This window comes from Bradyrhizobium sp. LVM 105, from assembly GCF_003957705.1.
In the GTDB taxonomy this organism is placed as follows: domain Bacteria; phylum Pseudomonadota; class Alphaproteobacteria; order Rhizobiales; family Xanthobacteraceae; genus Bradyrhizobium; species Bradyrhizobium frederickii.
Genome location: NZ_QZMV01000001.1, coordinates 563,988 through 794,673, shown reverse-complemented (window position 1 = coordinate 794,673; position 230,686 = coordinate 563,988). Strand labels below are relative to the sequence as shown.

The 230,686-nt window shown below is 63.7% G+C and carries 204 protein-coding genes and 7 pseudogenes (2 of these 211 only partly in view); 73 read left to right on the top strand and 138 right to left on the bottom strand.

Annotated elements, in window-relative coordinates; genetic code table 11:
* Positions 1–300, top strand: partial view of a tripartite tricarboxylate transporter substrate binding protein gene (locus tag D6B98_RS03765; protein WP_126255568.1) — the final stretch only. The gene continues 702 nt to the left of window position 1, outside the view; the window shows 300 of its 1,002 coding nt (coding positions 703–1,002); its start codon lies off the left edge, out of view; its stop codon occupies positions 298–300.
* 117 nt (positions 301–417) lie between these two features.
* Entirely contained in the window at positions 418–843 is a 426-nt protein-coding gene (locus tag D6B98_RS03760; RefSeq protein ID WP_126255567.1) for a hypothetical protein, read from the top strand.
* 57 nt (positions 844–900) lie between these two features.
* Here the strand turns inward: D6B98_RS03760 and D6B98_RS03755 are convergent, their stop codons facing one another.
* Positions 901–1,869: a helix-turn-helix domain-containing protein gene (locus D6B98_RS03755; protein ID WP_126255566.1), complete on the bottom strand. Its 969-nt coding sequence runs from the start codon at positions 1,867–1,869 to the stop codon at positions 901–903.
* A gap of 515 nt (positions 1,870–2,384) precedes the next feature.
* Between D6B98_RS03755 and xoxF5 the strand changes: the two genes are divergently transcribed.
* The 7 genes from xoxF5 to D6B98_RS03720 all read left to right on the top strand — a co-directional run bounded on the left by xoxF5 (position 2,385) and on the right by D6B98_RS03720 (position 10,354).
* Positions 2,385–4,190 carry a lanthanide-dependent methanol dehydrogenase XoxF5 gene (gene xoxF5, locus D6B98_RS03750; protein WP_126255565.1) on the top strand — a complete coding sequence of 602 codons (1,806 nt, stop codon included), beginning with the start codon at positions 2,385–2,387 and terminating at the stop codon, positions 4,188–4,190.
* A gap of 110 nt (positions 4,191–4,300) precedes the next feature.
* Positions 4,301–4,792, top strand: a complete 492-nt coding sequence (locus tag D6B98_RS03745) for a c-type cytochrome, methanol metabolism-related (RefSeq protein WP_126255884.1) — start codon at positions 4,301–4,303, stop codon at positions 4,790–4,792.
* Between the two features lie 60 nt (positions 4,793–4,852).
* A complete protein-coding gene (locus D6B98_RS03740) occupies positions 4,853–5,962 on the top strand; it encodes an S-(hydroxymethyl)glutathione dehydrogenase/class III alcohol dehydrogenase (RefSeq protein WP_126255564.1) in 1,110 nt (369 codons plus the stop codon).
* 31 nt (positions 5,963–5,993) lie between these two features.
* Positions 5,994–6,557 (top strand): S-(hydroxymethyl)glutathione synthase, encoded by a 564-nt coding sequence (gene gfa / locus D6B98_RS03735; protein ID WP_126255563.1) that lies wholly within the window; start codon positions 5,994–5,996, stop codon positions 6,555–6,557.
* 718 nt (positions 6,558–7,275) lie between these two features.
* A complete protein-coding gene (locus D6B98_RS03730) occupies positions 7,276–7,728 on the top strand; it encodes a (2Fe-2S)-binding protein (protein WP_126255883.1) in 453 nt (150 codons plus the stop codon).
* Between the two features lies 1 nt (position 7,729).
* Positions 7,730–10,042, top strand: coding sequence for a xanthine dehydrogenase family protein molybdopterin-binding subunit (locus tag D6B98_RS03725; RefSeq protein ID WP_126255562.1), 2,313 nt, complete (start codon positions 7,730–7,732; stop codon positions 10,040–10,042).
* A 54-nt stretch (positions 10,043–10,096) separates the two neighbouring features.
* Positions 10,097–10,354 (top strand): hypothetical protein, encoded by a 258-nt coding sequence (locus D6B98_RS03720; protein ID WP_126255561.1) that lies wholly within the window; start codon positions 10,097–10,099, stop codon positions 10,352–10,354.
* 257 nt (positions 10,355–10,611) lie between these two features.
* Here the strand turns inward: D6B98_RS03720 and D6B98_RS03715 are convergent, their stop codons facing one another.
* The 4 genes from D6B98_RS03715 to D6B98_RS03700 all read right to left on the bottom strand — a co-directional run bounded on the left by D6B98_RS03715 (position 10,612) and on the right by D6B98_RS03700 (position 14,833).
* A complete protein-coding gene (locus D6B98_RS03715; RefSeq protein WP_126255882.1) occupies positions 10,612–12,336 on the bottom strand; it encodes a methanol/ethanol family PQQ-dependent dehydrogenase in 1,725 nt (574 codons plus the stop codon).
* 129 nt (positions 12,337–12,465) lie between these two features.
* The gene (locus tag D6B98_RS03710; protein WP_126255560.1) at positions 12,466–13,119 is read right to left on the bottom strand and encodes a QcrA and Rieske domain-containing protein; all 654 of its coding nucleotides are present in this window, start codon (positions 13,117–13,119) and stop codon (positions 12,466–12,468) included.
* A gap of 263 nt (positions 13,120–13,382) precedes the next feature.
* The gene (locus D6B98_RS03705; protein WP_126255559.1) at positions 13,383–13,847 is read right to left on the bottom strand and encodes a group III truncated hemoglobin; all 465 of its coding nucleotides are present in this window, start codon (positions 13,845–13,847) and stop codon (positions 13,383–13,385) included.
* Between the two features lie 134 nt (positions 13,848–13,981).
* On the bottom strand, positions 13,982–14,833 hold the full coding sequence (locus D6B98_RS03700; protein WP_126255558.1) for a 3-hydroxybutyryl-CoA dehydrogenase: 852 nt from the start codon (positions 14,831–14,833) through the stop codon (positions 13,982–13,984).
* A 297-nt stretch (positions 14,834–15,130) separates the two neighbouring features.
* Between D6B98_RS03700 and D6B98_RS03695 the strand changes: the two genes are divergently transcribed.
* Positions 15,131–15,829 (top strand): ABC transporter permease, encoded by a 699-nt coding sequence (locus D6B98_RS03695; RefSeq protein ID WP_126255557.1) that lies wholly within the window; start codon positions 15,131–15,133, stop codon positions 15,827–15,829.
* Here the strand turns inward: D6B98_RS03695 and D6B98_RS03690 are convergent.
* Positions 15,803–16,612 carry an ABC transporter substrate-binding protein gene (locus D6B98_RS03690; protein ID WP_126255556.1) on the bottom strand — a complete coding sequence of 270 codons (810 nt, stop codon included), beginning with the start codon at positions 16,610–16,612 and terminating at the stop codon, positions 15,803–15,805. The two genes, D6B98_RS03695 and D6B98_RS03690, sit on opposite strands and share 27 nt — an antisense overlap.
* 163 nt (positions 16,613–16,775) lie before the next feature.
* Here D6B98_RS03690 and D6B98_RS03685 point away from each other — a divergent pair, with 163 nt between their 5' ends.
* The 4 genes from D6B98_RS03685 to D6B98_RS03665 all read left to right on the top strand — a co-directional run bounded on the left by D6B98_RS03685 (position 16,776) and on the right by D6B98_RS03665 (position 21,296).
* Positions 16,776–17,048 (top strand): hypothetical protein, encoded by a 273-nt coding sequence (locus D6B98_RS03685; protein ID WP_126255555.1) that lies wholly within the window; start codon positions 16,776–16,778, stop codon positions 17,046–17,048.
* Between the two features lie 218 nt (positions 17,049–17,266).
* A complete protein-coding gene (locus D6B98_RS03680) occupies positions 17,267–18,532 on the top strand; it encodes a hypothetical protein (protein ID WP_349644809.1) in 1,266 nt (421 codons plus the stop codon).
* 163 nt (positions 18,533–18,695) lie between these two features.
* Positions 18,696–18,977, top strand: a complete 282-nt coding sequence (locus tag D6B98_RS03670) for a Plug domain-containing protein (RefSeq protein ID WP_126255553.1) — start codon at positions 18,696–18,698, stop codon at positions 18,975–18,977.
* Between the two features lie 309 nt (positions 18,978–19,286).
* Positions 19,287–21,296, top strand: coding sequence for a putative bifunctional diguanylate cyclase/phosphodiesterase (locus D6B98_RS03665; RefSeq protein ID WP_126255552.1), 2,010 nt, complete (start codon positions 19,287–19,289; stop codon positions 21,294–21,296).
* Positions 21,297–21,303: 7 nt separating this feature from the next.
* Here D6B98_RS03665 and hutU read toward each other — a convergent pair whose 3' ends face one another.
* From hutU to hutI, 3 genes are read right to left on the bottom strand one after another with little or no spacing between them, the layout of a single operon-like run.
* The gene (hutU, locus tag D6B98_RS03660) at positions 21,304–22,974 is read right to left on the bottom strand and encodes a urocanate hydratase (protein WP_126255551.1); all 1,671 of its coding nucleotides are present in this window, start codon (positions 22,972–22,974) and stop codon (positions 21,304–21,306) included.
* Positions 22,971–24,542, bottom strand: coding sequence for a histidine ammonia-lyase (gene hutH / locus D6B98_RS03655; RefSeq protein WP_126255550.1), 1,572 nt, complete (start codon positions 24,540–24,542; stop codon positions 22,971–22,973). The genes hutU and hutH overlap by 4 nt, the downstream gene beginning before the upstream one ends.
* Positions 24,539–25,753, bottom strand: a complete 1,215-nt coding sequence (gene hutI, locus D6B98_RS03650; protein WP_126255549.1) for an imidazolonepropionase — start codon at positions 25,751–25,753, stop codon at positions 24,539–24,541. The genes hutH and hutI overlap by 4 nt, the downstream gene beginning before the upstream one ends.
* Positions 25,754–25,841: 88 nt before the next feature.
* On the opposite strand from hutI, the gene D6B98_RS03645 reads away from it, so the two are divergent.
* From D6B98_RS03645 to D6B98_RS03620, 6 genes are all read left to right on the top strand, one after another.
* Complete coding sequence (locus D6B98_RS03645; protein ID WP_126255548.1) at positions 25,842–27,200, top strand: formimidoylglutamate deiminase; 1,359 nt, start codon at positions 25,842–25,844, stop codon at positions 27,198–27,200.
* Positions 27,197–27,925, top strand: a complete 729-nt coding sequence (hutC, locus tag D6B98_RS03640; protein WP_126255547.1) for a histidine utilization transcriptional repressor HutC — start codon at positions 27,197–27,199, stop codon at positions 27,923–27,925. The genes D6B98_RS03645 and hutC overlap by 4 nt, the downstream gene beginning before the upstream one ends.
* Before the next feature lie 102 nt (positions 27,926–28,027).
* Complete coding sequence (locus D6B98_RS03635) at positions 28,028–28,972, top strand: ABC transporter substrate-binding protein (RefSeq protein ID WP_126255546.1); 945 nt, start codon at positions 28,028–28,030, stop codon at positions 28,970–28,972.
* A 72-nt stretch (positions 28,973–29,044) separates the two neighbouring features.
* Positions 29,045–29,818 carry an ABC transporter permease gene (locus D6B98_RS03630; RefSeq protein WP_126255545.1) on the top strand — a complete coding sequence of 258 codons (774 nt, stop codon included), beginning with the start codon at positions 29,045–29,047 and terminating at the stop codon, positions 29,816–29,818.
* Positions 29,815–30,600, top strand: coding sequence for an ABC transporter ATP-binding protein (locus tag D6B98_RS03625; RefSeq protein WP_164718356.1), 786 nt, complete (start codon positions 29,815–29,817; stop codon positions 30,598–30,600). The genes D6B98_RS03630 and D6B98_RS03625 overlap by 4 nt, the downstream gene beginning before the upstream one ends.
* Positions 30,593–31,825, top strand: coding sequence for a Zn-dependent hydrolase (locus tag D6B98_RS03620; protein WP_126255543.1), 1,233 nt, complete (start codon positions 30,593–30,595; stop codon positions 31,823–31,825). The genes D6B98_RS03625 and D6B98_RS03620 overlap by 8 nt, the downstream gene beginning before the upstream one ends.
* Here D6B98_RS03620 and bamA read toward each other — a convergent pair.
* Positions 31,822–34,335 (bottom strand): outer membrane protein assembly factor BamA, encoded by a 2,514-nt coding sequence (gene bamA / locus D6B98_RS03615; RefSeq protein WP_126255542.1) that lies wholly within the window; start codon positions 34,333–34,335, stop codon positions 31,822–31,824. The two genes, D6B98_RS03620 and bamA, sit on opposite strands and share 4 nt — an antisense overlap.
* A 298-nt stretch (positions 34,336–34,633) precedes the next feature.
* Between bamA and D6B98_RS03610 the strand changes: the two genes are divergently transcribed.
* From D6B98_RS03610 to D6B98_RS03570, 8 genes are all read left to right on the top strand, one after another.
* Entirely contained in the window at positions 34,634–35,002 is a 369-nt protein-coding gene (locus D6B98_RS03610) for a hypothetical protein (protein WP_126255541.1), read from the top strand.
* Positions 35,003–36,357: 1,355 nt separating this feature from the next.
* The gene (locus D6B98_RS03600) at positions 36,358–37,800 is read left to right on the top strand and encodes an efflux transporter outer membrane subunit (protein WP_245481234.1); all 1,443 of its coding nucleotides are present in this window, start codon (positions 36,358–36,360) and stop codon (positions 37,798–37,800) included.
* Positions 37,797–39,023, top strand: a complete 1,227-nt coding sequence (locus D6B98_RS03595; RefSeq protein ID WP_126255538.1) for an efflux RND transporter periplasmic adaptor subunit — start codon at positions 37,797–37,799, stop codon at positions 39,021–39,023. Before D6B98_RS03600 ends, D6B98_RS03595 begins: the two co-directional genes overlap by 4 nt.
* 1 nt (position 39,024) lies before the next feature.
* On the top strand, positions 39,025–40,986 hold the full coding sequence (locus D6B98_RS03590) for a MacB family efflux pump subunit (protein WP_126255537.1): 1,962 nt from the start codon (positions 39,025–39,027) through the stop codon (positions 40,984–40,986).
* 86 nt (positions 40,987–41,072) lie between these two features.
* A complete protein-coding gene (locus tag D6B98_RS03585) occupies positions 41,073–41,786 on the top strand; it encodes a response regulator (RefSeq protein ID WP_164718411.1) in 714 nt (237 codons plus the stop codon).
* The gene (locus D6B98_RS03580; RefSeq protein WP_126255535.1) at positions 41,783–43,114 is read left to right on the top strand and encodes an ATP-binding protein; all 1,332 of its coding nucleotides are present in this window, start codon (positions 41,783–41,785) and stop codon (positions 43,112–43,114) included. Before D6B98_RS03585 ends, D6B98_RS03580 begins: the two co-directional genes overlap by 4 nt.
* A 59-nt stretch (positions 43,115–43,173) precedes the next feature.
* Positions 43,174–44,328 carry an MFS transporter gene (locus D6B98_RS03575; protein ID WP_126255534.1) on the top strand — a complete coding sequence of 385 codons (1,155 nt, stop codon included), beginning with the start codon at positions 43,174–43,176 and terminating at the stop codon, positions 44,326–44,328.
* A 157-nt stretch (positions 44,329–44,485) separates the two neighbouring features.
* Complete coding sequence (locus tag D6B98_RS03570; RefSeq protein ID WP_126255533.1) at positions 44,486–47,329, top strand: ATP-binding protein; 2,844 nt, start codon at positions 44,486–44,488, stop codon at positions 47,327–47,329.
* 17 nt (positions 47,330–47,346) lie between these two features.
* On the opposite strand, the gene msrA is transcribed toward D6B98_RS03570, so the two are convergent.
* Together msrA and D6B98_RS03560 are read right to left on the bottom strand one after the other, a co-directional pair.
* Positions 47,347–47,862: a peptide-methionine (S)-S-oxide reductase MsrA gene (gene msrA / locus D6B98_RS03565; RefSeq protein WP_126255532.1), complete on the bottom strand. Its 516-nt coding sequence runs from the start codon at positions 47,860–47,862 to the stop codon at positions 47,347–47,349.
* A gap of 131 nt (positions 47,863–47,993) precedes the next feature.
* Positions 47,994–48,416: an OsmC family protein gene (locus tag D6B98_RS03560; protein ID WP_126255531.1), complete on the bottom strand. Its 423-nt coding sequence runs from the start codon at positions 48,414–48,416 to the stop codon at positions 47,994–47,996.
* Positions 48,417–48,659: 243 nt separating this feature from the next.
* Here D6B98_RS03560 and D6B98_RS03555 point away from each other — a divergent pair, with 243 nt between their 5' ends.
* The gene (locus D6B98_RS03555) at positions 48,660–49,367 is read left to right on the top strand and encodes a hypothetical protein (protein WP_126255530.1); all 708 of its coding nucleotides are present in this window, start codon (positions 48,660–48,662) and stop codon (positions 49,365–49,367) included.
* A 259-nt stretch (positions 49,368–49,626) separates the two neighbouring features.
* A pseudogene (locus tag D6B98_RS03550) lies at positions 49,627–50,058 on the top strand (helix-turn-helix domain-containing protein); the annotation flags it as partial.
* Positions 50,059–50,728: 670 nt separating this feature from the next.
* On the opposite strand, the gene D6B98_RS03545 reads toward D6B98_RS03550, so the two are convergent.
* Entirely contained in the window at positions 50,729–53,053 is a 2,325-nt protein-coding gene (locus D6B98_RS03545) for a DUF2339 domain-containing protein (protein WP_126255529.1), read from the bottom strand.
* A gap of 241 nt (positions 53,054–53,294) precedes the next feature.
* The gene (locus D6B98_RS03540) at positions 53,295–55,616 is read right to left on the bottom strand and encodes a molybdopterin guanine dinucleotide-containing S/N-oxide reductase (RefSeq protein WP_126255528.1); all 2,322 of its coding nucleotides are present in this window, start codon (positions 55,614–55,616) and stop codon (positions 53,295–53,297) included.
* 212 nt (positions 55,617–55,828) lie between these two features.
* On the opposite strand from D6B98_RS03540, the gene D6B98_RS03535 reads away from it, so the two are divergent.
* A complete protein-coding gene (locus D6B98_RS03535) occupies positions 55,829–56,179 on the top strand; it encodes a RidA family protein (RefSeq protein WP_126255527.1) in 351 nt (116 codons plus the stop codon).
* Positions 56,180–56,215: 36 nt separating this feature from the next.
* Here the strand turns inward: D6B98_RS03535 and D6B98_RS03530 are convergent, their stop codons facing one another.
* Both D6B98_RS03530 and D6B98_RS03525 read right to left on the bottom strand, forming a co-directional pair.
* Positions 56,216–56,473 carry a hypothetical protein gene (locus D6B98_RS03530; protein WP_126255526.1) on the bottom strand — a complete coding sequence of 86 codons (258 nt, stop codon included), beginning with the start codon at positions 56,471–56,473 and terminating at the stop codon, positions 56,216–56,218.
* Between the two features lie 52 nt (positions 56,474–56,525).
* The gene (locus D6B98_RS03525) at positions 56,526–56,720 is read right to left on the bottom strand and encodes a hypothetical protein (RefSeq protein ID WP_126255525.1); all 195 of its coding nucleotides are present in this window, start codon (positions 56,718–56,720) and stop codon (positions 56,526–56,528) included.
* Between the two features lie 86 nt (positions 56,721–56,806).
* Between D6B98_RS03525 and D6B98_RS03520 the strand changes: the two genes are divergently transcribed.
* Entirely contained in the window at positions 56,807–57,322 is a 516-nt protein-coding gene (locus D6B98_RS03520) for a YciE/YciF ferroxidase family protein (protein ID WP_126255524.1), read from the top strand.
* 304 nt (positions 57,323–57,626) lie between these two features.
* Here the strand turns inward: D6B98_RS03520 and D6B98_RS03515 are convergent, their stop codons facing one another.
* From D6B98_RS03515 to ubiT, 4 genes are all read right to left on the bottom strand, one after another.
* On the bottom strand, positions 57,627–58,484 hold the full coding sequence (locus D6B98_RS03515; protein WP_126255523.1) for an SDR family oxidoreductase: 858 nt from the start codon (positions 58,482–58,484) through the stop codon (positions 57,627–57,629).
* A gap of 102 nt (positions 58,485–58,586) precedes the next feature.
* A complete protein-coding gene (gene ubiV / locus D6B98_RS03510; protein WP_126255522.1) occupies positions 58,587–59,531 on the bottom strand; it encodes a ubiquinone anaerobic biosynthesis protein UbiV in 945 nt (314 codons plus the stop codon).
* 41 nt (positions 59,532–59,572) lie between these two features.
* Complete coding sequence (gene ubiU, locus D6B98_RS03505) at positions 59,573–60,550, bottom strand: ubiquinone anaerobic biosynthesis protein UbiU (RefSeq protein ID WP_164718410.1); 978 nt, start codon at positions 60,548–60,550, stop codon at positions 59,573–59,575.
* Positions 60,550–61,095 (bottom strand): ubiquinone anaerobic biosynthesis accessory factor UbiT, encoded by a 546-nt coding sequence (ubiT, locus tag D6B98_RS03500; protein WP_126255520.1) that lies wholly within the window; start codon positions 61,093–61,095, stop codon positions 60,550–60,552. The genes ubiU and ubiT overlap by 1 nt, the downstream gene beginning before the upstream one ends.
* Before the next feature lie 100 nt (positions 61,096–61,195).
* On the opposite strand from ubiT, the gene D6B98_RS03495 reads away from it, so the two are divergent.
* Complete coding sequence (locus tag D6B98_RS03495; protein ID WP_126255519.1) at positions 61,196–62,725, top strand: UbiD family decarboxylase; 1,530 nt, start codon at positions 61,196–61,198, stop codon at positions 62,723–62,725.
* Complete coding sequence (locus D6B98_RS03490; RefSeq protein WP_126255518.1) at positions 62,722–63,318, top strand: UbiX family flavin prenyltransferase; 597 nt, start codon at positions 62,722–62,724, stop codon at positions 63,316–63,318. Before D6B98_RS03495 ends, D6B98_RS03490 begins: the two co-directional genes overlap by 4 nt.
* A 37-nt stretch (positions 63,319–63,355) precedes the next feature.
* Here D6B98_RS03490 and D6B98_RS40485 read toward each other — a convergent pair whose 3' ends face one another.
* The 11 genes from D6B98_RS40485 to D6B98_RS03435 all read right to left on the bottom strand — a co-directional run bounded on the left by D6B98_RS40485 (position 63,356) and on the right by D6B98_RS03435 (position 75,338).
* The gene (locus D6B98_RS40485) at positions 63,356–63,511 is read right to left on the bottom strand and encodes a hypothetical protein (RefSeq protein WP_205680442.1); all 156 of its coding nucleotides are present in this window, start codon (positions 63,509–63,511) and stop codon (positions 63,356–63,358) included.
* 217 nt (positions 63,512–63,728) lie between these two features.
* The gene (locus D6B98_RS03480; RefSeq protein ID WP_126255517.1) at positions 63,729–65,237 is read right to left on the bottom strand and encodes a glycerol-3-phosphate dehydrogenase; all 1,509 of its coding nucleotides are present in this window, start codon (positions 65,235–65,237) and stop codon (positions 63,729–63,731) included.
* The gene (locus D6B98_RS03475) at positions 65,237–65,995 is read right to left on the bottom strand and encodes a class II aldolase/adducin family protein (RefSeq protein WP_126255516.1); all 759 of its coding nucleotides are present in this window, start codon (positions 65,993–65,995) and stop codon (positions 65,237–65,239) included. The genes D6B98_RS03480 and D6B98_RS03475 overlap by 1 nt, the downstream gene beginning before the upstream one ends.
* Positions 65,996–66,014: 19 nt before the next feature.
* The gene (locus D6B98_RS03470) at positions 66,015–67,055 is read right to left on the bottom strand and encodes a 2-hydroxyacid dehydrogenase (RefSeq protein ID WP_126255515.1); all 1,041 of its coding nucleotides are present in this window, start codon (positions 67,053–67,055) and stop codon (positions 66,015–66,017) included.
* Positions 67,048–68,628 carry an FGGY-family carbohydrate kinase gene (locus D6B98_RS03465; RefSeq protein ID WP_126255514.1) on the bottom strand — a complete coding sequence of 527 codons (1,581 nt, stop codon included), beginning with the start codon at positions 68,626–68,628 and terminating at the stop codon, positions 67,048–67,050. Before D6B98_RS03465 ends, D6B98_RS03470 begins: the two co-directional genes overlap by 8 nt.
* On the bottom strand, positions 68,625–69,740 hold the full coding sequence (locus tag D6B98_RS03460; RefSeq protein WP_126255513.1) for an ABC transporter ATP-binding protein: 1,116 nt from the start codon (positions 69,738–69,740) through the stop codon (positions 68,625–68,627). The genes D6B98_RS03465 and D6B98_RS03460 overlap by 4 nt, the downstream gene beginning before the upstream one ends.
* A 22-nt stretch (positions 69,741–69,762) precedes the next feature.
* Positions 69,763–70,869 (bottom strand): ABC transporter ATP-binding protein, encoded by a 1,107-nt coding sequence (locus D6B98_RS03455; protein ID WP_126255512.1) that lies wholly within the window; start codon positions 70,867–70,869, stop codon positions 69,763–69,765.
* 4 nt (positions 70,870–70,873) lie between these two features.
* Positions 70,874–71,731 carry a carbohydrate ABC transporter permease gene (locus D6B98_RS03450; protein ID WP_126255511.1) on the bottom strand — a complete coding sequence of 286 codons (858 nt, stop codon included), beginning with the start codon at positions 71,729–71,731 and terminating at the stop codon, positions 70,874–70,876.
* 16 nt (positions 71,732–71,747) lie between these two features.
* Positions 71,748–72,674 carry a carbohydrate ABC transporter permease gene (locus D6B98_RS03445; RefSeq protein ID WP_205680441.1) on the bottom strand — a complete coding sequence of 309 codons (927 nt, stop codon included), beginning with the start codon at positions 72,672–72,674 and terminating at the stop codon, positions 71,748–71,750.
* A 170-nt stretch (positions 72,675–72,844) separates the two neighbouring features.
* On the bottom strand, positions 72,845–74,284 hold the full coding sequence (locus D6B98_RS03440; RefSeq protein WP_126255509.1) for an ABC transporter substrate-binding protein: 1,440 nt from the start codon (positions 74,282–74,284) through the stop codon (positions 72,845–72,847).
* Between the two features lie 13 nt (positions 74,285–74,297).
* Entirely contained in the window at positions 74,298–75,338 is a 1,041-nt protein-coding gene (locus D6B98_RS03435) for a sugar-binding transcriptional regulator (protein ID WP_205680440.1), read from the bottom strand.
* A gap of 131 nt (positions 75,339–75,469) precedes the next feature.
* Between D6B98_RS03435 and D6B98_RS03430 the strand changes: the two genes are divergently transcribed.
* The 3 genes and pseudogenes from D6B98_RS03430 (at position 75,470) to D6B98_RS03420 (ending at position 78,635) form a co-directional block, all read left to right on the top strand.
* Entirely contained in the window at positions 75,470–76,750 is a 1,281-nt protein-coding gene (locus tag D6B98_RS03430; RefSeq protein WP_126255508.1) for an FGGY-family carbohydrate kinase, read from the top strand.
* Positions 76,747–77,610 (top strand): TIGR01459 family HAD-type hydrolase, encoded by an 864-nt coding sequence (locus D6B98_RS03425; protein WP_126255507.1) that lies wholly within the window; start codon positions 76,747–76,749, stop codon positions 77,608–77,610. The genes D6B98_RS03430 and D6B98_RS03425 overlap by 4 nt, the downstream gene beginning before the upstream one ends.
* A gap of 10 nt (positions 77,611–77,620) precedes the next feature.
* A pseudogene (locus D6B98_RS03420) lies at positions 77,621–78,635 on the top strand (class II aldolase/adducin family protein).
* Positions 78,636–78,671: 36 nt separating this feature from the next.
* Here D6B98_RS03420 and D6B98_RS03415 read toward each other — a convergent pair.
* The 11 genes from D6B98_RS03415 to dapA form a co-directional block, all read right to left on the bottom strand.
* Positions 78,672–79,610: a dihydrodipicolinate synthase family protein gene (locus D6B98_RS03415; protein WP_126255506.1), complete on the bottom strand. Its 939-nt coding sequence runs from the start codon at positions 79,608–79,610 to the stop codon at positions 78,672–78,674.
* A 6-nt stretch (positions 79,611–79,616) separates the two neighbouring features.
* Positions 79,617–80,417, bottom strand: coding sequence for an amino acid ABC transporter ATP-binding protein (locus D6B98_RS03410; RefSeq protein WP_126255505.1), 801 nt, complete (start codon positions 80,415–80,417; stop codon positions 79,617–79,619).
* Positions 80,414–81,145 carry an amino acid ABC transporter permease gene (locus D6B98_RS03405; protein WP_126255504.1) on the bottom strand — a complete coding sequence of 244 codons (732 nt, stop codon included), beginning with the start codon at positions 81,143–81,145 and terminating at the stop codon, positions 80,414–80,416. Before D6B98_RS03405 ends, D6B98_RS03410 begins: the two co-directional genes overlap by 4 nt.
* Positions 81,146–81,162: 17 nt before the next feature.
* A complete protein-coding gene (locus tag D6B98_RS03400) occupies positions 81,163–81,999 on the bottom strand; it encodes an ABC transporter substrate-binding protein (RefSeq protein ID WP_126255503.1) in 837 nt (278 codons plus the stop codon).
* Positions 82,000–82,120: 121 nt separating this feature from the next.
* Entirely contained in the window at positions 82,121–82,423 is a 303-nt protein-coding gene (locus tag D6B98_RS03395; protein WP_235885101.1) for a DUF4286 family protein, read from the bottom strand.
* An 11-nt stretch (positions 82,424–82,434) separates the two neighbouring features.
* A complete protein-coding gene (locus tag D6B98_RS03390; RefSeq protein WP_126255501.1) occupies positions 82,435–83,388 on the bottom strand; it encodes a dihydrodipicolinate synthase family protein in 954 nt (317 codons plus the stop codon).
* Entirely contained in the window at positions 83,385–83,816 is a 432-nt protein-coding gene (locus D6B98_RS03385; RefSeq protein WP_011086090.1) for a MaoC family dehydratase, read from the bottom strand. Before D6B98_RS03385 ends, D6B98_RS03390 begins: the two co-directional genes overlap by 4 nt.
* Positions 83,817–83,819: 3 nt before the next feature.
* Positions 83,820–84,227, bottom strand: coding sequence for a MaoC/PaaZ C-terminal domain-containing protein (locus D6B98_RS03380; RefSeq protein ID WP_126255500.1), 408 nt, complete (start codon positions 84,225–84,227; stop codon positions 83,820–83,822).
* A gap of 11 nt (positions 84,228–84,238) precedes the next feature.
* A complete protein-coding gene (locus D6B98_RS03375) occupies positions 84,239–85,402 on the bottom strand; it encodes an acyl-CoA dehydrogenase family protein (RefSeq protein ID WP_126255499.1) in 1,164 nt (387 codons plus the stop codon).
* Complete coding sequence (locus D6B98_RS03370) at positions 85,399–86,589, bottom strand: CaiB/BaiF CoA transferase family protein (protein ID WP_126255498.1); 1,191 nt, start codon at positions 86,587–86,589, stop codon at positions 85,399–85,401. Before D6B98_RS03370 ends, D6B98_RS03375 begins: the two co-directional genes overlap by 4 nt.
* A 15-nt stretch (positions 86,590–86,604) precedes the next feature.
* Complete coding sequence (dapA, locus tag D6B98_RS03365) at positions 86,605–87,513, bottom strand: 4-hydroxy-tetrahydrodipicolinate synthase (RefSeq protein WP_164718409.1); 909 nt, start codon at positions 87,511–87,513, stop codon at positions 86,605–86,607.
* Between the two features lie 184 nt (positions 87,514–87,697).
* Here dapA and D6B98_RS03360 point away from each other — a divergent pair, with 184 nt between their 5' ends.
* The 6 genes from D6B98_RS03360 to D6B98_RS03335 are packed head-to-tail and all read left to right on the top strand — an operon-like array spanning position 87,698 to position 93,296.
* The gene (locus D6B98_RS03360; RefSeq protein ID WP_126255496.1) at positions 87,698–88,783 is read left to right on the top strand and encodes a LacI family DNA-binding transcriptional regulator; all 1,086 of its coding nucleotides are present in this window, start codon (positions 87,698–87,700) and stop codon (positions 88,781–88,783) included.
* Positions 88,784–88,786: 3 nt separating this feature from the next.
* The gene (locus tag D6B98_RS03355; RefSeq protein WP_126255495.1) at positions 88,787–89,155 is read left to right on the top strand and encodes a tautomerase family protein; all 369 of its coding nucleotides are present in this window, start codon (positions 88,787–88,789) and stop codon (positions 89,153–89,155) included.
* A gap of 14 nt (positions 89,156–89,169) precedes the next feature.
* The gene (locus D6B98_RS03350) at positions 89,170–90,312 is read left to right on the top strand and encodes an acyl-CoA dehydrogenase family protein (protein ID WP_126255494.1); all 1,143 of its coding nucleotides are present in this window, start codon (positions 89,170–89,172) and stop codon (positions 90,310–90,312) included.
* A 16-nt stretch (positions 90,313–90,328) separates the two neighbouring features.
* Positions 90,329–91,912: an acyl CoA:acetate/3-ketoacid CoA transferase gene (locus tag D6B98_RS03345; protein ID WP_126255493.1), complete on the top strand. Its 1,584-nt coding sequence runs from the start codon at positions 90,329–90,331 to the stop codon at positions 91,910–91,912.
* Between the two features lie 10 nt (positions 91,913–91,922).
* Positions 91,923–92,405, top strand: a complete 483-nt coding sequence (locus D6B98_RS03340; RefSeq protein ID WP_126255492.1) for a MaoC family dehydratase — start codon at positions 91,923–91,925, stop codon at positions 92,403–92,405.
* A gap of 54 nt (positions 92,406–92,459) precedes the next feature.
* Positions 92,460–93,296, top strand: coding sequence for an ABC transporter substrate-binding protein (locus tag D6B98_RS03335; protein WP_126255491.1), 837 nt, complete (start codon positions 92,460–92,462; stop codon positions 93,294–93,296).
* Positions 93,297–93,314: 18 nt separating this feature from the next.
* Here D6B98_RS03335 and D6B98_RS41875 read toward each other — a convergent pair.
* Positions 93,315–93,659, bottom strand: a pseudogene (locus D6B98_RS41875) (Rieske 2Fe-2S domain-containing protein); the annotation flags it as partial.
* A 279-nt stretch (positions 93,660–93,938) separates the two neighbouring features.
* On the opposite strand from D6B98_RS41875, the gene D6B98_RS03325 reads away from it, so the two are divergent.
* Positions 93,939–94,838, top strand: a complete 900-nt coding sequence (locus D6B98_RS03325; RefSeq protein WP_126255490.1) for a LysR substrate-binding domain-containing protein — start codon at positions 93,939–93,941, stop codon at positions 94,836–94,838.
* Between the two features lie 9 nt (positions 94,839–94,847).
* On the opposite strand, the gene D6B98_RS03320 is transcribed toward D6B98_RS03325, so the two are convergent.
* The 10 genes from D6B98_RS03320 to D6B98_RS03270 all read right to left on the bottom strand — a co-directional run bounded on the left by D6B98_RS03320 (position 94,848) and on the right by D6B98_RS03270 (position 106,924).
* Positions 94,848–96,338: an amidase gene (locus D6B98_RS03320; protein WP_126255489.1), complete on the bottom strand. Its 1,491-nt coding sequence runs from the start codon at positions 96,336–96,338 to the stop codon at positions 94,848–94,850.
* Between the two features lie 16 nt (positions 96,339–96,354).
* Entirely contained in the window at positions 96,355–97,152 is a 798-nt protein-coding gene (locus D6B98_RS03315; protein ID WP_126255488.1) for an FAD binding domain-containing protein, read from the bottom strand.
* 11 nt (positions 97,153–97,163) lie between these two features.
* Positions 97,164–99,551 (bottom strand): xanthine dehydrogenase family protein molybdopterin-binding subunit, encoded by a 2,388-nt coding sequence (locus D6B98_RS03310; RefSeq protein ID WP_126255487.1) that lies wholly within the window; start codon positions 99,549–99,551, stop codon positions 97,164–97,166.
* A 2-nt stretch (positions 99,552–99,553) separates the two neighbouring features.
* Complete coding sequence (locus D6B98_RS03305) at positions 99,554–100,045, bottom strand: (2Fe-2S)-binding protein (RefSeq protein ID WP_205680439.1); 492 nt, start codon at positions 100,043–100,045, stop codon at positions 99,554–99,556.
* 21 nt (positions 100,046–100,066) lie between these two features.
* Positions 100,067–101,173: an ABC transporter ATP-binding protein gene (locus tag D6B98_RS03300; protein WP_126255485.1), complete on the bottom strand. Its 1,107-nt coding sequence runs from the start codon at positions 101,171–101,173 to the stop codon at positions 100,067–100,069.
* A 2-nt stretch (positions 101,174–101,175) separates the two neighbouring features.
* Positions 101,176–102,081: an ABC transporter permease gene (locus D6B98_RS03295; RefSeq protein WP_126255484.1), complete on the bottom strand. Its 906-nt coding sequence runs from the start codon at positions 102,079–102,081 to the stop codon at positions 101,176–101,178.
* A complete protein-coding gene (locus D6B98_RS03290; protein ID WP_126255483.1) occupies positions 102,078–102,956 on the bottom strand; it encodes an ABC transporter permease in 879 nt (292 codons plus the stop codon). Before D6B98_RS03290 ends, D6B98_RS03295 begins: the two co-directional genes overlap by 4 nt.
* Positions 102,957–103,039: 83 nt before the next feature.
* A complete protein-coding gene (locus D6B98_RS03285; RefSeq protein ID WP_126255482.1) occupies positions 103,040–104,389 on the bottom strand; it encodes an ABC transporter substrate-binding protein in 1,350 nt (449 codons plus the stop codon).
* A gap of 347 nt (positions 104,390–104,736) precedes the next feature.
* Positions 104,737–105,054, bottom strand: coding sequence for a hypothetical protein (locus D6B98_RS40750; protein ID WP_245481232.1), 318 nt, complete (start codon positions 105,052–105,054; stop codon positions 104,737–104,739).
* A gap of 643 nt (positions 105,055–105,697) precedes the next feature.
* A complete protein-coding gene (locus D6B98_RS03270) occupies positions 105,698–106,924 on the bottom strand; it encodes an aminotransferase class III-fold pyridoxal phosphate-dependent enzyme (RefSeq protein ID WP_126255481.1) in 1,227 nt (408 codons plus the stop codon).
* 272 nt (positions 106,925–107,196) lie between these two features.
* Between D6B98_RS03270 and D6B98_RS03265 the strand changes: the two are divergent.
* Positions 107,197–107,901, top strand: a pseudogene (locus D6B98_RS03265) (GntR family transcriptional regulator); the annotation flags it as partial.
* A gap of 109 nt (positions 107,902–108,010) precedes the next feature.
* Here D6B98_RS03265 and D6B98_RS03260 read toward each other — a convergent pair.
* From D6B98_RS03260 to D6B98_RS03170, 19 genes are all read right to left on the bottom strand, one after another.
* Positions 108,011–109,687, bottom strand: a complete 1,677-nt coding sequence (locus D6B98_RS03260) for a N,N-dimethylformamidase beta subunit family domain-containing protein (protein WP_126255480.1) — start codon at positions 109,685–109,687, stop codon at positions 108,011–108,013.
* Positions 109,688–109,767: 80 nt separating this feature from the next.
* On the bottom strand, positions 109,768–112,029 hold the full coding sequence (locus tag D6B98_RS03255) for a N,N-dimethylformamidase beta subunit family domain-containing protein (RefSeq protein WP_126255479.1): 2,262 nt from the start codon (positions 112,027–112,029) through the stop codon (positions 109,768–109,770).
* Positions 112,019–112,369 (bottom strand): N,N-dimethylformamidase alpha subunit family protein, encoded by a 351-nt coding sequence (locus D6B98_RS03250; RefSeq protein WP_126255478.1) that lies wholly within the window; start codon positions 112,367–112,369, stop codon positions 112,019–112,021. The genes D6B98_RS03255 and D6B98_RS03250 overlap by 11 nt, the downstream gene beginning before the upstream one ends.
* Positions 112,370–112,418: 49 nt before the next feature.
* A complete protein-coding gene (locus D6B98_RS03245) occupies positions 112,419–113,486 on the bottom strand; it encodes an ABC transporter substrate-binding protein (protein ID WP_245481230.1) in 1,068 nt (355 codons plus the stop codon).
* 34 nt (positions 113,487–113,520) lie between these two features.
* A complete protein-coding gene (locus D6B98_RS03240; protein ID WP_126255878.1) occupies positions 113,521–114,315 on the bottom strand; it encodes an ABC transporter permease in 795 nt (264 codons plus the stop codon).
* Positions 114,312–115,190 (bottom strand): ABC transporter permease, encoded by an 879-nt coding sequence (locus D6B98_RS03235; RefSeq protein WP_126255476.1) that lies wholly within the window; start codon positions 115,188–115,190, stop codon positions 114,312–114,314. The genes D6B98_RS03240 and D6B98_RS03235 overlap by 4 nt, the downstream gene beginning before the upstream one ends.
* Complete coding sequence (locus D6B98_RS03230) at positions 115,187–116,296, bottom strand: ABC transporter ATP-binding protein (protein ID WP_164718405.1); 1,110 nt, start codon at positions 116,294–116,296, stop codon at positions 115,187–115,189. The genes D6B98_RS03235 and D6B98_RS03230 overlap by 4 nt, the downstream gene beginning before the upstream one ends.
* A 105-nt stretch (positions 116,297–116,401) precedes the next feature.
* Entirely contained in the window at positions 116,402–117,238 is an 837-nt protein-coding gene (locus D6B98_RS03225; protein ID WP_245481228.1) for a shikimate dehydrogenase family protein, read from the bottom strand.
* Positions 117,204–117,851 carry a class II aldolase/adducin family protein gene (locus tag D6B98_RS03220; protein ID WP_126255474.1) on the bottom strand — a complete coding sequence of 216 codons (648 nt, stop codon included), beginning with the start codon at positions 117,849–117,851 and terminating at the stop codon, positions 117,204–117,206. The genes D6B98_RS03225 and D6B98_RS03220 overlap by 35 nt, the downstream gene beginning before the upstream one ends.
* Complete coding sequence (otnK, locus tag D6B98_RS03215) at positions 117,848–119,134, bottom strand: 3-oxo-tetronate kinase (protein ID WP_126255473.1); 1,287 nt, start codon at positions 119,132–119,134, stop codon at positions 117,848–117,850. Before otnK ends, D6B98_RS03220 begins: the two co-directional genes overlap by 4 nt.
* Positions 119,135–119,666: 532 nt before the next feature.
* Positions 119,667–121,070 carry an amidase gene (locus tag D6B98_RS03210; protein ID WP_126255472.1) on the bottom strand — a complete coding sequence of 468 codons (1,404 nt, stop codon included), beginning with the start codon at positions 121,068–121,070 and terminating at the stop codon, positions 119,667–119,669.
* Positions 121,071–121,158: 88 nt separating this feature from the next.
* Positions 121,159–121,920 (bottom strand): SDR family NAD(P)-dependent oxidoreductase, encoded by a 762-nt coding sequence (locus D6B98_RS03205; RefSeq protein ID WP_126255471.1) that lies wholly within the window; start codon positions 121,918–121,920, stop codon positions 121,159–121,161.
* A gap of 46 nt (positions 121,921–121,966) precedes the next feature.
* Entirely contained in the window at positions 121,967–122,692 is a 726-nt protein-coding gene (locus D6B98_RS03200; RefSeq protein WP_126255470.1) for an ABC transporter ATP-binding protein, read from the bottom strand.
* Positions 122,682–123,401: an ABC transporter ATP-binding protein gene (locus tag D6B98_RS03195; RefSeq protein WP_126255469.1), complete on the bottom strand. Its 720-nt coding sequence runs from the start codon at positions 123,399–123,401 to the stop codon at positions 122,682–122,684. The genes D6B98_RS03200 and D6B98_RS03195 overlap by 11 nt, the downstream gene beginning before the upstream one ends.
* Before the next feature lie 2 nt (positions 123,402–123,403).
* Complete coding sequence (locus D6B98_RS03190) at positions 123,404–124,468, bottom strand: branched-chain amino acid ABC transporter permease (RefSeq protein WP_126255468.1); 1,065 nt, start codon at positions 124,466–124,468, stop codon at positions 123,404–123,406.
* 12 nt (positions 124,469–124,480) lie between these two features.
* Entirely contained in the window at positions 124,481–125,347 is an 867-nt protein-coding gene (locus D6B98_RS03185) for an ABC transporter permease subunit (protein ID WP_126255467.1), read from the bottom strand.
* A 90-nt stretch (positions 125,348–125,437) separates the two neighbouring features.
* Positions 125,438–126,655 (bottom strand): urea ABC transporter substrate-binding protein, encoded by a 1,218-nt coding sequence (locus tag D6B98_RS03180; protein ID WP_205680455.1) that lies wholly within the window; start codon positions 126,653–126,655, stop codon positions 125,438–125,440.
* Between the two features lie 56 nt (positions 126,656–126,711).
* Positions 126,712–127,707: an acetamidase/formamidase family protein gene (locus tag D6B98_RS03175; protein WP_126255465.1), complete on the bottom strand. Its 996-nt coding sequence runs from the start codon at positions 127,705–127,707 to the stop codon at positions 126,712–126,714.
* 17 nt (positions 127,708–127,724) lie between these two features.
* On the bottom strand, positions 127,725–129,125 hold the full coding sequence (locus D6B98_RS03170) for an amidase (protein WP_126255464.1): 1,401 nt from the start codon (positions 129,123–129,125) through the stop codon (positions 127,725–127,727).
* 410 nt (positions 129,126–129,535) lie between these two features.
* Here D6B98_RS03170 and D6B98_RS03165 point away from each other — a divergent pair, with 410 nt between their 5' ends.
* Both D6B98_RS03165 and D6B98_RS03160 read left to right on the top strand, forming a co-directional pair.
* Positions 129,536–130,711, top strand: coding sequence for a transporter substrate-binding domain-containing protein (locus D6B98_RS03165; protein ID WP_028137915.1), 1,176 nt, complete (start codon positions 129,536–129,538; stop codon positions 130,709–130,711).
* The gene (locus D6B98_RS03160; protein ID WP_126255463.1) at positions 130,708–131,295 is read left to right on the top strand and encodes an ANTAR domain-containing response regulator; all 588 of its coding nucleotides are present in this window, start codon (positions 130,708–130,710) and stop codon (positions 131,293–131,295) included. Before D6B98_RS03165 ends, D6B98_RS03160 begins: the two co-directional genes overlap by 4 nt.
* 757 nt (positions 131,296–132,052) lie before the next feature.
* Here D6B98_RS03160 and D6B98_RS03155 read toward each other — a convergent pair.
* The 8 genes from D6B98_RS03155 to D6B98_RS03120 all read right to left on the bottom strand — a co-directional run bounded on the left by D6B98_RS03155 (position 132,053) and on the right by D6B98_RS03120 (position 139,888).
* Positions 132,053–133,195, bottom strand: coding sequence for an adenylate/guanylate cyclase domain-containing protein (locus D6B98_RS03155; RefSeq protein WP_245481225.1), 1,143 nt, complete (start codon positions 133,193–133,195; stop codon positions 132,053–132,055).
* A gap of 326 nt (positions 133,196–133,521) precedes the next feature.
* Positions 133,522–134,202: a YoaK family protein gene (locus D6B98_RS03150; protein ID WP_126255876.1), complete on the bottom strand. Its 681-nt coding sequence runs from the start codon at positions 134,200–134,202 to the stop codon at positions 133,522–133,524.
* Position 134,203: 1 nt separating this feature from the next.
* Complete coding sequence (locus D6B98_RS03145; RefSeq protein ID WP_126255462.1) at positions 134,204–135,625, bottom strand: alginate export family protein; 1,422 nt, start codon at positions 135,623–135,625, stop codon at positions 134,204–134,206.
* Between the two features lie 14 nt (positions 135,626–135,639).
* On the bottom strand, positions 135,640–136,572 hold the full coding sequence (locus D6B98_RS03140) for a glyoxalase (protein WP_126255461.1): 933 nt from the start codon (positions 136,570–136,572) through the stop codon (positions 135,640–135,642).
* Positions 136,569–137,036: a DoxX family protein gene (locus D6B98_RS03135; protein WP_126255460.1), complete on the bottom strand. Its 468-nt coding sequence runs from the start codon at positions 137,034–137,036 to the stop codon at positions 136,569–136,571. The genes D6B98_RS03140 and D6B98_RS03135 overlap by 4 nt, the downstream gene beginning before the upstream one ends.
* A 1-nt stretch (position 137,037) precedes the next feature.
* Positions 137,038–138,924: an amidohydrolase gene (locus D6B98_RS03130; protein ID WP_126255459.1), complete on the bottom strand. Its 1,887-nt coding sequence runs from the start codon at positions 138,922–138,924 to the stop codon at positions 137,038–137,040.
* On the bottom strand, positions 138,921–139,211 hold the full coding sequence (locus D6B98_RS03125) for a XapX domain-containing protein (RefSeq protein WP_126255458.1): 291 nt from the start codon (positions 139,209–139,211) through the stop codon (positions 138,921–138,923). The genes D6B98_RS03130 and D6B98_RS03125 overlap by 4 nt, the downstream gene beginning before the upstream one ends.
* A 26-nt stretch (positions 139,212–139,237) precedes the next feature.
* A complete protein-coding gene (locus D6B98_RS03120; RefSeq protein ID WP_126255457.1) occupies positions 139,238–139,888 on the bottom strand; it encodes a hydrolase in 651 nt (216 codons plus the stop codon).
* Positions 139,889–140,203: 315 nt separating this feature from the next.
* On the opposite strand from D6B98_RS03120, the gene D6B98_RS03115 reads away from it, so the two are divergent.
* Positions 140,204–141,019, top strand: coding sequence for an alpha/beta fold hydrolase (locus tag D6B98_RS03115; protein WP_126255456.1), 816 nt, complete (start codon positions 140,204–140,206; stop codon positions 141,017–141,019).
* A 13-nt stretch (positions 141,020–141,032) separates the two neighbouring features.
* A complete protein-coding gene (locus D6B98_RS03110; RefSeq protein ID WP_126255455.1) occupies positions 141,033–141,665 on the top strand; it encodes a hydrolase in 633 nt (210 codons plus the stop codon).
* Between the two features lie 16 nt (positions 141,666–141,681).
* On the opposite strand, the gene D6B98_RS03105 is transcribed toward D6B98_RS03110, so the two are convergent.
* Positions 141,682–142,323, bottom strand: coding sequence for a helix-turn-helix domain-containing protein (locus D6B98_RS03105; RefSeq protein WP_245481224.1), 642 nt, complete (start codon positions 142,321–142,323; stop codon positions 141,682–141,684).
* A 60-nt stretch (positions 142,324–142,383) separates the two neighbouring features.
* On the opposite strand from D6B98_RS03105, the gene D6B98_RS40745 reads away from it, so the two are divergent.
* Together D6B98_RS40745 and D6B98_RS03100 are read left to right on the top strand one after the other, a co-directional pair.
* Entirely contained in the window at positions 142,384–142,650 is a 267-nt protein-coding gene (locus D6B98_RS40745; RefSeq protein WP_245481222.1) for a hypothetical protein, read from the top strand.
* A 220-nt stretch (positions 142,651–142,870) separates the two neighbouring features.
* Positions 142,871–143,860 (top strand): LysR family transcriptional regulator, encoded by a 990-nt coding sequence (locus D6B98_RS03100; protein ID WP_126255453.1) that lies wholly within the window; start codon positions 142,871–142,873, stop codon positions 143,858–143,860.
* On the opposite strand, the gene D6B98_RS03095 is transcribed toward D6B98_RS03100, so the two are convergent.
* Positions 143,794–144,717: a ring-cleaving dioxygenase gene (locus D6B98_RS03095; RefSeq protein WP_164718355.1), complete on the bottom strand. Its 924-nt coding sequence runs from the start codon at positions 144,715–144,717 to the stop codon at positions 143,794–143,796. The genes D6B98_RS03100 and D6B98_RS03095 overlap by 67 nt on opposite strands.
* 283 nt (positions 144,718–145,000) lie before the next feature.
* Here D6B98_RS03095 and D6B98_RS03090 point away from each other — a divergent pair, with 283 nt between their 5' ends.
* Positions 145,001–145,366, top strand: coding sequence for an alpha/beta fold hydrolase (locus tag D6B98_RS03090; RefSeq protein ID WP_245481221.1), 366 nt, complete (start codon positions 145,001–145,003; stop codon positions 145,364–145,366).
* Here D6B98_RS03090 and D6B98_RS03085 read toward each other — a convergent pair.
* The 12 genes and pseudogenes from D6B98_RS03085 to D6B98_RS03030 all read right to left on the bottom strand — a co-directional run.
* Positions 145,296–145,624 (bottom strand): annotated as a pseudogene (locus tag D6B98_RS03085) (Gfo/Idh/MocA family protein); the annotation flags it as partial. The gene D6B98_RS03090 and the pseudogene D6B98_RS03085 sit on opposite strands and share 71 nt — an antisense overlap.
* A gap of 6 nt (positions 145,625–145,630) precedes the next feature.
* Complete coding sequence (gene aroQ, locus D6B98_RS03080) at positions 145,631–146,080, bottom strand: type II 3-dehydroquinate dehydratase (protein WP_126255452.1); 450 nt, start codon at positions 146,078–146,080, stop codon at positions 145,631–145,633.
* 14 nt (positions 146,081–146,094) lie between these two features.
* On the bottom strand, positions 146,095–146,841 hold the full coding sequence (locus tag D6B98_RS03075; protein WP_126255451.1) for an amino acid ABC transporter ATP-binding protein: 747 nt from the start codon (positions 146,839–146,841) through the stop codon (positions 146,095–146,097).
* A gap of 57 nt (positions 146,842–146,898) precedes the next feature.
* Positions 146,899–147,726 carry a transporter substrate-binding domain-containing protein gene (locus D6B98_RS03070; RefSeq protein WP_126255450.1) on the bottom strand — a complete coding sequence of 276 codons (828 nt, stop codon included), beginning with the start codon at positions 147,724–147,726 and terminating at the stop codon, positions 146,899–146,901.
* A gap of 51 nt (positions 147,727–147,777) precedes the next feature.
* A complete protein-coding gene (locus D6B98_RS03065) occupies positions 147,778–148,434 on the bottom strand; it encodes an amino acid ABC transporter permease (protein ID WP_126255449.1) in 657 nt (218 codons plus the stop codon).
* A gap of 10 nt (positions 148,435–148,444) precedes the next feature.
* Complete coding sequence (locus D6B98_RS03060; RefSeq protein ID WP_126255448.1) at positions 148,445–149,113, bottom strand: amino acid ABC transporter permease; 669 nt, start codon at positions 149,111–149,113, stop codon at positions 148,445–148,447.
* A gap of 51 nt (positions 149,114–149,164) precedes the next feature.
* On the bottom strand, positions 149,165–150,019 hold the full coding sequence (locus D6B98_RS03055; RefSeq protein ID WP_126255447.1) for a shikimate dehydrogenase: 855 nt from the start codon (positions 150,017–150,019) through the stop codon (positions 149,165–149,167).
* Between the two features lie 15 nt (positions 150,020–150,034).
* Positions 150,035–150,862, bottom strand: coding sequence for a shikimate dehydrogenase (gene aroE, locus D6B98_RS03050; protein ID WP_126255446.1), 828 nt, complete (start codon positions 150,860–150,862; stop codon positions 150,035–150,037).
* Positions 150,863–150,865: 3 nt separating this feature from the next.
* Positions 150,866–152,107 carry a CaiB/BaiF CoA transferase family protein gene (locus D6B98_RS03045; RefSeq protein ID WP_164718354.1) on the bottom strand — a complete coding sequence of 414 codons (1,242 nt, stop codon included), beginning with the start codon at positions 152,105–152,107 and terminating at the stop codon, positions 150,866–150,868.
* Positions 152,104–152,574 carry a MaoC family dehydratase gene (locus D6B98_RS03040; RefSeq protein WP_126255445.1) on the bottom strand — a complete coding sequence of 157 codons (471 nt, stop codon included), beginning with the start codon at positions 152,572–152,574 and terminating at the stop codon, positions 152,104–152,106. The genes D6B98_RS03045 and D6B98_RS03040 overlap by 4 nt, the downstream gene beginning before the upstream one ends.
* A 13-nt stretch (positions 152,575–152,587) precedes the next feature.
* On the bottom strand, positions 152,588–152,974 hold the full coding sequence (locus D6B98_RS03035; protein ID WP_126255444.1) for a VOC family protein: 387 nt from the start codon (positions 152,972–152,974) through the stop codon (positions 152,588–152,590).
* Between the two features lie 4 nt (positions 152,975–152,978).
* On the bottom strand, positions 152,979–153,923 hold the full coding sequence (locus D6B98_RS03030) for a ketopantoate reductase family protein (protein WP_126255443.1): 945 nt from the start codon (positions 153,921–153,923) through the stop codon (positions 152,979–152,981).
* 102 nt (positions 153,924–154,025) lie between these two features.
* Between D6B98_RS03030 and D6B98_RS03025 the strand changes: the two genes are divergently transcribed.
* From D6B98_RS03025 to D6B98_RS03010, 4 genes are all read left to right on the top strand, one after another.
* Positions 154,026–155,006, top strand: a complete 981-nt coding sequence (locus D6B98_RS03025) for a LysR family transcriptional regulator (RefSeq protein ID WP_126255442.1) — start codon at positions 154,026–154,028, stop codon at positions 155,004–155,006.
* A 190-nt stretch (positions 155,007–155,196) separates the two neighbouring features.
* Positions 155,197–155,448: a LysR substrate-binding domain-containing protein gene (locus D6B98_RS41870; RefSeq protein WP_126255873.1), complete on the top strand. Its 252-nt coding sequence runs from the start codon at positions 155,197–155,199 to the stop codon at positions 155,446–155,448.
* On the top strand, positions 155,448–155,942 hold the full coding sequence (locus D6B98_RS03015) for a Gfo/Idh/MocA family oxidoreductase (RefSeq protein WP_205680438.1): 495 nt from the start codon (positions 155,448–155,450) through the stop codon (positions 155,940–155,942). Before D6B98_RS41870 ends, D6B98_RS03015 begins: the two co-directional genes overlap by 1 nt.
* Positions 155,943–156,128: 186 nt before the next feature.
* Positions 156,129–156,989: an alpha/beta hydrolase gene (locus D6B98_RS03010; RefSeq protein ID WP_126255441.1), complete on the top strand. Its 861-nt coding sequence runs from the start codon at positions 156,129–156,131 to the stop codon at positions 156,987–156,989.
* 117 nt (positions 156,990–157,106) lie between these two features.
* Here the strand turns inward: D6B98_RS03010 and D6B98_RS03005 are convergent, their stop codons facing one another.
* The 10 genes from D6B98_RS03005 to D6B98_RS02960 form a co-directional block, all read right to left on the bottom strand.
* On the bottom strand, positions 157,107–157,463 hold the full coding sequence (locus tag D6B98_RS03005; RefSeq protein WP_245481219.1) for a Rieske (2Fe-2S) protein: 357 nt from the start codon (positions 157,461–157,463) through the stop codon (positions 157,107–157,109).
* Positions 157,456–158,160 carry an ABC transporter ATP-binding protein gene (locus D6B98_RS03000; RefSeq protein ID WP_164718352.1) on the bottom strand — a complete coding sequence of 235 codons (705 nt, stop codon included), beginning with the start codon at positions 158,158–158,160 and terminating at the stop codon, positions 157,456–157,458. The genes D6B98_RS03005 and D6B98_RS03000 overlap by 8 nt, the downstream gene beginning before the upstream one ends.
* Positions 158,153–158,935: an ABC transporter ATP-binding protein gene (locus tag D6B98_RS02995; RefSeq protein WP_164718351.1), complete on the bottom strand. Its 783-nt coding sequence runs from the start codon at positions 158,933–158,935 to the stop codon at positions 158,153–158,155. The genes D6B98_RS03000 and D6B98_RS02995 overlap by 8 nt, the downstream gene beginning before the upstream one ends.
* A complete protein-coding gene (locus D6B98_RS02990; RefSeq protein WP_126255437.1) occupies positions 158,935–159,981 on the bottom strand; it encodes a branched-chain amino acid ABC transporter permease in 1,047 nt (348 codons plus the stop codon). The genes D6B98_RS02995 and D6B98_RS02990 overlap by 1 nt, the downstream gene beginning before the upstream one ends.
* On the bottom strand, positions 159,978–160,850 hold the full coding sequence (locus D6B98_RS02985; protein ID WP_164718350.1) for a branched-chain amino acid ABC transporter permease: 873 nt from the start codon (positions 160,848–160,850) through the stop codon (positions 159,978–159,980). The genes D6B98_RS02990 and D6B98_RS02985 overlap by 4 nt, the downstream gene beginning before the upstream one ends.
* 69 nt (positions 160,851–160,919) lie before the next feature.
* Positions 160,920–162,074, bottom strand: coding sequence for an ABC transporter substrate-binding protein (locus D6B98_RS02980; protein ID WP_126255436.1), 1,155 nt, complete (start codon positions 162,072–162,074; stop codon positions 160,920–160,922).
* A gap of 76 nt (positions 162,075–162,150) precedes the next feature.
* A complete protein-coding gene (locus D6B98_RS02975; protein ID WP_126255435.1) occupies positions 162,151–163,347 on the bottom strand; it encodes a xanthine dehydrogenase family Fe-S subunit in 1,197 nt (398 codons plus the stop codon).
* Positions 163,344–164,180: an FAD binding domain-containing protein gene (locus D6B98_RS02970; RefSeq protein ID WP_126255434.1), complete on the bottom strand. Its 837-nt coding sequence runs from the start codon at positions 164,178–164,180 to the stop codon at positions 163,344–163,346. The genes D6B98_RS02975 and D6B98_RS02970 overlap by 4 nt, the downstream gene beginning before the upstream one ends.
* Positions 164,177–166,570 (bottom strand): xanthine dehydrogenase family protein molybdopterin-binding subunit, encoded by a 2,394-nt coding sequence (locus D6B98_RS02965; RefSeq protein ID WP_126255433.1) that lies wholly within the window; start codon positions 166,568–166,570, stop codon positions 164,177–164,179. Before D6B98_RS02965 ends, D6B98_RS02970 begins: the two co-directional genes overlap by 4 nt.
* 7 nt (positions 166,571–166,577) lie before the next feature.
* Positions 166,578–167,855: an amidohydrolase/deacetylase family metallohydrolase gene (locus D6B98_RS02960; RefSeq protein WP_126255432.1), complete on the bottom strand. Its 1,278-nt coding sequence runs from the start codon at positions 167,853–167,855 to the stop codon at positions 166,578–166,580.
* Positions 167,856–168,016: 161 nt separating this feature from the next.
* Here D6B98_RS02960 and D6B98_RS02955 point away from each other — a divergent pair, with 161 nt between their 5' ends.
* Entirely contained in the window at positions 168,017–168,511 is a 495-nt protein-coding gene (locus tag D6B98_RS02955; protein ID WP_235885109.1) for a MarR family winged helix-turn-helix transcriptional regulator, read from the top strand.
* Positions 168,512–168,777: 266 nt separating this feature from the next.
* The gene (locus D6B98_RS02950; RefSeq protein ID WP_164718349.1) at positions 168,778–170,196 is read left to right on the top strand and encodes a cytosine permease; all 1,419 of its coding nucleotides are present in this window, start codon (positions 168,778–168,780) and stop codon (positions 170,194–170,196) included.
* Between the two features lie 85 nt (positions 170,197–170,281).
* Here D6B98_RS02950 and nikE read toward each other — a convergent pair whose 3' ends face one another.
* From nikE to hydA, 8 genes are all read right to left on the bottom strand, one after another.
* Positions 170,282–171,952 carry a nickel ABC transporter ATP-binding protein NikE gene (gene nikE, locus D6B98_RS02945; protein ID WP_126255431.1) on the bottom strand — a complete coding sequence of 557 codons (1,671 nt, stop codon included), beginning with the start codon at positions 171,950–171,952 and terminating at the stop codon, positions 170,282–170,284.
* The gene (locus D6B98_RS02940; protein ID WP_126255430.1) at positions 171,949–172,797 is read right to left on the bottom strand and encodes an ABC transporter permease; all 849 of its coding nucleotides are present in this window, start codon (positions 172,795–172,797) and stop codon (positions 171,949–171,951) included. The genes nikE and D6B98_RS02940 overlap by 4 nt, the downstream gene beginning before the upstream one ends.
* On the bottom strand, positions 172,794–173,828 hold the full coding sequence (locus tag D6B98_RS02935; protein WP_126255870.1) for an ABC transporter permease: 1,035 nt from the start codon (positions 173,826–173,828) through the stop codon (positions 172,794–172,796). Before D6B98_RS02935 ends, D6B98_RS02940 begins: the two co-directional genes overlap by 4 nt.
* Before the next feature lie 27 nt (positions 173,829–173,855).
* Positions 173,856–175,475: an ABC transporter substrate-binding protein gene (locus D6B98_RS02930; RefSeq protein ID WP_126255429.1), complete on the bottom strand. Its 1,620-nt coding sequence runs from the start codon at positions 175,473–175,475 to the stop codon at positions 173,856–173,858.
* Between the two features lie 119 nt (positions 175,476–175,594).
* Entirely contained in the window at positions 175,595–177,028 is a 1,434-nt protein-coding gene (locus tag D6B98_RS02925; RefSeq protein WP_126255428.1) for an NAD(P)-binding domain-containing protein, read from the bottom strand.
* Positions 177,025–177,777 carry an SDR family oxidoreductase gene (locus tag D6B98_RS02920; protein ID WP_126255427.1) on the bottom strand — a complete coding sequence of 251 codons (753 nt, stop codon included), beginning with the start codon at positions 177,775–177,777 and terminating at the stop codon, positions 177,025–177,027. Before D6B98_RS02920 ends, D6B98_RS02925 begins: the two co-directional genes overlap by 4 nt.
* Before the next feature lies 1 nt (position 177,778).
* Positions 177,779–178,753, bottom strand: coding sequence for an NAD-dependent epimerase/dehydratase family protein (locus D6B98_RS02915; RefSeq protein WP_126255426.1), 975 nt, complete (start codon positions 178,751–178,753; stop codon positions 177,779–177,781).
* A 16-nt stretch (positions 178,754–178,769) separates the two neighbouring features.
* Positions 178,770–180,239: a dihydropyrimidinase gene (gene hydA, locus D6B98_RS02910; RefSeq protein ID WP_126255425.1), complete on the bottom strand. Its 1,470-nt coding sequence runs from the start codon at positions 180,237–180,239 to the stop codon at positions 178,770–178,772.
* 56 nt (positions 180,240–180,295) lie between these two features.
* Between hydA and D6B98_RS02905 the strand changes: the two genes are divergently transcribed.
* The gene (locus D6B98_RS02905; protein ID WP_126255424.1) at positions 180,296–180,958 is read left to right on the top strand and encodes an aspartate/glutamate racemase family protein; all 663 of its coding nucleotides are present in this window, start codon (positions 180,296–180,298) and stop codon (positions 180,956–180,958) included.
* Here the strand turns inward: D6B98_RS02905 and D6B98_RS02900 are convergent.
* The 7 genes from D6B98_RS02900 to pdxR all read right to left on the bottom strand — a co-directional run bounded on the left by D6B98_RS02900 (position 180,955) and on the right by pdxR (position 191,131).
* Positions 180,955–181,614, bottom strand: coding sequence for a flavin reductase family protein (locus D6B98_RS02900; protein WP_205680437.1), 660 nt, complete (start codon positions 181,612–181,614; stop codon positions 180,955–180,957). The genes D6B98_RS02905 and D6B98_RS02900 overlap by 4 nt on opposite strands.
* Positions 181,615–181,619: 5 nt before the next feature.
* Entirely contained in the window at positions 181,620–182,552 is a 933-nt protein-coding gene (locus tag D6B98_RS02895) for an N-carbamoyl-D-amino-acid hydrolase (protein WP_126255422.1), read from the bottom strand.
* 103 nt (positions 182,553–182,655) lie between these two features.
* Positions 182,656–184,338, bottom strand: coding sequence for a long-chain-fatty-acid--CoA ligase (locus tag D6B98_RS02890; protein ID WP_126255421.1), 1,683 nt, complete (start codon positions 184,336–184,338; stop codon positions 182,656–182,658).
* Complete coding sequence (locus tag D6B98_RS02885) at positions 184,335–185,630, bottom strand: aminotransferase class III-fold pyridoxal phosphate-dependent enzyme (RefSeq protein ID WP_126255420.1); 1,296 nt, start codon at positions 185,628–185,630, stop codon at positions 184,335–184,337. Before D6B98_RS02885 ends, D6B98_RS02890 begins: the two co-directional genes overlap by 4 nt.
* A 10-nt stretch (positions 185,631–185,640) precedes the next feature.
* Entirely contained in the window at positions 185,641–187,221 is a 1,581-nt protein-coding gene (locus D6B98_RS02880; protein WP_126255419.1) for a hydantoinase B/oxoprolinase family protein, read from the bottom strand.
* Positions 187,218–189,227 (bottom strand): hydantoinase/oxoprolinase family protein, encoded by a 2,010-nt coding sequence (locus tag D6B98_RS02875; RefSeq protein ID WP_126255418.1) that lies wholly within the window; start codon positions 189,225–189,227, stop codon positions 187,218–187,220. The genes D6B98_RS02880 and D6B98_RS02875 overlap by 4 nt, the downstream gene beginning before the upstream one ends.
* Before the next feature lie 428 nt (positions 189,228–189,655).
* Positions 189,656–191,131, bottom strand: a complete 1,476-nt coding sequence (gene pdxR, locus D6B98_RS02870) for a MocR-like pyridoxine biosynthesis transcription factor PdxR (protein WP_245481217.1) — start codon at positions 191,129–191,131, stop codon at positions 189,656–189,658.
* Between the two features lie 305 nt (positions 191,132–191,436).
* Between pdxR and D6B98_RS41865 the strand changes: the two genes are divergently transcribed.
* The 3 genes from D6B98_RS41865 to D6B98_RS02855 all read left to right on the top strand — a co-directional run bounded on the left by D6B98_RS41865 (position 191,437) and on the right by D6B98_RS02855 (position 196,618).
* Positions 191,437–191,841 carry a CocE/NonD family hydrolase C-terminal non-catalytic domain-containing protein gene (locus tag D6B98_RS41865; protein ID WP_126255416.1) on the top strand — a complete coding sequence of 135 codons (405 nt, stop codon included), beginning with the start codon at positions 191,437–191,439 and terminating at the stop codon, positions 191,839–191,841.
* A gap of 1,096 nt (positions 191,842–192,937) precedes the next feature.
* Positions 192,938–195,103: a hypothetical protein gene (locus tag D6B98_RS02860; protein ID WP_205680436.1), complete on the top strand. Its 2,166-nt coding sequence runs from the start codon at positions 192,938–192,940 to the stop codon at positions 195,101–195,103.
* A 3-nt stretch (positions 195,104–195,106) separates the two neighbouring features.
* Positions 195,107–196,618, top strand: a complete 1,512-nt coding sequence (locus tag D6B98_RS02855) for an MBOAT family O-acyltransferase (RefSeq protein ID WP_126255414.1) — start codon at positions 195,107–195,109, stop codon at positions 196,616–196,618.
* Positions 196,619–196,653: 35 nt separating this feature from the next.
* On the opposite strand, the gene D6B98_RS02850 is transcribed toward D6B98_RS02855, so the two are convergent.
* The 7 genes from D6B98_RS02850 to D6B98_RS02820 form a co-directional block, all read right to left on the bottom strand.
* Complete coding sequence (locus D6B98_RS02850; protein WP_245481215.1) at positions 196,654–197,421, bottom strand: ABC transporter ATP-binding protein; 768 nt, start codon at positions 197,419–197,421, stop codon at positions 196,654–196,656.
* Between the two features lie 62 nt (positions 197,422–197,483).
* A complete protein-coding gene (locus tag D6B98_RS02845; RefSeq protein ID WP_164718347.1) occupies positions 197,484–198,257 on the bottom strand; it encodes an ABC transporter permease in 774 nt (257 codons plus the stop codon).
* Between the two features lie 168 nt (positions 198,258–198,425).
* Positions 198,426–199,394 carry an aldo/keto reductase gene (locus D6B98_RS02840; protein WP_126255412.1) on the bottom strand — a complete coding sequence of 323 codons (969 nt, stop codon included), beginning with the start codon at positions 199,392–199,394 and terminating at the stop codon, positions 198,426–198,428.
* Positions 199,395–199,415: 21 nt separating this feature from the next.
* Positions 199,416–201,398: a B12-binding domain-containing radical SAM protein gene (locus D6B98_RS02835; RefSeq protein WP_126255411.1), complete on the bottom strand. Its 1,983-nt coding sequence runs from the start codon at positions 201,396–201,398 to the stop codon at positions 199,416–199,418.
* A gap of 2 nt (positions 201,399–201,400) precedes the next feature.
* A complete protein-coding gene (locus D6B98_RS02830; RefSeq protein ID WP_126255410.1) occupies positions 201,401–201,994 on the bottom strand; it encodes an NUDIX hydrolase in 594 nt (197 codons plus the stop codon).
* A gap of 265 nt (positions 201,995–202,259) precedes the next feature.
* Entirely contained in the window at positions 202,260–203,234 is a 975-nt protein-coding gene (locus D6B98_RS02825; protein WP_126255409.1) for a GDP-mannose 4,6-dehydratase, read from the bottom strand.
* 4 nt (positions 203,235–203,238) lie between these two features.
* A complete protein-coding gene (locus D6B98_RS02820; protein ID WP_205680435.1) occupies positions 203,239–203,769 on the bottom strand; it encodes a dTDP-4-dehydrorhamnose 3,5-epimerase family protein in 531 nt (176 codons plus the stop codon).
* Positions 203,770–204,084: 315 nt separating this feature from the next.
* On the opposite strand from D6B98_RS02820, the gene D6B98_RS02815 reads away from it, so the two are divergent.
* The 5 genes from D6B98_RS02815 to D6B98_RS02795 all read left to right on the top strand — a co-directional run bounded on the left by D6B98_RS02815 (position 204,085) and on the right by D6B98_RS02795 (position 208,538).
* Positions 204,085–204,936 (top strand): NAD-dependent epimerase/dehydratase family protein, encoded by an 852-nt coding sequence (locus D6B98_RS02815; RefSeq protein ID WP_164718346.1) that lies wholly within the window; start codon positions 204,085–204,087, stop codon positions 204,934–204,936.
* 170 nt (positions 204,937–205,106) lie between these two features.
* A complete protein-coding gene (locus tag D6B98_RS02810) occupies positions 205,107–205,871 on the top strand; it encodes a class I SAM-dependent methyltransferase (RefSeq protein WP_126255407.1) in 765 nt (254 codons plus the stop codon).
* Positions 205,871–206,653 (top strand): transketolase, encoded by a 783-nt coding sequence (locus D6B98_RS02805; protein ID WP_126255406.1) that lies wholly within the window; start codon positions 205,871–205,873, stop codon positions 206,651–206,653. Before D6B98_RS02810 ends, D6B98_RS02805 begins: the two co-directional genes overlap by 1 nt.
* Entirely contained in the window at positions 206,637–207,527 is an 891-nt protein-coding gene (locus tag D6B98_RS02800; RefSeq protein ID WP_126255405.1) for a transketolase family protein, read from the top strand. The genes D6B98_RS02805 and D6B98_RS02800 overlap by 17 nt, the downstream gene beginning before the upstream one ends.
* Before the next feature lie 57 nt (positions 207,528–207,584).
* Entirely contained in the window at positions 207,585–208,538 is a 954-nt protein-coding gene (locus tag D6B98_RS02795) for an NAD-dependent epimerase/dehydratase family protein (protein ID WP_126255404.1), read from the top strand.
* A gap of 17 nt (positions 208,539–208,555) precedes the next feature.
* Here the strand turns inward: D6B98_RS02795 and D6B98_RS02790 are convergent, their stop codons facing one another.
* The 4 genes and pseudogenes from D6B98_RS02790 to cysD form a co-directional block, all read right to left on the bottom strand.
* Entirely contained in the window at positions 208,556–209,344 is a 789-nt protein-coding gene (locus D6B98_RS02790; RefSeq protein ID WP_126255403.1) for a class I SAM-dependent methyltransferase, read from the bottom strand.
* A gap of 161 nt (positions 209,345–209,505) precedes the next feature.
* Positions 209,506–209,657 (bottom strand): annotated as a pseudogene (locus D6B98_RS41365) (DUF5989 family protein).
* A 539-nt stretch (positions 209,658–210,196) separates the two neighbouring features.
* Entirely contained in the window at positions 210,197–212,026 is a 1,830-nt protein-coding gene (gene cysC, locus D6B98_RS02785; protein WP_245481213.1) for an adenylyl-sulfate kinase, read from the bottom strand.
* 52 nt (positions 212,027–212,078) lie between these two features.
* Entirely contained in the window at positions 212,079–212,984 is a 906-nt protein-coding gene (cysD, locus tag D6B98_RS02780) for a sulfate adenylyltransferase subunit CysD (protein ID WP_126255402.1), read from the bottom strand.
* Between the two features lie 234 nt (positions 212,985–213,218).
* Here cysD and D6B98_RS02775 point away from each other — a divergent pair, with 234 nt between their 5' ends.
* Entirely contained in the window at positions 213,219–215,066 is a 1,848-nt protein-coding gene (locus tag D6B98_RS02775) for a hypothetical protein (RefSeq protein ID WP_126255401.1), read from the top strand.
* Here D6B98_RS02775 and D6B98_RS02770 read toward each other — a convergent pair.
* From D6B98_RS02770 to D6B98_RS02745, 6 genes are all read right to left on the bottom strand, one after another.
* On the bottom strand, positions 215,053–215,985 hold the full coding sequence (locus tag D6B98_RS02770) for a glycosyltransferase family 2 protein (RefSeq protein ID WP_164718345.1): 933 nt from the start codon (positions 215,983–215,985) through the stop codon (positions 215,053–215,055). The genes D6B98_RS02775 and D6B98_RS02770 overlap by 14 nt on opposite strands.
* A 65-nt stretch (positions 215,986–216,050) precedes the next feature.
* Complete coding sequence (locus tag D6B98_RS02765) at positions 216,051–217,487, bottom strand: sulfotransferase family 2 domain-containing protein (protein WP_126255399.1); 1,437 nt, start codon at positions 217,485–217,487, stop codon at positions 216,051–216,053.
* A gap of 52 nt (positions 217,488–217,539) precedes the next feature.
* On the bottom strand, positions 217,540–219,090 hold the full coding sequence (locus D6B98_RS02760) for a coiled-coil domain-containing protein (protein ID WP_126255398.1): 1,551 nt from the start codon (positions 219,088–219,090) through the stop codon (positions 217,540–217,542).
* A 120-nt stretch (positions 219,091–219,210) separates the two neighbouring features.
* Positions 219,211–221,964: a hypothetical protein gene (locus tag D6B98_RS02755; protein WP_126255397.1), complete on the bottom strand. Its 2,754-nt coding sequence runs from the start codon at positions 221,962–221,964 to the stop codon at positions 219,211–219,213.
* Between the two features lie 3 nt (positions 221,965–221,967).
* Positions 221,968–222,912 (bottom strand): glycosyltransferase, encoded by a 945-nt coding sequence (locus D6B98_RS02750; protein WP_126255396.1) that lies wholly within the window; start codon positions 222,910–222,912, stop codon positions 221,968–221,970.
* Between the two features lie 81 nt (positions 222,913–222,993).
* Positions 222,994–224,334, bottom strand: coding sequence for an O-antigen ligase family protein (locus D6B98_RS02745; RefSeq protein ID WP_126255395.1), 1,341 nt, complete (start codon positions 224,332–224,334; stop codon positions 222,994–222,996).
* Positions 224,335–224,567: 233 nt separating this feature from the next.
* On the opposite strand from D6B98_RS02745, the gene D6B98_RS02740 reads away from it, so the two are divergent.
* The 5 genes from D6B98_RS02740 (at position 224,568) to D6B98_RS41860 (ending at position 229,288) form a co-directional block, all read left to right on the top strand.
* Positions 224,568–225,824 carry a glycosyltransferase gene (locus tag D6B98_RS02740; RefSeq protein ID WP_126255394.1) on the top strand — a complete coding sequence of 419 codons (1,257 nt, stop codon included), beginning with the start codon at positions 224,568–224,570 and terminating at the stop codon, positions 225,822–225,824.
* Between the two features lie 362 nt (positions 225,825–226,186).
* Positions 226,187–226,570 (top strand): SxtJ family membrane protein, encoded by a 384-nt coding sequence (locus tag D6B98_RS02735; protein ID WP_245481211.1) that lies wholly within the window; start codon positions 226,187–226,189, stop codon positions 226,568–226,570.
* Between the two features lie 74 nt (positions 226,571–226,644).
* Positions 226,645–228,474: a carbamoyltransferase family protein gene (locus tag D6B98_RS02730; RefSeq protein ID WP_126255392.1), complete on the top strand. Its 1,830-nt coding sequence runs from the start codon at positions 226,645–226,647 to the stop codon at positions 228,472–228,474.
* Positions 228,475–228,596: 122 nt separating this feature from the next.
* Complete coding sequence (locus tag D6B98_RS40480) at positions 228,597–228,908, top strand: AraC family transcriptional regulator N-terminal domain-containing protein (RefSeq protein WP_205680434.1); 312 nt, start codon at positions 228,597–228,599, stop codon at positions 228,906–228,908.
* Positions 228,797–229,288, top strand: a complete 492-nt coding sequence (locus tag D6B98_RS41860; RefSeq protein ID WP_502699877.1) for a helix-turn-helix domain-containing protein — start codon at positions 228,797–228,799, stop codon at positions 229,286–229,288. Before D6B98_RS40480 ends, D6B98_RS41860 begins: the two co-directional genes overlap by 112 nt.
* Positions 229,289–229,406: 118 nt before the next feature.
* On the opposite strand, the pseudogene D6B98_RS02720 reads toward D6B98_RS41860, so the two are convergent.
* A pseudogene (locus D6B98_RS02720) lies at positions 229,407–229,628 on the bottom strand (6-aminohexanoate hydrolase); the annotation flags it as partial.
* Between the two features lie 13 nt (positions 229,629–229,641).
* On the bottom strand, positions 229,642–230,686 hold the 3' portion of the coding sequence (locus D6B98_RS02715) for an SGNH/GDSL hydrolase family protein (protein WP_126255391.1). The gene runs 752 nt beyond the window's last position; the window shows 1,045 of its 1,797 coding nt (coding positions 753–1,797); the start codon falls outside the window, past its right edge; its stop codon occupies positions 229,642–229,644.

Sequence of the window (230,686 nt, the reverse complement as noted above, 5' to 3'; positions counted from 1 at the left end):
TCGAAGAAGGTCGACGCGATCCCGACCATCAAGACCCTTCCGGAGCAGGGCGCGACGTCGAAATTCTTCACCGTCAGCGGCTTTTCGGGTTGGGCTGTGCCCAAGGCAACGCCGCAGGCCGTCGTCGACCGCCTGGCGGAGCTCTGCGTCGCGGCCAACAAGGATCCGAAAGTGAAGGAGGTTCTCGCGACCTTCGTGCTCGAGCCCGCCATCGGCTTCAAGGAGACCAACGAGCTCTATCAACGCGAATTGCCGATCTGGATCGAGAGCGCGAAGTCCCTCGGCCTCGAGCCGGCCTGAGTCTCCGGGCCAGCGCCGGTCGCCCCTTCGCGGCCCGGCCTTCGACCAAAGCCTAGTGCCGGACACGCATTTTGCCGCTATGATTGCCCGCCTCTGCGGACAACATGGGCCGATCGCATGACACCGGATGCAGTCGCCGTCGCCGTTATGGTCATCCTGCTCTTTCCGATGGGCTATTTCACGCTGGCCTCGCCCGCCTTCCTTCTGGTGAAGCTCGATATCCCGCCCGTCGCGCAGCTGCTGCGCGGAATGTTCAACGCCCATTTTCTGGCAATGCGCGTTGCCGGACTCATCGCGACGGTGGCTTTGCTGCTCGATGGTCGACCGCTCGCCGCGATCGGCGTTGGCCTGCTTGCAGCTCTCGCGATCGGCGGGCGCCGCTGGTTCTTGCAGCGGATGGACGAACAGCTCAGCGCCAGCGAAGCTGGCGACACCAGTGCCGCAGGTCGGCTGCGCCGGCTGCATTGGAGCGGAATGCTCTGCAACGCAGTGCTGCTTGCCGCTCTCCTGGCCAGCATTCCCTACATTTCCGCGTCGGCGTGAGCGGCATTTGGTCGGTCGAGCGACGTGATTGCCGCAGCGGCTTCGCCACCGTCTGATCTAATGCTCGTTCGAGTTCGCCGCGCTCTGCTGCGCCTTGTGGATCGAGGACGGCACCACACCGAAATATTTCCGGAATACGCGGCTGAAATGCGATGAGCTGGAGAAGCCCCAGGAGAACGCGACGTCGGTGATGGTCTTGCCGGCGTGAGCCTCGAGCTCCTGACGGCAGTTCTGCAACCGCGCCTGCCAGATGTAGTCGCTCACCGTGGTGCCGCGCTCCGAGAACAGCATGTGCAGATAGCGCTTGGAGCAGCCGAGCTCGGCGGAGATCTGGTCGATGCACAGATCCGGATCGCGCAGATGCTCGCGGATGAAGAACTGCGCGCGCACATACATCGCTTCGGGTCCGACCCGGTCGAACATCGTGTCGGCTTCGCGCAGCGGCAGCAGCAACAGGTCGATCAGCGAATCGGCGACGCCGACCGCGCTGTTCGCCGACAGCTTGGCCGCTTCGTCGAAGGTCGCATGGACGAAATCGTGCGCGATCCGCCCCGTGCCCGTCTTCGCCGACAGCTTGCAGGCGGGCATCCGCTGCGAGGGGAAGCCGCGGTCGCGCAGCAGCGCCTTCGGCACGATCACCACGTCGTGACGCGTGAAGGCCGGGCTGATGATCGAATGCGGGCAGGAGACGTCATAGGCGATGATGTCGCCTGGGTTGATCTCGATGTGGCGGCCTTCCTGTTCGAAATAAGACACGCCGTAGGTCTGGAAGTGAATCTTGATGTAGGGGTGCTCATTGGCCTTGGCGCGTGCCAGCGTGTGCGCGATGCGATGCTGGCTCACCTCGATCTGGCAGAGCTTCAGGCGCGAGACGCTCGTGTAGTCGATGCGGCCTTCGAGCGAGGACGCTTCCAGCGGATCGACATCGAAATGCCCGCACAGGCTCGTCAGCCCGTCGATCCAGCTCTGGATCTGGCGCTTCGGCGTCATACCGGTCGTCGAGAGCGTGTGAATGGTGTCGGACATCAATCCAGCCACTGTTTTGATCCGGAGATTCGACGCGAATCGCGACCAGCGCTTGCTGAAGCCCTCAGCCGTGATTGCGTGACGTTTACCTCGAATTTGAGCGGTCTGTTGGCACGAGCGCCATCATTCCATTGCCACCCTTGAAAGTTAATCCTCCGCCTTAGTTGCAGCGCCGTCAAGGGGAACCTGAGCGTCGAGAGCGCCCTCCAAGCCGCGCGGAAGCCGCTGAATTCGCTACTGCAAAATCAAATTCTTTTCCCCCGTGCGCTGTCGAGCAAACCGGCTTCTCTCTTGGGCAAGTTTCCCGGTGACGAAGTCGTTAGGGATTGCGGCAGGAACAATAAGAACGGGCCGCTCCTGCACGTGGACCCGTGGCTCTCATCAGGAGGAGGAAACAGCACAGCATCGTTTCTGGTCCCAATCGTGACCGCCCTGCACGAGCAGACGCCGGACGAGAAGCCCGGTGAATCGATATTGCTTCGGAAACAATAAACGAGACCAACGGAGGAATGACTATGCGCAAGGTGCTACTGGCGACCTTTCTTGGCTCAGCGGCGGCTCTCGCCGTCGGGAGCGCGTCCGCCAATGACGAGCTGATCAAGATGTCGCAGAACCCGAAAGACTGGGTGATGCCGGCCGGCGATTACGCCAATACCCGCTATTCCAAGCTCAACCAGATCAATGCCCAGAACGTAGGCAAGCTCCAGGTGGCCTGGACGTTCTCGACCGGCGTGCTGCGCGGCCACGAAGGCGGCCCGCTGATCATCGGCAACATGATGTACGTCCACACTCCGTTCCCGAACAAGGTCTACGCCATTGACCTTTCGCAGGAGAACAAGATCGTCTGGAAGTACGAGCCGAAGCAGGATCCGAACGTCATCCCCGTGATGTGCTGCGACACCGTTAACCGCGGCCTGGCCTACGGCGACGGCAAGATCTTCCTGCATCAGGCCGACACCACCCTCGTCGCGCTCGATGTCAAGACGGGTCAGGTGGCGTGGACCGCCAAGAACGGCGATCCCGGCAAGGGCGAGACCGGCACATCGGCACCGTTGGTCGTGAAAGACAAGGTGCTGGTCGGCATCTCCGGCGGCGAATTCGGCGTTCAGGCCCACATGACCGCCTACGACATCAAGACCGGCAAGCTGGCATGGCGTGGATATTCGGAAGGACCGGACGACCAGCTTCTGGTCGATGCCGAGAAGACCACCGCGCTCGGCAAGCCGATCGGCAAGGACTCGAGCCTCAAGACCTGGCAAGGCGATCAGTGGAAGATAGGCGGCGGCGCCACCTGGGGCTGGATCTCCTACGATCCCGAGCTGAACCTGATCTATTACGGTTCGGGCAATCCCTCGACCTGGAATCCGAAGCAGCGTCCCGGCGACAACAAATGGTCGATGACGATCTGGGCGCGCAATCCGGACACCGGCCTCGCCAAGTGGGTCTACCAGATGACTCCTCATGACGAATGGGACTATGACGGCGTCAACGAAATGATCCTCTCGGATCAGTCGATCAACGGCCAGCCGCGCAAGCTGCTGACGCATTTCGACCGCAACGGCCTCGCCTACACCATGGACCGCGCCACCGGCGAACTGCTGGTCGCCGAGAAGTACGATCCGAAGGTGAACTGGACCTCCGGCGTCGACATGGACAAGAACTCCCCGACCTACGGCCGTCCGAAGGTGGTCACCCAGTATTCGACGGAAGCGGGCGGAGAGGACAAGAACACGAAGGGCATCTGCCCGGCCGCGCTCGGCACCAAGGACGAGCAGCCGGCAGCCTACTCGCCCGACACGCAGCTGTTCTACGTTCCGACCAACCACGTCTGCATGGACTACGAGCCGTTCAAGGTGAGTTACACCGCGGGCCAGCCCTATGTGGGCGCGACCCTCTCGATGTATCCGCCTCCGGGTGAAACCCACATGGGCAACTTCATCGCCTGGGACAATAAGACCGGCAAGATCGTGTGGTCGAACAAGGAGCAGTTCTCGGTCTGGTCGGGTGCGCTCGCAACCGCCGGCGGCGTGGTGTTCTACGGCACGCTCGAAGGCTACCTGAAGGCGGTCGACGCCAAGACCGGCAAGGAGCTCTACAAGTTCAAGACTCCCTCCGGCATCATCGGCAACGTCACCACCTATGAGAACGGCGGCAAGCAGTACGTCGCAGTGCTCTCTGGCGTCGGCGGCTGGGCCGGCATCGGCCTGGCAGCAGGTCTGACCGATCCGACCGCGGGTCTCGGCGCAGTCGGCGGCTACGCGGCCCTCAGCAATTACACGGCACTCGGCGGCACGCTGACCGTGTTCTCGCTGCCGAACTAGGCCCATCAGCATCGCTCCGGCGCGTGGATCAGCTCCACGCGCCGGCTCGTCTCCCCCGGGCTTCTTCGAGGATAAATCTCTTGCGTAAAATCTGCTCTGTCATTGCTGCGATGATCTTGGTTGCGTCCGGAGGAATTGCGGTCGCGGATGGTCCGGTCGATCCGGCCGCCGTGAAGAAGGAAGACGACGGAAAGTGGCTCGATAAAGAGGGAACACCGACCTACAAGATTTCGGCCGACGGCACCGTGGACTGGTTCACCTATTCCGGATACCGCCGCTATCACTCCGACTGCCACGTCTGCCATGGGCCTGACGGGATGGGCTCCACCTACGCGCCGGCGCTCAAGGATTCCGTCAAGACGATGAGTTACGGCGACTTCCTCGGCGTGGTCGCCTCCGGTCGCAAGAACATCTCGACCGCACAGGAGAACGTCATGCCGGCCTTCGGCGACAACCCGAACGTCGCCTGCTACATGGACGACCTCTACGTCTATCTCCGCGCCCGCTCCACCGAAGCATGGGGCCGCCAGCGTCCCGCCAAGAAGGAGGAGAAGACAGAGGCCTACACCAAGGCGGAAGACGCCTGCATGGGCAAGAAGTGAACGCTACGAGGACTGCCAAGACGACTTACTGGCGTCTTATGAGAATTTGAGGAGCTACCGATGAAGACACGTGCCGCCGTCGCTTTCGAAGCCAAAAAGCCGCTCGAGATCGTCGAGGTCGACCTGGAAGGCCCGAAGACCGGCGAAGTCCTGGTCGAGATCAAGGCGACGGGCATCTGCCATACCGACGCCTATACGCTCGACGGCTTCGACAGCGAGGGAATCTTCCCGTCGATCCTGGGGCATGAAGGCGCGGGCATCATCCGCGAGATCGGCCCCGGCGTGACCTCGGTGAAGCCGGGCGACCACGTCATTCCGCTCTACACGCCGGAATGCCGGCAGTGCAAAAGCTGCCTCAGCCAGAAGACCAATCTCTGCACCGCGATTCGCGCGACGCAAGGCAAGGGCGTGATGCCCGACGGCACCAGCCGCTTTTCCTACAAGGGCAAGCCGGTCTACCACTACATGGGTTGCTCGACCTTCTCGAACTTCACCGTGCTGCCGGAGATCGCGGTCGCCAAGATCCGCGAGGACGCCCCCTTCGACAAGAGCTGCTACATCGGCTGCGGCGTCACTACCGGCGTCGGCGCCGTCGTCAACACCGCGAAGGTCACGCCGGGCTCCAACGTGGTCGTGTTCGGCCTCGGCGGCATCGGCCTCAACGTGATCCAGGGCGCCAAGATGGCCGGCGCCGACAAGATCATCGGCGTCGACATCAACGACGCCAAGGAGGATTGGGGCCGCAGGTTCGGCATGACCGAATTCGTCAACCCCAAGAAGGTCACCGGCGACATTGTCCAGCATCTCGTCGGCCTCACCGACGGCGGCGCCGACTACACTTTCGATTGCACCGGCAACACCACGGTGATGCGCCAGGCGCTGGAAGCCTGCCATCGCGGCTGGGGCACATCGATCATCATCGGCGTTGCCGAGTCCGGCAAGGAGATCGCCACCCGCCCGTTCCAGCTCGTCACCGGACGCAACTGGCGCGGCACGGCGTTCGGCGGCGCGCGCGGCCGCACCGACGTGCCGAAGATCGTCGACTGGTACATGAACGGAAAGATCCAGATCGATCCGATGATCACCCACGTGCTCAAGCTCGAGGAGATCAACAAGGGCTTTGACCTCATGCACGAGGGCAAATCCATCCGTTCAGTCGTCGTGTACTAGCCCGAAACCGTCACCCCAAGGAGGATCGACCATGACTGTTGCACTCCACCCCTCGATCGACAACGGCCTCAAACAGGGCAGCGGCAGCTTTGCCGGCGGCACGCTCGTCTGCAAATGCAAGGACCAGCCGGTCAAGGTCGGCATCAAGGGCGACGTCGCCCACAATCATGCCTGCGGCTGCACCAAGTGCTGGAAGCCGCAAGGCGCGACGTTCTCCGTCGTCGCCGTGGTGCCGCGCCAGAACGTCACCGTGCTCGAGAACGGCGACAAGCTCCAGATCGTCGACCCCTCCGCAGTGATCCAGCGCCACGCGTGCAAGGCCTGCGGCACCCACATGTACGGCCGCATCGAGAACAAGGGCCACCCGTTCTACGGTCTCGATTTCATCCATCCCGAGCTGTTCCAGGAGCAGGGCTCGCAGGCGCCGCAATTCGCCGCCTTCGTCTCCTCCGTGATCGAATCGGGCGTGAAGCCGGAGCAGATGGCGGGCATTCGTGCGCGGTTGAAGGAAATCGGGCTCGAGCCCTATGATTGCCTGTCACCGGCGCTGATGGACGCGATCGCGACCCACGTCGCCAAAGCCAAAGCCGCCTGAGCAGGGCCGCTAGAGCATGATCCGGAAAAGTGCGCAGCGGTTTTCCGAAAAGATCATGTTTAAGCAACAACCTAAAGCGCGATGACCATTCATCCTAATCGTATCGCGCTTTAGACGTTCGCCGAACCCCGTCCGCTCGATGGCCCCGATCAGGGCGAGCGAATCGGACGGGCTCGCGCCCCCGCGGCGATGCCGCCGCCTCTGCAACTCACGGGTCTACGAGGGTGATGAGCTCCCTCAGTCCTGGTCTCTGAATGACTGCGCAGCGCCGTCGACCTCCGTCTTGAAGTCCCGGCGCTTGCGTTTCTCCCTCCCTCGACTGAGGCATCCTGCTTCGTCCGTGCGGTCTTGCTCGCGGACGAAGCCTTTTTCGTCGCGGTCCCCGTTTGCGAACGCGACGTGCACGCGTCGCGCTGATGCGCCCTGCTTTTGACAAATCATCGATGCAATCTTTTCCCGGTGAGAACACCCAGCTGTGAATGCCGGGCGGGCGCGATCTTTGCTACGATCATGCCGTCACGATGCCGCGCGAAATACAATCAATTAAGAACAAACGGGAGGTATCGAACACATCCGGACATCGAGATTCGTATTCCTGCCCCCTGCCGGGATCTGCCCGTGCGGGATCGTGGGCCGGGATGCGATGCAACTGGCATTGCGCCGACCGGGGTCGGCGAGTTTTGAATTTTGGCATGCTTACGAAGAGCGAGGGATGGCCATGATCAAGGTGAAGATCAACGGACAGGAACAGAGCTGGGACGGCGACCCGGATCTTCCGCTACTCTGGTTCCTGCGTGACGAGGTTGGGCTGACCGGCACCAAGTTCGGTTGCGGGCAGGCTCTGTGCGGCTCCTGCACCGTCATCGTCGACAAGGAAGCGGTGCGCGCATGCATCACGTCGGTCAACGACGTTGCCGGACGCGAGGTCACGACGATCGAGGGGCTGCATCCGAACGGCGATCATCCGGTGCAAAAGGCCTGGCGCCAGGTCAACGTGCCGCAATGCGGCTTCTGCCAGACCGGGCAGATCATGCAGGCCGCCGCGCTCCTGATGGACAATCCGAAGCCCTCGCATGACCAGATCCGCGAGGCGATGTCCGGCAACATCTGCCGCTGCGGCTGCTACCAGCGCATCGAGAACGCGGTCCATCTCGCATCGACGGGAGTGTGACATGAATTTCATCGACAATCCCGGCAAGCTCCGTGGCTTCGAAAAGAACATCAAGGTCGAGAAGGTCTCGCGCCGCAGCATCCTGAAGGGGCTCGGCATCACCGGCGGCTTCGTGCTCGCCGCCCCCGTGATGTCGCGCCAGGCGCTTGCCTATGAGACCGGTGCCGGCAAGATGCCGCACGGCGTCGTGGTCGATCCGCGAATCTTCGTCTCAGTCGCCTCGGACGGCATCGTCACCATCGTCGGGCACCGATCGGAAATGGGCACCGGCGTACGCACAAGCCTGCCGCTGATCGTGGCCGAGGAGATGGAAGCCGACTGGTCCAGGGTCAAGGTGCAGCAGGCCCATGGCGACGAGGTGAAGTTCGGCAACCAGGACACCGACGGCTCGCGCAGCACACGGCACTATCTGATCCCGATGCGCCAGATCGGCGCCTCGGCCCGCACCATGCTGGAGCAGGCTGCGGCGAAGCGTTGGGGCGTGCCGGCGACCGAGGTCAAGGCGGTCAATCACGAGGTCGTGCACAGCGCCAGCGGCCGCAAGCTCGGCTTCGGCGAGCTCGCAGCCGACGCCGCCAAGCAATCGGTGCCTGCAATCGAAGGCCTCAAGCTGAAGGATCCCAAGGACTTCCGCTATCTCGGCAAGGGCCAGATCGGCATCGTCGATCTCCACGACATCACCACCGGCAAGGCGCGTTACGGCGCCGACGTGCGGCTGCCGGGCATGAAATATGCCGTGATCGCGCGCCCGCCGGTGACCGGCGGCAAGCTGGTCTCGTTCGATCCGGAGGCGGCGCTGAAGGTCCCCGGCGTCGAGAAGGTGATGAAGGTTCAAGGCTGGCCGTGGCCGTCGAAGTTCCAGCCGCTCGGGGGCGTCGCCGTGATCGCGCGCAACACCGGCGCGGCGATCAAGGGCCGCGACGCATTGAAGCTGACCTGGGACGACGGCGCCAACGCCAGGTACGACTCGGTCGCCTATCGCAAGGAGCTCGAGGAGGCCTCGCGCAAGCCGGGCCTCGTCGTGCGCAAGGAGGGCGATGCGGAGGCGGCCTTGAAGGGCGCGGACAAGGTCATCGTCGGCGAGTACTACCTCCCGCATCTGGCCCATGTCGCCATGGAGCCGCCGGTCGCGGTCGCCGACGTCAAGGGCGACAAGGCCGAGATCTGGGCGCCGGTGCAGAGCCCGGGCGGCACCCGCGAGGACGTCGCCAAGACGCTCGGCATTCCCGAAGGCAATGTCACCGTCAACGTGACCCTGCTCGGCGGCGGGTTCGGCCGCAAGTCGAAATGCGACTTTGCGCTCGAAGCCGCCTTGCTGTCGAAGGAACTCGGCGCCCCGGTGAAGGTGCAGTGGACGCGGGAGGACGACATTCACAACGGCTTCCTGCACACCGTCTCGGTCGAGCGGATCGAGGCCGGCCTCGACAAGAACGGCAAGGTGATCGCCTGGCGCCACCGCAGCGTGGCTCCCAGCATCGCCTCGACCTTTGCCGCCGGTGCCGTGCATCAGGCGCCGTTTGAAATCGGCATGGGCCTCGTCGACATGCCGTTCGAGATCGCCAACATCTCCTGCGAGAATCCGGAAGCCGCCGCGCATACCCGCATCGGCTGGTTCCGCTCGGTCTCGAACATCCCGCGGGCCTTCGCGGTGCAATCCATGGTCGGCGAGATCGCGCAGGCGACCGGCCGCGACCAGAAAGACATGCTGCTCGAGCTGATCGGCTCGCCTCGTATCGTCAAGCCGAACGTGAAGGACCTCTGGAACTACGGCGAGCCCCAGGACAGCTACCCGATCGACACCGCGCGCCTGCGCAAGGTGGTCGAGCTGGTCGCCGAGAAGGGCGGATGGGGCCGTCAGGTGCCGAAGGGCCACGGTCTCGGCATTGCCGTGCACCGCAGCTTCGTCAGCTACATCGCGACCATCGTCGAGGTCGCCGTCGACGACAAGGGCAAGCTGACGGTGCCAAGGGTCGACACCGCGATCGATTGCGGCACCTATGTCAACCCCGAACGCATCGCCTCGCAGATCGAGGGCGCTGCGATCATGGGGCTGAGCCTCGCCAAATACGGCGAGATCAGCTTCAAGGACGGCAAGGTACAACAGAAGAATTTTGACGACTTCCAGGTCATCAGGATGGACGAGTCCCCTGCAGTGACCAACGTCTACATCGTGCCGCCCGGACCCGACACGCCGCCGAGCGGCGTCGGCGAGCCCGGTGTCCCGCCCTTCGCGCCGGCACTGATCAACGCGATCTTCGCTGCGACGGGAAAACGTATCCGGAGCTTGCCGATCGGCAAGCAGCTGGAGGCGTAAGTCGGAACAGAAGCGGCCTCGCGCCGTTTCCATCGATCTGACAGGAGCTGATCGATGACCAATCTCTCAAAGGCGCTCGCGGTGTCGCTGTCGAGCGCCTTTCTTTTGACGGCCGCAGGCGCATTTGCCCAGAGCAATACCGCCCCGCCGACCACGGCCACGCGTCCCGGCACGCCGGACCAGAACTCGCTGCCCAACGCCAACGCCCCGCCCGCCTCGACCACCCAGACCACCGGACAGCATAATCCCGATCCGAAGGTTCGCGAGATGAACCAGAAGGAGAAGGACAAGGTGGATCGCCAGGGGAAGTAGACTTTTGCGACCTCATGCCGTCATGGCCGGGTTTATCCCGGCCATCCACGGCCTTTGCCGCGGCACGACGAACGTAGATGCCCGGGCCTTTGCCGCGCCGAAGCGGCTACGGCCGCGCAGGCGGGACAAGCCCGGGCATGACGTCGAGTATGCGGCCCGCGGGCAATCCCAGCGCACAAACAAGAATGCGGCGGACGTTGCCGTCCGCCGCATTCCCGCCCCCTTGCTGCTCCGCTGTCTTCGATCCGCCCGCGGAGCTATTTCTTCAGCGCGAACACCCAGACGACGCCGCCTTGGGGCACATTGGCTTCGATGCCGATGTTGTTGGTCACCAGCGCATCCTGGATGCGCTGCGCGTCCACGCCCCAGCCCGACTGGATCGCGATGTACTGGGTGCCGTCGATCTCGTAGGACACCGGCATGCCGACGATGCCGGAATTGGTCTTCTGCTCCCAGAGGAGTTCGCCGGTCTTGGCGTGGAAGGCGCGGAAGTTGCGGTCGTTGGTGCCGCCGACGAAGACGAGATCGCCCGCCGTCGCCGTGACCGATCCGAACAGTTGCGACTTGGGGAAGTTGTGCTGCCACACCTTCTTGCCCGTGGCGGGATCCCAGGCCTGGAGCTCGCCGAAATGATCCGCACCCGGTCTCGTCTTGAGGCCGATGTCTTCCGGCTTGGTGCCGAGCCAGAGCTCGCCCGGCTTGAGCGGGACCTTCTCGCCGGTGAATCCGCCGCAGAAATTCTCGTTGGCAGGCACATAGACGAGGCCGGTCCTCTGGCTATAGGCGGCCGACGGCCAGTCCTTGCCGCCCCACAGCGACGGACAGAACTCGACGCGCTTGCCGATCACCGGCTTGTGCGCGGGATCCACGATCGGCTTGCCGGTCTCGTCGATGCCCTTCCAGACGTCCGTATGGACGAACGGCCAACCGGCGACATAGTTGATCTTGGTCGGCGTCCGCTCGAGCACCCAGAAGATGGCGTTGCGTCCCGGGTGGACCAGGCTCTTGATGGTGCGACCGTTGCGTTGCAGATCGATCAGCATCGGCGCCTCGACCTCGTCCCAATCCCAGGAATCGTTCTGGTGGTACTGGTGATAGGCCTTGATCTTGCCGGTGTTGGGATCGAGCGCGAGCACCGATGCAGTGTAGAGATTGTCGCCGGGATGGCTGTCCCCGGGCCAGGGCGCGGCGTTGCCGACGCCCCAATAGATCGTCCGGGTCTCCTTGTCGTAATTGCCGGTCATCCAGGCCGAGCCACCGCCGTTCTTCCAGTCGTCGCCCTGCCAGGTGTCGTGACCGGGCTCGCCTTCGCCGGGGATGGTGTAGGTCCGCCACAGTTCCTTGCCGTCCTTGGCATCGTAGGCAACGATATAGCCGCGCACGCCGAACTCGCCACCGGACCCGCCGACGATGACCTTGCCGTCGACGATCAACGGCATCAGCGTCAAGTACTGGCCCTTCCTGTAGTCCTGGACCTTGGTATCCCACACCACCTTGCCGGTCTTGGCGTCGAGCGCAACCACGTGATCGTCCGTGGTGGCGAGGTAGAGCTTGTCCTCCCACAAGCCGACGCCCCGGTTGGTCGGATGCAGCTGGAACAGGTCGTCGGGGAGCTGCCGCTTGTAGCGCCAGTATTCGTCGCCGGTCTTCGCATTCAGCGCGATCACCTGCCCCATCGGGGTCGTCACGAACATCGCGCCATTGTTGACGATTGGCGGCGCCTGGTGGCCTTCGACCACGCCGGTGGCAAAGGTCCAGACCGGCGTGAGGTTCTTCACGTTCGAAGTGTTGATCTGGTCGAGCGGGCTGTAGCCGTGCCCGTCATAGGTGCGCCGGTAGAGCATCCAGTTGTTGGGCTCCGGATTCTCCAATCGTTGTGCGGTAACCGGAGAATAATTCTCGATCGGGCCGGACACGGCGGCAGTGGATGCAAGACACGTGAAGGCGACGAAGCCGGACAGTAACCATTGCTTCCTGGTCATGGAAGTTTTCATGGACGTTCCCCTTTTTCATCCGTTCTGAATTCTTGTTGTGAATTCTTGTTGTTCGTCCCTCGTCCGCCGTTGGCGGATGCGGCCTTTCGTGACGCGGGCTCCGCCCGCAACCCTCCATCATCCTGGCTGCGCGCCACCTACCTTTCCCGTGAAATTGCCGGCGACGCTGAGCGAACCGTCAGCCAGCACCAGCGGCAGCGCGGCGAGCCGTCGCGGCGCCGGTCCGAACACGACCTGCGCGCCGGCGCGCGGATCGAATTCGGAGTTGTGGCACATGCACTTGAACACCTCCTTGTCGCCAACATCGCTCTTCACCCAGGCGGTGACGGGACAGCCGGCATGCGAGCAGATCGCCGAATAAGCGAGGATGCCATCGACGGCGCGCGCGCGGGTCTTCTCGTCGAGCTCGGCCGGATCGAGCCGGATGATCAGGATCTCGTTGAGCCGCGAGCCGCTGCGCACCACCGATGTGTTGGGATCCTTCGGCCAGGCGTGCACCGGCGGTCCGCCGGCCGGCAGGTCGGCCGCGGTGATCGGCTTTCCCTCCTTGTCGCCTTCGGAGAAGACGAGCACATCGCCTTTCTGGGGCCGTTCGTCGGCCCCCGGCGGATCCTCATTCGCACCCGCATGCGCGGAGCAACCGAGACAGGCGGTGGTGACGAGCGCACCAAGCAGGACCGTGCGCCGCGTCTGCTCGGCATAGACTTCGGCGTCGGGTTCCGAGGAGCTTTCGGACGATGAGGAATTGGTGGTGAACGATGCGCGGGACATGTTCACAAACAGGCGCTGGAACTCTGCCGAAAACAAGGCGAAGAATTGGCGCCGCAGTGCATCAATATGACTTTGCTCGCGTTGATTGAGCAAGACTGAATGCATTCAAACGCGTTTTCGCGATTTCAACGTCGCGCCGCGCGATCGGCATGATGATTTTGCAGATCAGACCGATGATGTCGGAATTGGTGCAGCGCGCTATCCGTCGCGCTGCGCAAACGCCGCGCGAAGCATACGCATGTATTGCAGGCAGCCGGTGGTCGTCAGGGCCTGAGCACGTGGCGCGGCGCGGCGATCGAACCGGCAACAGTTGCCGACGCCATTTCGAAACTGTCGGCGATGCGACGCGCCTTGTCGATGAACAGGCTGGCTGCCGGCGGCGGGCAGACCTCGCGCGCGGTCTGCTCGAACAGATCGAGCCAGCGGTCGAAATGGTCGCCAGCCAGGCTGAGCGGCAAATGCGCCCGCATCGGCGAGCCGTGATAGCGGCCGCTCATCAGCACGACCGAGGACCAGAAATCCCTGAGCTTGGCGAGATGCTCGTCCCAGTTCTGCACCACCCCAAACACCGGACCCAGCTTTGCATCTTCGCGCACCCGTCCGTAGAAGCGGGTGACGAGCTCCCCGATCATCTCTTCGGTGATTCCGGTGCGCTCGATCGCATCCTGCGTCAACAGGCTCCGCCGTGCGGCCGCCGCCTCGCGCTCGGCCTTCAGTCGATCCGACATATCCTCTGTGTCCGTTCCGTTGTTCCCGCGGGGCCGTCCGACATTGTCGGGCCAGTTGCGCGCGGCGTCTTTGTCGCAGCGCAAAGTGCGGGATCCGGCGGCGAGCGCGAAAGGCCCGCCGCCGGCCGCCCTGATCAGGCGCTGTAGGTGTAAAAGCCCTGCCCTGTCTTGCGGCCGAGATGGCCGGCGTCGACCATTTCCTTGAGCAACGGCGCTGGCCGATATTTAGGATCGTTGAAGCCCTTGTAAAAGACCTCCATCACCGAAAGCATGGTGTCGAGCCCGACCAGATCGGCCAGAGCCAGCGGCCCGATCGGATGGTTGCAGCCGAGCTTCATGCCGGCGTCGATCTCTTCCGCGGTCGCGATGCCTTCCTGGAGCGCGAAGATCGCTTCGTTGATCATCGGGCACAGGATGCGATTGACGGCAAAACCCGGGCTGTTCTTGGCGGTGATCGCCACCTTGCCGACGCGCTTGGCGAAATCGAGCGCCTTGGCATGGGTCTCATCAGAGGTCTGCAGGCCGCGGATCAGTTCCAGCAATGCCATCACCGGAACCGGATTGAAGAAGTGCATGCCGATGAAGCGATCGGGACGGTCGGTCGCGGCGGCGAGCTTGGTGATCGAGATCGACGAGGTGTTGGTCGCGACCAGCGTGCGCGGCGACAAGGCGGCGCAGAGGTCCTTCAGGATCTTGACCTTGAGCTCCTCGTTCTCGGTCGCGGCCTCGATGACCAGGTCGCAATCCGACAGCTTCGCCCGGTCCGTGGTGCCGGTGATGCGCTTGAGCGTGGCGTCGCGATCGGCCGCCGACATCTTCTCCTTCTTGACCAGGCGCTCGAGGCTGCCGCCGACGGTTGAAAGCCCGCGGTTCACGGCCGCATCGGAAATGTCGACCATCACGACCGAGAGCCCGGCCGCCGCGCAGATCTGCGCGATGCCATTGCCCATGGTCCCTGCCCCGATGATGCCAACGGTCTGGATCATTGCCTCACATCCTTCTCATCCTGCAGCCGATGCCAGTATGGCCACGGCCATTGTTTCCGCATCAGGTCTAGCACCGCCGCAAGACGGCTGCGACCCGATCCTGCCCCTCCCTTAAAGCATTCATGGACGGAATAAAGCGCCTGAGGGGCTTCAAACACCGGCCTCGGGCGCCCGGAGGCCGGTTTGCGGCCTCCATGCCCTCCCGCGGCAGCCCCGGTCCGGGTCTTGATTATGGCAGCCGCAACGGCGAGAACGCACGTAGCGAGAGCCCCGCGGAACGGAGTGGCCTGAGGCCGGATGAACGACTTTGCACGATCTATCGGCTCCGCCCTCACCCTGATCGCCGAGGCTGACGCCGAGCTGCTCGGCATCGTCGCATTGTCGGTGCGGGTCAGCCTGACCGCCAGCATCGTCGCGCTCCTGATCGGCGCACCGTTGGGAGCCCTGCTTGCGATCACCCGTTTCCGGGGACGGCAGGTGATCATCGTGCTGACCAATGCGCTGCTCGGCCTTCCGCCGGTCGTGGTCGGGCTCGCGCTCTATCTCCTGCTGTCGCGGTCCGGCCCGCTCGGGGCGGCGGGCTTGCTGTTCACACCGGCCGCGATGGTGATTGCGCAGACGCTGCTGGCCGCTCCGATCGTGGTCGCCCTGGTGCACCGGCCCGCGAGCCTGCTGTGGGCGGAGTATGGCGACCTGGCGCGGATCGATGGATTGTCGGCCCTGCGCAGCATGGCGCTCCTGTTCGCGCTCGGCCGGACCTCGTTGCTGACGGCCTTTCTCGCGGCGTTCGGGCGCGCCATCGCCGAGGTCGGTGCCATCATCATCGTCGGCGGCAACATCCGCGGCTTCACGCGCACGATGACGACCGCGATCGCGCTGGAGACCAGCAAGGGCGACCTGCCACTGGCGCTCGGACTCGGACTGATCCTGCTCGCGCTGAGCGTGGCGGTGTCGACCGTCGCATTCCTGCTAGTGGGACGCGTTGGGGAAAAATAGCGGCTCGCCGCCGACCTTGTAGCCGGCGATCGCTTCCTGCCCCTTCGACGAGACGAGCCAGTCGATGAAGGCCTGTCCATCCTTCGCCTTCACGTTCGGGTGCTTCTCGGGATTCACCAGCATGACGCCGTACTGGTTGAAGAGCCGCTTGTCGCCCTCGGTCAGGATGGCGAGCTCGCCGCGGTTCTTGAACGAAAGCCAGGTGCCGCGGTCCGACAGCAGATAGGCATTCGAGGACGAGGCCATGTTCAGTGCCGGGCCCATGCCCTGGCCGATCTCCCGGTACCAGCTGTCCTTGCCGGCACCGAGGTCGACGCCTGCCTCTTTCCACAGCCTCAGCTCGGCCGCATGCGTGCCGGATTTGTCGCCGCGCGAGATGAACGGCGCCTTCGCGGTCGCGATCTTGCGCAGCGCCTCGACCACATCCTTGCTGCCTGATATCCGCGCCGGATCGCTTCTGGGCCCGACCACGATGAAGTCGTTGTACATGACGTCGAAGCGCTTCACGCCCTGCCCTTCCGACATGAACTTGCTTTCGGCGGGCCTGTCATGGACGAACACGACGTCGGCATCGCCACGCCGGCCGATATCCAGCGCCTGGCCGGTGCCGACGGCGACGACCTTCACCCTGATGCCTTCGGCCTTCTCGAACAGCGGCAGCAGATGGCCGAACAGGCCTGATTGTTCCGTCGAGGTGGTCGAAGCGACCGTGATGGTGCGATCCTGCGCGAACGCGATCGTGGACCAGAGCAGAAGCACTCCGAGGGTGGCAATCTTCCTCATGCGTCGTTTCCAATATGCGATGACGGTCCCTCAATAGCCGCTTGGAACGTTGGCGGGAACCCCCAACGTTCAACCGCTCAGGGTTGAAGCGATGGCCACAATTCGGCAGGAACGTCGCGGGCGCAGGCGGATTGTCTGGGAATGTGAAGTCAAGGAGAATCCAATGAAGAAGCTCATCTTGGCATCGGCATGCATCATGGCGCTGGCGACCGGTAGCGCCCTCGCGCAGACACAACCCGCCCCGGGCGCCTCCGGCCAGGCCGACGTCGGCCCCTCGTCGCGCGGCCCCGCCACCAAGGGCATGACGACCGGACGTTCGTCGAACATGCAGAACGAGGCCAGCGACGGCAAGGGTGCGCAGCAACCATCGGCCGGCGGCACCAACACCAACAACACGGGCAGCCAGGCCGGCGGCAGCGCAGGCGCCGGCAAATAGTCGAAAAATCCCGCTTCCCTCTCCTTCGCTTTCGAAGGAGCGTGCTCAACTCGGCGCGGCTCTATTGTGGTCGCGTCAAGTTGGCGGCGGCCGATCACGCTCGGGCTTCACGGCGATCACAGTCTCTCGGTGATGGCCGACACTTCATCGGGTCCCCACCCGCACCCGACGAACGTGCCTGATGTTCTGCAATTGATCTCACCTAGATTGACAGAGGTGTGACGGCCGGGGCAGTTTTTCATATTGCTGGCGAATCAGCGATTGCCTCACGCCGAGTATCTCTTGGACAACTCCTAGTGCTTTCGAGACTGATATCGTTGCTGCGCCGTATCCCCGCGGTGAAATGGGCGTTCACCCGGCTTCGGCCCGTGCAGCACGGCGGCAGCATTGACGCCACACCGGCCGCAGCAGGCGTCTCGCCCGTCATCGTCCAAAACGTCACGGTCCAAGACATCGCGGTCCAAGACATCGTGGCCCAAAACGTCGCGGAAGCCGCTTCGACTCAAGGCGCCGAAATCAGCACGGCTTCGGGGCTCGGCGAAGCCGAGAGCGAGGCCGCGGCTCCCTCCGCCCAGGATGATGCCGCGATCTCCGTCATCGCGGAAAGCCCGCCGGCAGCGCCAACCGAGGCCGGCGCCGGCGACGATTCCTCCCGCGAGACGGCGTCCGATATCGGGCCGGTCGTCGAAGAGGAGGCTTCGGCCGCCGCGATCGAAACCGCAACGGAAGATGCTCCCGAGCCAGCCATCAGCAACGATCCACTCCCGGTCGCGGCCGAGGCCGTCGTCACGGCGGAGACGCCGTCGCCCGTCGACGCCGAGCGTGATCCGCTTGGTGCCCCTGCCCTTGTTGTAGATGACGCTCGCGCCTCTGATGTCATCGTGAACGTTGAGCCGGCGGTAGACGCGCCGTGCGTCACGTCTGCCGATGCCGAAGTTCTGGCACAGCCTGCCTCCGAGACTGATTTCGACAGCGGTCCCTCGCCGGACGATGCGGGGGCCATCGAGCCGGCAGTTGCGGATGGCGTTGCGCCCGTCGCGGCGGTGGTCGCAGAGCATGGCCCCGCCGATACGGCCAGCGTCGCCACCGAGATCGCTCCGGCGCTCGTCTTGCCTGCTCCGGAAAGGCGGAGCGCGCCGAAGGTTCGCGCGAGAGCCGCCGAACCTGCCGATCGCACCGCGCTGATCCGGCAGCGCTGGGCGGAAAGCGGGATCAGGATGTGGAATCCGCGGCTTCACGGCACCGGCGAAGCCACGCTGAACATCCAGGGAAGCGTCGGGCTGCTGCCGCCCGCCCCCGGCGAGACGATGCCGCGCTATGACAAGCTGGAATTCAAGATGCTCGGCGGACAGATCGTCTGCGAGGGCGTCATCGTCGAGGCTCCCGCTCAGGCGAGCCAGCGCAGTTTCACGCGGCTCGCCGAGCCTGCGAAACTCGAGCGAGTCCGCGAACCGGCGCGGGAGCGCCAGGCCGCTCTGGCCTGATCCTTCTCCTCCAACAAACGCCGCGACGTGCTAAAGCATGATCCGGAAAAGTGCGCAGCGGTTTTCCGAAAAGATCATGCTTAAACAACAACCTAAAGCGCGATGACGATTCATCCTAATCGCATCGCGCTTTAGGCTGATATTCCGACAGCGGAGATCGCCTGTGCGCGCAAGCTCGTTGCCTCTGGTCGTGATCGCCGCCTTCTGCGTCTTGCAGCCGGCCTTTGCCGCGGGCAAACGATCCCGTCATCCGCCTGCGACCGTTCCCGCCACCGATCCATCCGCGCCCTACAAGGCCGATCGGCTCTCGTCCTCGCGCGGCGAGGCGATCCTCGACACGCCGGGCCAGACCACCGTGCTGACGCGACAGGTGCTCGACGACATGAATGCGACCAGCCTGAGAGGCGCCATGCGCTCGACCGCTGGCGTGACGATCGGGCGCTAAGGCGAAACGCGTCTTGGTGAATCGATACGTAACGAGAGCTCAGATCACTCTCCCCGATGGGGAGTATGCCGTTGCGCCGACACGCATGGTTAGCAGAACGTAGCCGCGGCTTTGCCGGACTTTGCCGCCGATGCGCCTGCTTCTGCGGCCCCTTATCGTTAACGCGGCCTCACCGGCGCCCGCGAACGGAAGAGATATTGTAGCGTCCGGCCTGATCCGGCCCGTCGCTGCGCATCGATCTAACGCGCCCTTTACCCCCGTCATGCAACATCGCCGACGTTTTCAGGGTAGCCGGGGCTCGTATTTTCAATGCCTGTTGCAGATTTGAAGTCTCTTCTCGCCGCCGCAATCCGGCTGTTTCGCGTTCCGGCCGACAATCCGGATCTGATGCGCGCGCAGTTCGGCGCCTTCTCCAAGCAGATCCCGCTGCTCTACTTCATCCTCATAAGCAACACGATCGCGGTGGCCTACACCTATGTCAACGTGGCGCCGGACTGGCTGACGATCATCGTGCCTGGCGTGCTGACCGTGCTCGCAGGCTTGCGGACCTATTGGTGGCTGCGCCAGCGTCACCTGATGCGCAGCGACGCCGACATCCTGCGCAATCTGCGCGCCACCAATTGGCTGACCCTGCCGGTCGGCGCCGGATTCACCGCCTGGTCCTTCGCGCTCTATCCCTACGGCGATCCCTTCGCCAAGAGCCAGGTCGCCTTCTACATGGCGGTCACGGTGATCGGCTGCATCTTTTCGCTGATGCATCTGCGCTCGGCGGCGCTGATCGTGACGCTGATCGTCGACGTGCCTTATGTGCTGTTCTTCTTCGCCACGGGCGAGCCGACGCTGAAGGCGATCGCCGTCAACAACCTCCTGGTTTCCGGCGCGATGGTGACGGTGCTGTTCATCTATTACCGCGATTTCGCCGATCTCGTCGCCAGCCGCAAGTCGCTGCTCGCGCAACAGGCGGCGACGCAGGCGCTCTCGGACGAGAACTTCCGCCTCGCCAATCTCGATTCCCTCACCGAGCTGCCGAACCGCCGCCGCTTCTTCGCCGAGCTGTCGAGCGCCTTTGCCGACGCCGAGCGCAGGCACGTTCGCGTCGCGGTCGGGATCATCGACCTCGACGGCTTCAAGCCGATCAACGACAATTACGGCCACTCGGTCGGCGACCGCGTCCTGATCGAGGCGGGCCGGCGCATCCGCGAGGTCTGCGAGGGCTTTGGCCCGCAGCGCGTGGAATTCGCCCGGCTCGGCGGCGACGAGTTCGGCCTCGTCGTCTGCGGCGACCCCGAGGACGCGGACCTGACGCGGCTCGGCGAACGCATCGGTAGTGAGGTCAAGCTGCCGTACCAGCTCGACACCGCCCATACCGGCTTGTCCTGCTCGATCGGTTTCGCATCGTTCCCGGACTCTGCGACGACGTCGGAGGCGCTCTATGAATGTGCCGACTACGCGCTCTACCACGCCAAGCGCCATATGCGCGGCGGCACCGTGCTCTTCTCCAGCAAGCTCGAGGCCGAGATCCGCAGCCGCGGCGTCATCGAGAACCTGTTGCGCACCTCCGATTTCGGCACCGAGATGGAGCTGGTTTTCCAGCCAATCGTCGATGCCATGAGCGAGCACACCGCGGGTTTCGAGACGCTTGCGCGCTGGCACAGCCCCCGTCTGGGCTGGGTCTCTCCGGCCGACTTCATTCCCGCCGCCGAGCGCATCGGCCTGATCCGTCCTTTGACGCAGGCGCTGCTGGCGCGCGCCCTCGCCGCGGCCAAAACCTGGCCCGACGACCTCCGCCTGTCGTTCAACCTGTCCGCTCACGACATCTGTGCCGCCGAGGGCATATTGCCGCTGATCTCGATCATCGAGAAAAGCGGTCTGTCGCCCCGCCGGATTGACTTCGAGATCACCGAGACTGCCGTCACCTTCGATTTCGTCCGCGCGCAGCAGTCGATCGCCACGCTGAAGGCGATGGGTTGCGGCATTTCGCTGGACGATTTCGGCACCGGCTATTCGTCACTGAGCCACGTGCACCGGTTGCCGCTCGACAAGATCAAGGTCGACCGCAGCTTCGTCGCCGAGATCAACGAGAATCCGGTGAGCCACAAGATTGTCAAATCGCTTGCGGGCCTCTGCGACGACATGGAGATCGCCTGCGTCGTCGAGGGCGTCGAGACCCGCGCCCAGCTCGACAGCCTGCGCCGGCTCGGGTGCGATTTCATCCAGGGCTACTATTTCGCAAAACCCATGCCTGCCGATGGGATCGCCGACTATCTGGCGAATGAACGCCAGCGCCTCGACGGCCGCGGAGCCAGGGTCGTGGCCTGAGGCGCCACTATGTCGAAAGGCTCGGCAGATCGAGGCCTTTGTCGCGGGCGCAGTCGATCGCGATGTCGTAACCGGCATCGGCGTGGCGCATGACGCCGCTGGCGGGATCGTTCCACAGCACGCGTTCGATGCGCTTCGCAGCCTCGGGCGTGCCGTCGGCGACGATCACCATGCCGGCGTGCTGCGAATAGCCGATGCCGACGCCGCCGCCGTGATGCAGCGAAACCCAGGTCGCACCGCTGGCGCAATTGAGCAGCGCGTTGAGCAGCGGCCAGTCCGACACCGCATCCGAACCGTCCTTCATCGCCTCGGTCTCGCGGTTGGGGCTCGCGACCGAACCGCTGTCGAGATGGTCGCGGCCGATCACGATCGGCGCTTTCAACTCGCCGCGCGCTACCATCTCGTTGAAGGCAAGGCCGAGGCGATGACGATCGCCGAGCCCAACCCAGCAGATCCGCGCCGGCAGGCCCTGGAATTTGATGCGCGCCTTGGCCATGTCGAGCCAATTGTGCAGATGCTTGTCATCAGGCATCAGCTCCTTGACCTTGGCATCGGTCTTGAAGATGTCCTCGGGATCGCCCGAGAGCGCAGCCCAGCGGAACGGTCCGACGCCGCGGCAGAACAGAGGGCGGATATAGGCGGGCACGAAGCCGGGGAAATCGAAGGCGTTCTTCAGCCCCATGTCCTGGGCCATCTGGCGGATGTTGTTGCCGTAGTCGAGCGTCGGAATGCCCTGCGCATGGAAATCCAGCATGGCCTGGACGTGCTCGACCATCGAGGTCTTGGAGGCACGCTCGACCGCCTTCGGATCGGACGCGCGCTTGGCTTCCCACTCGGCGAGCGTCCAGCCCTTCGGCAAGTACCCGTTGATCGGATCATGCGCGCTGGTCTGGTCGGTGACGATGTCAGGCTTGACGCCGCGGCGAACCAGCTCCGGGAAAATCTCCGCGGCATTGCCGAGCAGGCCGACCGAGATTGCCTTCTTCGTCTTTGCAGAGTCCGCCATGATCGCCAGCGCTTCGTCGAGGGTTGCGGCCTGACGGTCGAGATAACCGGTGCGCAGGCGCATCTCGATGCGGCTCGGCTGACATTCGACTGCGAGCATTGAAGCGCCGGCCATGGTCGCGGCCAGCGGCTGCGCGCCGCCCATGCCGCCCAGGCCGGCGGTGAGAATCCATTTGCCCGCGAGGCTGCCACCATAGTGCCGCCGCCCGACCTCGACGAAGGTCTCGTAGGTGCCCTGCACGATGCCCTGGCTGCCGATATAGATCCACGAGCCCGCGGTCATCTGGCCGTACATCATCAGGCCCTGGCGATCGAGCTCGTTGAAATGGTCGAGCGTCGCCCAGTGCGGCACGATGTTGGAGTTCGCGATCAGCACGCGCGGCGCATCGGCATGGGTGCGAAATACGCCGACCGGCTTGCCGGACTGCACCAGCAGCGTCTGGTCGGCTTCGAGCTTGCGCAAGGCCGCGACGATCCGGTCAAAACTCTCCCAGTCGCGCGCGGCGCGGCCGATGCCGCCATAGACGACGAGCTCGCTCGGACGTTCCGCGACGTCAGGATCGAGATTGTTCATCAACATGCGCAAGGGAGCTTCCGTCAGCCAGCTCCTGGCGCTGATCTCGCTGCCGCGGGGCGCGCGGATGGTGCGGTCGTTGTCCAGTCGGCGGTTCATGCGGACCTCTCATCAAGTCTCGGAAACGGATCGGATGGAAGCGCTGTGAGCGCGGTAGCTGGCAGAGCGTCGGCCTCGACCAGCGCAGCGGCCTTGGCGAGATCGCCGGCCATGTAGCGATCGGCACCCAGCGCGGGCACCTGCTCGCGCAGCGCGGCGATGACCGCAGCCAGCGGCCCGCTGGTCGCATGCGGCGCGCGCAGCGTGATGCCCTGGGCGGCGACCAAGAGTTCGATACCGAGGATGGCGGCGAGATTGTCGGCCATGTCGGACAGCCGCCGCGCCGCGTGCGCGGCCATCGAGACGTGATCTTCCTGGTTGGCGCTGGTCGGCGTCGAATCGATCGAGCAGGCAGCTGCCCGCTGCTTGTTCTCGGCGTAGAGTGCCGCTGCCGTCACCTCGGCGATCATGAAGCCGGAATTGATGCCGGGATCGGGAGTGAGGAACGGCGGCAGGCCGAAATTGAGCGTGGGATCGACCAGCGTCGCAATGCGCCGCTCGCTGATGGCGCCGATCTCCGACAGCGCCAGCGCGATGGCATCGGCGGCGAACGCCACCGGCTCGGCGTGGAAGTTGCCGCCGGAGACGATCTCGCCGGTCTCGACCAGCACCAGCGGATTGTCGGTGACGGCATTGGCCTCGACGATCAGCGTGCGCGCCGCCTGCGCGATCAGATCGAGCGCGGCGCCCGCGACCTGCGGCTGGCAACGCAGGCAATAGGGATCCTGCACGCGCTCGTCGCCTTCGAGATGCGACAGGCGGATGTCGCTGCCCTCGAGCAGCGCAGTCAGCGTCGCGGCGGCCGTGATCTGCCCGGCATGGCCGCGCAGCGCCTGGATTTCGGGACGGAACGGCGCCGTCGATGCCATCGCCGCATCAACCGACAATGCGCCGGTGACGAGCGCGGCGCGCGCCAGGCCGAAGGCGCGCAGGACGCCGGAGATGGCATAGGCGGTCGAGAATTGCGTGCCGTTGATCAGCGCGAGGCCCTCCTTGGGGCCCAGCGTCAGCGGCACGAGGCCGGCGGATGCCAGCGCTTCGCCGCCCGGCACGACTTGTCCGTCAACGATCGCCTGTCCCTCGCCGATCATCACCGCCGTCATATGCGCGAGCGGGGCGAGATCGCCGGAGGCACCGACCGAGCCCTGCTGCGGCACCAGCGGAGTGACGCCCCGCGCCATCATGGCCTGCAGCTGCTCGATCACCGCGCACCGCACGCCGGAGGCGCCGCGGCCGAGCGAGACGATCTTCAGTGCCATCATCAGGCGAACGATCGGCTCGGGTGTGGGCTGGCCGACGCCGCAGCAATGCGACACGATCAGGTTGCGCTGGAGCAGCGCGGTCTGGTCGGGCGGAATGCGCTTCGAGGCGAGCTTGCCGAAGCCGGTATTGATGCCATAGACGGGCGCAGCGGCTTGCGCGGCCTTTGCGACAATCTTCGCAGCCGCCTCCACGCGCGGCCAAAACGACGGATCGAGCACGACAGGAGCGCCCGCAAGCACGCGCGCGAGCTCGTCGAGGCTGACCGTTCCCGGCGTGACGACGATCGCTGCGCCCTGCTCCGTCACTGGCCCCTCCACACCCGGCGATGCAGCGGATTGAAGCCGATGCGGTAGACGAGCTCGGCCGGCCGCTCGACGTCCCAGATCGCGAGATCGCACCATTTACCCGCTTCCAGCGTGCCGGTCTCATCGAGCACACCAAGCGCCCGCGCGCCTTCGCGGGTGATTCCGGCAAGGCACTCAGCCACATTCATCCGGAACAACGTCGCGCCCATGTTCATGGTGAGCAGCAGCGAGGTCAGCGGCGAGCTGCCGGGATTGCAATCGGTCGCGAGCGCCATGGGCACGCCATGCCTGCGAAAGGCCTCGACCGGGGGCTTCTGCGTCTCGCGAATGAAGTAGAACGCGCCGGGCAGCAGCACCGCCACTGTACCGGCCTTCGCCATCGCGGCGGCGCCGGCTTCGTCGGTATGCTCCAAATGATCCGCCGACAGCGCCGAGAATTTTGCCGCAAGCGCCGCGCCGCCGAGGTTCGACAGCTGGTCGGCGTGGAGCTTGACCGGCAGCCCAAGCGCTCTCGCGGTCTCGAACACAAGCGCGGTCTGCTCCGCCGAAAATGCGATGCCTTCCATGAAGGCGTCGACAGCGTCGGCGAGGCCAGCCTTCGCAACGGCAGGCAGCATCTGTTTGCAGACGAGATCGACGTAACGATCCTTGTCACCGTCCGCCTCGACCGGCAATGCATGCGCGCCGAGAAAGGAGGTGCGGATCGCGACCCGCCGCTGGCGACCGAGGCTGCGCGCGGCCGCCAGTTGCCGCATCTCCGTCTCGGTGTCGAGGCCATAGCCGGATTTGATCTCGACGGTGGTCGCACCCTCGTCGATCAGCGCGTCGAGCCGCGGCAGCGCGCTCGCGACCAGCGCGGCCTCGCTCGCCTTGCGCGTCGCCGCCACCGTGGAGACGATGCCGCCGCCGGCGCGCGCGATCTCCTCGTAGCTCGCACCTTTCAGGCGCAGCTCGAACTCGTGCGCGCGGTTGCCGCCATAGACGAGATGGGTGTGGCAATCGACGAGGCCGGGCGTGATCCAGCGCCCCTCGCAATCGATCCGCTCGGTCGCGTCCGCACCCGCGGGAAAGTCCGTCGCCGCACCGGCATAGCTGATACGGCCGCCGCGCGCGGCGATGACACCAGGCGCGATCTCGCCGAGATCGGGACGGTCGGCCCGCATCGTGGCGAGCCGGGCATTGTGCCAGATCCGGTCGAAGCGCTCTGCCATGCCACTTTCCCCTGGGGTGGGATGCTTGACTTATATGTCTAGACATATAATCGTAAGGCGGTTCTGTCCAGCCGGCGTGTAATCAATCATGACCCGACTGCATTTCGCCTCCGCGCTCCTGCCCTCGGGCTGGGCCAATGACGTGCAGGTGGTGATGACCGCCGGCGCGATCGCGGCGGTGACCGCGGGCGTGCAGCCTGCCGCCGGCGACGAGCGCCACGCCATTGCGCTACCGGGATTGGCGAGCCTGCACAGCCACGCCTTCCAGCGCGGCATGGCGGGCCTTGCCGAGCTGCGCGGCGACAGCACCGATACATTCTGGACCTGGCGCGAGACGATGTACCGCTTCGCCCTCGCAATGACGCCGGACGACGTCGCGGCCGTTGCGACGCTGCTTTATGTCGAGATGCTGGAGCAGGGTTTTACCCGCGTCGGCGAATTCCACTATCTGCACCACGACCGCGACGGCTCTCCCTATGCCGATATCGCCGAGATGGCCGCGCGGATTGCGGAGGCTGCCGAGGCATCGAGCATTGCGCTGACGCTGCTGCCGAGTTTCTATGCGCACGGCTCCTTCGGCGGCGCCGCGTCGCATGCCGGCCAGCGCCGCTTCGTCTGCTCGGTCGATCAGTTCGGCGAGCTCATGGCCGCCTCCCGCAAGGCGATCAATGCATTGCCGGGCGCCAATATCGGCATCGCACCGCACAGCCTGCGCGCTGTCACGCCGGATGAGCTCGCGGCCATCGTTCCGCTCGCGAACGGCGGACCGGTGCACATTCACGCGGCCGAACAGGTGAAGGAAGTCGAGGATTGCCTGGCTTGGTCGGGCCGCCGCCCGGTGCAGTGGCTATTGGAGCACGCGCCCGTCGGTCAGCGCTGGTGCCTCATTCATGCGACTCATATGACGGACGCTGAGGTCAGCGCATTTGCCAGGACGGGCGCAGTCGCCGGGCTCTGCCCCATCACCGAAGCGAGCCTTGGCGACGGCATCTTTCCGGCCCGCGAATTCCTCGACGCCGGCGGCGCGTTCGGTATCGGCACCGATTCCAACGTGCTGGTCGGCGTCGCCGACGAATTGCGCCAGCTCGAGTACGGCCAGCGGCTCAAGCACCGCGAGCGCAACATGCTCTCCGCCGGTGCCGGCCGCTCGACCGGACGCGCATTGTTCGACCATGCGCTCGCGGGCGGCGCACAGGCGCTGGCGCAGACGACGGTCGGCCTCGCGCCCGGCGCGCGCGCCGACATCGTCACGCTCGACGCCGCACATCCCTCGCTGGCGGGACGCCGGGCCGATGCCGCGATCGACGGCTGGATCTTTGCTGCAGGCAGCGGCGCGATCGACTGCGTCTGGTCCGGCGGCGAGAAGGTTGTCGAGGCCGGCCGGCACAAGCTGCGCCAGGCGGCGCGCGAGCGTTTCAACGCGGCCGTTGGGAGGCTTGTTGCATGAGCCTCGTCACCGATGCCGCCGACAAGCCGACGCTCTACAAGCGGATTCGCGCCGACATCGAAAAGCGCATCCTGACCGGCGAATGGCCGCCCGGCCATCGCATTCCGTTCGAGCATGAGCTGGTGGCGCGTTACGGCTGCTCGCGCATGACGGTGAACAAGGCGCTGTCGGAGCTCGCGCAGGCAGACTTGATCGAGCGGCGGCGGCGTGCCGGCTCGTTCGTGCGCCGGCCGCAACACATGTCGGCGGTGCTCAAGATCGCCGACATCCGCGCCGAGATCATCGCGCTGGGGCGCGCTTACGGCTATGAGCTGATCCACCGCAAGCTGCGCGCCGCGACCGCTGCCGACCGTGATCGTCTCGGCGTGAAGAGGGCCGGCAAGGTGGTTGCGATTTCCTGCCGGCACAGTGCCGACAACGTGCCGTTCGCCGTCGAGGACAGGCTGATCGACCTGTCGTCCGTGCCTGACGCCGCGAGCGCAGACTTCTCGCGCGAGCCGCCCGGCTCGTGGCTGCTTCACCACGTCCCGTGGACGGAGGCCGAGCACACGATCAGCGCCATAATTGCCGACGATCATATGGCGGGCGCGCTCGCGATCGCCGTCGGCGCGCCCTGTCTGGTGATCGACCGTTACACCTGGCGCAGCGCGCGCACGATCACCGCCGTGCGCCTGCTCTATCCCGGTGACTCTCACCGCCTTGTCGCGCGATTCAAGGGAGGCTGAGAGGATATGTCGGCACAAATCGTGCAACGCTTCGAACAGCGGTCCACCTGGACCGACAGATCAACAGGACGTCAATCCATCGATCGGCAGAGGACGAAAATCATGCGTAATTCGACGATATTTGCGACAATCATTGCTCTCGCGGCCGCCACTCCCGTGCTCGCCGACGACGTCAAGGTCGGCGTCGGCATCTCCGGATGGACCGGCTTTGCGCCGCTGACGTTGGCGAAGGAGGCTGGCATCTTCAAGAAGAACGGCCTCGACGTCAGCATCAAGAAGATTCCGCAGAAGGACCGCCATCTCGCCATCGCTTCGGGCGACATCCAATGTGCGGCGACGACGGTCGAGACCTGGATCTCCTGGAACGCCAACGGCGTCGCCACCAAGCAGATCTTCCAGCTCGACAAGAGCTATGGTGCCGACGGCATGGCCGTGCGCAACGACGTCGCCGCGATCAAGGACCTGAAGGGCAAGACCGTCGCCGCCTCCGCGCCCGGCACCTCGCCGTATTTCGCGCTGGCCTGGATGCTCAAGAAAAACGGCCTGACGGTGAAGGACGTCACCGTCGTCAACCTGGAGCCGGCCGCCGCCGCACAGGCCTTCGTCTCCGGCCAGAACGACGCCGCGATGACCTATGAGCCCTATCTGTCGACGGTGCGCGCCGCCCCCGACAAGGGCAAGATCATCGCGACCACGCTGGACTATCCGATGGTCATGGACACCTTCGGCTGCACGCCCAAGTTCCTGACGGAGAATCCCAAGGCCGCCAAGGCGCTCGCCGACAGCTATTTCGAGGCGCTCGAGATGATCGCCAAGGACCAGGCCAAGTCCTACGAGATCATGGGCGCCGACGTGAAGCAGACCGCCGAGCAGTTCGGCAATTCGGCGAAATATCTGCGCTGGCAGGACAAGGCTGCGAACCAGAAATTCTTCGCCGGCGACTTCCTGACCTTCAACAAGGAGGCCGCCGACCTCCTGCTCGAGATCGGCATCATCAAGGCCGCGCCGAAGGTCGAGGACCTCTACGACGCGAGCTTCATCAAGTAAGTCACTTCAGGAGCTGCCGGCCCCGTCTCGCGGCGGGGCCGGCAAATCCGTTCACCGCCCGGACAATCGTCGATGCGTCCCCTGGACCCTGTTACATCGAAGCAGCGCGTGGCCTATGGCCTTGCGTTCTTCGCGCTGTTCGTCGCCCTCTGGTCCTGGGCGACGTTCGGCGGCCATGTGTCGAAGACCTTCCTCGCGAATCCGCTGACCATGGTGCAGGAAGGCGTCGAGCTGCTCACCAAGCACGGTTTCCTGTTCGACATCGGCATGACGATCTGGCGCGTCGTCGGCGGCTTTGCACTCGCGGCGGTCATTGCGGTGCCGCTCGGCGTGCTGATGGGCGCCTACAAGCCGGTCGAAGCATTTCTCGAACCCTTCGTCTCCTTCGCCCGCTATTTGCCCGCCTCCGCCTTCATCCCGCTGCTGATCCTGTGGGCCGGCATCGGCGAATTGCAGAAACTGCTCGTCATCTTCATCGGCTCGGTGTTCCAGGTCATCCTGATGGTCGCCGTGACCGTCGGCGCAACGCGGCGCGATCTGGTCGAGGCCGCCTATACGCTGGGCGCCGGCGACCGCGGCATCATCCGCCGCGTGCTGCTGCCCTCCTCCGCGCCCGAGATCGCGGAAATCCTGCGGCTGGTGCTGGGCTGGGCCTGGACCTATGTCATCGTCGCCGAGTTGATCGGCTCGTCCTCGGGCATCGGCCACATGATCACCGACAGCCAGGCCTTGCTCAACACCGGCCAGATCATCTTCGGCATCATCGTGATCGGGCTGATCGGCCTGCTCTCGGACTTCATGTTCAAGGCCTTCAACGCCTGGCTGTTTCCGTGGAGACTCGCATGACGATCCTCAAGATCGAGCAGGTCTCGCGCACCTTCCCGGCGCGCCACGGCAACGCGCCGACCAAGGCGCTGGAGCCGACCGACCTCGTCATCGGCAACAACGACTTCGTCACCATCCTCGGCCCCTCCGGCTGCGGCAAGTCCACGCTGCTGCGCATCGTCGCCGGCCTCGATCGTCCGACAAGCGGACGGGTCACGCTCGACGGGCGCGAAGTAACGGGCCCCGGCGCCGATCGCGGCATGGTGTTCCAGTCCTACACGCTGTTTCCCTGGCTCACCGTGCGCGAGAACATCGCCTTCGGCCTGCGCGAGCGCGGCGTGTCCGAGGCGGAGCGCCACAAGATCGCCGACGCCTTCATCCGCCAGGTCGGCTTGTCCGGCTTCGAGAATCATTGGCCAAAGCAGCTCTCCGGCGGCATGCAGCAGCGCACGGCGATCGCGCGGGCACTTGCCAACGATCCCAAGATCCTGCTGCTCGACGAGCCGTTCGGCGCGCTCGACAACCAGACCCGCGCGCTGATGCAGGAGATGCTGCTCGGGATCTGGGAACGCGACCAGAAGACCGTGCTGTTCGTGACCCACGACATCGAGGAGGCCATCTTCCTCGGCAGCCGCGTCATCGTCATGAGCGCGCGCCCCGGCCGCATCAAGGCCGAGATCAATGTGGACCTGCCGCATCCGCGCTCCTACAAGATCAAGACCACGCCGGAATTCGTCCAGCTCAAGGAACGGCTGGTCGAGGAGATCCGCACCGAGGCGCTGAAGGTTGCCGAACATGCCTGACGCTTCCCCTTCAGTCGACGGCGAGCGCGTGCTTGCCGATCTCAATGCGCTGCGCGCCATCGGCGCCTACAAGACTGGCGTGCACAAGCCGACGTTCTCCGAGCCGCACAGGGTTTCGCTGGACTGGCTCATGCGCAAGCTGCCGGACGCGGGGCTCGCCGCTTCGATCGACGGCATCGGCAATGTCTTCGGCACCAGCGCCAAGGCCGGACCCAAGCTGCTGGCCGGCTCGCATCTGGAGAGCCAGAACTACGCCGGCTGGCTCGATGGCCCGCTCGGCGTCGTCTATGCGCTCGAAGCCGCGCGCGTTCTCAATGCCGATCCCTCCGTGAACGGGGCCGTCGAAGTCGCCGCCTGGTGCGACGAAGAGGGACATTTTGGGCATTTCCTCGGCTCGCGCTCGTATGTCGGACAGGTCACCGAGGCCGACATCGACGCTGCGCGCGATCGCACCAGCGGTCACACCATGCGCGATGCGCTCGCCGAGATGGGGCTTGCGGGCCGCCGACGTGCCAGCGCCGAGCCGGGCCGCCACGTCGGCTATCTCGAGGCTCATATCGAACAGGGCGACACGCTCGAAAGCGGCAAGCTCGCGATCGGAATCGTCACCTCCATCGTCGGCATCTGGCAGTACCGCATCAACTTCACCGGTGAGCAAAATCATGCCGGCACCACGCGGATGGCGGTGCGCAAGGATGCCGGGCTGGCGCTGGCCAAGTTCTGCGTCGCGATCGACGAACGTTTTCCGGCCGCCTGCGGTCCGCGCACGGTCTGGACCACCGGGCGCATCACGCTCGATCCGGGCGCGCCGAGCATCATTCCGGGCGGCGCCGAAATGCTGTTCCAGATCCGCGACGACGATCCCACCGTGATTGCCCGGCTGGAGCAGCTGCTGCGGACCATGGCGGACGAGGCCAGCGCGAGCGGCCCGTGCACCGTCACCGTCGAGAAGCTGCGCACCGGCGCGCCTGCCATGATGAGCGATCGCTTTCAGGATGCGATCGAAGCCGCGAGCAAGGCCATGGCCGGTGGACGATGCGTTCGCATGCCGAGCGGCGCCGGCCACGATGCGCAGATGCTGGCCAGTGTCATGCCCGCCGGCATGCTGTTCGTGCCCTCGATCGGCGGCATCAGCCATCACTGGACCGAGAACACCGCCGACGCCGATATCGTCACCGGCGCAGAGGTCTTCGTCGATGCCTGCCGGCGGATCCTTACGAGTTAGAACGACGTCCCTCCGCCGAACCTGAACTCCTGCACGACGTCGTATTTGCCCTTCGTGATCGGCACGGCATAGTCGAAGCGCAACGGCCCGAACGGGGAGGCCCAGATCAGGCCGACGCCGACCGAGGATCGCACCGTGCTGCCGTCGTCATATTGCAATCCGCAGGTCGGGCACGCCCTGGAGTTGACCTCGCCCGTGGCCGACCACGAGGTCGGTCCCTGATAACCCCAGAGCGATCCGGCATCGGCGTAGAGTGCGCCCTTCAGGCCGACTTCCTTGGGCAGGAACCAGAACGGCATCTGCAGTTCCGCGGACGCACCCCAATATTTCGTGCCGCCGAGCGCATCGCCGCTGGAGCCGAAATTGTAGTAGGTGATGTCGCGCGGCCCGATGCCGTTCGAGGCGAAGCCGCGCACCAGGTTCGGTCCCATCTGGAAGTGATCCAGCATGCGCAGATCCCGGTCACCGATCTTGCTCAGCAGGCCGCCCTGGAGGTGAATCACGCTGACGATCTCGGAGACCAGCGGCGTGTAGTATTTGGTGTCGAGCACGGTCTTCAGATAGGTGACGTCGCCGCCGACCCCGGCGAAATCCTGCCGGAAGTCGACCAGCAATCCGTCCCTCGGGTTCTTGGTGTTGTCGAGCGTGTTGTAGTTCAGGGTGTAGCCGAGCGACGAGGTCCAGGTCGCGCCGTTCGCCAGCTCCTTTCGAACCGGCAGGCTCGACTCGCCGTCGCCGTAGCAGCCGTAGCCATAGACTCCCGAGCTCGTGGAATTGGTCGGGTCCGCGCCGCCCAGGACGCTCTGGATGTAGGCCGGCGTCGGATTGAAGGCCAGCGAGGCGTTGGACGCGTCGTTGTTGCAATTGTTGTAGGCGCTGGCGAGCGAGATGCTCTGCTGATAGAGCGAATAGCGCAGCTGCAGGGAGAGATCCTCGCGCAAGGCCAGGCCAATGCGGGGGGAGAAACCGAGGGTCGTCACGCCGTAGCTCGTATAGCTGTTCGCCTTCTGCTCCTTCCAATAGGTATCGAATCCAAGCGCCAGCCGGTAGTCGAGCAGATAAGGCTCGACGAACGACAACGATATGCCCCGCGAATATTGGCCGTAGGTGACCGATGCCTTGGCATAGAGCCCGCGGCCGAGCAGGTTGCGCTCGGAGATCGAGACTTCCGCCAGCGCTCCGTCGGTGGTGGAGTAACCGCCCGAGACCGAGAAGTCGCCGGTCGATTTCTCCTCCATGTCGACGATCAGGATCACGCGATCGCTCGAGGAGCCGGGCTCGGTGACGATCTTGACGCTCTTGAAGTAGTCGAGGTTTTTCAGCCGTCGCTCGGCGCGATCGACCAGCGCGCGGTTGTAGGCGTCGCCCTCCGAGAGGTCGAATTCGCGCCGGATGACGTAGTCGCGCGTGCGCGTGTTGCCGCGCAGGTTGATGCGCTCGATATAGGTGCGCGGGCCCTCGTCGATGTTGAACACGACGGAGACGGTGTGCGCCTCGAAGTTGCGGTCGCCGCCGGGACGGACCACGGCGAAGGCGTAGCCGCGGCGCGAGGCCTCGATCTGCATCTCTTCGGTCGACTTCTCGACCAATTCGACGTTGTAGAGCGAGCCGGCGCTGACGCGCGAAAAGGCGCGGAGCGAGCCCGTGTCGAAATTGGCAATGCTGGAGCGGTAGTCGACGGAGCCGATGCGATATTGAGCACCTTCCTCGATCTTGAAGGTCACCAGAAAGCCCTTCTTCTCCGGATCGTATTCGGTGAGCGCAGCCACGACCTGGACGTCGGCGTAGCCGTTCTTGAGGTAGAAGCGGCGGATCAGGTCGCGGTCGGCCTCGACGCGATCGGGATCGTAGACGTCGTTGTTGCCGAGGAAGCTGAGCAGGTTGCTCTCATGCGTCTTGATGACGTCGCGCAGGCGCGAGGCCGAGAACGCGCTGTTGCCGATGAACTCGACCGACTTGACCGATGTCTTCGCACCCTCCTCGACCGTGAAGATGAGATCGACGCGATTGTTCGGCTGCTCGATGATCTCGGGCGTGACGCGGACGTCGTAGCGGCCCGAGCGCCGGTAGATCTCAGCGATGCGTAGCGTGTCGGACTGCACCAGCGCCCGCGAGAAGGTCCCGCGCGGCTTGGACTGGATCTCCAACGAAAGTTGCTCGTCCTTGATCTTCTTGTTGCCCTCGAAGGCGATGCGGCCGATCACGGCATTCTCGACCACCGACACCACGATGCGGCCGCCGGCCTGGTTGATCTTCACGTCCTGGAACAGGCCGGTCGCGATCAGCGCCTTGAGCCCGTCATCGAGGGCGGATTGATCGAGACGCCCGCCCGCGCCCGGATTGAAATAGGAGCGGACCGTCTCGGCCTCCACCCGGCGATTGCCTTCGACGACGATCGCCTGCATCGCTTGCGCGGCCGCCGGCTGCGGCAACAGCGCAAGCGGGAGTGAGCTTGCAATCGATACAGCACTCATCGCCACGACGATCAACCAGGCCCGCAAAAACGACATTCCACACCTCAACAAAACCTCGCCTGCTCTGAGACGAGACAGCTGTGGCCGCGGTGTGGCCTGAAGATTGCTGGTTTGTTTCCGGTCATTGAATTTGATGGGGCGATCAGCAGCGCGAGCGCCGCCGCCGCGACGACCCCGTGCACTGTGGGCGGCGACCGAACCGCCTCGAAGCTGCCGCGCGGGTGCCCTGGCCATGCAGAGGTTCAGCAACATCGCGCAACGCCGGCATTCTTTACAGTCACTTAAGCCGGTGCGAGAGGCGGCCGCATCAGGAACTCGCACAGGATGTTGTCCGATGAACGCGCTTGTCACGACCCGAGCAGTGCTGGTCGCCCTCCTCGCCTCGACCTTCACCGCTCATTCCGCCAGCGCAGGCAAGCGCGCGCCGCAGCGGGCGACCCAGGATGCGGTTTACGAGTACGGCCCGCGCGGCCCCAACCGGTCCTACCAGTCCGGTCCGCGCACGCGCATCTATGTCAGCAAGCGGTCGTGGCTCGACGGCGGGACCGAGGTGCTGCCCGGCGAGCGCAAGTTCACCGACTACGCCTTGCCGCCCGGCGCCTCGTTCGCACGCGGCAACAACAACCGGCCGCTCGACCGGCAGCCGCTCAGCCCCGACTCGGACCTGGGTGGATTTGCGCAGCGGATTCCGATTACGTGGTGAGTGCAATTCTCGCGTCCCGGCTCTGCAGCGCACCGCCGAAGGTGCGCTGCGCTGCGTCCGGGGCACGAGAGGTGAGTGGCGCACGCTCTCGCAACGGCGTCATTGCGATCGCAATGGCTGCTCGCGATGACGACACTGCTCAATCCGTCATCCTGAGGTGCGAGGCATGGGACGCAACGCGTCCCATGAGGAGCCTCGAAGGATGAGCGGCCCGGATGCAGCCGGGCCGTCGCCCTTCGAGGCTTGCTCTACGGCGCGATGCGCCGCAGAGCGCGCACCTCAGGGTGACGGGTGAGCAAGTAGGATGGGTAGAGCGAAGCGAAACCCATCGTCTCTCATCTTCGCGGAAGCGTGATGGGTTTCGCTTCGCTCTACCCATCCTACTGCAACCAATCTGCAGACGCGCCTTCGCAGCCTCACGGCTCAAATTCGCCCGAGCTTTGCTTCATCTTTGCCCCTCTCGAAGCCAAGAGGGCGCAGGGAAGGCCGGGTGCCAGCTCGCACCCGCGGTCCGCTGCGCGAAAATGCACACGCAGGAAGAACCGCACAGCAGCATACAGGTGTGGCCAATCACTCGGCCTTCCCTGCGCGGTGGTCGGACGGCTTATGCCGTGCTCTCCCGGGAGCCGAACTTTCCTTCTGGCCTCCCTCGCCGTTCGAATTGGCGATGCCGTCCGCCCGGTTGGGCTCGCGCGCATCTTCGATCCGGCTTGACCGTAGCAACGACGGCCAGGACCACACGGTTTTGCCGTACGCACGGCCCGCCATGTCGCCGCAGTCTTCCCAGCCCTGTCGACGGAGCCGGAAACTTACAGGCGAGACGAAACCTGACAGCGCCGTTCGTCTGCACGCGGCCACGGGCTCACAGGGACTACCCGCCCTGCCCGCGCCATCTCGTGCCGACGCTGCCGCGTCCACCGCAAGCCCGGCTCGCGAAATTGACGACCGCAAGATCGCCCCTCCTGGATGAGCCGGGATGGCCGACACATACGCCAAAACCGAATTTCGGTAAAGTGGAATATTTTCGCGGCGGCGGATTGACAGAGGGCGACACAGGCCACGAAGGCGCAGGCCCGGGACATCCGCTCTTCGGCCTTGCCGAGACGTCCGGCAATACCTGTTTACATTCAGCAACATTCCGGCTGCCGAAAGGCCACGATCGGCCGGCTAGTGGCGGTTGCCTCGCCCTCCCCCAGAGGACCGTGGAAATCCCTCCGGACCGAGGCCCATGGATTTCAACCGATTTGATGCCGCCGTACCCGTTCGCCGCTAGTCCCCTGCCATCTGCCGAGAAGGCTCACCGTCCGCCGTTGCGCGGCCCCATATCGCGCGCCGGATCAGCCTGCGTTGCGCTGATGCTGGGCAGCGCCCTGGCCGGCTGCGCGGTCGGGCCGGATTATGCCGGCCCGCCCAGGCTCGCCCTGCCCTCGCACTGGAGCAACAACACCGCCTCGCATCGGGACGCCGGCAGGCTCGATCGCTGGTGGCTGCGCTTGCGCGATCCCCTGCTCAACCGGCTGATCGAAGAGGCCGTCGAAGCCAATCCCGACGTTGCGAAGGCAAAAGCAGTCGTGCGCGAGGCGCGCGCCACGCTGCAACAGACGGCGGCCGGCCTGTTTCCGTCCGTGAGCGGCACGGCCTCGGTGACGAACAACAAGACCAGCGCCGGGTCCTCGTCCGTCCTCGTCGACAGCGCGCCCTACTCGCTTCACCAGGCCAGCTTCGATTCCAGCTGGGAGCTCGACCTGTTCGGCGGCACGCAGCGGGGCATCGAGGCGGCGCTGCGCAGCGCGGAATCCGCCGAGGAGGATCTGCGCGACAGCCTCGTTACGCTGATCGGCGACGTTGCCGCCTATTACGTCGAGGCGCGCGGCTACCAGGCGCGGATCGCACTGGCGCAGCGAACATCGGTCTCGCAGCGCGACACCGAAAAGCTCACCCGCAGCAAATACGAGGCCGGCAGCGGCAACGCGGTCGATCTCGCCAAAGCCACCGCGCAGGCCGCCAGCACGGAGGCCAACGTTCCGACCTATCAGGCGTCGCTTGCGGCCGACATTCACCGGCTCGGGATCCTGCTCGGGCGACCGCCGGACGGCGTCGCTTCGCTGATGGCACGGTCCGCGCCCGTGCCGGCGCCGCGCATGCCGCTGCCCACGGGGCTGCCCGCCGATCTCCTGATGAGCCGCCCCGATGTCGCCAGTGCCGAGCGCAAGCTGGCGCAGGCGACCGCCAAGATCGGCCAGGCGGAGGCCGACCGCTATCCGGCGGTGTCACTGGCCGGTTCGGTCGGCACGTCGGCGATACGTGCCGGCGATCTCGCCAAATATTCGAGCCTGAGCTGGTCGGTCGGGCCCTCGATCACCGTGCCGGTGTTCGACGCAGGCAAGCGCCTGGCCACCGTCAGGATCGCGGAGGCACAGCGCGACCAGGCGTTCGCCACATTCCATTCGACCCTGCTCACCGCACTCGAGGACGTCGAGAACGCCCTGGTCTCGCTATCGCGCGAACGCGTGCGTGCCACCAAGCTGACGGAAGCCGCCAGGAACTACCGCGAAGCCGCGCGGCTGTCGCGCTCGCTGTTCGAGACCGGCAGCGCCAGCTTCATCGACGTGCTGGACGCCGAGCGTTCGCTCTATTCGGCCGAGGATTCGCTGATCCAGAGCAAGGTGTCGGCGGCCAAGGACTACATTGCGCTGGCAAAGGCGCTCGGCGGCGGCTGGTCCGATCCGGTCGACGTGTCGAGGCCGATCATCGTGGACACCAACACGGGACCTCACTTGCGAGAGACGCAGAAGTGACCGAGATCATCACCGCCAAACGCCTGAAGATCGCCGCGGCGATCGTTGCCGTCGTGGCCACCGGCGTGGTCGCGGCCACGCGCTTTCCGGGAACGTCGAGCAAGGCGCAGTCCTACATCACCGCGCCGGTCACCGTCAGCGATCTGCGCGAGGAGGTGCTCGCCAGCGGCACGCTGAAACCGGCGCGACTGACCGCGGTCGGCGCACAGGTGTCGGGTCGGATCACCGCCCTCAACGTCCGCGTCGGCGATACGGTGAAGGCCGGCGACGTCATCGCCCAGATCGACCCCGTCACCAAGCAGAACGATCTGCGCAACTCCGAGGCGTCGCTGAAGAACTACCGTGCGCAGAAGCTCGAGAAGGAGGCCGCGCTGGTTCTGGCCGAGGCGAACCTCGCGCGCCAGCAGGCGACACTGGCGCAACGCGCCACCTCGCGCAGCGATTTCGACAGCGCGGATTCGACCGTGCGGCAGACCCGCGCCCAGATCGCCGCGCTCGAAGCCTTGATCGTCGGGGCGGAAGCCAGCGTCGAGACCGCGCGCGTGAACCTCGAATATACCCGCATCACCGCGCCGATCGACGGTACGGTGCTCGCCACCGTGGTGCAGGAGGGACAGACGGTCAACGCGGTGCAGTCGGCGCCGACCATCGTCGTGCTCGGCCAGCTCGAGACCATGACCGTACGGGCGGAGATTTCCGAGGCCGACATCGTCAAGGTCAAGCCGGGGCAATCGCTGTACTTCACCATCCTCGGCGACCAGGACCATCGCTATGAGGCGCGGCTGGAGCAGATCGAGCCGGCACCCGAATCGATCAAGAGCGACGCCAGCTTCTCCTCGACCACCACGTCGAGTTCGAGCACGAGTTCGTCGAGCTCGACCAGCACGGCGATCTATTACATCGGCGTCTTCAACGTCCCGAACAAGCAGCTTTCGCTGCGGACCTACATGACCGCCGAGGTTCACATCATCACTGGCGAAGCGAAGCGGGTGAAGGTGGTTCCCGCTCTCGCCGTCATGCGCAAATCGGATGGCCGCAGCACCGTCCGCACCCTCAGCGCATCCGGCGAGGTCAGCGAGCGCGAGGTCAAGACCGGCCTCAACGATCGCACCATCGTCGAGATCAGGTCCGGTCTTGACGAGGGCGAGCGGGTCGTCACCGGAGAGGCCAGCGAGCAGACCGCATCGCGCGGCATGCAGGGCGGCCCGCCTGGAGGCCTCTGACATGGCCGATCCGATCATCGCACTCGAGACCGTTCGGCGGGAGTTCGCGGCCGGCGACGTCAGCGTGGTCGCGCTCGACGATGTCTCGCTGAGCATCCAGCCCGGCGAGATGGTGGCGATCATCGGCTCGTCCGGATCGGGCAAATCGACGCTGCTCAATATCCTCGGCTGCCTCGACCGCCCGACATCCGGCACCTATCGCGTCGCCGGCCAGAACGTCTCCGAGCTCGACGCCGACGCGCTGGCAGCGCTGCGCCGCGAACATTTCGGCTTCATTTTCCAGCGCTATCATCTCCTCGGCGACCTCTCGGCCGGGGAGAATGTCGAGATCCCCGCGATCTATGCCGGGATGAAGGCCCGCGAGCGCCGCGCGCGCGCCGAGCAGCTTCTCGCAAGACTCGGCGTCAGCGACCGGCGCGGCCATCGCCCGAACCAGCTCTCGGGCGGCCAGCAGCAACGGGTCTCGATCGCGCGTGCGCTGATCAATGGTGCCGAGGTCATCCTGGCGGACGAGCCCACCGGCGCGCTCGACCGGCGCAGCGGCGAGGAGGTCCTGAAGATCCTGAAGGAGCTGCACCGCGAGGGCCGGACCATCATCATCGTCACCCACGATGCCGACGTCGCCGCGCGGGCCGAGCGCATCATCGAGCTGCGGGACGGCAAGATCGTCTCCGATCGTCGCACCGAGACGACCGACACTCCGGAGCGGCCTGTCGCCGTCTCCCGGACGCCGTGGGACAACGTCCCCGGCTGGTCCGGCGCCTTGCGGCGCCTGCGCGAGGCCTCGCGGATGGCGCTGGTGGCGATGGCCGCGCACCGGCTGCGCGCCTTCCTCACCATGCTCGGCATCATCATCGGCATCGCCGCGGTGTCGTCCGTGGTGGCGCTCGGCAACGCGTCCCAGCGCAAGGTTCTGTCCGACATTTCGAGCCTCGGCACCAACACGATCGAGGTGTTTCCGGGCAAGGATTTCGGCGACGCGCGGGCCGGCAAGATCAAGACGCTGGTGCTCGACGACGCCCGCGCGCTCGACCGGCAGGACTTCATTGCAGGGGTCACCCCGACGGTCTCGACCGGCACCACGGTGCGGTATCGCGGCAACGAGTCCAACGTGCTGGTGAACGGCGTCGGTGAGAGCTATTTCCAGGTCAAGGGGGCCAAGCTCGCGAAGGGCCGCCTGTTCGACACCGACGCGATCCGCAACATCGAGCGGCAGGTCGTCATCGACGACAATACCCGCAAGACGTTCTTCGCCGACGACCAGACCTCGGGGATCGGCCGCGTGATCTGGCTCGGCAAGGTGCCGTGCCGCATCGTCGGCGTGATCGCCCAGCAGCAGGGCGGGTTCGGCTCGAACCAGAACCTGTCGGTCTACCTGCCCTACACCACCGTGCAGGCCCAGTTCACCGGCGACCATTCGCTGCGCAGCATCCTGCTGCGGATCAGCGACGATATCTCGACCAATCTGGCGCAGGACGCGGTGACGACGATGCTGACGCAGCGGCACAACACCCGGGATTTCGTCATCCTCAACACCGACGATATCCGCCGCACCATCACCAGCACGACGCAGACGTTGGCGTTCCTGGTGGCGGCGATCGCAGTGATCTCGCTGGTCGTCGGCGGCATAGGCGTCATGAACATCATGCTGGTGTCCGTGTCGGAACGGATCAGCGAGATCGGCGTGCGCATGGCGGTCGGCGCCAGGCGCAGCGACATCCTCCAGCAATTCCTGGTGGAGGCGACCCTGATTTCGTCGATCGGCGGCATCGCCGGCATTCTGGTCGCGATGCTGCTCGGCCTTGCCATCAACCTTGCCGTGCCCGGCTTCGAGGTCAGCTATTCGACGTTCTCGATCGGCGCGGCGTTCCTGACCTCGACCGGTATCGGGGTCGCCTTCGGCTTCTTCCCGGCCCGTCGCGCCGCGTTCCTCGACCCCGTGGTGGCGCTGAGCCGCGACTGACCCTAGGATTGCCCATGACCGCAGTGCTTCGGACGGCACATTCGTCCGCAAATCGACCAACGACCGGCCCCGATGCGATTCCGACCATGACCAACGGCAGCCCGAACATCCTGATCGTCGAAGACGACAAGCCGACCCGCGACCTGATCTCGCGCTATCTGCGCGATCACAGTTTCTCGGTCGACGCGGTCGCGAACGGCAAGGAGATGGACCGCCATCTCTCCCACGACCGGGTCGACCTGATCATCCTCGACCTGATGCTGCCGGGGGAGGACGGCCTGAGCCTCTGCCGTCGGCTGCGGATGGATTCCACGACGCCGGTCATCATCCTCACCGCGAAGGGCGAGGATCTCGACCGCATCCTCGGCCTCGAGATGGGCGCCGACGATTATCTGGCAAAGCCGTTCAACCCGCGCGAGCTTCTCGCCAGGATCAACGCGGTCCTGCGCCGGCGATCGAGCGGCCTCGGCGCCGGCTCCGCCCCTGCGCGTCTCACATTCCAGGGCTGGACCATTGATCTTCGCTTGCGCGAGTTGCGCGACCCGCAAGGCGCGCAGGTGCCGCTGACCAGCGCCGAGTTCGATCTGCTGCAGGCCTTCTGCGAGCGGGCAGGACGCGTTCTCACCCGCGACAACCTGCTGAGCATGACGCGCGGTCGTCCCGGCGGAGGCTTTGGCCGCAGCATCGACGTGCTGGTCAGCCGGCTGCGCCGCAAGCTCGACCGGACGGAAGGCACTTCCGTGATCAAGACCGTCCGCATCGGCGGCTACGTCTTCACGCCGGTGGTGGAGGAAGCATGAGCCGCGCCGCCGATATCGTCGCGCTCTTCAGCTTCAGGCGGATCAGCGGTCAGATCGCCGCCTTGATCCTGGGATCGCTGATCCTGATCCATGTCCTGATCGCCGGGTATTTTCTCCTCAACCAGCCGAAGCTGCTGGCGGACACGTCGCTGGAGCAGATCGAGCTGATCGTGCGGATCATCGCCAACGCGCCGAAGGCCGAGCGCGCGCTCGTCCTCGACAGCGTCAGCCGCACCTTTCCAGCGCTCAGGCTCCAATTGCGAGACGCCGCCTCGGTCTCCACCACGCCGCAGTCGGCGCGAACATCCCTGACCGTCCCTTCCGCGCTCGGGGTCAGGGCCGAGTTCATTCGCGGCAGCGGCGGGGAGGACGAGCGCGTCTGGTTCCACCTTCCGGGCGACGACGTGCTCGAAGCCGTGATCGGATCGCCCAGGATGCCGGCTTTCGTCAGCGGCCTGTGGACCTCGACGCTGCTGTTCCTCGTGGCGAGCATCACCCTGCTCGGCGTCTGGGCCGGTCGCGCGCTGTCCTCGCCCCTGTCGGCCTTCGCGCGCGCGGCGGAGGACTTCAGCCTGAGCCGGTCCTCCGCGCCGCTGCCCGAAAACGGGCCGGAGGAGATCAAGTCCGCAGCGCGAGCGCTCAACCGGATGCGCGATCGCATCACGACGCTGATGAACGACAGAACCCGCATGCTGGCGGCCATCAGCCACGATCTGCGCACGCCGATCACGCGTCTGCGACTGCGTTCGGAATATATCGAGGATCCGGCCCAACGCGCCCAGACCGTGCGCGACCTCGACCAGATGCAGTCGATGCTGGAATCGGTGCTGTCGCTCCTGCGCAGCGAAAGCCCGGCCAAGCCGACGCTGGTGGACGTCGCGGCGCTGCTTCAAATGGTTTGCGAACAGTTTTCGGATTCCGGATTCGCCGTGACCTATTCCGGCCCGGACAGGGCCGCCTTCGTGCTGCGGCCCGACGAAATCATCCGCGCGGTCACCAACCTCGTCGAGAACGCGACGCGCTTCGGAACCAAGATCGACGTCGCGCTGGTGACGGTCGAGGAGCGGCTCGTCATCGACGTCTCCGACGACGGGCCGGGCATTCCCGACGAACGGAAGGCGGCGATGCTGGAACCCTTCGTGCGCGGAGAGGAAGCCCGCACCATGGACGAGACGGCGGGATTTGGCCTCGGCCTCTCGATCGCGCAGGCGATCGTGACCGCGCATGAGGGAACACTCGAGCTGCTCGACAACGCGCCAAGGGGACTGCGCGTCCGCTTGCGGCTTGCGCGGGGTGCCGGCGACAATTCGGGTGCGCCTCGGCCATAAAGCTGCGGCATTTGTCGGGCTTGTCGGCCGCCCTGCCCCCCGCTTTCCCGGAGATTCCATTGTCTTCTGCCGACCGGCCGGCGACACGCCTGGCGACCCGGCTTGCCTTCCTCGTTGCCGGCTTCGGCATCGCGTGCTGGGCGCCGCTGGTGCCGTTCGCGAAGACGCGGCTCGGCGTCGATGACGGCGTGCTCGGACTGCTCCTGCTCAGCCTCGGCATCGGCTCCGTCGTCGCGATGCTGCTGACCGGAATCATAAGCGCGCGCTACGGCAGCAGGCCGATCATCATCGCGGGCGGGTTCGGCCTGGCGCTGGTCCTGCCGCTGCTCGCGGTCGCAAGCTCGCCCGCGACGCTGGCGCTGGTCCTGTTCGCGTTCGGCGCCGCGCTGGGCTCGATCGACGTCGCCATGAACATCCATGCCGTGGAGGTGGAGCGCGCCGCAAAACGTCCGCTGATGTCCGGCTTCCACGCGCTGTTCAGCATCGGGGGCTTTGCCGGATCCGCGCTGATGACGGGGCTGCTCTCGCTGCAATTCGGCCCGCTCGCCTGCACGCTGATCTGCTCCGTCCTGATGCTGATCGCGATGGCCGTGACCTCGCCGCGCCTGCTCCGCTCCGTGCAGGTGCAGGAGGGCCCGCTGTTCGTGCTGCCGCACGGATCGGTGCTGCTGCTCGCGCTGCTCGGCGCCATCACCTTCCTGGTCGAGGGCGCGATGCTCGATTGGGGCGCGCTGCTCGTGATCGGCGCCGGGCTCGTCACCGAGGCGCAGGGCGGAGCCGGCTACATCGTGTTCTCGATCGCGATGACGGCAGGGCGGCTCGGCGGCGATGCCATCGTTGCGCGCATCGGAGACCGCGCGACATTGCTGTGGGGCAGCCTGATCGCGATCGCGGGCTTTGTGGTCCTGCTGACGGCGCCGGTTGCGGCGGTCGCCATCGGCGGCTTCCTGCTGATCGGGCTCGGCGCCTCGAACCTCGTGCCGGTGCTCTTCCGCCGCGCCGCTCGGCAAACGGTGATGCCGACGGGCCTCGCGGTCGCGGCGATTACGACCGCTGGCTATGCAGGAATCCTGATCGGCCCTGCCGGCGTCGGCTTCGTCGCACAGCTGGGCGGGTTGCCGCTGGCATTCTGGTTGCTGGCTGCGCTGATGGGCCTCGTCACGCTGTCGGCGCGCATCGTCACGAAGCATGCGTCCCGGACCATGGCGGCCTAACCCTTTCCGTCTCATGCGTTATTTTGCTGGCCACAGCTGACCCAAGCCATCCATGCAGGTCTGTCAGCCATGCGCCTTTCGGCCAGTTTACTGGACGCCTCGTTCTGCTAGACCAGAACAAAATACCTTTTGACCCCGTCGCGGGGGGCAATGGCACGTGCCAACTCATAGTAATCAAGACTCGGTCATTTCATTCGGGCCATTTCGGCTGTTTCCAAAGTCCCGGCTCCTGGAGCGAGATGGGGAGCCGCTGCATATCGGCGGCCGCGCGCTGGATATTCTCATCCTGCTTGCCGGGCGCCCGGGGGAGGTCGTCGACAAGAGAGAGCTGGTCAAGCGCATCTGGGCCGACGTGAATGTCGACGAGGGCAGCCTACGCTTTCATGTCGCAGCGTTGCGCAAGGTGCTCGGCGATACCGGCAAGTCGCCCCGCTATGTCCTCAACGTGCCGGGCCGTGGCTATTGCTTCGCCGCTCCGTCCACTGAAGCGGCGCCGCCGGTGGCGCCGGCCTCCGCCGAAATCACTCCTCCCCGCTCCCTGCCCGCTCAGCTTGCGAAGATGATCGGACGCGAGGAGGTCATCGAGAAGATTTCGAACGGCCTGACGCTCCATCGCTTCATGACCGTGGTCGGCCCGGGCGGCATCGGCAAGACCGCCGTCGCCGTCGCGGTCGGGCATCGCCGCTCGGCGGATTTCGGCGGCCGCGTCTTCTTCGTCGATTTCGGTCCGCTGCGCGACGCCGGCCATGTCACGACCACCATCGCCTCCGTCCTCGGACTGGCCGTCAGCGCGGAGGATCCGACACCGGCCATCCTGACATTTCTGAAGGCCGGACCTGCCCTGCTGATCTTCGACAGTTGCGAGCATGTGCTGGACACGCTGGCTCCGATCGTGGAGCGCATCGTGCGCGAGGCACCGCAGCTTCACGCTCTCGCAACCAGCCGCGAGTCGTTCCGCAGCGAAGGCGAGCGGATTTTCCGGCTGTTTCCGCTGGATTGTCCGCCCGAGCGCGAGCACCTCGACGTCGCCGAGGTCCTGGCCTATCCCGCCGCCCAGCTCTTCGTCGAGCGCATCGCGCAGAGCTCCGGACCGTTCCAGCTCAGCGCCGAAGAGGCGCCGCTCGTCGCGAACATCTGCCGGCGCCTCGACGGCATCGCACTGGCGATCGAGCTCGCGGCGGGCCGCGTCAATGCCTATGGCATCGCCGGCACGGCCTCCCTGCTCGACAGCCGCTTTTCGCTGCAATGGCGCGGGCGGCGCACGGCCGTGCCGCGGCACCAGACGCTCGCCGCCGCGCTCGACTGGAGCTACGACCTGCTGCCTCCGGCGGAAAGCGCCACGTTGCGGCGATTGTCGGTGTTCGCCGGCCCGTTCGCGCCGGAGGCCGCCGCCGCCGTCGCGTCCGGCGACGGTCTCAGCACCTCGGAGACGCTGGAGGCGATCGACAGCCTGGTCGCCAAATCGCTGATCTCGCCATCGGGCTCGCGGACGCTAAGTTACCGCCTGCTCGACACCACGCGCACCTACGCGCTCGGCAAGCTCAGCGAGCTTGGCGAAGTCAGGCAATTCGCGCGGCGCCATGCCGGGCATTTTCGCGACTTCTTCGCGCGCGCGGAGGCCGACAATTCGACGCCGCTTCCGGAATGGCTGAGCACCTATGGCGGCGAGCTGGACAATGTGCGCGCGGCGCTGGACTGGGCCTTCGCGCCCGACGGCGATGCGAGGCTCGGTATCGCGCTGACGGCGACCGCGGTGACCCTGTGGGTGCGCCTTTCGCTGTTTGCCGAATGCCGCGAGCGCTGCAGAACGGCACTGGCGGCGCTCGGCGAGGACCGCGGCAACGACCACGTCCGCATGCAGCTGCTGTCGGCACTCGGCTGGTCGCTGATGTATGGCGAGGGCCGCGCGCGCGAGGCGCGGGCGATCCTCGAGACGACGCTCGAGCTCGCCGAGCGCCTCGACGACAAGGATTTCCGCCTGCGCGCGCTCTGGGGCCTGTGCATCGACCAGTTCAACAACGGGCAGTTCGGCAAGGCCCGCGCGCTCGCCGACCGCTTTGCGAACGCTGCCGCGCACTCACCCGACAACACCGATCTCATGCTCGGCGACCGCCTGACCGCCGTCGCGCTGCATTATCTGGGAGACCAGAACGAGGCGCGCCAGCGCATCGACCGGGTCAATGCCTCGCTGCATGTGCTGGTCGCGAAGCCGAAAATCTTCCCGCTCGACCTCCGGATTTCGACGCAATATTTCCGGGCCCGCATCCTGTGGCTGCAGGGCTTCGCCGATCAGGCCCGGGCGCTCGCCGCCGACAACATCGAGCAAGGCCGTGCCAACGGCCATGCGCTGACCTTCTGTAGCGTGCTGGGGCAGGCCGCCTGCCCGATCGCGTTCTGGTCCGGCGACTTCGATGCCGCGGAGCGCCACGGCACCGAGCTGCTCGAGCACACCGAACGCCACGCGATCCGGCTGTGGGGCCTGTGGGCACGGGCCTTCAACGCCGCGGTCATGGCCAGGCGCGGCGACATCGCGACCGGCCTGCCGCTGCTGCGCGAAGAGCTCAATCGCGCCGGCGACGCGCGCTTCCTGCCGCGCTTTCTCCCGCTGCTCGGCGAGCTCGCCGCATGTTTCCTGGAGGCCGGCCAGATTGACCGTGGCCTCGAAATGATCGAGGACGTCCTTGCCCGCTGCAACGAGCGGCAGGAACTCTGGTATCTGCCGGAGCTGATCCGCATCAAGGGAGAATTGATGCTCGGAGCTGCGCGGCACTCGGGAGACGCCGAAGCGCGCTTTCGAGAGGCGATCGACATTGCCGTCCGGCAGGGCGCGCGCTTCTGGCAGCTGCGCTGCGCAACCAGTCTCGCGCGGCTCTTGATCGGCGCAGGCCAGCGCGCGGACGCCCTGGCGGTTCTGAAGAATGTCACGGGATCCTTCGCCGGGGGATCCGATATCTCCGACATGCGCATGGCCCGCGAGCTGACGGCGCAATTGCGCGCCTGACGTCACGCGGCCGAAATTTAGCCTCCGACGGCAGCCGCGCGGCGCGGCAGCTTCCAGCCAGGCCGGATGAAGTGGCAGGTGTAGCCGTCCGGATAACGTTCGAGATAATCCTGATGCTCCGGCTCGGCCTCCCAGAATTCGCCAGCGGGCGCGACCTCGGTCACCACCTTGCCCGGCCAAAGGCCCGACGCCTCGACGTCGGCGATGGTGTCTTCGGCAATCCTTTTCTGTTCGTCGCTGGTGTAGAAGATCGCCGAGCGGTAGCTCGTGCCCAGATCATTGCCCTGGCGATTGAGCGTGGTGGGATCGTGGATCTGGAAGAAGAACTCCAGCATGGTCCGAAAATTGGTCCTTGCGGGATCGAACATGATCTCGATCGCCTCGGCGTGGCCTTCGTGATTGCGGTAGGTGGCGTTCTTGACGTGTCCGCCGGTGTAGCCGACGCGGGTGGAGATCACGCCCGGCTGCTTGCGGATCAGATCCTGCATGCCCCAGAAGCAGCCTCCGGCCAAAACTGCGCGCTCTGTCGTCATCTGTCCGCTCCCGATTGCTTTCCGTTCTGCATCTGCCGCAACATAAGCTTTCGGCCGCCCGGCCGAAAGCCATGCCTTGCACGCGTGTCCGGCCGGTTCCCAGAACCGTGGACCCGAAACAAGCGCCCGCCCTAGCCCAGCCTGGCGTCGAGCGTGATCGCGGCGTTCAGCACCTTCGACACCGGACAGTTCTTCTCGGCCTCGCCGGCGATCTTGGCAAAAGCTGCGTCGTCGAGGTTCGGCACCTTGGCACGCAGGGTCAGCGCGGACTTGCTGATCTTGAAGCCCTTGCCTTCGGGCTCAAGGGTCACGGCGGCTTCGGTCGAGAGCTCGTCCGGCGTGAAACCGGCCATCTGAAGCCCGAAGGCCAGCGCCATCGTAAAGCAGCCTGCATGGGCCGCCGCGATCAACTCCTCGGGATTGGTGCCCTTCTCGTTTTCGAAGCGGGTCTTGAACGAATAGGGCGTCTGCGCCAGCACGCCGGATTCGCTTGTGAGGTGGCCCGTGCCGTCGCGACCGGTGCCCTTCCAGACTGCCGTTGCCTTGCGGATCATCTCAAGTTCTCCCTGTGTGATTTCAGCACCGGCGCTTCGTACCGAAGGAAGGCGACATTGGCGTGGCGGGCGAGCAAGCCCGCGATCCGATCGCCGCATCAAATCTGCTGAGCGCCTTGAATTGAGAGTATCTTCAACGGGATGCCGTCGCCCGCCCCACTCGCAAGTCTTAACAAATTCTAACACGCCAAGCCGCATACGCCCGGCCATGGTGGAGGCACTGCAAGGTGGACATGGCGGGACATGGCGCTTCTTGATGACGTGATCGATGCCAGCGGCGGGATGACCCGCTGGAACAGCTTGAAGCGATTTACGCTCCACCTTTCCGTTGGCGGGTCGCTGTTCTCCAGTGCCGGGCACGGCCAGGAATTCAAGGATGTGACCGCGGAGGGCTCGACCCACACCCAATCGCTCCGCTTCACCGGCATCACAGGAGGCGAACGCTCCGGCTCCTTTCAACCCGACGCCATCACCATCGAGAAGCTGGATGGTGAAGTGCTGCAGGCCTGGAGCAACCCCGTCCTTTCGTTTGCCGAGGCCGGCTCGTCCGCGCTTGCGGACGAGCTGCATCTCGTCTTCTTCTGCGGCGTCGCGATCTGGACTTGCCTGACGATTCCATTCCTGCTTGCGCACCCCGATGTCGTGACCGAGGAGCTGTCACCTTGGCAGGACAGCACTGAAACCTGGCGCCGGCTGCGGGCGCAATTCCCGGCGCACCTGATCACGCTGGCCTCGGAGCAGATCTTTTATTTCGACCAGAGCGGCCTGCAGCGACGCACGGATCACGCGCTGTTCGGGATGAAGATCGCACACGCCTCCTGGGCACATGACAGTTTTGGCGGCATCGTGCTGCCGACGCTCCGACGCATTCAGACCTTGCAGCCGGATGGAACCGTCGCCGCCAAGCCCGTGCTGATGGATGTCGAAATATTCGACGCCGTGTTCGAGTAACGCCTGTGAATCCGGGAGTGGATCGAATTTTCAGCATCGAAATGACGAGCTCTGCGGCGGGCTGTCGCACCCCGGGGCGCACAAAATCTAACAGATCCTCATCAACCCTAACGAGAGTCCTGGTCCGCTCGGGTCTATCCTCCGAGCATGGAAAGCATTGGTTTGCGCGGTGCCGGGCGTCGCAAACAGCGGCGAAGCCAGGAAGGGACGAGCGATGTCGAACAATCTGCAGGCGGCGCAGGCCGATGGTCCGGCCCGAGCACGGATGGAATCGCCGCGCGTCGGGGTCAATGCCTTGCCGAAATGGCGGCTGCGGCGGGTCGAGCAACATATCGCCGATCATTTCGGCCGTTGCATCAGCCTGGCTGAGCTTGCCCATGTCGCCGGCCTGTCCAGGATGCATTTTGCGGCACAATTCCGCGCCGCGACCGGCTGCCGTCCCCGCGAATATCTGCTCCGTCACCGGACCGAGCATGCGAAGACGCTGCTCGCGACCACGGAGCGTCCATTGGCGGAGATCGCGCTGGCGGTCGGCTTCAGCACGCAGGCGCATTTTTCGACCGTCTTCAAGCGCATCAGTGGCGAGTCTCCGGCGTGCTGGCGCCTTGCCGGCAAAGGCAAACGGCTCCCGATTGAGCCGCCGCGTCGTCCTTCCCCGGAGAGGGAGTGGATTGCTGGGGCTGCCGCATAATCGTTCCGAGCGGCTAGCGTCTTCCTCGTGCCGGACCTACGACCCTGCTGGCGCCATCCTGAACCCATTTCGGCCGAGAAGACGGTGCAGGGAAGGCCAAATACCGGCTCGCGTCCGCGGTCCGCTACGCCAAAAGCACGCAGGAAGAACCGCACAGCAGCATGCAGGTTAAACCCAGCACGCGGCCTTTCCTGCACAGCGGCTGGACGGCTCATGCGGTGATCTCCCGGGAGCCGAGTTCCTTCTACCTCGCCGTTCGAATTGATGATGCGGTCCTCCCGGTTGGGCTCGCGCGCATCTTCGAAAGACTTGACCAGGGCAACGACGGCCTGGACCGCGCATTCGTTGGCTCCAGATGGTCTGCCGGCCTCGTCGACGCTGCCGGAAGAATGCTGGCGAGACGAACTGAACAGCGACGCCCATCCGCACGTAGTTTCGGGCTCACAGGGTTACTCGCCCTGTCCGCGCTCTCTGGGCTGAGGCTGCCGCGTCCACCGCATACCGGCTCGTGACAGCGACGACACAAGATCGCCCCCTAGGGGGAGTAGGGATGGGCGACATGTACGACCCGAACTCTGTAAGAATACTTCGACGAAAAGGGTTTGACAGGCGAGCGAAACACCGGAATCGCGCACGCTAATAACAGAACGGCCCTTACCGAAACGCACTGCTACTTCGAGCGCTCCTTGAGACTCTCGGAATTTGCGCTAACCACTCGAACGACATCCGCGAATTGCCGCGCATTCGGAGCGACGAGCTTGAGGCCCTGGCGCTCCAGGTCGGCCGCGAAATTCGGTCCCAAGTCTTTCTTGAACGGATCTACGTCCAAGACGAATTCAGGAATGAAGCTCCACAAGACACTTGGCGTTCTTAGCACACAGCATACGGATGGATCGACCTTGCCGCCGCTTCGCGCCTCAATCTGAGCTCGCATGCGCGCCGACAATGTCCACGACAAGGGCGCCCGGAACTGGTGATCGAAGAGCTGATAGCCGTGCACTACCTTAAACCCCGCGGTCAACGCGTCAGCCTGCCGAAAACTGCGCGCCTCTCTCACGGCTTCAAATGTTGTAATGGGCGCGAGGAGTTCCGATTGAGCGCCTCGCTCGCCTTCTAAATGCAAAGCCGCATTCGAATGCCCAAAGGAAATCAGATGAAACTCCACGTTCTGCACCAGCGACTTCGTCTCCTCAGTATCTTTCAGTTGCCTTATGATCTCATTCGCCGTGGCAATACCGCTATTATCCCAGAAGCCACCATCGATGAGTTGGAGCCCTGTGGTTTCACGTAACGTCGCGTCCGCGGCCGCAAATTTGTCATCTGCATACAGGACGCCGGGCGGTGTCACGTAGGGGAAGCGTGCGCTCAATATTGCCGCTGTCACCAATGACAGTTGAAGGTCAGGACGATATTCGAGAATATTGAAATAATTCGGACGTGAATACTCACTCGCACGGATACCGCTGACAACCATGCGCTGAACGATTCGCAAATGTTCCTTGTCGGTGCCGGTTTGCGGCATAAGTGCGCTTAGCACTGGCGCAAACAAGCTCGAAAAGAAGAACTTACTCCGCTTGTCCGTCATATAGAGCTGTGAGAGCAGAATCGGCCTTCCATAGTTAGCACTCGTCGTATTGAGAAAAAGCGCCGGAGCAACGCCTGACGCGGACCATGATGAATAAAATGGCATCGTATCACGATCATCATTTAAACCCGCCGAAGAATTGATTGCGTGCTTGACAGCGAGTTCGAGCGTCCGTGCACGATCTGGCGCCAAATGCAGCTGTGGTATTGCGAGGCTGGGCAGGTCAAAGAAGAGACCTGTAGCAACGACAGGAGTGACCAGATCGAATTCAAAGAACTCGCGAACCGACTTTTCCAAAATCCCAACGCCCGCCGATTCGGTCGAGCAGTTCTCCCCAAGCGGTTCGGATCGACGCAATAATTCACTGAAAATAGCCGCGCCGAGACTTCCGCCGGAAACGCCGCTGATCGCGAAGACATGATCCTTGAGTTTCGGGCAGGTGTCATAGAGGCGAGCGAGGGACAGTGCTGTATGATAGGCCGCGTACTGACCACCGCCTTGGGCCGCTACGACGAAAATCGGATATTTCTGATCTTGCGCACTCAGCTTGCTCGGAACATGGCGCAACGCCAGCCAGTCGCGAAATGCAGGAAAGAGGCTTGGAATGCCGCGCTTCTGGACTACACTCTCAATTGCCGCCGGCGCTTCCGGCTTAACGTCTCCCATGGGCACGAGCGTGTGGGTGAATTCCGGTGACGAAGCGCCAACCAATTGGCACACCAAAACAATGGTAATGAGCCACCCCGCAAATCCACGAACAATTCCGCTGAGCCACACGAGAGCTTCGCCAACTAACAATATGCAGATCATAAAGAGGAGAATGATTCCAACGCCGCCGACGAAGAAGGTAGCGCCAATCACGTCGCGCCAAAGCCACAAATAGAGCGTGAGCGCACAGACGCCAGCAGTTACTAAGACGGTGAGCGTTTTCCATACCGAGTCAAGGCGCGGCAATCTATTTATCGGCACCAGGGTCCTGAAGGACTGAAAGACGGCGGTGAGCATGACCACAACGGCGGCCAGCCAAATGACCCATGTCCCGTCGGCGGCCAAACGCGCGGCATCGATGAGCAGGTAGCTGAGGGCGAAGGCCGGCGTGACAAGGATCACCAACCGCGCCAATCGCTCAATGATCGATGTTGCCGGAGATAGCTCGATGCCATTCGCGCGCAAAATGACCCTGCGAAAGAGTAGCACGGCGAAGATCAAGTACAGCCCAATGCAGAGCAAAAATTGAGCGATTAATCGCAGGCCGAAATTGTCCTGAGCAAACTCTGCAGTGTACAGGAAATAGTCAGATAGAGCGGAAAATCTTACGAGACAGTAGCTGATGTATGCTGATAGGCAAGCCAGCCAAATAACGAGCAGCAGGCTTCCTCGTCTCGGGTCAATGGTTGCTGGAAGATGCATGATCTAAATCACTTCTTAATACGGTAAAGAGCTATCGAGGAAAATTCGGAATCCCCTCAACAATTAAATTCCGGCCGCCTAAAATTGGCGGTTTCGGGAGGATAATACAGCCGGGTCTCACAATCCAGAGATGTGTTGTGCAATCGTGCATGCGCAACAACATGTGCAAGCCGAGCTAAGGGCCAGCGAATTCCCTTATCGACCAAATCCATAGTCTTTTGGATTTAGTTGCTGCCGCTCCCTATGCCGGATCGAACGCGCGGATCGGTGGCAGATTGCCGGTGAACTTCTCCACCTCGACCGTCGTCAGCTGACCGGTGCAGCCCTGCGCCAGGGACGAGGTGCCGACGTCGCGGGTGAGCACGTTGGGATTGCCGTGAACGCAGAGCGGTGCCTCGTCCTCCGGATCCATCGGATCGTACCAGGCACCGGTCGGAAGCTGCACGACGCCGGGGGCGATGCCGTCGGTGACGTGGACCGCGGCAAGGCAGGCGCCGCGCGCGTTGAACAGGCGGATGATGTCGCCATCCCTGATGCCGCGCGCGTCCGCGTCGACCGGATTCATGCGGGCGACCTCGCGGCCGCGATGCTTGGCAGCAAGCGAATGACCGCCGAAATCGAGCTGGCTGTGCAGGCGCGTCACCGGTTGATTGGCGACGAGGAAGCACGGCGAGCCGGGCTTCGGCATGTCGGACTTCTCCAGCCAGACCGGATGCCCCGGACAATCGGCATCGCCATGGGCCGCGATCTTCGCCGAATAAATCTCGATGCGGCCGCTCGGCGTCGGCAGCGCGTGATTGACGGGATCCTCGCGGAAACGACGCAGCCGGCCGCCGTCATCGGGCTGCTGCGGCACGACCAGGCTGCCGCGCGTCCAGAATTCGTCGAAACTCGGCGCCTCCAGGCCGCGCTTGGCGAGCGAGGCGCGGGTCGGCTCGTAGAGATGCTCCAGCCATTGCCGCGACGTGCGCCCCTCGGTGAAGGGTTCGCCGGCCCCTAAACGCTCGGCGAGATCGGCGAAGATATCGTAATCGTCGCGCGCCAGCCCAAACGGCTCGGCGATCCGGTGCATGGCGACCATGAGGGGATCGTTGGTGGAATAACCGATGTCCTCGCGCTCGAGCGTCATCGTCGCGGGCAGCACGATGTCGGCGTGCCGGGCCGTGGCAGTCCAGGCCAGCTCGTGCACGACGAACGTATCGAGTTGCGCAAAGGCCTTGCGCAGGCGGTTGATATCCTGGTGATGATGGAAGGGATTGCCGCCGGCCCAATAGACGAGACGGATATCCGGATAGGTGCGCGTCTCGCCATTGTAGCGATAGGTGGTGCCGGGATTGAGCAGCATGTCGGCGATGCGGGCCACCGGAATGAAATCGGCGACGCCGTTGCGGCCCTGCCCCAGCGTCGGCCCCGGCACGTCGTTGACGCGGCGGCCGTAATAGCCGATCGCCCCGAGCGAATAGGCGTAGCCACCGCCGGGAAGGCCGATCTGGCCGAGGGCTGCCGCCAGCACCATGCCCATCCACACCGGCTGCTCGCCATGCTCGGCGCGCTGCAGCGAATGCGAGACGGTGATCAGCGCCCGCTTTCCGGCGAGCCGGCGCGCCAGCTTTCGGATCGTGTCGGCCGCGACGCCTGAGATCGCCGCAGCCCATTCGGCGTGCTTGGCTTGCCCGTCGCTCTCGCCGGTGAGATAGCGCAGGAAGACCGGCCAGCCTTCGGTGTAGCGATCGAGGAAGGCCTGATCGTGCAGCCCCTCAGTCACCAGCGTGTGGACGATGCCGAGCATAAGTGCGGTATCGGTGCCGGGCACGCAACTCATCCATTCGGCACCGGCCTCCACCGGCAAATCGTCACGCAGCGGGCTGACCAGGATGAATTCGCAGCCGCGGAGCCGCGCCGCCGCCATCGCGCCGCGCTCGACGTGCTTGCTGATCGAGCCGCCGGCCACCATGGAGTTCTTCAGCGCCATGCCGCCGAAGGCCAGCACGATCTCGGTTTCGGCCGCGATCTGCTCCCAGGTGACGTTGCGCTTGGTGATGTCCTCGTAGCCCGCCAGAATCTGCGGCAGCAACACCGAGGACGCACCGGAAGAGTAGGTGTTCACCGAGCGCACATAGCCGCCCATCGCGATGTTGAGGAAGCGATGCACCTGGCTCTGGGCATGATGAAAACGCCCGGCACTCGACCAGCCATAGGAACCGCCGAACACGGCGCCCGGCCCGCGCGTATCGCGGATGCGGCCGAGCTCGTCGCCGAGCAGATCGAGCGCCTTCTCCCAGCTCACCGGGACGAACTCGTCGCGGCCGCGGCGATTGTCGGGGCCCGGCCCGCGCTCGAGCCAGCCGCGGCGGATCGCCGGCTGGGCGATGCGCGCCTGGTGGCGGAGCGCACCGGGAAAATTGTCGATGATGCCGTTCGGATCGGGATCGCCCGCATAGGCCCTGACCTCGAGGCCGGCCGCGCCCTGACGCGCGGAAAACACGCCCCAATGCGAGGTGTGCGGCCTGAAGCCGTCCGACAGGTCAAGACCGGGGTCGGGAAAGCCAATCGTATCGTCCATCATGTGTTCCTTGTTCCGGTACGAGGTGGCAGTATACCGATCAGGCCGGGATGTCGTCGAGATCAGCGCCGACAGAAACGCGGGGCTGTCGTGCGCGAGGACGGCTGGCAACCCCTCGCCGGACCATGCGGCTGCGATTCGCAGACTCCGGCGCTCGCGTTTGCCTGGAATGTGCGATATGCCGCTGCTCTCACAGCGACAACGGACTCCTCATGATCAAACGCGGCTTGCCGTACGAAGGTCTGCTCCACGAAGTGGTCGAGCACAATGGCGTGCTTTACATCGGCGGCATCGTCCCCGAGGACACCAGCCTCGATATGTCGGGCCAGGCCAACGACGTACTCACCCAATTGACGCAGCTGTTGAAGACCCTCGGATCCGATCCAGCCCACGTCTTGCAGGTGACGATCTACATGGCTGATCTCAAGGAGAAGGCAGAGTTCAACGCAGCCTGGAAAGCGCACTTTGCCGAAGCTCATCTGCCGGCACGTGCCGCAATCGGCGTGGCCGACCTCGGTCCGGGCGTCAAGCTCGAGATGACGGCCATTGCCGCCCGGCCATAGCGGCGCGCCAACGCCCGGCGCCGGGGCCCGCCGGCATCATCCACGTGCGCAGCAATCGACCAGCAGCTGCCAGATCCGCTGCGTCTCGCCTCTCTCGTGCCCGTCCGGCGCCTTCTCGGCGCCGGGCTGACCATATCGGACGATGGTGTGCGTTTCGCGAGGCACGATCCATCGTTCCGAGATCGGGTCGTACCATTTTCCGATGTTCACCTCAGTCACGGCGATCAACTCACAGATTTGATCAACGGTCCGCGATGCGCCTGCCGCGGCCTGCTCGAAGCCATTCGGCGACACGTCACTCAGTTTTACCAATCATGAGCCGGCACGATCGTTCCGCTTCCCCGCATCATCCCGGGCGGGCCGGATGAAGCGTGCGTGGATGCCGCTCGTGCAGCAGCCGGGCGAGGTCCTCGCGCTCGGTCTCGCGTCCCTTCATGGCGGTCTCGAACAGCGCTTCCTGGATGTCGCGCGGCATGTCGCCCCACACGTCCATCGCCGCGCGTCCGAGCAGGCTCGCAAGATGATCAATTCCATCGTTCATTCGGCTCTCCTGGTCTGGACACGGAATGGAACAGCTGCCGCCGTGGAGCGTTCCACTGCCATCATTGTGAAAAGGAGGCGTCATTTATGGGTTTCTTCACCAAGGACATCAAATCGATGGAAGACCTGCTGCTGCACGGGCTGCAGGACATCTATTACGCGGAGCGGCAGATCCTGAAGGCGCTGCCGAAGATGATCGACAAGGCCACCAACAGAGACCTCGCCGCCGGCCTGAAGGCGCATCTGGACGAGACCAACAAGCAGGTTGAACGGCTCGACAAAGTGTTCGCCAAGCTCGGCAAGGAGCCCAGCGGCACGCAGTGTCCGGCCATCGACGGCCTCATCGAGGAAGCCGACGCGACCGCCGGTGAGATCGAGGACAAGGCCGTGCTCGACGCCGCGATCGTCGCCAACGCGCAGGCTGTGGAGCACTACGAAATATGCCGCTACGGCACGCTGATCGCCTGGGCAGAAAAACTCGGCCACGACGACATCGTGCGCTTCCTCACGACCAATTTGAACGAGGAGAAGGCGGCCAACACCAAGCTGAACACGGTGGCGCTGCGCAAGGGCGTCAACGCCAAGGCGTCCAACGCCGCCTGATCTGCCGATTGAGACGTGGCGGCCCGGCCTCCGGCGCCGCCACGATCCTCTGCTAGAGCGGAATGCGAAACATCGCCCCCGCGTGTCGCCGGGCTAGTGCGTATGGGGTGATCTCGCCTGTGGCCATCCTTCGAGACGCCCGCCGTTGGCGGGCCCTCAGGATGAGGACTGGGTGGCGCGGCAATCGTTTCGACAAGCACGAATGCTGCTTAGCCTCATCCTGAGGAGGCCGCGAAGCGGCCGTCTCGAAGGACGAGGCGTGCGCTCAGATCTCAACACGCTCCAGGCGCGTTCGATCAGATGATCAGATGAACGGCTTCCCGCCGGTGACGGCGAGCGTCGCTCCCGAAGTGTAGCTCGAGAGCGGATCGGCCAGCATGACATAGGCGGTTGCGAGCTCGGCCGGCTGGCCGGCGCGCTGCATCGGGACCTGCTTGCCGAAGTTCTTGACCCTCTCCTCCGACATGGTCGACGGGATCAGCGGCGTCCAGATCGGACCCGGGGCCACCGCGTTGACCCGAATGCCCTGCTCGGCCAGCATCTGGGCAAGCCCACCCGTAAAATTCTGAATGGCGCCCTTGGTCGTGGCGTAGGCCAGCAGCGTCGGGTTTGGCATGTCCGAGTTCACCGACGCCGTGTTGATGATCGCAGCGCCCGGCCGCATATGGGGGACGGCGGCCTTGGTCAGATAGAACATGGCGTGGATGTTGGTCGCGAACGTGCGCTGCCATTCCTCGTCGCTGATGTCGGCGATGTCCTTGAACGTGGCCTGATGCGCAGCATTGTTGACCAGGATATCGATGCCGCCGAGTTCCTCCACAGTACGACGCACGATCGACCGGCAGTGATCGGGATTGCTGATATCGCCGGGGATCAGGACGACCTTGCGTCTCTCCCGCTCCACCAGCGCCTTGACCTCGGCCGCATCCTCGTCCTCGTTCAGATAGGAGATGACGATGTCGGCACCTTCACGCGCATAGGCGATCGCGACCGCACGGCCGATGCCGCTGTCGCCGCCGGTGATCAGCGCCTTTTTTCCTGCCAGGCGCCCGGCGCCCTTGTAACTCTCCTCGCCATGATCCGGCCGAGGCCGCATCGCCCGCGTCGAACCGGGCATCGGTTGCTGCTGCGGCGGATAGGGAGGCTTTGGATAATCGGTCATGGACAACTCCCGGGAAGTTTGCTGCGCTAACGGAGCGCCGCCGAAACTGTTCCTGGCGATTTCCTGGCGATTTCCTGGGATTATCCGGACGAAACCCTAGCTCTATCCGGATTGGACGGCCCCGATCTGCGACACCGGGCCGTGCGCATCCCCCGATCGGGCCTGACGATAGAGGTGACCCGGCTCCGCCCACAGGAACCCATTCGAAAACGGCACACCAGGATAGGCCGCCGCAAGCCGGCGGTTGCCGCCGTCGACATCGTCGCGACCGTCGAGCACGTCGCGAAAGGTCCTGGCGACGGCGACCATGTCGCAATCCTGCGGCGACAGGCGCAGCGAGCCGACATTGCTCTCGCGCAACAGGCCGGCCTCCCCAAGCAGATTGGCGCAGGTGTGAGACAGGGTCTGCACGCCGTTGATGGTCAGAAAATCCTGCTGCTCCAGCGTGTTCAGAATCAGACCATCCGGATCCTTCTCACAGACGAAGCGGCAATTATCCTTGGCGAGCTTGTGAAGGCGCGCATGATAGCAGCGGGCGGAGATCGCCAGCGGCACCCTGCCGAACGCGAACAGCTCGATCGTGACATCGGGAACGGCCTTCGCGATCGCCGCCACCGAGGCCAGCGGCAACTCGGGCGGCAGGCAGATGCGCTCCGCCCCCTGCGCGGCGTGAAAGGCCGCGCTCGCCTCGTTGTAGATGTTGACGAAGGGCCCGATGGCATGCGGCCGGCCTGCGAGCGCCCTGAGACAGGTCAGATCGTTCACCTCGACCAGCACGCCTTCAGCCGAAGCGAGCTCTTCGGTCTGGCGGCGCTCGCGCCGCAGCGAGACCAGGATCAGCGAGCCCAGCAGCACCTGCTTGCCTGCCTTCTGCAACCGTTCGACCACGGCCGGGATGTAGTCGGCGATGAACGGCGACCGTTTCGAGCAGACGACCTCGCCGACCGATACGATTTCGACCGGCGCTTCGTCGGCGATACGGAAATAGAAGTCGCGCCAGCGTTCCGGCGCCCAATTGTACAGAACTGGACCGAGGCTGAGTTGCATCGCTGGATCTCACATATTCGAAAAGATCAACGCCAGGTCTTTTAGCGCCAGGTCTTGCGATAGGCGCCGAGCGTGGAGGCCTGGCCTTCGGTGAACGGCTTCAGGCTCGCAATGTCCGTCTCGCTGCCGCTCTCGAGCGCCGCGAGCGCATGGCGGAAATGGCGCACCACGCTTTCGACATAGGCGCGGCCGCGCTGGCGGCCCTCGATCTTGAGCGCGGTCACGCCCGCATCGCGCAAACCCCTGAGCAGGGTCGTGGCGTCCAGGCTGACGGGATCTTCGAAAATGTAAGCAGCGCCCTGTGCGGTCGAAAAACGGCCCTTGCACAGCGTCGGATAGCCGGCGGGCTCGCTCGTCCCGAACCGGTTGATGGTGAAGCCGCCGAGGCTGGACTTGGTCCCCTCCGCGGTCTGTTCGTAGGTCACATGGCTCGGCGGCGAGCAGACGCCCTGCATGTTCGGCGATTTGCCGGTGGCATAGGACGACAGCGAGCAGCGCCCCTCGGCCATCACGCAGAGGCCGCCGAACACGAAGACCTCGGTCTCGCAGGCCGACTCCCGGGTGATCTCGGCGATCTCCGGCACGCTCAGGACACGCGGCAGCACGACGCGCCGCGCCCCGAAATTTTCGGCATAGAAGGCGATGGCGTCCGGATTCGCGGCCGCGGCCTGAACCGAGACGTGCAAGCGCTGGCTCGGATGGCGCCGCGCCGTGTAGTCCATCAATCCGATGTCGGCGAGGATCAGTGCATCGGCTCCGGCACTCACCGCATCGTCCACGGCGCGATGCCAGATGTCGACGGCGGCGGCGCGCGGGAAGGTGTTGATGGCCACAAGGATCTTCGCGCCGCGACCATGCGCCAGCGCGATCCCCTTGCGCAGCTCGTCGCGGCTGAAATTCAGCCCCGGAAAGTTGCGCGCGTTGGTCTCGTCGTTGAAGCCGCAATAGATCGCGTCGGCGCCGGCATCGATGGCGCTCTTCAGCGCCGCCGGCGTCCCGGCGGGACAGATCAGTTCCATCATCTCGATTGCTCGCTTTGCCCCGATGAGCCGATCACATGACCCCGGGCGGCATCGAACACGCGCCTCGCCGGCGCGCCCAGCGGGCCGAACAGCGAAGACAGTTCAGTGGCGAGATCGAGCTGGGCGTCGTCGATCGCATTGCGCAGCGCCAGCACCGCCTCGACATCGCCCTCGACGACGAGCTCGCGCGAGAACATCAACGCATCGCCATCGACCCTGCCTTCGAGCAGAGCCAGCAGATTGGCGAGCGAGGCCGAGATGCGCGCATCCAGACCTTGCGGCAGCTCGCGCACGACGGACAGGCGCGGCGGCTTCGCCTCGACCACGAAGGCAAAGGGCAGATCGATCGGCCTGATGCCGAACCGCGCGCGGGCGTGCACGCCCAGCCGGTCGAATATCGCAGGGTTGCGCCGGTGGATGCCCCGCAGGACAGCGCCGAGAGCGAGCTGCAACGGCAGCAGAGGCAGCGGACGCATGGCCAATGCGACAAGCGGCGGAATCGTCGGCAATGGACCGGACGATGCGGCGGACGGGTCATTCATGACGCCACATCTGGACGGAATGCACGCCGCTGTATTTGAGCCGGAACAATGAAGACCAAAAACAGGCCGGCTAGCTGTGATTTTTTGGGAGCTTCTCCAGTTGCAACGTGATGTGCCGCGCTTCCGCGACCTTGCCGACTTCCTGCGCTTCATCGAAAGCCGGGGGCAGTTGCGACGCATTCGCGAGAAAGTCTCCGTCGTCCACGAGATCACGGAAATCCACCGGCGTGTGCTCGGGGCACACGGGCCGGCATTATTGTTCGAGCAGCCCGTCAAGGCCGACGGCCGCCCCTCGGAGATGCCGCTCCTCACCAATCTGTTTGGAACGGTCGAGCGGATCGCGTGGGGCATGGGGGTCACGCCCGACCGCCTCGAAGAGCTGGGCCAGCTGATGGCCGAGCTGCGCGCGCCGCGACCGCCCAACAGCATCAGGGAGGCCTTCGGCAAGCTTCCACTCGCCCGCGCGGCACTGGCGACGCGCCCGCGCACGCGCGCGGCCGCCCCGGTGCAGGATTGCGTCGCGATGGGCCCCGACATCGATCTCGCGAGATTGCCGGTGCAGATCTGCTGGCCCGGCGAGCCGGCGCCGCTGATCACCTGGCCGCTCGTGATCACCGTGCCGCCGGCCTCCGCCACGGCCGACCAGGAGGAGAATGTCGGCGTCTACCGCATCCAGGTGCTCGGTCGCGACCGCGCCATCATCCGCTGGCTTGCGCATCGCGGCGGCGCCCGCCATCACCAGCAATGGAAGGCGATCGGGCGCGACATGCCGGTCGCGATCGTCATCGGGGCCGATCCAGCCACCATCCTGGCCGCGGTGCTGCCGCTGCCCGAGACCATGTCGGAGCTGCGCTTCGCCGGAATCCTGCGCGGCGAACGGCCCGATCTCGCGCCATGCCTCACCGTCCCGCTCGCGATCCCGGCCGAGGCCGAAATCGTCATCGAGGGCTTCGTCTCCGCCACCGAGACCGCGCCCGAGGGCCCGTATGGCGATCACACCGGGTACTACAATTCCGTCGAGGAATTTCCCGTGATGCGCGTGACTGCGATCACCAACAGGCGGCAGCCCGTCTATCTCTCGACCTTCACGGGCCGGCCGCCGGACGAGCCGTCGCGGATCGGCGAGGCGCTCAACCGCCTGTTCGTGCCGCTGATCCGTCAGCAATTCCCTGAAGTGACCGATTGCTGGCTGCCTCCGGAGGCCTGCTCCTATCGCATTGCGGTCGCGGCGATCAAGAAGCGCTATCCCGGCCAGGCGCGGCGGCTGATGCTCGGCCTGTGGTCGATGCTGCCGCAGTTCAGCTACACCAAGCTCCTGATCGTGGTCGACGACGACATCGACGTCCGCGACTGGCAGGCCGTGATGTGGGCGGTCTCGACGCGCAGCGACGCCTCGCGCGATCTTGTGACCCTCACCGACACGCCGATCGACTATCTCGACTTCGCCTCGCCGAAATCGGGGCTCGGCGGCAAGCTCGGCATCGACGCCACCACCAAGATTCCACCCGAGACGGATCGCGAATGGGGCGTTCCGCTGACCATGGATCCCGCCGTGGTCGCACGTGTCGATGCGATGTGGTCGAGCCTCGGCCTTTCCGGTGCGCCCGCACGCACACCGGTCCCCACATGAGCGGGCGGCAAGGCCTGATCGTCGGCATCAGCGGCGCCTCGGGCGCCGCGATCGGCATGCGCATCGTCGAGCTGCTGGCCGACGATCCGCACTACGCAGTGCACCTCGTGGTCTCGCCCGCGGCCGAGCGTACGCTGAGCGAGGAAGTGGGGAGCGATGCGCTGGCGCGGCTGCGCGCGCTCGCCTTCCGCCATCATCTGCATTCGGACGTCGGCGCCGCGATCGCCAGCGGCTCGTATCCGGTCGCGGGAATGATCGTGGCGCCGTGCTCGATCCGTACGCTCTCGGCCATCGCCTGGGGGCAGCTCGAGAACCTCCTGACGCGCGCGGCCGACGTGCAGCTCAAGGAGCGGCGCCGGCTGGTGTTGCTGGTCCGCGAGAGCCCGCTGCATCTCGGCCATTTGCGCAGCATGCTGCAGGCAACCGAGATCGGCGCGATCATTGCCCCGCCGATGCCGGCCTTCTACCTGAGGCCACAGTCGCTGGATGAGGTGATCGACCAGATCGCCGCCCGGGCGATCAATCTGCTCGACCTCGCGAAGCTTCGCGCACCCGCAAAGGTCTGGTCGGGATCGGGCTCCGACGGCGTCTAGCCGGCGCAGCGGCTCCCGTCACGGCCGCCTCGCCGGATCAATTCACCTCGGCAAAGCCGAGCGATGACCTCACGCCCGGCGAGATCATCGAGGGCTGCCAGGGCGGCTCGAACGTCATGGTGACGTCGATCGGGGAGATTTCCGATTCCAGCCAGCACAGACAGTCATCGATACGCGTTTCATCCTGCTCCATCGGCAGAGCAGTTAAGTGCTCGCCCTCACAACTCACTTCAAAGCCACATCCCTCGAAATGCGGCCATCGGCACTTGCCGTCGATAGATCTTCTTGATCGGCCAGTGCACGTTGTGCGCACGTCGTCTTCCAACTAATCGAGGTTCGGATGGCTTCGTGGTGCGGCAGGCCGGCGGCATCGGGCACGCTTCGCTGCGACGCGCCATGGTGGCGGCGACCTAGATGAGGCGGGCAAAGGCGTCCCGTTGCGCCTGCGTCAGATGCAAGCCATGTTTGGTACGCCGGTCCAGGAAGTCCGCGGGCGCCCTGGCCCACTCCTTCTCGCGCAGGAACGCGACCTCACGTTCGTAAAAGTCGCCACCGAAATGCCGGCCGAGATCGGCCGAGACGCGGGCCGGACCCAGCAGCTCGCGCGCACGCGTGCCGTACAGGCGCGCATAGTGATGGACCAGCTTGCGCGGAAGATCGGGATATTCGCGCGCCAGTTCGACGATGAAGGCATCGAAGTCACTCCCGATGTCGCCGCCCGGCAGCTTCCGTCCCGCCGTCCAGCTGGGCGACATCTGCGGAAACCATGGCTCGAGACGTTGCAGCGCGTGTTCTGCGAGCCGGCGGTAGGTCGTGATCTTGCCGCCGAAGATCGAGAGCAGCGGCGGCACGCCTTCTGCGCCGTGAACCTCGAAAACATAGTCGCGCGTGACCGCCGAGGGGTTCTCGGTATTGTCGTCGTAAAGTGGCCTTACGCCGGAAAATGAATGAACGATCTCCCGCTCGTCCGGCGGGGCGCGAAAGTAACGGCGCAGGACGCCGAACAGGTAGGCGATCTCGCCCTCGTCGATCGCAACGTCTTCCACGCCGCCGTCATAGGAAATGTCCGTCGTGCCGATCAGCGCCAGATCCCTCTCGTAAGGGTTGACGAAGATGACGCGACGGTCCGCGTTCTGGAGCAGATAGGCCTGCGGCCCACTCCAGAATTTTGGCACAACCAGGTGACTTCCCTTGACCAGCCGCACATTGTGCGAGGAGTTCAGCCCGGCGACACTCTGGACGACGTCCTGGACCCAGGGACCTGCGGCATTGACCAGCGCTCGCGCCCGGACGATCTGCGTACCGCCGTCATCTCCCTGCATCTCAAGGTGCCATACGCCCGCTTCCCGGCGCGCACGCAACGCGCGGGTGCGGGGCAGGATGATCGCGCCGTTGTGCGCGGCATCAACCAGATTGAGGATCACGAGCCGGGCGTCATCGACCCAGCAATCCGAGTATTCAAACCCGCGGCGAAACTCCGAGCGCAGCGGCGCGCCCTCAGGCGCGTGCGTGAGATCGAGACCACGGCTCGACGGCAGACGCTTGCGACCGCCGAGATGGTCATAGAGAAACAGCCCGCTGCGAACCAGCCACCCTGGCCGCTGCTCGGGCGAGTGGGGCAGCACGAAACGCATCGGCCAGATGATGTGCGGCGCGGAGGCGAGCAGAACCTCGCGCTCGATCAAGGCTTCGCGCACCAGGCGAAACTCGTAATACTCGAGGTAGCGCAGCCCGCCGTGAACGAGCTTGCCCGAGCGCGACGAGGTGCCCTCGGCAAGATCACCCTTCTCGCACAGCAGAACCTTCAGGCCGCGGCCCGCCGCATCGCGCGCGATGCCGGCCCCGTTGATGCCACCGCCGATGATGGCGATGTCGACCAGCCCGTGATCCCTGCCCGCGTGCGGCGCAGCCCCGGTCATCACGTCCTGCTGCGCTTCTTCTCGACCCGTTGCCGCGCTGCCGCCTTTGCCGATGCGCCCGCCCTGCCCGGCTTCGGCCTGGAAGCCCTGGACTTGGAACCTTCGGGCTGCTGGAGACCGTAGGTCGAGAATCCCTTCGCGGTGTCGGCGATCTCGGCTTCGCTGAGAATGTGCGGCGATCCCAATGCAAGCGAGAGATAATATTGCCGCGCGATGGTCTCGAGCTCGACCGCCAGCCACATCGCCTTGTCGAGGTTGGCGCCGACCGCGATCATGCCGTGATTGGCCAGCAGGCAGCCGTTACGGCCTTCGAGCGCGGCGAGCGCCAGCTCGGACAATTCCGCCGTGCCGTAGCGCGCGTAGCCGGCGCAACGGATGTCATTGCCGCCGAACGCGGCCATCATGTAGTGGCAGGCCGGGATCGGCTTGCGCGCGATCGCGAGCACGGTCGCATAGGTCGAATGGGTGTGGACGACGCCGCCGACATCGGGACGGCCGCGCATGATGTCGAGATGAAAGCGCCATTCGGTCGACGGCTTCAACGGCCCGTCCCAGGAGCCGTCGTCGCGATCGAGCGGCATCGCTGCGATCATCTCCGGCTTCATCGCGTCATAGGGCGTCGCGGACGGCGTGATCAGCATCCGGTCCTTGTAGCGGGCGGAGATGTTGCCCGACGTGCCCTGATTGAGGCCCGAAGCGTTCATCCACCGACATTTGGCGATGATCGCCTCGCGCAACTGTCGCTCCTCGCGGGTCATGGCAAGATACCTTTCGTCTTCAGCACGGATTGAGCGGCGGCTCGCCGGCAAGATAGCGGCGAACCTCTTCCGCCGCCTGATCGGCGGCAATGGTGACGGTGCGCAACGAGGCTCCAGCAATATGGGGCGTCAGCGTGACGTTAGGCAATTGCAGCAGCGGCCAGTCGGCGGGCACCGGCTCCACGGCAAAGGTGTCGAGCATGGCCCCGCCGAGCCGTCCGGCCGACAGCGCCTCGAACAGCGCCTGGTAGTCGACCAGGGGGCCACGCGCCGTATTGATGAAGATGGCGCCCGGCTTGACCTGCGCCAGCGCCGCGCGATCGATGAAGCCGGTGGTCTCGGCAGTCACGCGCGCATGCAGGCTGATCACGTCGGCGCGCGCCAGGAGCTCGCCGAGGCCGACATGCTCGACGCCGTCATTACGATCCTGCGCGCTGAGCTGGACGTAGGGGTCCGTCACCAGGATCTTGCAGCCGAACGCCTTGAGCAGCTTTACGACGCGCGTGCCGATCGCGCCATAGCCGACGATGCCGACGGTCATCTCGCCGAGCTCGCGCCCGGTGCGATCGGCGCGATAGAGGTCGCCGCGCCATTCGCCGCCGCGCAGGTATTCATGCCCGCTGCGGATCAGGCGCGTTTCAGCGAGAATCGCGCCGATGGTGAACTCGGCCACGGCGCTGGCGTTGCGGCCGGGCGTGTTGACCACGAGCACCCTGTGGTCGCGCGCGGCCTGCATGTCGATATTGACCGGGCCGCCGCGCGAGACCGCGATGAATTTGAGGCCCGGCAGGCGCTGCAGCATCGATCGCGAGACCGGCGCAAGATGCGTCACCAGCAATGCCGCGTCGCCGATGAAGTTCACGACCTCATCGGGATCGCCCATGAACTCCTTCAGTCCGTCGAGCTTGGAGCCGGCATAGCCATGCTCCATCGGCTCGTCCGGCCATGGCTGCTCCAGAACGCGGATGTCGATGGCGCTGCCACAGGCCGCCGTGATCCGTTCGGCAAAGACCTTCGGCAGCATGAAGCGGTCCCCGACGATGGCAATCTTGCTAGGCATGGCCGGCTCCCGCACGCACGGCCGCGAGTTGCTTCCAGACCGGCCGCGCCGCGAGCCTGGCATTCAGATAGGCCGGAAACAGCCGTCCATAATGCGACGCCAATGCCGCGTCCGGCGTTTGCGGCGTCGCAAGATATGGCCGCACCCACGCATCCGCACAGGCCGTCATGTCCGGATAGAGGCCGGTCGCCACCGCCGCGATCATGGCGGCGCCGGCAGCGCCCGCCTCGCCGCGGCTACAGACGCGCACGTTGCATTCGAGCACAGCGCCAAGGATCGCGCCCAGTGCGCGGCTCCGCGCCGCGCCGCCGGTGATGCGCAGGTCGCGCGGCAGTGCGCCCATCGCGGCGTAGCAATCGCGGGCGGCGAAGGCGAGCCCTTCCATCACCGCCCGCATCAGATCCCAATAGCCGTGGCGGGTGCGCAACCCCAGGAATTGCGCGCAGGCCTCGTGCGCGACGAACGGGCCGCGCTCGCCGGCATCGGAAATGAACGGGTGGAACAAGAGTTCGCCGGGTTGCGCTTGCATGACGCGCTCATCGAGCCGTCCGATCAGATCGGCGCGCGAGCGCGCGATACCTTCGGCGGCGAGCAGATCGCGTGCGAGGTCCAGCAGCCAGTCGATATTCAGCGTCGCCGCCATGTTCGATTGCATCTGCGCATAATGACCGGAGACCGGAAACGGCATGGTATAGCCGGTGGCCTCGGCATTGAGGACCACCGCATCGGCGCTGGGCGCGAGGCGCATATGCATGCCGGTCGAGCCGATGATGGTGCAGCCGACATCGGGAGCCGGATCGTAGAGTCCGGCCCCCAGCGCATTGCAGATCACGTCGACATAGCCGAGCGAGACCGGAACGCCCTGCGGCAGACCGATCTCGCGCGCCGCGGCGGCGTTCAGCGGATGCGTGGTCACGACACCGTCGACGACGTCGGGAAACAGGGGCATGCAATCGGCGATCCCGATCAGGCGCGCGGTTTCGGCGTCGAACCGGCGCTTGCGGAAATCGCCGCAGGAGAAGGTCGCCTCCGACGGATCGGTCGCACGCTCGCCGGTGAGCAGGAAATACAGCCAGTCCTTGCAATGAAAGGCGGTGCGGGCGCGCGACAGGGTCTCGGGCGCATGCGCCTCCAACCAGGCCAGTTGCGGTCCTTGCTGGCAGGCATTGAGCCCCGAGCCGGTCCGCCGATAGAGCGCCGCATTGCGCTCGCTGTCGCGGATCCGCTCGACGAGGCCGGCCGCGCGGGAATCCAGCCACAGCAAGGCGGGCGCGACGGGACGGCCGTCATCATCGATCAGCCAGGTGCCGTCGCCCTGGCCCGTCACCGCGATGGCGGCGAGCCGCGATGCGAGATCGGGGATCGCCACCACCAGGCCGCGCAGGGCGGCAATTGTGTCGTTCCAGGTCCGCGCCATGTCCTGCTCGACATGGCCGCCGGCTGACGTCGTGTAGCTGTTCGGAAGCGCGTATTCGCCGAGCTGCCGCCCGTCGCGCGTGAACGCGACCGTCTTGATCAGGGACGTGCCGGCATCAATGCCGATGATGACGTCGCGGCCAGGCAAGATGCTCATGGTCGGGCTGCCTCCGCATGGTGAATGCAGTTGCCGTCGGCGCCAAACAAATGAAGATGCCGTGCCTCCAGCGCGAACGGCAGGATGTCCCCGGGCCGCGCTGTGATCTTGTTCGGCGTCACCGCGATGAGGAGGCGGCCGTCGCATTCGCCTGCGACATGCGACTGGTCGCCCAGCCACTGGTTGGAGACGACGCGCACGCGCACATCGCCGCTGCCGACGGCGATCTTCTGCGGTCTTATGCCGACGCGCAGGCGCGTGCTCTGCGCGAGCGCGCGGCCGGCGGCGGCATCGAGCGTTTGCCCTTCCAAGCTGAACGCGAGATCCGCCCCGATCGAGAGGCGAAAACCGCCATCGGCCTGCGCCACCTCGGTCTCGAGCAGGTTCATCGGCGGCTCGCCGATGAAGCTCGCAACGAACAGGTTCGCCGGATGATCCTTCAGCTCCCGTTCGCTGGCGAACTGCTGAAGCACGCCATCCTCCATGACCGCGATGCGGTCGGCAAGCGCGCTCGCCTCGGTCTGATCGTGGGTGACGAAGATCGCCGTCATGCCGCGCTCGGCAAGCAAGCCTTTGATCCGTCCGCGCAGCACCGCGCGCAGCTGCGGCTCGAGCTGGCCCATCGGCTCATCCAGCAGATACAGATCGGCATCGCGCACCAGGGCGCGCGCCAGCGAGACACGCTGCTGCTGCCCTCCGGAAATCGAGCGTGGATAGCTGTCCAGGATATCGGCGATCTCGACCAGCTGCGCGATCGCCTCGACACGCCGGGTCACCTCGGCATACGAGAGCTGCTGCGCCTTCAGGGCGAAGGCGATGTTCTCGCGCACGGTGAGCGGCGGATAGAGCGAATAGCCTTCGAAGGCCATCGCCACCCTGCGCTTCGCCGGCGGCAATTGGTCGATCCGGCGCCGGCCGAGCGTGATCGCCCCCGAGGTGACGCTCTCGAAGCCCGCGATCATCCGCAAGGTCGAGGTCTTGCCGCAGCCCGACGAGCCCAGCAGCGCGACGATCTCCCCCTTGCCGACCTCCATGTCGAGCGCGCGCACCGCATGGACCGGCGGCTTGCCGCGGCTCTGATAGACCTTGTCGACCTTGCTGATCTCGAGCATGCCCATGCCTATCCCGGTCTCCTCATGCCGCCTGCCGTCGATGCGACAGTCCGACGCGCAGACCCGTTGCACGGTCGAACAGAAGCGCCGTCTCCGGCGCGAAGCGAACGAAGACCCCGTCCTCCGCGCTCGCCATGGCCGAGCCCTGCGGCAGGGCGGCGAGCCACTCGGATCCGTCGGCGAAGCGCAGCAGCAGCACGGCCTTCTCGTGCATCGGCGTGACCGCGACGATACGCGCCGGCATGGCGTTTTCGCCGGCTTGGCGGCTGATGACGAGATCATCCGGACGCACGCCGAGCCAGCACGGACCGTGATCGACGATCGCGAGATCGGCGGCGTCGAGCCGCACGGGCGTCCCCGCCACCTGCGCGCTGAGCCCGCCCTGCGCGGCGACCGGCTCGACCTCCGCGAGATTGATGCTGGGATCGCCGAACAGGCGCGCGACCGCAACCGACGCGGGCCTGGCATAGATCTCCTCGGGACGCGCGACCTGCACCAGGCGGCCGTCGACCAGCACCGCGATCCGGTCGGCGATCGCCATCGCCTCGCGATAGTCCTGGGTGACGTAGAGGACTGCGGCCGAGCTCCGCCGCAGCAGGCTCGGCAATTCGAGCCGCATCTCGTAGCGCAGCTTGGCATCGACATTGCGCAAGGGATCGTCGAGCAGCAGCACATCCGGGTTGCCGATCAGGGCGCGCGCGAGCGCGGTGCGCTGCTTCTGCCCGTTCGACAATTCGCGCGGCCTGTGGCCGAGCACATGCTCGATCTTCAGCAGCCGGCTGATCGACTTGACCCGGCTCGCCACCTCCGCGGCGCCCGCCTTGGCTCGCAGGCCGCTGGCGATGTTGTTCTGCGCGCTCATGTGGGGAAACAGGGCAAAGTTCTGGAAGGCCATGCCGATCCCGCGCTGCTCGGGCGGCGCGCCCACGATCGATCGACCGCCGACCAGGATATCTCCCTCGTCCGGTTCGAACATGCCCGCGATCATGCGCAGGAGCACGGTCTTGCCGCTGCCGGACGGACCGAACACCGCGACGATTTCGCCGGGCTCGACCGCCAGCGAAAAATCCTCGGCGCAGCGGACCGGGCCGAACGACTTGCCGACGGCGTTGAGTTCAAGACGCGCCATGCTGTCAGCCTTTCACCGCACCGAGCGACAGGCCTTCGACCAGATAGCGCTGCGCGTACAGCGCGAGCAGCAGGGTCGGCGTGACCGAGAGCACGATCGCGGCTGCGATCTGGCCGTACTGAATGCCGGACGCCGTGACGAACGCCAGCGCACCCACGGTCACAGGCTGCTTGTCGGCCGAGGCCAGGATCAGTGCGAACACGAAATTGTTCCAGCAAAAGATGAAGGACAGCAGGCCGGCTGCCGCGATGCCAGGTCCTGCGAGCGGCACCGCGATCCGCGTGAATGCCTCGCGCCAGGTATGACCGGCGAGGCGATAGGCATGCTCGATGTCGGGGCTGATGTCCTCGAAATAGCCGCGCACGATCCACAGGATCAGCGGCAGCGCGATGAGCTGATAGACCCAGACGATGCCGAAATAGGTGTCGTTGAGGCCGAGCTGCTGGTAGTACAGCGACAGCGGCAACAGCACCAGCAGCGGCGGCGCGAAGCGGAACGACAGCAGCGTGAAGGCGATGGTCTCGCCGAGCCGGAACTTGAACCGCGCAAAGGCGTAGGCCGCGGGCACGCCGAGCAGCAGGGCCAGCACCACGGCAGCGCTCGACAGCGCAAAGCTGTTCACGAGGTTGCGCATGAAGGATATTTCGAGATTGCCGGCAGCGGTCCGCAGCTGCCCCGAGATCAAGGCCTGGTAGTTGGCCAGCGTCGGCTCGAACAGGATGTGCGGCGGAATCCGCAGGATCTGCTCGTTGGCCTGGAACGACATCAGGAAGATCCAGACGATCGGAAACATGAAGAACACGAGCACGAGCGCGAGCGCCATACCGCGGAAGATTCGTCCTGCGAGACTGGAATGATCCATCGCCGCCTCCCGTGCCTCACGCGTGGCCGTGGGCGCGCGCCCGCAGGCGCAGCCAGTTCTTGATGAAGATGTTCGACAGGATATTGGTGATCAGCCACAGGATCATCAGCAGTGCCGCCGAACGGCCGACATTGGTGTATTGGAAGAATTCGAGATAGGCCTGGACCTGGAACACCATCAGCCGGTCACCGGGACCGCCCTGCGTCATCGCATAGATGATGTCGAACTGCTGGATCGAATCCAGCAGGCGAAACAGCGACGCCGTGATGATGTAGGGCGCGAGCATCGGCAGCGTGATGCGGAAGAACACGAAGCTGGCCGGGACACCATCGAGCGCGGCGGCCTCGAACGGCTGCCGCGGCAGCGAGCGCAGGCCCGCCAGCAGCAGGATCATGATGAAGGGCGTGTAGACCCAGACGTCCACCAGCACCACCGTGAACAATGCGCTCGAAGGATCGGACGCCCATTTGAAGTCGTGCACGCCGAGCAGGCTCACGAGATAGGACAGGATGCCGAAGCTCGGGTTGGTCATGAGCTTCCACATCAGCGCCGCGATCGCGGGCGCCGTCATCAACGGCAGCAGCAGCGCGATGGACACCGCATTGTGAAAGCGCGTCGGCCGCCGCAGCAGCAGGGCAATGCCGAGGCCGAGCAGCAGCTCGAGCACCACCGTCAAGGCGGTATAGGTGAGCGAGATGCGAAGCGTGTTCCAGAAGGCGGGATCGGAGAGAAAGTCGATGTAATTGTCGACCCCGATGAAGCCGCGCAGATGAGGCAGGTTCAGCCGGTAGCGCTGGAGCGAATAGATCGCCGCCGTCACGAAGGGCACGAGGATGGCGATGCAGACCAGCAGGGCCGGCAGGCTGAGCAGATAGGGCAGCATGCGCCCGCGCAGCCTCGTGGTGCGGCGCGGCAGCACATTCGTCTGGGACAACTGGACCATGCTCATGATGATACGGGATCACGCATTGGCTTCAACATCGCCGGCCCGGACCGGATGGGCGTTCCGAACCGGCGAGTTGGCGTGGCGCGGAGGAATGGGCGCCACGCAAGGCATCGTAGGCGGCAAGCTCAGCCAAGGCTGTTCAACCAAGGCTGTTCAACCAAGGCCGTTCAACCAAGGCCTGACTGCTTGAGCTGGCGGTTGATGCTGTCGGCGAGCTTGTCGAGTCCCTCGTCGACGCTGACCTCCTTGGCTACCATCTTCTGGAGCGAAGCCGCCCATTCCGTCGTCAGGTCGAAGAACAGCGGCTGGGCCGTGAAGTAGATCTTGGCACCCGGCGAGGACAGATCATGCTGCTCGAGATAGCCCGGATAGGACTTTGCGATCCGATCGCGGAATTCGCTGTCCTTCCAGACCGACGCGCGCACCGGATTGACGAAATCCATCTTGCGGGCGCCGAACAGATCGTGCTCGGTCGAGGCCGCCCATTGCATGAACAGCCAGGTCGCGTCCTTCTGCTTGGAGAAGCTGGAGAGCGCAAGCGACCAGATCCAGACGTTCGGCGTCGGCGCCTTGGCGGCCGGATTGGCCGCGAACGGCGCATAGCCGAGATGGCCCCTCTCCTTGTTCTCGCCGCCGTTCATGAAGTAGCCGAGAATGTCGGCGTCGAAGATCATGCCGGAGGCGCCGGCGCCGAGATCGGTGCCGACCTGGTACCAGGTGTAGGTCGACCAGTTCTTCGGCCCCGAGGTCTGGATCATCTTGACCCATTTCTCGTGAAACTCCTTGGAGGCCTTGGTGTTCATGGCGGCCTTCAGCTTGCCGCCCTCCATCACGAAATCCTTCTGGCCGAAATTCGAATAGGCCGAGAGGAAGCCGGGATGGATCGTGGCCCACGATCGCGAGCCGCGCACGCCGACGCCGTAAGGTCCGCCCGCGTCCTTGGTGATCTTGGCGGCGACGTCGAGCAGCTCGTCGAGATTCTTCGGCGGCTTGACGCCGACCTTGTCGAAGATGTTGCGATTGTAGGTGATGTTGTTGAGCTCATAGCCCCACGGGATGCACCATTGCTTGGCCTTGCCCGAGCCGAGCTCGGAGCCGGCAACGCCGTCCCATGCCGTCGAGGAACGAAGGCCGGGCAGCACGTCGTCCCAGGCGAAGGCCGGGTTGGTCTTTGCGGGGTCCTTGATGTAGGCGTTGAGATCCTCGATCCAGCCGGCCGGACCGTAGGTCCAGGTCATGTAGGCGCCGGTCATGAAGGCGTCGTACTGGTCCGATTTCGAGGACAGCGCCGCGGTGACCTTGTCGAAATAGACGTCCTCCGGGAAGATGTCGTACGCGACGTTCATTCCCGTCAGCGCCTTGAAGGCCTCGATATCGCCGATCATCGCATCGACATAGGGATGCTTGTTCAACAGCAGCTTGACCGTCTTGCCGCTATAGGCCTTCCAGTTGAAGTCCGCCGCCATGGCCCGCGACATTGCGGAGACATAGGCCGCGTTGGCAGCAACGCCGGCGATGCCGAGCTTGGCGGCGCCATCCAGCAGATCACGCCGGCTGATGCGTTTGGCGGCGTAGGAGTCGAACAGATTCTTCTCGCGATCGTACATGGGTAACCTCCCGTTATGCGCGTTTACTTCCCTTCTGTCGCTTATTCTTGGTCTTGTTGTTCTTGCCCTTGCCGGATGTCGCCTCCAGCTTGTCGGTTGCGAGCGCCTGGGCGGTCACCTCGTCGATGATGAGACCGTGCAGGAGGCCGCTGCGCAGCACCGCGCGCAGCGCCGTTACCTTGGCGAGACCGCCGCCGATGGCGACGATGCGATGTTTCCTGAGGTCCGCCCCCTCCATCGAGGTCGCACGCGCCGACAGGTCGATGTCCAGCAGCTCGCCGTTGGCGTTGAAGAAATGTCCGAGCAGGTCGGCGCAGGCGCCGGCGCGCTTCAATTCGACCACCTCGTCCGGCCTGATCATGCCGCTCGAGACCAGGAAGCCCTCGGCATGGATCTGTCCGATGCCGACAAACAGGAGCGAGGCCTTGCGCGCGAGCGCGAACACCTCCGCGATGCCGAATTGCTTCATCAACACCGCACGGTCGGCGACCGAATTGGCGAACACCGGCACCGGCAGGAGATAAGCCTCTGCCCCGGTGCGTTCCGCTAGCCGGTGAATGACGTCGAACGGATTGGCGGCGAATTTCCGCGTCAATCCGCCGAGCAGGGAGACGAATTGCACGCTGCGCGCCGGCGTCTGCGGCAACTGCTCGACCACCGCTGCGAGCGTGCGGCCATGCCCGACGCCGATGATCTTGTCCTCGCCGCGCTCGAGGTTCTGCCGCAGGAAGCTCGCGCCTTCGAGCGCCAGGGCCCTGAGTGGCAGCTCGCCCTCGCCGAGATCGGGCGCGACGCGGCAGAAGGCAAGGCCGTAGCGCTCGACCAGCGTGTTCTCCAGCGCGACGCATTCGGCCACAGGACCTTCGACGAAGACGCGGATCATGCCCTCGCGGCTGGCGCGCGCGATCAGCCGATGCGCCTTGGTGCTCTGGATGTTGAGGCGGTCGGCGACCTCGGACTGGGTCAGCCCGGCGGCGAAATACAGCCACGCCGCGCGCGTTGCGAGCGACGCCTCACCGTCAACCATCGGCAGCCTGTCGGAAGGTATCGCCACGCCGGAGAAGCCCTCTTGCAATTTTCTTCACGTCTTGCAAAAAATTGCAGAGACGGGTTGGAACGTCAATCCCCCAAACGTGCTGCGGTGCAATCTTGCCGCGCACGCATCGCTCACGCTGTGGAGGTCGAATGACAGGCGTGTTCCTCGGCATCGACGTCGGAACGGGCGGCGTTCGCGCCTGCGCCCTCGATGCGCGCGGTGACAAGCTCGGCATGGAATCGGCGCCCCTCCCCGCGCCACGCCAGGATGGTCAAGCGATCGATCAGGATCCGGAACTCTGGTGGGATGCGACGGCGGCCGCGATCGGCAAGCTCGGCCGCATTGTCGATCTCGGGGCTGTCGAGTGCGTCAGCGTCGACGGCACGTCGGGCACGCTGCTGCTCATCGACGCCACAGGCCGGCCCTGCACGCCGGGGCTGATGTACAATGACGCGCGTGCGGCAGCCGAAGCCGTCCGCATTGCGGCGGTGGCCCCCTCGGACAGCGGCGCACATGGCGCGAGCAGCGCATTGGCGAAGCTGCTGTATCTGTCGGGCCGCGGCGAGGCCGGACACGCGCGCTTTGCCGTGCATCAGGCCGACTGGATCGCAGGAAGGCTCGCCGGACATCACGGCATCAGCGACGAGAACAACGTCCTGAAGCTCGGCTACGATCCCGTGACGCGCGGCTGGCCGGCCTGGCTCGACGAGCTCGGCGTGCCCCGCGAGTTGCTGCCGAAGGTGCTGGTGCCGGGAACCCGATTTGCGGAGATCGATTCCGCCGTCGCGACGGCGCTGGGCCTGTCGCCGGCAGCGCGCATCGCGGCCGGCACCACCGACGGCGTCGCCGCCTTCATCGCCACGCGCGCCGATACGCCCGGCGATGCCGTCACCTCGCTCGGAACGACGCTGGTGGTGAAGCTGCTGGCGACGCGGCCGATCTTCGCCGCCAATCAAGGCGTCTATTCACACCGGCTGGGCGAGCGCTGGCTCGCCGGCGGCGCCTCCAATTCCGGCGGCGGCGCGCTGCTCGCGCATTTCACGGCCGCCGATATCGAACGATTGACGCTGCAATTGCAGCCGGAGGTGCCGACCGGGCTCAACTACTATCCGCTTCCCAAGCCCGGCGAACGCTTTCCAATCGCCGATCCGGCTCTGCCGGCAAAGGTGGCGCCGCGCCCTTCGGACGACCACCGCTTCTTCCAGGCGCTGCTCGAAGGCATCGCGGGGATCGAAGCGCTCGCCTATCGGCGCCTGGCCGAGCTCGGAGCACCAAAGCTGCGGCGTGTCGTCAGCATTGGTGGCGGGGCGAAGAACGCGGCATGGACCGAGATCAGGCGCCGCGCCCTCGGCGTTGCCGTCACCGTCGCCGAAGAGACGGAGGCCAGTTACGGCGCGGCGCTGCTCGCACTGCGAGGCGCCCCGCCATGACCGCCGACATCATCGACATCGAAGGTCTCGGCACGATCGCCGACCGCTTCGATCACGTGCTGCTCGACCAATGGGGCACGCTGCACAAGGGCCAGGCCGTCTTTCCCCAGGCGCGCGACTGCGTTGCGCGCCTGCGCCAGGCCGGCAAGCGCATCCTCGTGCTGTCGAACTCCGGCAAGCGCGCCGGCAGCAATGCGGCGCGACTTGCTTCGCTCGGTCTTTCCCCGGAGGCCTATGACGGCATCCTGACATCAGGCGAAGTCACGTGGCAGGGCCTGAAGGCGCGCGCGCAGGAGCCCTTCATCGGACTTGGCCAGAGCTGCTTCCTGATCGCGCGCGGTGGCGACAAGGCGATCGTCGACGGGCTCGACCTCGATCTCGTCACCGACATCGGGAAAGCCGATTTCATCCTGCTCGCAGGTCTCGACGACTCCGTGGCCGAGCCCGAATACTGGCGCGCGTGCCTGACCGGGGCCGTTGCACGCGGCCTGCCGATGCTGTGCGCCAATCCCGATCTCGCGATGTTCGGCGCCACCGGATTGATCCCGGCGCCCGGCGCATTGGCGCGCTTCTACGCGACGCTGGGCGGCCGTGTGACCTATGTTGGCAAGCCGCACGCGCCGATCTTTGCCGCGGCGCTCGAGCGGCTCGGCCAGCCGGCGCCGGCGCGCGTGCTGATGATCGGTGACAGCCTCAACCATGACGTGGCCGGCGCCGCCAGGGCCGGCATGCTGACGCTGCTGCTCAGATCCGGCGTGCACCGGAATGAGACGCGGACTGGCCCGGGTGAATTGGTACGAGGGCCGCCCGTCGCGGCTGTGCCGATGCCGCACTGGACGATGGATCATCTGGCCTGGTGAGAGGCGTGCGATGCAACAGCAACCTGCCCTGCTCCACGAGCTTCGTCGTATGTCGGCGCGCGTCGGCCGCAATATTCTGCTGGTGCAGGGCGCCGGCGGCAACTCCTCGATCAAGCAGGATGACCTGCTCTGGGTAAAGGCCTCCGGCACCTGGCTTGCGGATGCCGAGCACAAGGACATCTTCGTGCCGATATCGCTCGCCGCGGCACGCGCGGCGCTCGCGCAAGGCGACGAACGTATTCCCCTCGCGACCGACGCGGCCACGGCCTTGCGCGCCTCGATCGAGACCTCGCTGCACGCGCTGATTGCATGTGCATTCGGTCAACACCATTGCATGGGCGGTGCGGATCGACGCGCGGGAGGAATTTGCGAAGCGACTGGAGGGACTGGCCTGGCAATGGCTGGACTATCATCATCCGGGACTGCCGCTGGCCAAGGTCGTGAACGACGCGCTGGCACAGGACAAGGTGGATGTGCTGATCCTCGGCAATCACGGGCTGGTGGTCGGCGCCGAGACCAGCGCTGCGGCAGAGGCGCTGGTGGACGAGGTCGAGAGGCGCCTTGCGCTTGCGCCACGCTCCGCAATTCCCCCGGATCACGGCGCGCTTCTCTCAATCTGCGCTGGCACGGCGTATCGCCTGCCAAAGGATCCGCAATGCCATAGCGTCGCTGTCGACCCTTACAGCCGCGCGATTGCAACCAGCGGTTCGCTCTATCCTGACCATGTGGTCTTCCTCGGTCCGGGCTTACCCGTGCTGGAACGAGGCGAGGATCTTCGCGCCCTGACATCGCGAGCGCGGGCGGACGGGCTGCCGCACCCGGTCGCGCTGCTCGTTCCAGGCCTCGGTTGCGTCGTTCGCAAGGATGCAAGCGACGGCGCCGAGGCGATGCTGAGCTGTCTCGCCCTGGTGACGTGCCGTTTGCCTCTCACTGCGCAGGTCCGCTATCTAACGCAGGAGAATGAGCGCGCGCTGGTGAATTGGGATGCCGAGCGATATCGCCAACAACTAACCGCAAGTCGGTGATCCAAATGAAACCGCTGCCGATCCGTCCTTCGAGGCCTAGAGCGCTCCGGCGATCCGCAGTGCCTGTTGGAGCGCCTGCAACTCGCCTGGGGTCACCGGTGGCTGCGGCGGTCGTACTGCATCGCATGAAAGACGCGCGAGCAGCTTCAGGCAGGCCTTGAGCCGCACTGTTGCCCGTCCCCCGGGCGCATCGCGGTAGATCGCGACCGCAAGCGGATACAGCTTCGCGTGCGCCGCGCGCGCCCGCTCCCAGTCGCCGGCTTCAGCCGCGTTCCAGAGAGTAACGACAAGCTCCGGCACGACGCAGGCAAGGCTGACTTGGCTACCGGCCGAGCCGACGAGATAGCTCGTCAGCAAATGCTCGTCGCCGGAGCCAAGCACGACGAACTCAGGGCGTAACTTGCGGATCAGCCTCAGGTTCTGCTCATAAGTTGCGACCTCCCAACTGCCCTCCTTGATCGCGACAAAGCGAGAATCCGCGACGAGCCGTTCCAGCAGCGACGGCACATAAGCCATGGCCCCCGCACCAACGGGCGCGGCGTAGAGCATCAACGGCACGGTCGTGGCATCGCGGATATGGCGGTGATGCTCGATGACACAGTCGTCGGAATGACCGAGCGCCCAGCTGTTGGGGGGAAACACAAGAAGCCCGTCGGCGCCGGCCTGTTCCAGTGCGGCCGCCTCGCGCGCGGCCTCCAGGCTGGATTCGTGATTGACGCCGGAGACGATCAGGCAGTTCTTCGGCGCGTGCTCACGCGCCAGCTCCACCACGCGCCGTTTCTCGGTCAGCGACAGCACAAAATTCTCCCCGGCGTGGCCGTTGACCAGGAGCCCATTGATGCCCGGCGTGGACGCGACCGAAGCGAGATGCGCTACGAGCTTCGCATCGTCAATCGCAAAATCGGGCGTCATCGGCACGATTGTGGCGGCATGGATGCCGCGCAGGCGATCGCCGAATGTCTGCAACCCCGACATCGCTACCTAGTGGATGATCTGGTCGAGGAAGGTCCTGGCACGCTCGGACTTCGGATTCTTGAAGAACTCCTCCGGCGCGGCCTGCTCGACCACCTTCCCTTCGTTCATGAACACGATGCGGTCCGCGACCTCGCGGGCAAAGCCCATCTCGTGGGTCACGCACAACATGGTCATGCCCTCTTCCGCCAGCTTCTTCATGGTCTCCAGCACTTCCTTGACCATCTCGGGGTCGAGCGCGGAGGTCGGCTCGTCGAACAGCATGATCTTCGGCCGCATGCACAGCGCGCGCGCGATGGCGACGCGCTGCTGCTGGCCACCCGAGAGCTGCCCGGGGAATTTCTCGGCCTGGTCGGGAATCCGGACCTTGGTGAGGAAATGCATGGCGAGGTCCTTTGCCTCCGCCTCGCTCATCCCACTCACGGTCAACGGCGCCAGGATGCAGTTCTCCAGCACCGTCATATGCGGAAACAGATTAAAGCTCTGGAACACCATGCCGGTGTCGCGTCTGACCGCGTCGATGTTCTTGCGCTGATGATCGAGCTCGATGCCATTGACGTAGATCAGGCCCTCATCGTGCTTTTCGATATGGTTGATGCAGCGAATGAGCGTCGACTTGCCCGAACCGGAGGGACCGCAGACCACGATCTTCTCGCCCCTGGCGACCTTGAGATCGACCTCGTTCAACGCGGTGAAATCGCCATAATGCTTGTAGACGGCCTCCATGCGAACCGCTGGCACCTCACGAAGCTGCGGCTGCGCCGCTGCGCCTTCGGCACCGCTGGCCGTATTCATTGACATCTCGCTCATGCGCGGGCCCCCACGCCTGCTTGCGCAACCGGCGCGCTCGCCGCGACCCGCCTCGTCTTCGCAGCATTCGACCGACCAAAATGCTTCTCCAGCCGGCGCTGAACCGCATCCCAGACCGAGGTGAGGATCAAATAATAGGCCGTGGCCGCCGCGTAGACTTCGAGGATCTGGAAATGCTCCTGCATCAGCATGTCGCTGCGACGCATGAGCTCCTCGACCGAGATCACCGAGGCGAGCGACGTCGCCTTCAAGAGCGAATTGATGGAGTTGCCGAGCGGCGGGATCATCAGCCGGAACGCCTGCGGCAGGGTCACGCGGCGGAACGTGGTCCAAGGCGACAGGCTGAGCGCCCACGCAGCTTCGCGCTGCCCGGCGGAGACCGCCATGAAGCCGCTGCGCACGATCTCGGCGAGATAGGCCGCCTCGTTGAGGATGAGCCCGACCAGCGCGCAGGTGATCACGGAGAACTTGATCCCGAGCTGCGGCAAGCCGCTGTAGATCACCACGAGCTGGATCAGCAGCGGCGTGCCGCGGAAGAACCAGATGTAGAAGCGCGAGAAGCCTGACAGCACCGGGTTGGACGACATGCGCATCAACGCGATGCCCATGCCGAGGATCAATCCGCCGATGACAGCCGCCACCGTCAGGCCGATGGTGACCAGCACCCCCTTCATCAGGAAGTAGTTGAAGAAGTAGTTGACGGCGGCCGTCGGACTGAAATGGCTCATCGGCTCGTCTCCGTATCTCAGGCCGGACCGGGGCCGGCGATCGCAAGCGGCTGATCGGCCGGCATGGCGGTCAGGCCGAACTTGTCGAACAGCGCCTGATAAAAGCCGTCGGCCCGCATCGCGTTCAGCGCCTTGACGACGGTATCGGCCACCGTCTTGTTGCGGAAACCGAGCGTGGTCCTGGCCGTGCCGAGCCCGCTCAGGACTTCCTTGACGCGACCGCGGCCGACGAGATCACGCGCCACGCTGTCGACCAGCAGCGCGTTGTCCACCTGCCCCGCAAGAAGCGCGCTGACGACGTTCGTCGCGGTCGGGAACGTGCGCATCTCGACGGCTGCGCCACCCTTCGCCACGCTCGCATCGCTGAGTTTCTTGAGCCAGTTCATCTGGTAGCTGCTGACTTCGACCGCGGATGATTTTCCGATCAGGTCGTTTTCGGTAGCAATTTTTGTGCCGCTGTCGGGTGCCACCACGACCGAGATCGCCTGAATGGCGTATGGCACCATGTACATCAGCTTCGAGCGTTCCTCGGTCCAGAACATGCCGGTATTGACGCCGTCGATGCGCGCTGCGCCCAAGGCAGGAATCATCGCCGGAAAGTCCATCCGGACGAGTTCGACCTGAAGACACAACCGCTTGCCGAGCTCGGCGGCGAGTTCCACGTTGAGGCCCTGCAACTGGCCGTCCTTGTCGACGAATTGCTGCGGCGGATTGGTCGGGTTGATGGAGAGCTGTAATTTCCCAGGTGCGATCAGATTGTCGTCAGTGATCGCTGGCGTGCAGGCGGCATGCACCGCCGTGGATGCGAGAACGAGTACTGCGGCTGCACTCAAGCGAAACAATGTCGAGACCATGGATACCTCCAGTAAGATGCCAATGACCGAAGCAGTCCCTCGTCCGGAATTCCCCTCCACGTTTCTTGGATGCGGCCTGCCGGATCTGGCGACACGGCAGGCAGCATCGTTTTCGATCTGCTCAAGCCGGTCCCGACATCGGCCTGAGCTGGATGCGCATGAAATTCTTGACCAGGGATTCGAACGGACCAAACCCCTTCGCTTTCAGGAACTCCGGCGTCTCGAACGCCCATCGCCCCGCGACCTCGTACATCGCGGCATACTTCGGCCCGTCGCCGATGGAGACGAAGCGCTTTGCCGAGATCCAGCCGGGACACGCGAGCAGATCCGGAAAATGCTTCTGCTCGTACCAGGCGTTGAACGCAGCCTCGTGCTCAGGATCGATGTCGACCCGCACGATGTGGATGAAGGCTTCGTCCGGCATGGGCTCGCTCCTCATGCCGGACGGATGTCGCCGGCCGCGCGCGCCGCACCGACGGTCGTCGCAATCGCATCGCACAGCGCAGGCAAGACCGGCAGCAGCGGCGGCCGTGGATCGGCGTTGCGGATCAGGCCGAGCGCCTTCAGCCCGACTTTCATGCGCGTATGCATGTCCATGATCGGTGCAGGGCCATAGATCGCGCGGACGATCGGATAGAGCCGCTCGTTGACAGCACGCATCGCCTTGAGATCGTCGGCCAGCGCGGCCTGCCAAAGTTCTGCGAACAGATGCGGTGCAAGACTGACGAGACCCGAGAGTATGCCGTCGCCACCGACGGCCAGCTGCGGCAGGAACCAGTTGAAGTTCGACGGCAGGATCGCGACAGAGGGATCAGCCTGCTTCACCGCTCGCCGGTTCTCGTCATAGGCCAGCATGGTGTCGCTGCCCTCCTTGATGGCGATGACGCTGTCGAGGGCTGCGATCTTCGCCAGCGTCTCCGGCGAATAACCGAAGCCGGACGCGAGTGGATATTGAAATATCGACACGGGAATGCCGATGGCGGAGCTGACCGCCTGCACGAAGGCCAGTGGTGCGCGCGAGGTCGCCGAGGCGCCGCCGCCGAGCGGCGCCGGCGGAAACAACACGGCGCAATCGGCGCCGGCAGCTTCCGCGAGTTGCGCTTGGTGGATCGCCTCCGCGGTGGAATGCGCGATGATGCCGGCCAATAGCGGCTTGGCCCCGATCCGCCGGCGCGTCTGCTCGATCACCGCCTGCCGTTCGTCGTCCGAAAGCGATCCGCCCTCGCCGGCATGGCCGTTGACGAACACCGCCGCGATGCCGTCCGGGCACGCGCAATAGTCCAGCACGCGGGCGTAGCCGTCCCAGTCGATCGAACTGTCGTCTCTGAAGGGCAGTACGGTCGCGACCGTGACGCCGCGCAAATCCGGTTTCTTCATCGGCTTGCTCATGACGGTTTCCGCCGCGGGAATTTCAGGCTCGCCCGTGCCTTCAGCACTTCGAGGCCGCCCTCGTTGCGCGCGCTGGCTTCCCAGATGATGGTGCGGGTCTCGTCGTGCTGCTCGGCGATCCAGACATCGAAGGTGAGCGTGTCGCCGTAGAACACGGGACCGGTGAACCAGAACCGGTCCTCCACCGACACGCCGATGGTGCCGACCAACTCGCTGGTGAGAATGCTGGTACAGAGGCCCGCGACCATGATTCCCGGCGCCAGCCTGCGGCCAAAACGCGTCGCGCCGGCATAGACCTCGTCGACATGGACCGGGCCGAAATCGCCGGTCGCGGCGATGTAGAGCGCACCGTCCGCCTCGGTGATGGTCTTGCTCAGGCTGACCCTGTCATTCACCTTGAGATCGTCGAAGGATTTCGGCTCGTACATGGCTCAGCCCCGTGCGAAGGGAACGAGCGTTGCGGTGCCGTCGATCACCGTCGCTCCGGAGGGCGACAGCGTGCAGGTGACGCGACAGGTCGCCTCGTCGCCCGCAACCGAGACGATCTCGGCCCTTGCCTCGACGGAATCCCCGACAATCACGGGCGCGGCAAAGTCCAGCGCAATGCTGCCGATCCGCCGTGTCGGCCCGCCGAGCTGGCTGAGGCAGGTGGTGGCGAGGCCGCCGACCGCGAGCTCGAACGCGACCATGTTGGAGGCGCCCGCCTTTTTGGCTCGGACGGCATCGACATAGAGACCGCCGAGATTGCCGCTGATGCCGGTGAACATCGCCTGCTCGGCGACCGTCATGGTCTTGCGGAAGGCGAAGGCAGCGCCGGGCTTGAGAGGTGCGTGAGACATCGATCGCTTCCCTAGAGCTGCAAGCCGTTCTTGATGGTGCTGCGCGCAACCAGCATGCGGTGGATTTCCGAGGTGCCGTCATAGATGCGGGTGACGCGCGCATCGCGATACATCCGCTCCAGCGGCAGGTCCTTGCTGAACCCCATGCCGCCGAACACCTGGATGGCGCGATCGACGACGCGGCCCTGCATCTCGGACGCCGCGACCTTGATCATCGAAACCTTGTCGCGCGCGTCCCGGCCCTGATCGATGTCCCAGGCAGCGTTCATCACCATCATCTTGACGCCGAAGATCTCGGTGGCGGAATCGGCGATCAGCTTCTGCACCATCTGGAACTCGCCGATCAGCTGGCCGAACTGACGCCGCTCGCCGGCATGCCTGCGCATCATCTCCAGCGCGCGCTGCGCCATGCCGACGGCGCGGGCGCCGATATGGGCGAGCCGGATCTGCAGCACGCTCTGCATGATCAGCTTGAAGCCGGCGCCGACCTCGCCGAGCACGGCCGCTTTCGGGATGCGGCAATCCTCGAAGCTCAGCTCGGCATGGCCATAGCCGCGATGGCCCATCATCGGCTGGGTGCGCGCGACCTTGAAGCCGGGCGTGCCGCGGTCGACCAGGAACAGCGTGATGCCGCCGCGGGCGCGCTTGTCCTTGTCGGTCAGCGCCATCAGGATCACATAGTCGGCGATGTCGCCATCGCTGATGAAATGCTTGGTGCCGTTGAGCACCCACTCGTCACCGTCGAGGTGCGCCGTCGTGCTGATCGACGCGGCATCGGAGCCGGCGCCCGGCTCGGTGATCGCCATGGCGCAGATCTTGTCGCCCTTCACCGTGGGCAGCAGGTAGCGCTCGACCTGATCGCCCTTGCAGGCCATCAGCATCGGATAGACCTGGCCGAACACACGGCGGATCAGTGCATCGGAGGTCTTGCCGAACTCTTCCTCGACGAGGCAATGCTCCACGCAGGACAGCCCGCCGCCGCCGACATCCGCCGGCATGTTCATGGCGTAGAGGCCGAGCTTCTGCGCCTTGGCCTTGGTGACGGCCAGCGCCTCGGCCGGCACCGTGGCGGTCCGCTCCACCTCGTCCTCCAGCGGCTGCACCTCCGTCTCGACGAAGCGGCGGACGGTGTCGACCAGGAGGCGCGTCTCTTCAGGCAGCGAGAAATCGATCATCGCGCCACTCCCACCGCCTTGCCGGCGATCATCGCGTCGATCTCAGCAGCGCCGTAGCCGATCTCGCCGAGCACCTCGCGGGTCTGTGCACCCAGCCGTTGCGGCACCAGTCGCACCTCCGGCGTCTGGCCGTTGTAGCGGGCGGGATGCGCGACCATCCGGATTTGCGCGCCCCCCGCACTCTCGGCCGTCTTGAACACGCCGAGATGTTCGAGCTGGGGATCGGCCACGAGATCGCGATAGTCCTGGACAGGCGCGTGCCAGATCCGCGCCGCTTCAAGCGAAGGTAACCAATCGGCGGTCGACTTCCGTTTCAACCTGCCAGCAACGATCCGCGTGATCTCCTCGCGCTTCGAGAAACTGTCGGCCTCCCCGAACTGATTCAACTCCTCACAGCCGAGCCCCACCGCGAGCGCCTTGGGTGCGGCCATCGAGATCGCCATATGGCCGTCGGCCGTCGCATGAATTCCGTAAGGCCCCGGGCTGAACCACGCCGCGATGCCGGCCGGGCCGCGCGAGGTCGGCGACGGCGCGCCGTTGAGCCAGGCGGTCAGCGGCTCGACCTGGAGATCGAGCGCAGCCTGATAGAGGTTGACCTCGACGAGTTGGCCCTTCCCGGTCTTGGTTCTAGCAAACAGCGCTGCAAGGATGCTCATGGCATAGAGCGAGGCGGCGTGCTGATCGACGATGACGGCGCCGACCGCCGTCGGCTCGCCGTCCGCCCGCCCCGTCCGCATCGCAAGGCCCGACATCGCCTGGAGCAAAAGGTCCTGGCCGGGACGATCCCTGTACGGCCCCGCCGATCCGAAGCCGGTCGCCACGGCATAGATCAAGCCCGGGTTGATCGCCTTGAGTACGTCGTAGCCAAGACCGAGCTTCGCCATGGTGCCCGGCCGAAAATTCTCCATCACGACATCGGCCGTCGCGACCAGCTTCTTTACGGCGGCAATGCCATCGGGATGCTTGAGATCGACGGCGAGACTGCGCTTGTTTCGGCCGGTCGCCAGATGATTGACGCTGTCGCCTGCGACGAAATGGTTGGCGACCGCCCAGTTGCGCTGAAACGCACCCTCGATCGGCTCGACCGCAATGACGTCGGCGCCGAGATCGGCGAGCGTCTGCGCGGCCAGCGGGCCCGCGAGGTAATGGTTGAAGCTGAGGATCTTGACGCCGTCGAGCAGATTCACTGGGGTACTCCTGACCTAAGCAGCCTCGTTGGACGCATCGCGCCACGTCAGACCGAAGGTTTCGACCAGATGACGCGCGGCAGCATCCTGCGCAGCCGGCAGCGGCAGGCGCGGCGGGCGCGGATTGCCGGCTGCAAAGCCCATATGACCGAGCAGCGCCTTGCTGCCCGCGACATAGGCCTGGCCGCCGACGAATTCGATCACCGGCAGGTATTTGAGATAGAGCTCGCGCGCTTCCTTGATCGCGCCGTGGTCAGCGACGAGGCTGAAGATGCGGGACATTTCCGCCGGGACCACGTTGGAGGCCACGGCCACCCAGCCCTGCGCGCCCTCGACGAAGGATTCGAAGCCGAGGATGCCGCCGAACACCGTCATCCTGTCGCCGCAGAGGCGGATGATGTCGCGCACGCGCGTCACCTCCAGCGTCGACTCCTTGATATAGAGACAGTTGTCGATCTCGGCGATCCGAGCCACGAGCTGTGGCTTGAGATCGACATTGGCGGTTGCCGGATTGTTGTAGACCATGATCGGCAGCGCGATCGCATCCGCAACCGTCTTGTAGTGATGGACGAGCTCGTCGTCGGTCGGCGTCGAATAGAACGGCGGGATGATCATCACGCCGTCGGCGCCCAGTTTTTCGGCACGGCGACTGAGACGCACCACCTCGCGCGTATCCTCCGCGCCGGTACCGATCAGCACGGGCACACGCCCCGCCGCCTGGGTGATGACGACCTCAGCCACCAGCGCCTTCTCGTCATCCTCCATGGACAGGAACTCGCCGGTCGAGCCAAGCGGGATCAGCCCGTGAATGCCCTCCGCGATCTGCCAATCGACGAAGGCGCGCAATGCCGCAACATCGACCTCGCCCGCTGCCGTAAACGGGGTGATCATGACGGTGTAGGTGCCGCGGAACGCCTTCATCAGGGAACTGCCGGGTGCTCGGGTGAATTCAAGCGACGGCCGCCGTCTGCGGAATATCCGCACGATCTATGCAATCGTTTGCATAAATGGCTCTGCATTGGGCAACACCATCCATTTTTTGAGCTTGATCCGTGCGGAATAAGCTCATAGCGTTTCTGCAATCGTTTGCAGTTTATCGGCGGGTTGGATGAGCGTCACGCTCAAAGATGTGGCACAGGCGGCCCGTGTTTCAGTCAGCACCGCTTCGCGAGCGCTAACGGGAACCGGCCTGACCAGCGATCGTACGCAGCAGCGCCTGGTGCGCATCGCGCGCGAGCTCGGCTATCGGCCGAACCCGATCGCACGCGGCCTCAAGACCGGGCAGTCGCGGCTCGTGGCTCTTCTCGTCCACAATCTCACCAATGCCTCGTTCCAGGTGATGGCCGAAGTGGTGCAGGCACGCCTGAAGGCGCTGGGTTATCAGATGCTCCTGTGCATCGGCGGCGACGACCCGCAGCAGGAGAGCGACACCCTCACCACGCTGGTCGACCACCGCATCGACGGGCTGATCGTGGTGCCCACGGGCAAAAATGGCGCGCAGCTCAAGACACTTGCGAAGGACGTGCCCATCGTCTGCCTGGTGCGGCGCGATGACGCGACCGATCTCGAGACTGTGCTCGCCGACGATCCGCAAGGCGCTTATCTGGGCACGCGTCACCTGATCGAGCTCGGGCACAAGCGCATCGGGCTGATCGTCGGCCGCCAGGACACGACGTCCGGCCGCGAACGGTTGTCCGGCTATGTCCGCGCCCTGCGTGAGGCCGGCATCGCCAGGGACGACACATTGATTCATGCCGGCCACTACGTGCCCGAGACCGGCGCGACGAGCGCCCGCAAGCTGCTCGACCTTTCCCGCCCGCCGAGCGCGATCTTCGTCGCCAATCACGAAGCGACGCTCGGCGTGCTGCGCGTCACCGCGGAACGGAACATCGCCATTCCCGATGATCTCTCGCTGCTCTGCTACGAGGACATGCCGTGGTTCGAATGGCATCGCCCGGCCATCAGCATCGTCGACAACGGCGCGCGGGACCTTGCCAATCTCGCCGTCGACCGGCTGCTGCATCGCATGGACGCCAAAGGCAATGGCAGTGAGGGTGTTCGCGAATATCGCGTCGGCGCCCGGCTGATCAAGCGCGACTCTTGCCGTCAGGTCGACACTCCGGCCCCTGCGAGATCGACGAAGCCCAAATCGTCTTCATCGAAAACATCTGCGGCCAAATCCGCGAAGGTCTGATCGATGCCCTACGTCGAAGTGCTCGCCCCGCAAGTTCCCTCCCAGCGCAAGGCGGCGCTGGCGCGGTCCGTGACCGACGGCCTGATGTCGGCCTTCGGCGTCACCGCTGATACGGTCACGCTCTATTTCCTGCCCATTGCGCCTGATGACTACGCCCACGCCGGCACGTTCGGCGCTCAGGCCACCGGCCAGCGAATCCTGCTCAAGGTCCACGCCTTCCGCCGCAGTGAAGCCGAGCGGCGCGCGGCCGCCATCGCGCTGACCCGCGGCGTGTGCAGCGCCTATGGCGTGCCGGGCGACGACGTCGCGGTCTATTTCCTCGACCGCGACCGCAGCGAAGTCTCCCACGATTCCAAGCTCGCCAGCGACTGACGGGAGGCGCACCCATGGACCGCTTCTACAGCCAAGACCAGAAAGCCCTGCGCGAGACCGCCCGGCGCTTCGCCGAAGCGGAGATCCTGCCCCGCGCCGCAGCGATCGACCGCGAGGACCGCTTCGATCGCACCCTCTACAAGGGCATGGCCGATCTCGGCCTGTTCGGCATCTGTCTGCGCGAAGCCGCGGGCGGCGCCGGTCTCGATACGGTTGCTGCCTGCATCGCGATGGAGGAACTGGCGCGCTGCTCCGGCGCAGTCGCCAACGCCTTCGCGATCCCCGTCGAGGCCGTGCTGTTCTTCGATCATCATGGCACCGACGCGCATAAGGCGCTGATCCCGAAGATCCTGAGCGGCGACATCATTCCCGCCACCGCGGTCTCCGAACCCGACCACGGCTCCGACGTCGCGGGCATCCGCACCAACGCTGTGCGCGAGGGCGATGGCTGGCGGCTCAACGGCACCAAGGCCTGGGTGACTCTCGGCGGCGTCGCCGATCGCATCATGGTGTTCGCGCGCACCGGCGCGGATGCTGGCCAACGCGCCATCTCCTGTCTTCTCGTGGACGGCGCCCTGCCCGGCATCGCCCGCGGCAAGAACGAGGAGCTGCTCGGCATGCATGGCCTCGACGACTGCCAGATCACGTTCTCCGACGTGCGGCTGCCGGCCAACAGCGTGATGGGTCCGGAGAACCAGGCCTTCAAGATGGCCATGAGCAATTTCAACTTCAGCCGGCTGATGATGGCCTCGATGGCGCTCGGCATGGCGCAGGCTGCGTTCGAGGATGCCACCGCATACGCAAAGGACCGCAAGCAGTTCGGCCAGGCCATCATCGGCTTCCAGGCGGTGCAGTTCATGCTCGCGGACATGTCGACCGACATCGCCGCCGCGCGCCTCTTGATCCACCACGCCGCGCGCCTGCACGATGCCGGCGAGCCGATCGCCAAGGAGGCGGCGCAGGCCAAGCTGTTTACCACCGACATGGCGATGAAGCACGTCTCCAACGCGCTGCAAATCCACGGCGGCAACGGCTATTCGCGCGAGTACCGCATCGAGCGCATCTTCCGCGATGTCCGCCTCGCCCAGATCTACGAGGGTACCAACCAGATCCAGCGCTTGATCATCGCCCGCCAGGTCGAGAAGGAGGCCGCGTGATGCGGGAAGCGCACTCATGCTGAGCATCATCACTGCGGCAGAGGCCGCCGGTCTCATCCGCGACACCGATACGCTGATCGTCGGCGGCAATGGCGGCACGGGCGCTGCCGAAGCCATCCTCGACGCGCTGGAACGGCGTTTTCTCGGCGGCCAGGGCCCGCACAATCTGACGCTGATCAACATCACCGGTGTCGGCGCCGTGACCGAGAAGGGCCTCTGTCACCTGGCTCATGAAGGCCTGATCGCGCGCGTGATCGGCGGCAATTTCGGCCTCCAGGTGCCGTTCATGCGCCTCGTTCGTGACGAGCTGATCGACGCCTACAATTTCCCGCAAGGCGTGATGAGTCAGCTCTGCCGCGCCATGGCCGCCAAGCATCCCGGCGTGCTCACCCATGTCGGCCTCAACACCTACATGGACCCGCGCCAGGATGGCGGGCGCATGAACAAGCGCACCACCGCGCCGCTCGTCGACCTGCTCGAGCTGCACGGCCAGTCCTGGCTGCTCTACCGTGTCCCTGGTCCGCCTGACGTTGCCATCATCCGCGGCACCTCCGCAGATGAAGATGGTTACATCAGCATGGAGCACGAGGGCACCACGCGCGAGGATCTCTCGATCGCGCAAGCCGTGCACAATGCCGGCGGCACCGTGATCTGCCAGGTCAAGCGCATCGTGAAGCGCGGCTCGATCCATCCGCAGATGGTGAAGATCCCTGGCTTCCTGATCGACCACGTCGTGCTCGAGCCCGAGCAGATGCAGACCTACGGCACGACTTACGATCCCGCGCGCTGCGGCGAGACGCGCGTGCCGGAGGCGATGATCACGCCCGATCCGCTGACCGAACGGCGGGTGATCGCCCGCCGCGCTGCCTTCGAGCTGCGTCCCCGCGACGTCGTCAATCTCGGTGTCGGCATTTCCGCGATGATCCCCAATGTCGCGGCCGAGGAAGGCATCTCCGACCTGATCACGCTGACGGTGGAGTCCGGTGTGGTCGGCGGCGTGCCCGGTCACGCCCGGGAGTTCGGCACAGCGATCAATCCGCGCGTCATCCTCGATCAGGCTTATCAGTTCGACTTCTACGATGGCGGCGGACTGTCCTGCGCCTTCCTCTCCTTCGCCGAGGTCGACGAGGCGGGCAACGTCAACGTCACCCGCTTCGGCGAGCGCCGCGACGGCTCCGGCGGCTTCATCGACATCACGCAGAACGCCAAGCGCCTGATCTTCAGCGGCACCATGACCGGCGGAAAGTTCGACATCGGCGTCGAGAACGGTCGCCTCGCGATCCGGCGCGACGGTGCTTTCCGCAAGTTCGTTTCGCAGGTCGGCCAGATCAGCTTCAGTGCGTCACTCGCTGCGCAGCGCGGCCAGCAGGTGAGCTACGTGACCGAGCGCGCCGTGTTCGAGCTCGAGAACGGCAGCGTGACGCTCACCGAGATCGCGCCGGGCGTTCGGCTGGAAGAGGATATCCTCGCCCATATGGGCTTCAGGCCGCGCATCAGCCCGCAATTGAAGGACATGGACCCGCGCATCTTCCGCTCCGGGCCGATGGGGATCGCGCAAAGTTTCAAAGCGCTGCCAGCGCGACCGCGCAAGGTCGCCTGAGGACATACCCATGGACACCTCCGCATCGACCAATCTCCACTATGAGGACATCGCGCTCGGCGCGGAGTTCGAGACCGCCGTGCACACAGTGACGGAAGCCGACATCGCGGCCTTTGCCGACGTCACACGCGATCACCACCCGCTTCACGTCGATTCAGCTTACGCGAGGTCGCGTGGCTTTCCCGCCGTGATCGGCCACGGCCTGTTCGGCCTGTCGCTGATGGAAGGGCTGAAGTCGGAGCTGAAGCTGTACGAGGAGACCTCGGTGGCCTCGCTCGGCTGGGACGAGGTGAAGTTCAGAGGTCCCATCCTCGCCGGCGATACCGTGCGTGTCCGTTTCCGCTTCGTCGAGAAACACCGGACCAAAAATCCCGCGCGCGGCATCGTCGTCGAGACGCTCGATCTCCTTAACCAGCGCGACGAGGTGGTGACCGCGGCCCGCCACGTTTCGCTGATACTGACCCGGCAAGCCGACGCGACGGCCGCCACATGACGAGACAATGAAGAATCGGACCGGTGCCACCCACGATTTGATCGGAGTATTCAGATGCGATTTCCAAAGATCTTCTCCGCGCTCGCTCTTCTGGTCGGCCTGACTCAGGCGGCCGGCGCCCAGACCTGCACGCCGAAAGTGCCGGCATCGAGCCTGATCGAGGCGCCGAAATGGCAGATGTCGATCAACCCGACGCTGCCGCCGCAGCAATTCGTCGACGACAAGGGCGAGCTGCAGGGCCTCAACGTCGAGCTCGCCCGCGAGATCGCCAAGCGCATCTGCGTCGAGGCGGTGTTCCTCCGCATGGACTTCCCGCCGATGATCCCGGCACTCCGCTCCGGCCGCTTCGATGCCATCAACACCGGCCTGTTCTGGACGGAGGAGCGCTCCAAGATGCTTTACCTCGTGCCTTACGCGCAGCAAGCGATCAGCATCTACACCGATCCATCCTCCAGCCTGAAGCTGGAGAAGTTCGAGGATCTCGCCGGCCGCGTCGTGGGCGTGGAATCGGCGACCTACACCGAGCGCAAGGCCCGCGAGTTCAGCACCGCGATGGAAGCCAAGGGCCTCAAGCCGGTCGAGCTGCGCACCTTCGCCACGGTGACCGCGACCTCGGCGGCGCTGCGTGCCGGCCAGCTCGAAGCCGCGCTCAACATCAACGAGACCGCCAACTCGCTGGAGCAGAAGGGCATCGCAAAGATCTGGGTCCGCGACATCGCCGGCACCGACATCACCTTCGCCTTCCGCGACAAGCTGCTCGCCCAGGCCGTCGCCGACGCACTAACCGCGATCCGCGCCGACGGCACCTATGACAGGCTGTTCGACAAGTTCGGCATGACCAGGCTGAAGGCCACCACCTTTGCCATCCGCGGCGACGGGCCGACAAACTAAGAGCACACAACTCGGTCATCAACCACGCCGAACCAAAACCGCGAAAACAACCCCATGCAAAGCAGAATGCCCTTGTTTCAAAAGGCAAATTTCTGAAGACAAATTGCGTAATTCATCCCTTTGCCTCGTCGGGCAAAACAGCGGCACGATGTCATCATTGCATCGGCGGTGTGCCGCCCCCTCTTCAATCCCGACCGGCTCTGTCGTGACGCGCAGCGGATAGAGCCGCAACGGTGGGCTCGGCCAGCCCGAGCTGATCGCCGCATCGCGCAAATCGAATGATGCCGCATGGCGTGGACAGAACCGCCGTCCCGCCGCAACATGCCCTCGGCCAAGATCCGCCTGTTCGTGAGGGCATGCGCGTTCGCGTGCGGTGTCCTCGCCAGGCGCTAAGGCGTGATTGGATCAGATTTGATTTGCTCCAAGGCAGGTGCGCTCCCTCTCCCGCTTGCGGGAGAGGGTCGGGGAGAGGGCTGTATCCTCAAAGGGACAATCCCCAAGAGGAGAAATCCCTCTCCCGGCGCTCCGCGCCGACCTCTTCCGCAAGCGGGAGAGGTGAACGACCCGCGGCAGTCGATTTAACCTAACCCCATTCCGCGCTAGCATGGAAATTGCATAAATTCTGGGCGAAACGGGCGCCTCATGAACCTTATCAGTCTCGACATCCGCATGCTTCGGTCGTTGATCTCGGTCGTCGAGACCGGCAGCATCACGGAGACGGCACGCCGGCTGGGCCGCACCCAGCCGGCAATCACCCTGCAGCTACAGCGCCTGGAGGAACTGACAGCCAAGCAGCTCTTCCTGCACGGGGGACGTCGGCTGACGCTGACCGAGGATGGCTCCATGGTTCTGACCTACGCCAAATCCATCCTGCGGTTGCATGACGAATTGATCTCGCAACTCGCGTCGCAGGAGATCGAGGGTCAGGTCGTGCTTGGCACGCCTGACCTCTATGCAGCGTTCATGCTGCCGTCGATTCTGAGCGTGTTCCGCAAGTCCTTTCCGCGCATCCAGGTCGAACTCAACTGTGCGTTGTCCACCCCTCTGGTCGGCCTGGTAAAACGCGGCGATGTCGACATCGCCCTTGTCACCCGCATGAACGATTTCACCGGTGGACAGGTGGTGCGGCGCGAACAGCTCGTCTGGATGACCGGCGAGCAATCTGCCGCGTATCAGGAGAGGCCCATCCCGCTCGCCCTGCTACCACCGGGCAACATCTATCGCGACTATGCGATCGATACTTTGGAGCGCGCGAACCTGCGCTGGCGCATCGCCTGCGTCAGCGAAAGCGTGGGCGGATTGCAGGCTGCCGCCTTTGCCGGTATGGCCGTGACCGTGCTCGGCCGTAGCGCGCTGGTGCCGGCGATGCGAGAGATCGGCCTTAACGAAGGCCTGCCGCCGCTGCCGAAGGTCGAACTGCTGCTCTATAAGTCCAGCGGCGCGACCTCGAAGGCGGCCACAGCGCTGCACGACTATCTCGCGCACTATTTGCGCCTCGACGAAGAGCTCAGTGGACGTGGTGTTCCGATCGAGCTCTCTTGAGCGCGCAGCTTACGTTTTCGCCCGCGCGCGTCCCTGCTCCCGCAGCGCCAGCGGCGGCCAGAACTTTGACCAGGGTTGGGCCTGCTCGAAGGCGGCAGCGATGCGGAAGATTGTGGGTTCGTCGAGCCAGGGCGCAACGATCTGAAGGCCGATCGGCATCCCATCGCGGTCGAAGCCGCAGGGCAGCGTCGCCGCCGGAAGACCGGCGAGATTGATCGGCCAGGTGAATGGCGACCAGCCGAGATGCGGATCGACCTTGCTGCCGTCGACCGTGCCGACGCCGATCCGGCCGGCCTCGAACGCGGCCACCGCGACCGTCGGTGTCACCAGCGCATCGATGCGTTCGAACAGTTTTACGAAAGCGCCGCGGGCCTGGCCGCGCCGGTAGCCGGCTTCGATATAATCCGTGCCGCTATAGTGCCGGCCGGCTGTGACGACGTCACGGTAGTCGGCCTCTGAGCTTGCGAGATCGGCCATGGACTTGGTCGCCACTGCCGCGGCCTGTTCGGTGAAGGCAATCGGCTTTAGCGTATGCTCCAGAATGCCGGGATCGAGGCCCGGCCCATCCATGGTGACCTGCGCGCCACAGGCGTCGAGAACGGCGAGCGCCTTGCCAAACGCCGCACGCACGTCGGGACTGACAGCGGCGTAGCCGAGATCGACGCTGGCGCCAATGCGGATGCCGTTGAGTGATGCAGCGTTGGTATCGAAGCGACGCGCGGACACAGGCAGGCTCGCGGGATCGCGCAGATCGTAACCGGCGATGATCTCCAGCGTCAGCGCCGCATCCGCGACCGTACGCGTGATCGGACCGGTGTGTGCAAGCGAGGCCCAGGACGGCGGCGAGAAGCCGGGCGAGCGCGGCACGAGACCGAACGTCGGCTTGAGCCCGAACACACCGCAGAAGGACGAGGGTACACGGATCGAGCCGACGCCGTCGGTACCGATTGCGATCGGGCCGCAGCCAGCCGCCACGGCTGCCGCCGCGCCGCCGCTCGATCCACCGCTGGTGCGGCCGGGATTCCAGGGGTTTCGCGTCGTGCCAGTGACCGGGCTGTCGGCCGTCAGCTTGTAGCCGGACTCGCAGGTCGTGGTCTTGCAGGTGATGATCGCGCCGGAGGCCTTCAGCGCAGAGACCACAGCGGCATCGGCATCGGGCACGAAGCTCTTGTTCATGGGCGAGCCGCCATAGGCCGGCACGCCCGCGACGAAGACGAGATCCTTGATCGTGACAGGCACGCCGGCGAGCGGTCCCTTGGCCTCGCCTGCACGCATCTGCTTGGTGAGACGATCGGCCTCCGCCCTCGCCTGATCATACATCGGCGTCACCACCGCGTTGTAGGCCTCGTTGGTCGCCTCCAGCGCGGCAATGGTGTCGTCGACCACATCGCGCGGCGTGAACGCCTTGCGCCGGTAGCCGGCCATGATCTCGGTTGCAGAAAGTGCTCCAAGGCCAGTCGGCGCCGGCGGGAAGGCCGTTCGGCCGGAACTATCAGTCATCATCAACCCTGAAGAGCTAGCTGAGCGCCGCGTCAACGGCGCGCTTGGCCATGACCGTGACGAGATGCGCACGGTAGTCGGCTTCGGCATGGATATCGGAGGTGAGACCGTCGGTGTCGATCTTGATCGCGGCGATGGCCGAGGGATCGAAATTGGACGACAGCGCGGCTTCCATCGGCGGCACGCGAAAAACGCCTGGACCGGCGCCGGTCACGGCGACGCGGACACCATCGGCGAATTTGGCGACGAACACGCCGACCAGCGCATAACGGGAGGCCGGCGCCTTGAATTTGGCGTAGCCTGCCTTGAGCGGCACCGGGAAGCGGATCGCGGTAATGATCTCGCCCGGTTGAAGTGCCGTCTCGAACAGCCCAAGAAAGAACTTGTCGGCCGCGATCTCGCGCATGCTGGTGACGATGGTGGCACCGAGACCGAGCACGCCGGCGGGATAGTCCGCCGCTGGATCGTTGTTGGCGACGGAGCCACCGATGGTACCGCGGCTGCGCACCGCGGGATCGCCGATCATGGACGCGAGCGCCGCCAGCCCGGGGGTTTTCGTCTGCACCAACTTCGAGGCCGCCACCACAGCATGCGGCGTCATCGCACCAATGGTGATCGTAGCGCCATCGTCGGTGATTCCCTTGAGGCTTCCAAGCTTCGACAGATCTACCAGCGCGACGGGGCTCGCCAGCCGCTGCTTCAGCGTCGGAATCAGCGTCATGCCGCCGGCGACGAGCTTGCTATCCTCGATCGAGGTCAGCAGCCTGGCCGCATCGGGAATCTGGTCAGGCTGGTGATAGGCAAACGGCTTCATTGTTGTCCTCCCTATTCCGCGGCGACCGGCAGCGACGCGTTTTGCAGCAGGCGCCAGATCCGGTTCGGAGTCGCCGGCATGTCGACATGGGTGACGCCGAGATGCGACAGCGCGTCGACCACGGCATTGATGACGGCCGCGGGCGAGCCGATGGTGCCGACCTCGCCGCAGCCCTTCACGCCCATCGGCGTGTGCGTGCAGAGCGTGGAATGGGTCTCAACCTTCATCATCGGCAGATGGTCGGCGCGCGGCATGCAGTAATCCATCAGCGAGCCCGACAGCAGCTGGCCGGAGCCTTCGTCGTAGACCGCGTTCTCGAACAGCGCCTGGCCGACGCCCTGCACGATGCCGCCATGCAACTGGCCCTCCACGATCATCGGATTGATGACGGTGCCGACGTCGTCGACCGCGGTGTAATTGACCAGCGTCACCGTACCGGTCTCGGGATCGACCTCCACCTCGGCGATGTGACAGCCGCCAGGATAGGTGAAGTTGACGGGATCGTAATAGGCCTGCTCCTCCAGCCCCGGCTCCAGCACTTCGAGCGGATAGTTGTGCGGGACGTAGGCCGCGCCTGCGATCTCCTCGAAGCTCTTGCTGCGGTCCGTGCCCGCGACCGAGAACTTTCCAGCCTCGAACTGGATGTCGACTTCGGCCGCCTCGAGCAGATGGGCGGCGATCTTCTTGCCCTTGGCGATCACCTTGTCGGTTGCCTTCGATAGGGCCGCGCCGCCGACCACGAGGGAGCGCGAGCCATAGGTGCCCATGCCGAACTGCACCCGGTCGGTATCGCCGAACACGATGTCGACGTTCTCGAAGGCGACGCCGAGTTTTTCCGAGACGATCTGCGCGAAGGTCGTCTCATGGCCCTGGCCATGATTGTGTGTGCCGATCATCACCGTGACCTGGCCGGTCGGATGCACGCGCACCGTGGCGCTCTCGTAGAGGCCGCCGCGCGCGCCTAACCGGCCCGCGAAGCGCGAGGGCGCAAGGCCGCAGGCCTCGACATAGGTGGAATAGCCGAGCCCGCGGAACTTGCCTTTGCTGGCCGAGGCCGCCTTGCGCACGCCGAAATTCTTGACATCGGCCGCCACCAGCGCGCCGTCGAGGCAGCCCATGGGATCGCCGGAATCGTACTGCACCAACACCGGCGTCTGATACGGATAGGCTTCCTTCGGGATCATGTTGCGGCGGCGGATCTCGACGCGGTCGATGCCCATCTCGCTGGCCGCGACGTCCACGATGCGCTCCAGCACGAAGGTCGCCTCGGGCCGGCCCGCGCCGCGATAAGCGTCGACCGGCACGGTGTTGGTGAAAACGACCTTCACATTGCAGTAGATCGCTGGCGTGGTGTAGACGCCGCCGAGCAAGGGACCATAGAGATTGGTCGGGATGTTCGGTCCGAAGGTCGAGAGATAGCCGCCCATATTAGCGAGCGTGTTGACGCGGAAGGCGAGGAATTTTCCGGTCTCATCCAGCGCCAGCTCGGCCTCCGTGACGTGGTCGCGGCCGTGACGGTCGGAAACGTAGCCCTCCGAGCGGCTCGCCACCCATTTCACCGGCCGTCTCACGCGCTTGGCGGCCCATGTGATCACGGCCTCCTCGCCATAATGGAACTGCTTGACGCCGAACCCGCCGCCGACATCGGGCGCCACCACCCGCAGCTTGTGCTGCGGAATGTTCAGCACCAGCGCGCCCATCAGGAAGCGCACCACGTGCGGAAACTGGCTGGTGGTCCACAGCGTGAATCGATCGGTGCCCGGCTCGTATTCGGCGATCGCCGCGCGCGGCTCCATGGGATTGCCGATCAGGCGGTTGTTGACGAGACTGAGCTTGGCGACATGCGCAGCTTTCTTGAACGCGGTCTCGACCGCGGCCTTGTCGCCGAGCTCCCAGTCGCAACAGATGTTGTTCGGAACATCGTCGAAAAGCTGCGGCGCATTCGGCCTGACAGCCTCGAGCAGGCCGACCACCGAGGGCAACACCTCGTAGTCGATCTTCAACAGCTCGGCCCCGACATTCGCCTGCTCCGGCGTCTCGGCGACGACGAAGGCCACCATGTCGCCGACGAAGCGAACCTTGCCCTGCGCCAGCATCGGGAACGGCGGCTCCTTCATCGGAACACCCTTGGCGTCCGAGATGCCCCAACCGCAGGGTAACGAGCCGAGCCCGTCGGCCTTGACGTCCTCGCCGGTCAGCACGGCGATGACGCCGGGCGCAGCCAGCGCCTCGCTCTTGTCGACACTACGCAGGACCGCATGCCCGTGCGGCGAGCGCACGAACACGCCTGCGGCCATGCCGGGGCGCTTGATGTCGGAGACGTAATTGCCGCGACCAGTGAGAAAGCGCTGGTCCTCTTTCCGCTTCGGCGCGGCGCCAATGCCGATCACATTGCCCATGGTCACTCTCCCTTGGCGGCGTTCATGGCGGCAGCGCCGGCCATCACGGAAACCACGATGTTCTGGTAGCCGGTGCAGCGGCAGATGTTGCCTTCGAGGCCGTGACGGACGTCGGCCTCGGTCAAATCAGGCTTCTCAGCAGCCAGCGCTACCGCTGTCATCAGCATGCCCGGCGTACAGAAGCCGCATTGCAGGCCGTGATGCTCGCGAAACGCCTCCTGCATCGGATGCATCAGGTTCGAGCCCGGCGCGCCCTGCAGACCTTCGATGGTCAGCAGCGTAGCGCCGTCGAGCGCGGGCGCCAGCAGCGTGCAGCTCTTCACCGGCAGGCCGTCGAGATGCACCACGCAGGCGCCACATTGGCTGGTGTCGCAGCCGATATGGGTACCGGTCAGGTTGAGCTGCTCGCGCAGCAGCTCGGCGACGAGCGTCGCCGGTTCGACATCCACGGTGGTGGGACGGCCGTTGAGTGAAAAGGATATCTGCACGGTCATGCTCCTGTGCGCGACGGGTCTTCAGGCAAGTGGCAACGCGCTGCCGGTGGCCCATGTGGCCATCACGACATCGCCTACGGCGAGGGGATCTGCGAAGAAGGTCTTTTCCGGCACGTAGGCGACGAACTCGTCGTCCGGCACCGTGTCGAGCATGACCTTGACGAAATAGCCCTGGTATTCGATCGCGAGCACGCGGCTCGGCAGCGAGGTTGTGCAACCCGGAGGCAAGTCTCTGCCGGGCCGGACCAGCGCGACGTCGTCGCGGCGCACCGCGATGTCGACCTTGTCGCCGACGCTGACGGCCGCGCGTGGCCGCAACGGCACCTCGATGCCATCAGGCGCCGCCTGCGCGAGCGTGAAGCTCGCGCCGTTGACCTTCTCGACGCGGCCCGACAGCACGTTCTGGCCGCCCATGAACTCGGCCACATAGCGGTCGTGCGGATGCGCGTAGACGTCGCGCGCCGGGCCCGCCTGCTTGATCTTGCCCTGCTCCATCACGACGACGAGGTCGGCCAGCGCAATCGCCTCGAGCTGGGTATGGGTGACGTGGATGAAGGTGATGCCGAGCTCCTGCTGCATCCGCCGCAGCTCCTGGCGCATCTGGACGCGGAGCTGCTCGTCGAGCGCGGACAGCGGCTCGTCGAGGAGCAGCACGCGCGGCTCGGTGATCGCGGCCCGCGCCAGCGCCACACGCTGCTGCTGGCCGCCGGAAAGCTGGGTCGGCAAGCGGTCGGCGAACTGCGTCAGCCTGACCTTCTCAATCATGGCATCCGCCGCGCGCAGCCGATCGGACTTGGACTGGCCGCGCACACGAAGTGCAAAGGCGATGTTCTCCCGCACGGTCAGATGCGGGAACAGCGCGTAAGACTGAAACATCATCGCGGTGCGCCGTTGCACCGGCGCAAGACCGACGACGTTCTGGCCGCCGATCACGATCTCGCCGGCGGTCGGGTCGTCATGGCCTGCGATCATGCGCAGGATCGTGGTCTTGCCACAGCCGGACGGGCCGATGAAGCAGCAATAGGCGCCGTCCGCGATCTTCAGATTGACGCCGTCGACCACGTAGGTCGCGCCGTCAAAGCTCTTGCAGACGCCCGCCAGTTCGATATCGCCGCGATCGCTCTTCATTCCTAGCCCTTTGTCGCGCTGCCGCGCCTTTTCTGGATCAGCACGATGGTACCGAGGCTCGCACCGATGACGACGAAGGAGACGATGGTGGTCACCGTGCCGAGCGCGTAGAGCGAGGGCGAGGTCACGTTCAGCGTCATGCTCCAAATTTCCAGCGGCAGCGTGTTCAGCGAGCCTGCCGTCTGCAGGCTGCGCGCAAACTCGTCGTAGGACAGCGTGAAGCCGAACAGCGCCACCGCGACGAGGCCGGGCGCCAGCACCGGGATCATCACCAGCTGGATCGACTGCCAGCGACTGGCGCCGAGATCGTAGGCCGCCTCCTCCCAGACATGGTTGAAGCGCGACATCACCGCGAACATCACGAGCACGCCGAACGGCAGCGTCCAGGAGAGCTGTGCGCCAAGTGCCGAGGTGTACCAGCTTGCGTTCAGCCCGAGGGCCTGAAACAGCAGACCCGTGCCGAGGCCGAGCACGAGACCTGGTGCGACGAGGCTGCCGATCATCATGTAGAAAACAAAGGTGTCGCCGCGAAAGCGCTTGCGGAAGCCGAGGCCAGCGAGGAACGAGACCACGACGGTGATGATGGTGACGATGATTGCGAGCTTGATCGAGCGGTCGAACGAGCCCTTGACGTCGCCGGTCCGCACCTGAGTGAAGAGATCGACGAACCAGTGCAGCGAGTGGCCCTTCATCGGGAAGACGAGACCGCCGCGGATATCCTGGAACGACAGGATGTAGATGCAGAACATCGGGCCGTAGAGCGCGATCACGTATGCAGCGAACAGCGTCGCCAGCACATAGAACGTCCAGGGACGGCCGCCCTTGCTGGGCGCGATCGCCTTGGTCGTCGCGGGCGCGACCGTCTTCGACACGTCGGACTTTGGCATGTCGGCGAGAACCGCGCTCATCGCGTAATCTCCTGCCTGATGTCGACTGTGCGCAGGATCAGCGAGACGATCGCGACCAGCACCAGCGTCAGCAGCACGGCACTGGCCGCTGCAGTCGGATATTGCAGCACGCCGACATCCTCGTAGAAGGCACTGACCACCGAGGCCGAGCCACCGCCGGACATCACTTTCACCACGAAGAAATCGCCCATCACGATCGAGACCACGAAGATGGTACCGAGCGCGATGCCGCTCTTGGACATCGGCACCACGATCAGGCGCATGATGTCGAAACGGCTGGCGCCGGCGTCGATCGCGGCCTCGATCAGCTTCTTGTCGATCCGCGCCATGGAATTGAAGATCGGCACAACCATGAAGATCGTGAGCTGGTGGACATAGGCGATCACCACGGCGAGATCGGAGAACAGCAACACCTCCAGCGGCTGACGGATCACGCCCATTCCAAGCAGCGCCTGGTTGATCAGACCCTCTTTTCCGAGCAGCGGGATCCAGGAAATCATCCGGATAATGTTCGAGGTCCAGAACGGCACGGTGCACAAGAGGAACAGGCCGATCGCGAGCAGCTGGTTGCGGACGTGGAACACCAGGAAGTAAGCGACGAAAAAGCCAATGATCAACGTGAAGATCCAGGTCAGGACCGTGAACTTGATCGTCGCCAGATACAGCTTCAGCGTCAGCGCCGAATGCAGGACCTCGACGTAGCTTGCCAGCGTGAAGCCGGGCGTCAGCCCGCCAAAGCCGTCAGTGGCGAAGAAGCTCGCCGCCAGCACCACCACGATCGGCGCCACGAAGAACGGCACGAGCACCAGGACCAGCGGCGCAACATAGAGCCAGCCGGCGAGATTTGCGCGTGGCGGAGTTTGACTGGACTGCATAGCGGCAAACGCCTCGAAGTCGGTCTTCTCGCACCGGCGCGTGACCGCGCCGGTGCATCGCTTCAGGTCAGGGAAAGCAGATTTCAGGCCACCTTGAAGTCGTTCCAGCGCTTGTTCATGTACGCCGCCTCGTCCATCAGCGTGTTCCAGCACGAAATGTTCTTGACGCGGTCGAGGAACGAGCCACCGTCACGCTTGGTGCCGGCCTTCTCCATCGCGACACCGTAGGGATCGTTGACTACCTCTGGCGCGGGCTGGCCCTCGTACCAGAACGCCCATTCCGCCGGGGTCAGGAATTTCTTCGCGGTCGAGGGCACCGGGCTGTAATAGCCGTAGCGCGCGACGAAGCCGCCCTGCCAGCCCGAGAGATACCAGTTGAGATATTCATAGGCCGCGTCGAGCTTCTTGCCGGACAGATGCTTCATCAGGCCCATGCCGTTGCACCAGCCGCGATAGCCTTCCTTGCCGTTCTTGACGTTCACAGGCGCGTAGACGCAGGGGATTTCCTTGACGCGGACGGCCGCAACCGCCGGCGACCACATCGACTGGATGACCACTTCCCCCGCAGCCATGAGCTGCACCGACTGGTCGAAGGTGGTCCAGGTCGCACGGAACTGGCCCTGCTTCTTCAGCTCGATCAGCTTGTTGCAGGTGAAGTCGATCTCCTCCTTGGTCATGTTGCCCTTGTTGCCGTACTTGATCAGTCCGGCGCTTTCGAAGCAGAGCGCGGCGTCCATGATGCCGATCGCGGGCACGTCGAGGATCGCGGCCTTGCCCTTGAACTTGGGATCGATCAGGTCCTTCCACTCGGTCACCTCGTGGCCGACGAGGTCGGGCCGATAGCCGATGGAATCGGCGTTGTAGACCTGCGGCAGGAAGGTCGCCCACTCGGTGACGCCGTCGTGCAGATCGGTGGAATCGGGCTTGGCGATGTACATGGCCTCATAGGGCGAGATGCCCTGGCGCGGGATCTTGTGGCCATCGATCTCGCCCTTGGTGAAGATCGGCAGGATGTTGTCGAACTCCTTGATCTTCTTGACCTCGATGCCCTGGATCACGCCGCGCTTGGCGGCGAGCTTGGCTTGCCAGCCCTCGAGATCGGCGATGTCGACCGTATTAGGCTGGCTTATGAAGCGGTTAATGGCCGCGGAGGTGTCGAGGTTCTGCATCGTCACCTTGAAGCCGAGATCCTTGGCGGCCTGGTCGCCGATCGCTTTCACCACCGAGTAGGAGACGCCGACATGGCGCAGCTCGATATCCTTGATCTCCTGCGCCCAGATGGTCGGGAAACCGCGGATCACGTCCGATCCTGCTGCTGCGCCTGCAACGGCCGCCGCACCCTTCAACAGCGTGCGCCGGCTCGTCTTTTTCGCAGATCTCGCTTCCGTTCCCGCCGGATCGGAAGTGGATGTCTCCTTGATGCTGTCAGACATGGCAACCCTCATTGGTTACGATGAACGCTCGCCCCGATCGCCATTGACCGGCTGCGGATGTGATCAGTTGTGCGTGAGGCTAAGGGCGGGATTTTGCGAAGTAAAATTGGAAGTGGAAATTTGCGACATAAACGAGACTAATGGTCTGCTCGAATGCATCTTGCTTCAGCATAGCGCATAAGACGGCGGCAGCGTCGTGCTCGCCAGCGCTCCAAAAGCAATACGTCGCGTCGATATTGGGATCGGAGGCGAAGATCGGGACTTTCGGATTCTTGGTACACGTACTCGCGCCGCGAGAGCCCACGCGCACGCAGCTCCCGCGTCCGCCACATTAGCCGGCCCCGCTTTCACGAGCGCGCAGAATCAGACCTGCGATACCAGCCCGACACGATGGCCTGATCCGACCGCAGCACCCAGCAGGTACGCAGGTTTGCTGCGGAAATCGCCGCCCCCCACTGCATCGTCGCCGCGCGGAGCTGGCGGATGCCGAGCGCGGCCGCGAGGTGCGACGCCTCGCTGCGGTCATCACCATACGACGCGAAGCCGTCGATCTCGCGCGGATCGATCCCGGCATCCTCGCAAGCGGCGAGGATCGCCTTGAGAGCACGGTTTCGCCGCTCGCAGTCTTTGTTGGCGACAGCTACTACGATCCCCAGAACACGCAACGTGTGCCCGCATACGTGCGTGCGGATCTGGGAGCATCGTATACTTTCGCCAACATGTGGTCGGGTAAGCCGATCGTGATTCGCGGGCGGATCGTCAATTTGTTCGGCGCCAATTATCTCACGAATGTTCCCGGCGCAGGCGGCGGAATATCGATCGGCGCACCGAGAGCATACATGGTCTCCACGACCTTCAACTTTTAGTATCCTCTTACGGAGGCTTGGCGAAACAGTTGGCGGGGCGCGCGCACCGACAAGCTGACAACTGCCGTGAATCGCCCGGCGCCCCCTGGCGCGAGCTCATCGTGCCATGCGCGTTTCAACGCCGGGATCCGGGCGTGGGGTCGCCATCTGACGGCCAGTGAGGCCTCACTCACACAACGAACCATTGAGGCGTCGCGCGATGCACTTTTTATCGCGGCCAGTCCGTTGGACTGAAAAGACCGTTTGAAAAACAAGATGCTCAAACGGTGTCGTCGGCCAAGGCATTGATATGGTGGGCGCACCAAGGCTCGAACCTGGGACCCGCCGATTAAGAGATAGCGACGGGTCAAGAACAATCAATCACTTACTGGTCGCACCACTCGGCTCATCCGACCAAACATGAGCATTCGTCGCACCATCATAGTTTTCGCACCACGTGACATCAAAGTGCCGCCACGCTTGCGAAGCCGTGCTCCGCTGCCTCGAGAGCCACGGCGATGTCGGCCTCGGTATGGGCGGCGCAAAGGAACATGTTGTGCTTGGGATGGAAGTAGACACCCCTTGCAAGCATCGCGCTGCAAAAGGCCGAACCTTTCCGATAGTCCGGGTCCCCTTCAAACAAAAGGGTCGGCATTTGCACAGGCCCCGACTGACGGATTGAAAGACCGAACTGGCGGGAACGCGTCTCGAGACCATCACGCAGCGTTTGCCCGAGCTGCGCAAGGCGGGCCGGAACATCGTCCCTGCGCACGATCTTCAACGTCGCGACGGCAGCAGCCATGGCGACGGCGCCGGCCCAGAATGACCCCGTGACAAAGACCTGACTCGCGGCGCGGCGCAGCCAATCGGCTCCGGTGACGGCCGCCAGGGCATGACCATTGGCGATCGCCTTGCTCCAAGCGGACAAATCGGGCCGAACACCAAGGCCTTCCCAGCTACCCGCGGCATTCAGGCGGAAGCCGGCGCGAACTTCGTCGATAAGCAGCGCGGCCCCCTTGCTGTCACAGATGCGACGCGCCGCGCGCGCGAACTCTACGGTTGGAAGTTCCTGGTCGAACCCGAGATCGTGGCGGAATGCCGAAACCAGAATTCCGGCCAGATCATCACCCGCCGCCTTGGCCGCCGCCTCGAGGCTCTCGACGTCGTTGAACGTGAAATATGCGAGATGGGCGCGATCCTCGGCGGTCACACCGAGAAGCGACGGTGAGCACCACGGCACGGCACCATGATAGGCGCCCTTGGCGACGAGGATCTTTCGTCGACCTGTTGCAGCCCTTGCGATCGTGACGCACGTCGTCGTCGCATCGGTGCCGTTCTTCTGAAACTGCGTCCAGTCGGCATGTCCCACCATATCGACGACAAGCTCGGCCAACTCGACCATAACTTCGGCCGGACCATTGAGGCAGTCGCCGTCGCGCCGCTGACGCTCGGCAGCTTCCTCCACCTCGGGATGGTGATGGCCGAGCAGGTTGGGACCCCAGCTGCACATGAAGTCCACGTAGCGGTGACCGTCGACATCCCAGATCACACCGCCCTCGCCGCGGCTGAAGAACTGCGGATACGTCTCGGGCAACTTGGCCGCGTGGAGATGTCCCCACATCCCGCCTGGCACGACCTTCTCGGCCCGCGCCCGCAGGGCGGCATCCCTTGTCCTGATCAATTCCGGCATGCCTTCTCCTCTCCTATTTTGATATATCATATATTATTCTCTCGGCTACAAGGGAAATTGTTGCTGCCCAGGCCGTAGACCTCGTGGGCGGCACCCGATCCCGGAGCTGACGAATTTGGGTTTTCAGGAGGCGGCGAGCCTTGAGGGCTCCGTCGCAGAAGACGGGCAGACGGTCAGTGCGCAACCACGACATCCTATATTATATACGAAATGGATTCGAACCCGGGTCGGCGCTGATGGCCGAAACGGCCCAGACCTTTCGGGGACCGAGCATGGTTGACGTTGAACAAAGACATGGCGAGGGCGGCGTGGGCCCGGTCGCGCGCGACAGCCTGACAAGCCTGGTCTACAACAATCTGCGCCAGGCGCTGATGGAAGGCCGGTTCTGGCCCGGCCATCGCTTCAAGATCCGCGACCTTGCTGCGACCATGAACGTTTCCGAGACGCCCATTCGCGAAGCCCTGATGCAGCTCGTGCGCGGCCGCGCGCTCGAGATGCAGGCGGGACGCTCGATCATGGTCGCCCACATGACGGCCAAGCAGTATATCGAGCTCAGGACCGTCAGGCTGTTTCTCGAGGGACTTGCCGCCGAGCACGCAACCACGCGCATCTCGGACGCCGATATCGACAGGATGGAGGCCACTCACCGCGAGCTGATCAGCGCGGAAAAGGAGCACAGATGGTCCGACGCCGTTCGCGCCAACTGGCAATTCCACCGCGGTCTCTATGATGGATCGGGGCTTCCCGAGGTACTCGCCATCCTCGACGATATCTGGATGCGGAACGGCCCCTTGTTGAATTTCCATTACCCGCACGCCCCCCCGACCTATCCAAACGAGCACCAGCACCTGTCCGTTCTCAAGAATCTGCGGCAGCGCCGGCCGGACAAGGTGCGCGAGTCGATCCAGGCGGACATGATGGAGGGCGGCCAGAATCTCGTCCGGTTGCTGGAAAAGCATGGCGGCACGCGCTTCATGACTCCCGAGACGGCCGTTGACGACGACGTCGAGATCGAAGCGATGAAGACGCGCACTGCACCACCTGCCAAGGCAGCACGCGCGAAATCCAGGCGTCGCTGAGAGCTGCTCACGCGGAACGGGGCGCAGTGAAGCGATCGAGGATGTTGCGGGTGATCCGCTGCGTGAACGGATCGCCGCGCTTCAGCCCCATCACCCATTCGCAAGTCGCAGCTGTCAGCACCTCGCCCTTGCCGCGGGTCATGTGCACCATCATGCCGGAGCCGTATTTGTAGCGGGCCAGACCGTGGGGCGTAACCTCGCCGGTGATGCACTCCACCAGGCCTTCGTGGTCGCTGCTGCGTACGTAGTAGCGGAAGCCCTCACCCTGCGGCTCGTCTTCGGCCAGGACGGCTGGCGCCATCGCCAGGATCTGAATGGTCTCGGGCTGCCCTTCGACCGGGACCGGAAAAGGAAGACCGTTGCGGAACGTGTAGTCCAGCCCGTCGACCTCGTAGGCGAAGATGTGCTGCTTGTCGCCGAAGATGTCGGCATAGTGCAGTCCTGTGCCGGCAAATGCCCAATGTTCGGGGCGATAGACCGTAAAGCCTCGTTGGCCGTTCGGCGCGAAGCCACCCCAGGACGCGTAGAGGCCGTGCGCACCGTTCACGCCGACCGTCGAGGCGCCGGGCCAACGGATGTTGCGATCTTCCCAGGCAGACGTCATCAGGCGCGCGCGGTCCGTGCCGACGATCGGATCCTTGTGGATGGCTTTGAACTTGTAGCAGACTTGGCGCTTGCCATCGTCCTCGAGCCGGATCTGCCACAGGAAATTCGCGCCAAAGCGCGCGAGCCGCCCGCCGCCCTCCACATAGCGCTCCATCGCCTCGCGCATCTCCCATGTCCAGTACTCGTCATGGCCGATGATGGTGACGCAAGGGTAGGCGTCGAGCAGCTCGGGCCTGTAGTGAAGATCGGTCTGGGTGATCATGTCGAGGGCGTAGCCTTCCTTCTGCGCCCAGAGCACGAAATGCCGGTCGTACTGGGCCCAGCCCGCTGCCGCGTAATATTGGCCAAAGCCGTTGGAGAACGCCCACTCCTTCATCTGATAGCGTGGCGCGTCACCCATCTCGGGCGCGGGATCGGCGCAGATGCGCGGCGCACCGGGCGGCAGCCAGACCACGCCGCGCGTCCATGGCCGCTGCAGCGACAAAACCGGCGACGGCTCGTCCCTGTCAGGACCTTCGACGCCGAAATAGTGATTGGCACCGCCAAAATCGTTGTAGGCGGTCCAGGTGCCCGTCGGCAGGATCATCAGGATCTTCGCGCGCCGCGTTTTCTCCGTCGGGCGCACGACGAAGAAATGATGCTGGATGAAGCGGGCCCCGTTCGCTCGCTCGCACGACGAGACCACACGATAAAAGCCCGAGCGCAGATCCGGCGGCAACGTCCAGCGATGAGCGACGGGCCAGTTGCAGCCATTGCGATAGGCATCGGATGGCGTAGCCGCGAACACGCCGTCAAGCGCATCGACCTCATGCACCATCTCGGGCTCGAGACCGTCGCGATAGATCTGCAGCCGCCAGGCCTTTGCGGTCGCGGAGGAGCGAAACACGACTTCGTCTCCCGGGTCGTAAGACATCGCATCGGTATAGGTGTAGACTTCCGCGACGGAGAGATCGCCACGCGGAGCCTCATACCAGGGCTGGCTGGCCCAGTGCTCGTCCGCATGCATCGGGCGCGCCTTGCGGGGAGCGACGTTGACCGATCCCAATTCCGGGGGGTGAAACTCAGGCTTGTCCGACATGACAGCCTCCCTGGTTCGAGAAGCCATCTCTGGCGACGAGATGGCGATCTTGCATGTTGGGCCGAAATCGAGGCCGCAGTCTAGGTTTTGGCAGGTATGATGAACGGCCTTGGATCGAGAAACCGATTCACGACGTTCAACGTGATGGTGCTGATGTTGTTGTCGTAGTTGTTGTGACCCAACGACATGCCGTAGGTGATCGATCCGGTCGCAAAGACGGCGCCGCCATGGGCGGTCTCGAAGAACACCATGTCGGCGCGCACCAGCGCATTCTGCGTACCGTCGAGTCCGTCGACCACGGTGCGGAACTCCTCCGGCGTGGGCAGCGCGCCCGCACCCAATCCTTCGGACGTTGCGATCCGCAACGCATGCGGCGGCGTTCCGAGCTCGAGATCGTACCGATCGATCTCGCTGCCGACCGCACCATTGTAGCGAAACCCAAAATCACCGAACTTTTCGTGACGCCCCGTGCCCTCGAAGATAAACGCGACGCGCGCATCCTCGCTTTCGGCGGTACGCAGATAATAGCCGCAGGTATCGTTGATCATGGCCGAGAACCCGACGCCGACCAGCTTTTGCGGCGCAAAGCCCGAATGCCGCCACAGCGAGCCCGGCTCGCCGGTGCCGGCAAGATGCACTTCGCCGGGCTCCGATTCCCAGGTGCGCGTTCCTGCCATGCCGCGGCGAACCTCCAGCGCGGCGGGTGCGGCCGGGTGAAAGCCGCAGCGCCAGTAGAATGCATTGCCTCCCATCGAGATGTGCCGCCCTCCGGCGTTCTGATACGCCATGATCGCGTTCATCATGTTGAAGCTGTAATATTCGGGGTGGGTCGGCGTCATCATGACTCGGTAAGGAGCGAGCGCCCGCGCTCCTTCCCGGTCAAGCTCGACATCCGTGATCAGATCGTAGGCGATCCCCTTCTCCTCGAGCCAGTCGAGGATATGTGTGTCGTTGATCAAATTGAACCAGTAGCCGCGCGGACGCATGTTGAGGACCGGCCGCAGCCAGGAGCTGTACGCTCGTCCCGAGCCGTCGACATGGCAATCATAGGTCGACTGGCCGATCTCCGGGTTCTCCTGCATGAAGACGTCGTCTTGCGGCAACCACAGAACGTGCTCCATCAGAGTCTCGAAGTGAACCTGATAGAGACGCAACGCGCTATTGGCATAAGCCAGATATGTCGCGATCGAAGCGACCACGACCAGATCCGCCCGCCGGGACGCCTTGCCGGGCGTCACGAAGAAGGTGACGTAGCTTTCGCAGTCCCGGTCTGGATTGTCGCCTGCCGAGGTCAGCCGGAGCGCGTAGACGCCTGATCGCCAGTGGGCTGGCACATCGAGCGTGCAGGTTGTCTGCCATTCGCAATCGTAGATATCGTCGCTGTGGAAATGAATCGCCGCATATTCCTGCGGCGACAGCCGCCAGTCGTGAACGGATCCAGACCATTGAAAGCCGGTCACGCCCCTGCGGGGCAGCTGGCGGAGGCTACCGTGCAGGCCGTTCGGTGAAATATCCTTGATCGACAGTGACGAGATTCCGTTCGAGAAATCCCAGAAGGCGACAAGCCCGGCATCGCTTACCCCCGTCCGCAGCCGGCCGTCGAATACCCGCAGCGCCTCTGCGTCCAACGGACACGAAAAGACACGCGGAGCTTCGATCTTGCCGTCGAAGTGCGAGGTATATTGGCGATCACCATTCGCATGATGGGCCGCGATCAGGAACGGCAGGCCGGAATCGAGCGCAGGCGCTTGCGGCAGGGCGAACGATTTCGAATGGGCAGCGGCCGGCCGAACGCCGTCTGCCGGAACAATCAGCGACAAGGTTACCGATCCCTGCGCAAGATCAAGCGCGCATGATACGAACGCCCAGACCCGCGGGCGCAGCTTGACGTCGAGGGTAAAACGCGCCGGCGCACCGCTCGCCTGGCCTAGCACCAGGACCAGATGCCCCTCCTCGTCGAGCTCGAGCGCGTAGCCGCGCGCCGAGTGCTCGCACCAATTTCCCAACACGGCCTTGGCATTGTCCGCGATCCGCGTCGGATACACGTAGGCTCCGAAACACCAGTGCCTGCCGGTCGGGACCAGTGCACCGTCGTGGTCGACGACGGCGTTGGATCCCGGCCGGATCGGTTGGTCGAGGCAGGCATGCTCACCGTCAATGGGGCTCGTCATCACCTCGTATTTGAAGCCTGGGCCGTTGGTATCGACATCGCCGCAGCGCAGCCTGAGCACCTCGACCTTCACGCTCGGCCGCTTGCTGCTCAGCTGGAATCTGACGGCCTCGCCGGCTGGGACGCTGATGCGATCCGGATAGCCGAGATACTCGTTGGTCTTATAGATCACCGGACATCTCCGCAGGCAGCGTCGTTCCCGTCATTTCCTGCCAACGCAGCTTGAACACATGCCACTCCGCTTCAACGAGAGAGGTGAAGACGCGATCATCGACGAAAGGCATCGGATCGCCCCGACGCTTGGGGATGCGCGACAGCCGCCAGGCCTTGCCAGGTTCGAGCACGATCAGGACAAGCCGCCCTTCCGGCTTGCCCCATCGCATCCGCGCCAGCAGCTTGCGAAGTTCTGGGCTATGCACGCCGAGCGGACTTGCGCGGAACTCCTCGACGAGATCGAGCCTTCGGGGATCGATCACGTAGCGCAGCGCGCCGGGGTCACTGGTGTGATCCATGGCCGGTCCTCACTTACAAGCGCGAGATTGCGGGAGAAGCTAGTGCGGCTTAGCGGGTCAGCCATGCCATCCAACGCTCACGCAGCTCGTTACGATGTTCGCCGATCCAGGCGAAATCGGGCTTGACCAGCTTTTCGTAGTTCTCCGGCGAGGTCGCGTAGAGATTGCGCTCCTCCGGCTTCAACAACTCGATGGCCGACTTGCTGGCCGTCGCATAGTTGACAGCGCGCATGAACGGCACATGCGCGTCGGAGCTCGCATAGAAGAAATCGAGATAGGCCATGGCGGCTTTGGGGTCGGGCGCACCCTTGAGAACAGCCATGTAGCCGGTGTCGCGAATGGCCTGGTCCCAGGACATGGCAACCGGTACGCCCTCCTTCACGACGGCGAGCGCGCGGCCTGAATAGCTCATGGCCATGACCACCTCGCGGCTGCGCATGATCTGCTGCACCTGGTCACCTGTCTTCCACCACACCGCGACATTGGGACGGATCTCGTCCAGCTTCTTGTAGGCACGATTGATGTCCAGCGGGAAAAGCTGCTCCGGCTTGACGCCGTCGGCGAGGAGCGCGGCTACCGGAACCCACCAATCGCTGTCGCCGGTGTCTGGCAGCCCTCGCGGCCCGGGAAACTGCTTGACGTCCCAAAAATCCGCCCATGTCTTCGGCGTCTTGCCCTTGAACGTTTCGGTATTGTAGGTGATCAGCATGCCGCCGGTCGTCCGGGCGACGCCGTAGGGCTGACAGGCGTCGGAGACACCGAACTTCTGGACGCTCGGCAGTTTCGCACAGTCGATCTTCTCGAGCATGTCGGTGCGTCCGACCAGGTCGGGACCCGTTGCCGTGACGATGTCGAATTCCACCTTGCCGGTTCGCTGCATCGCCTTGGCGCGCGCCCACTGATCGGGGACCTCGATTGCGACCGGGACGATTTCGACATTCCTGGCCTTGTTGAAGGGATCGTAGAAATATTTCGCGAGGGTGTTGCCCATCAGGCCGCCGGTCGTGGCAATCACCAACTGGTCTTCCAGCTTTTCGGCGGCTGCCGGCAGCGCTCCACAAAGAACCGAAGCAAACACGACAGCTGCCGAGCTCCACATCCAACCTGTTCTTGGCATCGACGATCTCCTCTCTGGCTTCTCGCCCGGTTCGCTACCGGGTGACGCTGCGGGATCTGAGGACATGGGCCCCCAGCAGAATCAAAATGGACAAGACGATCAACAGTGTCGCGATCGCGGGAATCACCGGTGTCAGGTTCTGCTCGATGTCCTCGAACATTCGGCGCGGCAGCGTCTTCTGGCGCACACCGGACAGAAAGAACGACACCACCGGCTCGTCGAACGAGATGATGAAGGCAAACAACGCACTGCTGGCGAGACTCGGCAGGACGAGCGGCAGCGTGACCAGGCGGAAAGCTTGAAAGCGTGTCGCGCCGCAGCTCATGGCGGCGGCCTCCAGATTGGCATCGACCTTTCCCAGGGCGGCAGCCATCGTGAAGACGACGAATGGCAAGGTGAGCACCGTATGCGCCAGCACGAAGCCGGGAACGGTCCCGGAGAGACCGATCGTCTGAAAAAACAGATAGAGACCGACCGCGAGCGCGATGTGCGGCACAATGATCGGCCCGATCAGGGCGATCTGGAAAGCGGTTACCAACCGGCTGCGGCCGCGGATCATTGCATAGGTCGCGGCCGTGCCGATGACCGACGCGAAGAGAGCGGTCAGCAAGGCGACCTGTACGCTGAGCCAGGTGGCGGCACGCCATTGCCTGCTGTCAAAATACTCCGCGTACCATTTCAGCGTAAAGCCGGACGGCGGAAATGCCAGATAGTCGTTCTGGCTGAACGACATTGGAATGACGATGACCAACGGCACGATGATGAAAGCCAGCACGGCATAGACATAGGCTCCCAGCGCGAGCGATCCGCGGTCGGTCGGCGGCTTCATGAGGCATTCCCCATCAGCCGGTCGAAACGGAGCATCTTGCTGAAGATGATCGCCAGCAACGTGACGAATACGGTCAGCACTCCGACCAGCGCCGCAGCGAAGGGCCAATCGAGAACCTCACGAATCTGCTTCGAGACGAGCGTCGAGATCATCATCTCCTGCGGCGAGCCGAGCAGCGCGGGCGTAATGAAGAAGCCGAGCGCCGTGAGGAACACGAGTAGCGAACCGGAGACGACGCCCGGCAGGCTCAAGGGGAGGATCACCTCCAGAAAGGCCCGCAGGCGCGTTGCGCCGAGCACGGCGGCCGCACGCCCGTAGTCGCTCGGAATACTGCGCAATGCGCCGTACATCGGCAGGATCATGAACGGCAGGAGCACGTGGGTCATGGCGATGACGACGGCGCTCTGGGTATACAGCAGCTTGAACGGCTGTGACGTCAGACCGAGAGACATCAACGCCGAATTGATCAGCCCGTTGCGCTGGAACAGGAATGACCAGGCGGCGGTGCGCACCAGGACGCTCGACCAGAGCGGCAGGATGACACAGACAGCGACAAGGGCGGCGACCGTCCCCTTGGCCCGGCTCATGTAATAGGCCACCGGGAAGCCGAGGATCACGGACAAGGCGGTCACCAGCGTAGCGGTCCAGAGCGTGCGCATCAGGACGCGCATGTGAACCGGATTGTCGACGACGCGCGCGTAGTTGTCCAAGGTCGGATGCGGCTCGAGAATGCTGATCACCAGGAGCTGCAGGATCGGATAGACAAAGACGAAGGCGATGATGGCGAAGAACGGCAGGAGCAGCAGCAGCGTCGACAGGCCGCTCAGCCGGCGGCCGTCGGAATGCCAGAAATGCGATCGCTCCGCCTCCGTCATCGCCGCTTCCCCCGGTAGAGCAGCATCGCCTCCGTAGGGATCGTGAAGGACGCAACGTCGCCTGGGACCAAAGAGCTGAGCTGCGAGGCGCCGGGGATTCGCGCGCGCATCTCGGTGCCATCAGGCAGACGTCCTATCAGAAGCACGGCTGCCCCGGCATAGACGATGTCGCTCAGCGCCACAGTGACGACTTGCCCGACCGGACTGGTGCCGAGTTGCAGCCGCTCGGGTCTCACGGCCAGCACCGCGTCCTCGCCGGCCGCAACCGGCTCAACGGCCGCCGTCGCCGGCAGGCGCCATGTTTCACCCGATGGCAGAGCCACGGAGATGTCGTCGCCGACGCTTTGGACGGCGACGTCGACGAAATTCATCTCGCCGATGAAGCCGGCGGTAAAGAGATTCGCGGGCCTTTCGTAAAGCTGGCGCGCCGGCCCGATCTGCTGGATCTTGCCGTCTCTCAGGACAGCGATCCGGTCGGCCATAGTCAGCGCCTCGCTCTGGTCGTGAGTGACGAAGATGACGGTGATGCCGAGTTCGGCATGCAATCGCTTGATCTCGAGTTGCATGTCTTCGCGCAAATTCTTGTCGAGCGCACTGAGCGGCTCGTCCATCAAGAGCACGCGCGGTTGGTAGACGATCGCACGCGCGAGCGCCACACGCTGCTGCTGACCGCCTGAAAGCTCATTCGGACGGCGATGGCCATAGCCTGCCAGACGCACGGTCGCGAGCGCGGCTTCGGCGCGCGCGTGGCGCTCAGCTGTCCGGAGACCGCGCATCTTCAAGGGAAAGGCGACATTGTCCAGAATCGACATGTGCGGGAACAGCGTATAATTCTGGAACACCATTCCCAGGTTACGCCTGTTCGAAGGAACATAGGTCAGGTCTTCGGAATCGACGTGAATGGTGCCGCTGGTCGGGAATTCGAATCCTGCAACACTCATCAGGATCGTCGTCTTTCCGGAGCCGCTTGGTCCGAGCAGGGCGATAAACTCACCGGCAGCAATATCGATATCGACGCCATCGACGGCGGACACGGCACCGAAGCGCTTCTCCAAGCGGCTGATGCGGATCGATGCGCCCGACGCCGATTGCCTGGCCGATGCAATATTCACGGAGCCTCGCTTCCCTTCCGTCTTGCCTTCGATCCGGCGGCCCCTTGCCACCCAATCCCAAAGTCGCGCCGTCCTCGATATAATATTTGATATATCAGGCTATCGCGCGATGGACCGCGCGACAAGGGCCATCTGCGCATCAAGCATAGGCTTTCCGCCGATGACCTTTGCGCCCTGCGCAGCCGCCCTTGCAAGAAGCCGGGTCACGGCTGGATTAACGATAATGTCGCTGACGGTGGCGCCGGCACCGACACCTTCGATATCCACCGGAAGCGGATCATCCGGTTTCATGCCGAGCGACGTCGTATTGACGATGAGATCGAATGCGCGCGCCTCCGCGCGGCCGGCGCTGACCTTCGCGGCGGGATAATGCGCAGCCACGGCAGCCGCAAGCGCGCGGGCTTTCTGATCATCCCGGTTCATGATCGTGAGTTCGCGCGCGCCGGCCTCCGCCAGGCCGAATGCAGTGGCACGTCCCGCACCACCTGCACCGACCTGGAGCACCTTCCGACCGCGAACCGCAACCTCGTGCTGAGCGAGGCTGGCTATGAATCCCCTCGCATCCAGATTGTCGCCCACGAGGCGCCCTTCCGCCGTCCGCTTGACGAGATTGACCGCGCCAATCAGTTGCGCCGTCGGCGTGATCTCATCGAGATGCTCGATCACGCAGGTCTTGTGCGGGATCGTGACACCGAAGCCGAAGACGTTGCGCATCAACCTGATGCTTGCGACGGCCTGGCCGAGATCGCCGGGCAGGACATGGATCGGGGACACCGCCAGATCGTCGCCGATCGATGCGAAATAGGCATTCATGACCGCACTCGCCCGCACATGATCGATCGGGTCGGCGAGTACGAACATGATCTTGGTCTTGCCGGTGATCTCCATGAAGCTGTCCTTCTCAGGCCGGCAGAGCGGCGCGGCCGTAGCTGCCATAGCGCTCGACCACCCGCGCCATTTCGCCGTCGGGAAGGATCGCGGGTGCGCCGGCCTGACAGGCGAGCAGATACTGCCGAGCAAGGGTTTCGAGCTTCACGGTGAGGTCGAAGGCCGCCTGCAGCCCTTTGCCGACGGCAATCATCCCGTGGTTTGCGAGCAGGCAGGCCTTGCGCCCTTTCAGCGCCGCGACGGCGCCGTCGGCGAGAGCCCTGGTGCCGAACGTTGCGTAGGGTGCACAAGGCACATCGTTGCCGCCAAAACTGGCGACCATGTAGTGGAATGCTGGAATCGGCTTTGCGAGGCAGGACAGCGCGACGCAGCAGTCGGCATGGGTGTGCACCACCGCGTTCACGTGCGGATAGGCGTTCAAGATCGCCAGATGCATGTGCCATTCACTGGAGGGCAAGCCGCCTCCAACCACCGCTCCGTCGCGCTTCAAATGGACGAGATCGTCGATCGTCGTGTTGCCGCTATTGCCGCCGGTCGGCGTGATCAGAACGTCTTCTCCGATGCGACAGCTGACATTTCCGCTGCTGCCGTGATTGAAGCCCTTGGCTTCCAGGCGCGCTACAGTCTCCAGCACGGATTGTCTAAGTTCGCGTTCGTTCAATTGACCGCCTCCGGATTCAACATCGCTTCCAGCGTCGTCGCGAACAGGTCGATGGGGCCCAGCTTGCCGGACTTCAGACAAAGGGCCACCGGATCCTCGTCTTCGGTCACCGCGGTGCCGATGCCGGGTCCACCATAGGGACCGACCCGCAAACGCCGAATGCCGAGGTGTTCGACGATCGCACCAGACGTCTCGCCACCGGCCACAACGAAGCGCCGCACGCCGATACCGCGAAGAGAGACAGCAAGCCGACCAAGAATGGTTTCGGCGAGTTGCGCCGCGCCTTCACGGCCGTATCGCTGCTGAGCCATTTTGACGGCCTCCGGCGCGCCCGAGGTGGCGAAGCCAACAGGACCGCGGTCCAGCCGCGGCCGCGCCCAGTCGAGCGCATCGCCAACCGCCGCCGCCACATCTTCGGCGTTCGGAAGATCGATGCGAAACAAGGGATGGCTCTTCTCGAATTCGGCAAGTTGCTCCAACGTCCGCTCGGCGCAACTTCCGGCGAGAACCACGCCGCCGCCACCAACCGCGCGCAAACCGGGCGGTCTCCTGGCCGTGGCGATGAGCCCCCGCGCCTTCCAGATTGCCGGGTAGTGCTGCACGATCGTCGCATTGCCCGTCATCAGCTTCCAGTCGCAGGTGAGCGTGGCAAGCGTATCGAGATCCCGATCGTAGATCGTGTCCGCAATGAAGTAGCGGATACCCCGAGCCGCCGCTTCCGCGATCGCGCGACCGGCCGAGTCCGCGCCGGCGTTGACCTGCGAATGCGCCAGAAGGCCAACCCGGGTCGGCGTCTGGCGCTGCAGAACCCGGACCAGATCGGGATCGGTCATCGGTGTCAGCGGATCATTGCGTTTCGGCGAGTCCGAGATCAGCTCGGTCCCGAGAAACAGATGACCATTATAGACGGTCCTTCGAAGGGCGGGAGAAGCCGGGCAGAAGGCGGTGTATTCGGCGCCGGTCAGCTGCATCAGCAGGTCGGAGACCGGGCCGATATTTCCCTGGTCGGTGGAATCGAACGTCGCACAATATTTGAAGAAGATTTGCCGCGCGCCCCGCGCAAGCAGCGCCCGCGCCGCCTTTTCCGTCATGGTGACGGCTTCGCTTGCGGGGATGACTCGCGTCTTCTGCGCGACCACGATAGCCGGCACATCGCCGCAGCTGCCGACGAGATCGGGGTCGGTGACAAATCCGCATTCGATCCCGGCAGCGACCAGCATGGCGGCCGTTTCCATGCCGCCCGTCAGATCGTCCGCCACCACTCCGAAGATGAGCTTCGTCATGCGTCCCGCAGGTCTCGTGCAATACCGGCGAGAGTTGATACATGATATATCAAATATTTGCAATACCGGCTTGCCCGCATGAAACGAAGGAGATGCCGCATCGATACTTCCGATACGAATTAAGGCAGATGGCCGCGAAAGGCGCGGTAGGCACCGGAGTCAACTTTGTGACGCCGCAATCTTGGGGAGCCAGACGGCCGAACGTCTGGAAACGATGGCCAGAAAGATTCACCCGCTTGAATGCTACGTTCGGGCAATGGCGGAGGGAGGAAAGCTTCGATGTTCCGCTGTCACGCCGAGGAGGACCGGAAATGCAATCGAGATGGACAACGATCTTCGTCAAACGTTCCGCACGATTGCAACTGCGGCCGGCGTATCCGAAGTCGACGCCAAGCTCCTGATGCTCCAATCCATCACGGGCATTTCTGGCTGCGCGCCGCCAGCTGCGACCGTCTCAGCACACCGTTGACGTTCACCCATAACATAGTCGGTCGGCGGCCAATTGAAGCATCGGCTACCGTCTCAGCCGTGGTCAATCGATCGGGGCACGACGAGTGTGCCAGTCCGTCACCGACTGGAACGCATGCCCGGCGCGGGCGAGCACATCCTCCGACAGATGCGGGCCGACGAGCTGCATGCTGAGCGGCAGGCTATCCGACGCCATGCCATTCGGCAGCGTGATAGTCGGACTGCCCGAGAAGTCGAACACCGCGGTGAAGCGCAAGATGCTGAGTAGCACGTTCGGATCCGCGCCGTACTCGCCCATCTTGGTCAGCGTCGGAATCGGCACGGGCATGGTGGGGATCAGGAGCAGGTCGATATCGGCAAACAGGGCCGCCAAGCTGCCGCAGAACTTCAGCCTCTCGTGATGGATCTGCGCGATCTCGACGCCGCTCATCGATCTGCCCTGCTCGATCAACTGCGCTAGATCGGGGCCGTATTCCGACTTCCGGGACGGATAGGTTTCGAGATGCGCCTCTGCGGTCTCGATCGAGCACATCGGAATCCACATGCTTACGAGCTTCTCGTAGGCCGGGAACTTAACCTCGCGGATATCGGCCCCAAGCGCAGCGAGCGTCCGCTCGGCTTCCAGCAAGGCGGCGGCCACTTGCGGATCGATTCCGTTCTGGGTGTAGCTGCGGTCTACGCCGATCCGCAGGCCTCGGACCCCGCCACCGATACCTGCGAGATAGTCCGGCACCGGCGCCTGCAGGACCGTGGGATCGTTGACATCCGCCCCTGCGATGATGCCGAGCATGGCGGCCGCATCGGACGCGCTCCGGCACATAGGCCCGATATGGTCGAGCGAGTCGGCCAGGGGAAAGACCCCATAGCGGCTGACGCGTCCCCAGGTCGGCTTGATCCCGGTCAGCCCGCATGTTGCCGACGGAAACCGGATTGAGCCGCCGGTGTCGCTACCGATCGAGCCGAAGCAGAGCCCCGCCGACGTCGCCACGCCCGATCCGCTCGAGGACGAGCCGACCCAGTAATCGACACCCCAGGGATTGAGCGGCGCCTGGTCGTTCGGATGGTGGCTGGTGTAGGCGCCCTCGGTCATTTTCAGCTTGCCAAGCGTGACGGCGCCGGCCTGCTCGAGCCGGTCCACGATCGTCGCGTTGAAGGACGGGACGAATTTGGCGTGGATCGTGGTGCCACCGGCCGTCGGCGCAAAGGTGGTGTAGCAGAGGTCCTTCAGTCCGATCGGCACGCCGTGCAGCGGCCCGCGCCAGATGCCCTTGGCCAGCTCGGCGTCACAGCGCTTCGCCTGTGCGATGGCGCGCTCGGCAAGGACGAGCGCATAGCCGTGGAATTTGCCGTCGAGCCTGGCGATCCGGCTCAGCATGGCCTCGGTCACTTTCGAGGGCAGAAGCTCGCCGCGACGGAACAGCTCGGAGAGCTCGGTGATCGACTTGTAGTGGATTGGATCTGCTGACATCTGACAGCCCTGTTGTTGTCGGAAAACGGCCCTGCCCCGCCGGCGCCGCTGGCGGCCCGGTTTCGTCGCTGGGCGGCTCGGAATGCGCCTAAAACTGCACCCCGCGCGTGAGCGCACCGTCGACCACGAGGTTGGTCCCGGTGATAAAGCTCGCAGCCTTGCTGGCAAGAAAGACCGCGCCGTTTGCCATTTCCTGCGGCGTGCCCATGCGGCCGGTCGGATTGAGCGCCAGCGCAGTCTTGTACAGCTCGGGATTGCCGTCCTTGATCTGATTCCAAACACCGCCCTCGAAATAGGTGTTGCCCGGCGACACCGAGTTGGCGCGGATGCCCTTGCCGGCAAGCTGGAAGGCGAGCCCCTGCGTGTAGTGGATGATCGCAGCCTTGAATGTGCCGTAGGGACCGCTGGCGAAATCGACCTCGCGGCCCGACACGCTGGAGATGGTGACGATCGCGGCGGCCTTGCTCTTCTCCAGATATGGCATCGCCGCATTAACCAGCCGCACCGTGCCCATCATGTCGGTGGAGAACTCCTTCTCCCAGCTCTCCTCGTCCTGCCCGATCGATAACGCGCTGACATTGGCGACGACAATGTCGATGCCGCCGAGCTTGGAGGCCATATCCTCTACCCAGGCCTTGAGCGCCGGACCATTGGAGACGTCGACCGAGCTGCCGAACGCAGCGACGCCCTTCGCCTTGATCGCAGTGACCGCGCTGTCGACGTCCGCCTGGTTGCGCGCGCAGATGCCGACATTGGCCCCTTCTGCCGCGAAGGTGTCGGCGATCGCCCTGCCGATCCCCTTGGTGCTGCCTGTGACGAGAACCTTTGCGCCCTTGAGTCCGAGATCCATGTTCATTCCCTTCCTATTGACGACTTGAAAGCACGCCTGAGGCCGTTCAGAGCAGAAGCTGTTCGCGCACGTCGTCCTCGTTGACCTCGGCGCCTGCGAGCGACCGCGTAATCTTGCCCTTCTCCATGATGTAGCAGCGTTCGGCGATCGCCAGGATCGTGTCGAGGTTCTGCTCGACGAAGATGATGGTGGTTCCGAGCTCGTTGCGGAACGACCGGAGCGCCTCACAGATGTGCTGAACGATCGACGGTTGGATACCCTCGGAGGGCTCGTCCAGGATCATCAGGGACGGATTTCCGATCAGCGCGCGGCCTATGGCGAGCTGCTGTTGCTCGCCGCCCGACATGGTGCCCGCGGCCTGTCGCCGACGCTCCTTCAGCCGCGGGAAATACTCATAGACCAGCTCCGGCAGCTTCTTGCCGCCCGGACCACCGATCAGCTCGCCGACCTGCAGGTTCTCCTCGACGGTCATTTGCGGAAACACGTCGCGCCCTTGCGGGATGTAGCCGAAGCCGGCCCGCGCCCGTGCGTCGGCTTCCAGCGCCGTGACGTCCTGCCCCATGAAGCTGATCGTCCCGCGCCAGGTTTGCAGCAGTCCGATCAGGCAGCGCATCAGGGTCGATTTGCCGACACCGTTGCGGCCGATCACGCCGACGATCTCGCCGCGCCCGACCGACATGCTGACGCCCTGCAGGATCGGCGTCGCGCCGTATCCCGCCCACAATTCGGCGACGTCGATAATCCGCTCAGGGGACGAAACATTAGTGAGCATGGGTCTTACCCAGATAGATTTCCGCGACCTTCCCGTCCTGCAGGATGCTTTCGAGCGTCCCGCGCGCAAAAATCCTGCCGAGATGCAGCACCGTGACGCGTTGGGCCACCTGGCGTACGAAGGCCATGTCATGCTCGACCACGAGCACCGTCATTCCCTCGGCATTGAACGACCTGATCAACTCGCCGGTCTTGAAGGTTTCTTCCGGTGACATGCCGGCCGTCGGCTCGTCCAGCAGCAGGAGCTGCGGCTTCAACGCCAGCGCCATCCCGATCTCGAGCCATTGCTGCTGGCCGTGCGACAGCGCGCCCGCGAGCTTGTCGCAATCCGCCGCGAGATTGAGCAGCGTCAGCAGGCGGTCTTCCTCGGCGATGCGTTCCGGGCCGGACAGTCGCTCCTGCAGCGCGGTCTGGATGTTCTGGCGGACAGGCAATTCCTTGAAGACGCTCGGGGCCTGCATCTTGATGCTCATGCCCCGCTGCACCCGCGCGTAGGGCCGCTCGGCCGTGATATCGACGGTGTCGAACAGGATGTTGCCCTCGGTCGGCGGATAGAGGCCGACGATCAGCTTGAACAGCGTGCTCTTGCCGGCGCCGTTGGGTCCGATCAGGCAGTGGATCTCGCCAGCATTGACCGTGAGGTCGACGCCCGAGACCGCCGTCAGCCCGCCGAAGCGCTTCGAAACGCCTTTGACTTCGACCAGCGCCATGATCAGGACTCTTCCGGTTGCAGGCGGCCGGCTTCGGCTACGTCGCTGCGCCGCCGGCGTGCCTGCCACCAGTCGGCGGCGAGCTTGCCGATGCCGAGCACGAAGCCTTGCGGCGCCAGCATCACGGTCGCGAGCAGCAGCGCCCCCATCAGCACCAGCGCCGCCTGCTGGCTGTAGACGGTGATAGTCTGAAAGCCGAAGAGAAGCAGGAACGACCCAACCAGCGTCGCAGTCAGATCGCTGCGCCCGGAGAAGGCCACCCATACGATCGGCATCGCGGCCGCCGGCAAGCCGATGCTGGATGGCGTGATGAACTGCCCCCAGGATGTGTAGAGCGCGCCGCTGAGGCCGGCGAGGCCGCTGCCGATCACGAAGGTCAGCAGCTGATATTTGCGGACGTCGTAGCCCAGCATCTCCGCGCGCTGGGGATTCTCCCGCGTCGCCACGATGACGTTGCCGATGCCCGAATTCACCAGCATGCGCAGCGCGAGATAGACGATCACGATCAGCGCGACCATGACGTAGTAGAGCGCCGATCCCTCGACGTAGAAGTCACCCACCGTTAGAGGGTCCATGCCCTTCATGCCGTTGAAGCCGTTCAGCCGCGCCGAGCCGATGTGCCATTCCGGTCCGGCCGTTTGTCCGAGGAAGAAGGCGAGCACCAGCGTCGCGGACAGCGTCACGATGCCGAAGAAGATGCCGTTGATCCCGCCCCAGATCATGAAATAGCCGAGGATGCCGGCCGCGATCATCGCCAGGACGACAGAGAGCACGAGCGCGGCGATCGTCGCCGTGCCGCCACCCATGTTGATGGCGAGCACGCCGTAGCCGTAACCGGCGATGCCGAAGAAGAGCGTCTGGCCGAACGACAGCATGCCGCCGTAGCCCCACATCAGGCAGAGGCCGAGCGCCATGAAGATCCAGATCAGGAAGTAGGCGAAATTGCCGACATCGTAGGAATCGGCAAACGAGGGATAGGCCAGCGCGCCCGCGAGCACGACCAAGAAGCACGACCAGAACATCTTGCCGCGTCCGAGCGTCTGTGGACCTTCGAGCAGCTTGAACATCACATATTCCCTCTAACGCCCACGGCGAACCAGCACGCTGGAGAGCCCTTCGGGTAGCACCCGGATGATCAGGATGACGGCGACCAGCATACCGATCTGCCCTATTATCTGGCCGTAGCTAGCGTTTAGCGCCATTCGGATCATCGCCAGGAACACGGCGGCCGGCGCCGTTCCGAGCAGCACGTTGGCTCCTCCGATCACGACGGTCACAAAACTCTCGACCACGAAGGTCGCCCCCATGGTCGGGATCAACGTCATCGTCGGCGCATACAGCGCGCCGCAAAGCCCGGCAAGGCCGGTTCCGATCCCGAAGCTGATCGCATAGATGCGGCCGGTGCGTGCGCCGAGCGCCTTCGCCATCGCTGCGTTCTGCATGGTGGCACGAGCAATCACGCCGAACTGCGTCTTCATGAAGATGATGTAGAGACCGGCCAGCACCGCCACGGCGCAGCCGAACAGCACCAGACGGTAGGTCGAGAACGTATAGCCGCCAATCGCGAAGCTGCCCTCGGGCGTTCCGATGCCGCGCACGGCGGAGCCAACTATCAGGAGCATCGACTGCGTCACGATCAGGCTCAGTCCCCAGGTCGCGAGCAGCGAATCCAGGGGGCGCTTGTAGAACCGCCGCACCACCAAGAACTCGACGAGGACACCGATGAGGCCCGCCGTCAGCGCCGCCAGGATCTGCGCGACGGCGAGCGGCACCCCCAGATTGACCAGACCAACCGTGACATAGGCACCGCACATGATGAACTCGCCATGCGCCATGTTGATGACGCCCATCATGCCGAACACGATGGCGAGGCCTGCGGCCGAGAGAATGAGGAACGCGAAAACGTCGGCGAACTGATAGAACAGCGAGAACAATTCAGCCGACATCGCGATCCCCTCGATAGCGGCGCCGCATCGTCGCGGCGCCGGCTTGGTTTGAAATCGTGGTGCCCATCACGAGCAAGATCCGTGCCCGCCTCAGGACTTCTTGGGGAGATGGCTTGGCGTGTATTGATCCTTGTCATTCTTCTTCGTGAGATCGCATCCGATCTCGCCAAGCCAGTAAGGCTGGATCGTGCCGTAGTCCTTCTCGACCTTCACCTCATGCTTCGGCCCGACGGAGATCAGGCGCATCCGGTGCGAGGTGTGCTGGCTCTTCGGATCGATGCAGACCTTGCCCTCGGGCGCGTCGATGCAGGCATCGCCGGTCGCGATGACCTTGCGCATGTCGTCGAGCTTGATCGACTTCGCCTTCTCGACCAGCGCCTTGTACATGTAGAGCGCGTTATAGGCGTTGTACCCCATGTCGTTGATGTAGAGTTCGTCGGGGAACTTGGCGTGCCAGCGCTTCTTGAACTCGGTCGCTTCGGACGTGTCGATCTCCTCGAACCAGTTCGCAGTCGCGTGCATGTTGTTGAGCGCCGGCGGCTTGAACCGCTTGTGCTCGAAGCCGAGCATGACCTTGATCGACGAGCCCATCGGCAGGTTGAGGTTGGCCGCGGCCGCCTGCTCGAAGAACGAATCCTGGGCGGCACCGACGTTGATCGTCAGCAGCCAGTCGGGCTTGGCCTTCTGGATGTTCTGGATGGTCTGCGCGAACTGCGACACGCCGAGCGGGATGAATTCCTCGCCCACGACCTCGCCGCCCAGGTCCTTCATGATCTTGCGGTTCCACTCCGCCGAGATCTGACCGAAATTGTAGTCAGCGGCGATGACATAGACCTTCTTGCCGAACTTCTCGACCATCCACGGAATCAGCGTCGAGAACTGCTGCTCGGGCACCGCGCCCATGCTGATCATGCTGGCGTCGCAGACGCCACCCTCGTACTGGTTGGTGTAGAAATACGGCGTCGTGGTCCGATCGACGATCGGACGCAGCGCCTCGCGCGAGGCCGAAGTGATGCCGCCGATCAGCACGTCGACCTTGTCGCGATTGAGCAGGCGCCGGCCGAACTCCTGGTAGCGCGCATTGTCGCCCTGCGGATCGAGGTGAATGAGCTCGATCTGCCGTCCCAGGATGCCGCCGCTCTTGTTGATCTCCTCGATGGCGAGCTGCGAACCGTGCAGCTTCGGCATGCCCATGAAGGCAAGGTCGCCGGACACGTCCTCGAGCAGGCCGACCTTCAGCGGCGGCTCCGCGGCGCTGGCAATACTCATCGACGCCACTGTGCCGAGCATGGCGCCGAGCAAAACCATCCGTAACTTGCGTCCCGAATTCATCGTGATGTCCCTCTATTGAAAGCGGCTGGATGTCATGGCTTGAGATAGTTCTTCAGGATGGACGCCCCCATTGTGTATTTGGGGTCGACCATGTTGCCGAGGCGCATGCGGCCGGCCTGGCTGAGCAGCATGTAGGCGTCGATCTCATCGAAGCCGTAATCGGCCGCCATCCACCGCACGAGCTCGCGATAGGCGATGCGCGCGGCGTCCTCGAGCGGACGCGCGCTGCCGATCGTCATGATGAAGTCCCTCGTCTCGAGCCGCGGCCAGGCGAAGCTCCAATTCTTGATCAGATCGACCTGGAGCGTGACGGTCGCGCGCTGCTCGAGCGCGACTCCGGAGAGCTCGCCGTCGCCCTGCGTCGCGTGGCAGTCGCCGACGTAGAGCATCCCGCCGTCGGCATGCACCGGGAAATAGATGATGGCACCCGGAGCGACGTCGGGCAGATCCATGTTGCCGCCGTGATAGTCCGGCTGTAGGGACGAGATCGCCTCGATCTCCGGCGAAACGCCGATGGTGCCGATGAACGGCTCGTAGGGCAGCGTGAGCTTGTCGTTCCAGCGCACGCCGTTCCTGTCGACATGCACCTTCTTCACGCGCTCGGGCAGCGGTGGATTGAGCAGTGCCGTCGAGCCGGTCCCGACCAATCCGCCGAACTCCGGAATGATGCAGGTCGTCCCGGCCGGCTGCTCGCCCCGGGTTTCGACGTCGCGGATGTAGATCGCGAGGCAATCGCCCTTCTTGGCGCCCTTCACCGCGATCGGCCCGCATTGCGGGTTGAGATAGGGGAAATTGAGCTTGGAGGTGGGGCTGTCGGTCTCCTTGGTCAGTACGCCGCCAAACGCATCTTCGGTCTCGACGACGACCACCCCACCGGGGTCGATCGTCAGGGTCGGCTTGGCATAGGGACCGTAGACGAAGTGGAAGTCCCCCTGCTGCTCGATCGTAAGGCTATGGGTCGCGCCGGTCGCGCCCTTGGCGACGGCGCGCTTGGCCATGATGGATGTCTTCAACCAGTCTTCGGACATGAGATCGGCTCCTCGGCTCAGATCGCGGGATGACGCTTGTGCCAGTCGGTGACGCGCTGGAACGCATCGCCTGCGCGAACGAGGCAGGCCTCGTCGAAATGACGGCCGACAAACTGGAAGCCGACCGGGCCGCCATTCGCCGCGAAGCCGCCGGGCAATGTCACTGTCGGACTTCCCGTCATATCGAACGGGCATGTAAAGCGGAGCAGGCCTCCGATCAGCGAGGCGTCCTCTCCGAGCGCTGCCATCTTGGCAAGCGTCGGCGCCGCGAACGCCTGGGCCGGGATCGCGAGGAGATCGACCGTCTCGAACAGCGCGCGCACAGCGCCGCGAAAGGCTTCGCGGCGGAGCACGATCTTCTGGTAGTCCATACCGGACTGTTGCCGTCCGAGATCGAGCAGGCCGGCCAGCGCCGGGCCGTATTCGTCCTTGCGCGCCGGATAGGTATCCTCGTGCGCGACCGCGACTTCGATGCCGCAGAGCGGGAACCAGTCGTCGATGATCGCCTTGGGATCGGGAAACGCAATTTCCTTGATCTTCGCACCGAGATCGGCCGCCACCCGCAAACCCTCGGCCAGCACCTTGGCCGCATCGCCGTCGGTGCCTTCGCTGGTCCAGCGCCGGTCGACGCCGATGGTCACGCCGCGCAGATCGCCGGTCAGGCCGGCGAGATAATCGGGCACGGCCAGCGGCACCGCTGTCGTATCCTTGGGATCCTGCCCGGCGATCACGCCGAGGATGGCACCGCAATCGACCGCACTCCGCCCCATCGGGCCGATGTGGTCCAGCGTCGCCGCAAGCTCGAATGCGCCATAACGGCTGACCCGTCCCCAGGTCGGCTTGAGTCCGGTGACGCCGTTCGCCGCGGACGGAAAGCGGATCGACCCGCCGGTATCGGTACCGAGCGAGCCGAAGCAGAGGCCCGCCGCGGTCGCAACGCCGGAGCCGCTCGAAGAGGCACCGGGCCAGAGATCCGCGTTCCACGGATTTCTCGGCGGGTCGATCTTCGGATGATGGTCGGCGTAAGCGCCTTCGGTCTGCTGCAGCTTGCCGAGGATGATCGCGCCGGCATCCTTCAGCCGCGCGACGACCGTTGCATCCTCAGTGGGGCGAAAGCCGCGATGGATCGTCATGCCATGCGTTGCAGGTGCGCCCTTCGCCCAGCAGAGATCCTTCACCGCCACCGGCACACCGTGCAGCGGCCCCTTGATTTTGCCGGAGGCGATCTCCTTCTCGGCCGCGGCTGCTTCCGCGAGCGCCGAGTCGGCCATGACATACGCAAAACTCTTGAGCTTGCCGTCGAGCTCGTCGATCCGACCGAGCAACGCCTTGGTGACTTCGACCGATGACAGTTCCTTTGCCTGGAGCTTTTGTCCGATCTCGACGAGTCCAAGATAGTGGAGATCTGTTGCCGCCATTGCTCCTCATCCTCTCGCTCGACATGACACACGGCCGTCAGGCGCATGCGTCACCGTTCTGGCGATGCGGACGCATCGCCAGCTGTCCTGGCGGCAAAAACAAAAAGCCACCCGCCCCTCCCGAATGAGGTGACGAATGGCTCAAATGCCGCGGCTATGATCTGTCGCTTAGGGTCCGTGATCGAACGAAGCAATTGAGTAGCAAAGAGCTGGACGTCATCGGCCAGATCAGCGCACGCGAGGTTCGACAGGTCGCCCTGTAGGAGAAAAGTCTAAGTAACTGCCCATCGTGTTGTCAACGATGCTGCCTGCCTAAATTTCGAGAGTGCTGCGCACCAAAAGGGCAAGCCACTTGCGCTGTCGTCGGCGATGATGATTTCATGTTCGCGTTCCGCGACCGAAAGCCGTCAATGACAAAGCCGTCTGTTCCCGTTGGCATCGTCTGCTCGCAGTCCGGGCCATATCAGGCGATGGGCCGCGAGATCCTCAAGAGCGCGATCATGGCGGTCGACGAGATCAACGGCCAGGCGGAGTTCGACTTCTCGATCGCGCCCCATATCCGCGACCCCCGCGGCATCGTCTCCGAATATCACACGGTCTGCGACGACCTCATCCGCAACGTCGGCGTCGAGCACATCATCGGCTGCTACACCTCGGCCTCGCGCAAGCAGGTGCTCCCAATCGTTGAGCGCACCGATCGCCTGCTCTGGTATCCCGCCCGCTATGAGGGCTTCGAGTGCTCGGACAACGTGATCTATGTCGGCGCCTCGCCCAATCACAACGTGTTGCCGCTGGTCCGCTACGTTCTCGACAATCTGTCGCGGGAATTTTTCTGCGTCGGCTCCAACTACGTCTGGACATGGGAGACCAATCGCGTCACCCGCGAACTGGTCAGCGCGGCAAACGGCCACATCCTCGCGGAACGACTGCTCGAGCTCGGCGAAAGCGCCGTCGGGCACATCGTCGACGAGATCGTTCGCCGAAAGCCGCCAATCGTGTTCAACACACTGGTCGGAAGCTCGAGCTACGACTTCATCCGCGCCTTCAACGCCGGCACCAAGGCCGCCGGCCTGGAGATTCCCATGCTAAGTTGCAGCTTGTGCGAGCCGGAACTAGCGATCGTCGGGCCTGCATCGGCCGGCTGCATCACGTCGTCAGCCTATTTCGAGAGCATTCGCTTGCCGGAGAACCGCGCCTTCGTCACGCGCTGGAGGGCACGCTATGGCGAGGACAGCAGCCCCTCCGTCGACGGTCAATCCGCCTATGTCGCGGTGTATCTGCTGGCGCGCGCTCTGCAGCGCGCGGGCACGTCCGACATTGCCGAAGTGCGGCGCGCCGCGGCGGGATATCGCTACAATTCGCCGCAAGGGCCGGTGTGGATCGACGGCGGCAACAATCATTGCGTCCTTACACCGCGGCTTGCCGTCTCCAACCCGCAAGGACAGTTTGATATCTTCTGGGAAGCCGACGCGCCTGTTAAGCCTGATCCCTACCTGACGCAGCTCGACGTCGCCGTCAGCCCGTCGAAAGAAACCTCGGCGGGCGGCGCATTGCCGAACGCGCCGCATTTGCGGGTTGTGAAATGAGCAGACCGTCTTCATTTTCGCTACGCGGACGCAAGGCTCTCGTCGCCATCAAAGACGAACGCGACGCAACCATCGTGCGACGCCAGTTCGAGCGTCTGGGACTCGAGGGAGTCGCATGGACGCCGGCGGAGCCCGTCGACTTCGCACCGGATTTGTCGTTGATCGACGACGAATTCCTGCCCCTGCTGCAACCGGCGCAACGCGCATTCCTGACGCGATCACCTGTCATCGCCCTGCTCGGCACAGAGACACCAAGCCGACTGAAGCTAGTGTTCGAACTCGATCCAGCTTCGTTCCTCATCAAGCCGTTGCGATCGGCCGGCATCTACGCAGCTCTCGTCATGGCATTCGAGCGAAACGAACGCACGAGCGAATTGAAACAACAGATTTTCAAGCTCGAGCAGCGTCTGCGGTCACGTCGCGTCGTGCTCGCCGCCGTTCTTCAGGTAATGCATTCGCATGCGCTCGCCGAACCTGCTTCCTTTGCACTGATCCGAAGAACTGCGATGGAGCAGCGCAAGACGATCGAAGAACTCTCGGCGGAGATAACGGCAAGGGGCATGCTTCCGCGCGCAACGGGTTAGATTGCTTCCTGTTGGGAACGAGGACGGGTCGCAATTTCCTATGCCTGTCCCGTTTTACTGTTTTCAGTCCCAGTAAAGAAGGAAATTTTCGTCGCAAAAATGGCCTATGAGCGCATCGAAACCTCCAATGATCGCGCCATCATCAAATCGGAATCCTCGCCACCCGTCTCGTCATGTGGCGGGGCGGCAGTAAGCGGCTAGACGGTGTTTCGCTCGCTTGGCCGGCACTTGTCGGGTGGTGCACTACAGGCTCAGTCGTCCCGGAGCTGGATAAGAGTCCTCTGGCGCTGCGCGAACGTGACTCGAGCCTAGTACAAGCCGATCAGAGTGCTAGGTGGTCCGATTTGCACACAGCAGTCGCCGATTGCCGCACAGGCACAGGCACTAAGCTGCCAGAGGAACAGATTTCGCGTACACGCTGAATGGCGCCACGACTCTGGTTCCGAGAGGACGATGAGACCTGGATCATCCTCAACCGCGGCCGGCAGATCGGCACAGGCTGCAGGCGGGACGACATTGATGGCGCTGCGAAGGCACTCGAAACCTACATTGGCGGGCGGCAGCGTATCAATCGGCACGCCATACCGCGGAGATCGACGGCAACCGCCGGGATGAACCGGCAGGCCAGCGCAGCCACTGTCGGCAAAAAGGGTGCCCATAAGACGACGGGTGGCTCGAAAGCGACAAAGGGCGCTTCGGGAGGTTACCACCCGGGGGCCATTTCTGCTGACGAGCAGCGGCCCGACCGATCAAGTCCTCATCCGGCCAGTCCGTACACGGACATTCTGGCGGAAACGCCTCGTAACTGGTGCTCACCGAGATGCTCGACATCATGAGGGAGATGTCGAGCGACGGCTTCGGTCATGAGGAGATCCCGGCCTATCGTCTTGGTGAGCGCTTCCACGCGGCAGGCCTCGTTGACGGCGGCGCCGATAACCGTGAAGTCCAAGCGATCCGGAGCGCCGATGTTGCCGAAAAAGACCTCACCTTCGTGAAGGACGATGCCAGCCCGCAGCAAGTGGCAACCCTCGGCGTCGGAGGCGACACGGATAGTCCGATTGGAAACCTCGAGCCGCGCGATCGCCTCTCTCGCCGCCGAGACGGCCGCGCGCGACGCTTCGGCGACGCCGACCGTTTCCGGAAAGACTGCGAGCATACCGTCGCCGATGAACTTGAGGATTTCGCCGCCGTGAACGGCGACGGCGCTCACCATCGTCTCGAAGTAGGCATTGAGCAGCAGCAGCGTGTCGGCCGGGGCCAGAGCGTCCGACATCTTCGTGAAGTTTCTGAGATCCGACACCCAAATGACGGCGCGGATCGAGTCTCCCGCGCCGCGCTTGATCGCGCCCTCAAGCACCTTGGCGGCGGCGCCGTAACCAAGGTACGCGCCCAACGCGTTTTCGGAGATCTTCAACTCGCTATGCCGTTGCACATGCAAGGCGAATAATTTGAAAAGGCGGATCAAGCAGTCTATCTCCGCCTCGGCGAAGCCACCGGCCACTTTCGTCGCGATGGTGATCACGTTGCGTGTATCCAGACCGGACAACGGGATCGCTGCATAGTCGGTCATGCCGGCGGCCGCGAGCTCGATCATGATGGGAAATTCCGCCTGCGCCGATGGCTCGCTGGGCCTTCGCCGGATCGTCTTACCCGTCTCGACGATACGCTGCAGCGGATTGAGCCTGTAGGCGTCGGAATCGACCGCCGCATCGGCGACCCGTACCTCATCACAGAAGCCATCGTCGGCATTCCAGACCCATGCGAATCCGACAAGCTGGGGATGGAGCGTGCCGATATGCAGGGTAAGTCGATCGATCGAAGAGCCGGCGGCCTTCATCCGACGGATCAGCCTTACGAGAAGGTCAATCATCTGCCGCTCGGCGGAGGCCTCTTCCAGCAACCAGTTTTCGATCTGGGCGAAACTGTCCGTGGTGCCGGCGGCGACTGCGATCGGGCCCGACCTTCGAACGAACGAGACCGACCGGGGATAGGATCGAGGAGACGGATCGGAAGTCCCAGAAGCCATTTCAGTTCCCTTGCATATCGTCGGCCGCATCTCGACGGCAAGACGGTCTTGATCCCGCCTGGACGGCAGGATCCAATCGTTCCCGTCGTCAATGCGGATGCGCCGGCTACCAGCCGTCGACGGCGAGGTTCAAGGAGACCATCGCGTGCTCCCGCCAGACCATCAGCTCCGGCCCTTCAATCCCGATCGCTCACGCCGGGTCACTTCGGCTCGGCCGCGGCCAGAAACACCGCCGGTAACGCGATCAGCGGAGGCAAAATGAAGCACCACGTTCCGAACTTCGCATAGAGACATGCGCCGGCTGCGCATCCCAATGCGAAGGCAGCCACGCTTGCCGCCATCTTGCCGAGCCGCGGCCTGGCGACGGTCAGCACCGACGCTGGCGCGCCGCGAAAAACGTCGGCGACGTCGATCATGATCTGGGTGGTGGTGCCCGTCATCAAGGTGCTGGGAGGTTCGGTACCCATATGGATGCGGTGCGCGGCATTCTGGATGGCCATGGCCGCGACCAGAATCATGCCGGTACAGATCGCCTGCCAGTTATCGCCCTGCGTGAATGGTCCGAAATAGACGGCGCACGCACCGCCCACCGCCAGAAGTATCGTCTTGAGGGCCAGCATCGAGCGGAAGATCGGGAGCCCCATTGCCGGGAGATAAAAGCTCAAGATTCTGGTGACGACAACTACGAAGCAGAAGACCGGGAGAGCGAGCAGCTTCGCTAGGCCACCGGACGTTCCCAGCACCATGGCCGCACCAAAGGTGACAAAATTGCCGGTGACGTGCGCAGTGAACAGCCCCTGAAGCGCGAGAAAGCCGGCGGTATCGACTAAGCCCGCATTCAGGCTCATCAGGAGCGAAAGCAGGAGTACGTTGCGGGGCATGTCACCAACCGTATTGAAGCTGGACACCTAGATAGTTGCTGGTGTGTCCACCAGCGCGAATGATCGTGTCGCCGACGTCGAAATGCACCGCCTCGATCGCGCCGGTCAGGTGGTCGTTGAACGCGTAGTCGACGCGAAGCTGACCGTAGGCTCCCGTCCAGTTGCTGCCCTTGCCGGCGGTGCCCGCTATCGGCACGCTGGGCTGGACGTAGATCGCGTCGGCCGTCGTTTCGCGCCACTGCAAGCCAATCGCTCCCATCACCTTCAGCCGGTCCGCCGGACTGACGGTAATGGAGGGTTTGAAGTGAAGGATGTTTGCGTATCCCGTATAGCCGGCCAGCGTGAAATAATAGCCGTTCGGGAAGAGCGGATTGAACGTTCCCAGCGTGCCGTCGCCGGGGTGATGGTCGCCCGACGCGGCGTCGAACTGGAGGCCGATGCGCGGCAGCCAGGGAACATCGGGCAAAGCGTATCCAATTCGCGTACCGACGGCCCAGGCACGAATGTCCTTCGTACCCACCTGCCCCGCCTGCCCCATGGCCTCGAGATCCCAGTCGAACTGTTGGGACTTTCCTGCGAATCTCGCATCCAGAACGTGACGGCTTTCGTCGCCCAAGGCATCGAGATATCTGGCGGCCTTGCGCTCGTACAGGGAGTAGTAGCCCGACAGCTCGTTGTCACCCAAAACCTTACGCTCGACCCGGAGCGTGCTGAAGCGGAAATTGTCGTTCGACGTGTCGTCGAAAGGGCGAACGTCGAAATATTGGACGGGACGGCTGACGAATCCGATGAAGCGCCAGACGCCGGTTTCCCAGTCAGCCCAGATCGCATCGAATGATTGTCGCACGTTGGGTCCATCCCGCGACGATACGAAGCGCTGCAGGTCAAAGGCGAAGTCCTGTCGTCCGATGCGCGCCTTCAGGGTCCCGCCCGAGAAATTGTTGACATACTCCAGGAAGGCAAGACGAAGGTCGACCCGGTCCTGGTCGACAGGCGAGATGCTCAGCTTGTCGAAGGCCCGATCGTCCTCGAGCTGAACGAAGGCGCGCCAGTTCTCGTTGAAGTGAACGTCGGCGTGGATCTGCAGACGCTGTATGAGATAACTGTCCGAGGGCGTGTTGCCGGTGCCGAACGCCGACGCGCTATTGGTCTCGAAGCGTTCCCGAAGCGTGGCCCCCAGCGAGACGTAGCTTTTCGGATCGGTCGCCCAAAGCGGGATGTATTTGAGTTCGTCAAATGGTTCGGTGCGCAATCTCGGATCGGCAAGGACTGACCAGTCCTCGGTCCAGCGATTCGCCTGGATCGCGGGCCTTTTGGGGAGCGCGGCATCCCCATCTTCCGCCCATGCGCGTTCGACGCCGGCGCTTAGGGTCGCAAGCGTCAGGACGATCCAGAAGTTGCGCATATCGACGCGTGCCAACATCGGCGGACATCACCTCATTTGCTATCGGCCCGCGATGCACTCTTCGGGCCAGGCGCGTGGATCTCGGCCACGTACCCGCCGGGGAACATGACAAACGCCGCAGAGCGGCCGCTTGACGTGTAGGATTCGACCAGCACCGTTGCGCCGGCGTCTTTTGCCTTGCCGAGCGTCGAAGCGAGGTCGGCCACTTCATAACCCGTCGTCTCCCGGCCGTAGGGATAGGGCAGATGACCGTCCGTGACCAATACAACCATCTTCCCGAATGAGGACTCGATCCGGATGCGCCTGTAGGTCACATCCGATCTTCCGATCTCCAAGCCCGGCGCCTTCGCGTCGTCCGAGACGACCTTGCCGCGGGAGAATGCAAGAAAACTCCGGGTGAAAGCAGCGGCCCTGTCGGGAGAGACGTACACGCGGTTCTCCGGAATTCGCTCGAAGGGAGCGTAGTCGGGCTTCGTCGTATGCCAGTAGAGCTGCAAGTTGATGCCGCCCGGCCACTGGACCACGGCGTCGCGCCCAATCGGATCCGGGAAGGTGGACACGATCACGTCAGCGCCCGCTCCGCGCGCTGCTTTGATCGCCTCGTCCATGTCTGCGACCAGATAGCCGTTGCGCTCGGCGCCAAACGGATACGGGATCGGCGTCTTGAAGCCGAACAGCGAGACGGTGCCGACGGGCGTCTGCAACAGTTGCGACGTGGTGCTGCTCGGCGTCGGCGTGACTGTCGCCACCACCTGCTTGGTGCTCTTGCCGCCGAAAGTCGCCAGAAAGCTTGCCGCGAACTTGTCCACGTCGTCGGGCGCGACGTAGACGTGGGTCGTGTCGTATTGAGGGGCCACGGCAACCGCCGCTTCCCTGGATTTCGTTGCGTCCCTTGCTGCGACCGGCGTGTTCGCGGCGACAATCGCGATGAACGCCACGAGAGCGATGGCATTTGTTGATCTCATTGAGGCATTCCTTGGACAGCTTGAGGTCGCGTAACGCGGTTCGGACGGAGAGAGACCTCATCGGAAACAATCGATACGATGACAAGGCCCGCGATCAACCCGAGATGTTCGAAGAAGGCATTCGTGGCCATGAATTCCTCATGGCCACCCATCGTCCAGAAGGCGTTTGCGGTGAGCATCGCGACGAACGTCAGAACACCGAGCCCGCCGGCGCCTAACCACACCAAACGATTCAAGACGACAAGCAGAGACCCGCAGAGTTCGACCACGATGGCGGCGGCGGCCCACAGCGAGCCCGGATACAGGCCGAAGTGTTCCTGCTCGGCCACCGCGCCCGCGAAGTCGAGCAATTTGGCAAAACCGCCGAGGATGTAGGCGGACACCAAGGCCAATCTGGCCGCATGCCACAGGAGCGGCCAGCGCAGGATCACGGAGATCCAGTTCGGTGCGGCTGCGGCAGACATGTCAGACCGCCCAACAGGCGCATCCCAGTGCGCCCCAGAAGCTTCGGAGGTCGGATACCGGCAAGCGGCTCGACCAGGCCGTAGCATGGTCGTGTCCATGGACGCCGCAGGAGTTGGCGCAACCGCACATCTGCATGGCCTTCATCGCAAGGCTGGTATCCTTCGTCTTTGCCTTGTCGTCAGCCCAGGCCGCGTACCCGCCGAAGCGGCGGACCGGCGACCAGTCCGGCATGGCGGGCGGTGGTGTGACGCTTTCCAGCCTGGAGAAGTCTCCCGCACTATAGACGATCCTTCCTCCGACCATGGTCAGCAGCGAAGTCGTATCGGCGATCTCGGCCTCGCTACAGGAGAAGTAGTCGCGGTCCGGGACGACGAGGTCGGCGAGCTGGCCGACCTGGATCCGGCCCTTGTTACCCTCCTCGTTCGAGAACCACGTCACGTTCTCGGTCCACATCCGCAACGCAGTCTCGCGATCCAGACAGTTGCGCTGGGGCGTAATCCGCAATCCGCCGACGGTTCGGCCGGTGACGAGCCACGACAGAGAGACCCACGGGTTGTAGGAGGCAACCCGGGTCGCATCGGTACCGGCCGACACCTTGACGCCCTTGTCGATGATCTTCTTGACCGGTGGCGTCGCCTCGGCAGCCCCCGCCCCGTAGCGTTCGACGAAATATTCGCCCTGATAGGCCATCCGGTGCTGCACGGCGATGCCGCCGCCGAGCGCCGCGATGCGATCGATCGACTGATCCGAGATCGTCTCGGCGTGATCGAAGAACCAGTGCAGGCCTTCCAGGGGCATGTCCTCGTCGACCCGCTCGAACACGTCCAGCGCCCGCGAGATCGTCTCGTCGTAGGTCGCATGGAGCCGCCACGGCCACTTGTTCTGAACGAGGACGCGTACGACCTCCTCAAGCTCGCCTTCCATCTCGGCGGGCATGTCCGGACGCGCCACCCGGAAATCCTCGAAATCGGCCGCCGAGAATACCAGCATCTCGCCGGCACCGTTGTGCCTGAAATAGTCGTCGCCCTGCTTGTACTTCGAGGTCTTCGTCCAGTTCAGGAAGTCCTCCTTCTCGCCCTTGGGCTTCTGGGTGAAGAGGTTGTAAGCCAACCGTATCGTCAGGAGACCTTCGTCGTTCAGCTTCTGGATAACAGCGTAATCTTCCGGATAGTTCTGGAATCCGCCGCCGGCATCGATCGCGCCGGTCACCCCCAGCCGATTCAACTCCCGCATGAAATGACGGGTCGAGTTGACCTGGTAGTCGAAGGGCAGCCTGGGCCCCTTGGCGAGGGTCGCATAGAGAATGTTGGCATTGGGCTTGGCCAGCAGCAAACCCGTCGGGTTGCCCTTGACGTCGCGCGTAATTTCGCCGCCGGGCGGTTCGGGCGTGTCCTTCGTATAACCAACTGCACGCAAGGCCGCGCCGTTCAGGATGGCCCGATCGTAGAGATGCAGCAGGAAGACCGGCGTATCGGGTGCCACGGCATTGAGCTCGTCGATCGTCGGAAGCCGCTTCTCCGCGAACTGGTGTTCGGTGAATCCGCCGACGACCCGCACCCACTGCGGCGGCGGCGTGACCGCGACCTGCCGCTTCAGCATGTCCATCGCAGTGGCGAGCGAGCGTACCCCGTCCCAGCGCAATTCCATGTTGAAGTTCAGACCGCCGCGGATGATGTGAAGGTGGTTGTCGATCAAGCCGGGCAAAACGCGCCGTCCCCTGAGATCGACGATCTTCGTGGACGGCCCCGCCAGCTTCATCACCTCGTGATCGTGCCCGACCGCGACGAAGCGGCCGTCGGCGACCGCGACCGCCGAAGCCGTCGGATTCGAGCGATCGAGCGTCGTGAACAGACCACGATGCAGGATGATATCGGGTACGGAGGTCATGAATGTTTCTCCAGGCCGTCTGCCGGGGCGGCATTTTTCGATTGGTCGGTTTGACGTCCGGGCAGCATGCCGAACATGTGCGGAGCGCACTTGGCTTGCTGCCACGCCGACGCCAGCCCGTGTCCGGACAGCAGCTGTCGGGCCACCGGAACGATCTGTTCACCGGCGAGGATGCCGAGAAGCCCGACCAACGCCACCAGCGGCGGCGCCGGTGAACGCACGTTGAGAAGGCTGTAGACGACGCCGACCAAAAGGCCGGCGCCGAGAGACAACAGATAGATTTTCATCACGGTGATCCGCGATTGGAGGAAGTTCAGCCGGCTTTCGCGCCTCCTTCGGAGGCGTGTTCTCCGAGCGCCCATTTCGAGAAGCGGATCTGGATTCCGTAAGGCGAATGCGCGCGTTGAATGTCCATCATGCCTTCGTAGGTCTCGCTCCGCGCCCAGTCCTGCTGAAGCTCGTAGGCGTATTGCGACGAGGTGATGGGGACCGCTCCTGCCTGGATGGCGCGCTCCATGGCGCGGTTATGGGCTTCGAGGGAGAGGTCACCGCAGGCATCGGCGGCAATGTAGATCTCGTAACCCTCCTTGAGCATGTCCAGGGTCGGAAAGATCACGCACGCCTCGGTCCAGAGACCGGCCAGCACGAATTTCTTGCGACCGGTGGCAGCGACCGCCTTGCGGAAGTTTGCGTCGAGCCAGGAGTTCATCGACGTGCGGTCGATGATGTCGTGCTTCGGAAACAGCGAGGTGACTTCCGGCATGAAGGGCCCGGAGAAGGAATCCCTGGCCACCGTGGTCAGCACGGTCGGGATTTTGAAAAGCTTGGCGGCCTTTGCCAGGATCTGGACGTTGTTAACCGTGACCAGGCGGTCATGCGATTGAACGCCCTGGAACATGGCCGGCTGATAGTCGATCAGCGCGATGGCGCTGTTGTCGGGGGTAAGCATATCGAGTTTCGACATCGAGAAGTTCTCCTTGCGATCGGCATAGGCGATCGAGCGAAAGGGGATGGGGCAAGCGGCTGCATCGTGACCCTGAACGCCGGCCAACGCTTGGACGATTTCGTCGTCGCTTGGATTTCGGCCCGATGATCGTTCAGGTGCGGCGAATTGCCGAGCGTATGTCCGCTGCGCCGGTCGGAGATCGCCAGCATGTCCAAACGACGCGCAGATCGTGCAAGCCAATCCGCGCATCATCCGCGACCTTACGCGCAGGAGGGGACGAACGATCGCGCAGAATGTCGTTCGGTCCTCATCATTTCGTCAGAGGAGCGAACGATGGCCTTGCTAGAATTGCGGGACGGCACCGAGCTTTATTACAAGGACTGGGGAAGCGGAAAGCCGATCCTGTTCAGCCACGGCTGGCCGCTCAGCGCGGACATGTGGGACGCGCAGATGCTTTTCTTCGCCGAGCGTGGTTATCGGACAGTGGCGTTCGACCGCAGGGGCTTCGGCCGGTCGAGCCAGCCCTGGACGGGCTATGACTACGACACCTTCGCCGATGACATCGCTGACGTCGTCAAGCATCTCGACCTGAAAGAGGTGACGCTGGTCGGATTCTCCATGGGCGGCGGAGACATCGCGCGCTATGTGGCGCGCCACGGAACGTCGCGGGTCGCCAAGTTCGTCCTGATCAGCGCCGTGACTCCTCTCTTCATCAAGACCTCGGACCATGACGGTGTCGACAAGTCGGTGTTCGACGGCATCAAGGCCGGCTTGGTCAAGGACCGCGCGCAGTTCCTCGACGACTTCAGCCCCCTCTTCTACGGCACGAACCACGGCATGAAGGTATCGCAAGGTGTATTCAAGCAGACCCTCCAGATCGCGCTTCAGGCGTCGGTCAAGGCGACGATCGATTGCGTGACCGCGTTCTCGGAAACCGACTTCCGGCCCGACATGGCCAAGATCGACGTACCCACTTTGGTGATCCACGGCGAGGACGATCAGGTCGTGCCGTTCCCCTACACGGGCAAGCTGGCCGCCGAGATGATCAAGGGCGCCAAGCTGAAGATTTATCCGGGCGCTCCGCACGCGACGGCGACGACGCATGCCGACCAGGTCAACGCAGACCTCCTTGCGTTCCTGAAGGCCTAGCCGGAGAAAGTCGATGGCCACGGATCCACTTCATCTGCTCGAGCCCAAGGACTGCGCCCTGCTCCTGATCGACCAACAGGCCGGCCTGGCTTTCGGAGTGGGCTCGATCGACCGGCAGGCTCTCATGAACAACGTTGTCGCGCTCGCGAAGACCGCGACGGTGTTCGGCCTGCCTGTCGTCGCGTCCACCTCGGCGACGAAAGTGTACAGCGGGCCGCTGATGCCGGCGGTCAAGTCGGCGCTTCCCAGCGTCGAACCGATCGACCGGCGCAGCATGAACGTGTGGGAAGACGACAAGACGCGCGAGGCCGTCCTCGCCACCGGTCGAAGCCGCTTGATCGTTTCGGGCCTGCTGACCGAGGCATGCGTGACGTTCGCGGTGCTTTCGGCGCTGTCAGCCGGCCTGGAGGTCTATGTCGTCGGCGACGCCTGCGGAGGGCTGACGACTGCGAGCCACGAACTGGCTCTCGGCCGGATGCAGGCCGCCGGCGCCCGCCTCACGTCCTGGATCCAGGTTCTGCTCGAGATGCAGCGCGATTGGACGAGGCATGAAACCTACGATGGCGCACGTGCCATCGTCGAATCTCACGCCGGAGGCTACGGGATCGGCCTGGCCTACGCCCGCGAGATGATCCGACCAGCTTAAGACAGGGTCGCTCGCGTCAGCCCTCGGAGCGGGCCCTTCGCCAGGCTCCGGGGCTGGCCCCCACATTGCGGGAAAACACCCTGGTGAAGTAGCTCTGGTCGCCAAAGCCGCAGATCAGCGCAATGTCGGCAAGCGGAAGCTTCGTGCACAGCATCAGGCGCTTCGCCTCGTCGATGCGAAGCTGGGACAGGAATTCGTGCGGTGCAACGCCTGTGCTGCGCCGGAACGACCTCGCGAAGTGGCTCGGCGTCAACTTGCATTCCGCGGCGACGTCGGCAATCGTGAGATTGCTGGCGAGACGCGCTCGCATGATTTCCTTGGCGCGACGCTCCTGCCAGGGAGCAAGGCCTCCACCCGCAGCTTTTTCTTGTGGGCGCATTCCGCCGTAGGTCTGGGCGAAATGGGCCAGGACACTCAACCCGATCTGATCGACGAAGAGCTGATTGCTCGTCGGATCCTGCTCCACCGCACTGAGCAGAACGCTGGACAGCGTCGACAGGAAAGGATCGCGCTGATCCCTGCTCCATTTGAGTGTCGAGACCGGCTTGGCTCCGTGCTCGCGAGCGAACTCGTCGAGGGCCGTCTGCGGCACGTAGTATTGGACGGCATCGAACGGGCCCTTGAACTCACATTGGGGGTTGTCCATCAGGTTGATCACGCTGACGCTCCCCGCACCGAAAGCTCCCGAATATCTCGGTCGTCCGGCGAGCCAGCAGGAATGCCGATCGAGGTCGCCGAGCTGTTGCAGGATGCTGTAGGCCGGCTCGGAAGGAATCGCCGCGGTCCGCTCCCGAATGAATTGGGAGCATGTCAGCCGGGTCATCGCCAGCGCCAATTGCCCTTCGCGCTTGATGCGCAGCAGGCAGTCGCCCTCCATTCCCAGGTGCTGGCTGAGGCGACGACCATAGAAGCCGCCCGCCGTACTATCAGACTCTTCCATCATCCGGGTATTCAAAGCTATCCACCGTTGGATATGCCGCCATAGTGAATCCGAAGAACGACGTACAGATCACGTCCGCCGCACCGATTTTTCCTCATAGAGCAATAGTCGCCCCCCGTTCAAGTCACCGATCCGACAGCGATGCGCTAGCCGGAAAACGGATCGCAAAAGGAAACGATGATCCAGCATAGGTGACATTTACCGGACTTGATAATCCGCTCTAATTCCACTTTATCTGTGAAACGATTTCATAGATGGATACGCGATGGATAATCGCATCGGCGAAATGCAGGTCTTCCTCCGTGTGGTGGAAGCCAACAGCTATTCGGAGGCGGCTCGTCGGCTGTTGATGACGCCGTCCACCGTCAGCAAGCTCATCGGAAGAATCGAGACACGACTCGGTGTCAGACTGTTCGAGCGTTCGACGCGGCGGCTGTCGCTGACGTCCGAGGGTCGGATGTACCACGAGAAGAGCCTTGCGCTCCTGGCCGAACTCGACGGCATCGAACGCGGCATTTCTCGGGGCGCAGCGGCAGCGGGCGGAACGATCCGGGTCAATACCACCGTATCCTTCGGCATTCTCGGCCTTGAGCCGCTGCTCCCTGCCTTTTGGCAAGCTCATCCCGAGATCGTGGTCGATATCTCACTCTCGGACGAAATCGTCGATCTTTACCTCGACCGGACCGATATCGCCTTCCGCGTCGGCCCCTTGCAGGCCTCCGCGATGGTCGCCCGACGCATCGGGGTCGTCAAAAGAAGGATCGTTGCGTCTCCAGACTACATCGGTCGCCTGGGTGAGCCGAAGAGGATCGAGGATCTTTCACGTCACAATTGCCTGGGATTCAATTTCCGACGCTCTGCCCCGGTCTGGCCTCTGAAGGAGAGCGGGCGAATTGTCGACCGCGCAATCAGCGGCTCGCTGCTTGCAAACAACGCACAGAGCCTGCGGCGAATGGCAATCGCGGGCATCGGCCTCGCAAGGCTCGCCGATTATCACGTTCGCGACGACATATCGGCTGGCCACCTGGTCGAAGTGCTCGAGGGCACGGCAGGCGACGAAGAGCAAATACACGCGCTTTATCACGGCGGACCGCGGCTGCCCTTACGCGTGCGAGCATTCCTTGACTTCATGTGCCCACGGCTGACCGATTTCATGGAAGGCCGGGCTCGCGTTGAGCGACAGGCAATTCACGTGAGCGGGGGCAGGATCGCCACGACTTCGGCGCGACGCTCTTCGAGAAAGGCGGGAAGCTGAAGTTGCTGGCCCAGCTGCTCCGGCGCCTCGTCGACCGCGAATCCCGGGCCGTCGGTCGCGATCTCGAAAAGCACGCCGCAAGGTGCGCGAAAGCCGACCGCATTCAGGTAGGTTCGCTCGATGGGATCGCTCACCACGATGCCGTACGCAGATTGGAGTTTCTCGACCATCGCCGATCGATCGTCCAGATTGCTCGCGCGGAAGGCGACGTGCCGGATGGTGCCCCCGCCGAGGCGCCCCCGCGAAGACTTTCCGATCATGCACAAGGTGATCGTCCCGCCCGGACCGTCATGAGCCACGAAGCGCATGGCGCCGTTTCTCTGGGAGACCAGCTGGAAATCGAAAACCTTCTGAAGGATGTCGATGGTCTCGTCCTCCTCGCGGACGTTCAGCGTGACGCCATGAAGGCCGCGTAACGCACGATCGGCCGCGGCATTTTGGCCGGTTATCGCTGGCAGCTTTTCCCACGTCTCGACCAGAGACAGCGCCGTGCCATCGGGATCGGCAAAGCAGAGCATGCGCTCGCCGAAAGGCGACACGTCCAATCGATTGGGGACCCCCGAGGCGTTGAGCCGATCCACCCACCCATCGAGCGAATCCGGTGCGACGCGGAAGGCGGTCTGCACGACCTCGCCGACGCCGCTCAGCCCCGGCGTCACGCAATTCCAGGCGAGCGTACTGATCACGGCGCCGGGATTGCCGATATCGTCACCGTAGTACACGTGGTAACTGCCGGGATCGTCATAGCAGACGGTCTTCTTGACCCGCTTGAGGCCCAGCACACCCGCGTAGAAATCAGCGGCGCGGCGCACGTCGCCGATGATCGCTGTAACGTGATGAAGTCCCCGTGCGTTCACGCAGTTGCTGCCTAATCCTCGGTCCCGAGGCCGTCCGCTCGGAGCACCATGTCCGCCGCGCTGGTCCTCGTTCTCCCTCCGGTTGCTGCTCGTTCCGGACAGACAACCCCGAACACCATCGCGCGTCTTGGACTTTCTCCCGATCTTGGAACCGCCGCCAGGGTAAAATTCGGTACCTAACCCAGCGTTCCCGCAGCTGCAGTGAAGCAATCGTGCAAAACGCCGTGAAAACCTGCAACCGGCTTGACGAAGGATCGCGCCCGGAAACCTCGCACCCCGCGGCATGAGATCGGTGACCACCAGTCGTCGAACAACCTGCCGGGCAAACGGCATCCGCCAGTTCTACCTGGAGGCCGGGGCCGGCCCCCCCGATCGTGCTGTTGCACGGCTTCCCGGAGACCAGCTTCGCCTGGCGTTTCCAGATACCGGCGCTTGCCCCCACTACCGGGTGATTGCGCCGGACCTGCGCGGATACGGCGAGACCGACAAGCCGCCGAACGGCTACGACAAGAGAACAATGGCCAACGACATCGTCGAGCTCCTGAAGACGCTCGGGGTCGGGCGTTTCGCATTGGTCGGAGCCGGCCGCTATCGATCTCCGCCTTGGCGCGCTGGATCATCGGGTTGTGGCGGCGATGATGGCCGGTGAGCAGCGGCACGCCCACACGCTCGGAGGCTTCGACCAACGCCTGTGCAGCCACGACGTCATCCGCTAACGGCTTCTCGATCAGCGCCGGGATGCCTGCAGCGATACAATCCATGCCGTTGGCCACGTGCATCTGGTTGGGGGTGGCGCCGGATCGACGATCGACGACAGTACCGCCTCCGGCCGCGCGAGAATGTGCTCGATATGTCGCCTGCCGATGAGACCTGCTCCCATCACCGACAGGCGGACGGGTGCACTCATAGGATACTATCCCTTTTTCTCGTCAAGCAGCTTGGCGACACGGCGCAAGCCGAGCAGATAACCCTGAGTGCCGAAGCCGGCGATGACCCCATCTGCCCGTTTGGAGACAAACGAGTGGTGGCGGAATTCCTCGCGCTTGTGCACGTTGGAGATATGCACCTCGATCACTGTCCCCTCGAACGTATTCAAGGCATCCAGGATGGCGACGGACGTATGGGTGAAAGCCGCGGGATTCATCACGATACCGGCAGCCGTCTCACGCGCCTCGTGGACCCAGTCGATCAGCTCGTATTCCCTGTTGGATTGATGAAAGCGAATCTCCAGGCCAAGCTCCTTGGCGAGCGCCCGGCAATCCCGCTCTACGTCCGCAAGCGTCTCGTGACCGTAGATGTGGGGCTGGCGCTTGCCGAGCAAATTGAGATTTGGCCCGTTCAGGACATAGACAAGACGACTCATGGAAGAAGCTCCGTTCAGTGATGGGCAAGGATCTCGCCGAGGAACTGCCTGGTGCGGGCGTGCTGTGGATTGCGGAAGAAGGCGTCGGGCGCGCCTTCTTCAATGATCTGGCCTTCAGCCATGAAGATGACGCGATCGGCAACCTGACGGGCGAAGCCCATCTCGTGGGTGACGCAAATCATGGTCATACCGTCATTGGCGAGGCCGATCATCGTATCGAGCACCTCCTTGACCATTTCAGGATCGAGAGCCGAGGTCGGTTCGTCAAACAGCATCACCTTGGGCTGCATGCAGAGCGCGCGCGCGATCGCGACGCGCTGTTGCTGACCGCCCGAAAGCTGAGCCGGATACTTCTCGGCCTGGTCACCAATGCGCACGCGCTCGAGATATTTTCTCGCGGTCGCCTCCGCCTCGGTTTTGCCGATGCGGCGCGCGCGGATAGGCGCGAGCATGCAATTCTGCAAGACCGTCATATGCGGAAAAAGGTTGAAGCTCTGAAAGACCATGCCGACGTCCTGACGTACGACATCGATAGCCTTGATGCTGTCGTCCAGCCGATGGCCGTTCACCACGATAGTGCCCTGCTGGATCGGCTCCAGTCGGTTGATACAGCGGATCAGCGTCGACTTGCCTGAACCGGACGGACCGCAGAGCACGATCTTCTCGCCCTTGCGCACGGTGAGATCGACGTTGCGGAGAGCCTGGTACCCGCCGTACCACTTCTGCACGCCCTTCATTTCGATCAGGATCTGGTCCTGCATGCTGGTCTCCCCCGTTGGGCGGCGGCCAACGCAGATCGCGTCGGCCGCTCGCAGTGGCTACTGGACGGTGAAGGGAACGCCCGGGACAGAATCGGGGAAGACCGGCACCGGGACCTTCATCCATTTGGCGTAGAAAGTGGCCAACTTGCCGTTCGACTTGATCTGGTCGATGAATGTGTTGACCGTCTCGTTCCACTCCTTGTCGCCCAGGCGTGTGCAGGCCCCGTTGTACAATGCGGTGAAGTGAAGCTTGGGCCCGAAGCCAAGTTCCGGCTTTGCCGCGTTGAGACGCTGGGGATAAAACAAGTTCGCACCGACTGCCTGGACCTGGCCGGAGAGCAGCGCCTGGATCGTGGCCGCGTCATCGTCGAACCTGCGGATCTCGGTCCCGGGCGGGGCGTTGTTGGTCACTTGAGTATCCTGCGTGGAAGACCTGGGAACGCCGATGACGAATTTGCCCATGTCGGCATTGCTGTTGATCGGGGTCGCCTGGGCGGCGACAAGCGTGATCTCGTTGGCGACATAGGGCTTGGAATACTGCACCGCCTTTGCGCGCTCGGGCAGCATGGCCATGGTTGCGAACAGAATGTCGACGCGGCCTGTGGTCAGCGCCGGAATGCGATTGGCCACCGCCAGCGGGACGAACTCGGCCTTCACCCCGAGATATTCGGCGAAGGCGCGGCCCATGTCGGCATCGATGCCATCCTGCTTTCCCGAGCTATCGACATAGCCCCAAGGCGGATTGTCGCCCTGAATGCCGATGACGACGACGCCCTTCTTCTTCACGTTTTCCAGTGTGCCCGCCTGCGCTTTGCCGGCGAGAGCGATGGCCCCGAGCGTCAGCACGGCAATGCCGAACTGGCGACGATTGATTGAAAACAACATGGACTTCCTCCTCCTGGTGATGGCTTCTTTGATTGGGCAGGTGCGCCGTTCCTACCTCTGATTGGCCAGGGCGAGCCTGGCCTCCATCCGACTGCCCCACCACGACAGTGGCCAGCAGAGGATGAAATACATCGCGCCGACCACGCCGAAGACGAGCAGCGGCTGAAAGGTCTGGTTCGAAACGATCTGACCGGCGCGGGCAAGCTCGATGAAGCCGACGATGGCGGCGAGCGAGGTGCCCTTGATGAGCTGAACGAGATAGCCGATGGTCGCCGGCAGCGAGATGCGGATCGCCTGCGGCAGCACGATGTCGCGCATCCGCGACGAATAGTGCAGTCCGAGCGCCATCGCCGCTTCGCTCTGGCCGCGCGGCACGGCCTGGATCGCGCCGCGCCAGATCTCGCCGAGAAAGGCTGAGGCGTTCACGGTGAAACCGATCGCGACCGCGACGAAAGCGTCGAGCTTCAGCCCGGTCAGTGCCAATCCGTAATACACGACGAAAAGCTGTAGCAGCAGCGGCGTACCCTGGAATATCCCGATGTAAATGCGGGTGATCCATTCCACGCTCCTGTGACCACAGGTGCGCAGCAATGCAACGGCCAGCCCCGCCGTGCAGCCGCCCGCAAACGCGACCAGCGTCAGCAGCACCGTCCATTGCAGCCCACGCAACAGGAAGCCGAACTCGGGAAGGCCAAAATGCGGTGTCATGATCTCCCCCTCAGCGTGTCGGATATGAGAAGAAGCGGTGAGAGACGACCGCGAAGCCCAGCATCAACAGCCAGGAGATCGCGAGGTAGAGGAAGGTGACGGAGAAGTAGACTTCGAAGCTGCGGAACGTGTCGCTTTCGATGCGCTGTGCGACCGACGTCAATTCGAAAGCCGATACGGCCGAACAGATCGATGAGGTCAGAGTCAGCATGATGAACTGACCCGTGAGCGAGGGGTAGATCGCGCGAAGCGCGGGCTTGAGCACGATGAAGCGGAATACCTGCCCTTTGTGCAGGCCGAGCGCGTAGCCGGCCTCCACCTGTCCCGTGTGAATGGACTGCACCCCGCCGCGGATGATCTCGATGGCATAGGCGCCGCCATTGACGCCGAGCGCGATGATCGCCGTGGCGGTCGGATTGAGCTTCAATCCGATCAGCGGCAGGGCGAAGAACAGAAAGAAGATTTGCACCAGGAAGGGCGTATTGCGCACGATCTCGACGAAGCCGATCACGAGGGCGCGCAACCAGGCCGCCTTCGAATCGCGTGCCGCAACGCCGGCAACGCCGATGATCATCGCGAGCGTCATTCCGGCAAGCGCGAGGCTCAACGTACCCACGCAGCCCCACAGCAGCGCAGGCATTGCATGCCAAACCACCGAGAAATCGAGCGTGTAGCCCATCTTGCGTTTCCTCTCGGGCGTTGTGCGTGCCGCTCGCCCATCGGCCGGGTGTCACCCTCCCAGGGATGCAAAAGTCGCGAAGAAGACGTCTGGATCAGGTGAGATGCCCGTGAACAGGCGGAATGCTTCTGTGCCCTGGAAGATCGCCATGCCACCGCCATCGACGGTACGGCAGCCGAGGCTACGTGCCGCGCGCAGCAGTGCGGTTTCCAGCGGGAAGTAGACGATTTCGGCGACCCACAGATCGGGACGCAGCAAGGCCGCCGGCAGCGGCGTGCCCGGATATTTGTCCATGCCGATCGGCGTCGCGTTGACGATGCCCTGGGCGGCAGCGACGGCCGCCGCGACGTCATGCCCGGCCCTCAAGCGTCCCTCTGCAAACCGAGGCGACAGGCTATCCACCAAGCTCTGCGCCTTGGCCGCGTCGACGTCGATGACGGTCAGTTCCTGCACGCCGAGCTTCATCAGCGCGAAAGCGACCGCCGCGCCGGCACCACCCGCGCCGAATTGGACGACGCGACCGAGGGGCGCACCTTGCATGTTGCGGCGAAAGTTCTCGGCGAAGCCGAACCAGTCGGTGTTGTGGCCGGTCATATGGCCATTCCTGTAGACCACGGTGTTCACGGCACCGAGCGCCTCCGCATCGGGCGAGAGCTCGTCCAGGAGTGGAAGGATCGCCTGCTTGCAGGGATGGGTCACGTTCAACCCGTCAAAGCCCATCCACCTTGCGGCCGTGAGCAATTCGGGCAAGGCCTCCGCACCGAGCTTCAACTCGGTCAGATCGATCTTCTTGTAGAGATAGCGGATGCCGGCGGCGTCAGCGGCCGCTTCGTGCATTGGCGGGGTGCGGGACGCAGCGATGCCGCTGCCGATCAGGCCGACGAGGAAGCTGGGTTTTGGATGCATGCCCGGCATCACCCGTCAGCTCAATGGAACGGTCAGCTCGGCGATGACCTGAGCCGTGCTCGGTCGAACGCCGCGCCACCAGGCAAACGCTTCCGCTGCCTGCTCGACCAGCATGCCGACACCGTCGGCCAGTTTGGCAGCGCCTTCGGCGCGGGCCGCTCGCAGAAAGGGGGTCAGCCCTTTGCCGTAGGCGAGTTCGTAGGCCAGCTCCGCGCCGCGGAAGACATTGCCTGGAAGCGGCGGCATCTCACCGCGCAGGCTGGCCGACGTCGCATTGACGACGATGTCATAGCCCTCGGCAAGATGGGCCAGTTCAGCATAGCCGCTGACGATCAGGGGGCCACAGCCGGCAAACTCTTCGGCCAATGCCACCGCTTTCGAGAGCGTTCGGTTGACCAGAACCAGCTCGGACGGCTGCTGGCGCAGGAACGGCAGCAGCGCACCACGCGCTGCTCCCCCAGCGCCGAGCATCAGGACGCGCCGGCCGGCCATCTTGACGCCGAGATTGACGGTGATGTCACGCACCAGGCCGATGCCGTCGAAATTCTCGGCAATGATCCGACCGCCCTCGAACTTCAGGCAGTTTGCGGCGCCTGCTCGCCTGGCGTTCTCCGACAGCTCGTTTGCGTAAGCAAATGCATCGAGCTTGAACGGGGCGGTGATGTTCAGCCCCTTAGCGCCCGCCGTCCGGAATTGATCGACCCGTTCGTTGAAGCCATTGAGGGGTGCCTCGATGGCCTCGTACACGAGGTCCTGTCCCGTCATCTTGGCGAACGTGCCATGGATAAGGGGTGATTTGCTGAAGCCGATCGGATTGCCTATCACTGCATAACGATCGCTCACGGCTCACTCCTGCACGGCGGCTTCGTTGTAGAGGACGCCATCGCGCACCATCACCTCGACGAGCTCGGCCGACAGACCCAGCGAGGCGGCGATGCGACGATTGTCCTGGCCGAGCAGTGGCGCCGGCGTCCGCACCGTGGTGTCGCAGTCTGAGAAGCGGAAAGGCAGGTTCGGCAACGTCACCTTGCCCAGCACGGGATGCTGCTGCTCGACCAGCATGCCGCGCGCGTGGATCTGCGGATCCTTTACGACCTCTTCAATTGTCTGCACGGGAGCGGACGGCACACCTGCTTCCTCGAGCGCGGCAAGACAGGCATCCCGGGACGGCTGCGACAATGTCCAGTTGCGCACGATGTCCATCGCTTCGGCATAATGGGCGTTGCGCGCGGCAGGTGTGGTGAAGCGTTCGTCGGACGCCAGGCTGCTTCCTCCGATCAGCATCGCCAAGCGCCGCCACGCGTCATCGACTTGCGCGGCGATGACAAGATTGCCGTCCTTGGCCGGAAAGACGCCGTAGACGGTCGAATCCGGCTGGCCGCTGCCGGTCTGCTTCGGCAAGTCGGTACCGCCGGAGAGGAAGTAGCGCTGAACCGCATAGTCGTGCATCGAAACCATGCAGTCGTACAGCGCAAGATCGATATGCTTGCCGCGCCCAGACGACACGCAGCCGACCAGCGCCGCATTGATGGCAGCCACACCGTGAATGCCGGTATACATGTCGGCCAGCGGCATCCGCAGTAGCGGCGGCGCTTCGCCGGGGGAGCCCAGTTGCGCCAGGGCGCCCGACATCGCCTCCGCGATCAGGCCGAAGCCCGGACGGTCGGCATAGGGACCGGTGTGGCCATAGGCGGAGACCGAGCAGTAGATCAGTTCGGGATTCCGCGCCGCCAGCGCCTTGTAGCCGAGCCCGAGGCGATCGAGCGCGCCGGGGCGGTAATTCTCGATGAAGACGTCTGCTGTGTCGACCAGCTTCATCATCATGTCGAGACCGCGCTTATCGCGCAGATCGATGCACAATCCCTGCTTGCCCATGTTCTGCTGCAGGAAGTAACCGGATTGTCCGTCCTTGAAATAGCCATGGGCGCGGCCCGCATCGCCTTGCTTCGGACGCTCCACCTTGATGACCTCAGCGCCCATCGCAGCTAAGCAACGGCCCATGAACGGGCCTGCCAGGAAATGGCTGTAGTCGATGACGCGAATGCCTTTGAGGGGCAGATCCTGGAGCGGCAGATCTTGTGCGGTCATGCCTGCTCTCCTGCTGTGTTGGTCTTCGGGCGCATTGGAATCATCAGCCGATGCTCACCGAGCTGCACCACTTCGCCGCGCTGGTTGATCAGCTCCGAGGGCAGCACCACGATGCCCCACCCATCACGCTTGGTAGTGCGCATCGAGCCGACGCGGAACTTCACGTGCACGGTGTCGCCGAGCTTGATCGGCAGCTTGAAATCCCACGTCCACCCCAGCGACATTCCCGGAAGGAAGCGGTAGTCTGCCCGGGTTTTCAAACCATCGGCGAGGGACAAGCCGAACAGCCCATGCGCGACGCGCGTGCCGAAGGGTGTGGTTTTGGCGTATGCCTCGTCGACATGAACAGGCGTGAAATCACCCGTCAGTTCGGCATAGGCATTCACCATCGCTTCCGTGACCGTCACCGCGGGGGTCACGCATTCGTCACCAACCTTGGCATCGTCCCAGTAGCGTGCATCGGTCATATCGCGTCTTCCTCTAGGCACGGGGATTGATCGCAAGAGCGGCTTCCACGGCGCCCGCGCTGGCTTGCAGGATCTCGATGTTCAGGCCGCCCGGCAGTTCGAGCCAGTTCGGGCCGGCGGGCAGCGCTTTGGCGCCCCAGGCGGCCGCACGGGCGAGCACGCCTTCGTAATCGTCGACCATGATGCCGAGATGGGCGAGACGCCCCTCCGGTCCGGCAAAATGCGGATCCTCGATCAGTTGCACGCTTCCGAGCACCCACACCTGGCGCGGGCGCGCGCCGTCGGCGGGTTGCTCGTCGCGAATGGTAAGACCAAGCACCTCTCGAAAGAAGCCGACGTGATGATCGACATCAGGCACGCGGATCGCAACGTGTTCGACGTAGGCGCGAGGCAACGACATCGTCTCAGGCCTTTCCCGGATAATCGCTGCGGGCGTATTCGATGCCCTTGACCAGCGCGACGAGGGTCGCGTTGACGGGGGTCGGCACGTTGAGCTTGGCGCCCCAACGCACGACCGAGCCGTGGATGTAATCGACCTCGGTCAGGTTGCCGGATTGCAGGCTCTGCAACATCGAGGTCTTGAACTCGGGCGGGAGTCCGGCAGAGGCCATGGTCCAGGCCCGGCGCGGATCGGCGATCGAGATCTTCACGCCGGCCGCTTGAGCGACCGCGATGCCCTCCGAGATCGCGGCCAGCGCGCAATCTTCCAGGATCGGCAGCGAATAGAGCCCGCCATAGGTCAGCCCGGTAACGGCGGTGATTCCTCCTCCGGCAACGTTGATGAACAACTTGTCCCACATCGTGCCCAGGATGTTGTCGCTGAGCAGCGTCAGAATGCCGGCACGATTGAAAGTTTCGGAGATTCGCTGTGCGCGTTCCGTCAAGCGTCCATCGAGCTCGCCGATGATGGTTTCCTTGCCGACGACGCCGGAGCGAACATGGCCCGGGCCGAGCAGCACGCCGCCAACGTAGGTCTTGCCTGCCATGACCCTGTTACGACCAACTTCCTCCGAAAGGATGTCTTCGTGGCCAAGGCCGTTTTGAAGCGACATCACGACCGTCTGCGGTCCGATGACCGGCGCTGCAGCCCGGATCGCGTCCCGCGTGTGATAGGACTTGACGAGGACGATGACGAGGTCCGCCACGATGCCGACCTGCGCCGCTGAGGTGCAGGCGGAGACCTTCACGACGGTCTCGGCGTCCCCCTCGAGCATCCGCAGACCATCGGCATTGATCGCGTCGACATGAGCCTGGAACGGATCGATCAGCCAGACCTCGGCGCCACCGCGCGCCAGCGTGCCGCCGATGGTCGAGCCCAGGGCTCCCGCTCCGATAAAGCAGATCCTCATCCGAACGCTTCTCCCTCGCCGATTTTGGCGTTGGAAGCGTGCTAGCAGGCTGCGTGATATTTGGATATGCTATGATCCTTATAACCATTATTGCAGATCGCAATGAAGTACCGGGACCTTTCCGAGACGAACCTGCTGGAGCCGCGCCTGCTTCGGCTGTTTGACGCATTGTTCGCGACCGGCAGCGTCACCAAGGCAGCCGAGAGGCTAGGTCAAAGCCAGCCGACCATTTCGATCTGGCTGGCGCGCCTGCGAAAGGAGTTGGACGATCCGCTCTTCATCAGGTCAGCAGAGGGAATGCTGCCGACTCCGCGCGCCGAGGCTCTCATCGGCACGGCCAGACAGGCGTTGGAGATGCTGCGGCGGCTGGCGGAGCTTCGTTCCGAGTTTGATCCGGCGACTGCAAAGCGCCGCTTCGTCATCTGCATGACGGATGCGAGCCACGTCACGCTGCTTCCGGCCATCCTCGCCCACGTTCGCAGCGTTGCGCCGGGCATTCGCATCGAGGCGGCGCAGATCGGCGGCGATACCCCACGAATGCTGCAGTCCGGCGAGGCCGATCTGGCGCTCGGCTACATCACCGATCTCGACGCTGGACACTTCCAACAGGCACTCTTTCCGCAGGATTGGGTCTGCCTGGCAAACGCAAAACATGCCCGGATCCGCGACCGCATCACCGCAAAGGATTTCAGGCGCGAGGCGCACGTCCTCATTCGCTCCGGCACCGGACATCAATTGCTCGCGGATGCGCTGAGGGAGCAGCAGATCGCCCTTGATGTCGCACTCGAGCTGCCCGGCTTCCTGGGGCTACCCGCAATCGTCGGGACGACCGACCTGATCGCCACCCTGCCGAGGCACATCGGCGAAACATTGGCTCACTATTACGGACTGCGCGTGCTCGATTGCCCGCTGGCGATCGCCGGCTTTACGGTCAAGCAATATTGGCACGCCCGCTTCCACCACGACCCGGCGAGCCAATGGTTGCGTGACCTGTGCGGGGAGCTCTTTCAACAGCAGGAGGTGCGGGGTCTACATCGTTCCGGTCGGCCAAAGAAACGAAGGCCACGCGATTTGCCGTCGTAGTCGAGCGTCTTGAGGGCGGAAGCTACGTTCGGTTTGCGCAAAAAGGCTGCCGATGTCATGTGTCCGGGCCACGAAGCTTCGGCTGGTGATTGAGGCAAGGCAGCCGTCCGCGACCCCGACGCTGATCATTTTCGAAAGGTGAAGTCACTCAAGACATCTATGTGCAACCGCGGATCAGCGTGCCCTTACGATTCATCGGTTGGTGCTCAACGGCGCAGGCGTCGGAGTAATCTCGTGCTACCTCTGCGCTCCCGACTTGGAGGCAGGGCGGCTGGTTCACCTGTTGCCTGCATGGAGCTCCGCCCCAGTAGTTGTAAATCTTGTCTTCCCAGGTCGGCGTGAACTCACGCCTGCGGTACGCGCCTTCGTGGACTATCTTAAGGCATCCAATCCCCCAGGCATGCACTGGCAAAATAATACTATTCCACCATTGAAGCAGTGATGGCAATTAGCGGCAGGGCCGAGAGTGCGGACCTGTCGACCTTCGTGGAGGGCAGACAACTCGAAGACAATGCGCACATACTGCTGCGTTTTGAAGGCAATACACGCGGGATGCTGTGGGCCAGCCAAGTTGCCGTCGGCTGCGAGAATGGTCTGCAGTTGCGTGTGTATGGCGACAAGGCCGGGCTTGCGTGGCGCCAGGAAACTCCAAACCAGATGTGGTTCACGGAGTTTGGCAGACCCAAGCAACTTCTCACGCGAGCCGGCGCCATCGCCGGTGACGCTCCGCCGATCCAGGTGCGATTGCCGAGCGGTCATCCCGAAGGTTATCTCGAAGCGTTCGCGACGCTTTACAGTGAGTTTGCTCAGCTGATCCGCTCCGGAGACGTCGCCTGTCCCGACCTGCCATCGCTCGCCGACGGAGCTGAAGGAATGGAATTCATTGCTGCCGCCGTCCGCTCGAGTAACAACAAGAGCATGTGGACAAGCCCCTGAGCGAGGTCTAAGGCGCGCGGGTAGATTCGGGAGAACTCATGACGCGCATCAGTGGATCGCGGCTACACCGCTGCCCGCCGCAAATCATCGGCTTGGTCTTGAACTTGACATGTTGAGCTCAATTGCCCTTGAAAGGCCGGCGCAAATTGGACAAGAGTGCCATCGAGGGGCCGCGTTGGAGCGATTATGGTTGAGAATGTTCATTCGACAAGTCGGGCGCTCGACCCCCGTTCCGCATGGTCCGGGCTCTCCCAGGCAGAACGCAACGCTGCCTATGACAACAACGCGGCCGTCAAGAACAGCGCGGCCCTGATCGCCGAACGGAACGAAGCCTCCAGCAGGGTGCGAGGCACGCTGAAATCCCATCTCGATCTGGCTTACGGTCAGCGGGCGAACAACAAGATCGACCTCTACCCGGCCGCCAGGCCTGAGGCGCCGTGCCTGGTGTTCCTGCATGGCGGCTACTGGCAGCGCAATTCGCGCGAATTGTTTGCCATGCTCGTCGAGGGCATCGCCGCCCATGGCTGGTCGGTTGCCATTCCCGGCTACTCGCTGGCGCCCGAGGTGTCCCTCACCGACATCGTCGCCGAAGTTCCGCGCGCGCTCGACTGGCTTGCAGCCAATGGCGCGACCTACGGCGTTGCGGGGCCGGTCGTCCTGTCGGGTTGGTCGGCCGGCGCCCACCTCGTCGCGATGGCGCTGAACCATCCGGGTGTCCACGCGGGATTGGCGATCTCAGGCGTCTACGAGCTCGCACCAATCCGCGATACCGGCCTCAACGACGCGCTGAAGCTGACGGACGCGGAAATCGCCGCGCTGTCGCCGTTGCGCCTGCCCGTCACACCGAAGCGTCTCGACATCGCTTATGGCACCAACGAGCTGCCGGCACTTATTTGCGATTCGATCAATCTCCACGACAAGCGCGCGGCGGCGAAGGCGCCCGGCAAGCTCATTCCGGTCGACGGCGCCGACCATTTCACCATTCTCGAGGCCCTGCGACGGCCAGACGGGGTCCTCGTCGGCGCGGTCCACCGGTTGCTGGAATAAACTGCGAAAACAACCCCATGCACAGTAGAATGGCGTTGTTTTTAAAGGCGAATTTTGTAGGCAAGTCGACGGGGTCGATCATTCTGACCCGTCGGGCAAACCAGGGGCATGATGCCATCATCGCGGCGCTTGCCGCTCCCGGGCCTCCACGCAGATTTGCTGGCCCGTGATCCGTATGGCGTAAAGTCGCAACGGCGGGCTCGACCATCCCGGATTGATTGCCCCGTCGCGCAAATCGAACGATGCCGCGTGACGCGGACAGAACAGCCGGCCTGCTCTCACCTCTCCGAGAGCCAGATCAGCTTGTTCATGCGGACAGGCGCGGTCGCATGCGGCGACATCGCCATCGTTCCAGATCACGAGCAGGTCGAGGCCTCCGACGTTGACGCGAACGATCGTCTCGGCTCTCAGGCGGTCGAGATTGCAAACCGGCGTCCAGCCCAAGCCGGCTGAACCGGCGGCATCATCATCCACCGAGATAGGCCTTTCGCACATGCTCGTTCGCGATCAACTCGGCACCGGCGCCGGACAGCACGATGCGGCCACTCTCCAGCAGATAGGCGTAGTCACACATCTCCAGCGCGGCGAACGCATTCTGCTCGACCAGCAGCACCGTGGTTCCGGCATCGCGGATTCCGCGGATGATCGCAAAAGTCTGCTCGACGATGTTGGGCGCGAGCCCGAGCGAGGGTTCGTCGAACATGATCAACCGCGGCCGCGACATCAGCGCCCGGCCGATCGCGAGCATCTGCTGCTCGCCACCCGACAGGGTACCCGCGGCTTGCCGGCGCCGCTCTGCGAGCCGCGGAAATTCCGCGTAGATGCGGTCGCGGTCGGCCGCGATCTCACCCGAACCACGACGAAGGTAAGCTCCCATGTCGAGATTTTCTTCGACGCTCATGTGCGGAAACACACGCCGGCCTTCCGGACAATGTGCAATTCCGCTGGCGAGCACGCGCGGAGGTCTTGCCCCGGTGATGTCGATTCCCTCGAACCGCATTTGCCCTTCGCGCGGTGGCACGAGCCCGGAAATTGCGCGCAGGGTCGTGCTCTTGCCAGCGCCGTTCGCGCCGATCAGCGCGACGAGCTGCCCGGCCTTCACGTCGATCGAGATGCCGCGCAGCGCGGTGACGCCGCCATAGCCACACACCATGTCCCGTATCTCAAGCACGGGCAGCTCCATGTCCGAGATAGGCCTCGATCACCGCGGGATCGTTGCGGATCACGTCCGGCGTCCCTTCGGCGATGATGCGGCCGTAATTGAGCACCACGATGCGGTCCGAGACGGTCATCACCATCGGCATGTCGTGCTCGACCAGGAGAATCGTGATGCCTCGGTCGCGGATGCTGCGGATCAGTTCGACGAAGCGGTGGGTCTCCGAGGCGTTCATGCCCGAGACGGGCTCGTCGAGCAGCAGCATCGACGGTTCAGCCGCGAGCGCCAGCGCGACGCCGACCAGCCGCTGCTCCCCGTAGGACAACGAGCCGGCCGCGTCATGGGCGCGGCGTTCGAGCCCGACCCATTCGATCAATTCGCTCGCGCGCTGCCGCAGCATCCGCTCCGAGGCACGCGCGCCTGGCAAACCGAGGAGGGAGTCGATCAGCCGAACCCGGCCCTGTCGATGCAGGCCGATCAGGAGATTGTCGTAGACGGTGTCGTTCGGGAATACGCTGGTGCGCTGGAAGGTCCGGACCAGGCCGAGATCGGCAATCTCATGCGGCTTCAGGCCAGCGAGCGCAGTGTTGCGGTAAGTCACGCGGCCCGCGCTCGGCGTCAGGAAGCCGGTCATGACATTGAAGGCCGTCGTCTTCCCGGCCCCGTTCGGCCCGATCAGGCTGACGATCTCGCCCTCGCCCACGGTGAAGCTCATGTCTGAGATCGCGACCAGACCGCCGAAGCGAACCGCGACCTTGTCGATGGTCATGGCAACGCTGCGCGCCGTCATCACGCCGGCTCCTTGGCAGCTGTCTCCGTGAGAGCCACCGGGGCCCGCGCCGACGTTCTGCCCAGCCGACGGCCAAGTCGCTGCGTGAGCGACGGCACGATTCCGCGCGGCAGCAAGAACAGAATCGCAATCAGCACGCCGCCATAGGCGATCCATTGCGCTTCCGGCGCCATGACCGGACGGAGCACAACCGGCAGAAGCCCGAAAATCAAGCCGCCGACGACCGGCCCAGCCAGCGAGCCCTTGCCGCCGCTGATCACCATGATCACCATGGTGACTGTGTTGATGAAGGCGAAAACCTCGGGGTCAATGATCCTGATGTAATGGGCATAGAGGCTGCCGGCCGCACCCGCGATCGCAGCCGAGATCACCGCGGCGATCGTCAGAGTCCTGGTGACGTCGATCCCGACCGAGATCGCGAGCGTCTCGTTTTCCATCAGTCCCCGCATCGCACGGCCGAAATGGGAATGAACGAGGCGCGCGATCAGAAGATAGGCGATGAGTGCCACCACCAGCACGAGGTAGTAGTTGTGCATCTTGGTGCGAAGGGTGAATTCACCAAAGCCGGGCAAAGGCAACGCGATCGACGGGATGCTGGTCAGCGCCAGGGGGCCCTGAGTCAGCTCGACCCAGTTCAGCGCAACCAGCCGGACCACCTCGGCAAACGAGATCGTCACGATGACGAAATAGGCGCCCCGGACGCGGAACGAGAGCAGCCCGACGAAATAGCCGCACAAGCCGGCGACCACGACCGCCAGCACGAAGCCGGCGATCGGCGGCCAGGGCATATGGACCAGACGGAAGTCTCCGGGCAGGCCGACATCGAAGCCGAGCGAGGTCAGTGCGCTGACATAGGCGCCGATGCCGAAGAAGGCAATGTGGCCCAGACTGAGCTGGCCGGTGAACCCGAGCAGCAAGTTCAGGCTCATCGCACCGATAATGAAGATTCCGGTCGTGATCAGCGCGTTGAGAAGGTAGGGATCGCGCAGCCAGAGCGGGACCGAGGCAAGCGCCGCGACGGCGACAATGGTGCTGATTGCTCTCATCCGACGCGCTCCGCCCGCGCGAACAGTCCGGTCGGCCGAAAAATCAACACCGCGATGATGATCAGAAAACCCATGGCGTCGCGGTAGCCGGAGGAGACATACCCGGCTCCGAGCTCCTCGGCGAGCGCCAGGATGAAGCCGCCGATCACCGCCCCGGTAATGTTGCCGAGCCCGCCCAGGATGACGATGGCGAAGGCCTTGACGGCGGCGAGGTCGCCCATCTGCGGGAAGATCACGTAGACCGGCCCGAGCAGAGCGCCCGCGGCGGCGGCAAGGCTGGAGCCGATCGCGAATGTAGATGTGTAGATCATGTCGACGTTGACGCCCATCAGCGAGGCCGTGTCGTGATCCTGGAATGTCGCGCGCATCGCGCGGCCGAGACTCGTTCTGTTGATGAGGAGGTAGGTCACCAGGATCAACAGCGCTGCGGCGATGAGAACGAACAGGCGCAGCCAGGACACCGACACGGGCCCGAGCACCAGGGGCGCCTCGGGGAATGGCGTGGCTACCGCTTTTGCGACGCCGCCCCAGATCCACAGCGTGCCCGACTGCATCGCGATCCAGGCGCCGATCATGACTAGCATCGTTGTGTCGATGTCGGAGCCGCGTAACGGCCGCAGCAGGGTCAGCTCGATTGCCGCGCCAAGCAGCCATCCCGCCAGCACGGCAACCGGCAATGCGAGGAAGAAGTTGAGCCCGAGCTGTTGCACCACCATGAACATGACGTAAGCGCCGAACGTGTACAGCACGCCGTGCGTGAAGTTCACGACGTTCATGATGCCGAAGATCAGCGTCAGCCCGATGCCGAGCAGCGCATAGGTGCCGCCGAGCACGAGCATGTTGACGAGATGCTGAAGAAATTCGCTCAAGGCTGTTCCCGCGGGTTTTGGACCTCGCGAGGGCCGCGATGTGCCGCCCTCGCCCGGAATTGACGAAGGCTAGAGCGTCTTCATCTCGATCTTTCCGTCGTTGATCTCGATGAGATAGACGTTCGGCTGGCTCTGTCCGCTCTCTTTGCCCTCGGGACCGGACTTGCGGAACACGATGTCCCCGTTGAGCCCCTTGACCTTGATGTCCCAGAACGCTGCCTTGATCGCCGCCGGCTCGGCCTTTCCGGCCTTCTCGATCGCGGCGGCCACGGTGCGGATGCCGTCATACCCGCGAAAACTCTCGGTGCAGCCGGCGAAGTCGAAACCGCGCTTCTTCCATTCGGAGACGAAATAGTTAGTCGCTTCCGGATTCGGGGTCTTTTCGGGGAACCACGGCAGGAACGTGGTCAGATGCATGGTGCCGTTGGCGGCAGCTCCCGCCTGGGCGATGATCTGGTCGGGATTTTGCGAACCGCCTGTGGTGATGATGCGCTTCTTCAAGCCCAGCGCCGCAGCCTGCTTGAAGATCAGCGTCAATTGATCGACCGCGGTGGTGACGATGACCGTCTCGGAATCCGACCCCTTGATCTTGGACAGCTGTGCGCTCATGTCCTGCGCGCCCTGGTCCATGGTTTCGACGAGGCCGACGGCGATCCCCTTCTCTTTCATCATCTTGCTGAAGTCCTCGGCGGTGCCGCGGCCCCAATCATTGTTGATCACGAGGAAATCGACCTTCTTCAGGGCGAGCTTGTCGACGATGCCCTTGAACGCCGCGGCCTCGATTGCCGAGGGCGGCGAGATGCGGAAGATGAAGGGATTCCCTGTCGTCGTGATCTTGCCCGAGGACGAGGTCTCGACCACCATCGGCGTCTCGTACTCCATCAGCTTCGGCATCACAGCCAGCGTCAGACTGGAGCCCCAGGCGCCCATCAGCACCGGCACCTTGTCGCTGGTAATGAGCTTTTCGGCGACGGCGGCGGCTTCCGTCGGGTTGCTCTTGTTGTCTTCGATCACAAGCTCGATCTTCTTGCCGAGGATGCCGCCCTTGGCGTTGATCTCGTCGGCGGCGATCTTGGCACCATTGACGACGTAGGTACCAGACGCTGCAAAAGCGCCGGTGAGCGGCTCGTTGACGCCGATCTTGATGGTCTGCGCCTGTGCGGCGGCGCCAGCCAAGGCCACTGCCAGCGTGATGGTCGAAACCAGTCCGAGTGCTCGTGTCATATCATCTCTCCAAATCCAACGCTGTTGATCGTCATGGCAGTCCAGATTGCGTCACTCCGCGGCGCCGGCGCGCCGATCATTCCGCGCCTTTCGTCTTGCTGATGCGGCTAAACATGCGCGCGAGCCGGGCTCGCAAGACGTCCGATGCAATCGACCAGAAGCTGAGCTCCGCCGGACGTGGCCGCCCCGGCGACCCGCCGGACATGTGGCGGTCGAGATTTGCGGCGAACTCCGCAACCAGGCGTTTGGCGAGATCCCTGACGAGGCCTGGACGGCCGACTTGCGCGAACATCCCGGTGAGGGTGTAGCCGATCGAAAGTTCGACGGCGGTCACTGCTCCGCCCTCGAGCGGCAGCAGGCGATAGCGGATTTCGCCCTGCGTCGCCGAATGGCTGCGCTGATCGTTGCCAATGCCGAGAATGCGGCCGGACAGCGTCGCAGGATCGCGTTCGACGCGTGCCGCTCCCTGGAACGCTGCCGCGATCGGCCCGAGTCTGACACGAAATCCGCCTTCGACACGTTCGGGGCTTGGTGTCCCCCTCAGCGACACGCCCGGGAGGCAGGATGCAACACCCGCGATGTCGTCGAACATCGCGAAGACCTTGGCCGGCGGGTGCGCCAGCGTGAAACTCTGGGCGAGGACCACCGCGGGGGTGAAGTCTTGAATGATGTCGCGCGCGACGCTGTCAGGCGCCGGAGCCAACGCCATCCGCGCAGCTGATGGCTCACTTCGGCCGGGCGCAGCGCGCCCCGAGCCGGCGGGGCCAAGAATGGTCCGTCCGCCGTCGGCCAGCGCCGCGATATTGCGCGCCCGTCTTGCTTCGATCACGGACTGCACCGCCCGCACGATTCCGACATAGCCGGTGCAGCGGCAGAGATTGCCGCTCAAGCCGACACGAATCCGACGCTCGTCGGCGTCCGGCAGGCGCAGCACCAGGTCGCGCGCGGACACCAGCATTCCCGGCGTGCAATAGCCGCACTGCAAGGCGTGCTCCCGGGTGAACGCTGCGCGCAGCTCAGCCGTGATCTCGTCCTCGTCGAGACCCTCGATGGTGGTGACGTCGGCGCCTTCGCATGCCACCGCATAGGTGATGCAGGAACGCGCCGGCACGCCATCGAGCAGCACGGTGCAGGCGCCGCAGACGCCGTGCTCGCAGCCGAGATGGGTGCCGGTCAGGTCGAGCCTGTCGCGCACGAAATCGGCGAGGCTGGTCCGCGGCTCGGCCACCACCTCCACCGCGCGCCGGTTGACGCTGAGCGCGATCGTGGTCATGCCGCGGCCTCCTGAACGGCGCGCCTCAGCACGCCGACATGAATGTGGCGCTGCGCGGTGTCGTCGATGCCGGCTTTGACGAGAAGAGCATCGGCGACGCGGACATCGAAACGCTGCTTGTAGTCCGCGGTAATCCGTCCGCCGAACAGCTCGGCCGCATCACTCACCACGATGGGTGCCGCATCGATGGCGCCGATCACGATGCGTGCCGAACCGGCGGCCGGATCGATCAGAGCCGCGCCGATCGCATGCGCGAACTCGCCGGTCTTGCGGCAGCTCTTGGCATAGCCCCAATGCGCCGAGGCAGCGCGGGCCGGCACATGGATCGCCTCGACGATCTCGCCGGCGTGAAGGGCCGATTCCAGCGCACCTGTGACGAAAGCCTCGATGGCCATCGCGCGGGTCCCGGAAAGGCTGCGTAGTGTGAGCCGTGCGCCCAGGGCAGACAGCGCCGAAATCCAGTCCGCGGCGGGATCGGCATGGCTGAGCGAGCCGCCGATCGTCCCGCGATTGCGCACGGCGCGATAGGCGATGTTGGCGGCGACGGCGCGCATGGCACCGCGCGTCACGTCGGCGATGCGCCCGTCCTCGATATCGGCATGGGTGACCAGAGCGCCGAGCACGAGTTCGTTGCCGGAGACCTCGGCGCGCTTGAGTTCGGCAATTCCGGAAATATCCACGATCAGCTCCGGCTGAACCAGCCGCAAATTGAGCATGGGGCCGAGCGACTGCCCGCCGGCGATGATCTTGGCCGATCCGCTGCCGGCTGCCAGCATCGAGAGTGCCGCATTGAGATCGCGCGTGCGCTCGTAAGCAAAGGGAGCGGGCTTCATGCCGCGCTCCTTTCCGCCGCACGCGCGGCCAGCACGGCGGTGACGACGCGATGCGGCGTGATCGGCGACTGCATCAGCTCGACGCCCAGCGGGCGCAGGGCATCGTTGACGGCGTTGGCGATCGCGGCAGGCGGCGCAATCGCTCCGCCCTCCCCGATGCCCTTGACGCCGAACTGCGTATAAGGCGACGGCGTCTCCATGTGATCGAGACGGGCCGCAGGAACCTCGGTTGCCCCAGGAAGCAGGTAGTCCGCAAGCGTCGTCGCCAGTGGCTGCCCGGACGCGTCGAACGGCATCTCCTCGTAAAGTGCGGTGCCGATGCCTTGGGCGAGACCGCCATAGATCTGGCCGTCCACGACGAGCGGATTGACCAGCACACCGCCGTCCTCGACGATCACATAGTCGAGGATCTCCACCTCACCGAGATCGGGATCGACCGCCACGACAGCCGCATGCGCCGCATAGCTGAAGGTGCCGCTGTCACGCACGGGCTTGTAGCCTTGCGTGACCTCCAGCCCGCCCGGATCGACATCGGCCGGCAGGTCCTGCGGACGGCGATACCAGGTGTAGGCGATCGCCTTCAGTCCGACGCTGCCATTGACGCCGCGCACCTCGCCATTTTGCAGGACAACGGAGGCCGGATCGTGCTGTAGGAGCTTCGCGCCGATCCGCCGGGCGCGTTCGCCGAGCTCGCGGCAGGCGGTGGCCACCGCGCCGCCCGCCATCACCATGGAGCGCGAGCCCCAGGTGCCGGTCGAATAAGGCGTCATCGCGGTATCGCCGAGGACGATGCGAATGTTCGCGACATCGATGCCGAGGATCTCATGCGCGACCTGGGCGAGCGTCGTTTCCATGCCCTGACCGTGGGAATGCACGCCGACGCGCAATTCGAGGCCGCCGTCCGGCGTGAGGCGCGCCGATGCCTGCTCGTGGCCCGGCACCATCGGGATGCCCCAGCCGGAATAGACGGACGTGCCGTGCGCGGCCTGCTCGCAATAGATTGAGACCCCGACGCCGACCCGCCGGCCGGCGGCGTCGCCTTGGCGCTGGCGCGCGCGAATGGCATCGATATTGATCGCAGCGAGCGCGCGTCGCATCGCCTCGGGATAATCGCCGCTGTCAAAATGCTTCTTGGTGATGTTGTCGAACGGCATCTGTTCCGGCCGCACCAGATTACGCAGCCGCACCTCGCCCGGTTCGAGACCTGCCTCTTCCGCGACGAGATCCAGCATCAATTCCAGTGCAAAGCACACGCCGGTGCGCGCCACGCCGCGGTAAGGCAGGATTGGGCACTTGTTGGTAGCCACCGAGAAGGTGCGGCAGCGGTAGGCCGGCATCTTGTAGGGACCGGGCAAAATACTCGCGACTTGCGCGGCCTCGAGGCAGGCCGAGAACGGATAGGACGAGTATGCGCCGGAATCCACCGTCGCCTCGCAATCGATCCCACGCAAGGTGCCGTCGCGGTCGGCATAGACCGTGATCTTGTAGTGATGCTCGCGGCAATTCGAGCTGGCCACGAGATGCTCGCGGCGGTCCTCGATCCAGCGCACGGGATAACCGCATTGCATCGTCAGCCAGGACAGGCAGACTTCTTCCGGCAGCAGAATGCCCTTGTGGCCAAAGCCGCCGCCGACATCCGGCGAGATGACGCGGATCTGGCCTTCCTCCATATTCAGGCATTCGGCGAGGCCGCTGCGCGTGATATGCGGCATCTGCGCCGCGGAATGCAGCGTGAGCTGATCGAGGCGGCGGTCGAAGGTCGCGACCACGCCACGGCCCTCGAGCGGCGACATGCATTGCCGCGCGGTCGAGATCTCGCGCGTCACCTTGATCGGCGCGTCGAGCGCGGCGGAGATGTCGACCTCGTAATTGGTCTCAAGGAAGACATTGTCACCCCAATGCTCATGCACCAGGGTCGAGCCGGGCTGGCGCGCCTTCAGCATGTCGTATACGGCGGGGAGTTCCTCGAGATCGAGCATCACCGAGGCCGCGATGTCCTCGGCTTCGGCGCGCGTCGGTGCAACACACATCGCAACGAGTTCGCCGACCTGGCGTACCTTGCCGGTCGCCAGCACCGGCTGCTCCGAGATCTTGAAGCCCGGCAGCCCCGAGACCGCGCGGATCGGCTTGACGCCGACGAGATCGGCTGCCGTGAAGACGCTGCTACGATAGCGTTCAGGCACGTGGATGCTGCGGATGCGCGCATGCGCCAGCGGGCTGCGCACGAAAGCGACGTCGCGGAGGCCAGCGAGGCGGATGTCGGCGACGTACTGGCCGCGGCCGCGCATCAGGCGGTCATCCTCCTTCCGCGGCAGCCGTGCGCCCACGCCCTGCCCGGATTTGCCGGAAGGAAATTCTCGCTCGTTGCGCACGCCGGCGTCCTCCTTCACCGCAGCCCTACGCCGCAACGGCCTGGGGCAGGATCGGCGCGACCGCGTCGAAGCGCGTGCCGGCGCGCAGGCAGAACACCGGCTGCAGCAGACGCTCGGCGATCACCTCGTTGTTCTCGTTGTCCCTCAGGACAAACCGGCCGCTCTGCTCCGTGAGCACGGAGACGTCGGCGTCCATGCCGACCTTGAGGGCGCCGATCTCCCCGCTCCGGCCGAGCATTTTGGCGGGATTGGAGGTGACCATCGGCACCACCTGCTCGAGCGACAGGCCCAGCGCCATCATCGAGCTCATCGCCTGGACCAGGCTGAACTTGGCCTGACCGGCAAAGGGATGATTCTCATCATCCTCGTGCTGGTCGGGCGTTCCGGCCGGCGCGGGCACATGAGTGTTGTAACCGTGGATGTCGGCGCCCAGCGTGGTCGGGATGATGCCGGCCGCGATCGCCTTCTTCGCCAGCCGATAGGAGAAATGGCTGCCGTGGCCGACATCAACCTTCAGGCCGCGATCGAGCGCGGCCTGGATCACCGGATGCACCTCGCCCTCGCGGTTGACGAAGCCGCCGGGATGGCGCGTGAAGGGATGGGCGAGGACATCGCCCTCGCGCAGAAGCGGAATCACGCGCGTCAGGATCGTGTCGGCATCCTCGCCATTGGCGCCGCTCTCGGGCAGGCCCCAGAGCTGGCCGAAATGCACGTAGACCGGCAGATCGGCACGCTTGCCGATCTCCGCCGCCATCTCGATGACGCGGATGCCCCAGCGCGCGAAGCCGCCGATCTCGGCGTGAGCCTTGATGCCGCGCACGATGTCGAGATTGGCGGTCGCCGCCTTGACGGTCGCGTCGACGTCGACGCCGTCGGGGCTATAGAGCTGCGGATAGAAGTGCCCCTCCAGTCCGCCGACGAGATAGGCGGACAGGAACGCGTAGACGCGCGAGGCGGCGGGCTCCGCGATGAAATGACGGAAGCCGGGCAGCGTCATGCAGGACGGGCCGCCCTGGTCGACCAGCGTCGTCACACCCGACTGCACTCCGACCATGTCCGGATTCATGCCGAAGCGGCCGGTGACATATTGATAGACATGGGCGTGGGTGTCGATCAGCCCGGGCAGCACCAGCTTGCCGCCGACGTCGACGACCTCCCTGGCGCTGGTCGGCAGAATGTCGGACGCGACCGCGGCAATCTTGCCGTTGCGGATCGCGACATCCTTGATGCCATCGACGCCGGAGGCCGGACAGATCACGCGACCGCCTCGCAGTAGAAGGTCGAAGCTGGCAGTGACGGACATGGCGCTCTCCTCTTCTTGCGAGAGTGACGGCTTCGTCCCCTCGAATTACGAAGCATGCTTCGCATTTTGACAAAAGCAAGCATCGTGCCATGATCCCGATGTGGCAGGCGCACTCGAATCGAGCTAAGCGCGGCAGGGGTTTCGGCTTGGGAGAGTGTGCATTGCGGCAGGCGAAGACACGTCGCGGCGGGACGAGGCACCGCCCCTGGCCCTTGTCGGAACGGCCCGGCTATCTGATCCGCCGGCTGCATCAGATTCACGTCGCGCTGTTTCAGGAAGCCTGCGGCGAATTCGAGGTCACGCCGCTGCAATACAGCCTGCTCTCGGCGCTGGCGGTGCGTGAAACCGCCGATCAGACCACTTTGGCGGCCGATATCGCCCTCGATCGCACCACGACGACCGGCGCCCTGAAGCGGCTCGCCGCCCGAAACCTGGTCGAGCGCGCGGTGAACAAGGACGATCGCCGGGCCCGGCTGTGCCGGCTGACACCGGCCGGAGCCGCGCTGCTGGTCAAGATCGAGGGCGCGGCGCGACGGGCGCATCGTGCGACGCTCGGCGATTTGAGCCAGCGGGAACAGGCGCTTTTCATCGAAATGATGCAGCGCATCGTGGCCGGCCATCCCAGTCGCGACAGCGCTGCTGCCGTATTCGACTAGGAGCCCTTGCTGCGCTTTTGAGTTGGGCTGCTCAATTTATCATCGTACCGCTGCCCGGCCGAGCAACATCGCCCGCCTCTTACCGGCGCGGCAGACATGCCGAAGCGTACTCACGCGCAAGATCGGCCAGCGCTTGAAAACGCAGTCGCATCCGGCGCGACGCGCGTGACCTCCGGCATCGCCGCCCGCCCGCTCAGCCGCTCCGCAATTCCATGGCACGATTTATGCTGCGATGATGCGAAGCGTGCTTCGTATTGGGGGATGCCATGACGGATTCCGAACTTCGCGCTGATATTCACAGCATCGAGCCGATTCCCGACGCGGACCGGGACTCCACCGGGCCGCAGCAGATGTGGATCTGGGCCGGCGCCAACATCGCGCCGGTGAACTGGGCCCTCGGCGCACTCGGCATCATCCTCAAGCTTGGCCTGATGGAGACGATCGCGGTCATCGTGCTCGGCAACATCGTCGGCTGCGCGATCTTCGCGACCTTCACGGTGATGGGGCATAAGACCGGCGTCAACCAGATGGTGTTGAGCCGGTCCGCGTTCGGCGTACGCGGCGCCTATCTGCCAAGCATTCTCATGTTCCTGATGACGCTGGGCTGGATCGGGGTCAACACCTACTTCCCGGTCAAGGTCTCGATGGGCATCCTCGGACAGTTCGGCGTTCCCGACACCTGGCCGGTCGAGCTGGTCGTCATTACGCTGGTGATGGCCGTGCAGGTGCTGATCGGAATCTACGGCTTCTATGCAATACGCACCTTCGAAAAATACACGGTGCCGCCCACCATCGCCGTCATGGTGCTGATGAGCATTTTGGCGTGGACGCGCCCTGGTGTCGTCAACTGGAACCTGACTACCTCGCTCGCTCCCGGTGCACATCTGGCGATGCTGACACTGCTCACCACCGCGATCGGGGTCGGCTGGGGCATTTCCTGGGTGACCTGGGCCTCCGACTATTCTCGCTTCGTGCCCAGAAGCGTGCCGTCGAAATCCGTGTTCTGGTACAGCTATGTCGGCATGTTCGTGCCGACGGTCTGGCTCGGCATTCTCGGCGCAACCATCGCCTCGACGACCCTGGATACCGACCCTGCCAAGATGGTCAGCGCGGTGTTTGGAGGTCCCGTCAGCATCCTGGTTCTCCTGATGGTGCTGCATGGCCCGATCGCCACCAACATCCTCAACGTCTATTCGGCGACGTTGGCGGCGCTGAGTGCGGGACTGAGATTGTCGCGCTTCTGGCTCACCGTCATCGTCGGCATCGCCGGCTACCTGGTTACGCTGTACTTCATCTTTGCGCCATCTTTCGCGAAAGCGTTCGACAACTGGATGATCAGCCTGTTGCTGTGGATGAGCTCGTGGGCCGGAGTGGTGCTGGCCGACTTCTTCATCAAGAGGAAGAGCAGGATCGACGTCGCCGAGCTCTACCGCTCGCCGCAGACCAGCGCCTATGGCGACATCAACTGGGTCGGCATGGTTGCGTTCTTTGCGGGCCTGGTCGCCGGATGGCTGGTGCAGGACGGCTTGGTCGGCGCGCTTCAGGGGCCGATCTCGATCAACCTGCTCGGCGGCGCCGATCTGAGTTGGCTGTTCGGCATCGGTGTTGCGGGGCTCGTCTATCTCGGGCTCGACAAGCTCGTGACGTCGCCCTCCTCCATCGTTGCGAGCGGCGCAGGGCGATAGCGACCTCGCCAATCCCGCATGCCGCAGCGAACGTGAGGTTCAAGCCTTGCCCGGTTAGACGCTGGCCCACGTCGGCCTGCGGGGCCTAGAGGGCCGCCGCGAGCGCCTCGCCCGTCTCGATATGCGGAATCGCCTCGACCAACTTGCGGGTGTAATCGTTCTTCGGATTATCGAACAGCGACCGGCTTTCCCCCTGCTCCACGATGCCGCCATTGCGCAGCACGATGGTGCGGTCGCACAGCATCCGCACCACGTTGAGATCGTGGCTGACGAACAGCAGCGCGATGTCATCGTCGCGCCTGAGGCGATCGAGCAGTTGCAACACCACCGCCTGCACCGAGACGTCGAGCGCAGCGGTCGGCTCGTCCAGCACGAGGAGCCGCGGCCGGCAGGCGACGGCACGGGCAATGCCGACGCGGGCCTTCTGGCCGCCGGAGAGCTGATGGGGGAAACGCGGCAAGAGATCGAGCGGCAGCCCCACGCGCTCGGCGCATTCCTCGACGCGCTTGCGCAGCGCGTCGCCTGCCCGCATGCCATCGAGCCGCATCAGGGGGTGGGCGATGCAGTCGAACGCGGTGAAGCGCGGATTGAGGCTCTCATTCGGGTCCTGAAAGACCATCTGGATGTCCTTGCGCAATGGCGAGCGGTGAAAGTCACGCGACGCCACATGGCCGATCGACTGCCCATCGAACACGATGTCCCCTTCACTCGGGTCGATCAGGCGGCAGATCATGCGCGAGGTCGTACTCTTGCCCGACCCGGATTCGCCGACAAGCCCGACACTCTCGCCCCCGGCCATCGTCATGGAGAAGTCGGCGACCGCCGCAGAGCCCTGGTCGAAACGTTTCGCGAGCTTGCGTACCTCCAGCAACGGCGGCGTCCCGTGTGCGGGCTCCTGCCTGGGCCTGCTGACCACAGTTGCGTAACGCTCCCGCTCCTCCCTGGTCACGAGATCCTCGATCCGGGACGTCGCGGTCGGCGAGGCCGCGACGAGGCGCTTCGTATAGGAATGCTTCGGCGCGCTGAAGAGCGTCCTCGGGCTCGCCTCCTCGACGATGCGGCCGCGCTCCATCACCGCGATGCGGCGGCAATAGCGCGCCGCGAGTCCCAGATCATGCGTGATCAGGATCGTCGCCATGCCGCGTGCGGCGGCGATGTCCGCCAGGAGATCCATCACCACCTTCTGCGTGGTGACGTCGAGACCGGTGGTCGGCTCGTCCGCAATCAGGAGCGCCGGATTGCAGGAGATCGCGATCGCGATCATGACGCGCTGGCACATGCCGCCCGACAGTTCGTGCGGGTAGGCGTTCATTCGCGCTTCTGGATCGCGAATCTGGACCGCGCGCAACAGTTCCAGCGCCTCGGCACGCGCAGCCTCTTTCGAAATGCGCTTGTGCGTGAGGATCGCATCCGCGATCTGCAATCCGATCGCGCGGATTGGATTCAGCGCCGACCGCGGGTTCTGAAAGATCATCGACATCGCGGCGCCCTGGAGCTGACGGAGATCATCGCCCCGGAGCTTCGTCACGTCCCGGCCGCGAAACAGGATCTTGCCGCCGGTGACGCGCCCGGCAGCATCGAGCAGGCGCGTCGTAGCAAAGCCGGTCACCGACTTGCCCGAGCCGCTCTCCCCGACGAGACCGAGCATTTCGCCGGCCTGCACCGTCAGGGTCACGCCGCGCACGGCCTCGACCACGCCGCGCCGCGTCGAGAACGCGACGTGGAGGTCGTCGATCCTGAGCAGTTCCTCGCTCATGTGCGCATACGGGGATCGAGAATATCCCGCATCCCATCCCCGAGGAGATTGAAGCACAGCACGGCCAGCATCAGCGCGAGGCCCGGAAAGGCCACCAGCCACCACCGACCCGTCGAGATGAAGCGCGCACCCTCCGCCACCATGATGCCCCATTCCGGCGTCGGCGGTTTGACGCCAAGGCCGATGAAGGACAGGCCGGCCGCGTTCAATATGGCCCAGCCGAGATTGAGCGAGATCTGCACCGCCATCGCAGGCAGGATGTTCGGCAGCAGGAAACGGAGCACCACCGAGAAATGACTCTCGCCGCAGGCGCGCGCGGCCTCGACCCAGCCGACATTGCGGCGGACGTTCACTTCGGCGCGCGCGAAGCGGATGTAGAAGGGAAGATTGATGATCGCGGTTGCGATCACGATGTTCTCGACGCGGTTGCCGAGGGCCGCGACCATCGCCATTGCCAGCACGAACAACGGAAAGGCCATCATCACGTCGACAAAGCGGCCGACGGCGCGATCGAGCCGGCCACCGGCGTAGCCGCAGAATGAGCCGACGACGGCGCCGATCACGAAGGAGATGCCGACCGCAGACACCGCAATGGCAAGATCAAGCCGCGCCGCGACGATGAGGCGGCTGAACACGTCGCGCCCGAGCTGGTCGGTACCGGCGAGATGGGCCGCGCTCGGCGGCTGCAACGCTTCGGACACGTTGGAGGCCACGGGATCATAAGGCACGATCCAGGGACCGAAGATCGCAAGCAGGACGAACAGCGCCACCCCAGCCGCGGCCACCGCCGTGAGCGGATTGCCGCGCAAAATCCAGACCGAATGGCGGAGGGTTGCACTGGTCATCCGATGGAAACCCTGGGATCGGCGATTCCGTAGCAGATATCGACCACGAGGTTGACCAGCACGAACAGGCTCGCCATCAGCAGCACGAAGCCCTGTACCGGCGCATAGTCTGACGCGAGCAGCGCATCGAGTGCATAGGAGGCGACGCCAGGCCAGGAGAACACCTTCTCCACCAGCACATTGGCGCCGAGCATGGTCGAGAACACGATGCCGGCGATGGTGATGACGGGAAGGATCGCATTCCTCAATGCATACGTGACGACCACCTTGCCCCAAGACAATCCGACCGATCGCGCGGTACGTACGAAATCGCTCCCAAGCGACACCAGCATCGAGGCGCGGGTGATCCGCGCGAGCGGCGCGATGACGAACAGGGCCATGCTCACTGCCGGCAGAACCAGCTGCTTGCAGGCCGCCCACCAACCCTCGAAATCTCCAGCCAGCAGGAAATCGATCGAGAGAAAGCCGGTTCGTTGCGGCGGCAGCGAGGTGAACACGTCGATCCGACCGGTCGGATCAGGCGCAAGCCCGAGCAGGTAATAAAAAACGTAGATCAGCAGCAGGCCCGAGACGAAGGTCGGGACGCAGACGCCGAGGGCGCAGAACAGCCGGACGCCATGATCGATGATCGATCCCGGCCGCAGCGCCGCGACCACGCCGAGCGGCACCGCCGCGATCAGCGCGATCAGGAGCGCGGTCAAGGTGAGCTCCAGGGACGCCGGCAGACGCTCGCGCAGGTCCTTCAGTACCGGCTGCCCCGTCATCATGGAGCGGCCAAGATTGCCGCGACCGATGTCGGAGAGATAGAACACGAGCTGCTCCGGCACCGATTTGTTGAGCCCCATCTGTTTGCGAATCTGCTCGATCTCCTCCTTGCCGGCATTGGGGCCCGAGGCGAAGAACACCGCGGGGTCGCCGGGCAACACGCGCATCAGCAGAAAGGTGAAGACCAGCACGCCGAACAGCGCCGGCAGCGACGACAAGAGCCGCCTGCCCGCCCGCACCATCGTTGCACCAAGACCGGTCATCACCATTCAGCGCTCCCGTTGATCACGATGTCACTTCCGGCTGACATCGCGATAGTCCACCTGGCGATGGAACTCGTAGGTGTAGCCTTCGATCGACGGCGCCATGACCGCGTCCTGGTTCGGTTGCCACAGCATGATCTGCGGCATCAGATCGAAGTGCATCGCATTGAGCTTGCGGCCTGCTGCCTCATACTTGGCCTTGTCCGGCTCGAAGCGGGCTTCCTGCGCAATCGCGGCAAGCTCCGGGTTGTTGATCGAGCTGTAATTCCAGCGCTGGGTGCCTGTGTAGAAGTTGCGGTAGAAATAATCAGTCGACGGCAGCCAGGCGACGATGCCCTCCGTGAAGAAAGGCAGCTTCTTCTCGTTGATCTGCGTCGACATCTGCGCGTCCGGCAGCTTCTGAATGTCGACCTTGATGCCGATCTTGGCAAGCGACTCCTTGACAAGGGCAGCCATCGGCTCCGCCGTCGAGGACTGGCCGACATTGAAGCTGAACGTTGTCGAGAAGCCTTCCGGCAGACCGGCCGCCTTCAGATATTCCCTGGCCTTGTCGAGATCCATCTTCACCGGCTGCTGGAACGGATAAATGCCATTCAACGGATTGCCATCCGGCCATGTCGCGCCGAACAGCGGCGCGCCCCGGCCGAACAGGGCAGCCTTGAACATGTCGTCATAGGGCAGCGCGTAAGCGATAGCGCGGCGCACATTCACGTTGTCAAAGGGCGGCAGCTGGTTGTTCATCGAGACGTAGGTGATCGCATTGTATTGCGGCGTCGAGATCACCTTGAGCTTGCCCTTGGCCTCCAGCGACTGCACATCGCTGGCCTGGAGATCGACAACGAGATCGGCATCCCCGCGTTCGACCAGATTGGCGCGGGTTGCCGGTTCCGGAACCGATTGCACGATGACGCGCTTGAAGAAAGCCGGCTTGTTGGCCGAGCCGCGGTTCCAGTTCTCGTCCCGCTTGAGGATCACCTGCTCGCCGGGCTTGAAGTTCTCGACCACGTAGGCGCCGCTGCCTGCGGTGTGCTCCTTCAGCCATGCAGTGGCCCAGGGATCATCCGGCGTCGCGTGTGCCTTGGCGACCTTCGAGTTGATGATCATGGGATAGACCGTGGCCAGGTTCGGCAGCGCGAGCTTGTCGGGCTTGGGCAGCGTCACCTCGATGGTGAGAGGGTCGATCACCTTGAACTGATCGGCCGAGGTCAGCGAGCCCGTCAGCAATTGCGCCTTACCGAGGATCGGCGCGGTGACGCAGCGATCGAGCGACCATTTCACGTCCTCGGCGGTCACGGGCGAGCCGTCCTGGAATTTTGCGTCCTTGCGCAGACGGAACGTGAGCTTCAAACCGTCGGGGCTGACGTCATAGGATTCGGCCAGCTCGCCGGTGATCGTGTCGAGATCGAACACCCATTTGCCATTGAGCTGCTTGCGGCCAAATGTCACCAGCCGGTCATAGGTGCTCATGCTCAGCGCGAAAGATTCGCGCGTCGAGCCCGGGATGTTTGGATCGAGCGTGTTGACGGAGGCGCCGGTGACATAGCGCAATGTCTCCGCCCTGGTTTGCGCCTGCGACGGCGCGGTGGCGATCGACAACAGCGCAGTGGTGGCGAGAACTGAGGCCGCAGACCTGAAAGACACAAAACGCATTGGTTTTCCTTGAATTTCCGAAGAGGAAGGCCGGCTAGACTGGTCAAGAAAGAAGCAAGTTGCGCGCCAGTCTCACGGCGTGCTGGTGGGGACGCCTCGTCGCGGCGGCGCATGGATGATCATCGCGTTTCCCCCATTTTTCGCGCCGGCCGCGTAACCGCCTGCGGCACGTCATAGGCGCAGAGCGAAGCCCAGTGCCGCTCGACATCGGCGCGGAACAGGCCGCGTGTCAGGCCATTCACGAGCTTGGGAACGGCCGTCGTCATCGCATTGATCGACGATCCAGACGGGCCAAAGCTCATGGTTGAGGCGATGGCGAAGAGATGGATGTCGGAAATCCACGGCGTCTCGCCGGCTACGCGCTCGGTGAAAGCGTAATCGTCGGCGAGGTAGGGAAAGCGGCCGAGCCGATCGTTGCGCTCGCTCTCCGGCGGTTGATAGCGGTCGGCCCAGGTCGCGATGTTGGCAGCGAATGCGGAGAGCTCGCCACGACTGGAAAAGTTCATGTCGATGCCGGTGCCGCAAATGACGAAATCCGTCGCGATGGCGCCATGCGGCGTCTGCAATTCGATGCCCTTGTCGGTTTCGCGGGCCGTCTCGACCGGTGCGCCCTCGTGCAATGTGAAATTGACGTAGCGCGCGCAGCGATCATAAGTCGGTTGCGGAAAGCCTTCCCGCATTTCGAGGATCGCCCGCATGAAGCGCCAGCGCCATGCATCGTCGAGATCGCTGAGGTGGCGCAGGAAGCCGCGAAAGGTCAGCCAACGATAGGGCTGGATCACCTGGATCTGCGACCGGCGACACAGCAGATGCACCTCTGCCGCGCCCGCCTCCAGCGCGGTCGCCGCATTGTCGAAGGCGGATGCACCGGCACCGATCACGGCCACGCGCTTGCCACGAAGCTTGTGGAAGTCGATGTCGTCGGCGACGGTCGCGACCGAACTCGCCGGCAGATGCGCTAGCTGCTCCGGGACCATCCAATCGCCCATGCCCTCCTGCCCCGTCGCAAGCACGATCTTGCGGGCGTAAAGCGTCTCGATCTCGCCTGCCCGTTTCACGCGCGCGGCCAGTAGGCCGTCGGATGCAGGCACGATCTCCAGAAGCTCGCAATTGTTGCGCACGGGCAAGCCGATCGTGCGTCGCAGCCACAGCAGATACTCCGCCCAATGGCAACGTTCGATCAGGCCGAGCTGTTGCCAGCTTTCCTTGCCGAACCGGGCTTCGTGCCAGGACTGGTAGGTGAGGCTCGGGATGTCGAGATCGGGGCCGGTATAATCCTTCGGGCTGCGCAGCGTCGGCATGCGGGCATAGGTTAGCCACGGGCCTTCCTTGCCCTCTTCCGACTTGTCGATCAGCAGGATGTTGCTGACGCGCGAGCGCATCAGGCCGAAGCCGATGGTGATGCCGGACTGGCCGGCGCCGACGATGAGGACATCCAGCGCCGGTCTGTCGTCGGGTCCCGTCTTCGGTTCGAGCCATGCGGCATGAGGATGCGCGATCTTCGCGAGATCGGCGCGCACGTTCGTTTCGAGCGTCGTCAGCCCATCACTCATGCCGCGAGCCAGCCTCCGTCAACCACCATCACAGTGCCGGTCGTGAACGAGGATGCATCGCTGGCAAGATGCAGCGCTGTCTGCGCGATCTCCTGCGCCTCGCCAAACCGCTTCATGGCATGGCGGTTGCGCGAGGCCTCACGCACCTCGTCCGAATTATTGGCGTGACGGGCGAAGCTGCGGCGAAGCATCGGCGTATCGATCGCGCCCGGCGCAATCGCGTTGACGCGAATGCCGTCGGTGGCGAAATCCACCGCCATGGTGCGCGTCAGGCTGACGATGGCGCCCTTGGCGGCGATATAGGCGCTGTTGCCCTTGCCGCCGGCCATCGCGAGCTGCGAAGCCAAGGTGATGATGGAGCCACTGTTCTGCCGCTGCATGTGAGGCACGGCGGCCCGAGCCCACAGCCAGGTGCCGCCGACATTGGTGCGAAACACCGCGTCCCAGTCGTCCAGGCTCGTCGTCAGCACCGTGCCGCCGCAGGAGAAGCCGGCCGCCGTCATCAGGATGTCGAGGCGACCGTGGCGCGCGACGACCTCGCCGACGACAGTCTCGGCGAAACCGGCATCGCCGACGTCGCCGACATGAGTCGTGGCCTCGCCGACCAGGCTCACCGTCTCCTTTAGGCCGGCGGCATCGCGATCGACCAAGGCAAGGCGCGCGCCCTCCTCCACGAACAGCTTTGCGCTGGCGCGGCCGATCCCCGAGCCTGCTCCCGTGATGATCGCCGTGCGCCCCTGCAGCTGCATCTCAGATCGTCTCCTTGTGCTGCATCCACCAAGCGCTCATCGCGGCCGCCGACTCCGCGCAACCGAACCGGGCGCGCCAGCCGAATTCATGGGCCATCCGCGCAACCGACATCGGCGCCCGATCGCCGCCGTGGAGCTTGATCTCGGTTTTCTCTCCCGGCGCTGCGAGCCGGCATTGCAAGCCCCGATGCAGCGCCGCAAACGCCTCACCCCATTGCAGCGCCGACCAGGCTGTCCCGCTGGAGATGTTGTAGAGACGATGGCGCGGCCGTTCAGCCTCGATCAGCTTCGCCACGGCTTCGGCGGCGTCCGGCGCGTAGGTCCAGTCTTTCACTCCGGCATCCGGCAAGATCGCCGGCTCTCCGCGCGCGAAGGCGGCCAGAATCTGGAACTGGAGGCTTGGCGTATCGCGCACCGCCCCGGGCCGCTCCCATGGACCGAATACGGCGCTCAGCCGCACGCTCAGGAAATCGCCGCCAAAGAGCTCGGCATGGCGCGCCACCGATCGCTCGGACGTGAACTTGCTGACGGCGTAGAACGAGACGGGATCGCAAGGCGTCTCCTCGTCCAGGACGTCGAACCTCGTCCCCGATGCGCCATAGGCCGATGCCGACGACAGATTGACGACCCGCCGAACACGATGGCGGATCGCCGCAAGCAGAATGGGAATCTGCGCCATCACGTTGATTTCGAGCACGCGCGCAGTCGATGCCCGCTCGAGCTCCTCCCCAGCCGTAATCGCCGCGCCGAGCACGATCGCATCGTATCCACCGGCAATCAGGCCCTCGATGCCTTCCGCGTCGGTAATGTCGCCCTGGACGACCTTGAGCCGCTCCCGATAATTGGGCAGCGACCGCTGTGCCGCCGGCGGGAGAGGCGCGCAATCATACAGCGTCACGTCATGGTCACGCGCGAGCAGCACCTCGGCGAGATTGAGGCCGATAAAGCCGGTGCCGCCGAAGATGATGATCTTCATCGCGTGCAATCCATCATCACAGCAATTTTGCTCCGAAATTCCGTTCCGGATCCATGTCGGCCACGAGCCTGCCGGTCGGCTTTGCCGCCTCGCCGCCGCTGCGCGCGAGGAACTTTCCGCTGCCCGGCTTCCCGAAACATTTGTTGCCGTCGATGATCATCCGGCCGCGCGAGAGCACCGAAACCGGCCAGCCCTTCAGCTTGCGGCCTGCGAACGGCGTATAGCCGGCGAGATCGTGCATCATCTCGTCGGCGATCGTGACCTCGCGGTCGGGATCCCAAATCGCGATATCGGCGTCGGCTCCGACCGCAATCGAGCCCTTGCGCGGATGCAGATTGTAGATCTTTGCCGGCGCGGTCGCGGTCAACTCGACGAATTTTTCGAGGCCCAGCCGACCCTTCGACACCATCGCATCGAACAGCAGCGGCAGCCGCAGCTCCAGTCCGGGCAGGCCGTTGGCGACCTGCTTGAAGTTCGGATTGGGACCGGCGCGCAGCTTGCCGGTCTCGTCGTAGCGATAAGGCGCGTGGTCCGACGAGATGGTCTGGAGATCGCCCAGCGAGAGCGCCTGCCAGAGTGCCTCCTGGTCTGCATGCGTCCGCGGCGGCGGGCTGCACATCCATTTGGCACCTTCCGAACCGGGCTTGTCGAGATCGTCCGCAGTGAGGAACAGATATTGCGGGCAGGTCTCGGCGAAGACCTTGAGGCCTTGCCCGCGCGCGTCGCGGATCACCTTGGCGCCCTCGGCGGTCGAGACGTGGAAGATCATGATCGGCTGGTCAATCAGCGCCGCCATGCCGATCAACCGCGTGAACGCCTCGGCCTCCGAGACGCGGGCGTGGCTGACGGCATGATATTTCGGCAAGGCGTAGCCGCGCGCGAGCAGGCGCTTGACCATCCAGGCGATGATGCCGTGGTTCTCGGCATGCGCGCACAGCATCGCGCCGGACTGGCGCGCCGCGAGGAGGATGTCGAGCAGCGGCTCGTCGTCGACCTTGAGCCGGTCGTAGGTCATGAAGATCTTGATCGAGGCATGCCCCTGCTTCACCAGCGCCGGGATGTGCTCCTCGACCGTCTCCTTGGTCGCGTCCGCAATGATCATGTGAAAGGCGTAGTCGATCACGGCGCCCTTCCTCGCCAGCACGTGATAGTCCTCCACCACCTGCGGCAGCTTCATCCCGACATGCTGGGCGGCAAACGGGATCACCGTGGTGGTGCCGCCGAAGGCGGCAGAGACCGTCGCGCTTTCGAACGTATCGGCATTCATGATGCCGGCAGCGGAGAGCTGCTCGATATGAGCATGGCTGTCGACGCCTCCGGGTAGCACCAGCTTGCCGCGCGCGTCGATCTCGCGTTTGGCCGCGGGCAGGCCCTTGCCGACAGCTGCGATGGTCTCGCCGGAAATCGCAACATCGGCCTCGAAGACGTCGGTGGTGGTGGCGACGCGGCCACCGCGGATGATCAGGTCGTAAACTGGTTCAGTCATGAGGCACTCCATGATATACCTGAAACGAGTGATCTCCATTTTGCAGGAAGACCATCATGTCCCGGCCGCGCATTCTCGTCATCAACCCCAATTCCAATCACAACGTCACGCAAGGGCTGGAGGATGCGCTGAAGCCGCTCGACTTCGAGGGCGGGCCGGAAGTGGTCTGCCAGACGCTGGCCGAGGGTCCCTTCGGCATCGAGAGCCAGGCCGACGTCGACAGCGTCGCGATGCCGCTGCGCCGGCTGGTCGAGAGCGACAACAGCTCGGCCGCCTTCGTCATCGCCTGCTACAGCGATCCCGGGCTTCAGGTCTGTCGTGAAGGCACCGACCGTCCCGTGTTCGGCATTGCCGAGTGCGGCGTGCTGACCGCGCTTTCGCGCGCCGAGACCTTCGGCGTCATCGCGATCGCCCAGCGATCGATCCCGCGTCACATGCGCTATCTCAGGCAGATGGGACTGACCGACCGCCTCGCCGGCGAGCGGCCGCTGAACATGAGCGTTGCGGAGACGGCGTCCGGCGAAGGGACGCTCGCCAAGATGATCGAGGTAGGCCGCGCGCTGCGCGACGAGGACGGCGCCCGCGCCATTGTGATGGGCTGCGCCGGTATGGCGCGCCACCGCCGCCCGCTGGAGGACGCGCTGCGCATTCCCGTGATCGATCCGACACAGGCGGCCGTCACCATGGCGCTGGGCACGGTGCAGTTCTCGGCTCACTAGGCGTCCTTCAACTCTTTCTTGTCCTGACGAGCGAGCCATTGCGCATGGCTCTCGCGGACAAGCGCGAACGTATCCCGCTGCGTCGTATAGAGATTGCCGAACATGCGCCCGATCGGCCGGTACGCATCGAAATCGACATACATATTGCCGGCATCGACGAGGCCCTCACGGGCGTGGACCCTGAGCACCTCGCCGATCAACAGCTCGCGATCCGGCGAGAAGTTCAGCACGACGTGGCGCCGGCATTCCAGCGCAAAAGGCGCCGCGGCGAGGCGCGGCACCTTCACGTCCACCGACGAAAGCGTGGCAAGGCCGGTCGCGGCGACCTCGCTGTCGCCGGAGGGGAAATCGACCGCGCAGTCGTTCATCGCCACCGACAGCGCTTCATCCACCATGTGCACGACGAATTCGCCGTCGCGATGGATGTTGCGGGTCGTGTCCTTCGGGCTGTGATCGGGCTTGTGCTGCAGCCCGAGCACGATCAGCGCGGGGCTTTCCGAGAAGACGTTGAAGAAGCTGAACGGCGCGGCATTGACAGCTCCGTTCTCGTCCAGCGTCGTCACCAGCGCGATCGGCCGCGGCACCACAACGCCGCAGAGCAGCTTGTAGCGGTCACGCGCGTCAAGCTCGCGCAGGGAGATGCCCTTGTCAGCCATCGGCGTCACGTCTCCGGCGGCGGCACCGCGCCGGTCTGGCTGGTGATCAGGCCGTAATGCTCGATGCGGCGATGCCGCGCGAAATCGAAGATCGTGGACTTGCCGAAGGTGGTGGCATCGAGGTCGCAGGGATGGACCAGGACCTCGTCTTCCTCCGTCTTCGCTTCGGCCACGATCTCGCCGTTGGGATCGACGATCAGGCTGCCGCCGAACAGCGGGTGGCCGTCCTCGATGCCGGCCTTGGCCACCGCGACCACCCAGGTCGCGTTCTGGTAGGCGCCGGCCTGCACCGAGAGGCGATTGTGGAACAGGCGCTTTTCGACGCCCTCTTCGCTCTTCTCGGCATTCACCGATGGCGTGTTGTAGCCGATCAGCACCATCTCCACGCCCTGCAAGCCCATGACGCGATAGGTCTCGGGCCAGCGGCGGTCGTTGCAGATCGCCATGCCGATGATGCCGCCCAGCGTACGCCAGACCTTGAAGCCGAGATCGCCCGGCTCGAAATAGCGCTTCTCCAGATGCTGGTGCGAGCGTTTGGTGTCGTATTCCACATGGCCCGGCAGGTGAACCTTGCGGTATTTGCCGACGATCTTGCCGGACTTGTCGGTGAGAACCGCGGTGTTGAAATGATGGCCGTCCGGCGTCAGCTCCGCATAGCCGAAGTTCATCGCCATTCCGTGCTGCGCGGCACGCTCGAACAGCGGCCTTGTCGCCGCGTTCGGCATCTCCCGCTCGAACCAGACGTCGAACTCGGCCCGGTCCTCGACATACCAGCGCGGGAAGAACGTCGTCAGCGCTAATTCGGGATAGACGATCAAGTCGGCGCCTTTGCTCTTGGCCTCGTCCATCAGCGCGATCATGCGCTTGACCACGGCCTCGCGGCTGTCGGCTTTCTGGATCGGGCCCATCTGGGCGGCGGCGACATTGACGATTCGCATCAGCGAGTTCCTGGTGATCTCTCGGGGGAAGCAGCGGCTTCAAGGTTGTTCCGGCGCACGCAGCATAACGTAGCCCAGCGCCGATTTCCCAGCCAAGCAGCTTTCATGCCGTCCGTCCCCATTCGGCGTCCTGCAAAAGCCGCCAGTTGACCTTGTTGCTTGCAGTGCGCGGCAGGGACTCGACGAAGACGACGGCTCGCGGCGCCTTGTAGCTCGCCATCGCGCCCCGCGCCCAGCCAATGATGTCGTCGGGCGATGTCGTTGCGCGCGCGGTCTCGTCCAGAACCACCAGTGCCTTGACGGTCTCGCCGCGGTAGCCGTCCGGCGCCGAGACGATGCAGCATTCCCGGATAGCGCCGTTCTGATACATCGCGGCCTCGACCTCGGCTGGCCAGACCTTGAAGCCGCTGACATTGATCATCCGCTTCAGGCGGTCGACCGCGAAGAAATAGCCTTCGGCATCGCGGTAGCCGAGATCGCCCGTACGCAGGAACCGCTTGCCGTCAAGTTCGATGAAGGCCTCGGCATTCGCCTGCGGCCTGTTCCAGTACCCCTGCAGCACCTGCGGCCCGTGCACGACGATCTCGCCGACGACATTGTCGTCGAGCTCGACCAAACTCTCGGGATCGATGATCCGCGCATGCGTCTCGTGCACCGCGATGCCGAGGCATTGCCGCCTCGGCGCGGCCATCGGGTTGAGGTGCGTCGGCGACATCGTCTCGGTCATGCCATAGCCCTCGACGAAATCGAGGCCGAAGCGCCCCTTCAGCCGCTCAGCGACCGCCGCCGGCATCGCCGCGCCGCCGCCGGTCAGAACCTTGAGCTTCGCAAAGCATTTGTCGCGAAACCGGGCGCTGGCGAGCACGTCCACGATCATGGTCGGCGCGGCATTCCAGAACGTCACCCCATGGGTCTCGAACAGATCCGGCAACAGATCCTTGTCCCAGCGCGCCATCAGGAGCAGCGTGGCCCCAGTGACCATCGCCGCATTCATCGAGCCCTGCATGCCCGCCACGTGGAACAGTGGCATGAACCCGGTCATCACGGCGCTGCGGTCCAGCTTGTACCAGCGCGCTTGCAGGACAGCCGTAAACAGCGCGCTGCGATGCGTATGCATGCACGCTTTGGGCTTGCCCGTGGTGCCAGACGTGTAGGGCAGGATCATGAGATCGTCCGGACCTGCGGTCATCACACCCGGCTGCAAGCCTCGTGCGATCGCGGACGACCAGGAATGCCAGCCCGGCGATGACGGCACCTCCGCCTGCGCTTCCGTGACGCAGGATGGCAGCGTATAGGGCGTCGCGGCTGGAATCTCGTCGCGATACTGCGCGACAATCGCATGCCTGATGGCCTCGCCCAGCAGCGGGGCAAACACATCGCTCAGTTCGCTCCCGATGATCGCGACCTTGGCCCCGCTGTCCACGGCGAGATACGCAATCTCGGCGGTCTTGTTCATGGGATTGACCGGTACGATCACGGCGTCCGCCCGCATCACCGCGTAGTAGGCGATGACATATTGCGGCGAGTTCTGAAGCGCGATCATGACGCGGTCGCCGCGCTTGACGCAGCAGGCGCCTTGCAGGAAGCCGGCCATGGCATCGACGCGGTCGCGCAGCTCGGCGTAGCCCATGCCAGCGCCGTAAAACACCGTCGCCGGATGCGACGGGCGTTCGCGTGCAGCACGCGCCAGCGCATCGTAAAGCGTCCCCTCCGGCATCGCGAGATGCCAGGGCTCATCCGCGGGCCAGGCCGGCGAAGGGCGGAGTATCGTTTGGTCCGCGCTCACCCGTGCTCCTCGTCGGCAGCATCGAGGCCGTGGTCAAGCGCGTCCAGAAGCTGGTCAGCCTCGCGCCCGGAGATGATCAGCGGCGGCGCCAGAAACAGCGAGGTCTGCTCGCCGCTGGTGCCGATCACCGCACCGGCTTCCAGCGCCCGCTCCGCGACGCGCGAGGCGATCGGCACCTCCGTGGTGTCGGCATGCCAGGTCCGCCAATCCGGCCCGTGCAGCTCGACCGTCCAGTGCAGCCCCTGCCCCGCGACGCGCTGCACGCTCGGATGCTTCTGCGCGATCGCGAGCAGGCGGCGGATGAACAGCTTCTCGAGCTGCTGCACACGCTCCAGAATCCCGTCCTCGGTGACAACCTTAAGATAGGCGCTGACGGCCGCCATGCTGATGGGATGGCCGCGCAACGTGCCATAGTTCTGCCAGCTCGCACCCTTGAGCTGCTCAACGATGTTCTTGGAGACCACGACCGCAGCTACAGCGGCGGCGCCACCGCCGAGCGACTTGCCCAGCGTGACGATGTCCGGGCGACTTTGCGCCCCCTGGAACGCGAACCAGCGGCCCGCGCGCCCGGCGCCGGTCACGACCTCGTCGGCGATCCAGTAGGAGCCCGCCTGCCGCGCGCAACGCGCCACCTCGTCCTGATAGGCGCCGTCGTAATAGATGCCGCCTTGGGTGTAGTCGATGATGGTTGCCGCCGTGTCCGAGAGCAGCCGCGTGGCATCTGCGAGATACTCGCTCGGCGGCGTATTGTTGGCCGGCGCGCCGTAGATCGCGCCATCCGGCGCCGGCAGGATCCGCACCGGCGCCATCGGCGCCGGCAGCTTCGAACCACCGGCATGCACGGCGAGCCCGCCATGCCATTGCGGCTGCACCGTCATGCTGCGCGACAGGCCGGTGATGCCGTGATAGGCGCGTTCCCGCGTGGCCAACGCGGACCGCTGCATCAGGGCCTGACAGAGCGACAGCGCCATGTCGTTGGCTTCGCTGCCGCTGATGCAGAAGCGCACCGCGCCGACCCAATCCTCTTCACCCTTGAACGCAGTGGCCATCAGGTCATCCGCGGCCTGTTCGCGGCCCACCCAGGTCCAGCCTTCGTTGACGACGGGCGTATCCGCCGCGCGGCGGATCGCCTCCACCATTGCGGGATGGCGATGGCCGAGACCGCCGCCGGTGTTGCTGCCGTCGATCAGCTTGCGGCCATCGGACAGGTGGAAGTAGACGCCCTCGCCGCCGACCACGGCCATCGGCGCGGCGTCGCCCGCATTCAGCCCGGTTCGCAACAATCTGCTCATCGCAATCCCCTCACTCTACAGCTGCAGCGCCATAACCGCCGCCGCCGCACATCTCGATCGTGACGAGATCGCCTTGCTGCAGCACCAGGTTCGACTTGCCGTCGATCGCGACGTTCGCGCCCTGCCTCACCAGTGAGATACGGCACGCCTTGCCGGATTCGCCGCCCTGCATGCCCCAAGGCGCAATCACCATCCTTTCGATGCAGGTCGTCAGGTGCATCGAGGGTGCGAGGATGCGATAGGTCCGAACCGAACCGTCGCCGCCGCGGTGCGCCCCCGCGCCGCCGGATTGTCGGCGGATGGCCTGCTGCTCCAGCCGGATCGCGTAATTCGCTTCGATCACCTCGACCGGCGTATTCGAGGTGTTGGACAGATGCACCCGGGTTGCCGACATGCCGTCCCGATCGTGGCGCGCGCCTTCGCCGCCGCCGTGAACCTCGTAGAGCATCTTCCACGATCCGTTCGGCCGCGGCTCGGCGAAGAACAGAACACCCGCCGTGGTGGCGCCGCCGGCCGACAGGCGCTCGGGAATGGTGTCCTGCATCGCGCGGAAGATCGCGTCGACGATACGCATGGACGTCTCATGGTTGCCGGCCGCGACGGACGCCGACCAGCCGGGCTCCAGGATCGAGCCCGGGCGCGTGATGATGGTCAAAGGCCTGAGCGCGCCTGCGTTCTGCTGCATGTCGCGCCCGCTCATGATGCGCGCGGCATAGGCGGCGGCCGAGCGCGCCATGAACGGTGTCGTGTTGCAGAAGTTCGAGACGCGATCGCAGCTTCCGGAGAGGTCGAAGGTCGCCTCGTCGCCGCGAATGGTGATCTTCACATGGATGCGCGCCGGCGCGTTGTTGTCGCTGCCGTCGTCGAGGTAATCCTCGCCCTCATAGACGCCGTCTGGAAGATCGCGCAGCGCCGCGCGCATCTCGATCTCGGAGAGATCGTGCAGGCGCGACTGCGCGGCCGTGAACACCGCCTTGCCGTGCTCGCGGCAAAGCTCGACGATGCGCCGCTCGCCGGCCTTGGTCGCGGCGATCTGGGCGAGGAGGTCGCCCTCGCAGGATTCGGCATCGCGAACATTGGCCTTCAGCAGTTGCACGATCGCCGTGTTGATGCCGGCCGCAGTCGCGATCAGCACCGGCGGAATCCGCATCGCCTCCTGGAAGGTGTCGATCGCCTTGGCAAAATAGCTGCCGGGCCAGGTGCCGCCGATGTCGGGCCAGTGCGCGAGGCTGACCGCGAAGGCCACGATGTCGCCGTCGACGAAGACGGGCCGCACGACCTTGACGTCGTTGAGATGATTGCCGCCGAGCGCGCCGACATTGTAGATCAGCACGTCGCCGTCGTTCAGGCTGTCGCGCGGCACCACCTTCAGCAATTCGGGAATGGTGTAGGCCATCGCGCCGAGATGGATCGGGATGTCGCGCCCCTGCCCGACCAGACCGCCGTGGCCGTCGGTGATCGCGGACGACAGGTCACCGGCCTCGCGCAACAGCGGCGAGCGCGCCGAGCGCGTCATCACCAGGCTCATCTCCTCGGCCGCGGCGGAAAGCCCGTGCCTGATGACCTCGACAACGAATGGATCGAGCTTCATGCCCTCCTCCGCGTCAGGAACAGATTGCCCGTCGCATCAGGCTTCGCCTGCCATCCGGGCGGCACGACCACGGTCGACCACGCGTCTTCGATGATCGCAGGGCCGTTGACGATCTCGGTTAGCGCCGCGCGGTCGACGATCGCTGTCGCCGTCTCGGGCAGACCATCAAACGAGCAGACACGCGTGCCCGTGGATACCGCCCTCACCGCCGTCGCCGGCCGGCTCACGACGGTTGTCGACGGCCGGCGGGCCTGCACCCGCACGGACTCGATGACGCAAGGCTCGCCGGTCGCATAGCCGAACAGCTCGTGATGCCGCGTCAGGAAATCCTGCTTGAGCCTGGCGACGTCCAGCGGCAAGGCGAAAGACACCGGAATGGCATCGTTCTGCGCTACATAGCGCATCAACGCGGCCAGCTCGACCTGGATCTCCGCCTTCGCAACGCCATTGGCGAGCAGCGGCGCGGATGCATCGGCGATCAGGGCCTCGATCCGCTCCGATACGCGCGCGAGATCGATGCCGTCGAGGGCGGCGCGAAGAGTCTGCTGCTGGAGGAAGCTGAAATCGGCCGTGAGGCAGCCCAGCGCCGAGAACGCGCTCGATGCGCTGGGCACGACGACCTCTGTGATTCCATAGAGATCGGCGAGGCCCGCAGCATGCATCGGGCCGCCGCCGCCGAAGGCAAGCAGCGTACAGTCGCGCCCGTCGATGCCGCGCTCGACCGTGACGCGGCGGAGCGCGCGGGCCATGGTCGCATTCGCGACCTTGATGATTCCTAGCGCCGTTTCGGTGAGGTCGAGTTCGAGCGCGCGCGCGACCGGTCCGATCACGCGCTTCGCGGCCTCGATGTCGAGGCCGATACGGTCGCCGAGTTTCGTCTCGGGATTGAGATAGCCGAGCACGGCATTGGCATCGGTGATCGTCGGCTCACGACCGCCGCGACCATAGCACGCCGGTCCCGGCTCGGAGCCGGCACTCTGCGGGCCGACCGTAAGGCCGCCGGGGCCGCTGCGGACGATTGATCCGCCGCCCGCGCCGATCGAATGCACCGCGAGCATCGGCTGGCGCAACGGCTTGTCGCCCAGCATGCGACCGTCCGTCATCTCGGCCTGGCCGTCCACGATCAGGCAAACATCCGTCGTGGTGCCGCCCATGTCGAAGGTCAGCATGCGCGAGGCGCCGAGCTGGCGCGCGATGGCGACGGAAGCGGAGACGCCGGCCGCAGGCCCCGACATCGCCATCACCAGCGGCCGGCGTTTCACCGCCGAAATCGGGATCATGGCGCCGGCGGAATGAAACACCTGGAGGCCGGGGCCGATCGGCAGCCGCTGCTCCAGCTCGCTGAGATATTCCACCGCGATCGGCATCGCGGCCGCGTTGAACACGGTTGCCGAGGTCCGCTCATATTCGCGCGCCTCGGGATTGACCTCGTGCGACAGCGAGACATGTGCGACAACTTCCTTGAGTCGCTCGCCGAGCATTTTTTCGTGCACCGGATTGGCATAGGCGTGAAGCAAGGCCACGGCGACGCTCTGCACGCCGGTACGCTTGAGCCAGGCCACCAGACGCTCGATCTCCGCTTCCTCCAGCGCCTTCAGCACCCGGCCCTCGTGGTCGAGGCGTTCGGCGAGCCCAAAGCATCGTTCCGGCGGCACCAGGGGCGGCGATTTCGGCGGGATATCGAGGCGATAGAGATCGCGGCGGCGGTAGCGCGCGATCTCCAGCACGTCGGCAAAACCCGCGGTCGCGACCAGCGCCACCTTCGGCAACCGGCCCTCGACGATAGCGTTGGTGACACGCGTGGTGCCGTGGACGAAGCGTTTGACCTCGCTCTTGCGCAGGCCAACCGCGTCGATAGCCTCCAGCATCGCCTGAACGGGTGCGTCGGGCCGCGACGGCACCTTGGCGGTCCGCACTTCCGCGGAATCGCGCCGGATCGCGACGATGTCGGTGAAGGTGCCACCGATATCGGTGCCGACCTCCCAGTGATTGCCGGAATCGCTCATCTGCTCAGTCAGCTACGCGTCCCGTCCAGACCAGACGCCGGGTGCTTCCGACCCATCGCAAAGTCCAATGCCAAACCGAGAGCGCTCATCATGCATCCGCTGTCATGCCACCGACCGGAAGCGTGCGACAGAGCGATAGGCGGGGGATAGAGCCAGAGTTGTCCCAATCCGCTAGACCAGCACGCGACGTTAGCCGCGCGCCGCGCCGGCTGCTGCACGTTTTGATGCAGCGCTGCCCGCGGCGACGGCAGGCGAGCGCGGACCGGTCCACGCGGGAAAAGTGCAGCGTGCCAGAGATTTCTCGGCACAAATCGCGGGATCCGCTGCCGCGCAATCCGAACGCGTCAAATCCTCTGTCTAATTTGCAGGCGACCGACCCGGCCCGGCGGGATGTTCGCCTGGCCCCGGAGCTATGCATGGCGATCGGCTCAGCCTCTCTTTATTGCAGCAGCAAGGGAAGAGATTGGCGGTTTGGATGGTGCATTGCGCGAGCCGCTGCCGATGCAAGCCACCACTCTCGCAAGCAGCGGCGAGGCGTCCTCGACGCGCAGACGTCCGTAGCCGAACACGAGGCCCTGTCGCGTCGGTTGCTCCAGAAAATTCTGCGAGAGCGGCTGGACGTGGATGCCGGCCTGTTTCACGGCAGCCGCCGCTTCGCGATCACTCATCCGCGCTTGCATCGCCTCGGTGAAAAGCGCGACGAGATGCAGCCCGGTGACGGCGGAGGACACGATCAGATCATCCGGCGCCTGGGCCGCGATCGCCTCGATCAGAGCCTTTCGCCTGCTCGCATAGACCCGGCGCATCGCACGGAGATGTCGCAGCAGGTGCCCTTCCCGCATGAACTCGGCCAAAGCGAGCTGTCCGATGCCGGAAGTGTGCACGTCGATCCGCGCGCGACCCCTGGAAAATCCGGCGATGAAATGCCTATTGGCGACCATGTAGCCGAGCCGCAGATTAGGCATCATCATCTTGGAGAAGGTGCCGAAATAGATCACCCGTCCCTCGCGATCGAGCGAACGCAAAGAGGCGATCATGCTGTCCTGATGTCTGAATTCCGAATTGTAGTCGTCCTCGATCACCCAGACGTCGTTCCTGCTGGCCCAGTCGAGCAACTCGAGACGCCGCTCCAGGCCCATGCTGACGCCGAGCGGATATTGGTGCGACGGCGTGACCACGATCAGCTTCGCGCGCGGTGCACGCCTGATGCCCTCCGAAACGACGAGGCCTTTGTCATCGACGGGAATTGGAACGAGCTTCGCGCCGGCTGCCGTCAGTGCCCCTCGGGCCTCGATGAAGCCGGGCTCCTCGACCCAGACCTCGTCTCCGGGATCGAGGATCATCCGGCTGCAGAAATCCAGCGCACCCGACGTACCGGGCGTGACAACGACCTCTTCCGGCGAGCAGACCAGCCCTCGCACCGAGCCGAGAAAATTCGCGATCTCGCTCCGCAGCCGCGGGTGACCTTCGGCAGGAAGGTCGAGGCACTCCTGTTCCCTCGGATTTTGCCAAGTCTGGCGCAGCAGGCGTGACCATTCCTTGAAGGGAAATGTCGAGATGTCGGGCGCGCCAGGCGCGAACACGGACGGCCAATTGGTCTCGTAATCCAGACCAAGCAGCGATCGCCAGCGCTTCGACATATTGGCGGGCCCAGCCCAGGGCGGCGCAGTAGGCGGCGGTTCTGCATACGGCATCGCGACGGACGCCACCAGCACGCTGCCGCGTGGCGTCGATTCCAGATACCCCTCGGCGTAAAGCAGATCCCACGCGGTCAGCACCACCGTGCGCGAGCAGCCCAATTCCCGCGCGATCTCTCGCGAGCCCAGGAACTGCGTTCCAGCCGGAAAGGCACCGCGTAAAATGCAGCCGCGGATGTGGGCCGCAATCTGCAAATGCAGTGGCACGCCCGACGTCCGGTCGATATGCATTCCCGCAAGGGATACTCGCTTGCCCGGGTGACGATCTCTGTCCATCGCGTGGAGACTGCTGTTGGAACGGCCGGCGATGGCCGCCAGCGTTCCCTCAGGATGGGCCAGAAGCGGATCCGGGTCCAGCCTTGACGGAAGCAGTCACTCCCATGATGGGCGCGGCCGAACTAATGATCAGCAGCTGCTGCAGAAATACCGACATTATTCGCACGTCATGGACTGGCTCGAAACGCCTCCGGATTCGCCGTACTGGGACTGCATTTCACCCGTGACAAACCTAGGTGCCATTCGTACCCGGCGTCTTCCGATGCTGTTCATCGGTGGCTGGTTCGGACCGCCCGAGCTTCGATCTTTGCTGCATTCTTTCGCTCATCACGTCTGACGAAAGGGTTCTTCAGATCTCGAGTGGATATGCGCATCACCGCACCGCTACGACTGGCCGATACAAGCTAAAGCTGGCCACCACCTGCGTGACGCTGAGGAGGGGCGAGCGGCTGCGCCTTTCCATCGCGGGGGCCGATTATCCGGCCTATCCCGTCAACCCGGGAACGGGCGAAGATCCGGTGAGCACTCCCAGGACCCATGCCGTGGTGACCACGATTGCGGTCTGGCACGGCCCGTCCCAGCCGTCACAGCTCCGGCTGCCTGTCGGGCCCGGCTCCCAAATTGCTATCGTCGGAACATAGGCCCGACTCGGCTCACGCCACAGCATCACCCCTATGGACTTGGGCCTTGGAGACCACGCAGCGCGCTGGATCAGCGCCGCCGCTCGAACGAAAGGCCGCTCCGTCGTTTTGCGAGAGCGCTATGCCATCGGCTCATCGCACGACTGCATGCGTTCATCCGCCAGGCGGACAGACCGCTCTGCGAGAGCTGGACGACCGGATGTGGGCGGACGGTGAGCCCATCGCCCCTCGCCAACCGTCGACCAAGCAATCAAAGGTGGATTTCCCTGGCTTGAACTCCGACCCTGCTGTCGTCATCAGGCTCGCTTCTCGGGTGGGCCCTCCCCGTGGACCAGAGACCGACAATCTGATGCTACGCGGCTTCGGCTCAGCTCGGCTGACGTCGGCATCGCTCCGACGTTCTCATGCACAGCACCTCGGGTCATCACGAGAGAACTCAATCTGGTGCTGGTGTCCTCGCCACGCGCACGCTAGGCGCGACTGAAAGCATGATCTTGGGAAGCTCGAGGCCTCCTCGGCTGCCAATACCGAAGCGCTACGATTGGCGAGCCCGGCCGATATCGCGATCTCGAACAGCGACAAGGCGCTCGTGCAATCATCAGCTGCTTGGCTGCTTCTACGAGCTGGCGGAAAAAGCCGCCGGTGGCGCCCGCCGCCGCGCCGCAGAACGGCGGGCAATCTCCATTCTCGATCGAGTCGTGGCACATGATCCGTCGGAACCCGCCCTGCCGGGCGATTTCGGCGTCCGCCTCTCAGGCAAGAACATCCGTATCTCGCGCAACCAAGCGGAAATCAGGGATCGGGCGGCCATCAACTCCTTGGTTGTCGATGCAGATTTCTGCCGCAGACCTTGACCCGAAAGCTCAGCAGCGTCAGGCGCAAGCAACGTGCCGGTGGCTTGCTCCTGTTGCGTTCGTGCCCATTTGACCCTCCCAGAGTCCTTCGATACGTTGCACTCAACCTCCGCCGTCAACTCAAGTGAGTCACGACCAAGGTGAGCGCATTCGTCTCTGCGACCAGCAAAGCTGCCGATCCCCCATCGCCAACCCGCTCCAGTTTTCGACGCTTTACTGTCGGGTTCATTGGATCTGTAGCGATGCCTCCGCTCGCCCTCTCCGCGCTCATCGTATTGGTCGATCCCTACTACGTGTTTGGGACCCCTGACATTCCGGGGATCAATGTCGTGCGGCCGCGATACGAAAATCACGTTCCTGCTGTGAAGCCGTATCAGGTGCGACGGATCAAGCCCGAGGCGATCATATTAGGTAGTTCGCGCGCCGAGGTCGCTCTCGATCCGCTGCATCCCGGATGGAGCGGCAAGAACGTCTTCAACTTCGGCCAGCCTTCGGCCACGAGCTATGAGGTCATGCTGGCGTTTCTCCACGCACAATCAGTCGCACCGCTCAAGCAAGCCGTGATCGGCCTGGATTTCTTCGGCTTCAATATCTTCTTTCCGCGTGACCAGGCATATCTGGAGAGCCGTTTTTCAGGCGACGGAGTTCGGGACTTCGCTGATTTTCTGGCAGCCGAGCTTGCGAAGCGCCGGCCCGACAGCAACGAGAAGCTTTCCGCCTCCGTTGCCACACCTACACCCGGCGAAGTGGCCCGCTCGGAGACTCAACTGGCACCTCGAACGGAAGTCACCGCCGATCCTGCTTGCAAAGATGCCGGACCCGAGAAATGCACGCGAGCCGGGATGGTGGAGGGCAGCCCCCCTATCGACTGGAACGAGGCGCTCTATTTGCGACTCTACCCGGACGTCGCCGCCGAAGTGCGGCGTGGCACGTTCACCAGCGGCTATCATCACTATCTCGCCGCCGGGCGCGCCGAAGGGCGGCAGAACGGCACGCCGCCACCTGGCTGGAATGAGGCGCAATATCTTCGAATCTATCCTGATGTCGCCGCCGAAGTTCGGCGGGGCACCTTCGTCAGCGGCTATCACCACTATCTTGCCGCCGGGCGCGCCGAAGGCCGGCAGGACGGCACGCCGCCGCGCGACTGGAAAGAAGAGCTCTATCTGCGCATCAATCCGGACGTGAGAGACGAAGTCACCCGCGGCACCTTCATCAGCGGCTATCACCACTATCTCGCCGCCGGCAAACTGGAACATCGCGAAGGTGGCTTCACGCCGAAGGCCTGGAACGAGACGAGATATCTTCAAGTCAACCGCGACGTTGAATATCAGGTCTCGCAAGGTTCTTTTCTGAGCGGTTATCACCACTATCTGGCGGCCGGACGTGAGGAAAAGCGGATGGGCGGCTTCCTCCCCGACGGTTGGAACGAAGTGAACTATCTGTCCAAAAACCCCGTTGCTCGTGTCAGATTGGCGCTTGGCGAATACAGCGACGGCTATTCGCACTACGCGGCAGTCGGTCAAAAGCAGGGACTGACGGGTGGATTTCCGCCCGCCGATTTTTTGGACGCGCTATTGTCACGTTGGCAAACGCTGGGAAGAGCTGCGTTTCAGATCGGGGAGCTCTTCCGCCTGGTTCTTTCGACAACCGCCGTGCACGATACACTCGCGACACTTCGCGGACAATCGGAGCCCGTCTCCTTCAACAGCCGTGGCATGCGCATTTGGGATTGGCAGGACAACAGCATTCGCAAGAACGGCGGAAATGGCCACGTTTTCCGCAATAACATCCTGGGCTGGCGGTGGTACATCTGGCTCATGCCGCCGCGATATATGTATTGCTTCAACAACCCCGCCACCGGAATGAGCAGTTTCGAGGCCTTCCGCTTCCTCGTTCGGCGGGCCCATGAACAGGAAACCGATCTGCGGCTCTTCATGACGCCGCTACATACATCGGTTCGGCAGTTATTCGTCGCACTCGGCCTCTCCGACCGGTACGAATTCTGGCAGGGAGAATTGGTCCGAATTAATGAAGAGGAGGCAGCGCGGGCCGGTCGCAAACCGTTTCCCCTGTGGGACTTCAGCGACGCCAGTTCCGTCACGCGTGAAATCGTTCCGGAACGCACCGATCTGACGCCGATGCGCTGGTTCTGGGAGTTTTCGCATTACCGCCATATGGCCGGAAATCTCATCCTCGATCGCATCTTCGGACATGATCGTCCGGAATCCGCGCTGCCCGCCGATTTTGGCGTCCGCCTCACGAGTGGCAACATCAGTGCGCACCTCGCGCACAGCCGGGCGGGAATTGCCGATTGGGCGGCTACCAATTCTGGATTTGCAACGCAGATCGCCGCCGCAACCCAAGGCTCCAAAGCTCAGAATCGTCAAAGCAAAGCGACTTGTTGGTAATCCTTGCTGTTCAACTCGCCCATCTTCCTGTTCATCTTCCTGCCGATCACACTCGGTGGCTTTTACCTGCTCGGTTGGTGGCGGGGGCGGAATGCGGCGTTGCTGTTCCTGCTCGCGGCATGCCTGGTGTTCTATGCCTATTCGAGCCTGTTCAACTTCAGCCTGTTCCTCGTTTCGGTGGTCGTGAATTTCCTCTTCGGCTACGCGATTGCGCACTTCCGCTCGAATTCGCGAGCCTGGCTGATCGGCGGCATTGCGCTCAATCTCGCCCTGATCGGCTACTTCAAATACACCGGCCTGATCATTTCCAGCATCAACCAACTGTTCTCGGCCTCGTTCATCATCCCGATCATTGCGCTGCCGGTCGGCATCTCCTTCTACACTTTCGAACAGATCAGCTATCTCATCGAGACCCGGCAACAGAAGGCTGAACCGTCGCTGGCGCGCTATTCGTTGTTCGTCAGCTTCTTTCCTCATCTGATCGCCGGGCCCATCATCCGCCCGCATCAGCTATTGCCGCAGTTCTCCGCCCCGACTTTCGCGCATTTCTCCTGGCAGAACTTCGCGCTCGGCATCAGCTTCCTGCTGTTCGGCCTGTTCAAGAAAACGATTATCGCGGATAGCATGGCGGCCTACGCGTCGCCGGTATTCGCCTCCGCGGCAAGCGGCGGAACGCCCGGCTTCGTCAACGCCTGGGGAGCCGCCCTGGCCTACACCTTCCAGATCTATTTCGACTTCTCCGGCTATTCCGACATGGCAATCGGGCTTGGCCTGATGTTCGGCGTCGTTCTCCCCTTCAATTTCAACTCACCCTACAAGGCGACGAGTATTATCGACTTCTGGCGTCGCTGGCACATCACGCTGTCCCTGTTCCTCCGCGATTATGTTTACATCCCGCTGGGCGGCAACCGATCCGGCCCGGCCCGGCGCTATATCAACGTCATGCTTACCATGCTGATCGGCGGCCTCTGGCACGGCGCCAGTTGGACGTTCGTCGCATGGGGCGGACTGCATGGCCTGTTCCTGCTCGTCAATCACGCCTGGCGGGCTCTTCGCGGCGAGCGCGAGGTCACTGTCGTCAGGCAATGGATTGCGCAGATTGGCACGTTTTTCCTGGTCGTGCTCGCCTGGGTCTTCTTTCGGGCCGAGAGCTTCGACGCGGCGCAACGCATTCTCGATGGAATGAGAGGTCTGCACGGCTGGCTCCACGGCCCTCTTCTCGATCCTGCGCCGGGATTCTCGGAGATGCTGAAGGTGATAGGGCTTACTGTTGGAGACGACTGGCTCGCTGGAGGTTCGCTGCTCAGCTGGTTCGTCGCCGCATTGGCGATCGTTTGGGGGCTGCCGAACACCCAGCAATTCCTGCTCGGCGAAGGCCGTCCGAAAAATGCCCGGCTCGCCTGGCGTCCGACACTTGGCTGGGCGGCCACGCTTGGCCTGCTGTTCGGAGTCGCCTTCACCTACAATCTGGTTGCGGCCAACCGGGTGAGCGAATTCATCTACTTCACTTTCTGAAGCAACATGGCCTCGAACCGCATGATCACGGCGGCTCAGCCCAGCTGCTCATAAAAGGCGAAGCCTTCGTCGACATCGCCAAAGAAGACGCTCTCGCCCCTGGACAACACCAACGCCTTGGTGCACATCGACCGGCACAGGTCTTTCGAGTGCGACGCCAACAGCAAAATCCGCGCGCGGCTGATGAATTGATTCACCCGCGCGCGCGCCTTCTCCTGGAAGTGCGCGTCGCCGGCGCCGATGCCTTCATCGATCAATAGGATGTCGGGGTTCTGGGCGGTCGCAAGCGCGAACGCGAGCCGCGCCTGCATGCCCGCCGAGTAGATGCGCGTCGGTAACGACAGATAAACGCCGAGCTCGGTGAAATCCTCGATGTCACGCACCAGATCCTGATACTTGTCGCTGCGCCAATTGTAGAGGTTTGCGATCAGCTTGATGTTCTCGTAACCGGTAGCATCGGCATTCAACGCGATGCTGCCGCTTAGCAGCGTGAATGCGCTTCCCTTCACGTCCACCGAGCCTGTCGACGTTGGGTAGATTCCGGCAACCAGCCGCAACAGAGTGGTCTTGCCCGCGCCATTGTGGCCAATCAGGCAGACGCGATCGCCCTCTTCCAGTTCGAGCGAGAGATTCTTCAAGGCATGAATGACGATGACGCCGTTGGTGCGGCTGGCCGAGTCGGAGCCGACCCGGACATTGCTGAACGACGGCAAGCGGATCAGCCGGAGCGCATGGCTGTCGTAGATCGGTATGCTGACGTTGACATTCTTCAGACGCACATGAGTCATGATCAGCGATTCCACAAGGCAATCTTGTTCGAGCATGATCTTGTCGGAAGACCGGTCCCCACTTTTCCGACTATGCTCTAGACGCAGAACGCGAGTTGACCGCGCATCCGGCGGTAAACGAAGAAGGCGAGGCCATAACCGGCCACAGTGACCCCTAGAACCGTCAAATAGTGTGCGAGCGGCGGAACCTCACCGAGCAGTGGATTGCGGATGATCTCGATGAAATAGAACATCACGTTGTACTCGACGAGAAATTGCCTGTTGCTGGCGATTTGCCGATAATTCCAGAATATTGGCGTCACGAAAAAAGCAAGTTGCATCAAGTTGCGCACGATCAGTTCGACATCCCGGTACCGCGCGCAAATGAAGCCGAGCACCATCACGATCCAGAAGCCATTGACGAACAGCAGGATAATCCCGGGGAGCGCGAGCAGGCCGGTCCAACTCAATGGTACGAGCGCAAAGACGAGGCCCATCGCGTAGATTATCGCGTGATGGCCGAAGGTGATCATGATCTTGAAAACGGTTCGCCCGACATAGAGACCAAGACCGAGGGTCGAATTGCTGAGATATCCCGCATTCCTGACGAAGACGCCGCCGCCTTCGATGACCAGCGCCGATATGGCCGACCAGACGATGATACCGACGCCGACATAGGCGATGATATCGGAGACGCTACTGCCGAAGATTGCCGAAGAAATGACGCTCAGGCCGAGCAGCATCACGAGAACGTTGAGGGTCTCCCACAGGGGACCGATCCTCGACCGCCGATACTGGCAAACCGTATCGAGCCACGCCCAGCTCAGGGCGTTCGACAACGTATTCAAGCCCCCGCGGATCGCTGACGCCACGGGATGCGGTTCTGATATCGGCTTTACAACGGTTGAGACCAAGACCACTCCCGACTTCGTGCAACACTCCGCGGCAAGCCTCGGGTCCTGAATATCGCACCCGACAGACAGACCAGACAAGAAGTCCGCGCGAATGAACTTGCGATGCGCCGCAAGTTGCCCCTGGCGTCAAGCCCCCAACCGGGCTTCGTAACGGCGGTAGACGCCTTCGATGCTCAGCATGACATCTCGCCCAAGCGGCCCCTGTTCGCAAGCCGCGACGCTGGCCAGAACCTCTCTACGCGTTAGCATGCCTGGAATCACCGTGGCAACACCGTCCACCGAAAGACAAAACCGCAATGCCAACGCAGCGCGATTCTCGGGCGTGTCGGCCAGATTGACGCTGCCGACGACCGCTTGGGCGGCATCGATCCAGGTGACGATTCGATCTCGTGGCCATTTGCTGCGGTGGTCATTGGCAGGAAACATGGTGTCCTTGCCGATGCCTCCGGCCAGAAATCCCGAGGCGAGCGGCGTGCGGGCGATCACGCCGATGCCCCGGGATGCCGCCGCCCCCGGCAATCCGGCGTCGATCGCACGCCAGTCCAGAATGTTGCAGTTGACCTGAAAGCACCCGACGCCAGCCACATCGATCAGCGCTAGCGCGTCATCCGGCGAGAGCGTCGAGATGCCCCAGCACCTGACCTTACCCTCGGCCAAGAAGCGCTGCATCAACTCCACGACCTCGGAGCTGCCCATGACGGTGTCCGGAGTGCCGTTGTGGAGCTGGAGCACGTCGACGTAATCGGTCCGCATCCGGCGCAGACTGCCTTCGAGCGACGTCCGCAACGCCGCAGGGTGGAAGTCATATCCACGATAGGACGCCGTGATGCCGGCCTTGGTCGCGATGATGACATCGCTTCGGCGGCCCGCAAAGCACGCGCCGATCAGCTCTTCGCTGTGACCGTCTCCGTAAACGTTCGACGTATCGTAAAAGGTGATCCCGTGATCGAACGCCGCGTTGAGGGCACGAAGCGATTCCTGATCGTCGGTCTCACCGTAAGACGTAGCGCCTGGCGTGCAGCCCCCGATCCCCCAGGCCCCGAATCCGATGGCAGAAACCATAATTCCGGTTGAGCCGAGCGGCCGATAGCGCAAGGGCTTGGCTCGCTACAAGGGTCAATAATGTCCGGCGAGCTGCGGCTCGGCCGGGATACTGCGGTTGATATAGAGATAGGCGCCCTTCTTGTTGCCCCACCACACGACTTCACGGCACCAGTCAAGGATATCGGAATAGCGGGATTTGCTGCGCTCGATCAACACCTCCGACGGTGCCTCACGCAATGCCGCCGGCGCGCCTTTGCGAACATTATCGCAGAATTCGAGGACGTTGTAGCGCGTGGACATCCGAAGATCGTCCAGCACGAATGGTTGCGAGATCAAGGCCGCGTTGAGCTTGATCGCCTCCTTCACCGCGCCTTCGAGCAGCGGCCAGGATTGATCGACCATCGACTTTGCGAGCAGATCCGGCAGCAGGCGCTCCGCCTCCGCATAGAACGTCTGCAGCCGACCTTCTGCAGTCAGCTTGATGAACGCGTATTCGTCAGCCGGCCAATAGATCCCGAGCCATTCCTTCGAATAGACGTATTCCGGCCCGCCGTGCTGCATCGACAGTGCCTCGCTGTCAAAGAACTCGCGTATGCCGTGAATGACGGGATATTCTTCCTTCGAAGCCGCCAGGAACGCATCGATGATGTCGCGATAGGCGAGCCCGCCGAGCTCGCATGCCACCATCATCGGCAGTTGCAGCAGCTTGTCGAAATGCAGGAAGGCCGCCATCCAGCCGAACACCCGCGTCTTGCGCCAATCCTCCGGTGGCAACGAATAGGTCGAGATCACGAGGTCCTGCACCTCGGGCACATCGTCGGGCATCTCTTCGCGCGTGCCGTGGATGTTGATGATCTCGGACTGCACCGTCACCATCCCGAACTTCTCGAGATAGTCGGGGTTGCCCATTTCCGCGTTGGGCAGAATGGTGAGATTGTTGAACTGCACGCGGTTGTGCTGACCAAGCCGGATCAGCTTGTCGACGCCGTTCCGGAACGTGTCATAGGTCTCGCCGGGCAGTCCGAGGATAATATCGCTATAGGTCTCGACCTTGTCGGCCGTGAAGCGCCGCGCCAGCTCGAAATAGGTCTCCAGGGAGATGTTATCGCGCTTGATGTTCTTGAGCGTGGTCGGATCTAGACTCTGCATCGACAACGCGACGCCCTTGTTCAGCTTCGCGTCCGCCAGAATCTTCTGGGTCTGGTAGGCGCGCTCCGTGGCGTTCTTGGTGTTCTGCACCGAGAACCCATGCGGAAATCCCGTGCGCTCACGGATGGCGGCCACCGCCTCCGCGATCTCGACGTCGCGCTTCTGAATGCCGAAATTGGCGTCGCAGACGAAGATATATTTGACCTCGTGCGCGGCGAACCAATCGAGCTCACGATGTAGACGATCGAATTCGAACTTCGTCACCTTGCCGGCAGTCGCCGAGCCCCAGTCGCAGAACGTGCACTGGAACGGACAGCCGCGATTGGTCTCCCACAGACCGATCCACTGCTCGTCCGGGTTGCGGGCGATCAGATCATCGAAGATACCGTTCAGGAACGGCGACGGCAGCTCTTCCAGCTCGCGCATCCGCTCGACGGGCGCGGCGCGCACGAAGTTACCGGCCGCGTCGATGTAACTGATGCCGCGAATTCCGCTCCAGTCGCGCTCCGGAAGCCGGCTCAGCAGCTCGACGAAGGTCTTCTCGCCCTCGTTGTGAACGACGAGATCGATGAACGGATTGCTGCGCAGAAAGCTTTCGGCATGATCGGGCACGTGCGGCCCGCCAAAGATCACCAACCGGTTCGGGTGGAGCTGTTTGATGCGGCGCGCCGCCTCCAGCGATATTCTGGCGTTCCACACATAGGCACTGAAGCCTACGACGTCGGCACCTTCCACCCGGTCCACGATCTCCGACACCGGAATCCGCTTGTAGATCATCGGGAGGAATTCGAACTTCCCGGGCGGCAGCCGGCGCTCAGCGTAGGATTGCAGGCAAGCAATCGAATACGGCAGGTAATTCTGACCGGAAAAGCTATTGTTGATCTGGACGAGCCCGATCCGAACCATCGTCAGTTCCCAGGATCCCCACCCGCTGAAGTAGCCATGGCCGATTGGATACACGCCAGATCGGCCGTCAACAAGTCAATACCAAATAACTTCTCGGCCACATAGAGCCCGCCGAGGGCCGCGGTCTGGTCAAAACGGTGGGATTTCACCAGGTCGAGCAGCTCGGATCGTGGCAGGAACTGTACGGTTCCACGTTCCGTCCGTTGGAATCCCTCCGCTTCATGGGCTCCCAGGCCCACGAAAAAATGGTCGACCACGTCCTCCCGCTGAAGGGCCAGGCGGCACGGAGTTATCAAGTGCCAATGCTCGCAGACCAGCCCGGTCTCTTCCAGAACCTCTCGCGCAACGGCGGTCTCGAGCGTCTCCCCCGCATCCACCGATCCCGCCGGCATCTCCAGAGTCACCCGACCAAGCGGCGGGCGGTACTGCTCGACCAGGACGACTGCTCCCTCGCGATCGAGCACGAAGGCAATGACGCCACTCGGACGGACCACGACATAATAGGGCTCCGTAGTTCCGCTCGGCTCCTCGCCCGGGTCAACGGTTCTGATCTCAAACCAGGGGGTTCGAAAGACCGTCTTGAACTCAGCCGTCATATGGCAAAATCACGTTGTTCGATTGATGGACCGTGCGCACGCCTTCGCGCTGCAGTGAGAATGACACATCGACGCATCGAGGAGTCAGGGCATCGATCACCGCGGCTTAGTAAACCCTGCACGTACAGCAGGACAAAGCCCGTCCCACCCACGCCGAGAAGCTTACCGCACCGCACCCGGCTCGTCACGATACCACTCTGGATAGCCGCTGCCGCCTCCGAAGAAGGAGGCCCGGAACGGAGCCGGCCATACGATCATCGACATCTCAGCAAGCACCCTCCGCGCGAATTGCCTCGCGCTGATAGTCGAGCAGATCGCTCAACGTCTGCCGCGCCGGAATTTGCGGCTTCCAGTTCGTCGCCTTGTGGAATTTTCCGGAATCGGGAATCTGCAACGTGACATCCGACGGACGCAACCGTTTCGGATCCACCTTGTGCTCGATCGGCACGCGTGCCAGCGATTTCAGAGTCTCCAGGATGTCGCCGACCGTCATCGTCTCGCTGCCGCCGATGTTGTAGACTTCGCCGCCTGGACAGTGGTCGAGCAGCAGCTTGTAGGCCCGCACCGCATCCCGCACATCCGCGAGCGTGCGTACGCTATCGAGATTTCCGACCAACACCGGGCCGCTCCTCTTGCGTGCCTCGATCTCTGCAATCTGCCGAGCAAACGAGCTTTCCGCAAAGACATCGCCGCGACGGGGACCGGTGTGGGTGAACATGCGGGTTCGCACCAGGTCGAGCTTATATGATAGCCCATACTGACAGGCGATCATGTCCTCGCCGACCTTGGAGACGGCATACGGGCTTGCAGGGCGAAGCGGCGCCTGCTCGGTGATCGGAACTTCCTCGGGCCTCACCTGCCCATAGACTTCGGACGACGAGCAGATATGGACCCGCGGATTGATTCCGACGATCCGAACCGCATCCAGCAGATTGCACGTGCCGATGATGTTGCTATTCAGGGTGTCCGCAGGCGCGACAAAGCTCATATCGACGTAGGACTGCGCCGCCAGATGGTGGATGCGATCAGGCTTTACACTGCGCAACATCACGACCAGGGAGTTCAGATCGCGCAAATCGCCCTGATGAAGCTTGATCTGCGGCAAAATTCCCTTGATGTTTTGCAGTGGACTCCGCCACCGCACCAGCCCGTGGACCTCGATCTCGGGAAAGGTCGACAGGAAGTATTCCGCCAGATGGCTTCCCACCATCCCCGTAATGCCCGTGATCAGGACTTTCATGATCTCATGCGGAAATTCCGCCGTCCCTTTGCGAGATGATGGGATTGTGGATGGGCCACCAGATTTTCAGCTCAGGATCGTTCCATAGCAACGTGAACTGCGAGGAGCGGTCATAGGTTGTGGTCTGCTTATAATGAAACATCGCGGATTCGGTCAGCACGACATGACCGTTGCCAAATCCGGGCGGAACCAGAACCTGCTCGCGCTTCCGGTCCGACAGCGAAAAGGCGGTCCACTGCCGATACTGCGGCGACTCCGGAATATTGTTGACCACCACCAGATAAAATGCCCCGTGGAGGCACGAAACCAGCTTGGCCGTCTTTCGGTCGCCATGAATGCCCCTCAAGACGTGCCGCCGCGAAACCGAAATATCGTCCTGAATGAACTCATAGGCGATGCCGGCCGCCTTGTATGCCGGATCATTGTAGAGTTCGACATATTCACCGCGAAAGTCCTCGAATGCAGTGAGCGGCTCCACGACCAGCACGCCGTCCAGCGGAGTTTTTCGCGTCTTGGGCGGCAAATCAGCCATCATATCAAACACCCTATTGGACGCGGGGCAAATACCATTTATTGATTGTACCCCCAATTATAGCTACGTTTCCGCACCACGCAAACTCGAACTTTGTTTTGCAACCACAGGTGAAATCATGGCCCGCAAAGCCGGCGGGTCCAAAAGCACTTTGCCGCGACGAGCTAGATCCGGTGTCGCACCGCTTCGCGCGAGCAGGCAACATTTCCAATTGGCCGCGCGCCGGAAGCTCACGGTCGGCGAGTCGAGCTCGTTGCGTCGATGCGGGAGCTCTGCAAGTCACCGTGCGGCTCAGCTCTTTGTCGATGGCCTGACAGAATGAACGACATCGTCGCGGCAACTCTCCCTTCGAGCGCCACCCGACCCACGCGCAATGTGCTGGTCACCGGCGCGCGCAGCGGCCTCGGACACTCCGTGCATCGCGCGCTCGGAGGAATTGCCTTCGTGCGAGGGACATCGATCGACGACCCCGCGATCCGCGCCGCGGCGCCGTTCGACGCCATCATCCATTGCGCCGTCAACGCCGCAAAGGACGTCTCCATGAAGACGGCCTATGGCTACATGGCCGACAACTTCCTGCTGACGCAGAAACTGGTCGACATTCCGCATCGCAAGTTCATTTTCGTGTCGACGCTGGCCGTCTATCCGCCGACCGGCCGCGCTGTCCGCGAAGACGAAGACATTGACCTGCTACCGCTCGCCGGCCCCTATGCTTTCACGAAACTGTTCTCCGACCTCTATGTGCAGGAGCACGCGACCGCGCCCCTGATCCTGCGCACGACCACCCTGCTCGGTCCCTCCATTCGCGCCAGCACGGTCCACCGGGCGCTGACCCAGCGGGATTGTCAGCTCTTCCTGGCGCCGACCGCGCGCTACAATTTCGTGATGCACGACGAGATCATCGAATTCATGATTCAGGCCATGGATCGCGGCCACACCGGTGCGTTCAATCTGGGATCAGAGGGCCTGGTCCATTTGTCCAGCATCGTCGATCAACTCGGCCTGTCCGTGCGCTACGGCGAGTATCCGTATGACATCGGTCCGGTGGACAGCGGCAAAGCTGGCGCGCTCCACTCCGCCTTTGCCCGGCCCTCCTGGCAGACGTTGAACAGGTATATCGATTGGCTTGGCCCCGCCTATATCGGCACCGGTCGACTGCGGGGACCCTGATGCCCGAAGACGTGCGGAAATGTGAGATGCCGCCTGTATTTCGCGGCAACTTCACGTAGGTGTCCGCGATCTCAGGCACTCACTAGACGCGCCCCTGATCCGCAGTGTAGATAAAACCAGCTGCGAAACATGGCTAACCTCTCATCCGCGACACCCCCAGGGCGAGCATCATGGCGGACATCAAGACACAAAAGCACGATGCGATCGTGCTTTCGAGCCAAAGCGAGAAGGACCTGCAGCTCAAATTCATTGAGATGCTCAAGCAGGCACCGTTGCCGGAGGACGAACTCCTCGCCAATCTCGGCCTGTTTCTATCCTCGAAATCGCTTTCGCGAATTCTGTTTTTCTATGAGATCTACCGCAAGATTATCAACACTCATGGCGTGGTGATGGAGTTCGGCGTCCGCTGGGGCCAGACGCTCTCTCTGCTGTCGGCGCTGCGCGGAATTTTCGAGCCGTTCAACCGTCACCGCAAGATCATCGGTTTCGACACCTTCGCCGGCTTCAAGGGCATGAGCGACAAGGACGGCAAGTTGTGCAAGACCACGGACGGATCGTTCTCGGTCAGCGAAAACTATCAGCAATATCTCGGAGAAATACTCGCGCTGCAGGAAGCGCTCAATCCGATCTCGCATCTGAAGAAATTCGAGTTGGTGCAGGGCGACGCGACGGAAACAATCCCGGCTTATCTGAAGCGCCAGCCGGAAACGCTGGTGTCGCTCGCGATCTTCGATTTCGACATCTACCAGCCTACCAAGGTGGCGCTCGAAGCGATCAAGCCACACCTGTTCAAGGGCAGCGTGCTGGTGTTCGATGAACTCGCTGACGATATCTTCCCCGGCGAGACGATTGCGCTCCGCGAGGTGTTCGACGTCACCAATCTCAAGGTCGAGCGGATGCCGATGACGGCGCGTGTTTCCTACGTGGTGCTTTGATGGACGATATCTGCAGGAAGATCCGGTCGGAAATTCTCAACGTTTCGAACAAGAGCGGGCACGGCCATATACCCACGTCGTTCTCGATCGTGGAGATGCTGACCGCCGTCTACCAAACCATGCGGCACGATCCCAAGCGGCCCGACATGCCGGAGCGCGATCTGTTCGTCCTGAGCAAGGGGCATGCGTCGCTCGGCTTCTATTGCACCCTTGCCGCACACGGCTACTTCAGCTTCGAGGACGTCTATGCTTTCGGCGGGTTCGACTCCCGCTTCGGCTGCCACCCCGACCGTACCAAGGTTCCCGGTGTGGAGGCCTCGACCGGTTCGCTAGGCCACGGCATCGGCATCGCGGTCGGCATGGCGCTCGCCGCCAAGATCGCGGGCACGAAGCGCAAGGTCTACACCCTGATCGGCGATGGCGAATCCAACGAGGGCAGCGTCTGGGAAGCGGTCATGGTCGCGGTCAACACCAAGCTCGATAATCTCACGGTGTTATACGACAACAACCAGTCGCAGGGACGCTGCCTGCCGATCGGCAATCCGGCCGAACGCTTCGCCGCCTTCGGCTGCGACGTATCGGAGATGCAGGGCCACGATCTGGCGGCCATCAAGCAAGCGCTTGCAAAGCCGACCGGCCGGGTTCGCGTCCTCGTGTGCAACACCGTGAAGGGGTATGGCTGCGCAACCCTTTCCGAGAACGTCTATGAATGGCATCGCCGTGCGCCGAAGCCGGACGAACTGACCAAGCTTCAAGGGGAGCTCCATGCGGGCGCAATTTAAGAATACCGTCTCGGAGCTGGCCGCGCACGACGACAGCATCGTCATCGTGCTCGGCGACATCAGCGTCTACATGTTCAAGGACTTTTGGGAGAAGCACCCCAACCGGTTCTACAACATGGGCATCTGTGAGAACACGCTGGTCAGCGTCACCGCGGGTCTGAGCTCGCAGGGTTTCAACCCATTCGTGCATACGATCTGCCCGTTCCTGACCGATCGCAGCCTCGAGCAGATCAAGCTCGACATGTGCTATAACAATTTCGCCGGCAACATCGTGACCTGCGGCGCGACCTTCGATTACGCCTGGGACGGAGCAACCCACCATGCCTATACCGACCTGGCCTCGTTGCGCATGTTGCCGAACATGGAAGTCCTCCATCTCGGCTCCAAGCGGGAGGTCGACGCGCTGATCCGGTCGCAGTACAACAGCCCTCGGCCGACCTATTACCGTCTGTCGGATCATCCGCATGCGATCGAGACCAATACCGAGTTCGGCAAGGGCACGGTACTGAAGAACGAAGGCGCACCGCTGACCGTGATGACCGCTGGCCCGATCCTCACCAATGTAATGGAGGCGTGCCGCGACTTACCAGTCAACCTTGTCTATTTCCATACCCTCAAGCCGATCGACAAGGCGCTGATCGAACAGTTCCGCGACACCGAGATCCTGGTCGTCCACGACGCCTACGGACTCTACGAGGCGATTTCCGAAGTGCCGGCCCTGCGCATGCGTTATCATGGGCTGCCGGACGCATTCTGCGGCTGGTACGGGACCGTGCAAGACATCCGCAAACGCATCGGCCTGGATCCGGCCTCGATACGTGGTGCCGTACAGACGCGGCTCGCGGACCGCTCCCAGGGCGCCCGAGTTCGCTGAACGCCGACGGAGCATCCCCCTCGCGCCTGGTCGCGCTGAACGATATCTGGGCCGCTGATGTTTTTTCAACGCCGCCTTTCTCTGGTGACCGGCGGAGCCGGTTTTATCGGCACCCACCTTGCCCAGGCGCTCCTGAACGCGGGCGGCCGGGTGCGGCTTGCCCTTCACGAGCGCGCACCGATCATTTCCGATTCCCGTGTCGAGATCGTCCGTGGCGACCTTACCGACCCCCAGGATTGCCTCAGAGCAATGCAGGGCGTGCAGCTTGTCTTTCACGCGGCAGGCGCCGTGTCGGGCGCCGGTGGCTCCTCCGAAGACGCCATGGCCGGAATCGTCAAGAACCTGAATTTGACGGCGCAGGTGCTGCACGCTGCCTGGGCGGCCAAAGTCGAACGTATCCTGATCTTCAGCAGCAGCACGGTCTATCCCGCAACAGACCACCCGATCCGGGAAGACGAGTTGGGCGAGCAACAGCCGCATCCGTCCTATCTCGGCTATGGCCGGATGCGTCGCTATTTCGAACATCTGGCCGAGTTCGTCGCCAGCTGCTCGACCGTCAAGATCGCGCTGGTCCGGCCGACCGCCGTCTACGGCCCGTATGACGATTTCGAACCGAGCCGCAGCCACGTCATTCCCGCGCTGGTGCGCAGGGCCGTCGAAAAGGCAGACCCGTTCGAGGTGTGGGGAAGCGGCAGCGAAATGCGCGATTTCCTCCATGTCGAGGATTTCGTGCGCGGTTGCCTGCTCGCGATCGAGAAGCATGCGACCTGCGATCCAATCAATATCGGATACGGATCGGCCATTTCGATACGTCAAGTGGTCGAGACCATCCTCAAGGCGGCAGGACACGACGTTTCGCCGCGCTTCGATGCATCAAAGCCGACAACGATCCCGATCCGGACCGTCGATACATCAAAGGCTCGACGGATCCTCGGCTTCGAGCCGCAGATTTCGATCGAGGCCGGACTAGGCGACCTCGTCCGCTGGTATGCCACCCGGACGGTAAGCTAGCAGGCCGCTACTGCCGCTCAGACCGGTCGCCAGATCGTCTGCGAATAACCTTCGTGCAAGAGGCTGCCGAACTCCACGCGGTGTTCCTTGACGATTTGGATGCGCCCTTCTGCCTGCAAGGCGTGGAGCGCGCGCGGCATCCCGTGCAGGAAGTTACGGATCGCATGCCCGCGCATGGCCAGATGATCGATGAAATTGGCGGGATCGTACCACTCGTAGATCGGCTCGACGAAAACGCATAATTTGGGGCGCTTCGCCAGCAGGAAGTCGACGAAGGCGCCGAATGAATCCGATACCTGCTCGAGTGCGGCAAACGTATAGACGACGCTGTTGCGTGGAATCTCGATATCGTAGTCGGGCTTGTAGAAATCGAACAGGCGCCCTTCTGTGTTCCAGCCGCGCAATTTCTTCATGTTGTTGATGATCTCGCAGGACGGCTCGGCCCAGTCGAGACCCGTGATTTTCTTGTCCGGAAACATCTGCGCGAGCACACTGACGTGGCCACCTGAACCGCATCCGAACTCAAATATCTGTTCGCTGTCCACCATATAGGTTCGGAACAGCCATTCCTGATACACTTTGCGCCAGTTCTGCTCGAAGTTCGGCTCGACCGGCTGGGCATACCGCCGGTAAAGCCGGACCGGCATGTTCGGACGAACATATTTCGGCGCCAGCGCGTCGACATCGCCCTTGCTGGTCACGAAATCAGCGAGGTTCTCGCCCCATCCCTTGATCCAGCGCGACTTGTCGCCGGGGACGACAATCGAAAACTCCTTGCGGCGGATGCGTTCGAGCAGGCCGGTCACGACATCATCGAGTTGCTCCCCTTCGATCCAGTCATATCGCCAGTCGCGTCGCGCGATCTCGGCAAGGCAGCCTGGCGGCAACTGATCCGCGGGATGTCCCAGAAGGCGCGCGAAGTCTTTCGTCTCGAGGGAATGACTCGTCATGTGCTGATGCTGTCCATTTAGAAACTCGCGTAAATAAAAGGCGCGACCGCGGAGCCTTTCGACAATACCAGCAGTGAGCCGAATAGCAGCGTCATGATGAGATCGGCAATAGCCAGAACTTCCTCCGGACCCGTAGGAACATCCAGAATTCGCTCAGAAACGAGAGCATGTCCGACCTCGGAAGCGGCGATACATCGAGTCCGGGCGGGACGCCAACGGCTTTTCGCGCATGATTCAACAAGCTTCCGCGAACTATTGCATGTCCCAGATCGATCGGGAATAGATTTTAGCGACCCTGGGTTGCAACCTCCGGCAATGGAAGGCTCCGCAGGGCCGAAACGCTAATGGAAGGATGGAAGTCCCAGCGAAATATTCCGCAGCCTTCACTGCCGCGGCAACGTCCGGATTTGCTGCCAGATAGGTCTCCTCGATCCACCGCATCGGCATCCCCTTGCGACCCCTTCCGCCGGTCCCTGCTTGACGTAGTGCTCGTATCCGCTGGCGAAGGCGCGTGAGCCGATAAAGGCGGCGACATCAGGATTATCGTCGAGATACGCCTTCTTGTTCCAGCTCGGAAACCCGCTGTGGCGAATGCTTCAAGAGACCCTCGCCGAACCGCAAAACCGTTCGATCGTCCAGCACAAGCATATCGTTGATTCCGTTTCGAGTTCTAGCGCCGGACAATGACGCTGAGGGTTGGCTGCCCAATCAATCCAGGACGCCGCGCCTCCGCAGAAATTGCATCACCTCGTCGGCGAGATGTTCGGCGCTCTCGGTTGCCGTGTCGAGGGTCAAGTCCGGATGCTCCGGGGACTCATAGGGCGAGTCGATGCCGGTGAAATTGCGAAACTCTCCGCGCCTTGCCTTGCGGTAGAGTCCCTTCGGATCGCGCTGCTCGCAGATTTCGACCGGCGTATCGACGAATATCTCGATGAATTCGTCTGCGGCGACGATTGCGCGCGCCATCCGTCGTTCAGCGCGGAACGGCGAGATCAATGCAACCAGCGTGATCAGGCCGGCATCGACGAAAAGCTTGGCCGTCTCGGCGACGCGGCGAACGTTCTCGACCCGGTCCGCTTCCGTGAAGCCGAGGTCGCGGTTCAATCCCTGGCGGACATTGTCGCCATCGAGCAGGTAAGTTCGCTTGCCTAATGCGTATAGCTTCCGTTCGAGCAAATTCGCGATTGTCGATTTTCCCGCGCCCGACAACCCCGTGAACCAGATGATGATCGGGCGCTGACCGTTCAACTGCGCACGTGCGGCCTTGGTGACGTCGAAATCGGCGTGGTGAATGTTGGCGGCGCGGTTGAGGCCGAAGCGGATCATGCCGGCACCGACGGTCTCGTTGGTCAACCGGTCGATCAGGATGAAGCCGCCGGTCGTCCGGTTCTCCTGGTAAGGATCGACCGCGATCGGCTCGACGGTCGCGATATTGACGTAGGCGATATCGTTGCGCGCAAGTTGCCGCGCCGCCAAGTGCGCATAATTCGTCACGTCGACGCGGTACTTCAGAGTCGTGATCGTGGCCCCGACGGTCCGGCTGCCGCACTTCAACAAATAGCTGCGCCCCGGCAACAAGGGGGCCTCCGACATCCAGACGAGATCGCAAGCGAACGCATCGGCAATCTGCGGCGGCTTATTCGGACTGGCGAGCAGGTCTCCGCGCGAAACGTCGATATCGTCGGCCAGCAGCACCGTGACGGCATCGCCCGCACCGGCCCGCGCCAGGTCGCCGTCCATCGACACGATCCGCTCAATTCGTGTCCGAACGTTGGTCCGCGCAATCAGGACCTCGTCGCCCGGATGCAATTCGCCGGACGCCACCGTCCCGGCATAACCGCGAAATGACGCATCCGGCCGATTGACCCATTGCACGGGCATTCGGAACTGCGGCGCCGCATCGGCGTGGATCTCGACGATTTCGAGTTGCTCCAGCAGCGTCGGTCCGTGATACCAGGCCATGCGGTCGCTGCGCCGTGTGACATTGTCGCCCAGCACGGCGGATGTCGGAATCGCCACAACGCTCCGAAAATGAAGGGAGCTGGAGAATCCGGCAAAGGCATCGCGGATGCCATTGAAGATGCTTTCTTCGAAATCGACGAGATCCATCTTGTTGACGGCGAGGACGACGTCCCGGATGCCGAGCAGCGCGCAGATGAAGCTGTGCCGCTGAGTCTGCTCCAGCATGTCTTGGCTGGCGTCTACCAGCAGAACGGCCATGTCCGCGTTCGATGCTCCCGTCACCATGTTGCGGGTGTAGTGCACATGGCCGGGCGTATCCGCCACGATGAAACGCCGGCGCGGCGTCGCAAAGTGATGATAGCCGACATCGATTGTGATGCCCTGCTCACGTTCGGCCTGCAGCCCATCGAGTAGCAGCGCGGCATCGGGTGCGTCGCCGGTTGTCCCGACGGCCTTCGAATCCCGCTGCAGCGCCTGCCGGCGGTCCTCAAACACTGCGCCGCAATCAAGCAACAAGCGCCCGATCAATGTCGACTTGCCGTCGTCGACCGATCCGCAGGTGATGAGGCGCAGCAAGTCGCGCTGGACCGCTCCTCCCTCCCGGCCTGATGGCGCTTTCACCTTTGGATCAGAAATAGCCTTCACGCTTCTTTCTTTCCATCGATCCGGTTTGATCGAAATCGATCAGCCGGCCCTCTCGCTCGGAAGTCGAGGCCGTCTCCAGCTCACGCACGATATCGTTGACCGTCACTGCGCTCGACTCGATCGCAGCGGTCAGCGGATAGCAGCCCAGCGTCCGGAAGCGGATGGCGAGATTCTGCACGACCTCGTCGGCGCCGATCGGAAGCCGCGCGTCATCGACCATGATGAGGTTTCCGCCACGCCTCACCACCGGCCGTCGTGCCGCAAAGTACAGCGGGACGACCCGAATGTTCTCATGCTCGATATAGCGCCAGACATCGAGCTCGGTCCAATTGGAGAGTGGAAAGACACGAATGGATTCGCCCGGCGCGGTGCGGCAATTGAAGACATTCCACAGCTCCGGACGCTGGTTTCTCGGATCCCAGACGTGGTTTTTTGAACGGAACGAGAACACCCGCTCCTTGGACCGGCTCAGTTCCTCGTCACGACGTGCTCCGCCGAACGCAGCATCGAAGCCATGTGCAGTCAGCGCCTGTTTCAATGCGTCGGTCTTCATCACGCCGGTGTAGGCGGCGGAGCCGTGCTGAATCGGATTGATGCCCTGCTCGAGCCCTGCGCGATTGACGTGGACGATTAGATCGAGCCCGAGACACTCCGCGGTTTCATCGCGAAACCGGATCATGTCGCGGAATTTCCAAGTGGTGTCGACGTGCAGCAGCGGGAATGGCAGATTCGCTGGATGGAATGCCTTGCGCGCCAAATGCAGCATGACCGAGGAGTCCTTGCCGATCGAATAGAGCATGACCGGCTTGCGGCATTCGGCGACGACTTCACGGAAGATGAAGATCGCTTCCGCTTCCAGGCGACGCAGATCGTCGGGCAGATGATTCATCGCCGACCCTGCCCTTTGTCGGGGTCGGCGCATTCGGGGCGTTCATCTCGCGCAAGGCATACCGGGAGCATGTCAAAACTTGCCATACGATCGCGAAGCAGACCAGCCCGTTTACTAGTGGATTTCGAGGCGTCTCAGCATGGGGCCTGACACTAAGCTCCAGCCGCCACACCGCTTGTTCGATCCAGTGCGGACTGGTTATAGTCGGAGCACGCAATTGATCGGGACGTCAGCTTGACGCTTATTTGGCAACCGGGCGATGTCCCATTCGGGACCGAGGCGTCGAAACCGCAGACCGACTATCGCCGATTTGCATTTGCCGTATTGGCATTCCTGCTGCTTCCCCCGGTTGCCTTCGCCGGCTTCACGATAGCGGTCGATCCTTATTACATTTGGGGGGCGCCGAGTTGGCCCGGCATCAACGTCGTGCGCCCCGCCTACGAGCCGAAGGTGGTCATCGCCAAGCCGTACCAGGTTGCCCGCCTGCACCCTAGCGCCGTTTCACTGGGGAGCTCGAGGGTCGAGGTCGGCATCGATCCCCGGCACAAGGGCTGGGCACCAGGCACCGTCTTCAACTTCGCCCTTCCCTCGTCCAATTCCTACGCCGTGATGCTCGCATTCCTGCACGCGCAGAAGTACGGCGCTCCGCTGAAGCAGGCCGTCGTCGGTCTCGATTTCTTTGCTTTCAATATCAACTTCCCGCTCGCTTCTACATTGCAGGAACAGCGCTTTGATGAGGACGCCGTTCGGGAATTTGCCCAGTATCTCGACGGCGCGCTTCGCGATCGCCCCAAATCCGCGGTGAAACCGGCGGCCACTACGGGTGACTGGAACGAAACGCTTTATCTTGCCGTCAATGCGGACGTGAAAGCGGCCGTCCTTCGCAAGGAATTCAAGTCCGGCCGGGAGCACTTCGAGCTCGCCGGCCGGACCGAGGGCCGCGAGGGGGCCGCAGTGCCTGCCGATTGGGATGAAGCAGGTTACCTCCAGGTCAATCCCGACGTTGCCGCCGCCGTCAAGGACGGGCCTTTCGTAAACGGCTATCATCATTGGCTCGCAGCGGGGCGGGTCGAAGGACGACTGGGCGGTTTCAGGCCGGCAAATTGGGATGAAGCGCGATATCTCGCCGCCAACCCCTTCGTACGAATTCGAATAGCGCGCGGGGAATATCGCGACGGCTACCTGCACTACGCCGCGACGGGCCGCAAGCAGGGCCTCCGTGGGGCTATACCTCCCACAAACATGCTCAACAGCCTGATGGTACGGTACCCCTCGTTGAGCGATGCGGACTATGCGGCCAGGGATCGGTTCAGTCTGCTGTTCACGACGACCACTCTTCGCGACGCCATCGTGACTCTTCGCGGGCAGTCCGAGCCCGCCGCTTTCGATTCCCTGGGCATGCGCGTCTGGCACGGTCAGGAAGCCGTTTTGGATCGCGTCGGCGGCGCAACCGCGGTCATTCACCGGCTGCTGAAGAGCTGGAATCCCATCTTGGTTGCGCCGAGTATGCAATTCTGTTTCACGAATCCCGAAACGGGAATGACGACATTCGATCCGTTTCGTTTCATGATCAGGAAGGCCTACGCCGATGGAACTGATCTCCGGCTGTTTGTGACACCGCTTCATGCCGTGGTACGCGCCACAATCGAAGCTCTGGGGCTCGGAGAGCGTTACGCATTCTGGCTCCATGAACTGGTCCGGATCAACGAAGAAGAGGCATCAAGAGCCGGACGCCAGCCCTTCCCCCTTTGGGACTTCAGTGCGCCCAACTCCATTACCACCGAACCGATACCAAAGCTCGGCGACCGTTCGCCGATGCGATGGTTTTGGGAGCGGTCGCACTATCGAAAGCAAACAGGCGATCTCATTCTCGACCGGATATTCGACTATAACGATCCCGATCGTGGGATTCCTGCGGATTTTGGTACGCGCCTGACATCGGCAAACATCGATGCGCACCTGACCGGCGCAGCGACCAATCTGGCGAATTGGAGCACAGAGTCGGATCTGGCATCGCAAATTGCCCGTGAGGCCGGCAAGCCAGGCAAATTTAACCGGCAGTCTGAAGCTACCTGCTGGTAGACAATTCGCGCTTGCGCTCGCTGACATCGCCGGCTGGCCTGATGTCGGGCGGGGGCGCCTCAAAACGCCAAAAGCGCGACAAATGCAAGGTGGTTCGGGGGACCTGACCAAACGACCATCCCAGATAAAACAACAAGCCCAGCCAGCGCCCTTGGGTCAAACAGAACGCGGCGCGTTCGATGTTCAAATAGGCGCTGAGCCGGCGCGCGAACTTGCCAGAAAGACGATGCGGGCTCCCTTTCGCAAGATACTTGCGGTTCAAGCGCGCGATCGCTTGCGTCAAATGGAGGCCGGGAAATTGCGATTCGTCCGCGATGAGCGCCGTTGGCTTATCCCAGACCTTCAGGCTGCCGCCGTGGAGTGCCAGCCGCAGGAACCAGTCCAGATCCTCGAGTCGACGCAATTCGGCATCGTAGGGCCCGATGCGATCAAACGCTTCCTTCCGTGCCAATAGCGTCGAACCGGGCGCGAACCAACAGGCGCTCGCGAAATCCAGGGAATCGTCACTTTCGCGAGGTATGCGCGTCTCGAGCCGCTTCGCAATCGAACTTTCCAGGATGAAACCCGCGGCGTGGACCGCCAGTGGATTGCGGTCGACAGCGAAATCCACCTCGGCCCTTTCCAGCCGGGGCGCCAATGTGCCCGGAAGCCAATAATCATCCGAATCCAAGAATGCAATCCAGTCGGCACCGGCCGAGCCTATGCCGGTATTCCTTGCGGAAGCCGCGCCAAGATTGACAGGCTGACGGAGAAGTCTGATCGATTCATTCGAGCGGAGGTCACTCGGAATCTCGAATGGCGGCTCGGACCCATCGTCGACCACGATGATCTCGGTTTGCGACACGGATTGGGCCGCAGCGCTCCTCAACGCTCGCTCTCCAAGCTCCTGCCGATTGCGAACCGGAATGATGATGGTCAATCTCGGAATGGGAGGCGACCGCACTGACATCTCGCTACAACTCTCATCGGAAAGATGCCAGGCAACTATGAATAGAACCTGGTCCAGGGATGTTCGGCGATCAGCTTCGGCATTCGCGTCAGGCGTTCGCGGTAGATTTCGACTGCTCGATCGTAAAATGCGATGTCATCCGCGAACAGCGACTGAAGCTCGGAAACTTGGTCCTGCGTTACGCCGGCAGCGCCGGGCGTCGTCATATTCAGCATCTTATAGGGATTGACGGGAAGCCCAAGTAGACGACCCAAGGCCTCGACATATTGCCCGAACTCCGATTGAAGCCCGAAAAACGAGACCTCCTCCGCCAAACGCCGCAGCGCGACATCGACGCTGCCGTCGGGCGCGAACACCTCGTATTGCTTACGGACCGTGCCAGCGAATTTGCGACAATAATCGACGATCGAAAGACCCTCGTCCCGAATGGCATCCTGGAATACGCTCGGCTGGGTCGAATTGAATCGATAATGCGAGATGACTCGCTCGATCGGATCGCGCAGCAACGTGATGGCAACATACCTGACCGGCATAGAGCGGAAGATTTCATTGTCGAGATTGATATGCCCGGTAAAAAACACTGGTCGAGTCCGGTCATCCTCCGACCTCGGTACGCTTGCCAAGTCCACCAGCTCTCGCGGCGTATAACGCGCAAAAAAGCTGTCACCCCTGCTATCAGCACGGAACTTGTAACTCTTCATAAGGAGGCTATTGAGCGTTGATCCAGCGGCCTTGGGAATGTGAAGGAATATCAGCGGCGGTGCCGGAGATTCCTGCCGTTGCAGCAGATCGTCAAAACGATATACAGTCCCCTTGCCTCCACCCAGCTCCAAGAGTTCTTGTTCCAGGCTGTCGGGGATCGTGGCCGGAGGGACGGCTGGTGCTTCTGGTTGATCGTTGCGATTCCCGCCCTCCGCACCAATGACCGCCGCCGGCTTGTTTCCGGCCCCCGAGCTCATTTGCCGAACCAGATCGTTGAGTGCCGCAAGCTGCGTCTGCTGCGCGAAGACAGTGGAGTTCAAGGCTCCGAGCTGAAGCTGCTGTCCATGAAGCGTGGCCTCGAGATTCGCCCGTTGGGCCGGCGGAAAATGCTGCGAGACTTCAGCCAAAGCAGCGCTGTGGCCTTCGCTCGCCGCGGTCAACTCGCGAAGCTGCGCGGGCAGTGCGTCGATCTGCGCTTGCTGCGCTCGCAGGACTTCAGCCGTCGCCGCCTGCACACCGATTTGCGTGCGCTGACTATGGACCGCATCTCCAATAGAGGCTATTCGCGCCCTCTGTCTTGCAAACCTGGTCATCGCCTCCTGCACCTGGTCATGCTGACGGACCTGGCTTGCAATCATTTCCTCCCAATGATGGCCGAGAGTATCAAGCAACGACTGCTGCTTTTCGATCGCGGCCTCCACATTGGCCAAACGCGACATCACGCGCCGCACGGCCGGCACCTTCATCAGGACTCGCACCACACGTTCCATCTAGCGAGTCCTTACACCGATCATCACATCAGCTTGCATAGAAAGGCTCGAATCACCGAACGGGCCGGAATGTGCGAAGACCTGGGTCCATCGGATCGTCCAACGTCAAAACCTTGCTCACCATTTCTCGACTCGACTTAACCAGCGGCAGCACCTGCGCCATAACGGCTTGCAGGCGCGGATCGCTCATGCGCCTCTCATACTCCTTGACTGCCTGCTGATAGAACCAGATATCGTCCTTGAGCGCTGTCGTGAGGGCGTCTCGTTCTTGATCGGTCAAGTCGGTCTTCGGCGGGTAACCGAGATCTTCGGTTTCCTTCGTGACGTTCATCGGCGGCAAAGCCAAGATCCTCGCGCGCCCGGTAACATAACCGGTCGTCACGGCGAATTCGTCGAAGCGATCGGTCAGTCCGTAGTAGCTGACCTTGTTGAGCAGATTGTCGAAGCACGCCTGAGCCGTTGCCGCTCCGGTCCGGGCGAATGTCCCTTGGCCGGTGTCGTCAAAAAAGCTGTATTGCGGGCCGATGGCTTCAAGCATTCTTGCCGAAAATTCGACGAACGACATACCCCCCTTAACGACTTCGTCATGCCAGGGATTGGCGGGTCGGCGCAGCATGAAATTGTAGTTGGAAATCATTCGCTCAATCGGATCGCGCAACACCGTCACCACGACATGTTGCATCCAAAGCCGACGAAAGATCGGCTGATCAAGACGCATATGCCCTGTCAGCAGATACGGATGGCGCTGCGGAGGTGCCGCGTAGTTCTTAAGCCAAATCTCCTCCCGAAACGAACCGAAGAAGTCGTTAGTGTTCATGTCGAGCGAAAGTGGAACGAAGCCCATCTGGCGGAACAGCGCGTTGACGGTGTGGCCTCCGGTCTTTGGAACATGGATATTCAGGACGAGGTCCGGTCCAAATCTCTCCACTTGCCGGCTCAGGAGTTGCTCGAACGAATAGGGCCTGACGACAGGCCGCCCCGCTTGAATCCTGGCCGCAACCAGGGCAACCGGCTCGCTGGTCTGCACAGCGTTTGTCGCGGCGTTCCCGCCAGGAGCAGCAGTGACTGGAGGGACGCTTGCCGCCGCCGCCGTGATCTGGCGGACAATGTCGTTGAGCGCCGCAAGCTGCATCTGCTGCGCGGTCATCGTCGAGTTCAACGCCCCGAGTTGAAGCTGCTGACCGTGGAGCGTAGCCTCCAGATTCATGCGGTGCGCCGGCGGCAGGTGCTGCGAGACCTCGGTCAGTCCGGCACCGAGCTTTTCGCCATCGGCCCGCAACCTGTCCACCTGCGCAATCAGGGCATCAATCTGGGCTTGCACGGCTTGAATGGCGTGACGCGTAGCCGGCTGCAAGTGTGGCGCGATCAGCTCATCGAGCTTGTCATGCTCGGCCTGAACCAGCGATTCGATCTTCGCCTGCTCCGCATTCAGTTGCCCATGATGAGCTTCAAGCGCTTCGAGCGTGGCCTGCTGCCTCGCGATCGCTTCCCCCACATTCGTCCGATGGAGCTCGAGGGCATTGAGCGTGGCCTGCTGTTTCGCAATCGCATCTTCAACATTCCACAGTCTCACCATCACCCGCCGTACGGCCGGAATCTTCATCAGGATTCGAACGCCACGCCCCATTTAGCCCCCCTCACCACCGCCTCGATCCTGAGCGACGATCGCCCCCAGAGCAATCCCCGTGTCTGCCGAATCCACCCTAGAATCGGTACGCGCCGGTCACTCGCGCCGCACAGGGTTCCTGCCCAGCCGCGTCAGCCACGTCCGCAACGAGGAGATCCCCCATCTTCGTGGTTGCGGACGTGCGTTCAAGCCTTCGCCCTTGGACCATTTGCTGACTGCCGACCATCTTTGGGTACGGAGCATCGCTTGCTTGAAGTCACCGCGCCATCCGAGGCGTACCGCCTTCTTGAGGTAGATCCATCGCACGTCGCCCGGGGCGCGCAGCCAGATCTTTGTCGCACGCATGAGGCTGGAAAACACCACGCGATCCTGCCCGTAACCGCTCTCGGCCAGCAAGCGGGCGATCTGATCGTCTGCCTGAGCCCTTGCAGACCTGAGCGACCGCCATTTTCGTCCTCTCTCAGGGGACTCGTTGATCCGCGCGACTTCGATCATGCGCCGTTCGAGCTGGGTCAGATCCTGAACGGACTCCCTGTCCCAGAGCGCCTCGTCGATCCGGTCCAGCAGCGACTTGGGAAGCAGGGAGCGATGTTTCCAGAGCAATCCGTACAACGCCAGTTGATGCGCCTCGTCGTCGACCCGGAGTTTATGGACGATGTTGGAGAGCTGGTGCCACCCTGCCAGCACCTCTCGCGCCGCCTGACGCTCGCCGTTCTCGGCAAGGATCGGAACAATGGTGTAGACATGGGTGAGCAGGATCGACGGATTGACATTAGCGACCGCAATGAAAGCCTCGGCCAGATCTGACGCCAGCATTGCCGGAAGCTTCGGAACCTTCGCCGCCAGCCGAAGCAACGTGTCGAAATAGAGACGCAACATCGGCAGCCCCTGCGGATAGAGCTCCGTGCCACGCCGCAACCAGGCGACACCACCTTCATTGTCGTTGCGTTTGAGCTTCGCCCAGCCGACATAGCCATGACACGCGGCGATGATGATGTCGCGCGTGCTGTAAGGCAGCTGCTTTCGACCACGAAGCTCGGGCGTACTTTCCAGGGTCAGTTCGCTGGTCGCAACGTCGGCATATTCGTAACAGGGAAATACCTCGTCATTGCCATGCAACGTGTAGGCGAAGGCGACGTCCGCGCCGCGCGGATCGAAGACGAGCTCGGCCTTCCGATCGATGATAGCAAGGAATTTCTTTTCGGCTGACCGAAAATCCGCGCCGGGCTTGAAGAAGCTCCAATGCGCCTCATTGAACAGCAGCAATAGCGAATTCGGAAAGCGCGCCAGCCCTTCCCTAAAATATTCATCGGCACGCGCCGCCCATTTTCCGGCGATCCGGTTTTCATGGAATGTGAACACCGCCTGAGCATGCAAATGCGCCGCGTTATTGTAATCGGTCTCGTCGGACAGATCGTCCGGTCCGATCCCGTCGCAAAAGTTCGCAATCTGCTCGCGGACGTGATCGGTGCCGAAGCAACCGCAATCGACCGCCGGCGTCAGCCAGACCAGTCTCCGCTGGCGCTGCCGCTTGGGGACCGGAGTCGCGTGGGGCCAAACAAGTCCCATGAACAGCGCATATTTCAGCAGCCGCTGATAGCTCTCCTCACGCGGCTCGCGATGGATCGCAAACCGCTCGTTCACCACAGGTACGACGGTCGCAAATTCGTAGTCCGGATGGCCTGCTGCGCAGCGATCGAGATGCGCAGCGATGTCGGCCGTCATGGTCTCCGCGCGGAACGGATAGCAGCCAGGCGCGATCTCGTCGTAAAACGAACCTTCCGGAAACAGCAGAAACGCGCCGTTGGACAGCGCGTCCCGCCAGCGCGGCGACGGCGAACCGGCATAACGATTGACGACGGGGAGGAATTTCGCGTGCGAGACGACTTCGAAATAATCCCTCTCCGGCATGTGCCCTTCGATCACCTTCACCTTGTAACGGGGAGCAAGGCTTGAAAGGTTGAACAGGAAGCGGGGCTTTTCGGAATGGAATGGCGCCAATGCGGAGCCGGTGAAGATGATGTCGACGAGCTTTTCGCGATGCGGCGATGCCTCGGGAAACGGTGTCGCGATCGGGTGCAACAGCAGATTAGCTGCACAATAGAGACCCGGCGTGCCCTGGCTGAGCTCAAAATGTTCCTGCGAACAGTTGCAGATCGCGACATCGTAGAGCGCATAATTGTCGGCGTTGCGGTATTGAAAGGCGTCGGAATCATGACACCAGATCACCTTGGGAACGGTGACCTTGTGGAAGTCCTTTGGCACCAGCCATTGCGGGCTCAACGAGAAAATCAGGTCCGGCCGCTCGCCCTCGGGCAGACTGTCGATGAATTCGCTGAGCGAGTCCGTCGGCGAATAGTCGTAGGCATTGCTGGCCAGTTGACTTCCGACGTACTTGACCGTGATCGATCCATATTTGTAGGCCGGCGCAATGAAGCTCTCGGAGTAATGTTCCGGAAATACGGACAGGATCGCGCCGGGCACGAAGATGGTCACGTCGTCGCGCTTGATCAGGCTGCGGAAGGTCGCCGCTGCCGACATGAACTCCGCACTGCCAACTTTCGCCAATTCCGCGTCCGCATCGCGCTTCAGCGACCAGAACGCCAGCGCCCTGCACAGCCTCGCCCGATCGCCGATTGTTGTCAGGCCATCGAGCAGCGCCAGGCCCTGCTCCAGCAGGCCACCGAGGATCAATGCGCAGCCCCGCAGCTCCGAATTCACGGGCGCTATCTGTGCCACGTTCAGAAAATCGCCGCGCGCGAAGGCAGTGTCCGCCGAACCATAGGCATGGCGGATGTCTTCGGCGGTGAATCGGAACGAGAACTCGGGGGCGATCTTTCGAGAGCACATGCCTCACTTCGTTTCGGTCAGGCGGAGGCGGTCGACTGCCTTCGCGTTGTAGAGCCTGTGCCGGAGCCGGCGCGCCTCTACGATGGTCAAGGCGCGAAGGATCCACAAGGGGTCGGCCAATTCTTCGCGAAAGAATGCCCGTGCCGCCTCCGCCCATTGCCGGGCGCGGCCCTGATAGACAATGAGCCTCGCCATCTCGCGCGCCCGCCAGTTTCGCAGAAAGCGCCGGACTTCGGCGGAAATATCTTTACGGGCCAACCATTGGTCGGCGATGTGCACATGCTCCCCCAGGTAGGGTGGCATAAATCCCTTGCGGAAGTGCATGGTGCGCGATTCGTCGTGCACTCTCATTTCGGACACGACGACGTTCAGCGAACCTTCCCGCACACCGGCGATGGTCGCCCGCAGCAGGAATTCGCGGTCGCTGCTCTCTGAGAACATCGGATCGAAATTGCCGATCTGGGAAAATACCGAACGATGGCAGAACCGTGCCGACAACAGAGGCATATCATCGCAGACGTTTTCGAGCGACAACCGGGTCATGTCTTCGCCAACCATCCGACGCACGACGAGCTCCTCGCCGTCAGGGAGCGTGCAGAACATCTGCGCGCCGCCAGTCCAGATCCTCACGTCGGGACGAGCGGCCGCCTCGCTTGCCAATCGGCCAAGCACACCCGGACGAATCCGGTCGTCGCTGTGAACAAGCAAGATGAAATCGCCGGTTGAAGCCTGGACGCCGAGCGCCGCCGCAGCGGTGGCGCCGGTCCCGTTGCCACCGACGAATTTGATGTGTGGGTATTTCTGCGCCAGGCGCCGGGTAAAGCCGTCGGCGCCGTCGTGGACGACGATGTGCTCAAGTTCGTAAGGCCCCTGATGCTCGATGCTGCCAATGGCCTCATCGACATAGTCCGACGAATCAATGGTCAGCGTAATGATTGAAATTCGCATTCAGCTTCCGCGATCAGAACTGGCGCTCTTAGGCTGCTGGATTGGGGCTCCCACCCTCATTAGACGAACTGGGATCGGTTTTCAAAGCCGAGAACGGCCAGGCACACCGGCAACGGCAGACACGTTGCCGAGCGGCGCGCCCTGAGATTCTCCACGGCGTCGTTGTGCTCCAAGCTTCATGCCGCCCGCAACTCCCACGCCCAGCACGTACATCCACCCTTCGACAAAATCGAACAGGTGAGCATTGAAAAGGGAACTCACCAGATTTTGGACGACAACCAATAGCCCGATCCAGTTCGCAAGACCTTGGCCGCGGAATAGTTGCAGATGCGCTATCCACATCGCGTACAGAACGGCTACTCCCACAATGCCCCATTGGACCGCGACGGCGAGCGTCTGATTGTGCGGATTCCTGGTGATTTCGCCGGCAAGCCCGGATTGTCCGACCGCGGCAAGCTCGAACAAATGTCGCGTCGAACCGGTTCCATGGCCGATCAACGGCGCATCCACAAAGAAGCCGAGCGACTTTTGCCAATATTCGATTCGCCGGCCGGTCGATGCGGCAATGTTCTGCTGATAGTCGTGATACTCCAGCGCAAACGCGCCGATGCGTGCCTGCAGATAGGGCGACGCGAACCACACCGTGGCCACCACAACGACGACACCTGCGAACAGCAGCGTCGCCGCCCGACGATCCAGATGCGAGAAGGCAAACACGGCGAGCAGCACCGGGACATAGATCAGCGCCGCGCGGGCCGACACCACGAAGGCCATATTGGCGAAGAAGCCCAGCACCAGAGCCGCGCAGGCCAGTGCGGCCACATATCTGCCTTGCTTCCAGAAATCGAGAATGAATGGCGTCAGCGCCACCATGCACAACGCGAATTCCTGGCTCTGGTCGATATAGTTCTTCACGGGTACGCCGGGGCTCCTGCCCGACGCCAACGCCAGGTCCGGAACGAACCACACGATCCAGGACAGCCCCATCAGAATCGCGCAGGAGATCAGAAACCCGCCAAAAACCCAGGCGCTGCGGGGCCAGAGGGAGAAATGGTAGAACAGGAGCGGAAGGGCCAGCAGCTTGGCAAGGGGACTGAAGCCTTGAAGCCGATCCTGCCACGAAACATCGACCCACAGCATACCAACGAAGCCGAGTGTGACCAAGGCGAGCGGCCACCGGCATATCGGACTGGCGAGCGAATGCAGGAACGCGCGGTAGTCGAAGGTGGGTAACAGCCGCACCAACGTTAACAGCCAGAATCCGAAAAATATCGACACAGCGCTCGTCGACCAGGGCAAAGCCACCGCCGCGAGAACCACGAGGAGATTGGCCTCCAGAGACAGCACGCCCCAGCGGCACTTGGAGGCAACCGCGGCGGCCCAACCGAAAACTCCCGCACTGCGACGCATCGCCTCAGTCATGTTCGTCCCTCGAACAATTCGGGGGCGAAGCGTGCCAAAGGGCTGCCCGCCGCGCTGTCGCGCACCTGATTGAATCTCTCCTTCATAACAACCGCATGCTGGACTCGAACAAGAGATGCGCTTCCCGGTCCGTTGATCGGCCTTTGCGCCTCATTTTTTCAGTGAATGCGATATTTGGGTAGCGCTTTGCGCCGGAACCGTCCACCCTTCGAGAGAAGGCCTCGAAAGACAACATGATCCAGAGTGGGCAAATGGGCGGGCCGAATTCCGAGCGTCAAAGAAACCCGACGAGGGAATTCGGGCGCCTAAGATATTGCGGATCCGGATATCGGGTTCTCGTGATTTGCAACGATGGCGCCTACTTTCTTCGCCATCGGCTGTCGGTCGTCACACATCTCGCGTCCCTCGGCGTCGATGTGACGGTTATCGCTGGCGGTGATCCAATTCGTGCCGAAAGCATTCAAGGCTGGAATTATATCCATGTACCGATCGAGCGCTTCAGATTCGATCCATTTGGCGATGCCAGGCTGATGCTTCGGACGGCGCGGACGATCCGCGCGTTCAAGCCACATGCCGTCCATCTAGTGACGCTCAAGCCCGCCATTTTTTCGGGATTTGTGTCAATCGTCTCGCATTTTCTCCATGCTTACCCGGAACAAGTTCTGATCACGCTGCCCGGTTTGGGCCGGATGATGTCGCCAAAGGCTCCCGGCCAACGGCGCTACCCGATCGCAAGTGCGCTTACGTTGTTGGCATTTCGAGTGTTGTCGCGACGGGATTATGTGCACTTTACTTTCGAGACCCGGCATGATCGCGAGTTTTGGAAAGGCAGGGGCATTGCCAACGAGAAGAATTCATCACTCATCGAGGGCGCTGGCGTGGACCCCAATCTGTTCTATCCGCTGGAAAACGCGCGAAGTGGCAGCACGACAAAAGTCCTGTTCGCTTCCCGGCTCTTGAAGTCGAAAGGCTTGAGTACTTTTCTGACGGTCGCGCATGAGCTGGCACATCGCAGCGATGTGGAGTTCATCGTCGCCGGCATCCCGGACGATCACGATCCCGACGCGATACCGCACCGCGATCTCGAACAAATGACGGAGATCCGTTTTCTCGGCCACGTCACGGATATGCCGAATCTGCTCCGGCAATGCGACATCGTTTGCCTGCCGACAAGGTACGGCGAGGGAATCCCCCGCATCCTGATCGAGGCTGCCGCAACCGGCCTTGCGTCGATCGCCTCCGACCACCCCGGATGCCGTGAGGCCGTCGAGGATGGCGTGACCGGGCAAATCCTGTCGGCGAAGTCAGACACCGAAATGAGGAGAGAGCTATCCGCTGCAATCGTCGGGTATCTCGAGAATCCCGACCTGCTGAAGAAACACAAACGGGCGGCCAATCAGCACTTCCTGTCGCGGCCGTTCAATCAGCCTGCGATTGCCGACCGTTTCACGGAACTCCTAGGGGTGCTTGCGGCGCCGTGGTCGGATTGATCGGCGCGGCGGGCGCGACATCGTCAGACCTTTCGCCCTCGGCGCATAAGGTTCTATATACCGCTATCGCGGGGTGCCTAAGTGATTGATTTTGCGGGGGTCGCCTACTGTGCATGGGGTTGTTTTTCCAAAAATGGATCCCTCTGGGTTCCCTACGACTCGCCTGAGACGCGCCTCGGATGGGATTGGTTCTTAGCCGGATTGACTCGGCTCGCGTTGCGGTGGCATGCAATCAGAAACGTTTGAAGCGAAGCCGAGCCAAACGAGATGACTGCCGCGATGCACCATTTTTTGGCTTCTGATGCGGGCTCGGACTAAGGGTGGAACAGAACACTCACGAGCTTTTCTCCCGAGAGGAGCCAGTGGTTGTCGGCTCCGACCGGACGTTTGGCTGGGTGATGGCTGCTGCGTTTGCGCTCATCACCCTCTTCAACGGCTGGCATTCCGGCCGCCTGTGGCCATGGACGGCAGTCCTTGCCGCGATGTTCGCGGTGGTCGCCGCAAGCCGTCCCGCCGCACTGAATCCACTGAACCGTGCCTGGACGAAGCTTGGTCTGCTTCTGCACAAAGTCACCAATCCTGTTCTGATTGGACTGATCTTCTACGGCACGATCCTGCCAACCGGCCTCGTCATGCGCTTGAGCGGCAAAGATGCGCTGCGGCTGAAGCGTGACGCTCGCACCGAGAGCTATTGGATTCGCCGCACGCCCGGTCCTGCGCCCGAAACCATGCGAGATCAGTTCTGATGATCGATTTACAGCCCGACAACCGGCGCTTCCTTCGCGCGGCCGCACCACTCATTTGCACGCAGCCTTGAGACATGCGCGTTCTCGGCATCTCAGCCTTCTATCATGACAGCGCGGCAGCCCTGATTGAAGACGGTCGCGTGATCGCTGCGGCACAAGAGGAACGCTTCACCCGGAAAAAGCACGACGCATCGTTTCCACACCACGCCATCGCGTTCTGTCTGGAGGCCGTCGGCGCGAAGCTTTCCGGCATCGATCAGGTCGCGTTCTACGACAAGCCGTTCCTCAAGTTCGAGCGGCTGCTCGAGACCTATGTTGCCCTCGCACCGCGCGGTTTCCGCTCCTTCCAGATGGCTATGCCGCTCTGGCTGAAGGAGAAGCTGTTCCAGAAAAGCCTGCTGCAGAAACATCTGGCCAAACTTGACGCTGACTTCGCAGTCGACCGGCTCCTGTTCACCGAGCACCATCTGAGCCACGCAGCCAGTGCGTTCTTTCCGTCCCCTTTCGAGAAGGCGGCCGTGCTCACGATGGACGGCGTCGGCGAATGGGCGACGACCTCAGCGGCGATGGGAGATGGCAACCGTCTCGAGATATTTCAAGAAATCCATTTTCCCCACTCGCTCGGCCTGCTGTACTCCGCCTTCACGTACTACACCGGCTTTAAGGTCAATTCCGGCGAATACAAACTGATGGGGCTCGCTCCCTATGGCGAACCGAAATACGCGCAGCTCATCCTCGATTCGCTGATCGATCTGAAAGCGGACGGCTCGTTTCGCCTCGACATGTCGTATTTTAACTATTGCACCGGGCTGACGATGACCAATGACCGGTTTGCCAAACTGTTTGGGCGGCCGGTGCGCACGCCAGACGAATTGCTCACGCCTTTCCACATGGATATTGCCGCCTCCATCCAGGCAGTCCTGGAGGAGGCGGTACTCCGTTTGACCCGCAGCCTTGCGGCTCAGACCGGCGCCCGCAACCTGTGTCTTGCAGGCGGTGTTGCGCTCAATTGCGTCGCTAATGGCAAGGTGTTGCAGGACGGCAGATTCGATTCGATCTGGATTCAGCCGGCCTCCGGCGACGCCGGCGGCGCCGTCGGGGCGGCACTCGCTGCCTACCATCAGTTCAGACAACAACCGCGCGATGTCGCGGTCGGCGACGGCATGTCCGGCGCTTTCCTCGGACCTGAATTCTCGCAAGAGGAAATCGAACAGCGGCTGCGCGCCACAGGCGCCCGCTTCGACGTCCTCAGCGAAGATGCCATGATCGAGACGACCGCGGTGGCCCTGGCCGACCAGCTCGCGGCCGGCTGGTTTCAGGGCAAGATGGAGTTCGGCCCGCGCTCGCTCGGCGCGCGCTCGATTCTAGGCGATCCGCGCTCGCCCTCCATGCAGAAGAACCTCAATCTCAAGGTGAAGTTTCGCGAAAGCTTCCGGCCATTTGCCCCGGCGGTTGCACGCGAGGACGTTGCCGACTGGTTCGAACTCGACGGCGACAGCCCGTACATGCTCCTGGTTGCCGGCGTCAGGAGCGACCGGCGCCACATGATGAGCCCGGACGAGCAAGCATTGTTCGGCATCGACAAGCTCAACGTGGTGCGCTCGACGATCCCCGCGGTGACGCATGTCGACTATTCCGCCCGAATCCAAACGGTCAGCGCCGACACCAATCCGCTTTTCCATCGCTTGCTGTCTCGTTTCAAGGCGCTCACGGGATGCCCGGTGCTGGTCAACACCAGCTTCAACGTTCGCGGCGAACCGATCGTCTGCACACCAGAGGATGCCTTCCGCTGCTTCATGGGTAACGAGCTCGACATGCTGGTCATCGGCAACTGCATCCTAAGAAAAGAGCACCAGGATTCCGCGCTCAAACGTGACTACAGTGCCGCCTTCACGCTCGACTGAATTGCCGGCATAGCGTCTTGGCTCGAATTGCCGAGTTCGAGAGGGACACTTATCCGAGCCGTCCCCCTCCGGCAGACTAACTTCTTGGATCAAGAAGCAAGTGATCCGCGGTCTATGAAAGCATGGAGGCGCCGCCCGCTCCGGCCTCCGACGAGCATGCCGCCGCCTTCGTTATGGATCTCAACGAGGCGATCCTCGGCTGCGCCACGCGCGCCGTCAGCCTGCTTGACGAGCCGCAGGCAATCCCGCTGCTCTATCCAGGCGTCAAGCGCGAACTCTGCTACCGCCTGCTGGCCGGCCACATGGCGCTGTCTTCGCCCGCATGGTCGTCGGTGCGGAGCGAAGCTGGCGTCTGGTCGAAGCGATCCACGCATTGCGGGGCAATTTCGACAAGCAGGCGCGCGTCCATGATCTTGCCGCGCTCGCCGGCCTGAGCCCGACAGCCTTCCATCGTCAGTTCAAGGCAATGACCGCGATGACACCGGTGCAGTTTCAAAAGCAGATCCGCCTGATGGAGGCGCGCCGGCTGATGCTGTCGCGCGAGATGTCGGCCGAAACGGTCGCTTTGAGGTGGGCTATACCAGCCCCTCACAGTTCGGCCGGGAATATGCTCGGCTGTTCGGGGCTCCGCCACGCCGAGACATATCGGAAAGCTTCTGTCGCCCTGACGGTTTCAGCGCGCACACTGAAACCGGGGCCGACAAACCTTTGCGTCGTTCGAACGCCGATGGTCCGGCCGAATATATACCCTCGAAAGCACTGTGGGTCTCGCCCGGCTACGCCGCCATATGGGGTTTTGCCTAGTCGCCAATAATGCCGCGTGCATCACCGCTTGGGAAAGAGCTGGTCGCCGCCCTCAAACGGGCTGCCGCTGCAGCGTGAGTTGATGAGACGCGGCCTGAAGCATCTATGCGGGCTTCCACGCGACGGCGTCAGCCGCCCGCCATCAAATCCTTCGCCAGCGTCATGTAAGCCAGCAGCGTCACAGGGTCGTTGCCGGCGACCGGATGCGAGGCGTAGCGTGCGATCACCATATCGGCCTTGGGATCAATATAGATGCCCTGGCCATGAACGCCCCACGCCATGTAGGCGCCGTGGGCATTGTGCGTCACCCACCACTGGTTCCGGTAGGAGGCGCCGGGCAAGGTGGTGTACCGACCTCGCCTATCAATAAAACGAGGTGAGGCCCAACGCAATTTGCCTCTTCTCCATGGCGCCAGCTCGCAGATAGTGTTCACATCCCGAACGAAACATCTTGCCGATTACCGCATTTCGAACATCTCCGTACGGGACGAGGTAGCCCTCCTCGTCCCAGCCAGAAAAGCCGCCCCTCCGATTTTCAACCGCGCCGATCTTCATGAAGTGGTCTTCGCCATTCTTGAATTCTCCAGCAGCCACGGCCGCGGCGACGTCGGGATTCGCTGCCAGATAAGTTTCCTCGATCCAGCGCATCGGCAGACCCGAGCGGCGCCCTTCCGCCTTCCCGTGTTTGACATAGTGCTCGTATCCGCTGGCGAAGACCCTTTCCCGAATCAGGGGCACGAGATCCGGGTTCGCCGCCAGATACGCCTCCTCATCCCAGCGGGGAAAACCGCTGTGGCGAAATTCCAAGAACCCGACCGACCGATAGTGCTCAAAACCATTTGGAAATTTTCCCTCGGCGATCAATGCGGATACATCTGGATTGGCCGCCAGATAGGTCTGCTCGTTCCAGTCGTGGGGGGCTCCCTTGACATGGGTTTCGCGCCAGTTCGGCAGGCTCTTTCCGGCGTATAGAGCTCGCACGATTTCCTCGGCCATTCGGGCCGCCACCATGTCGTACCCGAGGCTCTTCTCCAGCGACTCGTATTTCACGTGAGCGAGATCGGCGAAAACCTGCTCATCGGTGAACATCAGGCTCAGGTCGACATAGTTGAAAGAAGCGTGGTCGGCGGCGGCCTTTTGCAACTTGGCACGCAGAATGGGATGCACGTCGTCTAACCAGGTCAGCAACGCGTGGTCCTGCGCCTTGATTGCGGCCCTGTCGCCATCGCCTAGGACCTTGTGTCTAAGCGACAGGTATGGTGATAGGAATCCAACGAACTTCGCGCCCGATCCCTCGGCGAGATAAGACATGGCCAGCTGGTTGTTGACGTAGGTGTCCAGACGCTCTGGATCAGAAGTGGAATAGCCCGAGCTGGTCGGCGGCGGTGCGACGGGCGGCCCTTTGGCG

Bases quoted from the DNA above. Each gene is read 5' to 3' on its own strand.
- D6B98_RS03705 (WP_126255559.1), bottom strand. From the start codon at position 13,847: ATGTCGGATCGACTGAAGGCCGAGCGCGAGGCGGCGGCCGCACGGCGG.
- ubiT (WP_126255520.1), bottom strand. From the start codon at position 61,095: ATGAATGACCCGTCCGCCGCATCGTCCGGTCCATTGCCGACGATTCCG.
- D6B98_RS03340 (WP_126255492.1), top strand. From the start codon at position 91,923: ATGGACACCTCCGCATCGACCAATCTCCACTATGAGGACATCGCGCTC.
- gfa (WP_126255563.1), top strand. From the start codon at position 5,994: ATGACTGTTGCACTCCACCCCTCGATCGACAACGGCCTCAAACAGGGC.
- D6B98_RS02930 (WP_126255429.1), bottom strand. From the start codon at position 175,475: ATGCGTTTTGTGTCTTTCAGGTCTGCGGCCTCAGTTCTCGCCACCACT.
- D6B98_RS03730 (WP_126255883.1), top strand. From the start codon at position 7,276: ATGATCAAGGTGAAGATCAACGGACAGGAACAGAGCTGGGACGGCGAC.
- D6B98_RS03305 (WP_205680439.1), bottom strand. From the start codon at position 100,045: ATGACCGTGCAGATATCCTTTTCACTCAACGGCCGTCCCACCACCGTG.
- D6B98_RS02815 (WP_164718346.1), top strand. From the start codon at position 204,085: ATGAACGACATCGTCGCGGCAACTCTCCCTTCGAGCGCCACCCGACCC.
- D6B98_RS03700 (WP_126255558.1), bottom strand. From the start codon at position 14,833: ATGATCCAGACCGTTGGCATCATCGGGGCAGGGACCATGGGCAATGGC.
- D6B98_RS03430 (WP_126255508.1), top strand. From the start codon at position 75,470: ATGACAGGCGTGTTCCTCGGCATCGACGTCGGAACGGGCGGCGTTCGC.
- D6B98_RS03580 (WP_126255535.1), top strand. From the start codon at position 41,783: ATGAGCCGCGCCGCCGATATCGTCGCGCTCTTCAGCTTCAGGCGGATC.
- D6B98_RS03620 (WP_126255543.1), top strand. From the start codon at position 30,593: ATGCCTGACGCTTCCCCTTCAGTCGACGGCGAGCGCGTGCTTGCCGAT.
- D6B98_RS03060 (WP_126255448.1), bottom strand. From the start codon at position 149,113: ATGGGCTACACGCTCGATTTCTCGGTGGTTTGGCATGCAATGCCTGCG.
- D6B98_RS03270 (WP_126255481.1), bottom strand. From the start codon at position 106,924: ATGCCGGAATTGATCAGGACAAGGGATGCCGCCCTGCGGGCGCGGGCC.
- D6B98_RS03185 (WP_126255467.1), bottom strand. From the start codon at position 125,347: ATGTCGGCTGAATTGTTCTCGCTGTTCTATCAGTTCGCCGACGTTTTC.
- D6B98_RS03695 (WP_126255557.1), top strand. From the start codon at position 15,131: ATGAACGACTTTGCACGATCTATCGGCTCCGCCCTCACCCTGATCGCC.
- D6B98_RS03300 (WP_126255485.1), bottom strand. From the start codon at position 101,173: ATGAAGAGCGATCGCGGCGATATCGAACTGGCGGGCGTCTGCAAGAGC.
- D6B98_RS03375 (WP_126255499.1), bottom strand. From the start codon at position 85,402: ATGATCGATTTCTCGCTGCCTGAAGAGACGCGCCTCCTGGTCGACACC.
- D6B98_RS02980 (WP_126255436.1), bottom strand. From the start codon at position 162,074: ATGACACGAGCACTCGGACTGGTTTCGACCATCACGCTGGCAGTGGCC.
- ubiU (WP_164718410.1), bottom strand. From the start codon at position 60,550: ATGGAACTGATCTGTCCCGCCGGGACGCCGGCGGCGCTGAAGAGCGCC.
- D6B98_RS02960 (WP_126255432.1), bottom strand. From the start codon at position 167,855: ATGTCCGTCACTGCCAGCTTCGACCTTCTACTGCGAGGCGGTCGCGTG.
- D6B98_RS02805 (WP_126255406.1), top strand. From the start codon at position 205,871: ATGGACGATATCTGCAGGAAGATCCGGTCGGAAATTCTCAACGTTTCG.
- D6B98_RS03665 (WP_126255552.1), top strand. From the start codon at position 19,287: ATGCCTGTTGCAGATTTGAAGTCTCTTCTCGCCGCCGCAATCCGGCTG.
- D6B98_RS03405 (WP_126255504.1), bottom strand. From the start codon at position 81,145: ATGAGCCATTTCAGTCCGACGGCCGCCGTCAACTACTTCTTCAACTAC.
- D6B98_RS03315 (WP_126255488.1), bottom strand. From the start codon at position 97,152: ATGAAGCCGTTTGCCTATCACCAGCCTGACCAGATTCCCGATGCGGCC.
- D6B98_RS02895 (WP_126255422.1), bottom strand. From the start codon at position 182,552: ATGCGAATCGTCAATGTCGCCGCCGCCCAGATGGGCCCGATCCAGAAA.
- D6B98_RS03385 (WP_011086090.1), bottom strand. From the start codon at position 83,816: ATGTACGAGCCGAAATCCTTCGACGATCTCAAGGTGAATGACAGGGTC.
- D6B98_RS03235 (WP_126255476.1), bottom strand. From the start codon at position 115,190: ATGACGGAGGCGGAGCGATCGCATTTCTGGCATTCCGACGGCCGCCGG.
- D6B98_RS02760 (WP_126255398.1), bottom strand. From the start codon at position 219,090: ATGAAGATTCCGGCCGTACGGCGGGTGATGGTGAGACTGTGGAATGTT.
- D6B98_RS03070 (WP_126255450.1), bottom strand. From the start codon at position 147,726: ATGTTGTTTTCAATCAATCGTCGCCAGTTCGGCATTGCCGTGCTGACG.
- D6B98_RS03160 (WP_126255463.1), top strand. From the start codon at position 130,708: ATGAGCAGACCGTCTTCATTTTCGCTACGCGGACGCAAGGCTCTCGTC.
- D6B98_RS03470 (WP_126255515.1), bottom strand. From the start codon at position 67,055: ATGCCTAGCAAGATTGCCATCGTCGGGGACCGCTTCATGCTGCCGAAG.
- D6B98_RS03360 (WP_126255496.1), top strand. From the start codon at position 87,698: ATGAGCGTCACGCTCAAAGATGTGGCACAGGCGGCCCGTGTTTCAGTC.
- D6B98_RS02755 (WP_126255397.1), bottom strand. From the start codon at position 221,964: ATGTGCTCTCGAAAGATCGCCCCCGAGTTCTCGTTCCGATTCACCGCC.
- D6B98_RS02730 (WP_126255392.1), top strand. From the start codon at position 226,645: ATGCGCGTTCTCGGCATCTCAGCCTTCTATCATGACAGCGCGGCAGCC.
- D6B98_RS03125 (WP_126255458.1), bottom strand. From the start codon at position 139,211: ATGAAAATCTATCTGTTGTCTCTCGGCGCCGGCCTTTTGGTCGGCGTC.
- D6B98_RS03310 (WP_126255487.1), bottom strand. From the start codon at position 99,551: ATGGGCAATGTGATCGGCATTGGCGCCGCGCCGAAGCGGAAAGAGGAC.
- D6B98_RS03290 (WP_126255483.1), bottom strand. From the start codon at position 102,956: ATGCAGTCCAGTCAAACTCCGCCACGCGCAAATCTCGCCGGCTGGCTC.
- D6B98_RS03460 (WP_126255513.1), bottom strand. From the start codon at position 69,740: ATGCTCGAGATCAGCAAGGTCGACAAGGTCTATCAGAGCCGCGGCAAG.
- D6B98_RS03355 (WP_126255495.1), top strand. From the start codon at position 88,787: ATGCCCTACGTCGAAGTGCTCGCCCCGCAAGTTCCCTCCCAGCGCAAG.
- D6B98_RS03400 (WP_126255503.1), bottom strand. From the start codon at position 81,999: ATGGTCTCGACATTGTTTCGCTTGAGTGCAGCCGCAGTACTCGTTCTC.
- D6B98_RS03490 (WP_126255518.1), top strand. From the start codon at position 62,722: ATGAGCGGGCGGCAAGGCCTGATCGTCGGCATCAGCGGCGCCTCGGGC.
- D6B98_RS03065 (WP_126255449.1), bottom strand. From the start codon at position 148,434: ATGACACCGCATTTTGGCCTTCCCGAGTTCGGCTTCCTGTTGCGTGGG.
- D6B98_RS03440 (WP_126255509.1), bottom strand. From the start codon at position 74,284: ATGTACGATCGCGAGAAGAATCTGTTCGACTCCTACGCCGCCAAACGC.
- otnK (WP_126255473.1), bottom strand. From the start codon at position 119,134: ATGACGAAGCTCATCTTCGGAGTGGTGGCGGACGATCTGACGGGCGGC.
- D6B98_RS03110 (WP_126255455.1), top strand. From the start codon at position 141,033: ATGGCCACGGATCCACTTCATCTGCTCGAGCCCAAGGACTGCGCCCTG.
- D6B98_RS03480 (WP_126255517.1), bottom strand. From the start codon at position 65,237: ATGACCGGGGCTGCGCCGCACGCGGGCAGGGATCACGGGCTGGTCGAC.
- D6B98_RS02950 (WP_164718349.1), top strand. From the start codon at position 168,778: ATGACGGATTCCGAACTTCGCGCTGATATTCACAGCATCGAGCCGATT.
- D6B98_RS03740 (WP_126255564.1), top strand. From the start codon at position 4,853: ATGAAGACACGTGCCGCCGTCGCTTTCGAAGCCAAAAAGCCGCTCGAG.
- hutU (WP_126255551.1), bottom strand. From the start codon at position 22,974: ATGAACCGCCGACTGGACAACGACCGCACCATCCGCGCGCCCCGCGGC.
- D6B98_RS03140 (WP_126255461.1), bottom strand. From the start codon at position 136,572: ATGAGATCAACAAATGCCATCGCTCTCGTGGCGTTCATCGCGATTGTC.
- D6B98_RS03690 (WP_126255556.1), bottom strand. From the start codon at position 16,612: ATGAGGAAGATTGCCACCCTCGGAGTGCTTCTGCTCTGGTCCACGATC.
- D6B98_RS03180 (WP_205680455.1), bottom strand. From the start codon at position 126,655: ATGGTTTTGCTCGGCGCCATGCTCGGCACAGTGGCGTCGATGAGTATT.
- D6B98_RS03335 (WP_126255491.1), top strand. From the start codon at position 92,460: ATGCGATTTCCAAAGATCTTCTCCGCGCTCGCTCTTCTGGTCGGCCTG.
- D6B98_RS03045 (WP_164718354.1), bottom strand. From the start codon at position 152,107: ATGACCGCACAAGATCTGCCGCTCCAGGATCTGCCCCTCAAAGGCATT.
- D6B98_RS03645 (WP_126255548.1), top strand. From the start codon at position 25,842: ATGACCCGACTGCATTTCGCCTCCGCGCTCCTGCCCTCGGGCTGGGCC.
- D6B98_RS03145 (WP_126255462.1), bottom strand. From the start codon at position 135,625: ATGTTGGCACGCGTCGATATGCGCAACTTCTGGATCGTCCTGACGCTT.
- D6B98_RS03120 (WP_126255457.1), bottom strand. From the start codon at position 139,888: ATGTCGAAACTCGATATGCTTACCCCCGACAACAGCGCCATCGCGCTG.
- D6B98_RS40480 (WP_205680434.1), top strand. From the start codon at position 228,597: ATGGAGGCGCCGCCCGCTCCGGCCTCCGACGAGCATGCCGCCGCCTTC.
- D6B98_RS03715 (WP_126255882.1), bottom strand. From the start codon at position 12,336: ATGACCAGGAAGCAATGGTTACTGTCCGGCTTCGTCGCCTTCACGTGT.
- D6B98_RS03560 (WP_126255531.1), bottom strand. From the start codon at position 48,416: ATGATCCGCAAGGCAACGGCAGTCTGGAAGGGCACCGGTCGCGACGGC.
- D6B98_RS03540 (WP_126255528.1), bottom strand. From the start codon at position 55,616: ATGGACGATACGATTGGCTTTCCCGACCCCGGTCTTGACCTGTCGGAC.
- D6B98_RS02880 (WP_126255419.1), bottom strand. From the start codon at position 187,221: ATGAAGCTCGATCCATTCGTTGTCGAGGTCATCAGGCACGGGCTTTCC.
- D6B98_RS03525 (WP_126255525.1), bottom strand. From the start codon at position 56,720: ATGAACGATGGAATTGATCATCTTGCGAGCCTGCTCGGACGCGCGGCG.
- D6B98_RS02995 (WP_164718351.1), bottom strand. From the start codon at position 158,935: ATGACGGCGCGCAGCGTTGCCATGACCATCGACAAGGTCGCGGTTCGC.
- D6B98_RS03720 (WP_126255561.1), top strand. From the start codon at position 10,097: ATGACCAATCTCTCAAAGGCGCTCGCGGTGTCGCTGTCGAGCGCCTTT.
- D6B98_RS03390 (WP_126255501.1), bottom strand. From the start codon at position 83,388: ATGAGCAAGCCGATGAAGAAACCGGATTTGCGCGGCGTCACGGTCGCG.
- D6B98_RS03445 (WP_205680441.1), bottom strand. From the start codon at position 72,674: ATGGTCCAGTTGTCCCAGACGAATGTGCTGCCGCGCCGCACCACGAGG.
- D6B98_RS02800 (WP_126255405.1), top strand. From the start codon at position 206,637: ATGCGGGCGCAATTTAAGAATACCGTCTCGGAGCTGGCCGCGCACGAC.
- D6B98_RS02990 (WP_126255437.1), bottom strand. From the start codon at position 159,981: ATGAGAGCAATCAGCACCATTGTCGCCGTCGCGGCGCTTGCCTCGGTC.
- D6B98_RS02920 (WP_126255427.1), bottom strand. From the start codon at position 177,777: ATGCAGCTGCAGGGGCGCACGGCGATCATCACGGGAGCAGGCTCGGGG.
- D6B98_RS03590 (WP_126255537.1), top strand. From the start codon at position 39,025: ATGGCCGATCCGATCATCGCACTCGAGACCGTTCGGCGGGAGTTCGCG.
- D6B98_RS03515 (WP_126255523.1), bottom strand. From the start codon at position 58,484: ATGACCGATTATCCAAAGCCTCCCTATCCGCCGCAGCAGCAACCGATG.
- D6B98_RS03450 (WP_126255511.1), bottom strand. From the start codon at position 71,731: ATGGATCATTCCAGTCTCGCAGGACGAATCTTCCGCGGTATGGCGCTC.
- D6B98_RS03195 (WP_126255469.1), bottom strand. From the start codon at position 123,401: ATGGCGCTGGTCGAAGTCAAAGGCGTTTCGAAGCGCTTCGGCGGGCTG.
- D6B98_RS03055 (WP_126255447.1), bottom strand. From the start codon at position 150,019: ATGCATCCAAAACCCAGCTTCCTCGTCGGCCTGATCGGCAGCGGCATC.
- D6B98_RS02765 (WP_126255399.1), bottom strand. From the start codon at position 217,487: ATGGAACGTGTGGTGCGAGTCCTGATGAAGGTGCCGGCCGTGCGGCGC.
- D6B98_RS03325 (WP_126255490.1), top strand. From the start codon at position 93,939: ATGAACCTTATCAGTCTCGACATCCGCATGCTTCGGTCGTTGATCTCG.
- D6B98_RS03010 (WP_126255441.1), top strand. From the start codon at position 156,129: ATGGTTGAGAATGTTCATTCGACAAGTCGGGCGCTCGACCCCCGTTCC.
- D6B98_RS03015 (WP_205680438.1), top strand. From the start codon at position 155,448: ATGGCAATTAGCGGCAGGGCCGAGAGTGCGGACCTGTCGACCTTCGTG.
- D6B98_RS03600 (WP_245481234.1), top strand. From the start codon at position 36,358: ATGCTGGGCAGCGCCCTGGCCGGCTGCGCGGTCGGGCCGGATTATGCC.
- D6B98_RS03585 (WP_164718411.1), top strand. From the start codon at position 41,073: ATGACCAACGGCAGCCCGAACATCCTGATCGTCGAAGACGACAAGCCG.
- D6B98_RS02750 (WP_126255396.1), bottom strand. From the start codon at position 222,912: ATGCGAATTTCAATCATTACGCTGACCATTGATTCGTCGGACTATGTC.
- D6B98_RS03755 (WP_126255566.1), bottom strand. From the start codon at position 1,869: ATGTCCGACACCATTCACACGCTCTCGACGACCGGTATGACGCCGAAG.
- D6B98_RS03465 (WP_126255514.1), bottom strand. From the start codon at position 68,628: ATGAGCATCTTGCCTGGCCGCGACGTCATCATCGGCATTGATGCCGGC.
- D6B98_RS03130 (WP_126255459.1), bottom strand. From the start codon at position 138,924: ATGACCTCCGTACCCGATATCATCCTGCATCGTGGTCTGTTCACGACG.
- D6B98_RS02795 (WP_126255404.1), top strand. From the start codon at position 207,585: ATGTTTTTTCAACGCCGCCTTTCTCTGGTGACCGGCGGAGCCGGTTTT.
- D6B98_RS03090 (WP_245481221.1), top strand. From the start codon at position 145,001: ATGAGATCGGTGACCACCAGTCGTCGAACAACCTGCCGGGCAAACGGC.
- D6B98_RS03635 (WP_126255546.1), top strand. From the start codon at position 28,028: ATGCGTAATTCGACGATATTTGCGACAATCATTGCTCTCGCGGCCGCC.
- aroQ (WP_126255452.1), bottom strand. From the start codon at position 146,080: ATGAGTCGTCTTGTCTATGTCCTGAACGGGCCAAATCTCAATTTGCTC.
- D6B98_RS03710 (WP_126255560.1), bottom strand. From the start codon at position 13,119: ATGTCCCGCGCATCGTTCACCACCAATTCCTCATCGTCCGAAAGCTCC.
- D6B98_RS03345 (WP_126255493.1), top strand. From the start codon at position 90,329: ATGCTGAGCATCATCACTGCGGCAGAGGCCGCCGGTCTCATCCGCGAC.
- D6B98_RS03025 (WP_126255442.1), top strand. From the start codon at position 154,026: ATGAAGTACCGGGACCTTTCCGAGACGAACCTGCTGGAGCCGCGCCTG.
- cysD (WP_126255402.1), bottom strand. From the start codon at position 212,984: ATGAATCATCTGCCCGACGATCTGCGTCGCCTGGAAGCGGAAGCGATC.
- D6B98_RS02830 (WP_126255410.1), bottom strand. From the start codon at position 201,994: ATGACGGCTGAGTTCAAGACGGTCTTTCGAACCCCCTGGTTTGAGATC.
- D6B98_RS02875 (WP_126255418.1), bottom strand. From the start codon at position 189,227: ATGAGCGATTCCGGCAATCACTGGGAGGTCGGCACCGATATCGGTGGC.
- D6B98_RS03175 (WP_126255465.1), bottom strand. From the start codon at position 127,707: ATGTCCGAAGACTGGTTGAAGACATCCATCATGGCCAAGCGCGCCGTC.
- D6B98_RS03350 (WP_126255494.1), top strand. From the start codon at position 89,170: ATGGACCGCTTCTACAGCCAAGACCAGAAAGCCCTGCGCGAGACCGCC.
- D6B98_RS03380 (WP_126255500.1), bottom strand. From the start codon at position 84,227: ATGTCTCACGCACCTCTCAAGCCCGGCGCTGCCTTCGCCTTCCGCAAG.
- D6B98_RS03225 (WP_245481228.1), bottom strand. From the start codon at position 117,238: ATGGCAGCTACGGCCGCGCCGCTCTGCCGGCCTGAGAAGGACAGCTTC.
- D6B98_RS02745 (WP_126255395.1), bottom strand. From the start codon at position 224,334: ATGACTGAGGCGATGCGTCGCAGTGCGGGAGTTTTCGGTTGGGCCGCC.
- D6B98_RS03165 (WP_028137915.1), top strand. From the start codon at position 129,536: ATGACAAAGCCGTCTGTTCCCGTTGGCATCGTCTGCTCGCAGTCCGGG.
- xoxF5 (WP_126255565.1), top strand. From the start codon at position 2,385: ATGCGCAAGGTGCTACTGGCGACCTTTCTTGGCTCAGCGGCGGCTCTC.
- D6B98_RS02925 (WP_126255428.1), bottom strand. From the start codon at position 177,028: ATGAGTGATGGGCTGACGACGCTCGAAACGAACGTGCGCGCCGATCTC.
- D6B98_RS02970 (WP_126255434.1), bottom strand. From the start codon at position 164,180: ATGAAGCCCGCTCCCTTTGCTTACGAGCGCACGCGCGATCTCAATGCG.
- D6B98_RS03115 (WP_126255456.1), top strand. From the start codon at position 140,204: ATGGCCTTGCTAGAATTGCGGGACGGCACCGAGCTTTATTACAAGGAC.
- D6B98_RS02900 (WP_205680437.1), bottom strand. From the start codon at position 181,614: ATGGCTGACAAGGGCATCTCCCTGCGCGAGCTTGACGCGCGTGACCGC.
- D6B98_RS03040 (WP_126255445.1), bottom strand. From the start codon at position 152,574: ATGACCGATGCACGCTACTGGGACGATGCCAAGGTTGGTGACGAATGC.
- D6B98_RS03190 (WP_126255468.1), bottom strand. From the start codon at position 124,468: ATGTTCAAGCTGCTCGAAGGTCCACAGACGCTCGGACGCGGCAAGATG.
- D6B98_RS03395 (WP_235885101.1), bottom strand. From the start codon at position 82,423: ATGCCGGACGAAGCCTTCATCCACATCGTGCGGGTCGACATCGATCCT.
- D6B98_RS03555 (WP_126255530.1), top strand. From the start codon at position 48,660: ATGGCGCTTCTTGATGACGTGATCGATGCCAGCGGCGGGATGACCCGC.
- nikE (WP_126255431.1), bottom strand. From the start codon at position 171,952: ATGAGCGAGGAACTGCTCAGGATCGACGACCTCCACGTCGCGTTCTCG.
- D6B98_RS41860 (WP_502699877.1), top strand. From the start codon at position 228,797: ATGGTCGTCGGTGCGGAGCGAAGCTGGCGTCTGGTCGAAGCGATCCAC.
- hutC (WP_126255547.1), top strand. From the start codon at position 27,197: ATGAGCCTCGTCACCGATGCCGCCGACAAGCCGACGCTCTACAAGCGG.
- D6B98_RS03260 (WP_126255480.1), bottom strand. From the start codon at position 109,687: ATGTCGGACAAGCCTGAGTTTCACCCCCCGGAATTGGGATCGGTCAAC.
- D6B98_RS03520 (WP_126255524.1), top strand. From the start codon at position 56,807: ATGGGTTTCTTCACCAAGGACATCAAATCGATGGAAGACCTGCTGCTG.
- D6B98_RS03170 (WP_126255464.1), bottom strand. From the start codon at position 129,125: ATGGCGGCAACAGATCTCCACTATCTTGGACTCGTCGAGATCGGACAA.
- D6B98_RS03760 (WP_126255567.1), top strand. From the start codon at position 418: ATGACACCGGATGCAGTCGCCGTCGCCGTTATGGTCATCCTGCTCTTT.
- D6B98_RS03135 (WP_126255460.1), bottom strand. From the start codon at position 137,036: ATGTCTGCCGCAGCCGCACCGAACTGGATCTCCGTGATCCTGCGCTGG.
- D6B98_RS02740 (WP_126255394.1), top strand. From the start codon at position 224,568: ATGATCCAGAGTGGGCAAATGGGCGGGCCGAATTCCGAGCGTCAAAGA.
- D6B98_RS03245 (WP_245481230.1), bottom strand. From the start codon at position 113,486: ATGCCAAGAACAGGTTGGATGTGGAGCTCGGCAGCTGTCGTGTTTGCT.
- D6B98_RS03200 (WP_126255470.1), bottom strand. From the start codon at position 122,692: ATGCTCACTAATGTTTCGTCCCCTGAGCGGATTATCGACGTCGCCGAA.
- D6B98_RS40745 (WP_245481222.1), top strand. From the start codon at position 142,384: ATGCCGATCGAGGTCGCCGAGCTGTTGCAGGATGCTGTAGGCCGGCTC.
- D6B98_RS03075 (WP_126255451.1), bottom strand. From the start codon at position 146,841: ATGCAGGACCAGATCCTGATCGAAATGAAGGGCGTGCAGAAGTGGTAC.
- D6B98_RS03455 (WP_126255512.1), bottom strand. From the start codon at position 70,869: ATGGCGCGTCTTGAACTCAACGCCGTCGGCAAGTCGTTCGGCCCGGTC.
- D6B98_RS03285 (WP_126255482.1), bottom strand. From the start codon at position 104,389: ATGTCTGACAGCATCAAGGAGACATCCACTTCCGATCCGGCGGGAACG.
- D6B98_RS03205 (WP_126255471.1), bottom strand. From the start codon at position 121,920: ATGGATCTCGGACTCAAGGGCGCAAAGGTTCTCGTCACAGGCAGCACC.
- hydA (WP_126255425.1), bottom strand. From the start codon at position 180,239: ATGACTGAACCAGTTTACGACCTGATCATCCGCGGTGGCCGCGTCGCC.
- D6B98_RS03100 (WP_126255453.1), top strand. From the start codon at position 142,871: ATGGATAATCGCATCGGCGAAATGCAGGTCTTCCTCCGTGTGGTGGAA.
- D6B98_RS03425 (WP_126255507.1), top strand. From the start codon at position 76,747: ATGACCGCCGACATCATCGACATCGAAGGTCTCGGCACGATCGCCGAC.
- D6B98_RS40485 (WP_205680442.1), bottom strand. From the start codon at position 63,511: ATGGAGCAGGATGAAACGCGTATCGATGACTGTCTGTGCTGGCTGGAA.
- ubiV (WP_126255522.1), bottom strand. From the start codon at position 59,531: ATGCAACTCAGCCTCGGTCCAGTTCTGTACAATTGGGCGCCGGAACGC.
- D6B98_RS03210 (WP_126255472.1), bottom strand. From the start codon at position 121,070: ATGTCAGCAGATCCAATCCACTACAAGTCGATCACCGAGCTCTCCGAG.
- D6B98_RS02940 (WP_126255430.1), bottom strand. From the start codon at position 172,797: ATGACCAGTGCAACCCTCCGCCATTCGGTCTGGATTTTGCGCGGCAAT.
- D6B98_RS03610 (WP_126255541.1), top strand. From the start codon at position 34,634: ATGAACGCGCTTGTCACGACCCGAGCAGTGCTGGTCGCCCTCCTCGCC.
- D6B98_RS03630 (WP_126255545.1), top strand. From the start codon at position 29,045: ATGCGTCCCCTGGACCCTGTTACATCGAAGCAGCGCGTGGCCTATGGC.
- D6B98_RS03625 (WP_164718356.1), top strand. From the start codon at position 29,815: ATGACGATCCTCAAGATCGAGCAGGTCTCGCGCACCTTCCCGGCGCGC.
- D6B98_RS02810 (WP_126255407.1), top strand. From the start codon at position 205,107: ATGGCGGACATCAAGACACAAAAGCACGATGCGATCGTGCTTTCGAGC.
- D6B98_RS02835 (WP_126255411.1), bottom strand. From the start codon at position 201,398: ATGGTTCGGATCGGGCTCGTCCAGATCAACAATAGCTTTTCCGGTCAG.
- D6B98_RS02825 (WP_126255409.1), bottom strand. From the start codon at position 203,234: ATGAAAGTCCTGATCACGGGCATTACGGGGATGGTGGGAAGCCATCTG.
- D6B98_RS03295 (WP_126255484.1), bottom strand. From the start codon at position 102,081: ATGAGCGCGGTTCTCGCCGACATGCCAAAGTCCGACGTGTCGAAGACG.
- D6B98_RS03725 (WP_126255562.1), top strand. From the start codon at position 7,730: ATGAATTTCATCGACAATCCCGGCAAGCTCCGTGGCTTCGAAAAGAAC.
- D6B98_RS03035 (WP_126255444.1), bottom strand. From the start codon at position 152,974: ATGTCGTTGCCTCGCGCCTACGTCGAACACGTTGCGATCCGCGTGCCT.
- D6B98_RS03150 (WP_126255876.1), bottom strand. From the start codon at position 134,202: ATGCCCCGCAACGTACTCCTGCTTTCGCTCCTGATGAGCCTGAATGCG.
- hutI (WP_126255549.1), bottom strand. From the start codon at position 25,753: ATGGCAGAGCGCTTCGACCGGATCTGGCACAATGCCCGGCTCGCCACG.
- bamA (WP_126255542.1), bottom strand. From the start codon at position 34,335: ATGTCGTTTTTGCGGGCCTGGTTGATCGTCGTGGCGATGAGTGCTGTA.
- D6B98_RS03240 (WP_126255878.1), bottom strand. From the start codon at position 114,315: ATGAAGCCGCCGACCGACCGCGGATCGCTCGCGCTGGGAGCCTATGTC.
- D6B98_RS03320 (WP_126255489.1), bottom strand. From the start codon at position 96,338: ATGACTGATAGTTCCGGCCGAACGGCCTTCCCGCCGGCGCCGACTGGC.
- D6B98_RS03745 (WP_126255884.1), top strand. From the start codon at position 4,301: ATGATCTTGGTTGCGTCCGGAGGAATTGCGGTCGCGGATGGTCCGGTC.
- D6B98_RS03415 (WP_126255506.1), bottom strand. From the start codon at position 79,610: ATGTCGGGGTTGCAGACATTCGGCGATCGCCTGCGCGGCATCCATGCC.
- D6B98_RS02860 (WP_205680436.1), top strand. From the start codon at position 192,938: ATGCCTCCGCTCGCCCTCTCCGCGCTCATCGTATTGGTCGATCCCTAC.
- D6B98_RS03475 (WP_126255516.1), bottom strand. From the start codon at position 65,995: ATGACCCGCGAGGAGCGACAGTTGCGCGAGGCGATCATCGCCAAATGT.
- D6B98_RS03250 (WP_126255478.1), bottom strand. From the start codon at position 112,369: ATGGATCACACCAGTGACCCCGGCGCGCTGCGCTACGTGATCGATCCC.
- msrA (WP_126255532.1), bottom strand. From the start codon at position 47,862: ATGACGACAGAGCGCGCAGTTTTGGCCGGAGGCTGCTTCTGGGGCATG.
- D6B98_RS02975 (WP_126255435.1), bottom strand. From the start codon at position 163,347: ATGACCACGATCGCGCTCAGCGTCAACCGGCGCGCGGTGGAGGTGGTG.
- D6B98_RS03410 (WP_126255505.1), bottom strand. From the start codon at position 80,417: ATGAGCGAGATGTCAATGAATACGGCCAGCGGTGCCGAAGGCGCAGCG.
- D6B98_RS03685 (WP_126255555.1), top strand. From the start codon at position 16,776: ATGAAGAAGCTCATCTTGGCATCGGCATGCATCATGGCGCTGGCGACC.
- D6B98_RS02820 (WP_205680435.1), bottom strand. From the start codon at position 203,769: ATGATGGCTGATTTGCCGCCCAAGACGCGAAAAACTCCGCTGGACGGC.
- D6B98_RS02885 (WP_126255420.1), bottom strand. From the start codon at position 185,630: ATGAGCAGATTGTTGCGAACCGGGCTGAATGCGGGCGACGCCGCGCCG.
- D6B98_RS03535 (WP_126255527.1), top strand. From the start codon at position 55,829: ATGATCAAACGCGGCTTGCCGTACGAAGGTCTGCTCCACGAAGTGGTC.
- D6B98_RS02915 (WP_126255426.1), bottom strand. From the start codon at position 178,753: ATGAAGATCATCATCTTCGGCGGCACCGGCTTTATCGGCCTCAATCTC.
- D6B98_RS03030 (WP_126255443.1), bottom strand. From the start codon at position 153,923: ATGAGGATCTGCTTTATCGGAGCGGGAGCCCTGGGCTCGACCATCGGC.
- D6B98_RS03545 (WP_126255529.1), bottom strand. From the start codon at position 53,053: ATGCATCTTCCAGCAACCATTGACCCGAGACGAGGAAGCCTGCTGCTC.
- D6B98_RS02905 (WP_126255424.1), top strand. From the start codon at position 180,296: ATGTCCCGGCCGCGCATTCTCGTCATCAACCCCAATTCCAATCACAAC.